The organism is Asticcacaulis aquihabitans, assembly GCF_032490435.1.
GTDB lineage: Bacteria > Pseudomonadota > Alphaproteobacteria > Caulobacterales > Caulobacteraceae > Asticcacaulis.
The window spans coordinates 461,372-692,057 of sequence record NZ_JAVGWM010000003.1 but is presented as its reverse complement, the minus strand read 5'-3'; the positions used below and the strand labels follow the sequence as shown (position 1 = coordinate 692,057).

Genomic DNA, 230,686 nt, shown 5'->3' with positions numbered 1-230,686 from the left:
CGCCCTGGTATTCCTATGTCGAAAAATATGCCGGTATCGCAGGCCAGAAGGAAGGCCTGTGGCAATTGCCAGACGGCGAATTCCAGCCCCCGCACAAGATGAATGTCGCCGAAACCTGGGTCAAGGAACGGCTGGAAAAGGCTATGCCGGGTCGCAAGCTGATCCATACGCGGGCGGCCAACATGACCGAGGACAAGCCCGAACAGGGGCGCTCGCGCTGCCAAAGCCGGTCGCAATGCAATCGCGGCTGTTCGTTCGGCGCTTACTTCTCCAGCCAGGCCGTCACCTTGCCGGCCGCGAATGCGACAGGCAACCTGACCCTATTGTCGGATCAGGTCGTAACCTCGCTGGAATACGACCCCAAGACGAAGAAGGTCACCGGCGTGCGCGCCATCGATGCCAATACACGTGTCGCCCAGACCTACCGGGCGCGCATTGTTTTCGTCTGCGCCTCGGCCATGGCCAGCGTCCAGATTCTGCTAAATTCGCGCGTCGACGGATCACAGCGCAGCTTCGCTGATTCGAGCGGTCTGCTTGGCCGCTACATCATGGACCATCCCATGCTGACCGTGTTTTCAGGCAATCTGCCAGATGGCACGTACTCTGACCTTATTGAATACGGCCGCAAGCCCACCGGCGTCTATATTCCGCGCTTCCGAAATCTGAAGGGCCAGGATCCCGACGCCGATTTCGTGCGCGGCTACGGATGCCAGGGCGGCGGTAGCCGCGGCGTCGCCAATGCCGTCGGATTTGGGGCAGCGATGAAGGAAGGCCTGCGCAAATACGGCCGCTGGTCTATCGGGTTCAACGTATTCGGCGAGTGCCTTCCGTATACGGACAATACTGTGACCCTGCATCCGGATAAGGTGGATCGCTTCGGGGTCCCGCAGGCGCTTTTTAACGTCACCTATCGCGACAATGAACGCAAGATGATGGCAGACGCCGCTGTACAGGGCGAGAAGATGATGCGTGCAGCCGGCCTCGTCGATGTCTCATCGCAGGAACGGCCTCATATTCCCGGAGACTCCATCCATGAAATGGGCGGCGCGTGCATGGGCAAGGACCCGCGTACCTCTGTCACCAATAAATGGAACCAACTGCACGACGCGGACAATGTCTTCGTCACTGACGGTTCGGCCATGTCGTCAACCTCATGCGTCAATCCCTCCCTGACCTTCATGGCTTTCACGGCGCGGGCTGCCGATTATGCGGTCAAACAATTGAAGGCGGGAGCGATCTGAGCCTAAACATGCGAGAGGCATCCACCAGCTCAGCCCTCTGCGCTGGTGGATTGTGAACTCAATGACGGTCGCACCGTAATGGGCGGGCACCTATACAGTGACGTTACGCCATAAGCCCCTGACGGCGCGTGAAATTAACCAGCAGGTCCGGCCATAGATGATATGGCTCATTCGGCGCCGGCTTCATGCCGAAACCATGGCCGCCGGTTGCGAACAGATGGGTTTCAACGACAATGCCCTTGGCCTTCAGCACCTCGCGGAAGGTCGTCGTATTGGCCACGGGCACCGTATTGTCGTCTTCGGCGTGCACCATGAAACACGGCGGCGTGTGGGCATCGACATTATGGTCGGGCGAATAGCGCGCGATCTGTTGCGGGGATATGGCCTTGCCGAACAAGGACGGAATAGTGCCAGAATAGGCGATGGCCGGATCAAGCGATTGCACGGCATAGATCGGCGCTGCAATCAGGGGCCGTGCATCCAATTCATCGACGGCATCGACCGGCGTATAGGTTCTTACCGCATGTCGCGTCGCCAAAGACGCGGTGACGAAGCCGCCGGCGCTGAAACCCGCGACACCCACACGTTTAGGATCGATCTTGAAGCGCGCCGCATTGGCGCGAATAAGGCGCATGGCGCGCTGGGCATCGGCGGTGGCAAGGTCCGGCTTACCGGCCCACCCATCATTGGCCAGACGGTAGAAGAGGACAAAACAGGTCACGCCCTGGCGGTTGAAATGCGCCGCCAACTGATAACCTTCGTGGTCGAAATAGTTCCAGCTGAAGCCGCCGCCAGGGATGATCAGCATCGCCCCGCCATTGGGATTTGCGGCCGGGAAAATAGCGATGCGGGGTTTCGATATACCCTGAACGCGACGCACCTTGATGTTGGGGTCGGTCGATACGTCCTCGACGACCTCCTTCATGTCAGGCCGCAACTGGCCGGTGACCTTGGGCCACAGGTCGATGGTGCCAACAGGTTCCGGCCACGCCAGGCCACGCTTGGTGGCCACATCCGGTGCAGGCGTCTGCGCAACGGCGCTCCCCGCCGCCAGAACAAGGGGGGTCAACAGAAGCGAACGGCGATCCATCTCTTAAAATCCCATCAAATTGCGCAGGCCGTCCTTTGATGCCCCGGAACCGGCAAAGTCGTCAAAGGCTTTTTCAGTAACGTGGATGATGTGATCGCGGATGAAGGCTGCCCCTTCGCGTGCGCCGTCTTCGGGATGTTTCAGGCAGCATTCCCACTCCAGCACCGCCCAACCCTCGTAATCATACTGCGCCAGCTTGGAGAAGATGCCTTTGAAATCCACCTGGCCGTCGCCCAGCGAGCGGAAGCGCCCTGGCCGGTCGATCCAGTTTTGATAGCCGCCATACACGCCCGAACGGCCCGACGGATTGAACTCAGCGTCCTTGACGTGGAACATCTTGATGCGGTCATGGTAGATGTCGATATAGCTGAGATAGTCCAGTTGCTGCAGCACGAAGTGGCTAGGGTCGAAGAGGATATTGGCGCGTTTATGCCCGCCCACCTCATCGAGGAAGCGTTCGAAGGTCGTGCCATCATGCAGGTCTTCGCCCGGATGAATTTCATAGCAACAATCGACCCCGGCGTCTTCGAACGTATTGAGGATCGGTTTCCAGCGCCGCCCCAATTCGGCGAAGGCTTCTTCGACCAAGCCAGCCGGACGTTGCGGCCAGGGATAAAAATAGGGCCAGGCCAGGGCGCCGGAAAAGGTGGCGTGCGCCTTTAGACCCAGCCGTTGCGACGCCTTAGCGCCAAGCTTGACCTGCTCCACCGCCCACGCCTGACGCTCCTTCGGCTTGCCATGCAGGGCCAGAGGCGCGAAGCCGTCGAACAACGTATCATAGGCCGGATGGACGGCGACCAATTGCCCCTGCAAATGGGTCGATAGTTCCGTCACCTGAAGCCCGTGTTGGTCAAGCCTCCCCTTGATCTCGTCGGCATAGGTCTGACTTTGGGCACACTTTTCCAGGTCGAAGATATGCGGCGATGAGGTCGGAATCTGAAGCCCCTTATAGCCCAGACCGGATGCCCACTGCGCCAGGCTATCCAGCGTGTTGAAAGGGGCCGTATCCCCGAGAAACTGGGCCAGGAAGATCGCCGGGCCTTTGAGGGTTTTCATGAAAGCTGCTCCCAGCGCTGGTTCTGACTTGAGGCGACGGCGGTGGCCACAAAGGCCATGCCGCGTACGCCGTCCTCTATGCCCGGCACAAGCGACGGCTCACCCGTCGCCACCTGCTGCGCAAAATCGTTATAAAGGGTGGCGAAGGCTTCGATATAGCCTTCTGGATGTCCCGCTGGCACGCGCGCGCCGTAAGCCAGATAAGGCATACCGGCATGCAAAACCTGCGTCGGCTGGTCGTGCCAGTTGAGGGTCAGGCTATTCGGCTGTTCCTGGGACCAGTCCAGCCCGCCTTTTTCCCCATAGACACGCAGACGCAGGCCATTGCGATCGCCGGCGGCGATTTGAGACGCCACGAGCACGCCGCGCGCTCCGTTGGCATAGCGCATCAGGATATTGCAGTCGTCATCGAGCCGGCGGCCGGGCACGACGATACCCAGGTCGGCGCTTAGGCGCTCGACCCGCACGCCGCTGACAAATTCGCTGAGATGAAAGGCGTGCACGCCGATATCGGCGATGCACCCACCGATGCCCGATTGTGCCGGGTCGGCGCGCCAGTCGGCCTGCTTGCTGTGCACCGGCTGAGACAGCCAGCCCTGGCTATACTCGACCACGATCTTGCGGATCGCCCCCAGCTGCCCTTCGCCGATCAAACGGCGCGCCTCGCGAACCAAGGGATAGCCGCTGTAGGTATAGGTCAGGGCATAGTGACGGCCCGTCGCCCGAACGACGTCACGCAGGCGCAGGGCTTCTTCGAGATTGAGCGTCGCGGGCTTGTCGCACAGAACGTGAAAACCCGCTTCCAGCGCCGCCTTGGCAATCGGGAAGTGGGTATCGTTGGGCGTAACGATCGACAGAATATCGATTCTGTCCGGCCGCTTCGCCTCCGCCGCCAGCATGTCGTGCCAGCTCGCGTAAACACGATCCGGGGCCAGCCCATAGCCCTCACCCGCCTGCTGATTCCGTGCCGCATCGCGGCTGAATGCGCCGGCGGTCAGGGTCAGGCGGTCATCCAGCCGCGCCGCCATCAGATGGACCGGACCGATAAACGCCCCCGGTCCGCCGCCCACCATGCCTAATCTAAGCTTCGTCATATCATCCCGAATGTGTCAGTGGCCGCCGATAACGATGGGCTTATAGCCGCCCTTGCGGCGGAAGTAGAGGATCATGCCAAGGAAGGCGATGAAGGTCAGAACGGGCAGCAGGGCCACCTCCTTTAAGGCATCCTTGCGCGCACCATTGGCCAGGCCATCCAGAACGGCCTTGTCGGCGGCAGGTGCGGCGGCCACCTTGGCTTCGTCCAGCGCCTTGTAGCGCCCAAAGACGCTGACCTTTTCCTGGGTCAGATAGGTACCGACCAATTGAGTTTGGTGCGCGGCATCGTGACGGATCAGGCCTTCGCGCGTCGAATTGTCCTGGGCGGCCCCAAGCAGCACGGAGCCCACGATACCGGCCGCCAGCATACCGCCGCCAGCCAGCATGTTGAGGGTGACCGCGCCGCCTTTGGGGAACTGTTCGGACGCAACCCCAAGCGCCGTGCCCCAGAAGAAGCTCTTGCCGATGCCATAGAAGGTGGCAGCGGCCAGGATAGCCATGCCGGTGGCACCGGACATCATGAACAGACCCGCCGCCGCCAGGGCCGACGCCATGGCCAGAACGCCCAGGGGATTAAGCCATTTGATGAGCGTGCCGGCGAAGATGCGGATAACGAAGACAAGCGCCGAGGTGTAGATGAGCACCCAGCCAGCTTGGAGACCCAGCTTGGCCATTTCCGGCCCCATCAGCGAGGAAATCCAGCTATCGGTCGACAATTCGGTGACCGCCAGCGGCATCATCAGCAGGACGAGCAGGATATAGAGCGGACGTCCCGGGTGGCGCGATAGGACGGCGTATAGGATGGTCAAAGCAACCGCGATGCCCATCGATACAAAGGTGCTGAGGGCAAAGACCCGGCCGACTTCGAGCATGATCAGCGCCGACAGGATAAAGGCGGAGATGAACCCGGCTTCGGCCAGCATGGTACGGTAATCGACGCCGGATGCGACACGTTCCGATACCGGGAACTTACGGCCGATCAGCAGGATCGTGTAGACAAGGACCGGGGCCAGCATCAGGCCGACCTTGACACGCCAATCAAACCCGCCAGCCGTATCGAGCCCCATGGCCAGTAACCCACCGAGAATCATACCGCCCGGCCACGCGGCGTGCAGCCGGTTCAGCCATTTCGATTTGTCGTGCGAGAAAAGCGTGGCGATCAGCGGATTGGCCGCGGCCTCGACCGCGCCATTGCCGAGCGCCATGATGAAGGTGCCGGCGTAAAGCTGCCAGTAGCCGTGGGCCGTGAACAACAGGCCCAGGCCCAGGATATGGCATACGGCGGCAAACCACAGGGTGAGCCGAAAACCGATCCGATCAATGAAAAAGGAAAAGAGGACGATGGTAATGGAAAACGGCCACAGGCCAACACCGAGCAATTCTCCCTTCTGCGTTTCCGACAAGGCGAAATCGACGCCCCAGCTATCGATGACCAGCGCGCGCAGAATGAAACAGAAGGAGGTGGCGGTAATGGCGGCGAACGATGTAGCGAAAAGCCAGCCGTTTCCCTTTCCTGACGTCGTATCCATGAAGAACCCCTGTAATGTCCGGTCAGTCACGGATGAAGCATCCCCGCGCTGCCCTTTGCTATAGGCTCTAGGTGTAATCGATTACAGGAAAATTGCAAATAGTCTTGTCATGTCCATCGCCGTGACGCGGCAAAAACCGCGCCTGGCCGGGCTAATCGGCTTGAAAAACAAAGACGCTCCGGACATCCGCCCGGAGCGTCTTTAAGGAGCATTTGAAGGGACAGTTCACCCTGCCTTGGTGTTTACATCGGACCGCCGGGACCGCCGCCCGGGCCACCCCAACCACCGCCACCGGGGCCACGACGCTGGCCATCCCATGGGTTCTGTTGTTGCGTGCTGGACGAGCCACCGAGCGTGTAGCTCAGGCCGATCATGATAGTCGGTCCCTGGCGGCTGCCATAGCTTTCCGAATAGACGGTCGAGGTATCGGTAATCTGCTTGAATTTGCCGGAATGGAATGGATCCTGGACGTTGACCACCAGAGCGGCCTTCGGCGTATATTGATGGCGATAGGACAGATTACCGGACGAGAACGGCGCGCGATACCCCTGCCCTGTCAATTGCTTGCCGGACGAGAAGTACATCAATTGGATACGATCTTTGAGCGTGGCCGCATAGTCGAGCATGATCCGGCCGGACAGGGTTGAGCCGTCCTGAGTGCCGCCGATATCCGTCGTCAACTTGTTATAGGCCAGATTACCGTTGGCATTGATGTTGAGCTTGGGCGTCAGCTTGCCCTGGAGATTGAATTCCAGGCCGCCAGCTTCGCCATCGCCAAAATTACGCTTGGTGGTCACCAGGATAGGCGAACCGCCCGGCGTCGTCGCCGGTTCGAAATAGCTGTAGCTGGTGATGGTGTCGGTCGTCTTGCGATAATAGCCGCGCAGTTGGTAGTTGAACTTGCCCGTGACTTCGTAACCAGCCTCGAACGAATCCGTTTCCTGGGGTTTCAGCGCGGAATTGCCCTGGCTGACATTGGTCGGATCCTGATAAACGCGGAACGGATTGAGGTCCTGCGGATTGGGTCGTTGTAGACGGTGCGAATAGGAGAAACGCACCTTCTGGGTGTCGCTCAAGGCATAGGTCGCAAAAGCACTGGGGCTTAGCTTGGTATAGGCGATATGGCTTGTCGTATTCGATGAAACGGCGTCGGTGTCGAGGTCCAGCGCTTCGGCGCGCAAGCCGCCTTGTACCGTCCATTTTTCCCCCAGACCTTGCTGCCAGGTGACATAGGCGGCGCTAATGGTCTGTTCGTAGGCAAAGATATTGCTCAGTCCCGCAGAGCCGGCGCCGGTGGCGACGTTATTGAAGCGATTGTCGTCGCGGGTGATCTGCACGCCTGTCGTCAATAGTGCCTGACCGATGGGGCGGTTATAATCGACACTGAGGACAGCGTTGCGGGTGTCGCTGTTATTGGTGCGGACGTCGGTCGAGTTTGTGCCGCCAAGGCTGTAGACATTCTGGCTGTTCGAGGTGCTGCCACCGATCGACCGGCTAAGACGCAGGTCGGTCTTCAGGGTTTCACCGGCCAGATTGCCGGTGTGGTCCCAGCGCAGGCCCAAACCGGTTTCATCCCGCTGGCCTTCACTGACCGAATGGCGGTCGTAACGGCTCAATGCGGCCCCAGCAGGGTCGTAGATGGCATAGGTGGAATCGCTGGTGCTGTCGTTCTCGCGATGCGAGGCGTTGACCTGGACGCCGACGCTGTCCTTATCGCTTATGGTATAATCGTAACCAGCATTGCCCGACACATTGTCGTTCGTGCCGTTGGTCTGGCCGACCTGGTCCGTGCGGCTGACGACATTGCCGTCGCTGTCGAGACGTTGCAGAACCGATCCGCTATTGCCCGGCCGCGTATCATGACGCACGTTCAGGCCGCCGGAAATCGTGTACTTACCGGCATTGCGCGCGCCGGTGATGGCGGCATTGTAGCGATCCTCACCGACATTGGCGTTTATCGCGCCGGTGTTGCCGGGCTTGCGGTTCTTGCGCATCACAAGGTTGATGATACCGCCGGACCCTTCGGACGAGAAGGCGGCGCCAGGATTGGTCATGACCTCGATCGAATCGATATCGCTGGATGCCATGGATTGTAAGGCGCCGGCGCGGTTGTCACCCTGCATCATCGCAGAGGGCTTGCCATCGATATAAACCTGGACATTGGAGTTGCCACGCAGAGTGACATTGCCTTGGGTGTCGACATTGACCGACGGCACCTTGGACAGGGCATCCGCCGCTGTGCCAGACGTCGAATCGATTTGATCCTTATTGTCGTACACCTGACGGTCGATGCGATTCTGCGGCTTCTTGCCGGTCACAGTGACGTTGGTGGTTGACTGATCGGTTTGAGCGGGCGCTGTCTCGCTAGGCGGCGGGGGCGGCGGCGCATCCTGCGCCTGCGCGGTCGCGTGGCCCAGCAGAATCAAGCCCGCCAGGGTCGTTGAAAGACCGGTTCTCATCAAAGTTTTCGAACGCATACGTCATGCCCCATGAATTTTATCCGGCGCATAACGATGGAAAATGACCGTTGCATGGCGGAAGTACGACTCAAACGCAAAGGTCGTACAATTCCGTCGATCCTGACTATTTTACCACAGACGCGCGGCGACGGACGGCAAGTCGCGCTTAGACACAAAAAAACGGCGAGGGTTTCCCCTCGCCGTTCCGTTATCTTGTGTTCTGGTCTTACCAGAACAGCGAATAGAGCGCGATCAGGATAACAACAACGCCGATGGCCAGGACGTTGAAACTCATCGTCGTCTTGAAGTTGACGCCTTCCAAAGTCAAGGTCGAGACCTCGCGCTTGTTCGGCACGACCAGTGACACGAGCACGCACAGCGCCGTCGTGGCAACGAACACCCAGCCGACACGGTTCATGAACGGGTAAGTGGGGTCAATATAGGACCAGATAGCAGAGATCAGCACACCACCCAAAATGGCCGCGAAGGCGCCGGCGGTCGAGCAGCGTTTCCAGAACATGCCCAGCGCGAAGATGACCACGATGCCCGGCGTGAAATAGCCGGTGAAATTCTGGATGAACTGGAAGGCCTGGTCGGTCTTGCCGAGCAGCGGCTGAGCGACGGCGATGGCAATAACGACCGCGATGACCGATGCGATCCGGCCAACCGTCACTAGCGACTTTTCGGTCAGTTCCGGCTTCAGCGGCTGCACGATATCGATGGTGAAGATGGTGGCGATCGAATTGATCTTGGACGCCGTGGACGAAATGACGGCGAAGGTCAAGGCAACGAAGACTAGACCGAGCAGACCGGTCGGCAGCAATTTCATCATTTCGGGATAGGCGTGATCCGCGACGGCCAGATTGGGCGACAGGATCAGGGCGGCCATGCCGGGGACGACGACGATCAGCGGCATAAGCAGCTTGAGGTAGGCCGCGAATGCGATGCCCTTTTGCGCTTCCGGCAACGACTTGGCGGCCAGGGCGCGCTGGATGATGTACTGATTGAAGCCCCAGTAGGAGATGTTCATGATCCACATGCCGCCGACCAGGACAGCGATGCCCGGCAAGTCCTTGTAGAAAGGCGACGTCTTGTCGAGGATCATATGGAAGTGCTCCGGGAAACCGGCGCGCAACTTGTTGAAGCCGGCGACAAAGCCACCGAACGACTGTTCGCCACCAATCTTGGAGAGAGTCAGGCCGGCGATGATAAGACCACCGATGACCAGCAGGGTCACCTGAACGATATCGGTCAGGGCCACGGCCCTGAGGCCGCCTGAAATCTGATACAGCAGAGCGAAAACGCCAAGCGCAATCAGCACGTACACCGGATCCAGGCCCGTCACCGTCGTCACCGCCGTACCGCCCAACCACAGGATAGAGGTCAGGTTGACGAAGACGTAGAGGATCAGCCAGAAAATTGCCATCAGGTATTTCACCGACGGCCCAAAGCGCTGCTGCAGGAAGCCCGGCATCGTCATGACGCCGTTTTTCAGGAAGACCGGCAGGAAGTACTTCCCGACGATGATCAGGGTAATGGCCGCCATCCATTCATAGGAGGCAATGGCCAGACCGATGCGGTAGCCGGAGCCCGACATGCCGATGATCTGTTCGGCGGAGATGTTGGCGGCGATCAGCGACGCGCCGATGGCCCACCACGGCAGGGTGTTTCCGGCCAGGAAGTAGCCTTTGGAGGAGACTTCCTCGCTGGCCTTACGGCGGGATACCACCTGGGCCAGAATGAAGATGGAGACGGCGTAGAAAAGCACGATCCAGATGTCGAGGCTTTTCAGAAAATTGGCCGAAGGCAGGTACTGAGCTAAATCAGGCATGTTTCCCCTCATGGTCCGTTGGAACGGAATGGTTATTTATAGTACAATTGACACAGCCTGCTGGCTGAATCAATGGTGAGCACGCATCCCAACGAAAGTGCAGACACTTTTTCGATAGGAATGCGCCGTGTCCCAACAGGTAGACGCCGGCGATGGATTCGCCGATCTAAGTATTTTACCCCGCCCTTCCGCCAAGGAGGGGCGGGGTCTGTATTATTTGACCGGGCACACGCCGTCGCCCTCATCGGACGCCAGGCGGATGCTCGAATAGCTGATCGACAATGGGGTTTGTGACTTCAAGGCAAACGGCACGCCCACTTTTGACGGATCGAGACCTGCCGCAACGAAGCAGTCGAGCGTCACCTTGACCGTTGCCCAGGTGCCGACCGGCGCCTTCAAGACAGAGGCGATATCGACCGTCTTCTCCGATGCCCGGTCGGCGCCCATGCCCAACAGCACAGGACCGGTGACGGGGGCATCGAGACGGTAGGTGACACCCAGCGTCATCTTGCCGGTTGTCTGGCGGCTCAGATCGACCGGCGCCTCAGTGGTAATCGCAGCCTCGCCCGTGCCCTTGCCGCTGAAGACCAGCGCGCGGCCACCTTCCTGCTTGTTATCGGCATCGACGGCAGATTGCGTCACCACGCCAGAGGCGCTGCCGAAGCTCGACTGGTCGCCCGTATTCGCTCCTTGTGCATCGATCAGGCTGAGTTTCCACGGCGCCTTGATGCGACCGGACGCGAAATAGGTATCGACATTGACGACGGCTTCGTCGCGCAGGCCGGAATCTTCCGACAATTGCGGTAAATCACCGATATCGGCATAGGTCAGACCGTACCCGTACGGGAACAAGGGGTCATAACCGACGGTGCCAACATTGAGGGGGCCTTGATTGGCCGTCTTCGGCCACGAGAAGGTCAGCTTACCCTTGAAGTCGTGGCGCGGTTGACGGTTCAGATCGCCCACGATGACGTCGGCGATACCACCGCCTTCAGTCCCCGGCAACCACGCCGCGACAAAGGCATCGGACGCGTTGATTTCCGGATTGGTCCATAGCGGGCGTCCAGACAGGAAGATGGTAACGACCGGGATACCTTGCTTTTTCAGCTTGTGAATCAGCTCCAGATCGGTGCGGTCGCCCGGTTGATAGTCAAGGTTAGGACGGTCGCCCTGAAATTCCGCATAGGGGTCTTCGCCAATGACCACGACCGCGACGTCCGGCTTTTCCTTGTAAAAACCATTGTCGCTGAGCGTCGCCGTGCCACCCGCCTTTTCGGTCGCCTCGACCAGACCTTCCCAGATCGACTGACCGTGCGGGAAGTCGGCGCGCGAATTCCCCGTCCCTTGCCAAGTAATCGTCCAGCCGCCGGACTGCTTGCCGATATCGTTAGCGCCGGAGCCGGTCACGAGAATGCGTGCACCCGGATCGAGCGGCAGGATGTGATTGGAGTTTTTCAGAAGAACCAGGGACTCTTGCACCGCCTGGCGGGCGATAACCCTGTGCGCAGGCGAGCTGAGCTGATCCCAATGCCCGGACAGCGGCCGATCGAGCGGCGCGCCGAGGGTAAACAGGCCGCCCTTGATCTTGGCGCGCAGGATGCGGCGTACGGCGTCGTCGAGACGCGACATCGGCACCTCACCCGACTTTACGTCGGTGACCAGGTTTTCATATATGGCCTTCCAGGAATCGGGCGCCATGTACATATCGACGCCGGCATTGATCGCCTGTGGGCAGTCGTCGTGTTCGCAGCCCGGAATCTGACGATGGGCGTTCCAGTCGGTGACGGTGAAACCGTCAAAGTGCATGCGTTGCTTCAGGGCGCCGGTAATCAGACGCTTGTTGCTCGCCATCTTCTGTCCGTTCCACGACGAGAAGGAAATCATGACCGACAGGACACCGGCGCGAATGGCGGGCGGATATCCGGCATTATGAATGCGGGCCAGATCGGCTTCGGACAGTTCGGCATTGCCTTGGTCCTTGCCGTCCTTCGTGCCGCCATCCCCCAGGAAATGTTTAGCCGTGGACATGATGTGGCCAGGCTTGATTCCGTCGCGGCCGCCATTCGGGCCTTGCAGCCCTTCGACCATGCGGCCGGAATAGGCGGCAACATCGGCAGGATTTTCGGAATAGGATTCGTAGGCGCGACCCCAGCGCTTGTCACGGGCCACGGCGACCGTTGGCGCAAAGGTCCAATCGACGCCCGCCGCCGCCATTTCCGCGGCAGTGGCTTCACCGATCTTTTCGATCAGGTCCGGATCGTGCGTAGCGCCCAGCCCGACATTGTGCGGGAAGATGGTGGCACCGACCAGGTTCGAATGGCCATGCACGGCATCGATGCCGAACAACAGCGGAATCGGCGCCTGGGTCGGGCGCGATTGCGCCGCACGCCAGTAGTCATCAGCCAGTTTCAGCCATTGATCGGGCGTCGCGCGCTCATTGCCGCCAGGGGACGAATTGCCACCTGCCAGGATAGAGCCCAGCGGATAGGTCTTGAGATCGTCCGGCGTGACGTAGGCGATATCGGCCTGCACCGTCTGGCCGACCTTTTCTTCCAGCGTCATCCGGCTCATGATCTCGGTGATCTTCGCCTCGGTGGCGGCATCGATCAGCCCGGCATCCGCCAGTTTCGGCCACGCCGGATCGACGGCAATAAGCGCCTCTCGGGCGGCGGGCGTCTTTGCCGCCGGCTTGACGACCTTTTTCTTGACGGTCTTGTGCGCGGCGGGTTTGTGCGCAGAGACCTTGGTTTTCGCCTCGGCGACATTAAAGGCGCCCAGCGACAGAGCCGCAATGACGCCAAGCGCCACACCGAACATCAAGGACGGCTTGACGCCGGAATTGCGCGCCAGCCTGTGCGCAGCTTCAGATTTGGGATTCGACATGATGCTCCTTGGTGTTCTTCCACAACGTTTTTTGGACGATCATTAACACGGCGGCGATGCGATAAAAAGGCACCGCACCTGACACGCTAACGATCTGGCCCTCTGTAGTTTTCATGTGACGATGAACGGGACCTGACCTGAATTTAATGACAGCGCTATCAGCCAGCGTCAAGTCATGAAACCCATATAGAGAAGCGATATGGGCTAACGGATTTATGCTGCACCGCGTCAAAAATATCTTTGCTTTTATTATTTATTTGACAGCGTTGTCAGATTTGGTATCACTACGTCACCCTGTTTTCCCGGTGTGTCGGGTCTTTGGATTTTCCATGGATTCGGCAGTCGGGTTTCGTGTTTAAAACCATTGGCGTATCGGCTTCTTTCCCTTTTTCATAGCCGGTTCGCTGTCGTGGTTTTAAAGCGCCTTCTTAAATGTGGCATTATTTGGAAGGCACTGGCCTTATATCCCGACGGCGCTTCGTGCACCGTCGGGTTTTTTTTGCCCGCTTTTAAAAAAATCAGATTGATTTGGCGGAGTCGCGCTGAACCAGTTCGAACGGCAACAGGCGGCTGACACGGGTCAGGACCGGCGCGTCGTCATCACCATTGGCGCGGGACAGAAGAATATCCGCCGCAGCATAGGCCAGGTCAACGACCGGCTGGCGGATCGTGGTCAGGTGCGGCCAGATAACCGTCGAACCGGGCGTATCGTCGAAACCGACAACCGACACCTGATCGGGGATCTTGACCCCGATCTGCTGGGCGTAGGCCATTATGCCAAACGCCATTTCATCGTTTGAAGCGAACAGGGCCGTGGGCAAATCGGTCCGCGTCTCGAACAATGCCTTGGCGGCATCGATACCCGAAGCAAAGCTGTTGAACCCTTGCTTGATCCAGTCTGAGCGCGGCGTAAGGCCCGCTTCATTCATCGCCTGCAGGAAACCCTCATAACGGCGATGCGACGACCCATGCTCCGGGTGACCGCGAACGAACCCAATATCGCGATGCCCCAGACCGAGCAGATGCTGGGTCATCTTGTAGGCGGCGAGGCTGTCGTCCATCTCGACCTGGGCCGAGCGCCCGGGATAGGCATAGGGCGACACGCGGACATATGGCACACCGGCCGCTTCGACAGCCTCCAGAACCATGGCCATATCGCACAGCGGCGGCGTCAGGATGACGCCATCAAGGCGAATGGTCGCCAGAAGCGATGCGATCGCACGGCCCAGATCGGGTGCCAGACTATCCTGAGGTTCGCTGAGCACGTGATACCCGCTTTCGCGGCAACGGGCGATGACGCCGCTTTGCAGATCGATCACATAGCTGGACGACGGGTTGTCGTAGAGCAAACCGATCAGGAAGCTGCGTGCCCCCGCCAGGGAGCGCGCCAGTAGGTTGGGCCGGTAATGCAACAGGTTAGCCGCGTCCTTGACCTTGGTGCGCGTTTCCTCGCGCACGTTCGGTTCATTGTTCATGACGCGTGACACGGTCTTGATCGATACGCCAGCGAGTCGCGCAACATCATTGATGGTGGAGACGGCGTTGCCGCCACCCAGCTCTTTTACGCGGTCGGCCGGAACCTTGATTTGCGTCACCCCGATGACAACCCTTGCATGAAATTGGTCTCATCTAATTGCGTTCGCAATGACAGCTTTGTCAATTGCAAAGAGACAAGTCTTTTCAGCGCGTTACTTTTTGCTGAAGGTCGCGACCGCTTCGGCTGCAAGGCGGGTGATTTCAGCCCAATTTCCATCGTTCATCGCCTTGGCCGGGGCGACCCATGACCCGCCGCAGCACAGGACATTGTCGAGCGCCAGGAAGTCGGCGGCATTTTTTGCGTCGATGCCGCCGGTCGGGCAGAATTGTGCCTGGGGCAAAGGACCGCCGATTCCCTTCAGATAAGGCACGCCGCCCGCCGGCACGGCTGGGAAGAACTTCAGGTGCGTGAAGCCCCACTCCAAAGCCTTCATAACCTCCGAAGACGTCGCCACACCCGGCAGCAGCGGCAAGGCGTCCTGATGCGCGAGCGTTTTGGTCAGGCCTGGGGAAACAAGGAACTTGGCGCCCGCCTTGGCAGCCTTTTCAGCGTCCTTGGGGGTCAGAACAGTGCCGGCGCCCACCACAGCATCGGGACGTTCCTTCGCGATCAGCTTGATGGCATCCAGGGCGCAGTCGGTACGCAGGGTGATTTCCAGCACATTGATGCCGCCCGCAATCAAGGCGTCAGCCAGCGGGAGGGCCTGGTCGAGCGACGGAATGACCATGACCGGCAGCACAGGGCCCATGGTCATGAACTTGGGAATATCGGGATGCGTGGACATGGTCGTTTCCTTGGTCTAATTCGTTATGGTCTTCGGGCGCACTGGCGCTCAGCTCACACCGCAGGCGACGATCCGCCTACGCGGTAATCTGGACGTCGGTCAGCGCATTGGCTGAGCCCAGCAATGCGGCGTAGGGATGAATGATGATGCGCGACGGAATGGACGCCACCAGTCCCGCCAGCGGCGCCTTGGCTTCCATGCGGGCGCGGAAGCGCAATTCGTCGACGTGCTTGATCAGACGCGGCGCAATGCCGCCGGCGATGAACATGCCGGACACGGCGCCATGCGCCAGCGCCAGGTCGCCGCAAACTGAGGCCATGATGTCGAGAAAGGCTTCGACCGTGTAGCGCGAGCCCGTGGCATCGTCGCCGTCGAGGTGCGTAATCTGGGCCGGCGTCAATTCATGCGCCGGTTCGCCGCGAATGGACGAAATCGCCTGATAGAGATTGACCAGACCGGGACCGGACAGCAGCATTTCGACCGTGACCCGGCCATGCTTCTTGCGCAGGAATCGCAGGATTTCCGACTCGTAGTCATTGACCGGCGCAAACGAGATATGGCCGCTTTCGGTCGACAGGCAGTAAGGCCCGAATTCACCACCGACCAGGACCGACGCCCCGAATCCGGTGCCTGCGCCCATGACGGCGTGAACATCGCCAAACCCCTTGGTGACGGTGCCAATGGTCTTGGTATCGGCGTCTTCCAGATGCGGCAGGGCGAACGCCAGGGCGGCATAGTCATTGATCAGGCGTGCTGTCTTGGCGCCAACATGGCGCGCCAGAAGCCCCTCTTCGACTTCCCAGTCGAGATTGGTGAACTTGATGCGGCCGTTTTTGACCGGTCCCGCCACAGCCACCACTGTGTAATCCAACTCCGGCTTACCGCCGATCTGGCGGAAATAATCAGTCAGGGCGTCGTAGACGTCCTTATGGTCCGCCGTTTCCAGCGATTTGAAGCTGGAAAGCGTTGTCTTGCCATTGCTGCGTTCCGCGATGGCGAAACGGGCGTTTGTGCCCCCGATATCGCCAACCAGGCCCCGCAGGGTACGGCCGGAGGTGATCGCTGAGCTGTCGAAATGCGCTGTCATATGTCTACCAAAAAACTGCGCCACCTTGGTCGGCGGGTCCTACCGCCCGACGCATGTGCGCAAAAAGTTCCCGTCCCATGCCGTCGGCTTCTTTTGGCCGATCCGCATCTGTTCTTTGTGAAAACTCGGTGGCATCTCCGAGAAAGTCGATAGTTCCTTTTTGGCAATCCACACGCAGCAGATCGCCGGTCTTGAGTTTCGCGATCGGGCCGCCGTCCACCGCTTCCGGCGTCAGGTGAATGACCGCGGGCACCTTGCCCGACGCGCCCGACATGCGTCCGTCCGATACCAACGCCACCTTGTGCCCGGCATCGAGGATGGACGACAATGACGGCGTCAGTGAATGGAGCTCCGGCATCCCGTTGGCTTTTGGTCCCTGGAAACGGACAACGCAAATGAAATCGCCATCGGGGAGTTGCTTTGCCTTGAAGGCGGCCAGGAAATCATCCTGATCGTCGAATACCACGCACGGGGCTTCGACCACCTGATGCTCCGGCTTGACCGCCGACACCTTGGCGACCGCAACGCCGAGATTGCCCTTGATTTCGCGCAAGCCCCCCTCCGGTGAGAAGGGGTTCGAAACCGGGCGCAGGATGTTTTCGTCGAGGCTGGTATCCGGCGCCTCGCGCCATACCACGGTGTTGCCGTCAAGAACCGGTTCCTTGGCATAGTCAGCCATACCTTGGCCCCAGATGGTCTGGACGTCGGGATGCATGAGGCCGGCGTTGAGCAGTTCCTTGATCACGAAAGCCATGCCACCCGCGGCATGGAAATGGTTCACATCGGCAGACCCATTGGGATAGACACGCGCCAGAAGCGGCACGACGGACGAAATCTTGTCCATGTCTTCCCACGTCAGGATGACGCCGGCAGCGCGCGCCATGGCGGGCAGGTGCAGCGCATGATTGGTCGATCCGCCAGTGGCCATCAGACCGATAACGCCGTTAACGATGGCACGGGCGTCGATAACATCGGCCAGACGGGACGGATTTTTTGAATTTTCAGCCGTCTTGGCGGCGCGCTCAACGGCGGCCTGGGTCAGGGCGTCGCGCAACGGCGTGCCCGGATGAACAAAGGCGGCGCCTGGCACGTGCAACCCCATCATTTCCATCAGCATCTGGTTGGAATTGGCGGTGCCGTAGAAGGTGCAGGTGCCGGCGGAATGGTACGAGGCCATTTCGGCAGCCAGCAGTGCGTCGCGCCCAACCTGCCCCAAGGCATATAGGGTGCGCACCTTGGCTTTTTCCGGATTGGGCAGGCCCGACCCCATCGGGCCCGACGGCACGAAGATGATCGGCAAATGGGCGAACGACAAGGCGCCCATGACCAGACCCGGCACGATCTTGTCGCAGATACCCAGCATCAGACCGGCGTCGAAGGCGTCATGACTGAGCGCGATTGCCGTGCCCATGGCGATGACGTCGCGTGAGAAGAGCGACAGCTCCATGCCCGGACGGCCTTGCGTCACGCCATCGCACATGGCGGGCACCCCGCCGGCGACCTGACTGGTGGCGCCGAACTTGCGGGCCATGGTGCGGATCTTTTCCGGATAGTCATGATAGGGCTGGTGCGCCGACAACATGTCATTATAGGCCGTGACGATGCCTATATTCGGCACGGCATCAAGCGCCGCCTGCAATTTTTCGTCCGGCGTCGAGGCCGCGACGACGTGGGCATAGTTGGCGCAACTCAGCTTTTTGCGGCGCGGCTCATCCGCCTTGAAACGATCGGCGCGCGCCATGAATTCGGCACGTAAATCCTTGGACCGCTCGATGATGCGGTCGGTGACTTCGGCGATTACGGGGTGCAGGGCAACGGGTTTCACGGTGGTCATAACTCAGTCCTCAAGCCGCCCACACAAAATCGATATCGACCGGACATTGCGCGATGAACGCGCCGATCGGCGATGCATACGGGTCGGTATTTTGCGACGCCGTCCGCAACACGTCCAGCTTGGTTTGGCCGGTAATGTAGAAGACGATGCGGCGTGAATTGTTAATGGCCGGGACGCTCAGGGTAATGCGCGGCAGTTGCGGCTCCGAGCCATCGACGTGCGGCGCAACCGGTAGGACCAGCCGCTCGGTGCTATAAACCTCGGCATTGACGGGGTTATTGGGGAAGATCGATGCGTAATGCGAATCCGGCCCCATACCCATCAAGGCAAAATCGAAATGCGGTGCCGCGCCGTCGTTCAGATCGCGCAGGGTCTTTTCCGCTTTTTCAGCGCAGGCCTTCGGGTCGGACATGTCCTGAATCAGGGTCAGGAATTCCATGCCCGTCTGGGTCTTGTCCGCGAGCACCGGCGCCAAAGCCTCACGCATCATGCGCGTATTGGAGGCCGCGTCATCCGTCGGCACAAAGCGCTCATCGACCTGGGCCAGGGTGATACGTGTCCAGTCGAGATCGGCATAGATGAGATGCTGATAGATCGGCCGGGGCGTCGTGCCTCCGCACCCGATCCACACCGCCTGGCCGCGCGTATCGATGGCATGGCTCAGCGCACCAGTGATCAGGCCGGAAATGTGCACGCCAGCCTCGGCGGTCGATACAAAACAATGCACCGTGACCGTCTTACCATGGGCGGACCAGGTCAGGACATCTTCCGTTACATGATTGGCCAGCTTAGTCATTCCAGGTACGGCCTTCGTCGCGCTCGATCAGGCGATAGCCGCTGACCGGTCCGAAGGTTCCGGCCGGGTACATTTGCGGCTTCATGTGCGTATCGGTCCACGCCTTGACGATGCCATCGACCCAGTTCCAGGCGGCCTCGACTTCGTCACGGCGCACGAACTGGGCGTTATTGCCATTAAGAGCGTCGAGGATCAGGCGCTCATAGGCGATGCGGCGACGTGGCGGCTTATCGCCATTACTGTCGAAGGCCTTGACCAGCGACAGCGACAGGTCGAGCGATTGCAGATGCATGCCTTCGGCTGTCAGCCCTGGCGCCTTGTTCATCAAGGTCAGAGAGATATCTTCATCCGGCTGCAGGCGGATCAGAAGACGGTTCGCCACCGCTTCAGGGCCGAAGATCGAGTGCGGCAATGGCTTGAACTGAACGACGATCTCGGTTGACCGCGACGGCAGGCACTTGCCCGTACGCATGTAGATCGGCGTGCCGGCCCAACGCCAGTTGGCGATTTCCGCCTTAATGGCGACGAAGGTTTCGGTATTCGACGGCGATCCCTTTTCCGCTTCGTACCCTGCGACCGGATGACCATCGGCAAAGCCCGGACCATACTGGCCGCGCGCCGTATTTGTTAGGACGTTTTCGGCGGTGATCGGCTTGAGCGATTTCAGCACCTTGACCTTTTCATCGCGCAAGGCGTCGGACGAAAGGGCGGCGGGGGGCTCCATGGCCAGAAGGCACAGTAACTGCAACAGGTGGTTTTGCAGCATGTCGCGGATGGCGCCGTATTCGTCGTAATAGCCTAGGCGTTCGCCAACGCCGACCGTCTCGGCGATAGTGATCTGGATGTGATCTATCGACTGGGCATTCCACAGCGGTTCGAACACGATGTTGCCGAAGCGCAGGGCTATGAGGTTCTGGACCGTTTCCTTGCCGAGATAGTGATCGATACGGAAGGTACGCGCTTCATCGAAGGCATGGGCAACGGAATCGTTGATGATCTTGGACGTCGCCAGGTCGCGACCGATCGGCTTTTCGATAATGACGCGGTTCGGCGCCTTATTGAGACCCGCACGCTCGATGTGTTCGCAGATCGGCTTGAACAGCGACGGCGACACTGACAGGAAATAAACGATGTCGAGGCGATCTATATCGCCCAGTTCAGCTTTCAGCTTGGCGCCCCAGTCGTCGTGGGCGGCATCTAGGGCGACGTGGACAATGCGCTTGCGCAAACGCGCCAATGTCTCCGGCTCCAGCGCATCCCCGATCCGCTTGGTGACGGCGGCGCCGATGCGATCGACGCAGACCTCCGTGCCGCAATCTTCGCGCGCGACCGAAATGATGCGCAGATCGTCGGACAGAAACCCGTCCTGATCGAGCATGGCCAGCGACGGCCACAACATGCGCATGGCGAGATCGCCAGTACCGCCAACCAGAACAAATACCTGTTGGCGCGCGCCATTACCTGCAGAAGATACCGACATGAGACCTTTTCGTTCCGAACCTGCGACCCTGCCCCTTATCAACGGGGCTTAAGTCATGACAGCGTTGTCATAAACCCAGTTTTTCGGGAGGTCAACCATGAAAGTCAACGGGTGGCGCAAATGCCTGACCCACCCGCGTCATATAGGACATGCGGCCCTATGGGCACAAGGTGGAAACGCACGGATCAAACATCCGTCAACGACGCATATAGGTCCTTTTTCGCCCATGCCGGACCAGTTGTCAGCCGGTATTGCGTAGCGCGCTGGCGATACCATTGACCGTCAGTTGCATCGCCAGTTGCACCAGCTTGTGCCGATTGCCATGACGGCGGACGCCCAGAAGATAGACCTGCAGACGGTTCAGGCTGTTCAACAGAGGGTTGGCCCGTTCGATCTGGTTGCGCAGACGCTCATGTGTAGACAGCAAATATTTGGCGTTGCGGATACGCAGGATGAGCGCCACCGTGTCCTCGAATTCCAACTTGATGGTGGCGTATATGCGGTCGCCCTCCTCCGGGTCGCGCGCCAGATCGGCGTAGAGGCGCGCGATCTCCATGTCGGTCTTGGCCAGGGCCATTTCCATATTGGCGATGAAGACATCGAAGAAGTCCCACTGGATCATTTCCAGAAGCGTAGCGTCGTCGATTTCCAGTTCCCGCACGGCTGCCGCGAAACCATACCACCCCGGCAGCATGAAGCGCGATTGCGACCAGGCGAAGACCCAGGGAATGGCGCGAAGGTCTTCGATCTTGCCCGAAGCGGTTCGCGACGCCGGCCGTGAGCCGATCTTGAGGTCCGACACTTCGCCGACCGGTGTGACCGTGCGGAAGAAGTCGAGGAAATGAGGATCGTCATAGACCAGGCCGCGATAGGCGGCGAAGGATTTTTCGTGCAGCCTGTCCATCAACGGGCTGTATTTTTCCTCCAGCCGCGCGTCTTCGGACGCTTTGCGCGTCGTATCCTTGGGGATAGTGGCCAGGAAAGTGGCCGCCGCGAAGGTATCGAGCGTTTTGTGCGCCGTGATGACGTTGCCGAACTTGCGAGCGATCATTTCGCCCTGCTCGGTGACGCGGATCTGTCCGCCGACAGTCCCCTCAGGCTGAGCCAGGATGGCAGCGAAGGACGGACCGCCGCCGCGGCCAACCGAACCGCCGCGGCCATGGAACAGGCGCAGCTTGACGCCCGCCTTGTCGCACACCGCCTTGATGGCTTTCGACGCCTTGTGCAGCGACCAGCGCGACGAGGTATAGCCGCCATCCTTGTTGGAGTCGGAATAACCGAGCATTACTTCCTGGATCGCCGGCCGGCCCATGAGGGAGCGCACAGCGAAGTTGCCCAACCACTTTTTCATGATGTCAGGCGCGGCTTCCAGATCGCCGATGGTTTCGAACAGCGGAGACACCCGGATCATGGTGTGGGGCTGAGGGCCGCCGCGCACCAGGCCGGCCTGCTTCATCAGGACCAGCGGTTCCAGGATATCCGATACCGAGGCGGCCTTGGAGATGACGTAGGCGCCGAAGGCTTCCGGGCCAAAGGATTTGACGATCTGGGCGGCCGCATCGACGATACGCAGTTCCTTGCGCGTCTCGTCGGAATATTTGGCGAAGTCCCAGCGAAGCACACGGTCATTGGCCAGTTCGGCGAACAGCAAGGAACAGCGCTCGCTTTCCGACATGCCGAGATAATCGACCAGTTCCGACGAATGGGTGAACAGTTCGGCAATGACGCGTTCGTGCACGTCCGAATTTTGACGCAGGTCGAGCGCCAGCAGGTGGAAACCGCATGACCGCGCGATACGGATCAGCGTCTTGAGCGTACGCCCGATCAGGCGGCGTCCGCCATGGGCAGCCAGGCTATCGCGGATGACCCGCAGATCGCGCGCAAACGCGTCGCAGCTTTCATAGGGAGGCGCCACTGATGCGCCATTGGTTACGGGTTCGCCCAGGATTTGTGCCCGCGTCCGGGCCAGTCGATGCTTGATGTGGGCGATGGCGCGGCGATAGGGCTCATCGACACGGTGAATGTCCGTATTCAGCGACTTGCGCGCCAGATCGTTCAGGGCGTCAGTGACCGGCGTCACCTCATCGGACATGGTCAGTTCCGAATCCAGCTTGTCCATCTGGCCGATGTAAAAGGCAAAAGCGACGCGCGCCTGTTCCTTGAACGCATAGTTCAAGGTCACCTCATCGACATGCGGGTGACCGTCGCGATCGCCGCCGATCCAGGAACCAAGTTTCAGGACATTGGGCAACTGGCCGTCATGGGGGATATCGCGGCCCCATTCGTTGTACAGGGTAACCATTGCCGGCAGGATGGAGCGCTTGACCGCCCCGATCAGATTGTTGATCTCGTCCTGGACGGTGATACGTTCCGGCCGGTTGAGACGCGTGTTCCACAACAAGGCGACGGCGCGGAACAGGTCATCCTCGATCTGCGTCCTTTCTGGCCGTGTCGTCGCCTTCTCATAGGCCTGGAGCAGGGTGGAAATCTCGTGCTCACGCTCCACGATCGACGCGCGCCGCATTTCGGTCGGGTGCGCGGTGAAGACCGGCGATGCCAGGATTCCCGAGAGCGTCTTGTCGATCTCGTCCGCGCTCACACCTTCCTGGCGCGCCGACTGAACCGCATTGGCCAGGCTGATCGGCTGCATGGAGCCGTCGAAGGTCTGGAAGGTATCGATACGGCCCAACTGGCCGACATCCTCCGAAATGACCGACAGCATGGACAGGCACGTCATGATGCGCGCTGCGTGCGCGGCTTCGGATTCGCTGAGTGTGCTGAAATCAAAGTCTTTGTCTTTCAGCGCCTCGACCTTGGACATGACCTCGGCCTTGCCAAACTCCTGTACGGCGTCGCTGAGGAAGCCATCGAGCATGGCGGTATGTTGCTTGACATGGTCTAGGACGGTATCGGTCATGAATGTTGGTCTCTGTTGGTGCCCGTTATCGGCGCGACCATTCATTTCCGCCACAAAAACAAAGACTTGAAGTCAAGTTTGTTCCGACGACGCGAATGCTGGGTCAAGCCGGTTTATCATTATATTTCGGCTAGCTTAGCGCCATTTTTGTGCGTCGCAAGATAACAATTTTGGCGGCCGCGCAGGCCATATTGCCAGTCACATTGAAGTATGAATGAATCCAGATGTTTGCGCTCAATTGTCTGATTTAATAAAATTTTCTGCCCGCCAAATTTGTCGAATGTTTCATTGGAAACAAGGACTTGCACACTCAAGTAACGTCGTTATTTTCATGGGGAAAATTATTAAAACTTTTCATTTATGCTGGGGTAAACGGATCAAAAGCGCTTAGAAAAGCACGAGGGTGTCATGGCCAAAGCGACCTATCATCGCCATCAGAGAGTCTATGTCGAGCCGGTTGGAACCTGGGCGGTCATCGACAAGGTGAATCCTGTCTGGGTCAAGGGCTTCGATGAACCTGTCCGCGTCACCTATGATTGCGGCCTGGGGCGCGATTTCGCCGCCGAGGAACTGACGCCGGAAAGCGCCGAAAAGACGGACAGCCAGCAATTGGGCCATTGGCGTCTAATGCGCGCTCGTAACAAGTGGCAGTCGCCCGACGAAAGTCGCAACCACCCCTTCCCCGGCACCTATCCCATCGTCGTCACCGATGAAAACGATTGGGGCGGCTGGCGCGTCCCAGGCGCCGAATATGAGCGTGACCCGTCCCTGATCGAAATGCAGGCCCGCCTGATCGTCAACGCCCCGCATCTGCTCACCCTGGCCAAGGCCTTGAAGGACTATGCCCGCCACAATGCTGGCGATCTGGACGACGATCTGATTTCGCTGGCCAAGCGCGCCGAGCAGTTGAGTCAACACATCGAATCGGACGCCGAGGTGCGCAAGGTCCGCGCCGTCGACTGACGCGCGGGATCCGAGGCAACATTCGTATTGCCCACTTTACGTATTGTCAGGCCGCGCGAACGCCCCATATGGTCGGGAGACACCCGATTTTTGTGGACGACCTCATGCGCACCGATACGCCCCAGCCGATCAAGCTTAGCGACTACACGGCCCCCGACTTCCTGATCCCGTCAACGGAACTGGACTTCGATCTGGCGCCCGAAGCCACCCGCGTAAGGGCCCGGCTGACCGTCACGCGCCAGGGACCGGCCAATGCGCCCTTGGTGCTGATGGGTGAACGCCTGCGGCTGATCAACATCCGTATAGATGGCCAACCCGTCGAATCGGTTGTGACCGATGAAACCCTAACCATCGCCTCGGTGCCGGACCAGTTCGTGCTGGAAACCGAAGTCGAGATCGATCCGCTCAACAACAAGACGCTGGAGGGACTGTACATGTCTTCCGGCCGTTATTGCACCCAGTGCGAAGCTGAGGGCTTCCGCAAGATCACCTATTATCTTGACCGCCCGGACAGCCTGTCGAAATATCGCGTGCGCATCACTGCCCCTCGCTCGGGCTTTCCGCATCTTCTGTCCAACGGCAACTTGCTGGAAAAGGGCGATCTGGACGACGGCCGGCATTATGCCCTGTGGGAAGATCCGTTCTTCAAGCCCTGCTACCTGTTCGCCCTCGTCGCGGGCGAACTCGACGTCTACGAAGACACGATCGAAACCGTATCGGGCCGTACGGTCGATCTGAAAATCTATGTCGATACCGGCATGAAGACTCGCGCCGCCTATGCCATGGATGCCTTGAAACGGTCGATGAAATGGGATGAGGAGGTGTACGGCCGCGAGTACGATCTCGACCTGTTCATGATCGTCGCCGTCCGTGACTTCAACTTCGGCGCCATGGAAAACAAGGGCTTGAACATCTTCAATGCGTCCTTGCTGCTGGCCGACCCGACGACGGCGACCGATGCAGATTATGAACGCATCGAAAGCGTCATCGCCCACGAATATTTTCACAACTGGTCGGGTAACCGCGTCACCTGCCGGGACTGGTTCCAACTCTGCCTGAAAGAGGGCCTGACCGTCTTCCGCGACCAAGGCTTCAGCGCCGACCAACGCGGTCATGCCGTGGCGCGCATCAAGGATGTCAAGGCGTTGCGCGCCCGACAGTTTCCGGAAGATTCCGGCCCCCTGGCCCACCCGGTTCGCCCCTCATCCTATGTTAAGATCGACAACTTCTACACGGCGACCATCTATGAAAAAGGTGCCGAAATCGTCGGCATGCTGAAAACCTATGTCGGGCCGCAGGTCTATCGTCAGGCGCTCGATCACTATTTCGCCGCCAATGACGGCACGGCGGCGACGCTCGAAGATTTCCTGGCCGCGTTCGAGGCCGTCACGGGCGAGGATTTCTCGCCGTGGATGGCTTGGTACACCCAGGCCGGCACCCCGCAACTGCGTGCCAGCAGTACCTATGACGCCGCCGCACATACCCTCACCCTGACCTTCGCCCAGGCGACACCCGCCACGCCGGGCCAGGCACAAAAGGCCGTCGTCCCCATCCCTATCCGCTTTGGCCTGCTCAGCCAGGACGGTGACAAACAGATGTTCCGACATGATGGCCACCTGGCTTCGGAGGCCCTGCATATCCTGCGTGGCGCCGACACGACGATTGTGCTTACAGAGGTGAAATCCCCCCCTGTTCTATCCATACTCAGGCATTTTTCGGCGCCGGTTCTTTTACATATTGAAGAATCAGGAAATGATGCATTCGCCCGCTTCCGAGGGGATCCAGATGCGTTCAACCGCTGGGAGTCGGCGCAAGGACTCGCTAAGCGCATTATCCTGGCTGAGCGGCCGGACGCGGACCTGATCGACGCCTTCGCCGAAGGACTAGATGCTTGTATTACTGACGAAAACCTCGACGACGCCTTCAAAGCGCTGATCATGGGCCTGCCGACCGAATCCGACCTGGCGCAGCATATGTCGCCCATAGATCCGGCATTTATTCATAAAAACAGGAACAATCTGAAATCCGCCCTGTCGGCGCGTCTGTTCGACACGTTGCGCGACCTATACCGTTCTATCCCGGCCCCGAATACGTTCAGCCCGGACTCCGTTTCCGCCGGGCGTCGCGCCTTCCGCAACGCCCTGTTGGACCTTATGTTGGCAAGGTACAATAATGCCGAAAACAAAGATGAACTGATCGCCCTGGCCGAAAGTCATTTTGGCCAGGCGACCAATATGACCGACATGGTGGGCGGCCTGTTGGCACTGACATACGTACAGGGCACACCCTACCAAAACGCGCTTGATACCTTCTACGACCGTTTCCGCAACGAACCCTTGGTCATCGACAAGTGGTTTTCACTCCAGGCCGCAGCCGCGCACCCGGACACCTTGGATCGCGTTCGCGCCTTGAGCCAACATCCCGATTTCGATGCCAAGACACCCAATCGCTGGCGCGCCCTGGTTCAGGGCTTTGCCAATAACCAGAGTGTTTTTCACGCGCCAGGCGGCGGCGGATACCAGTTCCTGGTTGAACAGATCCTCGCCGTTGACGCCTTCAACCCCATGACGGCGGCGCGGCTGGTCGAACCACTGAGCCGCTACCGTTTCTATACCTCGCCCTACCGCGAAAACATGCAGACGGCTCTTCAGACGATAGCCGCCGCGCCAAATCTGTCGAAAAATGTCCTGGAACTGGCCGCGAGGGCTCTGACCGAGGAACACAGCTAATAGGCATTAACCTCTCCGAAGCTTTCGGCGGGTAAACTGACGGTTCGGCATCGTCTGTGCCGCAATGTACGGCTTTCCCGGAGACAACGAATTGGCTGGCCTCGAACGCGTCAGGTTCCTGGTTGTGGACGACAACGCCCACATGATCAATATCGTCAAAACCATTCTGCGCGGATTTGGCGCCGTTCACATATTCGAAGCCAAGGATGCCACCGAAGCCTTCCATCGCCTGAAGCACGACTCCATCGACATTTGCATTACCGACTACCAGATGGAAGTTCTGGACGGGGTCGAATTCGTTCAACTGGTCCGCAATTCCTCCGACAGCCCCAACCGTTACGTGCCGATCGTCATGCTTACTGCCCACTCCGAGCGATCGAAGGTTATTGCCGCGCGTGACGCCGGCGCCAATGAATTTTGCTGCAAGCCGATTACGGCCATCGAATTGCGCCGCAAGATCGTCGCCATCGTCGATTTCCCGCGGCCCTTTATCAAGACCAGCAACTATTTCGGCCCCGACCGCCGGCGCAGACAGGACCCGAAATATCAGGGACCAGAACGCCGCGAGGGATGGAGCGAGGATCATCAGCCGCCCGTCAATGGCGTCAAGAAAAAGAGTGGCGCGGGGTCCGGCAGCTTTGAGGCCGAAGACGACTCGCAGGCCAGCTAGGCCGCGTCGGGAGCGGAAAAACCGTCCCCGACTATTTGAATTTATAAAACCTTAAGACTCTCGACAATAGGTTAACGCCACGTTTACGCTTGGGGTACGCGCCGAATCACCTGCGCTGCCCATTCGCCGGCCTCTGTACACGCCGAAAACCGTAGGACTGTCTGTGACGGAGACGCGTCAAAATCTGCGTTCTCAGGCCTTGGGCGCCAAGGGGCGGGCCACTGGCTCGCAGGATCGCGTCCGCGCCTCGGTGGCAACACCCAGTCCAACCGCACAATCATCGTTGATGTCGCGCCTGGTCAGATCGCAGGTCGGCGCCGGCATGCCACTGTGGATTCGTCTGGGCGCGCTCGGTCTGACCCTAGGCCTCGTGACCTTTATGGGCCTGTCTACCCTGCAGCTCGGCAACAATCTGTCCGCCGACAAGGATGCCGAAGGCCAGGTCTTACTGACCGAAACCCGGCTGGGTTCGGCACGTCTGGACGCTCGCCTGACAACGGCGCGCCTGGCTCTGGAAGCCGCCCAGGCACAATGGCTGGAAAAGCGCGACGCTCCCCTGACCGCCGCCGAAACCGGTTTACGCCTCGGCCATGACAGCGTTTTGAGCGTGGCCATGATCGGAAGCGACGGTACCCTACTGGCCCTGGCCGGCAGTGACGACACTGACCTGATGGCACAAGCCGCCAAACAGGCGGAGGCGGCCTTCTCGCTGCGCCCACTGACGTCCCGCCTCAGCCAGACGCGCCGGACCTACGCGATCCTCAAGGGCGGCACCAGCGCGCCTGCCCTTGTGGCGCGGCTCGACCCCAAACTGCTGGACGACACCGCCACCAATGGCGCCGTTGCCGCCCTTGTCGGGACGGACGGCGTCATCGTCGTGGCCTCCGACGACGCCCTGATCGGGCAGAATGTCGAAAAGGCGCTGGCGGTATCTTTCGGTCAGCTCAAAACCCGCGCCGACTCCGGCAACCTCATTCAGGGTGCTCTGACCGAAGGTGGTTTCGTCAAGATCGCGACCGTGCCGCAGGACAAGGCGGGCAATCTCGTCCTGCTCAAAGCCCTCCCGTCCAAACGCTTCTTCTTTGCATCGCACAACCTCATTCGTGGCATCGCCTTCGTCGGCGGCCCTTTGCTGATCGGCGCCCTTTTCGGCCTGCTGCTCATCTTCCAGGCACGCAAAACCAAGGCTGACGCCAAGCAGTTTCAGGCCAGCGAGCAGCGTTACCGGCTGGCTGTGGAATCGGCCCGTTGCGGCATATGGGACTGGGACCTGGATCAGGACCTGATCTACATGTCCGATGTCACCGGCGTCATGCTCGGCTGGGGCGGAGGCGGCGTTGCCTCGACATCCGAAGTGCTGGATCGCATCGCACCCGAACACAGGGGCGACGTCGTCAAGGCACTGGACACGGCGCGCATCAAGGGTGCCTTCGATGTGTCCTTCCGCGTCCCTGGCGTCAACGGCCAGGCTATCTGGGTTGATGCGCGTGGCCAGAGCGTCGGCGAACGCAGTCACGCTGGCTTCAACCGCCTGTCCGGCGTGGCCTTGGATGTCAGTGAGGAGCGCATAGCCCAATTGCGCGCCCAACGCGCCGAGGCCCGTCTGCTCGACGCCATCAGTTCCGTATCCGATGCCTTCGTGTTGTGGGACCGGCGCAACCGGCTACTGATGTGGAATTCGACCTTCGGCGAAACCTTCAATATCGACAGGCGCTTCCTTAAAGCGGGCACTCCGCGCGAGCTGATCGACCAGGTGATGCAAATCGCCATCCGCCGCCAGCAGCCCGCACCTGATGCCCGTGAAGGTGTCATCGAGGCCGAGCTCAACAACGGCAAATGGATTCAAATTTCCGAGAGCCGCACCCTGGAAGGCGGCCGCGTCCTGACCGGCGCCGACATCACCGCCGTGAAGCTTCAGGAAGAAAAGAGCCGCGAAAACGAAGAGCAGTTGCAGGCGCTCGTCGAGAAGCTGGAACAAAGCCGCCAGCAGCAGACCGTCCTGGCGCGCAAGTACGAAATGGCCAAGATTCGCGCTGAAGCCGCCAACCATGCCAAGTCCGAATTCCTGGCCAATATGTCGCATGAACTGCGCACACCGCTCAATGCCATCAACGGGTTCTCCGAAATCATGGCATCTGAGATGTTTGGGCCGTTGGGCCATGCGCGGTATAAGGAATATTCCAACGACATCCTCAATTCCGGCCAGCATCTGCTGTCGCTGATCAACGACATTCTCGATATGTCCAAGATCGAAGCCGGCAAGCTGACCTTACGCTTCGAACCGGTCGTTATCGATGAGGTCGTCGAAGATACCCTTCGGCTTATGCGCCAAAAAGCTGAAAAGGCCGGGTTGAAAATCCGTGTCCATCTGCCGCAACTGCCGGAAATATCTGCTGATTTCCGCGCCCTGAAGCAGGTGCTGCTGAACCTGCTGACCAACGCCATCAAGTTTACCCCCCAAGGCGGCACCATCACCATTTCTGCCACTCATACCGACAGCAATGTGCATATCAGCGTGACGGACACCGGCATCGGCATTGCGCAAAAGGACATGGAGCGCCTGGCCAAGCCATTCGAACAGATTGAGAACCAATTCTCAAAAACCAAGGAAGGCACAGGTCTCGGACTGGCGCTGACCAAATCGCTCATCGAGATGCACAGCGGCCATTTTGAAGTCGATAGCACGGTGGGCCAAGGCACAACTGCCACCGTCATTTTGCCGATTGTGCAGACAGCCGCGGGCGCATCGGAAGACGACGAGGGCCGTCGCATTCACGCCGCCTAAGGGTAGCCCGATAAGCACGCACTCCCTCTTGTTTCCTTATTCTGCAACCTCTTAAATGATCCGATGAGCGTAGCCTTTACCCGGGACGAAGACCACGAAGCGGCCGCCGCCAATTTGCCGGATCGTCCCCTGTCACCCCATCCCAATCTCGTAACGCCGGAAGGCCTGGCGCAATTGGAGGCGGCATTCGCCGATGCCAAGGCTGCCTATACGGCCGCGCAAGCCTCCGGCCTCATCCATGCGGATCGGACGGCCATGGCGCGGGCGACGCGGGATCTGCGCTACTATACGGCGCGCCTGGGTTCAGCCCAGCGCATCGATCCCGTCGCGACCGCGGAGCGCGTCGTCTTCGGCTGCACCGTAACCATCGTCCGTGAAGATGGCCGCGAACAGACCTTCCGGATCGTCGGAGAGGACGAAGCCGATCCCAATGCCGGCAGCGTGTCCTATGTCTCGCCCCTGGCCAGGGCCTTGCTGGGCCGCGAGGTTGGCGATGAGGCGCAGGTCGCCGGCGCTACCGTCGAAATTATGTCTATTGCGTAGTATCGGCGCGTGACTACCGACTGGCGGACGTATCGGCCACGGCCTCGGCAGGCGGCTTGCCGTCCCTCTGGACAAAGCGATTGAACCGGGCACTGGGACGCAGAAGGGTGCGTATGACAAAGCTGCGTTCGCGCACCGGCAGCTCTTTCATGTTCAGGATCAAGGCATTCTCGATCTTGCTACGCGCGTCGTTTTCAGCATTGCGCGCCTGCTCCGACAACATGGCCAGTTGCGCGGCGTCATATGGGTCCTTCGCCGCCAGAGCCGCCGCCTGACTGCGTAACGCGCGCGCCTTAGCCATGTCTGGCTCGCCGCTCAGGGCCGCATCGCGAGTCAGGAGGTATATATGGCGCCGCTGTTCTTCCGTGGTGCCGGTCGTGGCGTCCTTCCAGTCTTTTTGCATCGCTGTCGGCCGCTGGAAATCGCGCATGTGCTTTTTCAGCACGACGCCTGCGCCGATGGCCGCGCCTATCAGGAAGATATTGACGATCACCGAAACCGCCAGAAACCATTTCAGGTGCGTTTGTTTCATCACTCGCCCGTATCGATCATGGCGACCTGCTCAAGCACGGTCTGGGCACGAACATCGCTCAGCCCGGCCAGGCTGAGATTGACGCCCAGCACGGCGCCAGCAAGGCATGCCGCCAAGCCTATACCCGTTCCCCACACCACTGACCACGGCATCCGCCGACGCGGTGCGCGTGACGGCGCAGGGGACGGGAAACGCACGACATTATTGGCCAGCGAGAACTCCGCAGCATAGCGATTGATCGCTGCCTCGAAGGCGGGCTGATCCAGTTCAGCGCGCAAATGGTCGACCGCCGTAACGCAGTCCAGCATATCGTCCAGCGCACGCGCCTGATCCACCCGCGCCTGCGCCGCAGGGTCGCCGGCCAGGAAGTCGAGCGCCGCCCGACGTTCGGCCTCTGGCCAGCGCGCCGGCGAGGCGCCGTAGGCATCGATCAGGGCTTGGAAGCGATCCGCATTCATTGACTTGTTCATGACTTACCTCCCGCTTTAACGGGGTTTACTCTAGGTGTCTCATCACTCATCAGTCCCCGCAGGGTACGACGGGCGCGCGCTAGAAGACTTTCCATCGCCTCGATGCTGACGCCCATGGTCGCGGCGGCCTCGATGTTCGACATCTCCTGAAAATAGTTCAGCGTAATGGCGGTTCTCTGGCGCTCCGGCAATTGCGCCAGCGCCCTTTGCAAGGCCTGGGCGGTCTGGGCCTGCTCGATCTGGACGGCGGCACCGACGGCATCATCGACGATATCGACATCATCGGGCGAAACGGTGTCGCGGCGTCGGCGCAGGCGGTCATAGCACAGGTTAAGCGCCACGCGATGCATCCAGGTGTCGATGCGGGCCTTGCCCGGCACCCACGTCGCCGCCTGTTTCCAGGTTCGCATCAGGGTTTCCTGGGCAACGTCCTCGGCTTCCGTGGCGTCGCCCAGCATCCGACGACCCAGCGACAGCAGACGCGGCAGCTTGCGTGAGACAAGGGCCGACACCGCCGCCATGTCACCACGGCCGATTCGTTCCAGCAGAACCTCGTCAGGGTCCGGTGTCGTCACATGAGTCCCCGAATGGGCAGTCGCACCTCGCGCCCGCCGTTCAACGTCGAAATCCACAACCCTCGCTGCATTTACCTGCCGCATAGGTCTTGTTCCTTTAGCACACCGGATGGATTTAAGGTCGGCTTCATATGAAATTGCAAACACAGATGGGTGACAGGTTCAGATGACCCGCCGCTCATCTATGACAGTTTCACGTAGAACCATCCTTTATCCGTCGCTGGGCCTGACGATTGTCTCGAATGCCGCCCTCGCCCGCTTGCGAATATCGCGCAACTTTTTCTCCAGCGTATCGAGCCTGCGCGTGTGCACGGCGCGCGCCAGCTTGCGTTGGAAAGCTTCGGGCTCGTGGTTCGGGTCATCCTGCGCCGTCAGCGAAACCCGCATGACCTGGGCCAGCGACTGCTGAACCCGCCACGCGACGCTCAGGGCCTCGATCTCCGCCGCCGGGGCCAGACCGGCCCGTGACATGGTTGACAGCGCGGCCAACGTGCCGACACGCAACGGCCCGCCCGCTTCGGCATGGATCAGTTGCAGATATTGCGCGGCGAATTCAGCATCCACCTGACCACCGACCGACAGTTTGAAATCCCAGAAGGATTTGGCCGGCCGTTCCTTTTCCATGAGGGCGCGCATGGCCAGAACGTCGAGCGCGGTTTGTGCCGTCGAGCGCTGGCGGCGCAGAATGGTTTCGACCTTCAGCTTGACCAGGTCGGCAAAATCGCTGGACGACGACCAGACAACACGGCCGCGCGTCAGCGCCTGGAATTCCCAGGTATCGGCATCCTTGGTGTAATAGTTCTCGAAGGCGGCCAGAGACACCGCCACAGGTCCCTTGGCGCCGGTCGGCCGCAACTTCATGTCGATTTCGTAAAGCGTGCCTTCGTGGGTCGGTGCCGACAAGGCCGAAATCAGCCTTTGGGTAAAACGTCCGAACCACGTTTCCGCCGCCCACCCCTTGACCGTCGAGACGCTGGAGGGGTCCTCAGGCAGATAGATGGCCATCAGGTCCAGGTCGGAGGTCGCCGTCATTTCCTGAGACCCGAGCTTGCCCAGGGCCAGGATCGCCACATGGCCGTCGAGACGCCCCGCTTGCCGGACAATATCCTGGTGCGCCAGGGGCGCCAGGTGACGGACACAGGCATCCGCCAGGCGCGCATAGGCTGCCCCGGCGGCTTCGGTCGACAGACGGCCGTTTAGGATCTGCATGCCGATGCGGAACTGCTGCTCGCGGCCGATGCGGCGAAGGGCATTCATCACCGCTTCGAGATCGTCCGGCACGCGTTCGACTTCGCGACGCACCAGTTCATCCAGTTCCTCGCCCAGCGGATCGAAGAAGCCCGCGTCCAGCATGGCATCAAAGGAGGTCGGGTGGCGGGCCAGCATCTGGGCCAACCGAGGGGAAAATCCCATGATCTCGACGATCGAATGGAACAGTTTCGGATTGGCCAGGAACAGGGACTGAATCTGCACCCCAGCATTCAGGGTGGAGAAAAAAGAGGCGAAGCGGTTAAACGCGATGGACGGCGTGCCGGTTTCATTCAGCGCTTCGAGCAGACGCGGCACCAGTCGGGTAAAGAGTTCACGACCGCGTTCCGAGCGCGTCGCCGGGATACGGCCATGGTGCCAGGACCGGATGGTGGCGGCCACCTGCTCCGGGTTTTCAAAGCCCATTCGCTGCAAGGTCTTGATCGTTTCCGGGTCATCCTCCACCCCCGTAAAGACCAGGGAGCCGAATGAGGACGACAAGGGTTCGGATTCCGAAAACAGCTCACCGTAGTGACTGTTGACCAGACGCAGGGTCCGCGACACGGCCAGATCGAAGCGCGACAGGTTGGAAAAGCCGGACAGCACCGCCACGCGCATGCGGTCGTCCTCGTTTTCCGGCAGCTCATGGGTCTGTTCGTCCTGGATCATCTGGACGCGGTGTTCCCAATCGCGCAGACGAATATAGGCCTGTTTCAATTCCTTGGCGACAGCCGGGGCCAGATGGCCGGCGCGGCGCAAGGCATCGAGAGCATCGAGCGTCCGTTTCGACCGCAATGACGGGTCGCGTCCGCCGAGGATAAGCTGCTGGGTCTGGGCAAAAAATTCGATTTCGCGAATGCCGCCCGCGCCGAGCTTGAGATTGGCTCCGGCGGCATCCAGCCGGTCATCGACTTTGTAGACATGAATCTGGCGCTTTATCGAATGGACATCGGCTATGGCCGGATAGTCCAGGCTGCGCCGCCAGATGAAAGGCGACAGGTCCTGCATGAACTGCCGGGCCTCGACCGGATCGCCGGCGACGTGGCGAGCCTTGATAAAGGCGGCGCGTTCCCAGTTCTGGCCGACGCTTTCATAATAGTTGAGCGCGAAAGGGACACTGACCACGGTCGGCGTTGAGGACGGATCGGGCCGCAGACGCAGATCGACCCGAAAGACATAGCCGTCGCCTGTGCGTTCGCTGAGAAGCGTGGAAACGCCGCGCGCCACGCGGTCGGCAAAGGTCTGCGGATCGACGATATCGTTGATCGGCAGGCGCTCCAGATCGCAGAAGAAGGTGATATCGATATCGGAGGAATAGTTCAGTTCGCCGGCGCCGTGCTTACCCATGGCCAGAACGAAAAGCCCAGGCAGAATTCCGCGCTCGTCAGGGGCATTGGCGGTCAGGCGGCCCTTGTCGCGCTCTTCGCGCACCACGAGCGCCAGCGCCGCGGCCGTCACGGCATCAGCGAAGCGCGTCAGAGCGGCCGTGACATGATCAAGCGACCAGACCCCGCCCAGGTCGGCCAGGGCGGTCAGCAGATGTGTATCGGCCTTGAGATGGCGCAGGACCTTCTTCGCTGCCGGAATGTCCAGCACATCGACGGTCGCAGCCTGAACCTCTAGCGCCTCGGTGGCCAGGAGAACGGCCTTCAGGCGTGCCTCGGGTGCGCTAATCAGGGTTTCACGCAGACGCTGGGGATCCCGACGCATGAGGCCCGCCAGATAGGGTGACGCCGCCACGACGGGACGCAGGGCGGCTTCGGCCTGTTGCAGGACGTCGCGCCAGCCCTCGGCATTGGCGACCTCATAAAGGGTCTCGAAGACATAATCCGCCGCGCCGGCGTTCAGAACCGGTCCGCACGGATGCAGCCGATCGACCAGTGAGGAGAATAAAACGTCAGCCATGTGGGTAGAAGTACAGTCCCTGCCTCTTTTGTCCTACATCTTTAACCCTGAATCGCCGACAATACAAAGCCGGTAATGGGTTTATGCAGGCCCGTAGGGGGAATGCGGCTGGGGAAAAGCTGTCTTGAGCCCTATCCGGCTACCGGCGGCAGGACAAGCGCGGTACGCAGTCCCGGTCCCTGACCGTCGAAAACACCCGGACCTTCTGAAATCACCAGCCGTCCCTTGTGCGCCACGGCAACGGCTTCGACCATGGCCAGTCCAAGCCCGACGCCCGGCAGTGTGCGCGAATTTTCCAGACGCACGAAGCGTTCGGAAATACGGGCACGGTCTTTTTCGGGCACGCCAGGCCCGGTGTCGGTGATCGAAAATTCGATTTCACGCTGCGAGGTGTGGCGCATGCGGAAGGTCACACCGCCGGGTACGGGTGTATATTTGATGGCGTTGTCGAGCAGGTTGGACAGGGCCTGGGCCAGGAAATCACGATTGCCCAGGGCACGGATATTCTTGTCGATCTCGAAATCGAACTCCAGACCCTTGTCCGAAGCCACCGCCTCGAACAGCTCAGCCATGTCCTCGGCCAGCTCAGTCGCGGAAAAAACGACCTGATCCGGCGCCTGGCCCTGCGCCTGCAGGCGCGACATGGAAAACACCGTCTGGAAGGTGCGCAGAAGCTGACCCGTTTCTTCGAGCGCCTTGACCAGGGCATCATGCGCCTTGGACGGGTCCTTGTCGACGTCAAGCAAGGACACTTCCAGCTTGGTCCGCAGGCGCGACAGCGGCGAGCGCAGGTCGTGCGCGATGGCGTCACCGGCATATTTCAGATTGCCCATCGTCTTTTCCATGCGGTCGAGCGTCTGGTTGATGCGCATGGACAGGGCATCGAATTCGTCGCCCGAATCGCGCACCACAATGCGGGCGCGCAAGTCGCCTTCCTGTACCCGTTCCAGCACGCTCGTTACCCGCGCCACCGAACGTGTGACCTCCTGGTTTATGAGCGTGCCGGCGAACAGGCCGAGGATAACAACCAGTAGCCCACCGCCCGCCACCGCCTTGATTTCCTGCTGGAAGCCGTGATCGGCCCATGACATGTCCATGGCGACATAGATGAAGAAGTTATCGTCCAGGCGCAGGATTCGCCCCTGGAACCGGCAACAGCCGCTCGGGTCATTCGGAGACGGCGAAAAGAAATTGAGAGAGGTCATCGGATTGCCCGAATTGACCTCCTTCAGGCCCGCCTTGATCACCGTGTCGGGCAGATTACGGCCCTCCATGCGGGCGCGCGTGTTCTGCGCCAGCACCTGACCGGATCCATCAAACACCCCTTTGGCGAAGACCCACTCTACCGCGTCGTCCCCCAGGATCTTGGCGACGACGGCGGCGTGACCTTCGCGTGCGTCGAGATCCTGAAGACTCTTGATACGCGCGTCGATCGAGCTATTGCCCCAGGCCCGCGATTCCGTCGAGGTCGCCAGATAAATGTAGCCGAAGACCAGAGCGGCAACGAACACATAGACGCACAGGAAGACTAAGGTCAGGCGAAACGGCGTCTGGCGGAAGAAGTTGGGACGCAGGATGGCAAGCGCATCGACCCGGCGCCAGATGGCATCGATCATGTCCTTGCGGGGGTCTCGCGCGGGTTCGTCACTCATAAAGTTCACTCATTTCAAAGCGCGACTGCGCGCCCGAGCCGTTGCGAGGAAAGCCTGCGTGGCGATTGAACGCGCATACGGCCTGACCGAAGGTCAGGCCTTCAACTGATAGCCTTCGCCGCGGACCGTATGCAGCATGGGGCGGTCGAAATCCTTGTCCAGCTTGGAGCGCAGGCGCGAAATATGCACGTCGATCACATTGGTCTGAGGGTCGAAATGATAGGCCCAGACCTTTTCCAGCAGCATGGTGCGGGTGACGCTTTGGCCAACGTGGCGCATGAGGAATTCGAGCAGCTGGAACTCACGCGGTTGCAGGTCGATGATCTTGCTTTGGCGCTTCACGACACGCGAGATCAGGTTCATTTCCAGATCGCCAACCCGCAGGATGGTTTCGACCTGATCCTTTTCCTTGCGACGGCTGAGCGCTTCGACGCGCGCCACCAGTTCCGACAGGGCATAGGGCTTGACCAGATAGTCGTCGGCGCCGGCACGCAAACCCGATACGCGGTCTTCCAATTCGCCAAGCGCCGACAGGAAAAGCACCGGGACATCAGCGCCTTCCGAACGCAGTTGCGTCAACATGCTGACCCCATCCATAACGGGCATCATGCGATCCAGGATGATGACGTCTGGCATCTCATCCTTGACCGCCCGAAGACCCTGCTCGCCGTCGCCGGCCAGGCGCGCCTCGATACCGGCGTCCTTCAGGCCGCGCTGCATGTTGAGGGCGGCTTCGGCATCATCTTCAACGATCAGGACGTTCATTCTCGACTCTCGCTTGGTTGCAATGAACAGGTCATATCACGCGCGACTACCCTTTTCCTCTTAAAAATTGTCAATCAATAGAGGCCGCGGCAACCGAACACGGACGATCGTAAAACAAAAAAAGCCCGCCATTGCTGGCGGGCCTTATGTCGTCTGTCTGAAATTTTACTTCTTGGCGCTGGCCGTATCCTTAAGCGATAACGGCAGGGCCACGTTGCGGCCATCGCGGTTGACCATAAGCAGGATGCTCGGCCGCCCGGCCTTCTTGAAACCATCGATGATCGCGGAAAACTCGCCTTGTGTTGCCACCGGCTTGTTGTCGGCGCGCACGATCACATCACCCGGCTTGAGGCCCTTTTGAGCCGCATCCGAATTGCTGTCGAGATCGGTAATCACCACGCCCTTGACATCGGCACCTATACCGAAGTCACGACGAACGTCCGGCGTAATCGCCTTGACCGACAGGCCGATAACAGGCGTACCGCTCGACGCGCTACCGGATGAGCTGTCGTCAGAGCCACCCAAGCCGTTAATGCCCTTGTTGAGCTCTTCCTCAGACGGACGCAATGCCGCCGTCACAGTGACATCGACGATCTTGCCGTTGCGCAGCACGCCCAGCTTGACCTTTTCACCGACCTTAACGTCGGCAATACGGCGGGTAAGCTCAGTCGGGCTCTTGACGGACGCGCCGTTCACCGACTTGACGATATCGCCAATGTCGAGGCCGGCCTTATCGGCGGGTCCACCTTGCGTCGTCTCGGTGACATAGGCACCGGTCAGGTCGGTGATACCGAGGGCCTCGGCATTTTCCTTGGTGACAGGCTGGATCAGGATACCGATATAGCCGCGGGCAATCGTCTGGCCCTTCATGAGTTGGGTGGTAATCTTGTAGGCCACATCGGCCGGGATCGCGAACCCGACCCCCGCATTGGCGCCAGACGGCGTGACGATGGCGGTATTGACACCGATCACCTTGCCGTAGAGGTCGAAGGTCGGACCGCCGGAATTACCTCTGTTGATCGCCGCATCGATCTGCAGGTAGTCGGTGTAATCCGGACCGCCGCTTGAATCGCGCAGGTCACGACCATAGGCCGAAACGATGCCCGCCGTAGCGGTGTTGGAGAAGTTAAACGGATTGCCGACGGCGATGACCCAGTCACCGACGCGCGGCTGCTTTTCAAGCTCCCAGCGCACGAACGGGAAATCGTTGCCTTCGACCTTCAGGACCGCAAGGTCGGTGCCGACGTCGCGGCCGATGACCTTGGCCGGCAATTCCTTGTCATTGGTCAGCTTGACGATGATTTCGTCGGCACCGTCAATGACGTGATTGTTGGTGACGACAAAGCCGTCCGCCGACACGAAGAACCCGGAACCGGCGCCGCGCACTTCCTGCTCGCGCTGCTTGCCGTCTTCCTGACCGGGGAAGCTGAACCCGGGCAGAGATGGAATGCCGGTATCGATCTTCATCTTGCCGCGGGTTTCAATCGAGACCACAGCCGGCGATACGCGCTGGATCAGGTCGGCAAACGACATTGGCGCGCCAACCGGTGGCTTGACCGGGGTCAAGTCGGCAGTCTTGATCAGAGAGGCGCCATCATACCCGTTTCGGTGATCACCGAAACCCGTGATGGCTGCGCCGGCGACACCCGCGCCCAGGACCAGGCCTGCAACTGCGCCACCAATGGCGGAACGGTTCTTAAGCAAGGCCTTGAAATTCCAATTCCCCATAATTTTACCTTTAAATTCAGAAAGCGTGTTTCATCAGATATTTGAGCGTATCATCCGCCGAATACAATAAGAAACGCCAAATATTGTTTTCACCCCCACTGTAACCAAACCGGTGAGGCAAAATCGTGACATCAATCGCGTTTTTTCAGCAACGCCTTGAGTTTCTTCTCTTCTTCGTCAGTTAAGTCATAATCTTTTGATTTCGAACGATTTTTATTCGAAAATACGAGAAAAATGGCACCAATCAGGACAATGAGCGGCGGAATCAGCCATAAGGCCACGTTGCCGAGTGACAATCTCGGCCGAAAAAGAACATAATCGCCATAGTGATCGAACAGTTCTTGGCGAATCTGCCCATCCGTTTTGCCGGCGGCGATGTCAGCCCGGATTTCGCGGCGCATGTCGCCGGCGATGTCGGCGTCGGAATCAGCAATACTTTCGCTCTGGCACTGAACACAGCGGACTTCCGTGAAAAGACGATGGGCCCGGGCCTCACGGGCGGGGTCGGGTTCGGCGACGGGTGCTGCAAGCGCCGTTCCAATCGACAGCCACGCGATCAAAAGACAAATGGCGCCGATGCGCCCGTATCGGTTCGCGTCCCGCATCATCCTTTTACCGCCTTGTCCGCCCTTTGGGCGATCCCCAGGCGCAGGCGACGATCACATAGGCTCAGAAGGCCGCCTAGAGCCATCAACAATGGGCCAAAGAAGATCAGCCGCACCCAAGGGTTATAAAAGAACCGCACCTGCCACGATGCCTTGCCATCCGGTTGAAGCTGTGGCTCAGCCATGACGACATACAGGTCATCCAGGGGCGTGAAGCACAGCGCCACCTTGCTTTGGACTTGGTTAGACGCCGGATAGAACCGGCGCTGCGGGCGCGCTTCGCACACCTTGCGGCCGTTCGACGCGATATCGAAAACACCGCCTTGGGCATCATAGTTGGCGCCCGGCTGCGTATACAGACCCGTAAACGTCATATCGTAACGCCCCAGATGCAAGGTATCGCCTGGCGAAACCGACTGCATGACACTTAGCTTCTGATGCGTCTCCGTGACAGCGCCCAGAACAAAGACCCCCAAACCGATATGCGCCAGGATCATGCCCCAGGTCGCCAGCGGCAAACCGACCAGACGCCGCCAATTTGGCATAGCCTTCCAGTTAAAATCGATCCGTTCGGCAAGCAGCTTAAAGGAGCCGAAAATCAGCCAGAAACCGACCAGCAGACCCACGAAGAACTCCACGCTGCTCAGCACGGTTGGGCCCTTGTGAAACAGCAGACCGATCGCCGCCGCCAGCACGGATACACCGAACGCGACGGCCAGCCGCTGCATTACGCCCTTAAGGTCGCCGCGCTTCCATGACATGAGCCCGGAAATCGGCACGATCAGCAGGGCCGCAATCATGATCGGCCCGAAGACCAGCAGGTAATAGGGCGCACCGACCGACATGGTCTTGTCGAACAGGGCCTGCATCAGGATGGGGTACAGCGTCCCAAGGAACACGGAACACAAAGCAGCCGATATCAGCAGGTTGTTGAGCACCAGGGTGGCTTCACGCGACACCGGAGCGAACAGGCCACCGGGGGCCAGGGTCGGCGCACGCAGGGCAAACAGGGCGAAACCGCTGCCGGCCGTGATCAACAGAATGGCCGCCAGCAATATGCCGCGCTGCGGGTCGACGGCGAAGGCATGAACGGAGGTAAGAAGCCCCGACCGGACCAGAAACGCCCCCATCATCGAGAAGGTGAAGGCAAGCAGACCGAGAAACACCGTCCACGCCTTCAGGCTGTCGCGCTTTTCCATCACTATGGCCGAATGCAGCAAGGCGGTCGCCGCAAGCCACGGCATGAAGGAGGCGTTTTCGACGGGGTCCCAGGCCCACCAGCCGCCCCAGCCCAGCTCATAATAGGCCCAGAAGGCACCGAGCGTAATCCCGACGGTCAGGCAACTCCAGGCCAGTAGCACCCACGGCCTTATCCAGCGCGCCCACGCCCGATCAAGTCGCCCCTCGATAAGGGCCGCGACAGCGAACGAAAAGACGACCGACATGCCGACATAGCCGAGATAGAGCATCGGCGGATGGAAGGCCAGCGCCGGGTCCTGCAAGGCTGGGTTCAGCGACTGCCCTTGCAGCGGCGCGTCCTCCAGCCGTCCAAGGGGGTTGGAACTGAACAGGGTAAAACCGACAAAAGCGGCGCCCAGCAGGCCCTGCACGCCCAAGGCTTTCAGCTTCAGGCTTTCCGGCAGATGCCGCCCCTTCACCGTAATCGCCGCGCCATAGACCAGCAGAATGGTACACCACAAAAGCATCGAGCCTTCGTGCGAGCCCCATGCGCCGGAAATCTTGTACAGCAAAGGCTTGTCCGTATGGGAATGCTCATAGACATTGACCACCGAAAAGTCGGAACGGACAAAGGCAAAAATCAGGATGGCGAAGCTGAGCGCAATGGCCAGGGCCGCGGCCAGAGATGCGCCTTCGGCGTAGCGGGCAATACCGCCGCGTCCGCGGCCAGCCAGCACAAAACCAGCCTGCGCCAACGAAAAGCAGAAGGCGAGACCCAAACAATAATTGCCGATTTCATCGATATGGGTCATGCGAAAGGTTTCTGCACCGGCTTTGGTTTGTCCATGCCCGAATCCGGACGCCATTCGCCCTGCTTTTCCAGCTCTTTCTGGACGTTCTTCGGAATGTATTTCTCGTCGTGCTTGGCCAGAACCTGGGTAGCGCGCAGGGCCGTGACGCCGGTCACCTCGCCCTCGCATACCACGCCTTGCCCTTCACGGAACAGGTCGGGCAGATTGCCGCGATACACCACCGAAACCTCTTTCAGCTTGTCCTGCACAACGAAGGCGGTCGCCCCGTCGGGCGTTTTGACGACGCTACCGGGCTTGACCAGGCCACCCAGCCGCACCGTCTTGCCAACTGGCACCCGCGCCTCGATCCATTGGGCCGGGGTGTAAAAATAGACAACGGTGCCCTTCAGCGCATACAGGCTGAGGGCGACGGCGGCGATAAAGACTGGCGCAGCGATCAGGAAGATGACGAGACGGCGACGGGCCTTGACGGACTTTGGCAACCAACCCACTATTTCGCCTCCCCTTCCGATCCGACCCGCGTCTGCGCCCGGGTCAGAATATCGGCGATCACATCGGGTCTCTTGGCATAATGGCTCTGCATTGCCGCCTGAGCCGCCGCACGTTTTTGCCGATCGCCCAGCACATCGTATGACCGCAGCAGCCGCGCCCAGCCATCGGGATTTTCCGGATTGGCTTGAAGCTGGCCTTCCAGGCCGGCGACCATGCCTGAAATCCGCGCGCTCATGGCCTGGGCCGCCGCCTCGGCCGGGGCGATACTGTCCAATGCGTCCTGAACCTGCCGACGGCTGACATCGTTCGGCGCCATGGCCGACAGAGCGGCCGTCAGGTGACTGCGGGCAGTTTCGTAATCACCGTCGCTTATCGCCTGCTGACCGAGATAATAGTGCGCGCGCGGGTCCTTCGCATTCAGTTTAAGCGCGTTCTGGAACGCGGCCTTGGCATCGGGACCACTGACCCCGCCGCCGACAAAGGTCAGGGCTTCGCCCAGTTCCGACCAGGCGGTAAAGGTTTGCGGCGCCAGTTCCCGCGCCTTTTGATAATCCTGTGCTCCTTGGTAATTATTACCTGCCAGCATGTCGATACGACCGAGGAACAGCCAGTAATCGACCTCCTTTGCGTGGTCATGCTCTCCCTGACGCAGGACGGCTGCCATGGCCTTGGGCGGCAAACTGTCGGGCTGGCTCTGCGCCAGGCGCGTCCAGGTGGCGAGGCGTTGCTTGTAGGGCTGATCTGCCAGCTTAGGATGACCGATAAACAGATAGAGCCAGGCGCTGGCCACGGCCACGAGGCCCAGAGCGATATAACCGTGCAATGGCTTCATATTGCCGGTGGTCTCAGCCCGGTCACTGGCTTTAAGTAGGGCACGACCGGCTTCGGCGCGTTCCTCCCGCGCCTGGTCGGCGTCGATGTCTCCGGCCGCCAGGCGCCTGTCAACATCGGCCATGAAGCCGGCATAAAGTGACGTTTCCTGCGCCAATTGCGGCGGTGAGCTGCGAACGCGCTGCCATATCGCCGCCAGCGCGATCAGCACGGCGCAGATAAACACGCAGGTCAGGGCGAGTACGATCATCGCGTTTCACATAGACCATTTCCGGCCAAAGTGAAGGGGCGTTTTGGCGGCCGCGACGTTATGACTTAGCCCAATACGGCTGCAAAGGCCGTCAGGCAGGGGATTTGGATGGATTGAACAGATTGGACGACGCCATGCGGCGACGCGCCACGGCACCCTTGTCTTCGCCGCACAAGGCCTGCATCAGATCGGAAACCAATTCGAAAAGGCCAAACAGTTGTTCGGTATCGAATGGATCCTCGCCATTGGCCAGGGCCAGCAACTCGGTGAAATAGGCGTCGAGACGTATCTCGATGGCCTGCGCGACCTTGCTATGCAGGGCAGCAAACCCGCCGGCATTGGCTATATTGCGGATTTTGCGCATGAAGACGAGCGTCTGACGCGCCTTCGCCACCGCTTCCGCCGGCAAGGTCTTGGTGAAGTCCGGCACTTCTCTCTTGATGCGGCCATAGATGCGTTCGGAGCGGAATGGCAGCACGTCTTCGACCGAGCGTTCAGCCGTCTTCAACTGGGTTTCGACCAACTCAGAAATGATCTTGTGCGCCTCCGCGACACGTTTGCCCCACGGCCCTTCGCGCGCCAATTCTATATAATGGCCGAAGGACTGAAGCTGGGCCAGGCAAAGCGCCACGCGGTCGCCCGCCTCATCCAGATTACAGGCCGCGTTGCGATTGCCCATGAACGCCTTAAGAGACACCAGGCTGTTTTCGATCTGGTCGAGAATCCGCGTGCCGAAATCCGCCAGCTCCGACTCGGCCAGAAAGCGGTCTTTGGGCCGATCGGATACGGTTGCCACGAATTTAATAATCTGAGCGCCGTCTTCCAGGTTGGCGAAGATGATTTCAAGAAACCTGTAACCGCCTTCTTCGTCAATCGCCGCTGCATCCTTGAACAGGACGCGCAAGGCAGCAGCTTTGTCGGCGTCGATGCGGCCCATGAAATCGTAAAGGCGCGACAGGACCTGACGCGACAGGCGATGCAGGTCGAGATATTTGGCGAATTCAGCCAGCTCTTCACGGTCGTCATCCGTGGCATTTCGTCGAAGCGCCAGTTCCGGTGTTTCGCGGATGATACCGGCAGCGGCGTTTACGAGACGAAAAAAAACGACGGGCGTCGGGTCTTCGGTGCGAAGACCACGCAGGACATAACGGGCCTCAGCATGCAGTTCGGGTTCACGCGACTCCAGCGCCGACCACAGATTGTCCAAGATCCACCGCTCGAACTGCACGCCCTCCAGACCATCCGCCCGATCCTGAAACATCGGCAGATAGGGCGCAAAAACGGCATCCTTGACGTGCCGGCATTCCATCTCGCTGGAGATCAGTTCACGCACCTCAACCATCTTCTGGTCATTGGTCAGCCCAAGCGCGGTTTCCAGCGAGCGCAAAGCCGTCTGCGGCAAGGTCTTTACAAGACCTCTGAGCAGTGCCAGACGGTTATCGGCGATCAGGGGCATGAGTGTCTGGAAGACCTTAAGCTACAACGACTTGAGAGCGTTGATCATAAGGATGGTCTGGTTAATTTTCTCTGACGGGTATGCGAACACCTTTACCCGTCAGGCGGCGGCGCCATCGAGGTTTGCCGGCAGCTTTGCCAATACTTTCAAACCCCCTATTTGCGACTTGCCGAACGTCAGCGTGCCGCCATAGGCGCGGACCAATTCATCGACGATCGACAGCCCTAATCCCGACCCCGGCACACTTTCATCCAGGCGCGCACCACGCTTCAGAACCTCGTCGAAACGCGCCTCGTCCAGGCCAGGTCCGTCATCTTCGATGGCCAGACTCATCGACTGGTCAACGGGGTTGAATTCCGCGGTGATGCGCACTTTTTTACGGCACCAAATCGAAGCATTTTCGAGCAGGTTGCCCGCAATTTCCTGTAGATCCTGCTTTTCCCCCCGGAAAGCCAGATCGTCGGGTGTGCGCCAGTCGATAATGACGCCCTTGTCCTGAAAAACCTGCTCGAGCATGACCGCCAGTTCATCCAGCACAGGTTCCACCGGTGTGCGCTCGCCCAAGGCCTGCGATCGCGCCGCAGCGCGCGCGCGGCGCAGGTGATGATCGACCTGGGCGCGCATGGTTTCGGCCTGCTTGCGCATGATTTCGGGCAACTCCCCGTCCTGGCTGCCAGCTGAAGCCATCAATACGGCCAGGGGCGTTTTCAGGGCATGGGCCAAATTGCCGACATGCATGCGCTGGCGTTCCACCACTTCCTGAGAATAGTCCAGGAAAGCGTTGAGTTGCGTTGCCACGGGCGTTATTTCAGCCGGATAGGACTTGAGCAGCCGCTGCTGGGTGCCGCCCTGGATATGGGCAATTTCGTCGGTCAGATCGAACAGCGGACGCAGGCCCACGCGGACCTGGATGAATATGGCGACCAACGATCCCAGCGCCAGCACGATCAAAGCCGCAGCGGTGATCAGCGCAAACCGCCGGACGTCCTTATCCATCGGGGCGCGATCTTCGGCGGCGAGGAAGACGAAGGCGCGGCCATCGATCTTCGAATAGACTGCCGCAACACGCAACGGTTCGCCTTCCGGCCCGATGCTGTCATAGAAGACCCCTTCCCCGATGCGCGCCTTCGCCTCACCAAGCGTCGTCGCGGGAATGGGAATATGTTCGTTCCACAGGGAACGCGACCGGGCGGCATCGCTGATCGCGCCCTTGGCGTCGATTTCGCTCACCTGCCAGTACAGGCCGGAATAGACGCGGTTGGTGCGCGTATCGAAGAAGGGCGGCGTTACCACCTTGCCACTATGGTCTATATCGGTGTCAGCGTAGAGATTGTCGGCGATCTGCTTCACGTTAAGCTGGAAGCGTTGCAGCGCTGCCTGATGAAAATAGGCGGTCAGGGCGATGCCGGTTATAACCAGCGAAAAGATAAACCAGACGCTGGCCAGCCGAATGAGGCGGCCGACAAGGGAATCCTTACGCGTGAGACGGCGAAACAGGCGCAGCAGAACCGCGCCGCCGGTTTTGCGAGAGACAGCCTTGGGGGAGTCGGTCGCGCCCGTCCCGTCCGTCACAGATCGCTGACCTCGTCATGCAACGGTTTGAGGCGATAGCCCAGGCCGCGTACCGTCTCGATACGTTCATTGCCGATCTTTTTGCGCAGACGCCCCATAAAGACTTCGATGGTGTTGGAATCACGGTCGAAATCCTGATCGTACAGATGTTCGACCAGCTCCGTGCGCGAAATGACCCGATTCTGATGCATCATCAGGTAATGCAGGAGACGGTATTCCAGCGAGGTCAGCCGCAAAGGCTCACCATTGACCGACGCCCGCGCGGCGCGAGGATCGAGACGTACGCCACCGCATACCAGCATCGGCTGGGCATGGCCGGCGGCGCGACGAACCAGGGCGCGCAGACGGGCCAGAAGTTCCTCGGTATGAAACGGTTTGGTGAGGTAGTCGTCAGCCCCGGCGTCGAAGCCCGACACCTTGTCGCTCCAGGCGCCACGCGCGGTCAGGATCAAGACAGGCGTCGTCTTGCCTTCGCGGCGCCAGCGCTCCAGAACCGATACGCCGTCGATCTTGGGCAGGCCGAGATCGAGAATGATGCAGTCGTATGGTTCCGTATCACCGAGAAAATGGGCTTCCTCGCCATCGGGCGCATGATCAACCACGTAACCCGCATCGGAAAGCGAGGCTTTCAATTGACGCGACAGATCGGGATCGTCTTCGGCAAGCAAGATTCGCACGTTATTCTTCCCTTACAATGCAGCGGCAATTGACGTCGACATAGACGTCCTTACGTCCCTGAGGGGTGGATACCCGAACACGGAACACGGATCCACCGGCTGGCCAGGCATTGATATAGTCACCCCGTCGTGAGGCTACGGCAATGGCTTCACTCATGCGATCATCACGGCGGTTTTCACCGCGGTCATCGCCACCGTCACGGCGGTTTTCACCCCGGTCATCGCCACCGTTGCGCCGGCCATCCTGATCCTGGCGATCGCCTTTGCGCGGGACATAGCCCGCCTTTATCACCACTGCAGGCTCGGTCAGAGCCAGATAGGACAGGTGCGACGCGGGTGTTTGGCTGGCCAACAGATCATGGGCCGACGCGCTCACCGGCGCCAAAGGCGCGGCGGCAACAGCCAGACAAAGAAGGGGAACAATCTGTTTCATAACGTCGTTTATAGGCGTGAAGACCTGAACCTTACCTGAACGAACCGGTCATAGACATAAATAATCGCCTCACGCGAATATTTTCTTCGCAAATGCGGTAGATGCCGCCCCGCCTATTTGCGACGCGCCGTCACGGTCGGCGTGTACCCGCCCTTATCGCGCCAACGTTCCATCAATGCGGTGAAATCCGCCTTCAGATCGGCGGGTATCCCCTCGACGCCTTTGTCCGGCATGGCCAGAACGACGTGCGCAAACAGATCGCCGCGCGTCCCGCCCTTGGCTTCATAGGCGCCACGGCCTTTCAACCGAAGAATCGCACCCGAATTGGACCCCTTGGCCAGATTGACGCTGACCGGACCGTCAGGCGTAGACGCCTGAACCTTGCCGCCCAGGATCGCGTCGGGCAGGGAGACAAACAAATCCATATGCAGGTCGTTGCCGTCCAACCGGAAGATAGGATGGGGTTTCAAGTGAAGCTCGACCATAGCATCGCCGTGAGGGCCGCGCCCGGATGGCGACGGTGATCCCTGGCCCTTCAGGCGCAGAGTCTGGCCGTCGCGCGACCCTTTGGGAATATTGACGTCAAGGGTGCGGCCGTCTGACAGCAGGACGCGGCGCGTATTGCCAACAATCGTATCGAGCAGGTCGATATCGAGCTTGATCTTGACATCGCTGCCCTTGGTCGGCGCTTGTTCACGTGCGCCACCGAAGCCGCCGCCGAACGGCGATCCGCCCCGGGCACCGCCCCCGAACATGCCCATGATGTCGTCGATGTCCATGCCTTCGAAATGCGTGCTGCGTCCGCCGCCACCAAAGGGCGAACCGCCAGCGCGTCCGCCACCACCGCCACCACCGAAACCGCGGAAGATTTCGCGGCCGTCTGCATCGATTTCGCCGCGGTCGAACTTCTTGCGCTTGTCGGCATCCTTGAGGAAGTCGTAGGCGGCCGTTACGCGCTTGAAACGCTCTTCGGCGACCTTGTTGTCCTTGTTGGTGTCGGGATGCAGTTCCTTGGCCAGCTTACGGAACGCTTTCTGGATTTCAGCATCACTGGCGTCACGCTTGACGCCCAATTCGGAATACGGATCGCCTGCCACTGTTAATAATACCTCCGCGCAAGAGGTGTGTCCTAGACCCAATTGTTTCAAGAGGCAAGTACGGCTCACCCCCAACGATATCCAAGTCGATATCTAAGTCGGTTTAAGGTTTCCAGACGAAGGTTGCGACGGATGACGCCGGCAGCATATAGCCAAATGTCTTCCGGTCTGCCCGGACCGAAAACGCCTTGGTTTGCATATTGCCGTTCAGCACGATCAGCGCCACCGACCCGTCGGGATTGCGGAAGGCGACGCTCGATAGCCCGTCGGCTTCGGTCGATGCGATGCGTACCGCCCCCGGCCGCACGAACTTCGAGGCGTGGCCGAACGCATAGTATTCGATATTCCGGGTCACCGCGCCGGTCTGGGAATTAATGGTGACAATGCCTCGGCAATCGCTGCACCCGCCCTTGTGCGGGCCGTAATTTTCATCCAGCGCCAGATTCCACATCAGCACGCCCCTGGCCCAGTGCCGCGTCGAACCAATGATCAGGTTCTTGACCGTCCAGGCGAAGTTCGGCGCGAAGTCCGCCGCCCACTGGCCACCCGAACATTCCGTAAAATAGGCATCCTTGTCCGGATAGGCGTCATGAACCGGCCCCTGCGCCGCCACATCACCGGCGTAGCAATGCCAGGCAACGCCGGCGACATAGGGGTTTGCCTTGGCGTCGGCCAGAACGGTCAGGGGTGATGATGGCAGATCCCAATTATGGTCGTAATCGAGAATCTTGGTCCGCCCACCGCCAGCAGCCAGTTTCGGGCCCAGGAAACCGCCAATAAAGGCGGCCCGCGACGCCGGGTCCACACGCATGCCGGGATAGGAATCCGGTTCGAACCCAGGTTCGTTCTGAAGCGTCAGCAGGCTGATATTGATGCCTTCGCCGCGCATGGCGGTCAAATATTTCGACAGATAGTCAGCGAAGTACGGATAGGCTTCCGGTTTCAGCGCGCCCTGGACCAAGCTGTCGGTCGTCTTCATCCACCCAGGCGCGGACCAGGGCGACGCCATAACGGTCATCCGGGGGTTGAGCTTCAGCGCCCGTTTTACACTCGGTATAACATCAGTTTTGGCATAGGCTATCGAGAAGTTTGCCAGCGTCGGATCGGTCTCGCCCTTTGGCATGTCGTCATAGGAATAGTGGTCACGCGAAAAATCCGACGCACCAACGGTCAAGCGCATAAAGCTGAACCCTAGCCCTTTCGGCCCGAAGAGATCAGCCATCAAGGCATTACGGTCGGCGGATTTCATCTTCTGCTGCAGCAGATAGGCGGACGCGTCCGTCATCGATGCGCCGAACCCCACCATGGTCTGGAACGATTGCGATCCGTCGACCACGATAAGCGTATCCGCACCCGTGTGGCGGCCTTTTGGGGCGAATGACACATCCGGCTGCCGCGCCAGCAGCTTGGACTGATCGGCGTCTGTTTCCCACACCTTGACGGGCCCGGCTTTCACCGGCACGGCATATGCCGCCAGCGGCAGGGCTATGATCGCTACTGCCATCATGAGATTAGAATACAGACGCATGGTTTCCTCCGATCAGGCCTTGCAGGTGGCCTCTATGTAGTCGGCGTGAGCCGGCATGACCGCCACGCATTTGGCGATGACTGTCTTTATGTCGTTGAGATATTTGATGACCTCTTCGTCTGGCCTGAGATCGACGAACGGGTCATAGCCATCCGGGATCAAGCCCTGCCCGATGAGCACCTGTATCCAGCTTTCATCGGCGAACAGTTCGTCGGCATCCTTGAAATAGCGTCCCGCCCGGCGCCACAGATCGAGCCGCGCCTTCAACGTGTCCGGCACCTCCATGTCCCGACAAAACCGCCACATGGCGGTGTCTTCCCGCGTCGTGACCTTGTAGTGGGCAATCAAGAAATCGCGGATGCGCGTATATTCGAAATCGGATTGAGCATTATAGGCATCGATTTGTGTCTGGGCGAACGACATGTCCGGAAACAGCGAGACGATGCGCAACAGCGCGCTTTGCACCATCTGGATCGAGGTCGACTCCAGCGGCTCCATAAAGCCCGAAGCCAACCCTACGGCGACAACATTCTTTTGCCAGACCTTGCGGCGCTTGCCGGTCTTGAAGCGAATGACGCGCGGCTCTGCCAGGGCGTCACCATCAAGATTGGCCATCAGGATCGACGTCGCTTCGTCCTCGCTCATGAAACGCGAGGAAAAAACATGGCCGTTGCCGATGCGGTGCTGCAAGGGGATGCGCCACTGCCAGCCCGCCGGACGCGCAATCGACCGTGTGTAGGGGGTTAATCCGGACGCCAATTCAGCATTCGGCAGGCGGGCAGGCGCGTCAGAGCCCGTGCGCGACACGGCCTGCGCGGGCTTGAACCCGCATGGCACAGCGATGGCGCGGTCGCACGGCAGCCAGTGGCTCCAGTCCTCGAACCCCGATCCGAGCGTTTCTTCGATCAGCAGGGCGCGCATGCCCGAGCAATCGATGAAAAGGTCGCCCGGCACCACAGCGCCGCTTTCCAGCCTGACGCTTTCGACAAACCCATCGGTGGGACGCTGATTGACCGTAACGATCCGCCCTTCGGTCCGCTTTACGCCCAGCTTTTCGGCATAGGTGCGCAGGTATCGCGCGTACAGCCCGGCATCGAAATGGTAGGCATAGGCAATGTCGTTGAAAGGCGACGCCTTCATGTCGTCGCGCGCGCGCATGAAGCGGTTTTCATAGGCCGCGGCGGTATTGATCGAATAGTCGGCGAAAACATCGGACACCTGGCCGGTGCCGCGCATCTTCAGCCAGTACTGGTGCATACGCAGCCAGCTCAGATCCTGGCCGATCTTGCCGAATCCGTGGATATAGCTGTTGCCGACATGCCCCCAGTCCGTGAATTCGATCCCCAGCTTGAACGTCGCCTGGGTCGCCCGGATAAAGTCGTTCTCGTCGAGTTCGAGCAGATGGTTGAACCGCTTGATCGCCGGAATAGTGGCCTCGCCGACGCCGATGGTGCCAATGTCCTCGGACTCCACCAGTTCGATCTCGAGCCCCCGTTCATACGGCTGGCCACCTGTCTGGCCATCTTTCTGACCGGCTTTTTGGCGCGTCAGCTTCGACAGCAAGGCGGCGGCCATCCAGCCGGCCGTCCCGCCGCCGACAATTACGACTTTTTTCAAAGGTGTCATTGGCATCCATCGGGATTAGACACGGGCAAGGACCCGACCTCGCCCGATTTAGCATAGCTGAGGCCGTAACCCAATGCGAACAGAGGCCCAGAATTTTGTGTGGGGCAGGCAGCCGATGGCCAGTCGAACGACAAGGTGCCTTTGAAATCTTTCGCGCCGAACAGGACGTCGGTCACGCCCTTGCCTTCCGATCCGGGCAACCAGGCTGCCACAAAGGCATCGGACAGGTTGATCAGGTCATTGGCATAGGCCGTGCGGCCGGACTCAAACACCGTAATGACCGGCTTGCCCTTGCCCGACACGGCCTGGAGCACCTTCACGTCTTCGGGATGGCGAGCGGTGTGCGACAGGTTGGTGATATCGCCGGCAGTTTCGGCATAGGGCGTTTCACCGATTACGGCGATGACTGCATCATATTTGGAGACATCCACCCCCGAGGCGTCGGCACTGTAGGTCACGTTAGCTGCACCGGCTTCGGCCTTGATCCCGGTCAGGATGCTGTCGGCGTTGGGGAAGTCACTGTTGGCATTGTCGGTGCCCTGCCAGGTGATGGTCCAGCCGCCCGTCTGATTGCCGAGATTGTCGGCGCTTTTGCCGACAACCAGTATCTTCGCGCCCTTTTTGAGGGGCAAAGCGCCGTTGTTTTTCAGCAGAACCAGCGATTCCGCCACGGCCCGGCGAGCCAGGTCACGCGCCTGGATGGCCGACGCCTTGCCGGCGTAGGGATTGCTGGAGGGACGCTTGCCGAAGATACCGGCACGCATTTTAACGCGCAGGATGCGCGTCACGGCGTCATCGATACGCGACATCGGGATGGCGCCGCTTTCGACATCGGTCACCGTCGCGTCGATGAACTTATCCCACTCCAACGGCACCATCATCATATCGACACCGGCGTTGATCGCCTGGGGACAATGATAGTTCAGGCAGCCCGGAATCTGGCCGACCGCATTCCAATCCGAAATAACGAAGCCGTCAAAGCCCATCTTGCCTTTCAGCACCTCGGTCAGCAGATATTCGTTACCGTGCATCTTGCCATAGGCCTTGCCGCTTGGGCCGTCGGTCCACGAGCTGTAGGATGCCATCACCGTCTGAACACCGGCGCCGAGCGCGCCGTAATACCCCTGGGCGTGGTAATTCATCAGCTTGGCCTCGGGCGACACGTTCATGCCCTGATCCTTGCCGTTCAGGGTCCCGCCGTCACCAATATAGTGTTTAGCGGTGCCGACGACATTTTCCGCCTTCGAGAAATGGCCCTGCATGCCTTCGACATAGGTGGTGGCATAGGCTCTGACCAACAGGGGGTCGGAGGAAAAGCCTTCATAGGTCCGCCCCCAACGCTGATCTTCGACGACCGCAAGTGTCGGCGCGAAAACCCAGTTGATCCCCGTGGCGCGAACCGCCCGCCCCGTCGCGGCGCCGATTTCGCGGATCAGTTCCGGATCGTGCGCGGCACCCAATCCGATATTGTGCGGGAAAAGCGTGGCGCCAATAACATTACCGTGGCCGTGAACGGCGTCCGTGCCCCATAGAAGCGGTACCTTGACCTTCATGTCGGTCCGCATGGACGCATCGTAAAAACCGTCGGACATGGCAACCCAGTCCTTCAGGGTGGCGTGCTTCATCATGTACGGCCAGGAGCCGCCGCCATTGAGCACCGAGCCGAGATAGTTTTTACGCACGTCGTCAGGAGTCACCGCCTTGATTTCCGCCTGTGTCATCTGTCCGATCTTCTGGCGCAGGGTCATGCCCGCGACCATCGCCCTGATCTTCGCTTCCATGGCAGCGTCTTCAGGGATTGCCGACTGGATATGCGGCCATTGTTTCAGCTCTTCGGCCCGCGCCATCGGCGCCAGGCAAAGACCGAGAATTTGACAAGCGGAGATCGATCCGAGCAACGCCCGGCGGAAGGTAGACTTTGACATTGGTAATCCTAAACGCGGGAGGCAGGCCATTGGCCGTTACCCATAAGGGTAGACAGACTGCCTGCGCTCACGAATGCATATTGAGGCCCATCCGGGAGGTTCAGGGAGGACAAACCTCCCGGATGGCCAGTTGCGGCCCCCGAATAAATACGGGGAACCGCCAGGTTCCGAAGCTCGGGACTTACTGGAACCGGTAGCTGACGCCGAACAGGATAGTCCGGCCGTACTCTTCGTAATTTTCCGGGAAGGACGAGCCATCCGCGGCGCGGTTTTCAGACACTTTCAGTTGGGTCTGATAGTTGGAGTTGGCAAGGTTGTAGCCTTGGAGCAGGAAGGTAACGCCCTTGAGCGGGCCGTCCTGCATCTGATAGCTTATCTGACCATCGACCTGCTTGTCGGCCAGGATGCGCGTAACGGCACGATTGGCATAAAGCGCATAGGTTTCGCCGAGGAATTCCGAACGGTAACGGTAGCTCACGCGTGCCGAGAAGCCGCCTTTTTCGTAATAACCGGTAACGCTGGCCACGTCTCCAGAGAAGCCCGGAAGCTTGCTGGGGTCGATCGGATCGCCCGACTGGACGTTGGTCCAACCACGCGAGAAGCTGCCGATCAGCCCGAAGCCGTTAAGCTTGCTCCACACCAGGCTGCCGTCAAGCGCGCCGCTGAGTTCCAGGCCGCTGACATTGCCGCCATGGCCATTTTGCGGTTGCGTGAACGGGCCGATATTGGCCGAAGCGCCGCCGGGATAGGTAAGGCTGTTGGGCCAGGCCACGGGCGTCGCACCGGTATAGTTGACAAAGCCATTGGCGGCGAAGTCGAAATACGGGTCGGTGACATTACGGATATAGGTGCGCAGAACCTTCTGGAAGACGGCGACGCCGATATAGCTGGTCTTGTTGAAATAGCGCTCGTACGAGAAATCGACGCCATCGGCGATCCAAGGCTTGAGCTTGGGATTGCCGCCGGAACCGCTCCAGTGCGGCTCGTAAGTCGAGGTCCCGCTGCCTGGCAAGGGCACACTGGCATTACGCGTTCCGCGCATGTCGTCCATGCGCGGACGGGCCATGGCGCGGCTCATCGCGAACCGGAAGACCGAGCTGTCATTGATGTCGTAGATCAGGTTCAGGCTGGGCAGGAAATCGCCGTAGTTTGAGCCCGTCTTGACCCAGTTGCCGAGCGAGGGGCTGGTGCCACTGGAATGCTGGTAGATATCGTAACCGCCGGCGGTTTGCTTGGCGCCGACATATTGCAGGCCGAGGTTTCCGCGCAGCCCGTGGCCGCCAATTTCCGTATCAATATTGAACTTGGCGAACAGGGTGGTCAGTTCTTCGTCGACCTGCCAGTACTTGTTCAGATTGTCATCGTTGAGGATGGCGCGACGATCATAGTATTTTCCGACCACGTTGCCGAGATCGTAGGACAGGACACCGCCGAAGCCGGCAAAATCGAGGTTCGTGGCTTGCTGGAGGTCGCCAGCCGCCACCGCGACACGCGTGCCGTGACAGTCGTTTGCGACCTGATCCCAACCTTTCAGGCACAGGTCCCATTCCTGCACGCCCTTGTTCTTGGTGCGGTGCGAGTAATCGACGCCCAGTTCGACACTCTTGAAGCCGAACCAGTCGATGTCGTGCACGCCGCTGAAACGTAGTGTCGCCAACTGGTCGGTAACCTTCGGCGTGCGGATGGCGCCGTCATGGCCCCAGCCACCCCACGGCGCGACGTCGCCGAGATAAACCTTGGAGGCGTCGGCGTAGTTGAGGCCCGGGCTCAGCTGCGGAAAGTCGCCATAGGCGATGTCTTCGTTGATGGTGTCAAACGTCCGGGTGAGCGGAGTCGAACTTGTGCCATAGCCGGCATAGGTTTCAGCAATGCTTTCCTTGCGTACCGAGCGCGAATAGCCGAAATCCACCACCGAACGCCAGGCGCCGATGTTGAACCGGTTGTTCGAACCGAAGCTGAACATTTCATCGCGGCGCAGATTATTGTCATTACGAATGATCGGGGCAATACCGCTGATCGTCGCCTTTTGGACGACCGGCGTGCCGCCGCGGTCGGACTGGACGACGTTGGAGAAGTGAATATCGTCAGTCCATTGGGTCTGATACCACTCCGCCCCATGGGTCACTTCGTTCTGATCGAAGACAGAATAGTAGAAGTCGTTGACGCTACGGAAATTGTCGTTCGGCTTGAAATCGAACACCGCCATGTAGCCGTCGCGCGTCTGCTTGCGAGCCGTTGACCAGATTTCGACACCATGCAGACCCAACGCATCGGCATTGCCGAGGCGCGGTTGGCCGGTAATGGAATCGTTGCCCTGCTTATCCCACCACCAGCTCTTGGAATGTTGCAGTTCCGACGGATCGTCGAGGTGGGCGTAGGAGAAGGCCACGCCCAGCTTGCCGTCGAAGAATTGATCAATATAGGCCAAGCTCAAACGGTTGCCATTGGCGCTATATCCCGGCACGACCTCACCATTGGTATTGACCGAACCGCGCAGGTTGACCGAGATGACGCGCTTTTTATAATCGAGCGGACGAACCGTGTTGAGCACGACCGTGCCCGACAGCCCCTGGCCGGTGATGCCGGCATCCGGTGTTTTATAGACGACGGCCGATGAAACCATTTCCGATGGATACTGGTCGAATTCAGCCGCACGGTTGTCGCCGGAGGACACCTGCATACGGTTGTTCAGCAAGGTGGTCGAGAAATCACCCGACAAGCCCCGAATGGAGATGGTCTGTGAGCGGCCGCCGACGCGTTGCGCCGCCAGGCCCGGCAGACGCGCCAGGGATTCCGCGATGGAGGCGTCCGGCAGCTTGCCGATGTCTTCGGCCGACACGGCTTCGACGATCGAGGTGTTTTTCTTCTTGATAGCCAGCGAGTCCTGGAGACCACGACGGATGCCAGTGACGACAACGGTGGTCGAATCCTCGGCCGGCGCTGCGCTGGCGGCCTCCTGAGCGTGGACCGAAACAGCGAAACCGCCCATCGCGATAGCGCAGGCGGCGGTCGTCATCAATGCGGCTTTGATAGACGCAGCATGGCCGCGCCGTTTGACAGATTTCATCTAAAATCCTCCCAGTCAGATCTATGTGCTTATTGAGTTGCGGTTGATCCGCAATTGGAAGCGCTCTCAATTTCTGCGTCAGAGCGCATGATCCTGTCAAGCAGTCGGCGTCAAAACAGTTACAAATGCCCCTAAAACAGCCCCATTGTCTGGTCGTTGTGATGAATATGACACGGAGTTAATGTTCAAATGCCCCTCCATTCCGCTGACGCAGAAAATGAGAGCGCTCCCAATTTTGTTTCAGGACAACGGACCGTTCAGGGAATTCGGAACAAGTTCAGGTGGGGATAAGAGCCCACAACTATTGCCGGATGCGGGCCAGACCGTTCATCTTGGCGCGGAGGCGGACTCACGCATGACCACCTTGTGCGGCACGACCGTATATTTTGCCGGTGTAGGGCCGGTCGTCTTGTTCGCCTTGATTTTTTCGACAATCATTTCAACCGCGCGATAGCCTATGGTTTTCAAAGGCTGGTGCACGGTGGTCAGGGGCGGCCAGATGATTTCCGACACCGGCGTGTCGTCGAACCCGACAATGGACAAATCCTGTGGGATATTCAGGCCAACCTTGTGCGCTGAAAACAGGGCGCCGACGGCCATGTCGTCATTGGCGCAGATCAAGGCGCTGGGTTGATTCGCGTTGGCCAGAATGGCGGCCGTCATCTCAACGCCCGACCGGAAGGTGAAGTTGCCGCGCATTACCACGATATCACCGTCGTCCAATCCCGCCTCCGCAATGGCGCGGCGAAATCCGGAATAGCGTTCTTCGGCGGATAGATGCCCTTCCAAACCTTTGATAAAACCGAATCTTTTATGGCCTAGCGACAGCATGTAGCGAGTCATCTCGTAGCCCGCAACTTCATCGTCTATGCCGACGCCGGAGGCCAGCTTCTGCGCCTCTAGCCCGGGAGATATGCATACCACCGGGCAGTTGCGGGCATCGAGTTCGCGCAGCAAGCGAGTATCGTCCGAGAAGGGCGGCGTCAGGATCAGGCCATCGCAGCGACGCGACGCGACCAACTGATCGATGATTTTTTCGTTCTTACCCAACGAATGCTGATTGACCGTGTGCATGAGCAATTGAAAGCCAGCCTCGGCGCAAGCGCGAAGCGCTCCCAATTCCAAGCCGGAATGATAAAAGGAGTTCGGCTCCGAATCCAGGTCCGATGCATAGACCAGACCCAGCACTTGGGTCTTGCCGCCCGCCAGGAAGCGCGCCTGCATATTGACCTTGTACTGAAGCTTATCCACGGCCTTCAAGACCCGCTGGCGGACCTCTTCGCGCACATTGGGTCCGCCGTTCAGCACACGCGACACTGTCGCTCGCGCAACCCCAGACAGCGCCGCTACATCATCAATCGTCGGTTTACCTGCACTCAAAAGTCGTCTCGCCAGTCAATATAATACTATTGCCAGCTTTTATGCGGCCAGTCGCGGCGCGACACAAGCCCCTTTGGATACAGCGATGGAAGCGCTTTCAATTAATGATCGCGATAATGGCGATTTTGCCCTCTGTCCTGCCGTCCGTCCGGGCCTCTGTCACGTCGATCATGCATCTTCCACTGGTGATATCCGTTGTAGGCGTCACGACGGAAATGGCGCCCCTCATCGCGACGATAGTCACGCGAGCGCGCGTCGCGATAATAGTACCAGCCATCGTCATTCCAATATCCATCGCGGACATCGCCGTAATAGTTATCGTAATAGACGTCGTAACTGTCTGCATAATAGCCGCGATCGTATCCGCCGTAATAGCCGGCACAACCCGACAGGCCGATGCTTGCCGCTAAGGTCGCCGCAATAATGATGCGTTTCATGGACATGCCCTTTTTCAAGCTCATAACCCACACTGGTGAGCTAAATCCGGTAAGGGCGAAAGCCGGATTTGGCGCGGCTTCATTAATAGTTAATAAGGTAACTCTGCGTTCCAAACCTTAGTCCGGCCGCTTCGTGGTGCGTTCTTCGACATCTATATCTTCGGCCGGCCAATCTGAGCGATCCTCGTTCAGGTCCCAGGCGGCGAAGTCGAGGGCTTCTTCTGGGTCACCCAAGGCGAGTTCCGATACGGTCTGCCCGCGGATTGACACGCCCGCCCGGTGAACGGTTTCGCGGTCGCCGGTGATCAGGTGATGCCAGGCGGGCAAGGTCTTGCCCTCATGCAGCCGGCGATAGGCACAGCTCAGTGGCATCCACAACAAATCCTCGATATTGCCCGGCGTCAGCTTGATGCAGTCGGGCACATATTTCTTGCGCTTGACATAGTTCGAGCAGGAACAGCTGTCTGGATCGAACAGCTTGCAATGGACCCGTGTCGGAATGACTTCCAGGGTCTCCTCGTCCTCGAAACGAACCAGGCAACACAGGCCGCAGCCGTCGCACAGGCTTTCCCATTCCTGCGGGTTCATCTGGTCGAGGGTCTTGGTTTCCCAAAAGGGCTTTTGCGCGGTATTATCGTTCATCGGCGGCTATATAGAGGCAACCGAAACGGTTTGCACGTCCGATTCCTGCTCTTCTAAGGTCATCCTGGCACTTTGCTTCGAAAAACCCTTTGAAAATCCCCGCTGCGCCGACTACACCCCCTGCATGTCCAAAGCGCCTGCCAAAGCCCCGCTCCTCGCCCTGAAAGACGTCCGCCTGATGGACGGTCCCACGCCCCTGTTCGACGGTGTCGACATCGCACTCGAACGCGGTGTGCGTGCCTGCCTGGTCGGGCGCAACGGCGCGGGGAAATCGACCCTGATGCGCATGTTGGCAGGCCTTATCGAACCGGATTCCGGCGAACGCAATGTCCAGCAAGGCGTGCGCTACGCCTTCGTGCTGCAAGAACCGGAACCCGTTGGTGACACCATACTCGACTGGGCGACATCGGGCGGTGCGGAACATTACACCGCCGAAGCCGAGCTTTATGCCTTCAGCATCGATCCGCACAAGTCCACCGTCGGCATGTCCGGCGGGGAAAAACGCCGCGCTGCCCTGGCCAAGGCCTTCGCCGAAGATCCTGACCTGATCTTTCTCGACGAACCAACCAACCACCTCGACATCTTCGCTATCGAAACCCTTGAAGACCGCCTGCGCGGTTTCCGGGGCGCGGCCCTGATCGTCTCCCACGACCGGACCTTCCTGGAACGCGTGACCCAGCGCTGTTACTGGCTGTACGAGCGCCGCATCCTGCGTCGTGACGAAGGCTATGCCGGTTTCGACGAATGGCAGGCCAAGATGGAGGCAGAAACGGCCGAAAGCCTGCGCCGTCTGGAAAAGGCCATCGAGCGCGAAACCTATACCTTCTACAGATCGATCACCGCGCAGCGTACCCGCAACGAAGGCCGCGCCGCCCGTCTGGACGACATGCGTCGCGACCATGCCTTCCGCATGAGCCAGACCACCCGGCCGATGGAAATGAATATCGATTCGGGTTCGACCTCGGGCAAGCTGGTGGCGGAGGTCAAAGGCATTTCCAAGTCGTTCGGGGACAAGGTTCTGCTGAAAGACTTTTCTACGCGTATCATGCGCGGCGACCGGCTGGCCATCGTCGGCCCCAACGGTGCCGGCAAATCGACGCTCGTCAAGCTGCTGCTGGGCGAAATGCCGGCCGACAGCGGTGATATCCGCCTCGGTACTGCCCTGGAAATCGCCTATCTCGACCAGGGCCGCGACGCCCTGAAAGGGGAGGAAACCCTATGGGACGTGTTGGCCAATTCCGGCTCAGACTCCATCATGGTACAGGGCCAGCCACGTCACGTCGCGGCCTACGCCAAGGACTTCCTGTTCCGCGAAAAACAGTTGCGCCAGCCGGTGAAATCCCTGTCGGGCGGGGAACGCAACCGGCTACAACTGGCGCGGGCGCTTGCCCGGGCGACCAACCTGCTTGTCCTCGACGAACCGACCAACGATCTCGACATGGATACACTCGACCTGCTCGAAGACATGCTGGCCGATTACGACGGCACGCTGATTCTGGTATCCCACGACCGTGATTTCATCGACCGGCTCGCGACCTCTACCTTAGCGTTGAACGGCCGGGGCGGCGCTGCGGAAACGCCGGGCGGCTGGCAGGACTTCATTCGCCAGAACCCGGATTTCTTTGCGGAAATTTCGCGCAAGGAAGCCGCCAAGATCGAGGCGAAATCGGCAGCCTCCGCGCCATCACCGGTCAAAACAGCCCCTAAAAAGCTAAGCTACAAGGACCAGAAGCGCCTGGAAGACCTGGACAAGCTGATGCCCCAATGGCAGGCCGAAATCGCTCGACTGGAAAAGGTACTGGAAGACCCGACCCTCTACAGCCGCGACCCAAAAGGCTTCGATGCGACCATGAAAAAGCTCGAAACGCTGCGTACCGATCTCGAAAATGGCGAAATGGAGTGGCTGGAGCTGGAAGAAAAGCGCGAAAGTCTCGCTGGCTAAGCACGTCAAGGGTTGGAAATTTGGCTGGCTAAAGATAACGCATATTTCAAAACAGCCGGACATATTAGGCCTTAATTAAACTCGGTCGATTAGGGTTAAGGCGTTGCAACCCAGTCCTACTGTCCGAGAATCATGACCTCCCCCTCCCGCTTCGTCCGCAGCCTGTCGATCGGCATCGTCGTCCTGACGTCTGCCGCCGTCTGCACGGCTTCGATGGCGGCTTCGGCAGGCGGTTACCTAAACTGGTCGAACAAGCCACAGCAAGACACGTCCGGACAGCGCATTAACGGCCACATGCCCCCCCCGAGCGACGCCATTCATACCTCAAACGGCAGCTATCCGGTGCCTGAGTCACCCTATGGGCAGGTCGGCTATCCCTTTGCCCGCAGCCTGCGCTGGCCCACCAAAGCGGGCCCTAACAAAAACGGCGCTGAACAGGCCACTCAGGTCGCCAGCCAGATGCCAAGACCGCCGCAAACCGGCGATCAGCCGTCTTATCGCCCGTCTTACCAGCCAATGCCTCAGGCGCCGGTTCATGGCGATAGCGTGGCGTCCATATCGACGCCCATTCCCTTGACCACGCCGCGCGCGCCGCAAGTCGTCGCGGCGCCACAACCGGAAGACCCCGGACTGGCCGACGATCCGGGCATGGCCGACGCACCTACCCCGGTTGCCCGTATGGCGCCGCCCACCTCGGCTACTGTGCCGCCATCGACCTCACATACACAACAACTCGCCGTATCGCGCCCCCTCCCCGCGCCACAACCGTCCGTTCCATCTCACGTGCCGCCTAAAGGGCCGCCCGTGCCAAGTCCGGCCACTACCGCCGTTTCCGATGCCACCGCGCTGAAAGGCCAGCCGCGCAAGGTCGAACCGTCAAAGCCAGAGGCCACAACACAAACGGCTCCAGTGCTGGCCGCCTCGCCGACGCCCGTCGCAGCACCAGTCCCTGCCGATCGTAACGGTGCCTATCAGGTACCCGCCACCAGCAAATATGCCGCGCGTATCGACTCTGCCCGCGCGGCCCAGGCCAAAGCGCAGACACAGACCCAGGCCCAAGCTCAGGCACAACAGACCGAGCGCGTCGCCGCGCTCACTAAGCCCGAAGTCAAATCGGAATCGAAGCCCGGGCCATCCAAACCGGCGGCCTCAAAGAGCAAGTCCGCTGACCAGCCGACGCCGCCGGAACCGACGCCCTCATTGGCGTCCCAGGAAACCGATCACGTCTTCATTCCGGGCGAACGCGCCACAGGTGTATCCGACGAACCGCGCTTCTACAGCCTGCACCGTCAATACGGCATAAAACCCGATCCGATTACTGTGGATCATGACGCCACCGGCGCCCTTCTGGGGCTTAGCGGCATCGATGCCGTTGAAGGTGGCGACCCGAACAACGATCATGATTCCACCGATTCCACCCCAAAACAGCCAGACTCAAATCCAAGGTAACTCGCATGTCGCGCGTGCAAACGTCTTCGCTAATTAATTTGATCGAACTGGCCAAGGAGCCGTCGAGCGGCCGCCGACGCGAGCTCTTGCGTCAGGTCACCAACATCTTCATGGCGCATCCGGAAGAGATCAGCGACACCGAAATGACGTTGTACGACACGGTCATGAGCCAATTGTCCGCCGATATGGAAACCGTCGTTCGCGCCGAAATCGCTAATACGATCGCCTCTGCGCGCGCGGCGCCATTGGGTCTGCTTCGCCGCCTGGCGACCGACGACATCGAGGTCGCCGAACAGATTCTGACGCGCTCCAAGGCCTTGTCCGAAAGCGACTTGCTGCACGTCGTCTCGACCAAGGGTCAGGATCACATGCGCGCCGTCTCCAAGCGCGAAGAGGTTCCCGAAAGCGTGTCCGGCGTCATTGTTAACCGCGGCGACGACACCACCTTGCACACCCTGCTCAGCAACGATGGTGCGCGCCTGTCGCGGGCCTCCAACGAACAGGTCGTCCAGCGCGCCCAGGCTAATCCGGCCCTGCACGAGGTCGTCGTCAATCGCCGCGACATGCCGGTCGACCTGATGAACGACATGTATTTCGTCGTTGAAACCCGGCTGCGCGAACGCATTATGCAGGAAAATGACAAGCTGGATCCCGCCGCCCTCGAACTGGCTCTATCGAAAGGCCGCAACAAGGTCGCCGTGGCCTATGGCAGCTTCCCCGAAGACTACGAAAAGATATTCGCCGAGGTCGAGGCCTTGCGCCGGAGTGCGCGCCTGACGCCGCAACTGCTGGCCAAATACATGCGCGACCCCAATCCGACCTACTTCCTGGTCGCTCTGTCGCAAATGGCCGATCTCGATTTTCTGACCGCGCGTCATCTGGTCGACAAGAAAGAGGTCGATGCCCTGGCCATCGCCTGTAAAGCCGCCGGTCTCGACAAAGCCCTGTTCCTGACCTACGCCATGATCATGCTGGCCAACCAGGAAAATGCCATGGGCAAGGCAGCGGAATATGGCAAGCTGTATCAGGACCTCCCCAAGGAAACGGCCGAACGCACCATCCGGTTCTGGCGCATGCGCCGCGCCGAAGGCCATGCCGCTTAATCTCTGTGGGCTTCGATAATGGCGATTAAGCCGTTTTCGCAAGAAATATGCGCGCAAACGTGCACGGCGCGCCGGCGCGCTTACCAAATGTGAGGACACATTTTGGGGCCGTCCCTGCCTCCCGGTTCCAGCTTCCCGCTCCAGGCAAAAAAAAGGCCGGGCTTAGTCAGCGCCGGCCTAAAGTCTACAGGGAGGAAACGCCCAGGAAGGGCAAAGGCTTTGAAAAAAGCCTAGGTGGTTTCAATAGCAAACTGTTAGCGGTACCGCAAGCAAAAAATGACAGCGCTGTCACAATTTTTTTCGCCTACGTAGCTTGGCTCCCCCTAGCATATAGAAGGCCGCGCCCGCACAAAACCCGCACAAAAGCGGTTAAATCCGGCTCCACGTAACCCCTTTGCATATCAACCCGCCCAGTACGCAACCGGACGTCTTCATGGTGTCTGCCGCAACCGTCATCTTGAGGCGGTAGGTCAGTTTGCGTTGCGGATCATAGGCCTTGCCGCTCCATTGGCCACCACCACTGTGCGACACCGTCATGACCAGCTTGTCGCCAACCTTTTCGTCCTTTACGCCGGTCTTGATCCAGGTATTGACCGCGCACAAATCATCGCCGCACGGCGCGATACGGACCTTGGCCTTGCCATCGCCACGTGACCAGTTGCCTTCCGGCGAGGATGCCGCATTGGTTTGCTCTACCCGGTCCGCCTGAGCCAAAGGCGCCGATACCACCCCCACGGCCGCGATGGCCATCACAATTATCGTCTTCATAGGACTCTCCTAGAGCCTCATGCCGAAAGGTGGACCCCACTTTTCGGGAAAACATGAGGCGTTACAAAAAATTAGAGCTATGAGGCGGCTCAACTGAGCCGACGAATGCTCTAATGGCTATGTCTTCGGTGTACGCAGACCACCCATTTTCGGATCAATTGGGCCAACCGGTGAACCAGATTACGGCCGCTGCCGTATCTGAGACATGCAGCTATCGACCAACATCCTCGTTCTGATCAGTCTCGCCATCGGCGTTAGCGTCGTCATGATGTTTGCGACGGCCGTGCAGCTGGTCACCAAGAAAAGCGGTTGGATCGATACCATCTGGACCGCCGCCGTCGGGCTCGGGGGAATCGCCGCCGCGCTGCTACCTGCCGACGGCGCCAATGAGACACGCCGCCTCGTTATGGCCGGTCTCGTCGCTCTGTGGGCCATTCGTCTAGGCGTGCACATCGCCCAACGCACCCACTCGGGCGAAGACGATCCGCGTTACGCCGCCATTAAGCGCGACCACCCGCGCGACTGGCCGTGGTACCTGTTCTGGATGCTCCAGATGCAGGCTCTGTGCGCCTATGTCCTGGTCGTCGCCGTCCGGTTCGCCGTCCTCAACCCGTCGCCTTTTCCGAGCGTGACCGACATAATAGGCGTGGCCGTTGTCTTGATTGCGCTGATCGGCGAAGCCGTTGCCGACGCCCAGTTGAAGACGTTTGGCAAGACGCACAAGGGAGGCGTGGCCGATATCGGCCTGTGGCGCTGGTCGCGCCATCCCAACTATTTTTTCGAGTGGCTGGGCTGGGTTGGCTGGGCGATCGTCGCGTGGCATCTGCCATGGGGTTTGGTCGCCTGCCTGGCGCCGCTTCAGATGTACTGGCTGCTCGTCCACGTCTCAGGCATTCCACCGCTGGAAACGCACATGCTGCAGACCCGCGGCGATGCTTTCCGCGCCTATCAGGCCCGCACCTCCGCCTTCTTTCCGTTACCCCCCAAAAAGGAAAAGTTATGAGCCAGCTCGCCACTGCCCTTGCCGAACGCGCCCCCCTGCCCGATGGCCTGACCCTGGCGGCCATCGATTTCCTGGTGGGCAGATCGAAACGTCACATGCGTGGCAGCGCCATGGAAGAGGCGGCGTTCGCAGACAGCATGAGCCAATACCCTATAGCGGTGCAAACCGATGCGGCAAACGCCCAACATTATGAAATTCCTGACGAATTTTTCGGCTACATCCTGGGGGCGCAACGGAAATACTCCTGCTGTCTGTATACGGATGATTCAACGACCTTGGACGAAGCTGAAACCCTGGCCCTTATCGAAACCTGTCGCCACGCCGATCTGCATGACGGCCAGTCCGTTTTGGAACTGGGGTGCGGATGGGGCTCCTTGTCCCTGCATATGGCGAAGACCTATCCGCGGTCACGCATCACATCGGTGTCGAACTCCCATTCCCAGCGCGAATATATTACGGCTGAAGCCAAACGGCGGGGGCTGAAGAACCTGACCGTCATCACCGCCGACATGAACATCTTTTCGACACCGGAACATTTCGACCGTATTGTTAGTGTCGAAATGTTCGAACACATGTCAAACTGGCGCGAATTGCTCAGCCGGGCACGCAGCTGGCTGGAGGCAGACGGACGACTGTTTTTGCATGTCTTTACCCATAAGAGCCATTCGTATCGCTTCGACCATACGGATAAGAATGACTGGATCGCGCAATATTTCTTTACCGGCGGCATCATGCCGGCGCACGACCTGCCTCATCGCTTCCCGGACTTGTTTACGGTCGAAAACGAATGGCGCTGGTCAGGGGAAAACTATCGTCGCACCGCCATGGACTGGCTTGAAAACTTCGATGATCATCAGGCCCAGATCGAACCCATTCTGAAAAACGTCTACGGCAAAGATGCCGGCCTATGGCGTCGCCGCTGGCGGCTGTTTTTCATGGCCACAGCGGGGCTTTGGGGCCATGACGGCGGGCGCGAATGGGGCGTCGGTCACTACCTCTTGAAACCTCAGACCTGACCGGTGCATTCAGGCTATCTGGGCGCCCTCGTCGGTAAACACCGATTTCGGGATATGGGTAATCCGACACGCCAGGTCTGCTTCACCCGAAGCCACGACATAGTGGTCACCACCGTCGGCTATGCCCGTCGTGAAGACAACGTCGCGGATATACATCTGATGTTCAATCGGGCGCGTTAGTTCAGGATTGGCCTCAAGGAGCGGTATATGCCGTGTACGGATGACATGGCTGGGGTCGTCTTTATCCATGATCGAAAAATAGGTCCGGTAGATACCGACAATCTCTTTCGGTTCAACGCCGTGCCACAGACTGAGCCATCCGTCCTCGGTCAATATCGGAGGCGTACCGCCGCCGATGCGGGCTGTGGCAACCGTGCCTGAATGAGGCCGAATACCGGGTTTGCGATAGGGTTTCCAATATAGACCATCGCGAGACGTGGCGAGATTTATCGACGGACCGGCACGCCATTCACTGCCCGGCGGATAGGCAAAATACAGATCGCCCAAGGGCCGGGTCTGTGCCCAATATTCGCCGCCAACAATCCCTTCAAAGATCAGCATGTCCTTGTTCTGATGATCCAGGACGATGTCCTCGAAAGTCCAGTCCAGCCCGTTGTCCGAACTGTAAAGCGTGGTGGAATGACGCTCCGGAGATACCGAACAGGTGGTCATCAGCCATCGGTCGCCGACCTTCGACACGCGCGGATCCTCCACGCCGTAGCATTGCAGACTGTTCTGCGGCGCGATGACCTTGTCATAATGCATGGCCACGCGATGCAGGCCGTCTGGCGTCAATTCGACCGGCAATATCCACGACAGGGAGGTAAGCGCCATAACCTTCCAGCCGCCACCATTCAAAAGGAATTTACGCGGGTCCGCCGTATTGGCCAGTTCCAGCGGCCAGGCATCCAGCACATAACGCCCGGAATCGTCCCACCGAATCGCATGAACATGTCCGTCGAAGATCGGCGTCTTCAACGCTTCGGCGACACGGACGAATAAAATGAGATTGCCATTGGGCAGTCGCGTCATGCCGGGATTGAAAGCGCCAAGTACGTAAGTTTCCACGCCGAGTTGCCCGGCAAGCGGCGATCTGGACAGATCAATATCGTCGGGGGTCACCACCAGGGTATCGACTGCATACGGCGATCCGGTCGTAGACAGCTGAACGCCCGCTTTTATATTATCGGCCATGAGGTCACTCCAGATGAAGATGCCGCGCACGGTCGCGCAGGATGACATCAAGAGACAATGCGGTTTAAACGTCACCGACCAGATTCACCCCGCACCGATCTTACGGTCGGTGCCTCATGCCTTTTCGCGAACCCGGTCAAGCTGAACCTTGGCCGCCCGCGCCAGGGATTTTACGCCCTGCTCTTCAAAGATTTCCACGGCGGCTTCCAACGCATAGGCCGCTTCGGTCCGTTCCATCATGAAGCCGGAAATATCACCGCGCGCCACATAAAGCCGCGCCAGATTGGTTTGCAGTATGGCCCACCCCACGGGGTCGGCGTCCGGTTTGCAGACACGCAATTCCGCCTTGAAATCGGCCTCAGCCTTGTCAAGCGTGCGCATATCGCCCTTGATCTCAGCATGTTTGGCCAGGCACCCGGCGCGATTATTGATCAGCTGACCACGCAGGGCCAAGCCTTTTTGCAACGGACGTTTCAGCGCCAGATCATAGATCTGCATTGCCTTTTCGTATACCTCTTCACTGAGCGTCAGCTCGCCCAAGGCCTGAAGCCCCATGGCCAGGGCCTGCTTGTGCGCCACCCAATCGAGCGGTGAATGTTCGAAATCGACAGGCTCGTCGTCGCTGGACAAGAGAGCAATGCCTTCGCTGATGACTTCCGGGCGACCTTCGATTTCGCCCTTCCAGACATGGGCCATGGCCAATCGCAACAACACGCGCGAATAGGTAACCGGCTCATACGCCGCATCGAGACGGTCCTTCAACGCCTGAAAGTCCTTGATTACCGCCAGCATCAGAGTGGAGTCGCATCGGTCGAGGCCGACCATCATGAGCAGGTCTCCCCGTTCAAAGCGCGCCTGGGCGGCTTCGATCTTATCGGCATTGGAATGGCTGCGCTGAACGCGTTTATCCGCGCGCTCAACGGCACGATCAATATGGGACATGGCCAGCATGGCCAGTTCAAGGTCTTCGCTAATGCCCTGTTTCACCGCAAGACGGGCCGCCAGTTGTGATTCGACGCGGTTGAAGCGGGCCCGCAAGGCCTCGTCATCCTGGATGGCGGCGCGGCCACCGGCCAAGAGGTCCTCGGCGGACGGCAGCAATTCAGCGGTTTCGAACAAATCATAGCTGAGGATGCAGGTCTGGGCCTGTTCAAGCGCGGCAATGGCGGCATCAACCGTATTGCGTGCTTCCTTGCCAGCGTTTTCAGCCGCCGTGGCGGCGCGGCGCAGGGCAACGGGATCACCGGTGCGCCGAGCATATTCGCGCCACACCTGAGAGGCTTCGAGGTACGGCGAGAAGCGGTTCTTGGTCGACACCCGCCCGCCCTCGATATCGAGTTCACGCCCCTGCGCGATCAGCATTTGCAGGTTCAGCAGTTCATAGAGGCTGGGGTCGGCGTCCATCCGCCCCTGGTTACGGAAGATACGCCTCAGTTCACGGCCGAATTCAAACATAGCGAGTCCATCAGCCCCGACGCCTCAAAACGTATCAGGACGATACGCCCGGTTCGGGGGTGAACGGACATTTGCAAGCCCGGGGCCGCGCTTAAATCCTTCTTCGCCTTATCCACCATTTCCCGGCCGGCGTTACCGGCCGGCGCGGTCCAGCGAGGCAAATTCTTCGTCGGACAATAGAATGTCGCGCGCGGCAACGTTTTCTTCCAGGTGCTTTACCTTACCCGTGCCGGGGATGGGCAGGATGACGGGCGACCGTCGCAAAGTCCACGCCAGAGCAATCTGCGACGGCGTGGCGTTGTGGGCTTTCGCGATGGTGTCCAGCACACCGCCGGGCTTTGCCAGATCGCCCGCCGCCAGCGGATACCAGGGAATGAACCCTATCCCGTTCGCTTCGCAATAGGTCAGCACATCTTCATGCACCCGGTCCGCCAGATTGTAGCGGTTTTGCACGGTTGCCACCGGAAACACCCGCCGCGCCGCCTCGATGTCGGCCACGGACACTTCGCTCAGTCCCGCATGGCGAATAACGCCATCGTCGATCAGCGATTTGACGGCGTCGAACTGTTCACGCGCCGGCACGCGGGGGTCGATGCGATGCAGTTGCCAAAGATCGATGACATCGACTCCCAGCTGCTCGCGGCTTTTGCGCGCCTGAGCCGTCAGGTATTCCGGCCGGCCATTCATCGTCCACCGGTCGGGGCCGGACCGTTGAAAGCCTGCCTTGGTGGCGATGACCAGACCGTCATAGGGATGAAGCACCTCGCGGATCAGGCGCTCCGAGACGTCCGGGCCGTAGGAATCGGCGGTATCGATGAAGTTGATGCCTAACTCCGGCAGTCGCCTCAAGGTACGCACCGCTTCGGCACGGTCTTCGGGCTCGCCCCAAACGCCTTTTCCGACGATGCGCATGGCGCCAAACCCCAGGCGGTTGATCTCTAAATCGCCGCCAATCTTGAAGGTCGCGTTCATTTTAATCCTCGTAGTCGGTGGACAGGGTAATCGGTTCATTGGCTTCGATTTCCGTCAGCAAGCCGTGCAATTTTTCGCGCACCAGCCGCAGCGCATCGCTGCCCAACAGAAGATGCGCCGGCGGATCGGGATTGGCAATAAGATCGACAATCGCTTGGCCAAGCTTGGCCGGATCGCCGACCTGATGACCGTGATAGGCCTGGCGACGTTCGCGGATCGCATCCATTACCCCGTCATAATCGGCAATGGAGCGTGGCGTCCGCGTCATCGACCGGCCGGCCCAGTCGGTGCGGAAGCCGCCCGGCTCGACATTGGTTACCCGGATGCCCAGCGGTGCGACCTCCTTACCGAACGACTCGCCTATACCCTCCAGGGCGAACTTGCTGCCGTGATAGAGACTGATGCCAGGAAAGGTCGTCAAGCCGCCCATGGAGGTAATATTCAGTATCCGGCCGGAGCGGCGCGCACGCATGTAGGGCAGGACAGCCTGGATCATAGCGACGGGCCCGAAGACATTGACGTCGAACTGGCGCCGCACTTCATCAAGCGCGGATTCTTCCAATATGCCCTCACTGCCGTAACCGGCGTTGTTGATCAGCACATCGATGGGACCGACTGAGGCCTCGATATCGGCGACCATGGGCGCAATCGCCGCCGTATCCGTCACATCGAGCTGACGCGCCACCGCCGCCGTATCCAAGGCCTCGAAATCCACCGCGTCCTGCGGCTTGCGCACCGTGCCGACGACCGTATGGCCGGCGGTGATCGCCGCCTGCGCTATCGCGCGGCCAAAACCCGTGGATACGCCTGTGATCAGGATGAGTTTGCGCATGATTACCCTCTTGTCTCTTAAATATCAGTTGGACGCATAGATAGGGCCGGCATATTGATGGAATAAGACGTACTATCGTACACAGTCTGATGCAGGATTTCGCATAATGGCATTTCGCAATTCCGGTCTGTTTGAGCTGCATGCCGTCGTCACCTTGGCGACGCACAACAATTTTCGCCGCGCCGCGGCTGAGTTGAACCTGTCTCCGTCGGCCCTCAGCCATGCCATTTCCGCTCTTGAACAGAGGCTCGGCGTCAGGCTGTTTCATCGCACGACCCGCAGCGTCTCGCTCAGCCAGGCCGGTGAACAATTCCTGGCGCGGATACGGCCGGCCCTGCATGAAATTTCCGGCGCGATGGAAGATGTCAACGCCCTGCGCGACACGCCCTCCGGCCTGTTACGGATAAACGCCTCAGAGCGGGCGGCACGGCGGCTGGCGCCATTGGTCCTGGCCTATCTGGAGCAATATCCCGACATGGCCATCGATCTGGTGGTCGAGGGCCGAACGATCGACATCGTCGCCGAAGGCTTCGACATCGGTGTGCGCCTGGCCGAACTTATCCCTCAGGACATGATTGCCATACCGTTCGGGCCGGAAAACAGTTGGGCGGTCGTGGCGTCGCCGGCCTATTTCGCCGCTCATCAGCCCCCCGCCGCGCCGCATGACCTGACCGCACATGCCTGCATTCGCCGCCGTTTGCCGAGCGGGGTCATGTACCGTTGGGAATTCGAAGTGCGCGGGGAGGAAATCAGCGTCGACGTGCCGGGCCGTCTGACTCTGAACAGCGACCACCTGATGATCGAAGCGGCTCTGGCCGGACACGGCCTGGCCTATGTCATCGACCATTCAGTCGCCAGTCTGGTCCGCGAAGGCCGGCTCGTGCGCGTCTTGAGCGACTATACGCCTGCCTATCCCGGCCTTCGCCTCTATTATCCGCCGCATCGCCAAATGCGCGCGGGCTTGCGGACCTTCATCGATTTTGTTCGCAACAATCGGATTTACGCAGATCGTCCGCTTGCGGACTACCCGCAGATCAATCCGACCGTCTGAGCGACAAACCGGCGGATGAGTGCTGGGTCCTCACCGGCACGCATGCGTACCGCCACCGCGTTATGGGCCGCCGACGCCACCATACCCAAAGCATCTATATCGGCATTGGGCGATAATTCACCCGCCTGCTGCGCCACCTTGAGACGCCAACGGAAGGCCCGATCCATTTCGTGCAGGGCTTCGAGCACCTTGGCCGCAATGTCCCTATCGCGGATGCTGTCAATCAGGGCCGCGCTGATCATGAAACACCCCCGCCCGATGCCATCTTCGCGGTTATAGATACGTATCGCCGTTTCGTAGACACGGGTCAGGCCATCGCGCACAGGCACATCCGGCGCGAAAGCGGCCACATACATCTGGCGTACGTCATCGACATAGTCGTCCAGCACAGCCTTGAAGGCGGACGCCTTGTCGCCGAAGGCGTTATAGAGGCTGGGGCGGTTCATGGCCGTGGCCGCACTCATGTCGTCAAGCGACGTTCCCGCATAGCCCTGCTCCCAGAACAGGTCGCGCATAGACTTCAACGCGGTCGGACGGTCGTAGGCCTTTGGACGGCCCCGAGCCTTCTGACGCGGCCCCGGATCGACCGGACTCGAATTATTTTGTACCATTTTGCATAAAATTCTTGACAGACGCCCCTTGATTTTAATTTATGCAAGTCAGTACAAAATTACAAGAGAGCCGTTCATGAAGCCCATCTTTATCCTGTTAGCTGTTGCGTCTGCTTTTGTAGGCACACATGCAGACGCCCGCGCGCCTCAGGTACAATCCGCAGAACTGACATTGTCCACGCCCGCTCGCCAGGCTGAATTCATTATCGACGGCGCTGTATGGACGTGCCGCGACAGCGCCTGTCACGCGTCCGTGGTGGCCGACATGCCAGCCGCCCGATCCTGCCAGCGTGTCGTGTCCGTGACCGGCGCGGTGACGGCCTTCACCTGGCGCGGCAAAACCCTGTCGGATGCCGAACTCGCCACCTGCAATACGCGCGCCAAATGACGCCGGCAACTGCCCTGCTCTCGTCCATTCTCGCCATGGGTGGCCTGCACTTCGTCATGATGGTCTGGCTCTATGTATCGCGCCTGACCGCCATGAAAAGGGCGGGCATAACCTTTGACAACGCGACCTGGGCGGCGATGCGCAAGCTGCCCAATTGGGCACTTAACCCAGCCGCCAACTACAACAACCTGACCGAAGCGCCACCGCTGTTCTACGCCGTCACCCTGGCCATCGTCCTGCTCGGTCAGGCAGACGGGGTGTTTGTCGGGCTGGCCTGGACCTACGTCCTGCTGCGCATCGCACATTCGCTATGGCAGGCCCTGATCAATATCATTGCGGTGCGCGTGGTCTTGTTCGGCGCCTCATGGCTGGTGCTCGGGGTCATGATCGCCCGCAGCGCCTGGCTGCTGATTTAGGGCGCCGCCAGCCTTTGACTTTAGCGTCCGTTACCCTTAGCGGGCGTCAACTGGCCCGGCAGGTCCGTCCTGCCGGGTCTTTTTATCGCGCGCTTCTTGCTATCAACCGCGTTCCTTGGTGCGCTGGAACGATACGTCCGGGAAGCGTTCCGCCACGTAATTGATTTCCCAGCCCGACTTGCCCAGAAAAACCGGCGCTTCGTCGATATCGCTGCCCATCTGGGACCGGTATTTACCGGCGAAGTCTTCGATCTTGGCTACATCGCCACCTAGCCAGCGCGCTTCGGCGTAGGGTGACGGCTCGAAAACGACATCCAGGCCGTATTCGTTGGCCAGCCGGTCGGCCATGACTTCAAACTGCAACTGCCCAACCGCGCCGACGATAAAATCGGAACCGATCGACGGCCGGAACAACTGGGTCACACCCTCTTCAGCCAGGGATTCCAGCGCCTTCTTGAGGTGCTTGGCCTTGAGGGGGTCCTTGACGCGTACGCGTTGCAGAATTTCCGGCGCGAAGTTGGGCAAGCCGGCAAATCGGATGGCACCGGACTCCGACAGGCTGTCGCCAACACGCAACACGCCATGGTTCGGAATGCCGATGACGTCGCCGCCGAAGGCGTCTTCGGCCAGTTCACGATCAGAGGCGAAGAACATGATCGGCGCATTGACCGACAACTGCTTGCCCGTGTTCTGCACCTTCAGCTTCATACCGCGCTGGAACCGGCCAGACGTCAGCTTCAGCATGGCGATGCGGTCGCGGTGATTGGGGTCCATATTGGCCTGGACCTTGAAGACGAAGCCGGTGACTTCCTTGTCTGTCGGCTCGACCACGGTATCGACACCGGCCTTAGAGGCCTTGACCACCTTGGGCGGAGGCGCAAACCCACCGATGGCCTGGAGCAACTGATTGACACCATAATGGCGCAAGGCGGAACCGAAGATAACCGGCGTCATGTGGCCTTCCAGAAAGGCTGCCTCGTCGAACGGTTTGAAGCCGCCTTCGATCAGTTCGGCGGTGTCTTGCAATTCGGACAGCTCGGTGGCGTCAAGCCACCCCTTGGCCACCGCCGCGTCCAACGGCGCGGCGGCGTCGTGACCTTGGTCGTATTCGGCGCCGGAGTCGCGCCGGGTGAAAGGGTAAAACAGACCCGTCTGCAATTCGACCATACCGCGGAAGCGATTGCCTGACCCGGCCGGCCAATAGAGCGGGCTCGGATCCAGTTGCAGTTTCGCCGCCACTTCGTCGAGCAGCGCCAAGGCGTCTTCTGCCTCACGGTCCATCTTGTTGATGAAGGTTATGATCGGGATGTCGCGCAGGCGGCAGACCTCAAACAGCTTGAGCGTCTGCGGCTCGATCCCCTTGGCGGCATCAAGCACCATGACGGCGGCGTCGGCGGCGGTCAGGGTACGGTAGGTATCTTCCGAAAAGTCTTCGTGGCCCGGCGTATCGAGCAGGTTAAACACCTTGCCGTCGTGTTCGAAGGTCATGACCGAAGACGAGACCGAGATGCCGCGTTCCTTTTCGATCTTCATCCAGTCGGAACGGGTCCGGCGGTTTTCACCCCGGGCGCGCACCTGACCGGCGGCGCGGATCGATCCACCGGCCAGCAGCAGATGTTCGGTCAGAGTCGTCTTACCGGCGTCCGGGTGCGAGATGATGGCGAAGGTGCGCCGGCGCGGCGCTTCGGTTTCGGGGGTGTTTGACATGGCGCAGGCGTTAGCCGTTTGGCCGGGAAAAGTCAAAGACAGATGGAGAGTACGCCATTGGAGGTGACGCTAGCGCTCAGGCGTGTCCGACCAGCACAACACCAACCAGGACGGCGACATAATGCAATACGGCGCCGGTCAGCACGTGACCATGCCAGATGGCGCGACGGAATTTCAGTCTCTTCATGGCGTAAAAAATCGTCCCGACCGAATAGGCGACGCCACCGAGCGCCAGCAGGATCATGGCGGGGGCGGGTACTTCGCGCACCATCGGCTTGATGGCAATGACGACCAGCCAACCCAAGACGAGATAGAGAAACACCCAATATCCCTTGCCCAGGCCAGGCAGGAACAGCTTCGCCAGGATACCCAGGGCCGCAAGCGACCAAACCGAAACGCTCATCCACAACGCCCAGCCCCCCTGAAGGGCCTGGGTAGTGAAGGGTGTGTAGCTGGCGGCGATCATCAGGAAAATGCCCGCATGGTCGAGCCGGCGCAGGAAAGGCTGCCAGTTGGGATGGGCGAAATTATAAGCCAACGAAAAGGCGAGCATGGCGATCATACCCAGCGCGTAGATGGTGATGGCGGCGATACGCCCGACCAAGCCATGGCTGACGGCCAGCCCCAAGGCTACGCCCCCCCCGAACAAGGCAAAGGCGAGCGCCACGATATGGACGATAAGATCGGCGTGGCGTGCCCAGCGGGTCGGGTAGTGGGCCAGTTTTTCTGTCAGTTGTTCGATGGTCATGGGTGCATTTTACGAGTTTGGCGCAAGCCTTCCCAATCACATTTCTGCGTTTGCGAAGCCGGAGTGTGTGACGTTTACGTAAGCGGAAAATATGGCGAAAGTAAAGTCCTCGCTGTCGCCGGCGATCACCAATAACTTGCGCCAATAACGCCAATAGCTTGCGTCTGTAACCATCGCGGTTATATATCGATGGTGGCCTCCCCGCCGTCGGATATATCCATGCCCTCTTCCAAGTCATTGACGCCCGCGCTTGTCGGGCTGTTCGCCTTCGCCTGCGGCGTCATCGTCGCCAATCTCTACTATGGGCAGCCGGTCATCGCGCTTATCGCGCCGGACATCGGTCTAAACGACCACGCCGCCTCACTCATCGTATCCCTGACCCAGATTGGTTACGGGCTGGGGTTGCTCTTCATCGTGCCGCTAGGCGACCGGATAGAAAACCGCCGCCTCATCCTGATACTGCTGGCGGCTGCCTGCCTGAGCCTGGTCCTTGCGGCCACAGCGACAAACGGCGCTGTCTTCCTGATCGTTTCCCTGCTGATCGGCATAGCCACCGTCGCCGTCCAGGTATTGATCCCGCTGGCGGCGCACATGGCGCCCGACGAAACGCGCGGCCTTGTTGTCGGCAACATCATGGCGGGCCTCGTTCTGGGCATACTGCTGTCTCGCCCCCTGTCCAGCCTGATCGCCGACCATTTCGGCTGGCGGGCCGTGTTCTGGACCGGCGCGACATTCATGATCGTCATGGGCGGATTGCTGGCGTGGCTTTTGCCGTCGCGGCAGCCCGATCACAAGACGACCTATCTGGCCCTGATCCAGTCCCTGGCCGTTTTGTGGCGCTCATATCCGACCCTTCGCCTGCGTACCCTGCTGCAAGGCTGCATGTTCTGCGCCTTCTCCCTGTTCTGGACGGTGGCGCCGCTGGAACTGGCGCAACGCTTTCACCTGAGCCAGAGCCAGATTGCCCTGTTCGCCCTGGTGGGTGCGACGGGCGCCCTTGCCGCTCCGCTCAGTGGTCGCCTGGCCGACGCGGGCCACACCACCAAAGCCACCTTCGCGGCCCTGGCCGTGGCAGCCGCCGCCATGCTGATCACGCTATTCCCTGGCCTGCGCGGCATCATCACCCTGGCCATGCTCGGCGTCGTGCTCGATTTCTGCGTCCAGATGAACATGGTGCAGGGGCAACGCGCGATTTACGCCCTCGATCCCCTCAGCCGCGGGCGCATCAACGGCATCTACATGGCCGGTATATTCACCGGCGGTGCGATTGGCTCCAGTGTCGCCAGCCTGCTGTATGAAAATGGCGGATGGGCCTGGATCGCCCTGGCTGGCGGGGGTGCTCCCTTGCTGGCACTCGCGGTGTTCGCGCTCAGCCCCCGGCGCGGATGACGGCCTAGACCATTTCTTCTGATTCAAGGACGCAGGCGTGGGCGCCGGTTTCGATCTGAACCGTGGCGTGGATGATGCCGTGATGGTGAGACAACTCCTCAGCCAGATGCCGCAGGAAATCGTCACCCGGATGTCCCGCCGGCATGATCAGATGAACGGTCAGCGCCACCTCAGTCGTGCTCATGCCCCAGATATGCAGGTCATGGACGCCAGACACGCCCTCCAGTCCCGCCAGGAACGCCTTGACCTTGGCGGCGTCTATATGCGGCGGCACGCCTTGCAGGGACAAGCGGACGCTATCGCGCAGCAAGCCCCAGGTGCCCCAGACGATGACCAGCGACACCACTATGCTGAGCGCCGGATCGAGCCAGGCCCAGCCGGTAAAAATCATGGCCAGACCGGCGACAACCACGGCGGCGGACACGACCGCGTCGGCGGCCAGATGGGCAAAAGCCGCCTTGATGTTGAGGTCGGATTGTCCTTGCGCGAATAGCCAGGCGGTAAAGCCATTGACCAGAATGCCCGCGCCGGCCACCCACATGACAAGGTCGCCCTGCACCGGCTGTACCGAATTGAAGCGCTGAACGGCTTCCCAGACAATGCCGCCGACCGCCACCATCAGCAGGAGCGCATTGAACAAAGCCGCCATAATGGAGGCGCCGCGATAGCCGTAGGTGAAATTACCGCCCGGTTTGCGTTTCGCCAGCCACCACGCGGCCCAGGACAGGACCAGAGAGATGGCGTCGCTGAAATTGTGACCGGCGTCGGCCAGCAGAGCCAGCGAATTGGCCTTAAGCCCGAAAATGACTTCGGCTATGATGAAGGCCGTGTTGAGCGCGGCCGCCCACAGGAAACGCGCCCCAAAATCGGTTGGCGCATGCGAATGGCCATGACCGCCCGCGTGGGCATGATTGTGGCCCTGACCATGACCATGGTCATCACCATGCGAATGTCCGTGACTATGTGAGCCGTGATCGTGTGCCATGGCCGGAACCTAGGCGTTTTTAGAAGATACGGCTAGAGGCTGTTTGAAAAATAAATAACTGAAATATTTAACATTATAACATTTCAGCGATAGATTCGCCGAACAGTGCCGCCCACGTTTGCGCGAAACCTCTGACAGAAAAGAGCTTGATCTCTATTTGCGGACTAAACGGCGATTAAGCCGCCATGCGGTGCCAGACCTCGTAATCAACCTTGGCGGCGTCCAATTGGCCGGCCATCTGTTGCTGGTACATCAGGCCCATGGCCATTTCATTGAGCGACTTAAAAGACGCATCGATGCTTTCGACCGGGCCGTTTGGCATGGTGGCGAAGAACTGGGCGGCATTGACGCGCGGCATCTTCAGATGAATAAGGTAGCACAGACGACGGGCGCGTTCCGGATTACGGCGATGCGCGTGGGAATCTTCGGCGAACATCTCCTTACCCAGTTGCGCGATGTAATCGATGCTGAGCGCCGAAAACCGTTCAGCGTCCAGCGGCTGCATCATGCGCGCGGGTTCGATATCAAGGATGATGTCGTTCAAAAGAAAATACAAAACGCTACCTTTAGTCAGAGTGGTAAGCGATGGAGACTAGTCCAAAGGTTTTGTCTTTCCGTTGAAGAATAAGGTAAATCTCTGATTCACCATATGATTTCGGCGTGGCGGCTTTAACGCTCGACGGGTTCGGTCAGGAAATGCCGCCCCTCCGCGTCCTCGATTTCCACTACCCACAGGTCGGAGTCATACCTGACCTGGCGCGCGATCCAGTCATCGAGATCGGCCTCAGTCACGGTTTCGACGGGACGCATCCATACGGTGGTGTCCCCTTTTTGCGCCTCACGCAGGACATAGACATCTCGGGACCGCAGGTTAAGCACCTTGACCAGCACTGAGCCGTAATTACGGTCACCGCGTCGGGCGATATAGGCGAAACTGCCAGCCTGTTCGACGCGCCGCAACAAGGCGCTGACCCAGATATCCGCCGAAAGTAACATTTGGCTAACCTTGCTTGGCAACGCCGTTTAAAGCGCTTTGGCCTATAACCTTGCCTGAAAGTGCTGTTGTAGACCACCCGTAAAGCAGATTTATGAACGCCAAAATGCGTCCCGCCGCCCCTCTTCTTCGTCGCGCCACCCTGGTTCGTCGCGCCACTCTGGTTCGTCGCGCCACTCTGGTTCGTCGCGCCACTCTGGGCGCGGCCGTATGGCTGACCGCGCTGGCGGGGCCGCTGGTGGCGCAAACGGCCGACGATTACACCTTACCTGTGGTGAAGCGCTATTTCATGGTGCAGGCCGATGCCCGCTGCCATCTTCTCGATGAGGCCACCAGTCGCGCACTCAAGGCCGGCTACCTTCAGGCGCGCAACGACGCCTTACGCGCCGGTTTGAGCATGTCCTATCTGTCGCCCTGGCTAGCGCGAGCGCGCGACGCGGCGGCCCGCACGGCTTGCGATTCTCCGCAACTGACCACCGAAGTCGAAACGGCGAAAAACGGCTTTCGCCGCTACATGGCCGTCCCGCACCTTGACCTGAACAGTGGCCGTGCCGACTGGGCCGCCAACCGGGCCTATGGCGACGATGTCGTTTGGCGGCTCGTCCAGTACCAGAACACCGATAAGGTCGACATGGCTTTGGGCGTATTCGGCAGCCTGCATACCAATAGTTTTAGCCTGATGGCGCATTTCAAGGACGGAACGCACCCCTATGCCGCCCGGCTCATGGTCCGCAACACCGACATGATGCCGACAGGGCTCATCGACCGTACGCCCTACGACCTGACCCGCCAGATGCCGCGCGGCTTTTCCGACGTCGGCAGTCTAAGCTTTATGGCCAGCGGCATGAGCGATCTCCAGGCCGACCTGCATCCGGGTGTGAAAACAAATCTGGCTGGCTTCACCGTCACGGGCCAATATGCCGGCACGCGCCCCGCCGAAGACGCGATCCGATTCGACTTCCCCAGCCGCGCCTGGATCGCCATAGCCAAGTTGGACCCGCGCGAAGACATCGTCGTCGAATTCAGTACAGATGATGGTCCCGTCTATGGCCGTTTCGAGGTCGGCGATTTCGTGACCGGGCTGACCTATGTCGCCCTGCCGTCGGCCTACACCAATAATCACGTCAATACCGCGGGTTAAGCCGTCGCTTTTTTCAGACGCTCGACCATCGACATCAGACCGTTGGTTCTCTGTGACGACAAGGCCTCGTTAAGACCGAGCTTCGCCAAGGTATCGCGAATGGAGAAGGTCTGTATCTCACTGTACGGCAAACCGTCCAAAAGTCGCACCAGCAGGGCGATAAGACCCTTGACGATAAAGGCATCCGAATCGCCGCGGAAACGCAATACGCCTTCCGGCGCCGGATCCATGACCAGCCAGACCTGGGAGGCGCAGCCGAGCACCTTATTGCGGTCGGTCTTTTCCTCCGGTGCAAGCGGCGTAAGGTCTTTGCCCAAATCGATAATGTAGCGATAACGGTCTTCCCAGTCGTCGAACAGCTCGAATTCATCGAGCAGGTCGGTCAGGCGGGACTGGAATTCGGACATGGGCGCGCTTTCGGTTGGATGCGCTCTATATGTCGATTGGGCCCACAGGTTCAAGCCCGCTTCAGAACACGGCTAGGCCCTGGCCAAACGTATGATGGCCTTCAGCGCCTCTCCACGGTGGGAAATGACCCCAAAGGCGCCACCCATGGCTTCCGCGTTCAGCCGGACAATCGCCCAGCCCAGGCCTGCGCCTTCATGGCTGCGATTGACGGAATTATCGCCCTGCTCGAACGGCTTCATCAGCCGTTCCACGTCGCCCTGATCCGGTGCGTTGCCACGATTGAAGACGCTGATATCGACCTTGTCATTGACTGGACGGGCATTGACTTCGATCGTGCCATTATCTGCTGTAAAATCGATGGCGTTTTTCAGCAATTGATCCAGGCAAGAGGCCAGGCCGCGCGGGTCGAACATAGCCTGAAGCTCGTCGTTCAGCAGGCGGATTTCAATCCGGACTCCCCGCGCGGACGCCAGCGGACGTACCTTGGCGACCGCGTCTTCCAAGGCATGCAGCACGGGTTCCGGCGCGGACTTTAAGTCACCGCCGCCCTCCAGCCGTACGATTTCTATGAAATTGTTGAACAGGGCCAGAAGCTTGGAACCACTGTCCTTGATGATATTGGCGTATTCGACATATTGCGGCGACCCCAGCGGGCCATACAATTCCTGACGCAGGATTTCCGAAAAGCCGATAATGGAATTGAGCGGCGTGCGCAGTTCATGGCTGACCATGCGTAAAAAGGCGCGCTTGGCAACGCCCGGGTCCGCCGTCTGTTGCGCGGACTCCAGGTTCCAGGCCGGCGTTTCGCTGACCGCTTTTATTTCCGTTTGAGAGAGCGGCAAAGACATGAACACCTAACCTTCCAACTAACTCTATACAGCCGCCGTTAAGTATCGGTTACAGGTGGCGTGATAGTTAAAAAATGCCGCTTTTGTGACATGATGGATATGATTCTTCGCTCTCAGGGTGAGGACATTCGCTATTTCGCCGTTTATGTCTAAAATCCAAGGGCTTGCTAATCAGGGAAACCGCGTGCCGCTTAAAGCCTACTTCCAGGACGAAGCCCCTTCCGCCCAAGATGGCGTCAGGAGTCTGCGGTTAAGCGTGATGGTCTGGCATCTATGCTGGGCCAGCTTCACATTGGCCGGCCTCCTGGGTCTTATATTTCTGTCCGCCAGCCTGTTCGTGCTGTCCGCCATGGTGGCCATCACCGTGCCGGGCGCGGCGTGCGTCCTTCTCCTGAGCCGCGACAGTGCAGCCACGCGCCAGTTGCTCATGTGGGTCTGGGGCCTATGCGCCCTGATCGCCGTGGGACTGACAGGCGGTATATCCGGACCGTTGGCGGCCTGGTGCGCCCTGCCGCTGCTGGCCGCCGTCGTCCTTAACCAGCGCGTCCTGATTTCCCTTGGCGCGACTCTTTCCTTCGGCGTTGCCCTGTTCGCCATTCTGATCAGCGTCTGGCACGGCATCCGCCTCCCTGACGAACAGGAATCCTTCTGGCTGTCGATTATCGCCAACATTTCCATGGTTGCCGGCTTCGGCCTGGCCGTGCTGCCGGCGCTGCGGGTGCGCGTGGAACGGGTGGATGCGGCCGAAGACGCCCGCGCGCGTTTGTTGCGCATGTTGACGGAACAACCGAGCCTTCTGGTCTGCCTGGAAGAAGACGGGCGCGTCGTTTCCGCCTATGGCGAAGCCCCTCCCGGACTGGATCTGAAAAGCCTGCTGCAACTGGGGCTGTCCGCATCGGCCCACGTGCCTGACCGCCTGAGGGTCAAGGCCGCATTGGAACAGGCCATGATGGACGGCCGCGCTGACTTCGGCTTCACCCCGCATGCTGCCATGGACCATTATGTCCTCCTCAGCCTGCGCAAAGGCGCCGACAATCGTCTTTACGGGGTCATGAGCGACGGCTCCCTCGCCCACGCGCACGAAACGGCCCTGGAGGCTGCCCGCGCCGACGCCGAAAGCGCCAATCAGGGCAAGACCCAGTTCCTGGCCAGCATGAGCCACGAGCTGCGTACGCCCTTGAACGCGGTCATAGGTTTCTCCGACATCATGCGGTTGCAGTTGTTCGGCGAGATGCCGCCGAAATATGCCGAATATGCGCAACTGATCTGGGAGTCGGGCCAGCACGTCCTGGACATGATCAACGACGTGCTCGACATGTCCAAGATCGAGGCCCAACGCTACGAACTGACGCTTGAAGGTTTCGACATGCGCGAACCGGTGTCGGCCGCATTGCGGCTGATCCGGGGCCAGGCGCACGAAAAGGCCATCGACATCGTCAGCCACATGCCCCAGACGGCCATGACGGTGACGGCGGACAAGCGCGCCATCAAGCAGATCTGCCTCAACCTCCTATCCAACGCTGTCAAATTCACGCCACAGGGCGGCACGGTCACGCTAAATCTCAGCCAATCCGAGGAAATGGTCGATATCGTTATTACCGATACAGGCATAGGCATAGCCCCGGACGACCTCAACCGCATCGGCCAGCCCTACGAACAGTCCGGGCCTGCGGAACAACGTGCCATGGGTACGGGCCTTGGCCTGTCGATCGTCAAGGCCATGGCGCATCTGCTGGGCGGCAGTATGACCCTGGCCAGCCAGTTGGGTGAAGGCACGACCGTGACGGTACGCCTGCCGGTGGTGCAATCGGTCGAACAGCCGGAATTGCCCATGCCTGTGCCGGTCCAGACGGAACCCCAAGGCGTGGTGCAGTCGCTGGAAGCCTTTGCGCGCGCCGCGCTCAATCCTCTTCACAATCCGTTGGAAGACATTACGCAGGTGCCCGAGAGTCTGAACCAGTTCAGCGATTTCGTTATTCGCCCGCCGAAGAGCTGAGCCTGGCGGACGCCAGCGCGCAACAGAAGACTTGATATTTGCAGGTGGGTATGGTGACATTTGCCCAAAGCCGCCAAATGCCTTCCCAACCGAAGCCAAGTAGACTGCGGACGCGTTGATCACGGCGCTTTCGATCTTTGGTATAATCCTTTCTGAAAGTCTTCCACTTGCAGCAAGCATGTCAACCTTGGCGTACAGGCTTGGGAGATGCGCTAACGCGTTATGAATTGTTGACCTGGCGCAATATCGCTTTGGCGACACGTAGCGATCTTTGGTTCGGGCTCTCTGTTCTGACTGTAATTTTGGCTGCGGCCGTGAGCATCTATCAGTTGGATGGATGGCTAGTCAGCCGCCCCATTGTGGCAACGATTTGCGCGATAGTCATCGGATTCGGCCTGTATGGCATGTTCTACTACGCACCGAATGGCCATCAACGCGCAAACCTGATTTCGGGACCGCTGTATCCGTGGGCTGGCTTTGGTCCAGACCTTGAAAACTGGTGCCGACTACGCGCACTGACGCTAACCATGGCCAGTCTTGCCCTGATTTCTGTCCCCGTCGGGATGGCGCATATCTGGCATGTCCCAGCGTTACTCGTCATGGCGGGGCTCGGCGCTATAGTCCGTTATATCTGCTTACCTTTTCTAGACGGTGGTACGCGCGGTAGGCTGCCATTCCGTCTTCCGACGGTTCGACTGACCCGCCCAACGATCATACCAGTATCCCTATGGATTGGCGGCACGGTGGCCATGCGCCGCAAAATCGGCCCTATACCCGCTTTATACGCCATCCTACTTTTCTGGTGCCTGTCCGCTCTCGCCTGCGGCCTGTCGGCAAGCAACAATAATGATAATCGTATCAGCATCATCGGAGTCAACATCGCCGGTCTGCTCTGCGGCATAGCCTTGACATGGCCCGATCTGGGCTTGCTACGCTTTCTCGCATTTCAGCCAGCGAAGGCATCACGTATACTTGTTGCTCTGACGGCATTACGCATCTGCTTGGCCGGGGTGATGAGCCTCTTGGCAGGAGTCATCGCCGGCCTATCCGCAGTCCCGGCACTCCTGTCGTTCTGTTTCGTATTCACCACCTTGCTCATATGGCTGGCGCTTTTGCACGCTTACGGCCTGACGAAATCAGAAGGTGGCGCTGTAGGATTCGCGATCCGCGATGTGGTTCTAGGCATATTAGTAAAAACCGCGTTTCTCTCCAGCGGTCTCGCCTTAGCGTGGATAGGCGGAATAATACTATTTAACTACCTTAAGCTCGATCGACGCCGTTGGAGAGAGCCTGGATGACGACGCGACTCGAGGTGTTCGGCCTGAAACTCGATCTAAAAAAGCGGTCGATCCTGAAAGACCTCAGCTTTACCATTGCCCCCGGTTGGTTTGGCATCCTGGGCGTCAATGGCAGCGGAAAGACAACCCTGTTAAAGGCCCTGTGCGCCCGTCTGCCGATCTCTGGCGGCGAAATTAGGTATAAAGGCAAAGATATCACAGACAATGAGGCTAATCGGGCGAAAATTTTCAGCTTTGCGCCGGATATTCACTCCCTGCCGCCGAATCTTACCGCAAAAGAGCTGATTTTATTGTTGGCCGACCTCAAGCAAGTCTCGCCATTTGAACCCAGCGCCCTTTATACCATACTTGGCCTGTCGCACATCGATGACAAACTTATTGGTGCTATGTCTTCAGGGATGCGCCAGCGGGTTAGCCTGTTTTGCGCATTCTTGGGCACGCCAGAAGTCGTTTTGCTTGATGAGCCTTTCAATTGGCTCGATCCTGTCGCGGCCTATGACCTGAAGCGCGAGTTGCGCGCCTATATCGATGGGGCTCGCTGCATCGTAACAACCTTGCATGACGTAGAAACCTTTGTAACGCGCTGTGATCAAGGCATACTGATCCATCAAGGAAAAATTCTGCGCCTTTTCGATCAGCAACAAATGTGCACCGGTCGCACCCGGGTCGGCGAGATGGAGGCCGAGATTTACAACCTTTTTCCCCGTTAAATTTCCCTGAGGGTCAAGCCTTTTCTGGAACAAAGGTTTAGGAAGCCGAGCGGATACCGCTCTGCAACAGATCAACCTTGCCTATCAGGGCATCATGGCCCAGAATCATGTCGACATTCCTGCCATCCGACGCCAAAGGCAGGCGCAGCCAGAACAGGCTGAGCCCCTTGGCACCTCGCCAGGCCATGGAATGCAGTCCGACATTCGGTTTGCCGGTTTCGACGACTAAGGTCAGGTGTTCGGCCCAGTATAGCGCTTCCGGCGGCGTGTAGATATTATCGAGTATCTTGCCGGTAATTTCTTCGCCGTAAGCATTGAACAACTCAGTTCCCGCCAGGCGCTGACGGAAGCAGCCCGGATTGTTGGCCGGATGCCCTTCCAGAACGTCTATAAGGCTGATGGTCGGCAGGCGGAGCTTGAGGGCTGCCGGGTCCAGATCCTGCCGGGATGGCAGGCGGCCACGTTTACGCAAACTTTTCCAGTAACGGAAAATGTCCTCATGCGAGCGCAGGGCCGCCAACATTTCGGAAGCTAAACCAGCCATAAGTAAAAGTTCGTTTGCCCCTTTGCGGCCTCACGATTGTTTTGGAAGTCCAAGGCAACCGCGCCACGCATACACAAATCAAAATGAGAACAAGACGCGAACACTTAAATTAAGTCTGGTATTAAATCTTAGGCGCTCGCGAATCACCTGAATTCACCTTCTCTTAACTGGTGAATCCTTGGCAAGCAAAAAAGGGTTAACGCAGACTTTATCCATAACTGTCTAATCCGTTGATTCATGGGGATGAATAAGGGTTAGCTGGTGCAGCCCAGGCTGAAAAAGTAATCAAATAAGACCAAATTGAGTCAAATTGGCCACAGGAAAATATTGCCGTGCGTCGGTGTAAAAAATCGAGCGGGTTTAATACTATTTTCGATGTTCGCTTCAATTCCGCGAACCAATTCAATTGTGGCAATAAAAAACCCCGGTCAAAAACCGGGGTTTCTTTGAAGAGATTGTATATAGATCAGGCTTCAATATCTAGCCTCAAGATCAGGCCTTAACGCGCGTCTTGCGCGTCACCTGACGACCACCTTGCCCGAGACCCATTTGCTTGGCCAGATCGGAGCGTGCCTTGGCATAGTTCGGCGCGACCATCGGATAATCCTTGGGCAGGTTCCACTTGGCGCGGTAATCTTCCGGGCTCATGCCGTATTTGGTACGCAGGTGGCGCTTGAGCGACTTGAACTTGCGACCATCTTCCAGACAGACAATGTAATCGGAAGAAATAGACTTCTTAACCGAAACAGCCGGTTCCTTAGGCGCTTCAACCTTCGTCTCTTCACCCGAAGAAATCGAGTTCAATGCAGCATAGACATTTTGAATTAGAGCCGGCAGTTCACTGGCAGGTACCGAATTATTGCCGACAAAGGCAGAAACGATATCTGCCGTCATGTCCAGGGTATCCGTCTTGCTTTCCATTACATTGTCCTCTGAAAACTGTGAGCTTTACCTAAGCCAGGACTTTGCAATATTCAAGCCTCATTCACTAAAAAAATGCACTGCGCCCAAATTATGATAGTGCAAATACTTGCCTGTAAGCGAATTTAGAATGTTTTCACCCAAGTTTTCAGTGAGCTTAATCTACTATACGCTGCGTCAGCTCTTCAAATCGGCGGCAAAGGCCAGCATGGCCGCGCGCTGGGGAACGGTTAGCGATTCGAGATCGACGTCTTCGCCGCTCGATATGGCCCGCAGCATGACATGGGTCAGCGCCGAAGACAGAGACCAGTTCCAGTAGCGCAGTACGGTTTGCGCACGATCGACGGCCAGAATGTCATAGGTGACCAGCACGTCCGCCAGATGGGGATGCATCTGCCCCTGTTCATTGCGCAACGGACGGCGCAAGGCCTTCCATAGGGCGCGCAGGGCCTTCTTGGACAGGCCTGTGGCCTTGCATAGCACGGCCAGCCCCTCTCCGCCCTGATCGCGCATCAACTTGGCCCCGGTAGCCGGCTTGATACCGGACATATAAGAGATTTCTTCGGCCATATGGCGGGTCATACCATTACGCGCCGCATCGGCGATGGCTGCTTCCAGAGAGGTGTATTCGCTGCGCTCAAGGGCTTCGCGGTTCCGCTGGCGCCGCTCGATAAACTGCAAGGCCTTGCGGGCCAGCGGATCCTGCCATTTTTCGGCGGCCATCATGGCGAAGACATCGCCTGCCATGTCCTGCATGATTTCGCGGTTAACGCCAAAGCGGGTCAATATCTGGCGCCGCGTTTCAGTATCTGCCCACCAGAAGAGCACGTAGGCCGATGACGGGCGCAATTCGACACGTTTCAGAATGAGCGGAATGAACTGAACATGCGTCTGGCTCATCGCCACGGCGGCTTCAATCGCCGGTTGAGTGATGCGGGCGCGCTGATTTTTCAGCAAAGCTTCGACAACACGAACATCTTCGGTATCGACCAGGAGCTCACATAGGACGCCCGGCAGGTCCTTGCGGCCGGCCAGAAGCATGTGGTGGTGATAAGTACCAAGCCTAGCGCAATAATGCAGATCCGCGTCCGTCAGGCTTTCGCAATCCTCAATCAACGGCCGGGCGACATCTGCATCGTCGGTAATTAGGGCGCGAATGAGCGAATTGGGGATTTCGGCCAGTATGGTGAGACGTTTGGCGACGCGTATGCGATCGGGCAAGCTGGATTCGCGCAACATTTCGACCAGCAGGTCAGCGGTCACGGCACGTTCGAAGGCATTGACCCGCGATTCAGGCAGGCAGACCACGTCGGCCAGACGCTTAAGGAGAATATGCCGCGCCTGATACTTTGGCGCCGGCGGCTGGACAATCATGTCATCGAACACTTCGTCCAGACTGCTTGCGTCGGCCGGCTGCACAGTTTTGCCCTCCGCGCCGTTTTCGGCAATGGCCATGGCGTCGTTGTGCGAGTGGGCGGGCTGGCTGGCGGTCGACATGGGGGCCATAATGGCCCGTATCCGTTAATCTTTTGTATAGGCTGAAAGCAGCAACGCCTGCCGGGACAAAAGTCACGGCAGGCGTCAAAACTCCGCTTGGTTAAGAAGAGGCTTACAGGCCTTCGAACAACGCCGTCGACAGATAGCGTTCCGCGAAGGACGGAATAATCGCTACGATCGTCTTGCCTGCATATTCATCGCGCGCGGCCAGTCGGAAGGCGACTTCCAGCGCTGCGCCCGACGAAATGCCGACAGGTAGGCCTTCCAACTGCGCCGATTTGCGCGCCATGGCGAAGGCGGCATCGTTAGACACCGTTTCGATACCGTCAATGACGCCGCGGTCAAGGATGCCCGGCACAAAACCAGCGCCAATACCTTGAATCTTATGCGGACCGGGCTCGCCACCCGAAAGGATGGGCGAGGCTTCCGGCTCGATGGCGATCATCTTCACCGACGGCTTCTTCTGCTTGAGCGCATGACCAATACCGGTGATCGAACCGCCCGTACCGACGCCGGAGACCACCACATCAACCGCGCCCTCGCTGTCGTTCCAGATTTCTTCGGCGGTCGAAATTTCATGAATATGCGGGTTGGCTTCGTTTTCGAACTGCTGGGGAATGACGGCGCCCGGCGTTTCGGCCTGCAGTTCCTGGGCACGGTTTACCGCCCCACGCATACCCTTTTCCGCTGGCGTCAGTTCCAACTTGGCGCCGAGCAGCAAAAGCATCTTGCGGCGCTCGATCGACATCGATTCCGGCATGACCAGGGTGATCTTGTATCCCTTGGCCGCGGCCACAAAGGCCAGTGCGATGCCGGTATTGCCGGACGTCGGTTCTATGATAGTGCCGCCAGGCTTCAGCTTTCCCGAAATCTCAAGGGCTTCAATCATGGAAATGCCGATGCGATCCTTTACGGACGCCATCGGGTTAAAAAATTCCAGCTTGGCCAACACATTTGCCTTGGCGCCGAATTCAGCCGACAAGCGCGGCAGGCGAACCAGCGGCGTATCGCCCATGGTGTCGAGAATCGAATCAAAAATCTTGCCGCGGCCTTTGCGGGCGTAACGGGAGGCGGAATCGGCCATAGGGTGTCTCCGGGATTTGGTCTGTTGTATCTGTTGTTTTGAAAGGGAGTGAGCGGGTAGCCTTGCGCGCGTGCGGTTATGTAAACCCCTCGTTAAGACTTGTTAAAACATCTTGACGTTACTTTGACGCCGATTTTAGCCGCTCCGGGCTTCCCCGTTAAGGCAAATCGCCTCACACATAAGGTCAGCCCTTCTAAACAGCCCCGGATATCAAGATGAGCATGGACGATCTGTCAACGCCTAACCTTTCCAATGCGGAAACGCATATGGATACCGCGACGGCTGACGCCGCTCCGTCCCCTGCATCTCCGGAGGGTCTGGAACTGCGTGCGCACGACCTGGCCACCCAACTTGTGGGTAAGCTGTGTCACGATTTCATTTCACCTGCTGGCGCCATCATGTCGGGCCTGGATCTGCTGGAAGACCCGTCCGCCCAGGATATGCGCCAGGAGGCGCTTAACCTCATAAAGGCGTCGGCTACCAAGATGGTGACGCTGGTCCACTTCGCCCGCGTCGCCTTCGGCGCCGCGACGACATCCGAAGCCTTCAATGGCGGCCAACTGGAAAAAATCCTGTCGGATATGTACACAACCATGCGCGCCGAACTCGATTTCGCCATTCCGGCCAACATGTTGTTTCAGAAGCCGGCCGCGCGCGCGCTGCTAAATCTGGGACTTCTCGCCGGCAACTCATTGCCGACAGGCGGCAAGGCGACGCTCGAAGCCACAGTCACCGATGACGGACTGGTCCTGACCGCCGAAGCCCGCGGTCCACGCGCCCGACTGAAGCCCGAAGCCATAGAAGGCCTGAAAGGCCTGCCGCTTGGCGATGGCCTGAACGGTCAATGGATACAGCCGCACTGGCTATATAGCGTTGTTCAGGACGCCGGCGGGACACTCGACTTCCATAACGAAACGGACGCCCTGTCGTTTAAGATTACCCTTCCTGCCTGAACCATTTGCATAGACAAAAAAGTTGAAACGGGCGCCGCGTGACGGCGCCCGTTTTAGGTTTGGGGCTCAATCAAATCGCCGTGGACGCGGCAAAGATAAGATTAAATAGTCCACAAAAACAACTTTCTCACGAAAATTCGCGAAAATTCAGACTTTGGTAAGCTTTTGGCAACGGCCCCTTAACCAAAGCTGTTCAGTATCACCTCGATAGGGTCTGCTCGAAATCCGTCAAAACGACGCTGGGCATGGCCGCAAAGTACAACGGGGTAAGCTGTGGACGACTTAATTGCTGAATTCCTGACCGAGACCGCCGAGAGCCTTGAAGTTGTCGATAGCGAACTGGTCAAATTCGAAGCCAATCCGACAGAACGGAAGACGCTCGACAATATTTTCCGCCTCGTCCATACGGTGAAGGGCACCTGTGGCTTCCTGGGCCTGTCGCGCCTCGAAGCTGTGGCGCACGCCGGTGAAACCCTGCTGGGCCGCTTCCGCGACGGCAAACTGGAAGTCACGCCGCTGGCCGTGACCCTCGTCCTGCACTCGATCGATCGTATCAAGGTGATCCTGGCCAGCCTGGAAGCCACCGGCAACGAACCCGATGGTGACGATCACGATCTGATCCTCCAGCTTGAAGCCATGGCCGAGGGCCAGGAAGTTGACCTCAGCGCGGTCCAGACGATGGAAGTCCCCGCGCGTCCGATCGGGTCGGAAATCGACCCCGCCGAAATCAATATCCCCGCACCGTCGGCTGCCGCCATCGACACCTCCATCCCCGCCACTGGCCTTCAAACCGGCGATGTCGATCCGAGCACCGGCCGTGTTCTGCGTCCCGGCGAAGTCTCCGAAGCCGACTTGGAAGCGGCGTTCGCCGCTGCCGAAGCGCCGGACTGGATGAATGACGAGCCCGCCCCGGCAGCTATCGAAGCACCCGCGCCCGTCGCGGCCCCAGTACCGGAAAAGGTGACAGAAAAGGCAGTGGCGGTAAAAGCCCCGGCGGCTGCCCCTGAACCATTGGCTGGACTTGGCGGCGAAGACGGCCAAGGCATCACCACCACCCAGTCCATCCGCGTATCGGTCGATGTGCTCGAAGGCCTTATGACATTGGTCTCCGAGATGGTGCTGACGCGCAACCAGCTCCTTCAGATCAGCCGAAATCGCGAAGATTCCGCCTTTGCAACCCCGCTTCAGCGCCTGTCCACCCTGACCGGGGAATTGCAGGACAGCGTGATGAAGACTCGCATGCAGCCCATCGGCGCGGCCTGGAAGAAGCTGCCTCGTCTGGTGCGCGACCTGTCCTACGAACTGGGCAAGAAGATCGACCTCGTCATGGATGGCGAAGGCACCGAACTCGATCGCCAAGTGCTTGAGCTTATCCGTGACCCGCTCACCCACATGGTGCGCAACTCGGCCGACCATGGCCTGGAATCGACCGAAGAACGCATCCAGCTCGGCAAGCCGGCCAACGGCACGGTCAAGCTGTCGGCCTTCCACGAAGGCGGCTATATTGTTATCCGCATCGCCGACAACGGTCGCGGTCTGAATACCGCCCGCATCCGCGAAAAGATCATTGAAAAAGGTCTTGCGTCGCGAACCGAAGTCGAGAGCCTAAGCGACCAACAGATTCACCGCTATATCTTCGCGCCGGGCTTCTCCACGGCTGCCAAGGTCACCAACCTGTCCGGCCGCGGCGTCGGCATGGACGTTGTGCGCACCAACATCGAACAGATCGGCGGCCAAATCGATCTTAACTCGATACCGGGTCAAGGCACGACCTTCACGATCAAGATTCCGCTCACCCTGGCCATTGTGTCCGCACTGATCGTCGGTGCCGGAGGCCAGAAATTCGCTGTCCCGCAAACGGCGGTGATGGAACTGGTGCGTACAGGCGCCAATGCCGAACATCGCATCGAAAAGATCAATGACGCGCTCGTCCTGCGTCTGCGCAACAAGCTGCTCCCGCTCGTCCAGCTCGGCCCGACGCTCCTGCTCGAAGCCGCCAAGGATGAAGACGCCACCTTCGTCATGGTCATACAGGTCGGCGAACGTCGCTACGGCCTCGTCGTCAATGACGTGCTCGATACCGAGGAAATCGTCGTCAAGCCGCTGGCCTCTATCCTGCGTGATGTCGATGTCTTCTCTGGCGCCACCATTCTGGGTGACGGCTCGGTGGTGCTCATCCTTGACCCGAACGCCATGAGCGAACGCGCCGGCAACATGCTTGAAGAAAAAGAAGCAACCGACGCAGAGGAAATCGTCGATCAGGCCGCTTCCGAAAAGGTCGCCATGCTGCTCTTCAAGGCCGGCAACGGCGCGCCCAAAGCGGTCGAACTGGAACATATCACGCGTCTGGAACATGTCGAATCCTCGCAGATCGAAGTCATGGAAGGACGCGCGGCCCTGCAATACCGCGGCAAACTCATGCCGATCCTGACCGTCAATGGCGACTATTCCGGTCTGCTGCTGTCGAACACGCAAGACGTACATATCCAGCCACTCCTGGTCTTTACCGGCGAAGGCTACGCCATGGGTCTCGCCGTCGACGAAATCGTCGATGTAGTCGAAGACCGCATGACTATAGAATTGTCTCCGGATCGTCCGGGTGTTCGCGGCACCGCGATCATCGCCGGCCGCGCCTGCGAAATCCTCGATGTTGACCATTACCACCTGCGCGGCCTGGCTGAACACCAGCGTCGCCCAGCCACTCAAACTCAAGAGAAGGCCGTCGCATGAGCCTGCGTGATTATGTAACCCTGCGAGTCGGCGGCCAATTGTTCGGCGTCGATGCCGCCCGCGTCCACGATGTCTTCCATCCGCGCGGCCTGACGCCCGTGCCCCTCTCGCGGTCTGAAATCGCTGGCGTCCTCAACCTGCGCGGCCGGATCGTTACCGCCGTTTGCGCCCGCCGCCGCCTTGGCTTGCCGCCGCGCCCGGAAGGCTCGCCCGAACCCCTGGCTATCGGCCTGGAAGTCCATGGCGATAGCTACGGCCTGGTCATCGACTCGGTCGATGAAGTCCTGAAGCTGGACGATGAGAAATTCCATGCTGCGCCGGGCAATTTACCGCCCCGTTGGGCAGAAATAATCGTCGGCGTTTATCAATTGGAAAAGGAACTTCTGATAGTGTTGGATCCACACACACTATTGGATGCGGCGCACCTCAAAGCCGCATAACCTTTTCTCCAATATAGGAATTTCAGTATGAAAACCTGTCTCGTCGTTGATGATAGCCGCGTTATTCGAAAAGTAGCCCGACGCATCCTCGAGAACCTGTCCTTCGAAGTGACCGAGGCCAATGACGGGCTGGAAGCGTTGAAAGCCTGCAAAGACAAAATGCCGTCAGCTGTGCTGCTTGACTGGAACATGCCCGTTATGGACGGCATCTCCTTCCTGCGTCAATTGCGTAAGGAAGAGGGCGGCAAGGCGCCGGTCGTCATTTTCTGCACCACCGAAAACGATCTGGCGCATATCACCGAAGCCCTGACCGAGGGTGCATCGGAATACATCATGAAGCCGTTCGACGGCGAGATCCTTGAAGCCAAGTTCTCGGAAGTCGGCCTGCTGTAAAAACGACCGTGCTTTCCGGGGAGGCTTGTCTCGCACTCTGACTTTCCCGGCCGAGAGGCGCACAACAAAAAGTATCGCGTATTCCCTTTTTCGGCTGTTTTTTTATGTCATTGAACCTCCCCACCGCCGCATCCTTGCGGCCCCTGAAGATCATGATCGTCGACGATTCGGCGGTCGTGCGGGGTTTGATTTCGCGTTGGCTGGAGCCGGAACCGGATATGGTCCTGGCCGGACTGGCGATTGATGGCGCCAAGGGCATCGAAAAAGTCCGTGAAATCCAGCCGGACGTTCTCATCCTCGACATTGAAATGCCCAATATGGGCGGCCTCGAAGCGCTCCCGAAGCTGCTCGCCGCCAAGCCCGGTCTCAAGGTGCTGATGGCGTCAACCCTGACGACCCGGGGCGCCAATGTCACCCTCCGTGCTCTCGAACTGGGCGCGGCGGACTACATCCCGAAACCGGATTCAACACGCATCGGCGGCGCAGACGGTTTCCGCACCGAACTCCTGACCAAGATTCGCGCCCTGTGCGGCCGGACTCGCCAATGGCCCGCTCCGCCCTCGCCGACCAGCACCGCGCCCGCATCAACTTTGGCACGCCCCGCCGCCACGGCGCGCACCCCATCTCCTCCGCCGACAACGTCGACCGGCTTCAGGCCCATGCCCAAGCCGGGCAATGGCCCAACCGCACCGACCCTACGCCCAGGTGGCACAGGACCGAAGCGCATTGACTGTCTTGTCGTCGGCGCCTCCACCGGCGGCCCACCGGCTCTGCGTAATTTCCTCATGGCGCTTGGGCCCGATTGGAAGATCCCCGTGCTGATCGTGCAGCACATGCCCGCCACCTTCACCACCATCCTGGCCGAGCACCTCGACAAGGCGCTGCCGCAAAAGGTGCAGGAAGCCAAGGATGGCATGCTTATCGAAAGCCGCAACATCTACATCGCCCCCGGCGATTGGCACATGACCATCAAGAACGACCCGATCGTCAAGCAGATCAAGCTCGACCAGGGTCCGCAGGTCAATTGGTGCCGTCCGGCGGTCGATCCCCTGTTCAAATCTGCTGCCGATATCTACGGCAACCACGCCCTGGCGGTGGTGCTGACCGGCATGGGCCATGACGGCCGAGACGGCGCGGCTGCGCTCGTGGCCGTCAATGGCTCCGTACTGGTCCAAGACGAAGCCTCCAGCGTGGTATGGGGCATGCCCGGCGCGGTCGCCGAAGCGGGCCTGGCCGAACTCATTAAACCTATTGAAGGGCTGTCCGCGGCCTGTAAAGCTTTTGCGCGCGGGGAGCGTCCAAACTAATGACACCTGAAGACATCGAACATCTTGCCGCCACGCTCAAAACCCGCTCGGGCCTGATCCTGGGCTCCGACAAGACCTATCTCATCGAATCGAGACTGGCACCCGTCGCTCGCCGCGAGGGTTTCGCTAATGTGGCGGCCCTGCTGACCGCCTTGCGCACGAAGCGCGACGAAAAGCTGATGGCATCGGTTACCGACGCCATGACCACCAACGAAACCTTCTTCTTCCGCGATAAGGTGCCGTTCGATCAGTTCAAGAGCGATATCCTGCCCGCACTGGCGAAAACGCGCATTTCAGGTGACATCAAGGTATGGTGCGCCGCCTGCTCGACCGGTCAGGAGCCCTACTCCCTCGTCATGCTGATGGATGAGATGCAGATGTTATTCCCACGCATCAAGCTCGACATCCTGGCCACCGACATTTCCGATCGCTGCCTAGAAAAGGCGCAAGCTGGGCTCTACACCCAGTTTGAAGTGCAACGCGGCCTGCCGATAACCATGATGGTCAAGCACTTCGAAAAGGTCGACGAAATGTGGCGTATTTCGCCAAAAATTCGCTCGTCCGTCCGCTACAAGAAGATGAACCTCCTCGACGACCTGCGCATGGTCGGCAAGCAAGATGTCATCTATTGCCGTAACGTGCTGATCTACTTCGACCTGGAAACCAAGAAGCGCGTTCTGGAGCAGATGGCAAACCTGCTGGCCGACGACGGATGCCTCTTCCTGGGCGCCGCCGAGACCGTGCTTGGTATCACCGACGTCTTCAAGCCCATGCCCGGTATGCGCGGCCTGTACATCAAAAATGCCGCCAGCGCTCAGGCGCCGGTTCGCAAGACCGCCTAAGGCGCTCTTCCCGGTCAAAAATCTTAACCCGCCGGCTATCGCTGGCGGGTTTTGTCATTTTCCCGAGACACTCTGCCAACTTACCGTACCCCCGGACCATATCACCGGGCCATATCACGCGGAATGTGAAAACGTGCCCCTTTTGCGCGCCACGTTCGGGGCATACATAGGGGCGATCCGCGAAAGGCTCCTCCCCAATGAAAAAACGTACACTCGGCCAGTCCGGCCTCGAAGTCTCCGCCCTCGGCCTCGGCTGCATGGGCATGAGCTGGGCTTACGGCCCCTCCGACCGTGATCAATGTCTAAAGTTGCTGCGCGACGCCGTGGATTTGGGCGTCACCTTCTTCGATACAGCCGAAGTCTATGGCCCCTTTACCAATGAAGAACTGGTCGGCGAAGCCCTGAAACCGGTACGCGATCAAGTGGTCATCGCTACCAAATTCGGCTTCAAACTGGGCGAACCCGGCCATCTGACCGGCGTCAATTCCCGTCCAGACCATATCCGCGAAGTCGTCGACGCCTCCTTGAAGCGGTTGAAGATCGATGAGATCGATCTGTTGTATCAGCATCGCGTCGACCCCGACGTCCCTATCGAAGATGTGGCCGGCACAGTAGGTGACCTGATCACGGCGGGTAAGGTGAAGCATTTCGGCCTATCCGAAGCGTCCGCGGCCACCATTCGCAAGGCCCATGCCGTGCAAAAGGTCACGGCCCTGCAAAGCGAATATTCGTTGTGGACACGCGATCCGGAGGCGGACATCCTGCCCACGCTGGAAGACCTGGGCATTGGCTTCGTCCCCTATTCGCCGCTCGGTCGTGGTTTCCTGACCGGCACGCTGGGCGAATTGGCGGGCAACGACTTCCGCGCGCAAAATCCACGCTTTACGGGCGACGCTAAGGCGCAAAATGTCCGCGCCGTCGATGCCCTTAAGGCACTCGCCAAATCCAAGGGCGTTACGCCCGCCCAGTTGGCGCTAGCATGGCTTCTCGCGCAAAAGCCGTGGATCGTTCCCATTCCTGGCACGCGACACCTCGACAGGTTGAAGGAAAATATCGCTTCGGCCGAGGTTGATCTCACACCCGCCGATCTGCGGGACATTGAAGACGTGATTGCGAAGACCGGGTTTGCTGGAGATCGCTATGCACCGGCCAGCCTGGCAATGGTAAACCGGTAAACGCCATAAAAAATCCCCCAGGATCACTCCCGGGGGATTTTTTCACCCGCAGTCAGGTGGAGGGCTAAACCTGACCGGTTGGGGCTAGGGAATTTTATTGACCCCCTTGGGCAACCTGATCCAGCGCGTTGCCGCTGGCATCCAGTGTCGGCAAGGTGTTGGCGGCAAAGGTCTTAACCGACTCATCCGTACCCGAAGCCGCATAGGCCTTGAAAACGGTCTCAGCCTTGTCATTCACTTCGCCTTGGGCAGCGACATATTTGCTGTCGAAATCAGGCCCCTTGGCGGCTTTGAGTTCGCCCAACTTTTGGGTATATTCCGGCGTATAGGCTTGGTCGAAATGCATATCAGAGGTCGAACCCTGGATAGCGGCGATCATGCTTTCACGTGTCTTCATCCCGTTGTCCAAGACTGTCTTGGCAGCCGCCTTGACTTCGGCGCTGCCACCCTGGCTGGCGGCAAGCTGCGATGCAGCGATGGTGAATTCATTGGCCATGAAGGCTTCCTTCATGAAATCCTTCGCGGCATTCCCATCAGCCGCCGTGCTGGCAACGGGCGCTGCTGCAGTCGGCGCGGTTGCCTGGGGTGCTGCATCCGGTGTGGCGGGTGCCGTTTGCGGAGTGGCGGCCGGAGGCGTTGCGTCCTGAGGCATGGTGGCCTGGGTATCCTGGGCGGCGGCACTGAGCGCCGTGGCGGCAGCGATAGCGGCGACAACACCCGTGATCTTATAAGACAATTTCTTCATGATAAGCATCCTTCTTTAGTAAGAGCACAGGGGGAAACTGTGCGATCCGAGAAGGATGACAATAATGACACGCAACGGCCAAAAAGTGTCTATTTAGATAAGAGAGTGGGTGTTGATATTGCTCAAAAAATAAGGATTTAATCTGGATTGAAGAAAATTAATCTAAGTTTGTTTTAAAAACGGCGCGGTCGAGGCGGCTTTATGTCTATCCGTCTTCTTCTAAACTCACAACGCCTATAAGATATCCAGCACCCGCTCTACGGGGCGCGCCAAGACGGCCCCTTTTGAACTTGTCACGATCGGGCGTTCTACCAGAATCGGATTCTCCACCATTGCGGCCAGGATGCGCGCGTCGCTGACGGCGGGATCGGTCAGTCCCAGATCTTGTGCCGGCGTACCCTTGACGCGCAGCATGTCACGCGGCGTGACCTTCATGGCCTCGAACAGGGATGCGAGCTGCGTCTGTGTCCAACCCGTTTTGGCGTACAAAACAATGGTAGGCTCGATGCCGCGACTACAGATCAATTCAAGCGCAGCCCGCGACGTTGAACATTGCGGCCTGTGATATATGGTAACGGCCATTACGCCTTCGCGGCACGCGCCGGCGCCACGCTTGCCGGATGACCCTTGAAATACTCATGAAGCGCCGCCCCTGCCTCGGCGTTATTTTCGGTGCAGTCTTCCAGAAGGAAGCCCATCAGGTCGGCATAGTGCGAGAAGTTTACGCGATAAATGATCGAGCGGCCGTCGCGATAGGCGCTGAGCAAGCCCGCACCCGTCAGGATAGACAGATGGGTGGAGGCCGTATTGGCCGGAATGCCATTGGCCGAAGCAATCTTGCCGGCCGCCATGCCGTCCGGCCCGGCCTTCACAATGGTGCGAAAAACAGCGAGACGACCGGGGTGCGCCAAAGCAAACAGATTAACCACCGCGTCATCACTGATCATATTCGGGCCTTTGTAAGCGACTGATTATCGACGGGGTTCTACTATTACAAAACTATGGAAACATAAAGGCGGCGTTGGTGGATTTTGCAAAAAACCAGTATGGTTTTCATTTGAAACGTAGCGGCGTCGAAACGGCCGCCGAGTGGCGGTAGCGTAGGTTTCAGGCCGCGAAGCGTAGAGACTCGCCGCCCATATGTTCGAGGCGCGCCTGTATGTCACCCCCCTCCAACACGCTTGCGGGCAAGTTGGCAAAGGCATCGAGTCGGGCTGCCAGGTGGTTGAAAAGATCGGAATAGGCGGCAGCAATCGCACCGGAAGATCCCAAGGCGTCTAACGGGTCTGGCAGATGCCAGTCCACGACGATAGGCGTACCGACAAACTGTGGCGCGCGGCCTATGCTGTTGGCGCGGCGATCGGGTGACAGGCGAATAATGAAGTCATAGCCGGGATCATTGGCGCCCATCACGGCCACCATCGATTTGGTGGCCAGGCGGTCGGTCTTGTAATTTATTTTTTCCAGCAGGGCGAGGGCGTAAGGACTGATGGCCGGCGCGGGATCAAAACCTGCGGATCGCGCTTCGAAGCGCCCAGCCCCCAGGCGATTGAGCAGCGCCTCCGCCAGAATGGATCTGGCCGTATTGTGTACGCCAAGAAAAAGAACGTTATAAACCCGAAAAGCCGTCGTCATGTGCATGCCACCCAGTAACTGAAGCGGCCTTACAACCGGCCGTTTACCGACCCTACTACGGATTAATTATTCTAGAATTTATGAATTAGGTGAATGAAAGAACAACGTTCGCCATTTACTGTTACCAGGCAACAAAAAAGCCTGCCGAGAGAGGTCGGCAGGCTTCCTTGATACATTCGGTGTCGCGATTAAGCGGCGACAATCGACCCTTGTTCATGCGGATCGCGCAAAACATAGCCACGGCCCCACACGGTTTCGATGTAGTGATTGCCATCGGCGGCGACAGCCAGCTTCTTGCGCAGCTTGCAGATAAACACGTCGATGATCTTCAGTTCGGGCTCGTCCATACCGCCATACAGGTGGTTGAGGAACATTTCCTTGGTAAGCGTCGTGCCCTTGCGCAGGGACAACAGCTCAAGCATTTCGTATTCCTTGCCGGTCAGGTGAACACGGTTACCGGACACTTCGACCGTCTTGGCATCCAGATTGACGACGATATCGCCGGTGCGGATGACGGATTGGGCGTGGCCCTTGGACCGACGGACGACCGCGTGAATACGGGCAATCAGTTCATCCTTATGGAAAGGCTTGGTCATATAGTCGTCGGCGCCGCCGCCGAGGGTCTTGACCTTGGTGTCGATTTCGGACGTACCCGAAAGGATCATGACCGGAGTATTGACCTTTCCGACGCGCAGTTGGCGCAGAACTTCCAGGCCCGACATGTCAGGCAGGGACAGGTCAAGCAGGATCAGATCGTAATCATAGATCTTGCCCAGGTCGACGCCTTCTTCACCGAGGTCGGTCGTATAGACGTTAAAGCCTTCCGACTTAAGCATCAACTCGATGCTTTGCGCTGTCGCGCTATCGTCTTCAATCAGTAGTACGCGCATAAAAGCCCCTCCCGGCTTGTGGGTAACGAGGATGCGAAGGCCACATGCCTACGCCGTTAACCTTCATGCTAAACAGGAAATCCCTTAAGATTCGTTAAGCTTAACAACTCAGTTTCGAAAACTCAGTGTAAGGGCGTAAGGTGATTTGCGAATCGGGGGCAAGAGTCGAGAGTCAACGATTCTCTTTATACACAGGATTTTTACCGCCATTTTTTGACCGTGAGTCATTTGAATCACACACCCGCGTTATGTCGTTTGCACGCCATCTTGCGAACAAAAAAATGAACGCGAACAATTTTCGGCAGGACGCGTCTAAACCTCTTCCACCATGCGATGCAGAATATCGGTGCAGCGCAGGTCGTTCTTTTCAGACGCCAGTGCGGCCTTGACCAACTGGGTGCGCGCGTCCTTGACATCCAAACTACCGGTATCGACCCGCTCCAGAATGCGCGTCAGATAGGCATTAAGGTCACCGGCGTCATGGCGAATGGCGCCTTCAAAAAAGCGCAGCAGCCCGTCGCGCGCCGCATCACGGCTGAGAACACCTGATCGGAGCATCTCAAGAACGCGACCGATATTGATATCAAGCGCCTGTTGAGCGGCATCTTTCATAAAGAACATGGCAGGACTCCTGTTCAAGGCCCACCCCAGGGCGCCATTCTATCACTGGTGCTTTTACCCCCATAATCAACTATCTGGGATCAAAGGACGAAGCCCGCAGTCCTGAAGGAAGCTATAGGTTTCATCATAAAACCGGCATGGCCGCGTCTCATCGGCGTCGTCGCCATGCGGTACGAACAGGATCATGCCCTGCCGCGCCCGGGTCAGGATGACGCGATAAGCGTTTTTCAGATACAGCCGGCGAAACCGGTCATTGACCGACTGCCATTTCGTCCCTTTGAACGCGTAGGCGTGCCAATTGCCGTCGACATAGCGCAGGTCGGCATCCCAGCACACGCCGGTCCAATCCAGCTCCAACCCCTGAACATCGAATTCGCTGGCGACCTCCTCCAGGTAGAACGAGGCACGCACGTCGGAGCGATCATTGAGAAACCAGTTGGCCGGATCGATGGCCGCCTTAATATGCACCCCTTCTGGCCTTAACCGCAGCGCACCTGATGAGGCGATAAGGCCGTACCGCTCGGACCCGCGCGCCGTACTCCGCAACCAGTGCCGGGCCTGATTGAGATCGCGCGTCAGATATATGGGATACTTGTCGAGCTTGGCATGGGCGGCGCGGGCGGCCACGGCATCGCCATTAAGCAGATGAGAAATGAAATCGGACAAGGTTTCCGCGCGGAACGACCGCATGGAGACACCCAGATGCAGGTCTTCGCTTAGCGTAACCTGGTCTTTGGCTATAAAGGCGCGGGCGTCGTGGTTCAGGTCGTAGTCCGGCTGAACGATCTGGGCCGAGGCGTGAACCTCCCAGTGCGGGAAGCGGCCACGGATCGCCGACATCCATTCCGAAAGCCCAGCTTCACCGGTATTGATTTCCTGGCCACCGCCGATCAGACAAATCACCGTGCACCAATCGGCGTGACGATCCATGACGCTGAGCAGAAATTCCGGCTCGGACATGTTGAAATCGGCGACGCTGCGCTTTTGCTGCATGAATTTCGACGCCTGCGTCTTGGTCCACGCACGCTGAGCTTCGTCGAAGACAACCACATGTTCGACGGGCACATCGAGGGTGCGAACATATTCGTCGCGAAAGACGTGAATATTCTGAATAAAGGTGCGCACCTTGCGCTGGACATGGGCTTTCGGCTGGCCGGTTCGGTCGGCTTGATCACGCGTCAGCGCCTCGCGCAAAACATCGACCAGGGGACCATTACCGGACAGGAAGACCGCATGTTCGTCGGCATGGGCGCTGCTGCGTTGTGTGGCGATGTTAAGACCCGCCAGGGTCTTACCCGCGCCCGGTACACCGGTGATGAAACAGATGGATTTCCTTCCCCTCGCCTTTGATCCGTCTATGACCTGGCCAATAAAATCCTGCGTCCGTCCGAGATTAATGGCGTCCGCATCCGAACGCGCAATATCCTTCACATCATGACGGGCATAGAGGGCGCGGGCCGCCTCGACGATGGTCGGGGTTGGCCGATACCCGCTGGCCGCCCAGAGGCTGGCGTCCAGCACCGTTCGATGACGCGACGCGATCAGGCGAATGACCGCGCCAAGATCGGTTACCGCTACGCACAAAGGTGCGGCAACCTGATCGAGCGCCAACTCAAGCTGAATATCACGCGATGCCGCGGCCTGCGTCGCCACCAAAATTGGCACGATCGGCAAATCATGGCTGCCCTGATGGAAGTTTTTCAGATCAAGCGCATAGTCTTCAACCTGGTCTATGGCACTGCGGTCGAAAACGGCACTCCCCACCTTGAATTCCACCACGAACAGGCAATCGCCGATGAGCAGTACCGCGTCGGCGCGTTTGCCCATGCGTGGAATGGAAAATTCAAAATATAGAGTATAGCTGTCCAGATCCTTCAACGCGCCGCGCAGAATATTGATCTGCTGGCGCCAAGCGTCGCGCTGCGCGAGTTCCAGCGCGAAATTGTGACCGCGCGCCAGTTCACCAAGAATATGGTCATCCGTATCACCGACAAATTTATCGCGATCGGCCGCATAGTAGGCGCGCATTATACCATTCCCCCGTGTCCCTCAGACGATCAAACGCGCCCTCAAGTCTTGTCAACACATAAGCGTCACCTATTTTCAGATAACGGGCATATTTCAAGCGCGCGCGAGGACCATATGACAGAGGCAACGCTGAACGGTTTCATTCGTCGCGATCTGGTGTTTGATGGACGGGTCAAGATTAGGATAAACGGGCCCGCAGACGGCGTAATGCCGTGGGCGGCGGCGGCGCCCATTGCTATCCGTAATGCCCGAACCTTACAGGCCACGCAGTCGCCCAAAACCTGCCTTGACCGACACGGATTCGCCTTGCTTGATCATGACAGCCAGGTCAGGGACTGGGATTCCGGTGCAGCCGACACTCTGGATAAGAACGAGATTGCGCGCATCTATATGCCGGAAATCGATGCCCTGATCCGGCATAGCCTATTACCAGACCTCAAACTGGAAATCGTGCAATCCCCAGGGCTGGTGCGGCGCGGCCCGGGCACCCACAACCCATATGCCCTGGGCGTTCACCAAGACTACGGCCTGACGCCTGATGATTACCAGGAAAGCCTGGAAGCCTTCTCTTCGCCTGAGGTCGGGCAGTCATGGCGCCAGCGGTTCGACCGGCCGGAGGTGGCGGGCTTCGTTGTGGTTAATTTCTGGCGCACCGTTTATATGGACGCCCCCTTGCAACATATGCCGCTCGCGGTCTGCGATCCCGCTTCGGTCGCCGCGGAAGACCTCGTTCCGGCGGCACTGGTCGGTTTCAGCCCGACCGGCAAAGATACCAACCAACTGTCCCTACGCCACAGTGACCAACAGGCCTGGTATTATTATCCAGCCATGACAACAAAGGAGGTTCTGGCTTTCAAGGTCTTTCAGTATTTCAAGGATGGGCGAAGGACCGGCTTGCAAACCTGCTTTCACACTGCCTTTTCCGATCCTCAAACCCCTCAGGATGCGCCCCAACGGCAAAGCTGTGAGCACCGGGTCGGGATATTCATTCTGAATGACTGACCGTGCTGCCGATTCACACGGCGCGTTGGACAATTAAATTCCTAGCTTGGCTTAGACAAGCCACCCCTCTTCTGGCCGGTGGCGTTAACCTTTCTTAAGGCGTCATTCACCATAATCGATCCCATGCAAGATCTGGTCGAACTGGTGAAAAATATCGATCCCATGCGCGTCTATGGACGCGTCGCCGTGGTCAACGGCCTACTGATCGAGGCGCGTGGCGGTTTGAGCTACATGCAGGTCGGTGCCCGTTGCGAGATTATCCGCCGTCACGACACGCCCCTGCCCGTCGAAGTGGTCGGCTTCCGCGAAGACCGCGCCCTGATGATGCCCTTCGGCCCGGTCGAAGGCGTCACGCCCGGCGCGGAAATCCGCATCTCCTCCGAAGGCGCCAAGGTCTATCCGACCGCCGCCTGGCTTGGCCGCATCGTCGACAGCTTCGGCGATCCGATCGACAGCTTGGGGCCCCTGCCACAGGGCAAAGAAGGCTACTTGCTAAAGGCCGCGCCGCCATCCGCCCATAAGCGGGCGCGGGTCGGCGAGCGCCTCAATCTGGGCGTCCGCGCCATGGATGTCTTCACCACCTGTTGCCGCGGCCAGCGCCTCGGCGTCTTCGCAGGCTCAGGCGTCGGCAAGTCCGTCCTGTTGTCCATGCTGGCACGCGAAGCGACCTGCGACGCCGTCGTCGTCGGCCTGATCGGTGAACGGGGCCGTGAAGTGCGCGAATTCATCGAAGAAACCTTAGGCCCCGAAGGGCTGAAACGCGCCATAGTCGTGGTCGCCACCTCCGATGAACCGGCGTTAAAACGGCGCCAGGCCGCCTACATGACCCTTGCCCTGTCGGAATTCCTGCGCGACCAGGGTCTGGAAGTCCTGTGCCTTATGGACTCAGTAACCCGCTTTGCCATGGCCCAGCGCGAAATCGGCCTGGCGACCGGTGAGCCGCCGACAACGAAGGGGTACACCCCAACCTGTTTTGCTGAATTGCCCAAGCTGCTCGAACGCGCCGGCCCCGGCCCGGTCCTCGAGGACGGCACTCAAACCGGCCCCATTACCGGCCTGTTCACCGTTCTGGTGGATGGTGACGACCACAACGAACCCATCGCGGATGCCGTACGCGGTATTCTGGACGGTCACATCGTCATGAGCCGCACCATTGCCGAACGCGGTCGCTTTCCGGCGATCGACGTTCTTAAATCGATCTCCCGGACCATGCCCGACTGCCAATCGATACCGGAGCGGGAGGTTGTGCGTCAGGCGCGCAAGGTCATGTCCAGCTACGCCAATATGGAAGAGTTGATCCGCATCGGGGCCTACCGGTCGGGTGCCGATCCAGACGTCGATCGCGCCATTATTCTCAATCCGGACATCGAACAATTTCTGCGTCAAGGTAAGGAAGAGTACACACCTCTTGACGAGTCCTTTACTCTTTTGGCCGATATTCTTAGCAAGGGTTAATTTCGACCCGCCGGAAGCGCGCTTTCGGCAAGGCCTTACCGGCCTTGAACGCCAGACACATGTAACGGAGTTTACCTATGACCAAGTGGGCCAAGTCTCTTATCCGCCTGTCCACATTTGAGGTCGAAACTCTACAAAAACGTCTGGCCGAAGTTGTTACCCGCCGCACTCATGCGGAAATGAAAATCGCCACGCTCGACGCTGAATATGAGCTGGAATGTGTCCGCGCCTCACAGGACGCCAGCCTCAGCCACGGCCTGACGGCCTATAAGATGGGCTTCAAGCATCGCCGCGATGCCGTCAGCGCCGATCTCGAGCTGATCGTGCGAGAAGAAGAAGGGGTGCGCGATTCACTCGGCATGGCGTTCGAAGATCTCAAGAAATTCGAGCATGTTGCCGAACTCAGCCACCTCAAGCGCATCGCTAACGACAAGCGCATTGAAAACGCCGCGCTCGACGAAGCGGCCCTGCGTATGAAGCGTGCCTGAGTATGCATCGTCGCGGCGTGTTAACCGGCGCGGCCGCGCTCTCTGTTTTGCCTATGACCGCCTGCGCCGATGCGCCCTATGGTCAGGTGCCACCGCTTAGGTCTATCACACCCTATCCGCTCGGCGTCGCCACGACCGCGCGCCGCATGGCCGATCCGGCCTGGGCGGACCTCGCCACAACCCATTTCTCTCGGCTGAGCGCCGAATGGGAAATGAAGATGGAGTATATTCTCCAGCCCGATGGCAGCCTTAAATTCGACCGTGCCGATGCATTGATGGCCTTTGCCGCCAAAAACCGTATGGATGTGCACGGCCACACCCTGATCTGGTACGCTCAGGACGGCGCCCATTTCCAGGCGCTGGCCGGCAATCCCGACGCCTTTCTTAATGCCTATGCGGCCTATATTTCCGACGTCATGGGACGCTACAAAGGGCGGATACGCGGCTGGGACGTTGTCAACGAGCCCATATGGGACGACGGTCGCGGCCTGCGCGACTGCCTGTGGCGCAAGGCGCTGGGCGACGACTATATCGGCCTGGCTTTCGAAGCCGCCCACCGCGCCGATCCAGCGGCCATCCTGTTCCTTAACGACTACAATCTCGAATTCACGCCAAAGAAGCGTACGACCTTCCTTAAGCTATGCGAACGCCTGTTGAAGGACGGCGCGCCCTTGCACGGCATTGGGACACAGACCCACATCGACGCAGATCTTCAGCCAGGTCTGATCACCCAGGCCTTGCGTGATATCGCATCGTTGGGCTTGATCGTACACGTGTCCGAACTGGATATTTCTGTCCGTGGCGATCCGACCGCCAATATTGCCGAACCTCGGTTGAAACAGGCGCGGCTGCTGGAAGAACTCCTGACCGCCTATGGCGACATACCCGCAACCCAGCGCTACGGCGTGACACTATGGGCGCTGCGTGATTCCGATTCCTGGCTGAATACACCGCAACGCGGCAAGCATCTGCTTCCGGATGAGCCGGTGCTGTTCGACCGGCAAGGCCGGCCAAAGCCACTCGCCCAGATATTCGCCAAATCCGTAAGGCATTAAAGCGCCGATCTGACGCCGTCAGATGGGGACTAGAGCATTCGTCGGCTCAGTTGAGCCGCCTCATGGCTCTCATTTTTTGTAACGCCTCATGTTTTTCCGAAAAGTGGGGTCCACTTTTCGGCATGAGGATTTAAAATTCGCGCTTTTCGAAGCGGGGACGGAAGAACGGATCTTCGAGCAGGTTCTTTTCCGGATCGGTCGGCGCCGCGGGCGTCACCGGGGCGGCCTCAGCGACATCCATTGCCGCTGCTGTCGCGTCACGCGCCGGCTCCGGCGTTGGCGTGGGACTGGCACCGGGCTGGGTCAGCTTTTCCTGAAATTGGCGCAGGTAGCGCAAATCTTCAGAAATGTTCATGACGGCCAGGTAAAATTCGCATACGGACCGCCAGGCCAGGACGCCGATCAGAGAGCCGAGAAATCCAACAACGGTCAGGCCAAAGGACAAAAGCCAGCCCATGAGGGAGGCATCCTTTATACCCGTGCCGATCATGATGCCGAGCCAGCCGAGCGCGCAGATAAACAATAGGCCCAGACCACACCAATAGACGATGTGCACAATAGGCTTTGACACAAGCCGATCAAAGGTCAGGAGATCGTTCCAGATGTCCCGGGGGCGCGTGGTGCCGAACACCTGTCTGATGGTACGCTGCATACGACTTCCCCAAAAAAACTCATTCGACAAAACGCCGAAAAGGCGAATTTTGTCGTCCGCGCCCTAGCTAAAAGGCGTTTACCCCTGAGTTGTCAAGTGGTTCTGTCGGTGCGTATGGTTAAAGGACCCGCCCACTCCACCCGCCATCCGACAGATCGGCCTGCGTCTCGCTGTCGTCATAGCCGCCTTCCCAGGGGAAGCGTCCGTCACCGTCCGGAAGCACCATCTGCCAGCAATCGAAGTCGTCACCGGCATAAAACCAGCGCGCCCAGCCAAGCTGGCTTTCGTAATGGCGCCTGGCGACCGGCTGAAAAACAACACGGCAATCGTGCAGGAAATCACCATAGGGCACACCGATCTTATAGCGCTTTCCCGCCCCCATCAGCCGCCAGGCGTCACGCAGTACAACGCGCGCCGTGCCGGCATCAAGTCCGGTAATGGCGATTTCCGGCATGCCCAAGGCCCGTTGAAACCCAATTGAATAGCTACAGTCATGATCATCATGGCCGGTCCAGCCATGGGCGCGGATGGCACCGACAAAGTCACGCGCCGCCGGGGTAAATTCCCGGTCATCGGCATCGAGCGCTGTCCACATCACACGCCTGGAATTGGAAGTCATTGACGGGCTGCCATATCTCTAACTGGTCATTGCCTTCCGATGTAAAGCCGGTGATCGCATCCTTCAAGCGTGAACAGTTAGGCCCCCTATACCTGTCCGACCGTTTTCAACTTCACCTTCGGGTGGATTTCGTTCTGGCTCATCACCACCGTATTGGCCCGGAACCGTTCCACGATTGAGCGCACGAAGGGCCGAATGGCCGGCGACGTCAGGAGCACGGCGACTTCGCCGCTCATCGACACCCGTTCGAACGTGTCACGCACCGCACGGATGAAGTCTTGAAGCGCGGATGGCGCCATAGTCAGCTGGCGATCCTCACCTTGACCGACCAGAGACGACGAAAAGGCATTTTCCCAATCATGCGACAGGGTAACGATCGGCAGGGACCCATCGTCGGAGCGATTGGCCCAGCACAGCTGCCGCGCCAGACGCGAACGGACATGTTCGACCATCTGGGTAATCGACTTGGTATGCGACGCCGCCTCCCCCAAGGCTTCCAGGATAGCCGGCAGATCGCGGATCGATACACGCTCCTTGAGCAGGGCCTGGAGGACCCGTTGCAGGGTCGCCGTCGACACCACGCCGGGGATCAGGTCTTCGACCAGCTTCTTTTCATCCGCCGGCAAGTCGCGCAGCAGCTTCGTCAGCTCCGCATAGGACAACAGGTCAGCCATGTTGTCCTTGAGAATTTCGGTCAGGTGGGTCGTGATCACCGTGGCCGGATCGACAATCGTGTAGCCGAGGAAGGTGGCTTCTTCGCGCAGCGCGCCATCAATCCACGTCGCCGGAAGTCCAAAGGCGGGTTCTTTCATGTGCTCACCCGGCAATTCGACCTGACGCCCGCTTGGGTCCATGGCCATAAGCGATCCGATACGCACTTCGCCGGAGCCCGCTTCCATTTCCTTGATACGTACTGTGTAGCCTTGGTTGGGTAGGCGCATATTGTCGAGAATGCGCACGGACGGCATGACGAAGCCGTATTCCTGCGCCAAAGTACGGCGCAGGGCCTTGATCTGGTCGGTCAGCTTGCGCCCATCGAGATCATTGATGAGACCAAGCAGGCCAAGGCCCAGCTCGATCTTCACGTCGTCTATAGCCAGGGCCGCCGATATCGGCTCTTCTTCCGGCGGTGCGGCGCTCTGAGCCGCAGCGGCGAGCTCGGCCTTGGTCGGCGGTGGCAGCTTGCGGCCGATCCGCCAGGCCAATGCGCCGGTGCCCAATGCGATGGCGCCGAAAAACAGGATCGGCATGCCGGGGATCAGGCCCATGACACCCGATGCCGCCGACACGACGCCCAGGGCCACCGGATTGGTGGCCAATTGCAGGACGATGGCCTTGTCGGCCGACCCGTCAACGCCCGCCTTGGACACAAGGAAACCGGCGGCGATCGAGATGATCAGGGCCGGAATCTGCGTCACCAGACCGTCGCCGATAGTCAGCAGCATGTAGGTCTTGGCAGCTTCGCCGGCATCCATGCCATGCTGCAGGATGCCGATCAGGATACCGCCGACAATGTTCACCAGAGTGATGACGATCCCGGCGATGGCGTCGCCGCGGACGAATTTAGACGCACCGTCCATAGCGCCGAAGAACCCGGATTCCTGTTCGACTTCCTTGCGCCGTAGCTTGGCTTCTTCCTGGTCGATCAGGCCCGACGACAGGTCGGCGTCAATGGCCATCTGCTTACCGGGCATCGAGTCCAAGGTGAACCGCGCCGCCACTTCGGCGATACGGCCCGAGCCCTTGGTGATGACCACGAAATTGACGAGAACCAGGATGGCGAACAGGATCGCCCCGATGATAAAATTGCCCTGGGTCATCAACATGCCGAAGGCATGGATGACCGCGCCCGCCGCCTCGCCGCCATCCTGACCATGGGTCAGGATAATACGCATCGAGGTGATGTTGAGCGCCAGGCGGAACAGGGTCGTTACCAGAAGCACCGTCGGGAAGGACGAAAATTCCAGCGGCTTCTTGATAAAGAGGCCCGTCATCAGGATCAGAATGGCCGAGGTGATCGACAGCGATAGCAGGATGTCAAGGACAAAACTCGGCATCGGCACGATCAGGATCACGATGATCGAGATCACGCCGACCGCCATGATGACTTCGCCGCGCTTCAGCCAGCCACCGATTTCGGAGGCCTTGAAAGGTATCGTCGCAGCGTTAGCCAAAAGCGGTCTCCGGGCACTTGGATTGGGCGCGTAATCTGTCGGACAACGGCTGGCCGCTCCTTCGGATTGCGCTTACGCCCGGTATCCGGACTAGGCAAAAATTACCCGATCCATGGTGAACAAGTCGTTAAGGCGGAGCTAAACCACACCCTCCATACGCAACAAATAGGCCTTTGTTTCCAGCCCGCCCGCAAAGCCGGTCAGGTGCCCCGACGCGCCTATGACACGGTGGCACGGCGCGATAATTGAGATTGGGTTTTTGCCATTGGCCGCGCCGACCGCCCGACTGGCCGACGGCTTGCCCAGTTGCGCTGCCAACTGACCATAGCTGCGTGTCTCACCGAACGGAATGGTAAGCAATGCCCGCCACACCGAGGTCTGAAAGGGGGTGCCGGCGAAATCGAGCGGTACGGAAAAGACGGTTCGGCGTCCGGCGAAATAGTCGGCCAGTTCCTGCTCGGCATGAACGAGGACCGGATGATCCGCCACTTCGGTCATCTCGCCCAAGGGCACACGACGCGGGGAGTCGTCGGGCCACAGGACCGCAGCCAGGCCTTTGGGACTGGCCACCAGTTTAAGGCGCCCGACGGGCGTATCCATACATTTGAAGACGTGCGGCATATCCGGTTTTTAGCGCATCCGCTGGAGAAAGGGACACCCCTTTTTCGTCTGCGTCATAATCAAAGACCGGAATCAAACACTGGCCGCGCTTTTCGCTCACAGGACTGGATTTCGCCACCGGTGCGGGTTAAATCAGGCCATGCTCAGATTTCAGCCGGGATATGCCGGCGCGGCCGTGGCCGTTTTCCTCATCGAGGTATTGATCGCCGTTTTCATGCATGACGCCCTGGTGCGTCCGTATGTCGGCGATAGCCTGGTCGTCGTGCTGATCTACCTGACAATCCGGGCGATCATGCCAATGCCGGTCATCCCTGCCGTAGCCCTGACCTTGATCATCGCCGTGGCGGTGGAAGTCGGCCAGTTTTACAATCTGGTCGGCGTACTTGGTTTGGGTGACAATGCCCTGGCCCGTGTCGTGCTTGGCACAGGCTTCGATCCAAAGGACCTTGTCGCCTATGCCGTAGGCGGGCTCGGCTTAATCATCGCCGAATCCGCCCGCAAACCCCGATTTATGTAACAGGCTTAGTCTTAAGCAGCGCTGGCACCCGATTGCGGTGCCGGTACAGATACGCCGGCGGCCGAATACTCATTCAGCTTGTTACGCAGCGTACGAATCGAGATTCCTAGAATATTGGCAGCATGAGTCCGGTTGCCGAAACAATGGCTCAATGTATCCAGTATCAACTTCTGTTCGACTTCCGCAACCGTAGACCCCACAAAGGATCGCGCTGCCGATTCCGCCGCCAGCGCGACACGGCCGACATAATCTGACCCAATGGGCGCGACTGGATTCAACGGCTGGCCGTCCGGCAAACGGATGGCTTCGGCATCGATTTCCGTACCAACGGACAATAGAACGGCGCGATGCATGGCGTTTTCCAGCTCACGCACATTGCCCGGCCACGGATGGGCCTGCAACCGGCGCTTGGCCTCGAGCGAGATCGGCTTGAGCGGTATGGCGTTGGCTTCCGCATACTTCTTGGAGAAATATTCCGATAGGGCCAGTATATCAGCCGGGCGTTCCCGCAGCGGCGGGAGAGCCAGATTGATAACATTGAGACGATAAAGCAGGTCTTCCCGGAACGTACCTTCCTTGACCGCCTGGGCCAGATTGCGGTTCGACGTCGCCAGCACGCGGATATTGACCGGCACCGGACGTGCCCCGCCGACGCGGTCGATAACCCGTTCCTGAAGCGCGCGCAGGAGCTTCGCCTGTAGACGCGTATCCATTTCAGAGATTTCGTCGAGCAGCAATGTACCGCCGTCGGCCTCTTCAAACTTGCCGATCCGCCGCGCCATGGCGCCGGTGAAGGCGCCCTTTTCGTGCCCGAACAGCTCCGATTCCAGCAGATTATCCGGAATGGCGGCGCAGTTGACAGAAATGAACGGCCGCGACGACCGCTTCGACTTTTCGTGCAGGTAGCGCGCCATGACTTCCTTACCGACGCCGCTTTCGCCGGTAATAAGGATCGACGCATCCGAGGCGGCGACCTGATCGGCCAGCTTTATCACCGCCTGCATCGCCGGATCATTGGTGACGAGCGGGCGGGAATCATCTGAAACGGCGGCCAGCACGGCCGCGATCAGCTCGGCGTCGGGCGGGAGGGGAATAAATTCCTTGGCGCCCTGAGAGATAGCGTAGGCGGCCTTGCGCGGGTCGGGATTGACGCCGCAAGCGACGACCGTGACGAAGATGTGTTCACGTTCGTTCGCCTCGATCAGTGTCTTGATGTCGAGTTCATAATCGACCATCAACAGATCCGCGCCCTGCCCTTTTCGCAAGGCTTCCGTCGCCTGGCTAGGGGTTTCGACGTGCGCGACCTTGGCGCCGGTTTCCATGGCCATCTTGACCGCGGCGGAGAGCTGGCCGCTCAGTTTTCCAACAACGAGAAGTCTCATGGCTTAGTTACCCGCATCTTCCGATTTAATGATTTCCGTCATGGTTACGCCCAGTCGGTCGTCCACCACGACCACTTCACCGCGCGCCACCAGGCGGTTGTTTACGTAAATATCGATCGCCTCACCGACCTTGCGGTCAAGTTCCAGCACACTGCCCTGCCCCAGTTTCAGCAACTGCGACACCGACATGTAGGATTTACCCAGCACAGCCGAGATATTCACCGGCACATCAAAGACGGGCGCCAGATCGGCGGCGGACTTTTCGCCTTCTTCATCGGCGACCGGACCGGTACCGTCGCCAAAATCTTCCAGACCTAAATCGGCCATGGCTGTTATTCCTTACTCATGCGCGGCTTGCGCGCGGGATTGGTGATAGGACTCGGCTTCCAGGGCTTCGGTGAGCGCGCGTTCGAGAACCTCGAACACGGATTGCGGATTGTATTCGGCGCGGCCATCGCTCCACACCACCTCGAAGGCACCCTTGGGCAGGGCGGGGTTGTCGCGGAACTGGACGCCGTTCTGATAGCCCGCCATCATGGCGGCCTCCTCGGCGGCGACCTTCACCTCGTCGGAGGCATTGCTGGTAAATAGCACCAGGCGCGTCGCCGGCTCTATTTCCTGACCCAGGGCGTCGAGCGCCGCCTTGAGGGGCGCGCCGGGAAAACGATCGAGCGCCTCGGCCGCGATTTTCTGCGCGCAGACAAGCGCCAGGCGCACCGCCGCCGCCTTATGTTCGCGGATGGCTTCGGTCAGTCCTCCCAATCCTTGCTGTGCCGCATCGGACAGGGTTTGCAAAGCGGCCGCCTGAGCCATCTGGGCACGCGCTGTCGCCGAGCTTTCACCGGCGGCGTAGGCTGTCCTGCGGATGTCCTCAACCTCTTCAGGCGTGAAGAATTTCTTGGGCGGCGGGGCCGCACGCGCCACAACGTCGCCGCTGTCGCCGAAAACAGTGCCGAACTCGAATTTCTTGTGAACAGGATGGGTCATGCGCGCTTTCCCTTCGCCCACGCCCGCCCGGCAACTGCCGGGACGAAGCGGTTAGGGCGGGGGTGATGTGAACACAAATCAATAAATAAGTTCATCATCGCCTCCCTGACCGGCCAGCATGATTTCACCCTTGGCGGCAAGATCCTTGGCGACCTGAACCATAGCCATCTGCGCCGAGTCGACGTCCTTCAGACGCACAGGCCCCATGCTTTCCATATCGTCGCGCATGATCTTGGCCGCGCGTTCGGACATGTTGGACATGAACATATCGCGCAGACTGTCCGATGCGCCCTTGAGCGCCAGCCCCAGTTGATCCTTTTCAACGGCGCGCAGCAGGGTCTGGACGCCACCGGGATCGAGTTTCGACAGGTCTTCGAAGACGAACATGAGCGCGCGAATCCGTTCGGCGGACTCGCGGTTACGCTCTTCCAGAGCGGCGACAAAGCGGCTTTCGGTCTGGCGGTCGAAATTGTTGAAGATTTCCGCCATCAGTTCGTGACTGTCGCGCTTCGATGTCCGCGCCAGATTCGACATGAATTCGACGCGCAAAGTCTGCTCGATCTTGTCGAGGATTTCGCGCTGCACCGGCTCCATGCGCAACATCCGCTGCACGCATTCGAGCGCGAAGTCTTCAGGCAGGGATGACAGCACGCGGGCGGCGTGATCGGCCTTGATCTTGGACAGCACGACCGCGACGGTTTGCGGATATTCGTTCTTGAGATAGTTGGCGAGCACGGCTTCGTTGACGTTGCCAAGCTTGTCCCACATGGTCCGTCCAGCCGGGCCCCGGATTTCTTCCATCAGGGCTTCGACTTTTTCCGGCGGCAGGAAGTTGCCGAGCAGACGCTGCGTTTGCTCGAACGAGCCCATGATGGTGCCGGAATTGCTCATGCCCGAGACGAATTCGACCAGCAGGTCTTCGACCACGTGCGAGGCCACCGTACCTAGCGACGACATGGCCTGAGAGATTTCCTTGATCTCTTCCTCGTCGAGCGCCTGCCAGAGCTGGAGGTGGTCTTCACCCAGCGCCAGCAGGACGACCGCCGCCTTTTCGACGCCGGAAAGACGCTTAGGATCATCAATGGTGTTTTTACGACTCACGCGACCGGCCCCTAACTATCGTGCAGCCACGACCGCAGGATCGATACCGATTCCTCCGGGTGACGATCGACGAATTCAGAAACCTTCTTGACCGACGACGCCTTCACCTGTCCTTCGATGCGCGCGATGTCGATGCCGCTGGATTCGGCAGCGACGGGCACCACCCCGCCGGGGCCCGGCTTGAAGTCCAGCGCACCGCCCGATTGGCCGGAGATACCCGGCCCATTTTCCGCGCCCGCCATGGCCAGACCACCCGGGCCGGCCAGCGCACCGCCGGAATTGGCGGCGGCCAGGTAGCTGGTCGGAGAGGAGCCGATGTATTTGAGCAAGGGGCGGGCAACCAGGAAGATGGTCAGCAGTGCGACAATGAAGAGCACGGCGACTTCGGCGGCCCGCATGATGTCGTTCTTGTCGAAATCGAACATCGACTTCTTGGCCAATGTGCCGGCACCGCTGTCGATTTCCCCGTGATTGAAACGCAGATTGGTCACCATGATCTGGTCGCCGCGATTGGCGTCGATACCCACGGCATTGCGCACCAACTCTTCGATCTTTTTCATGTCTTCCGCTGACCGTGCGGCGTAGGCCGGCGGCGCCTTGCCGTCCTTGGACGGGGTCAGGGTGCCGTCAACGACAACGGCAACGGCCAGTTTTTTGATGTCTCCCGGCGCTTTGACCGATGTCGTCTTGGTGGTCGAAATTTCATAATTGGTAAGCTCGGACGTCGTGCCGCTTTCGTTCGTCGAATTCGACCCGCCGGGCGTCTGCTGACCACCGGGGATGTTCGCGGAGGCCGTCACGGCGCCATTGGAATTGGGATCTGCCGTCTTGTCCTTCGACTCCTCCGTCCGAGTCGAGCGGACAACCTGTCCATCCGGATTGTATTCGACCTGCTCCTTGGTCGTTGAGGTCTGATCGAGATCCGCCGTCACCGTAACCCGCGCGGCGCCAGGGCCGACAACACCCTCGACAATGTCTGTGATACGTTTGCGGTAGGAATCCTCGATCTGGGTTTTGCGCATCGCCCCCGTGCCGCCAAGGCTGTCCTCGCCTTCGCCGCCCGCCGCCAAAAGATGGTTGCGGTCATCGACCAGGGTGACGTTTTCAGGCTTCAGGTTGGGCACCGCGCCCGCCACCAGATTGCGGATGGCGCGGACCTGATCGGCCCCGAGGTCAGCGCCCGACAGCCCCACAACGACCGAGGCGGTCGGGGACTGTGCCACTTCGCTGAAAAGTTCGCGGTTGGGCATGACCAGATGGACGCGCGTCGAAGAGATGCCTTTCAGCGTCGTGATCGTGCGTGCCAGTTCGCCTTCCAGGGCGCGCTTGTTGTTGAGGTTCTGCACCGCCTCGGTCTGGCCAAGTGCGGGCGCATTGTCGAAGATTTCATATCCGACCGAAGCCGCCGTTGGCAGCCCCTTGCCGGCCAGAAGCATACGCGCGCGCGCCACTTCATCCCGATTGACCATGATGGTCGAACCGTCGCCCTGGGCGGTGTATTTGATACCCGCCTGATCCAGATTGGTGGTGATCTGGGAGGCTTCCTTCAGGTCGAGATTGGAATAGAGCAGCGCCTGGGGTTGCGCGGTCAAATGCAGAAAGATGGCAGCCAGAACAGCCGCAGCTCCACCCGCCGCTCCGAGGATCGCCGTCAGCCGTCCGACACCGAACCTCTGTAAACCTGCGAAAAACGAATCCACGCGTTATACGCCCCATCACCAGTATGGCAGGCGTCACAAACACACGCTGCCTTAGAACTAGGCAGTAATTTCCCAGTGCTGGGTTAATTGCGGGTTAATTGGAGGGGTTAATTTTATGAATTTAATCAGGCGCGTGGACAAAAACGCTTAATTGGCTTGGGTTTGAGGTTACCACAAATCGTTAAGATTTGCAAATACCGCCGCCCCTGTCGCATCCGGATCGATCCAGGAACGACGGCTTCGAGCTTAAGCGGCGGCCTAAAACGATGACAGCCACGCGCGGAATCCACGCGTGGCTGCTAAATCTCTTCACGCTTCCGCTTGATTTAGCGGTAGCTCTGGATTCGGGTGGTACGCAGACCGGCCATGCCATGATTTTCAATGGCCTTTTGCCAACCCAGGAACTCTTCCGAGGTAATATTATAGCGTTCGCACGCCTCGTCGAAGGTCAACAGACCACCACGAACGGCAGCCACGACCTCAGCCTTGCGGCGGATTACCCAACGTTCCGTGCCGGCAGGCGGCAGGTCGGCTAGAGTCAATTTTGCCCCGGTAGGACCAATCACGTATTTTTCGCCTTTATTATCGCGGCGTTGCTCTTGAAGCATGGCGTTTTGCCTTTGTTACCATCACATGAGAGCAATCTACACGACCTCCTTAAACATCCGCTTAATTGCCATAGTAAATATGGCGTAAATTTATCGGAAAGATATCGTTAATACTCTGTTTATTATGCGTTAAGATAACAGCTTCTAGTTCAACACCTGTTAGTATTTGATATTATATGCCAGTAGAGATTGGAACAGGGCAATAAAGACTTGCTTAATCACCCTGGTTGACGTGTTTAGCGCTTGATGCTGAGCAGTTCCTGCAACATTTCATCTGCTGTGGTGACAATCTTCGACGCTGCCGAATAGGCACGCTGAGTGGTGATGAGGCCGGTGAACTCCTGAGCGAGGTCAACAGTCGAGGCTTCAAGCGTGTTGGCCTCGATGGTGCCAGAACCACCGCTGCCCGGCGTCTTCAACGAAAATGCGCCCGAGTCGGTCGACACCTGATAGGCATTGCCCGTGACCGATGTCAGGCCGTTGGCATTGAGGAAGGTTGCGACGGCGACCTGAGCCAGGACACGCGTGTTGCCATTATTGTAAATGGCGGTGACCAGCCCGTTCTTGCCAATTTCAACCTTGGACAGGGTGCCGAATTCGGTGCCATTGGCCTTGATCGACGTCGTGGTGGAATCACCCGTGGTCTGGGTCAGCACGCTGGTCGAACTTGCCGGGGTCGTCTGATTAAAGCCCATGCTGATCGTCTGCGCCCCGGCGCCGACGCTGCTGTTCCACGCCGGCGTACCGACCGCCCCCGTGGCGCCCGACGCGGCGATGGTGTAACCGCTGAACAGTGGACCCGTCGAGTCGGTGAAATTCATGTTGCCATTCGAGTCGAAAAACAGGCTGCCGGTGCCAATTTGGTGCAAGTCGGGCGTACCGCCTGAGGTAACGTCGGGCGACGAAATTTCGTAACTCCATTGCGTCTGACCGGCGACTGTGCTGGTCGGCATCTTGATCAGCGATATGGTAATGGAGTGTTCCTGGCCCAGCGAGTCAGAGATGGAGGCTGAGATGGTCGAATCCGGCTTGGTCGAGGTAAGCGGCGACGTGGCATAGGTCGACATCGGCGATGTAGAGGCATTATAGGTGGCCGCTCCCGTCGAAACCGGTGTCGCAGCGTTCAGATTGGCCTTGAACTGCATCGCCGTCGAGGCTTCGGGCTTGCGGTTGACGTTGGTGACATTGATCGGCGCGAGCAGACTGACGTCCGTGGCCGAGGTCGTTATATTGCCGCTGGTATCGGCGGGCCAGCCTTCCAGATAGAAACCACCGGCATTGACCAAATTGCCTTCGGTATCCGGCGTGAAGGAACCGTCGCGTGAAAACAGAAGGGAACTGCCCGAACTCAGAGTCTGCGTACCGTCTGACACGACGAAAAATCCCTGTCCGTCAATGCCGAGTGAATAGCCTGCGGTATTGCTGTTCAATTCACCTTGATTGGTGACGGCCTGGCGGTTGACGGCGACGACGCCGCCCGAGGAAAAGGCGTTCTTGTTCGAACCGGTGCCCGACACCAGGTCCGTGAAGTTGGTCAGGACGCGCTTGAAACCGGCTGTGTTCGAATTGGCGATGTTGTTGGAAATCGTGGCCAGCGCGGTTGCGTTGGCGGCAAGGGCGGTAACGCCCGACTGCATGGCGGCATTGATACTCATGGATTAAGCTCCGGTAAGCGAGGAAATCAGGAAACGCTGGTGATGCTAGTCAGGGGGACGGATGTGTTGCCAATCTTGAGCAGAATGGTGCCATCAGCATTGGCCGCCGAATTGACGACTCCCTTGATGCCGACGGCCGCATCGACCGTCCCGGCGGTATTCGTGGCCGTGACAGACAAGGTATATACACCGTCCTTTACCGTCTGGCCGGCTGTGTTCTTGCCACTCCAGGTGAAATCATGAACACCGGACGCCAGTTGTGAGCTGTCGGCGTTGCCTTTCCAGACGACATTGCCGTCGGAATCGCTGATCGTCAGAGCCGCCGTGTTAGCACTCGCGCCCAGGGCATATTGCCAGGATGCACTGCCGTCTTTCAGCATGGCCTGATCTTGATCGGCGACAACGGTCTTGCCGATATAACCGACGGCCGCATTCATGTTGCCCTGTGTATTCTGACTGGCGAGCGTAGCCAGATAGCCGTTGGACTTAATCTGCTGCTCGACCGACGAGTACTGGACCAACTGGTTGGTCCACTGTGTGGTGTCCATCGGTGACAGCGGATCCTGGTTTTTGATCTGGGCTGTAAGCAGGTTCAGGAAAGTGCTGTAGTTCCCCGCCAGGGACGCTGTGTCCTTGGACGTCGCTGCATTGGCGGTAGTCGTGGAGGTGGAAACGCCGGTGACCATGGTGAAGTCCTAGACGATAAGGTTGAGCGCGAGGCGCGAGGAGGTGAAACGGGACGGGTTGGCAAGGGCTGCATCAATGGACGCATCGATATCCGCCGCATCAGCAACCTGACGGGCATTGGCCAGGGCGCGCGCGAGATGTTGCGCGTTCGGTTGCTGACGGCCTTGCTGATCATTGAGCATGGCCTGTTGCTGCGCACTGGATCCGTTTTGCTGCGAACCACCCTGAGACAGGCTGTCCTGAGAGCGGTTTTCCGTATTGGTGTGGGTAACAGCGGACATCTCGACTGGCTTTACCCGTGACGAAAAGGTCAGGGCGTCGTCGGCCAGTTGCAGGCCAGTTTGCGCCAGTTGATGACGCAGGTCTGCCTCATGCTGGCTGAAGACTTCGGCGGTAACGGCTGTGTCGAAGCTGAGGTGCGCCGTCATCTGGCCGTCCTTGGCGATGGTCAGGGCAACATCGACACGACCAAGATCGGCGGGATGCAGTTCCATCGCGAACTTGGTGTTGCCTTCGCTCAGACGCTTATTGATCTGCACGCTGAGGGCATTCAGATTGTCGACGGCGTTTTGCGACAGCAGTGATCCGGCCGGATCAGCCTGGGTCGTCGCGTAACCCGCCTGGCTACTCGTCGGCGTAGCGGTGGTGAGGGAAAAACCGGATGCAACGGCTGCCGTGTCTGTCTTGGGCATCGACGCGCTCAAGGCTTCCAGCGTACGGTCGGCCTTATCGGTCTGGCTCTTGTCGGTAACACCACCATCAAGCAGCCCGGCAAATCCGGCATTGTTCTTTTCAGGGTTCTTTTCTGGGGTCTTTTCAGGCGGCATAGCGCTTTGACCCGCATTGGCCAAAGGCAGTTGTGACGCTGCGGATTTCGTGCGATCGGTTGTCGCATCGCCTGTCTTATCGCCGGTCTTGTCGCTTGTGGACGGCTGCACGGCCGTACTCACAACTGAGGTTTGCGGTGGCGTGACCAGAACGATCACGCTGTCCGACACACCAGAAAGCGGTGACTGCGCGGCAGCGGCATCCGCTGCCGCAGCGGTGTTCTTGCCATCCGTGTCTGTCTTGGCCTTACCGTCTCCGCCAACGGGCTTGCCGTCCGTCTGGCTCTCTGTCGGCGGCATTTGGCTGGCCAACAACGCAGCGGTGATGACAGGCGAAACAAGCGGGGCAATCACCTTGCCCGACGTATCCACTGTCGCCGCATTGGGGGCATTGCCATTCGTCGCCATTGCCGGACTGGACTTTCCATCCTTGCCGGTATTCGCGTTGTCTTTTAGATTGACGGTTTTGTTTGGATCGGCGGCGGCGTTCGCTACGTCTGATGCGCCGGATTCGGCAGCCGTCTGCACTGTCACGAGCGTAGATGCCGTACCAGCGCCGGTCTCCGTCCCCGGCACATCCGATGCATTTGGTGACGACGTTGCGCCTGACTGCGTCGCTTCGTCCGTTTCCGCATCGGCCTGATTTGCTGCCACATTATTTGCTGCGGCCATCATGGTTTCGAATGTTGAAGATCTAGCCGTTGTGTAACCAGTGTCAGGCAGTGCGCGCGGCTCCGCCACGGGCGCACTCGGCACGGAGGCAGGTAGGGCTCTGGTGTCAAACGACATGGGCTATCCGCGCAAAGCAGGCTGATCCGCCCGACGCCTATTGCGGCGGGCCATATCCAACACAGTCAACGCATTTTGCGCATTTCGTCGCAGAGCGTCTTGCAAATGGCGGGCCACAAGTTAGAGAATTGATTTTTATATATTTTTCCAAAAAAATTGTTCCGCGTACAGCGACACTCCTGCCCAGTCTTATGGTCAAATTTGCCTATATCCCCGGCATTTTTTGGCCGGGTGCGCATCAAGCGTGCCCTCTGCCGGATCTTTAGCCGCCATATCGACGATAGCGGCGCCTCCCCCGGGGGGGCGCTTCTTGGGGCGCTTTTCTTGGGGCGCTTAATGAACACGCGCCGCGCCTGCACCCGTGCGGCGTAAAGCCTCCGCGCCCGCGCGCGAACCGTTGGTGGCACGCGAATTGAAACTGTAAACGCGAACATCCGCCCACCTGAGTTTGGAAAAAAATTAAGCGTATGAAAAGAATAGCTTTTTTAAAATCCAACTGTGACAATACCCGGTCAAATTTGCCGGGTCATGTGCAGGCTTTGCCTAAGCGCGAGGGTATTTCGGGCCGTATAGAGGTGTCACCATGTCACTGAATTCGATCATGAACATCGGCGTGTCGGGCTTGATGACGGCTCAGGACCAGTTGCGGATCGTTTCCGACAACATGGCCAACGTCAACACGCCGGGCTACATCCGCAAGATATCACAGCAGCAGAGCCTGGTCACTGGCGGCGTCGGCATGGGCGTCACCTCAGGCAAGGTGACGCTGGCCGCAGACCAGTTCCTGCAGGCAGCAGCGTTGAAGGCCACCTCAGCCTCCTCCCAATCGGACGCGAGCTACGAACTGCTCGACCAGATCCAGTCCCAGTTCGGCGACATAACCGATACCAACAACCTGTTCAATCAGGGCAGTTCCACGCTCTCCTCCTTTGCGTCACTGGGGGAAGATCCCACCTCGGCGGCGGGGCGGCAGCAGGCGCTGAGCAATCTGTCTAGCTTCCTGTCGGAAGCCAACCGAATCTCAACCAAGATACAGACCATACGCGGCGACGCGGATACACGTATCGGCACCGATGTCAGTTCGGTGAACGACCTGCTGAAAAACATCAGCCAGTTGAATGCGACCATTTCCTCAACGACCGTCGTCGGTGGCGACGCTACCGGCGCCCAGACGACCCAGGCCGGCTATATTACCCAGTTGTCAAAGCTGATGGACGTCAAGGTGAGCCAGAACGCCAATGGCGGCGTCACCTTGCGCACCCAGACAGGCATGCTCCTGGCAGATGGCGGGTCCTACGCCACCTTGAGCTATACGCCGGCAACCAATGTCGATGCGACCACCAGTTTTGGCCCCATCACAGTCAATGGTATCAACGGCGAGACGCGCGACCTGGCCGATAATCTGACGTCCGGCGAAATCAAAGGCCTGCTGGACGTCCGCGATAATACGGCGCCCGCCGTCAACAGCCAGCTCAACGAGTATGTCAACCAGTTCTCCACCCAGTTGAACGCGGCGCACAATGCCTCATCGTCGGCACCGGCACCCGCCAGCCTGACCGGTAAAAATACCAGCCTGTCGCAACAGGAAGCCATAGCCGGCTTCACCGGCAAGACCACGATCACCACGCTGAGCTCAAGCGGCAATATCACCCACACGCTACAAATCGATTTCAGCACCAATCAGTACACCTATGACGGCGGCGCCCCGGCCGGCTTTGACCCGACCAATTTTGTCAATGACATCAACGGGGCGCTCGGCGGCGCCGCAACCTTGAACTTCAGCAATGGCGTGATGTCGGTCACGGCGGCCGGTTCGGGCGGCAATGACGGCGTCGCCATAGTAGACGACGCCACCACGCCATCGAGCAAGCAGGGTCAAGGCTTTTCACAATTCTTCGGCCTGAACGACCTTGTAAAATCTGACATTCCGACCAGTTACAAAACTGGCCTGGGCGGCAGCGACAACCATGGCTTCACGCCCGGAAGCGTCGTCAATTTCGCCGTGAGGTCTGGCGCGGGCTCCACCCTGGCGACGGTGAATTTCCAGGTGCCCGCCGGCGGCACGATGCAGAATCTGCTCGACGGCCTCAACGACACCACCACCGGTATGGGCAAGTATGGCGTCTTCTCATTGGATTCCAGCGGCACTCTGTCCTTTAAAGGCTACGGCAGTCCCGCCACGACCTTGTCAGTGAGCGGTGACGATACCAAGCGCTATGGAACGGGTGCCTCTCTAAGCCAGTTTTTCGGTCTGAGCGATACTGCCGGCACACTCGCTTCCCACCTCGGGGTCTCGCAGACTGTCCTAAACAATCCGGACACGCTGGCCTTGGCGCATGTCAACCTGTCCGCCGCGGGGGGAACGGGCGCGCTGAACAAAGCCGATGGCGCCGGTGGGCTGTCGATAGCGGCCGTCGCCAGCAAATCAGTAACCTTCAACAAGGCCGGGCTGAATTCCGGCGGCGCGTCGACTCTGCAAAGATACGGTTCGGACCTGGCCGGTCAGGTCGGTAATCTGGCCGCCACCGCGAAATCGTCGAAAGAAAGCAACGCCGCCCTGCTCAGCGAAGCCTCAAACCGACTGGATAGCGCACAAGGCGTCAATCTCGACGAGGAACTCGTCAATCTCACCACCTTTCAACAAGCATACAGCGCCTCCGGTCGTCTTATTCAGGCGGCCAAGGACATGTATGACACCCTTCTCAACATGGTTAAATAATCACCATGCGTATTTCCACCGCCGCAAGCTGGGCCAATGCCCTGAACAATCTGTCCTTAGCGCAGGACCGCCAGGCCAGCGCCAATAGTCAGTTGTCCACTCAGAAAGTCGCCACCGATCTTATGGGATATGGCCGGGGCTCCGAAGTCATCGCCTCCTACCAGTCGTCCCTGTCGCGAACCAACAGCTACCTGGATGTGGCCCAGACGGTGTCTGACCGCCTCAGCAGCCAGGATACCGCGATTACCACGCTTGGCGACTCCGTTACCGCTGCCAAGGACGGCATCATGAGCGCATTGGCCAATGGCAGCGGCTCGACCATAATGGTCGATTTGCAGGGCACATTTTCCTCAGCGCTATCTGGCCTGAACTATCAGCACAACGGCCAGTATCTGTTCGCCGGGGGCAATGATGCGGTGCCCGTAAATGTCTCCACCCTGTCCCAACTTGGCGCGGCGACCTCAGCTGCCAGTGTCTTCACCAATGGTACGATCAAGAAAAGCTCGCAGATCGACGCCAATACGACGCTCCAGACCGGTATGCTGGCTTCCGACCTCGGCACTCAGTTGATGGGCATCTACAAAGAAATTCAAAACTATAACGACGATCCCACCACTGGACCGTTCGGCGCCGCATTGACGGATGCCCAAAAAACGTTCCTGACAACCAAGTCGCAAGAGTTCGCCACGGTCTATAATCAGGTCCTGGAACAGGGCTCGCTGAACGGCACTTTGCAAAAACGGGTGGAGAATACGCAGACCTCGTTGAAGGGACAGGCCTCATCGCTCGAACAACTGGTCAGCAATAAGACCTCGGCCGACCTGGCCAAGGCCTATACGGATCTTCAACAGGCGCAGGTCGCGGTTCAGGCGTCTGCACAGGTTTTGTCCAGCTTGAATAACAATACTCTGCTCAACCTGTTGAAATAAGCTTTTTCAGATCCACTTTTAATGCCGCCGGGCGGGAATTGCCTTGGCGACCGGAGCATGCGTGGCGGTAGGCGCACCTTGCGCTTTGGCTTCCGCCATCACGGCCGCGCAATTGGCATCCTTGGCGTAATCGATATTGATAAAGGGCAGGACAGTGTTGAAGGCGACTGCCAGTCCGCCCTGCGCAAGGGCCGAATTGGGATCGATACCGAATTTTGGCGCTGACATGTGACCACCGATAACGATCGGCGCATTAATGCGCACCAAGCGGAATTTCTTCGGCTTGCCCTTCAAGATCAGTTTCATGCTTTCATCGTTTAAGTTGACGCTGCCGCGTCCGTCAACCCGTACAACATCGGTATCAAAAACGATATTCTGGGCCTGCATCACACCGTTGGCGATCTGAAAATCCGCGAGGGCGCAACGCACATCTGTTTCGTGGCGGTCCTTGGATAGGAGTAGAAACAGTCCCTTCGTCGCGTTGACACCCATCAGTTCAGCCAGACTTTGCCGGATCTTGCCGCCCGGTACCACCAGGGTGAAATCGCCATTCGCCGTCGACGCCGCCATGTGTACGGAATTGCCCGTACCCGTGGCGCGCAACCGCGCATTCAACACACCTTCCAGCGGTTCGGAACCGCCGACTTTCGGAATGAAATCCTGAAGACGCGCGCCTGTCAGCTTCATATCGACGCTGTTTTTCTGAGTCGCCGTACGCGCATCGATGCGTGCAGTGCCTTGCAGGCGCCCTTGCGGGAAGCTGAAATCAATGGGATCAAGCACAAGAAGACCGTGGTCCAGATTGATGCCTAAACTCACCTGACGCAGCGGCATGTTGCGAATGGCCTTCACCGACATGGCGCGATAGTGCACCTTGGCGTCCATCCCGCGCACCCGCTCAATGTCCAATTTAGCATCGGGGAGCAGTCGCCGGCCTTTTGTCGCCTGCGGCGATACCGCCAGTTCCGGCCGTTGCGGCCTATTGGCGGCGGTCGCCCCGAACAGCGAACCCAGGTCCTTGATATCCAGCAGCCGCGACCGTAGGTCACCAGTCAGGTAAGGACGCCCCTCATTGCGGGTATCGACCTTTAGCGCGCCTTCCAGGTCGCTACCGCCGATGCGGCCCTTGATGCGGTCGATCGTATAAACGCGGTCATTACGCGTCACCCGAGCGATCACCCGATACGCCGGGGTATCGGGCAGGGTCAGCCCCGTCAGGTAGTAAAGGTCGGCCAGATTGCCCCCCTTGACGGATACGACCCCATCGACCTGACCCAGATTGAACGGATGGATGACGCGTCCCTTGGCCGTAAGCTCCGTGTCGCCGGCGCGCACATTCATGTCGAATGGGTATGGTACGCTGGTGCGTACATTGAGCAAAGGCCCGCCGGTGGCATCCATCTGGAACACGCGATCGTTTAGACTGCCTCCCCCTGTCAGACCAAAGGCCTGTCGGCCTGAGCCGGCACGTTCATGGGCATAGACGCTGCCCGTGAACGTCAGCCCCCGTTGAAGGCTGGTAATCGTCAGGTTGCCGTCGTTTATGATAAAGTTCTTGATAGGCGGTAGCTTGGTCGGCTTGGCTTTGTCGGCGCCATCGCTGAAATCCCAATTGGCGCGGCCATCCTTGTCCTGGAACATCAGAACGGTGGGTCGATCGATCTGAAGTCGCGGCAGGACAAGTCGTCCGATGAATATCGGCATCAGTTCCGCCGTTACGGCAATTGTGTCGATCTCCGCCAGATTTTTGCCCTGAGTGCTGGCACGCGCCCAGTCCGGTTGTCCGATTTTCAGACCGCTGATCGTAGCGCTGGGCGTAAAGCTGAACACATGGACCCGCAAATGCCCGTCGATACGAACCGGACGATGTAGGCGACCTGAGGCCATCGACGCCACAGTCGGCCGCGCCCAGTCCCAGTTTGGCTGCGCCAGAAAAATCAGGATAGCGCCGACCACCAACACAGCCAAGGCCAGGACGCCTTGCCCCCACGCCGGAAGACGACGCAAACCCATCCACACACTCAGCCAAAAAGCTTTCAGCCAGTCACGGCCTTTACGCAGCCAAAGCAGGATCGCCGCCTTGATAGAGGCGTCGGGCGTCGAGGTCGGCATGGGGGCCGCCTCTTCCGCGCCGCCCTGAGGCGGCTCCGCGACCGGGGCAGACGCTTCGGCGGGATCGACGGCGGTTTTCGCTTTTTGCCGACTGACGCCCCGACGAATGCCTTTGCCAACGCGAGGGGGGCCGGCTGACGGATGGTCATCGATCATCATAGCCTCCTGATTACCCACCATCGCCTCATACATTGAGACCTAAGGCAGGGGGCATCAGGAATCGATTTGAATCTATACGCGGTTTGCTTTGGGCGCCATGGGTACTGCGACTTAGAACTCCTACGGCCCGGCCATCATTACGGCGCGCACGCTTCCTTGTGATGAGGCGTTCGGGCATTGATGAGGTGAAGCACAGCCAGCAGTGACGCCCCCGCAACACTCATAGGCACTTCGTAAACGACAAACACCGGAAAGAACGCCGCCGCGCCAAGCAGCCCCAGGCCGGCGATGGCCAGACCAACCAGACGCCAGTGTTGCCAACCGCCCGACCTTACCAAGGCGAAGACGCAGAGAGGACCAGCTAAGGACACAAGCACCCGATGCACGACCGGGTTTTCGTTAAAGGCGCCCAGAAACGGCAAGATGGCAAAAATCACCGGCAGGGCAAGACAATGCACGACACATACGGCGGACAGGCCAATGGCCATGATGTCGAAGTAACGGGTTTTGATGGCGCGCATGATAACTCCTGGCACATCCACATTTTGTTATATTATAGCATTACAAACCGCAAGTGCTTTTTCGCCCTCATACCCTAGCAATTTAGTTGGTTTTGCCCTATCTAGCGAGCTCACCACCGTGGCCTGGATCGGCCTGTGTGGTGATACTCCATTTCGTACCCTGTCCCATGAACACCTGCGCCATTCCCCTTATCCAGTCGGCAGATTTTGATGCCGCCATTCAGGCCACGCGCGCCAGCGTCGGCTTGCCCGAAGGCGCGCGCGTGGTCGCCGCCATGTCGGGCGGTGTCGATTCAACCGTCGTCGCGGCTCTGCTGCACCAGGCCGGTTACGAGGTCATAGGCGTCACCCTTCAGCTATACGACCATGGCGCGGCGTTGAAAAAGACCGGCGCCTGCTGCGCCGGACAGGATATACATGACGCCCGCATGGCGGCAGAAAAGATAGGCATCGCCCACTATGTCCTCGATTACGAAAGCCGTTTCCGCGACAGCGTGATCGAAGAGTTCGCCGACAGCTACCTGCGCGGCGAAACCCCTGTGCCTTGCATCCGCTGCAATCAAAGCGTCAAGTTTCATGACCTGTTGGATGTGGCGCGCGATCTCGGTGCGGAAGCCATGGCCACCGGCCATTACGTAGAACGATCCGTAGACGGACAATTGCGCCGCGCGGCCGATACGTCGCGCGACCAGAGCTACTTCTTGTTCGCCACAACACGGGATCAACTGGACTTCCTGCGCTTCCCCCTGGCCGGCATTCCCAAGCCGCAGGTGCGTGACATCGCCGTCCAACTCGGCCTGAAAATCGCGCACAAGCCAGACAGCCAGGACATCTGCTTCGTCCCGGAAGGCAAGTACACCACCCTGATCGACAAGTTGCGCCCACAAGGTCGCGAAAAGGGCGATATTCGCCATATCGACGGCCGCGTTCTTGGGCGTCATGACGGCATTACGGGCTATACGATCGGACAACGCCGCGGGCTGAATATCGCGGTGGGCGAGCCGCTGTTCGTCACCCGTATCGACCCGGACGAAAAGGCCATCATCGTCGGGCCGCGCGAAGCCCTTCTGACCCGCGCCTTGACCTTGAAAGAAACCAACTGGCTAGGCGACGAAAGCGACCTTCTGGCAGCGGCGCGGGCGCAAAAGCCGGTTCTGGCGCGCGTACGCTCGACCCGCCCGCCGGTACCCGCACGTCTGCTGGCCGATAGCGATAATCGTATAGAGGTGGAATTCGATGGTGCCGAAGAAGGCGTCGCCCCCGGCCAGGCCTGCGTCCTATACGACCCGACCGACGATGGGCGGGTTCTAGGCGGCGGCTTCATCGCGGCGACACGCGCAGCCTTTTAGCGCACACTTCGGTGTGCCGGCATCGCTTTAAGATCAGACTTCTTCCGCGATAAACCGTTTGCGGCTCAGTTCCGCCAGCGACTTGGCATCGGAATTGGTCTGAATGTCCAGTTCAGTCATCTGAACGCGTTGCTCGCAATGGGCGCAATGGGCCACGGGGCTAAGCGCATGCCCGCACGAACTATGAATCATGTCGCTTATCGACTTTTCAGTGCCGTAAACGTGACGCTGACCCCAGTCCTGCATGAAGACGATCATCGGGCGCAGTTCATGGCCCTTTTCGGTCAGGACATATTCGTAGCGGCGCGGACGTTCGCAATATAGGCGTTGTTCAAAAATACCATGCGCGACGAGATGCTTCAGGCGGGCGGCCAGCACATTGCGCGCCAGGCCGAGCGCTTCCTGCCATTGCTCAAACCGGCACAGGCCGGCAAAGGCATCGCGGATGATCAAAAGGGTCCACGGTTCGCCAATGATGTCGAGGCTCGCCGCGATGGCGCACCTTTGTTTGGAATAATCTGCAGATCGACCCATGTCAGTTTTGAACTCGTACTTTATTGTTTACCGAAATCTATCGGTTAGCCAAACCCAGCCGCAGTCACCCAACCAAAAATCTTTTAACAAGATATGGACGCTGCAAAATATTGCAAAAAACCGCACGCATAGGCAAGCGCCGATTTGCACTCTAGGCCCTTACACCGCAATCGTGATCGAAAGTTACGGATTCAGCGCATAAAGCGCGGACAGGGCATGGGCCATGCGGGCTTCATCGTTGCGCACGAAATCCGTCTCAAAATGATCGGTCTGCCAATGCAGCAGGACACTGGTGTCACTGTCAAGACTGACAATAAAACTATCATGCGTGGTGCGAACGCCGGCGCTGGCGCATTCGGTGGTGTAGGTGCCGCAGTCTGCGGCATAGACGCCGGCGCCTACGACATGGATATTAGGCGCGGCATTGCCGGTATCAAGACTCGTGACCCGGACGTCCTGGGCGCCGTCGAATTTGTTAAGACGGACATGAATTGCCACACGGCCGGTATCGGCTTCGGACACCAGATACAATTCGTCAACCCGGCCGTCACCGTCGAAATCACCGTCGCGCAACGCCGTCGTATCGTGACGAGACAGGGCATTGAAATCAGGTGTCAAGGTAGACGCCTTCGCCAGCGTCGTTATCGCCACGCCGCCGACCACCATCGAGGTCAGAATCACACCTAGAACAATCGTCCGCAAACCCATCATCGCACCTTTATGCCTCCGGGCGATGTGTCTTTTCAGAACAGAGCATCACCCTTCGCGGATATCTTCCGCAAGGCTGGTGCCAGCTTTGGCATAAATACGATTAACGGACAATAATATTTTATTAACTATTTAGCCGTTTGAAAACGTGCGGGAAATGCCGCACGCTCATCATAATAGGTTGGGGGGTCGGGGATCATTTCTGCCCATTGGTCGGTCATCAATGGCACCGGATCGCCTACAATTCCACGCTCTCCACTCCGCAGCAGAGCCACAAGGCCGGTAGTTCCCAAACTCAGCAACAGCATGACAGCGACTCCCAATTATGCAATTGAGAATAATTCGCACACACAAAATGGCAAGCGCCGTCTGGTCACATTTTAGTGTTTTTGCTTACTGTGCGAGATCGATCACGCCGACAACACCCGGTGGCGGCGTAGGCGTCTTCGAATTACCCTGGTTGTCGAGATTGTCCCACTGGCTGCGCGCCACGAAGACAAAGGCATTGTCCGACACCACACCCTGCGAAGGCTGGGACAGCATGTCTTTCGACCTCAAAAGCACATCGACCGATTGGACCGCGGTCCAATCCGGCGTCATATGCACGCGCAACAGGCGATTGGGCTCTACCCCGCTCTGAATGGCAATAAGATCATTCCCGTATCGAGCAATCGAGGTGATACCCAGCAGATTGCCGTCACGCGGCGCCAGCAGGCGGCTCATGCCGCCCGTGGACAGGTCGACGCGATACAGGCCGGATACGAAATCGTTGACGATCAGCACGGATGCGCTCTCGTTTTCAGCCAGACCCGTCGGCGTATCCATGTACCCTTCCGGTACCAGCTCCTCCAGGGTCTTGCCGTAGCCGGTGAGGCGCAGCACGGACCCATGGTTGGAATCGATGACATACAGATCGTCACGCCCCATCAGCAAATGGCCGAGACGACGATCGGCTGTCGTATCGACACTGGCTAACACCGAACCATCGGCGGGGTCGATCGTTACGATCTTGGACGTGGCGGGCTTTTTCGGATCATAGGTTACTGTCTGACGGCTTTGCGCCGTCGTCGCCCACAACTTGCCCTCCCGCATGCCCAGGCCATAGGCGGCCACCCCCGGACGGAAGGTGATGACGCTGCGCACCCCTTCGGGCGACAAGGAAAGGATTTGACCGGAACGCACGGCGCTGACGAATGATTGCTCTCCATCCGGATTGAAGGCCAGGGCCTCGGCGATACTGAAATCGCTGATTTGCGCCGCCACCCGCATCTTACCCACCGGCAGGACATTCAGTTGCAGTTGGTTTTCCAGTTCGCTGTCCCAAACCGCATTGAACTCGGCATTCTTGGCGAGATCGAGCACATTACCGCGGCGAAGATAGTCAGCCAGGGCCGCCTTTGCGTCGGCCTTGCGCTTCTGCTGGAGATACACCTGAGCCTTGAGCAGGGCAATCGACGGCGAATCAGGCATCAGAGCCTGGGCCTGCCCGAATTGATCCAACGCCGTAGCAGTATCGCCGCGTTCCAGGGCCCACATGCCGGCAGCGCGCAAAGCGCGAAAATGGCCGAGATCGGATGCAGGGTCGACTGTCTGCGCGCTCCCTACGGTGGCCATCGCCTCCAGCGCAAAACACAAGGCAGCAATCGACGAAGTCAGACGACGGCGCATACGAGATTCCTTACTTGCCGACGACCTTCGGCAAGGGGGTCGTCGTATGGTTTTCTACCACCAGACTGATCGGTACCGCCGTGGTCTGACGGACGCTGCGCATGATGATGCGGCTTTCTACGCCAGAAACCAGATCAGAGGCCAGCAACTTGTCGCGTAAAAAATCATCATAGGCATGCATGTCACGCGTCATAACCCGCAACATATAGTCCTCATGGCCAGTAACCGTCTGGCAACTGACGACTTCCGGCCAGTGTTCCAGCCGCCCTTCGAAGGCTTCCAGATTGGCACGCGACGGAAGGGATAGTTTCACCGAGACATAAACTTCGAATCCAAGCCCCAATTTTTCGGCATCGAGCACCGTGACGCGCTTGGTGATCACGCCCAGATCTTCGAGTCGTTTGATGCGACGCCAGCATGGCGAAGGAGACAGACCGACGCGTTCAGCCAGATCAGCCACCGACAATGAGGCGTCTGCCTGAATCAGGTCCAGAATACGCGCGTCAAGCTCATCAATCAGATCAGACAAAATTTACCCCCGGGACGCCACAATCAACAGCACTAACATGACTATTGCTGTCCTTTATGAAAATTTCTACCCCGCACCGAAAAATTGTCACAAGTGTTTTAAATTTGCCGAGTTACGCTTAAGGTACCTGGCGGTTGGGCAAGGACGATCATGCGTATCCTGAATATCATGCTGGCGGAAGTGCGCGGCGGCGTAGAAACCATGTCCCTGCGTTACCACCAGGCGATGAAGGCCGCTGGATTCACCGTCCTAAGCCTGGGTCACAAGGATGGCGTTCTGGGACAAAATCTGCCGGCAGCCGAATTCCGCGCGGCGCATGCCCTTGTCAACCACGACCCTTTTGTTGCCCTGGCCCTACGCGGCATTGCAAAAACCTTCAAGCCAGACCTGATCCTGACCCATGGCAACCGCGCGACGGGCATCGCCCTTCTGCCCTTCATAGGTACCGCGAACAAGACGGTCCAGGTCGTGCATAATTTCCGCCATAAGGGCCAGGGCAGCCGTCTGCTGGCCGCCATCTGTGTCTCATCCTCCGTGCACGATAGCCTGAAAGCCGCCCACCCCGAACTTCCGCTCTATGATGTCGCCAACTTCGGCCCTCTGGATGCCCGCGACGTAAAGCCCGCACCATCGCATACGCCCATCCTCGGCACGCTCGGCCGTCTGCACGCGCAAAAGGGCATAGACGTGATGATTCGCGCCCTGGCCCTGCTGCAAAAGGAAAACATCATCCTTCCGCTCCGCATTGCCGGCGACGGCCCGCTCAGCGCGCAGCTTCACGCCCTGGCCCATGAGCAGGGCGTCGAGCGCCAGACGGATTTTCGCGGCTGGGTGTCGCCCGCCGCCGACTATCTGCATGGCCTGGACCTCTTCATCCTGCCGTCGCGTATCGAGCCCTTTGGCCTGGTGGTTGCGGAAAGCATGGCTGCCGGTGTGCCGGTCGTCGCCACGGATATCGACGGCCCCAAGGAGATCCTTAAAGACGGCGCGCTTGGCTATCTATGCCCTCCTGACGATCCCCATGCCTTGGCCGAAGCCATCAAACGGGCGATCGGCGACTGGAAAACCACGCTCGCCAAGGCTCGTGCCGCGCAAGACCACGCCCTATCGCACTACAGCCTGGAGGCCGGCCAGGCCCGTTTGATCGACGCCCTCAAACAAATTGCGCAAAATCGCCCCTGACGGGCTTGAACCCGTCAGGCTTATTGGCTATAGGCCCTCCCTCCGAGAACGTGAACCATCCGTTCTTGTCAGGCACTGGTACGGTTGGGTAGCTCAGATGGTTAGAGCGGTGGATTCATAACCCACAGGTCGGCGGTTCGATCCCGCCTCCAACCACCACCAGGGTCCATGATCCTGTCATAGCAAACTGTCCTGGATCTGCCGCTGAAACATGCCTGCCACTCCCCTTCTTGATATCCGTGACGCATCCGTGGTGCGCGGCAAACGCCATCTGCTTGACGGCCTCAGCCTTACCGTGCGAGCAGGCCAGCACACCGCCATCCTCGGGCCCAATGGGTCGGGAAAGTCCACCCTCGTCAAACTGATCACGCGCCAACTTTACCCTTTGGCCGGCGCACATGTCTCCATCTTCGGTCATGAACGCTGGAACGTCACCGAACTGCGTGGCCTGATGGGCATTGTGTCATCGGCCATGCAACTCGATTTCGACGCCGATCCGCCGTTGGAAGTGTTCGATTGCGTTATCTCCGGCTTTTTCGCCGCACGCGGGCTGTGGAAACACGCCGTGACAGACGACATGAAAACCTGCAGCCACGAGGCCTTGGTGCAGGCGGGCGCAGCCCACCTGATCGGCCGCAACGTGTCTACCCTGTCAACCGGCGAAGCGCGCCGTGTGCTGATCGCGCGGGCCCTGGTACACCGCCCCAAGGCGCTGCTACTCGATGAACCCTGCGCCGGACTGGACCCCGCAGCGCGGCGCCTTTTTCTGGAAGGACTGCGCGACTTGGCGACGGCTACCACCCTGCTCATGGTAACGCACCACATCGAAGAAATCCTGCCGGAAATGGGGCACATCGTCATGCTGCGCGATGGCCGGGTGCTGCGCGAAGGCGACAAGGCGGAGTTGCTGACTGGCGCGCACCTGACCGAACTGTTCGGCATGCCTGTCAATGTTCAGCCCCGTGGCGACTGGTATCACGCCAGCATCGACTGATACCTGCATAGACTGGCGCCTGGGCACGACCATTTGATTTCGCCTGTCGCTCCGCCATCACTATCGCGTATAGTGGGTAGATAACAAACCGACAGTGAGGATGACATATGCGAATACCAGCCCTGATCTGCGCGGCAGCATTTATAACGACACCGGCAATGGCGGCGGATACGGTTCGGGTGATGAGCTACAATGTCCGGGTCGATGTCGCCTCGGATATCCCGCGTTGGGCCGAACGACGCGGCCCCATGGCCGACCAGATAAAGCGCGTGTCTCCCGACATTTTCGGCGTTCAGGAAGCGGCGCAATCCGCGGTCGCCGATTTGGCTGCCGCCCTGCCTGACTACGACCATTACGGCCTCGGGCGGGATGACGGGAAGACGGGCGAAACCACAACCATTTTCTACAAGCGGGCCCGCTTCGAGGCCGTAGACGTGTCGACACAATGGTGTTCGGCGACACCCAATAAGCCTGGCAAGGATGCCGACGCGGCCTACCCGCGCACCATCACCCGCGCCGTCCTCCGCGACCGGAAGACCGGGACGCCGCTAGATGTGCGCAATACCCATTTCGACAATGTCGGCGTCGTGGCGCGCGAAAACTGCGCACGGCAATTGCAAGGTACGGCGCGTGCCGAGGTGGGCCACCGCCCCGCCGTCGTCATCGTGATGGGGGATTTCAACAGCGGTCCCGACAGTGCGCCATACAAGCTACTGAGCGATAATGACGGCCTGAACCTGAAAGACGCCCGGATCGGCGCCGCTGAAGATCACGGGCCCACGGGAACGTTCAACAATTTCGACCTCAACAAGACGGATGGCCCAGCCATTGACCATATTTTTGTCGATCGCGCCCTTAAGGTTAGCCGCTTTACCGTTCTGACCGAAGGATTTAACGGCAAGGTTATTTCGGATCATTTCCCGATTATTGCGGATGTCATACTGCCGTAGGCACTGTTGGCACAAACGTACAAAGCCCTTATCTGTAAGGGACATAGACCAAGGACGAAATAGAACCGCCGAAATAAATTCAATATGTCTGGAATTAAAGAATAAAAAAAAACGCCCCATTGCGCTGGCAACGGGGCGTTTCATTTTAACGCTTGGTGTTAGTCGCGGCCACGGATCAGAAGAGCGCCGAGTACGAAACCCACGCCGAGAGCGATGAGGGTGGCGGGAACCGGGTTTTCCTCGATCTTTTGCTTGGCCTGGCCCGAATAACGCTTCACATCGTCACCGGCATGATCGGCAAAATGGCGAAGACGGGCTTCGGCCTCCTTGGCGCGTTCCGCCAAGACATGCGTGGCATGCTCGACTTCGTGACGAACCATTTCGGAAATCGACTGGACGTCATTTTCGTCGAACGACTTGATCTTTTCGGCGGCGGCCTTGGCTTTGGCGGATAACATGATGAAGCTCCTCAGTTGCTCGGGTGTTATGACATAAGATAGTGTCGCGGAAATGATAATACAGAGCGTTTTGCCGCCCAATTTGTAATTTTCCGATGAGGTTGGTGAAAACAAGGTCTCGGGCAAAAATTGCTCCGCCCGCCCTTGACTCTGAGGTCCCTCGCACCTAAATCCAACGCGCTGTTAGCACTCACTCACCGTGAGTGCTAACACTCCTGTTTTCACATCCCAATTGGAGGAATAACCATGAGCCTTCGCCCATTAGGCGACCGAGTCCTGGTCAAGCGCGTCGAAGAAGAAGCCAAGACCAAGGGCGGCATCATCATTCCGGACACCGCCAAGGAAAAGCCACAAGAAGGCGAAGTCGTCGCCGTTGGACCCGGCACGCGTCATGAAGGCGAATTCGTCGCCCTCGACGTGAAGGCCGGCGACCGCATCCTGTTCGGCAAGTGGGGCGGCACCGAAGTGAAGATCGACGGTGAAGACCTGCTGATCCTCAAGGAATCCGACATCCTGGGCGTTCTCGAGCGCTAATCGCGCCGCATCAAACGCTCACTTTTTAATTCAATAGGAAGTTATATCCATGGCTGCCAAACAAGTTCTCTTCGGTTCCGACGCGCGCGATCGTATGCTGCGCGGCGTGAACATTCTCGCCAACGCCGTGAAGGTGACCCTGGGCCCCAAGGGCCGTAACGTCGTGCTCGACAAGTCCTTCGGCGCCCCGCGCTCGACCAAGGACGGCGTCTCCGTCGCCAAGGAAATCGAACTGGAAGACAAGTTCGAAAACATGGGCGCGCAGATGATCCGCGAAGTCGCCTCCAAGACCAACGACAAGGCCGGTGACGGCACCACCACCGCCACCGTTCTGGCGCAAGCCATCGTCGTCGAAGGTATGAAGTCAGTCGCCGCCGGCATGAACCCGATGGACCTGAAGCGCGGCATCGACAAGGCTGTCGCCATCGTCGTTGAAGAGATCAAGAAGTCGTCGAAGAAGGTCGCCAACAACTCGGAAATCGCTCAGGTCGGCACCATCTCTGCCAACGGCGACACCGAAGTCGGCGAAATGATCGCCAAGGCGATGGAAAAGGTCGGCAACGAAGGCGTCATCACGGTTGAAGAAGCCAAGACCGCCGAAACCGAGTTGGACGTCGTCGAAGGCATGCAGTTCGACCGCGGCTATCTGTCGCCCTACTTCATCACCAACCCGGACAAGATGGAAGTGGTCCTCGAAGACCCGTACATCCTGGTGTTCGACAAGAAGATCTCCAGCCTGCAACCCATGCTGCCGATCCTCGAAGCCGTCGTGCAATCGGGCCGTCCGCTGCTGATCATCGCCGAAGACGTCGAAGGCGAAGCCCTGGCCACCCTCGTTGTCAACCGTCTGCGTGGCGGCCTGCGCGTCGCCGCCGTCAAGGCGCCTGGCTTCGGCGATCGCCGTAAGGCTATGCTGGAAGACATCGCTGTCCTGACCAAGGGTGAAGTGATCTCCGAAGACCTCGGCATCAAGCTCGAAACTGTCACGCTCGACCTGCTGGGCCGCGCCAAGAAGGTCACCATCACCAAGGAAAACACCACCATCGTCGATGGTGTGGGTGAAAAGGCTGACATCGAAGCCCGTATCGGTCAGATCAAGAAGCAGATCGAAGAAACCACTTCGGACTACGACAAGGAAAAGCTGCAAGAACGTCTGGCCAAGCTGGCCGGCGGTGTTGCCGTCATCCGCGTCGGCGGCTCGACCGAAATCGAAGTCAAGGAAAAGAAGGACCGCGTTGACGACGCGCTCAACGCCACCCGCGCTGCCGTCGAAGAAGGCATCGTTCCGGGCGGCGGCACGGCTCTGCTGAAGGCGTCCAAGGCCCTCGCCGGTCTGGAAGGCATCAATGCCGACCAAACCGCCGGTATCGCCATCGTCCGCCGCGCCCTGCAAGCGCCGCTGCGCCAGATCGCCGAAAACGCCGGCGTCGAAGGCTCGGTGGTTGTTAATGCCGTCCTCGGCAATGACAGCACAGGTTATGGCTTCAACGCCCAGACCGAAAAGTATGTCGACCTGGTTGCCGATGGCGTCATCGATCCGGCCAAGGTTGTCCGCACCGCGCTGCAAGACGCTGCATCGGTCGCTGGTATCCTGATCACGACGGAAGCCGCCGTGACGGAAGCCCCTAAGAAAGAAGCCGCTGCTCCCGCCATGCCTGGCGGCGGCATGGGCGGCATGGGTGGTATGGACTTCTAAGTCTTATATCTCACATGATGATACGGAAAGAGCGGGTCGCAAGGCCCGCTCTTTTTGTTTGTGCCGCCTTGCGACTTGCAATTCTCGCGGGCAGTGCCTAGATCAGGTTCGTATTCGCCACAAAAATGCAGGACGGCCGCCACATGTAATTTTCCACCAGAGAAACGCCCCTTTGTTATCTCTCCAAGGAAATTCCATGTCTGCGATCATCCTATCCGACCTGTCATGGTCGGCCCCTGACGGCCGTGCGCTGTTCTCCTCTCTCAACCTCACCTTCGGCCCAGAACGTACGGGCATTGTCGGCCGAAACGGTGTCGGGAAATCCACCCTCTTGCGGCTCATATCCGGCGATCTAACGGCCGCCGCCGGTTACGTTTCATGCTCTGGCACGCTCGGCGTCCTGCGCCAGACGGTCCAGGTTGACCCTAACGAAACCGTGGCCGACCTGTTCGGCGTCGGTGCGGCCCGCGCCATTTTGCGTCGCGCCGAAGCCGGCGAAGCCACGCTCGATGATCTGGCGGACGCTGACTGGACCCTGGAAACACGCATGATCGAAGCCCTAGCCTATCTGGGTCTCGATACCGACGCGGATACGCGCCTGGCCGCACTATCGGGTGGACAAAGAACACGCGCCGGCTTGGCGGCGCTTGTTTTTCAGGCGCCAGATTTTCTTCTGCTCGACGAACCGACCAACACGCTGGACCGTGATGGACGACAGGCAGTCTTCGATCTCCTGACAAGCTGGAAAAAGGGCGCCGTCGTCGTCAGTCACGACCGTGAACTACTTGAAATCATGGACAGTATCGTCGAATTAACGGCATTAGGCGCCACCCGATACGGGGGCAATTGGAGCCAATACCGCGCCCGAAAGGCGCAGGATCTAGCCGCCGCCCAGGCTGATCTGGCCGATGCCGAAAAACGCGCCGCCGATGTGGTGCGTAATGCCCAAACCACCGCCGAACGTAAGGCGCGAAAAGACGGCGCCGGCCAACGCAAGGCCGCGCGCGGCGACGCACCGAAAATCCTATTGGGCGGTTTGAAGAATCGTAGCGAAAATACGGGCGGGGATGCCGCTCGCCTGGCCGAACGCCAGCGCACCGAAGCGCTTGAGGCGGCGGCCGAAGCGCGCCGTCGCATCGAAATTCTCCAGCCCCTATCGGTTACCTTGCCGCCGACGCGACTGCCCCCAGGCCGCTCCGTCGTAAAGCTCGACTCGGTCATCGTCGGCTACGCTCCGAATCGTCCGATTATCCGCGACCTGTCATTTGCCGTCACCGGACCGGAACGCGTCGCGATTACCGGCGCCAACGGTACCGGCAAGACGACCTTGCTCTCTGTTATCAGTGGCCGCCTGATTCCTTGGTCGGGCGCGGTGCGGGTAACGCCAGACCGGGCCCTGCTCGATCAGTCGGTCAGCCTGCTGGATCCGACCGTCTCGATCCGCGAAAACTTCCATCGCCTGCATCCAGACACCGACGAAAACGCCTGTCGCGCGGCGCTTGCCCGCTTCATGTTCCGCGCCGATGCCGCGCTTCAGAACACGGGAACTCTCAGCGGCGGGCAATTGTTGCGCGCCGGGCTTGCCTGCGTGACCGGGGGTACCTCTGCGCCCTCTCTGCTAGTTCTTGACGAACCCACCAACCACCTCGACATCGATTCCATCGCCGCCGTCGAAGCCGGACTGCGCGCCTATGATGGCGCTTTGATCGTCGTCAGCCACGATGAAACCTTTCTGGAGGCGATTGGACTGACACGCCGGTTAATTCTGACCTGATGGCCGATATCAGGCAGAAAGCGAAAACCCAGGCAATCGTCTATTTTCTCAGGTTGATCAGCGCGTCCGTCACTTGCGGCCACCGGCATAAAAATCACCCAGATCGACGATACTCATCCCGGCCGGGTCGATCTGTTCTGGCGCGCCTTCGATTGGAGACCTTGCTCGCGCGGGAACAATTTCTGTATGGGAGTCATCCGACTCCGCCGAAGCTGGCGATCCATTCACCACCGGCGCACCGGAGACCGCGCCCGGCGTGAGGACAAGGATACCACTTTCACTCAAGGCATCTATTTCATCGGCCGAAGCCTTGACCTCCGTCAGTGAAATTTCCGGCGCGAGCGTACGCCGGCTTATCTCGGCGGTGAACACGCCATCAACGATCCCGAAGCGGCGCTTCATCTCCAGCCCCGCCAGAATACGGTCGATTTGCTGCCCCGCCGCCTCGTAGCCCCGCCCTGCGTCAGGTAGGCGGAGCGTGACTGTCGTGCGGTTAAAGACGGGGAAGTCCAAACTGACCGGCGCGTCGGCATGCAGACCTGGCGTGCGTTCAGGCACATCGGAACCATAGGCGACTTCAACGTTCGGCACGGAATAAACGCGGCGATCACTCCCTGCCAACGCGATGCTTTTCAATCGTGTCGTTCCGTCCATGACATAGTGCATTTCCATCGCTGCCGGGTCGAAATATTCAGTATGAGCACCTATCTCCGCCCCGGGGTACATGCCCTTCCAATACTTGCGTATGGCGGCATCCACGTCGTCAGGCCTGACGGTTTGCCAACGCTGATCTTGCGTCACCGCCGCGCTGCCATGCGAAGCGACGTCTATGTGTATGCCGACCGGCCCGTCCAGTCCTTTTGAGGCATCGAGAGCGACATGAAGCTCAACCTGCGGCCGGGTGAGCGGCGGCCCGACCAGAGACTGCAGCTCTTCGCCCTGAGCCGTCATGGGCAAGGCCCATTCCTCATCCGGCGGCGACAGGTCGTCAAGACCGCCGTCGGCGGCAAGCGTACCGTCCAGCCAATAGGGCTTACCGTCAATGACGCTCCGAACGATGACGTGATCGAATAGCACAAGTGCCGGCAGGCGCTCATTCAGACCGTTGCCGTTGACGGTATTTACCAGGGCCGGATCGGCGGAAATGCCTAATTCACGCAGCAAGGCGGTCAATAATGCGCTCTTGGCCTTGCAATCTCCCCAGCGCCGCAACCAGGTCAAGTCCGCGCTCGGCGGCACGAAGCCACCCTCGCCGAGCTCGACATAGGTATAGCGAATTTTCTGTTGCACGAGATGCAACGCTGCGGCCGCCTGAACCTTCGGATCGGAACTCAGGGCACGTATTTTCGCCACCTCGGCCTTCAGAGGCGATGCCTCGGTCAATCGGGCGGCCTGATCATAATAGGGCGCGATCAGGGCAGACACCTGTGACCATGACGCGAACTCGCTGAGTTGAACCTCACCGAACCGGTTGAACCGGTCAGGTGCCATATCTTGGGAATCGGGCCGTTTGTAAGCGTCTAGATTTAGCGACATCTCGACCTCATCACCGGTTCTGATGATGGATGGCACCGGCATGTCGTCGCTCAAGCGCCAGCGCACCGGCTTTTTTGCCTGCCAGGTAAATCGCGTATCGCGCTTCGCAGCCGGTCCGACACCGATATTCGACCACAGACTCTCCGATTTGCCGCCCAGAGCGGCGATACGACGAACGCGGGTATAGGCGAAATCGATGATATCCCCGACCTCCACTCCGTCAGGCTGAAGAACAGCCGTCAGTTCGCCATCCATGATCGCTTTTTCGAGTTGAGTTTCACGACGCATGACCGTGAAAGTCTGACCACGGGCCAGAAGGTCTATAACCTGGCCGTTACGGATCAGATGCGCCTTATTGATGATAATGGTGGCGTTTATGGGATCCCACTGCACTGTTGGCCGGGCAATTCCTAAACCCCGCGGCGTCTGGATCTGAACAAGCGTTTCCCAATAGGTACTGTCCCCGTCGTCACCCAACCGTACCTGCAGGGAGCGGTTTAGCACGGCGTATATGTCGTGCGCCTGATCGCGGTCTGCCGGCGCCGGAGCAAGGATTGGCCGTACCCATGTAGCGGCGGGGGCAAATTCCAGTTTTTCAGAGGCGACAGCCGGAACCGCAACGCCGATAGCGGCGGCAAGCGCCCATCCAATAGCCGTAGCGCCGGCGTAATGTGTCATGACCGTCCCCCAAAACCCCGGTTGCAAATGTAAGGATATAACCGCCGGTCTGGCAAGACCAATAAAGCAGTCAGGAGACCGTTTAAGACGGGCAGCGCCATGACTGACGGCGTGCAACTCAAATCTTCGGATAGATTCCGTGCAAAACGACGTCAAAGTGGTCATCAACCAGTTGATCGCATCCACAGGACTGATGGCGCAGGGCAGCCAGGTCCTTGAGGATGATTTGTCCCCGCCGTGACTCGATCGTGCCTTCCTGACGCATAGCACCAATCACGCGGCTGACGAATGAGCGACCGACCCCGAGCATACTGGCCAATTGCTCCTGCGTCATCGGGTATTCCATATCGCCCGTCCGGGCGAGGCCAGCCAGGATCAGCTTGGCCAGCCGCTGGCGGATTGTATGGGTGGCGTTGCACGCCGCGGTTTGAAACACCTGCGCCAGAAGGCAGTCAGAATAGCGCGCGAACCAATGCCGCAAAGCCAAGGATTCTTGCTTCGCCTGCTCCAGGGCGGATGTTTTTATGCGCAGAAACAGTCCGGGGACGCGCACCACGGCCGTCGAATAGGCGGGCACATGACCATTCGATACAATCCCGCCAATGGCGCCTTCACGACCGACAAAACCGACATCGACCGACACGCCGTCCTGTGTCGTCAGGCAAAAGGCGGCCAAGGCGCCACCGCACGGAAACCACGTGTCGATAACGTCGTCGCCCGCCTCGAGCAGGACGTCGCCTGCGGTCTTGTAAACAGCGACAATATGGGGCTCAAGGTGAAAGCGGTCTTCGTCGTGCAGAATTGACAACAGGGCGTTTTGACGAAGCTGATCTGGCGTGGCGGTCGTCATGGAAATTCTCAAAAAGGGCGAACTATGTGCACTAGTGAACAGACGCCGGAGCGAACAAGTGTTACTCGCACACATAGACGGGCAGGCGCCGGATAAAAGCCGTTTTCTTGAAAAAGCCATAAAGCATCAATGCGGAGCACATCGCGCCAGCATAAGCTTAGGCTTGCATCGCGTATTTTTGGATCGGGTATTTACAGAGTGTCGACGACTGACGGTAACGAAAACAGAGCGGCCCTACGCGTCCTGATCGTGGAAGATAATCTGGCGGCGGCCCAGACGACGGGATGGATGATCGAGGAACTGGGCCACGATTACCATATGGTGCACAGCGCCGAACAAGCCCTTGAAGAGGCTGCCAGCTACGCGCCCGACATTGCCTTATTGGATATCAGCCTACCCGGTCTTAACGGTTTTGACCTGTGCCAGGCGTTACGCGCCCTACCCGGCTTCGAACGGACCGTATTCGTCGCCCAGACAGGTTGGGCAGGGGACACCTTCCGCCATCGCGCCGCGGACGCCGGCTTCCACCACTACATCGCCAAGCCATTTGTTATAGAGACACTTATGGCCATTCTGGACGACAGCCGCGCCCGTTAACGCTCGGACAGGCGTGACCAATGCTGAGAGGAACGGTTTTAGGCGGCGCCTCGGCTACCCCGCTTGATGCGGACCTAGGTCGCGAATGGCCTTGTCAAGAGCATTGGCATATCCTGGACTTGGCGACTGTCAACCATAGCCGCTAAGTCGTAGTCTAAAGCTGCAAGCCCACACCAATTACGGCCGCATAATACCGATTTTGGTCTTCTCAATCGGACAGAGGCATGTCAAAGTCCTGAGGCGGCCGCGTCCTATAGGCGGCGACAATTGAATACGCACAGCATTTCACCGTATTATCTTCTAGAGGACAATCCATATGACTTTTGCCGAAGCGATTAAAAGCGGTTTCAAAAATTACGTGAAATTCACAGGTCGTGCCTCGCGATCCGAATACTGGTGGTTCCAGCTCTTTTACATCCTGTGCCTTATTATTCCGGCTAGCTTGATGATGGGCGAGATAACAAGTGGCTCAGCTGGATTGGGCACAACTCTCTATTACATTTTGGTCCTGGCTTTTCTGTTGCCCGGCCTGGGCCTAGCCTTCCGCCGACTCCACGACACGAACCGCAGCGCCTGGTGGTTGCTCCTGTCCTTTGTTCCCTTTGGCGGGATAGCTATTCTGGTATTTTTGTGCTTGCCAGGAACCTCCGGCCCCAACAAATACGGCGCCGGTCCGTTCATGACCCAAATTGCCAACACCTTCGAATAACCGGACTTCGCTACCGCGATGGAGCATAAAAGGAATATTTGAAAAGCGAGGCTTCGGACTCGCTTTTCACTTTCACTTGACCGTTAACCTTCATCACCAGATTGTTAAGGGTTTGGAAACGCGCTATACGCTAGCCTTTATGACTTTCTTATTTTTAGCGAGACGCGTTTATGTCTATCGTCGAAAAGCTCATAATGCCCAGACGGCTTGAAATCGCTGGTTGGGTCATGATCGCTGCCTTATGGCTTGCCATCGGCCTGCAGTATTTTACAGGTATTGAAACGGTAAAGCTGGTCAAGACTGTCTTTTACTTCGTTGTGCTGGAATATATCTGGGCCTCAGTAAAGCGTGAATTTTTTCCAAACCTGCGCTAACCTCCTGCCCATAATACTTCCAGAAGGAACCCCACACGCCTCTGGCGGTGGGGCTCTCGGTATCAGGCAGCAATCGAAAGCGTCGAGGACGCAGCCGAAGTCGTCGCGCCTTGCGAGGCGTTGTAGGATTGAAGCGCCGACAACAACTCATGCATCAGCGAAGCCAGATCGTTAGAGCTGGTTCCCGTTCCACTGCTGTCTGAGGCCTGGCTCGTCCCGTCAGATGGGGGCTGGCCCTGTCCATCTCCTGGCGGCGGACCATCCGGCCTGTTGGCGGCCATTTGCTGATCGAAGGCCGACTTCTCAGCCGACGACACCGAACCGTCACCGTTAGTGTCCATTTTGGAGAACAAGGCGTCCGCCTTGGAGGTACTGCTGTCACCAGTTGTCGACTGGCTGTAGCTTTCCATCTCGGTCTTGCTCAGACTGCCGTCACCATCGCTGTCCATATCCTCCAATGACGGTGGCTTATGGTGTCCGCCATGCTTACGCGCATGTGATGTCAGCGATGTCTCCGACGTATCTGACGTCAGGAACGACTGAGACGTTTGCGATGCCTGAGACTGTCCGGACAGCAAACTTTCCATAATGCTGGCCGACAATTGACTGAGAAAGAAATCGCTGCTTTCAGCGACGCTGGTGGTCGTGGATGCCGAACTGGTCGCCACCTGGGTTGTTGCCGATGATGTCGTGCTGGAACCGGCGGTGGTACTGGCCTTGAGTTGCGACAATAACTGGCTAAGCGATGTGCCTGCCGTGCTGCCTATGTTCATGAGAAAACTCCCGCAAAAGCTGGCTTTAAGCACCAGCCAATACAAGAAGAATAAAGACTCAAGTTAACAAGATATTATTTTAATGCATATTTCAAATTCGAAACAAAAAAGACAAACTATAGACTAAATTAAATAAACAATAGAAGATAATTATAACGCAGAAAACACAAAAGCAAGCATAATTTACTGTAGGAAAAAACGTCTCGGCAAGTTTTTCCTCCCTATAAAGACCGCTTGCCTATCCCATCGACTGCCTGTTAATCTACCAGCTTACCAGTAACGGCCGAAACCAATCGTATCACCGATAACGCCCCTCCCTGCCGAGTAAACATCATGCGCCACACCTCCCTCATCGCTTTCTGCCTCCTGGGCGCCAGCCTGATATCCGGCGCTGCGTTCGCGCAAGACCCCATAACCAATGGCTTTGGTCAGACCATCTTTTTTTCGCCGTCCGGCGAACCGTTTCGCGCACCGGCTGGCCAGCCCTACCCCTTGGTGAAGTGGTTTAATCAGGCCGACACCAATAAGGATGGCAAGATCAGCCACGACGAATTCGTCGCCGACGCCATGGCCTTTTTCGACAAGCTGGACGTCAACCACGACAACTATATAAGCAGCCCGGAAAACACCCGCTACGAAAACCAGATCGCGCCGGAAATCCAGAGCATAGACCCGCGCATTGCCCAGCCGAAGCAAAGTAGCCGTCAGTTTGATCCCGAAATGAGCACGGGCACTGATCCGAACGCCGGTCGCTATCGCAAAAGCATCGTCGGCGCGTCGCAATACAGCCTGATCGACGAACCACAACCGGTTCGAGCCGCCGATGCCAATTTCGATTTCAAGGTATCGCGCGAAGAGTGGCTCGATACGGCGCAGCAGCGCTTTACTATTCTGGACCGTAATGGCGACGGCTTCATAACCCTTGATGAACTGCCCAAAACGCCGGCCCAACTGTCCGCGGAAGCCCCGCCACCGGGGGAAAAGGGCGGCAAGGGCCCTAAGAAAAAACGTTCCGGTCTTTTCTAAAAACGCAGCATAATCGTTTCAAAATGCGTGCAATGCGCGTAAAAAACGGTCTTGGGACTTCGCTATAACGAAGTTTCATCTCGCCACGTCCAGCCAATTATGTTACTGGCGCTGTTTCATTTCGGGCGCCGTAACGGCGCGGCAATTCAAAGATATCTGCGCGTGGCTAAAAAGGTTTTTAAACTCGGATTGTTTGGGCTGGGCGCGTTTGGGCGCCTGATCGTGAAGCATCTGTCGCCCTATTTCGACATCTATGCCTGCGACCCCTCCCCCGAAGCCCGCGCCTTCGCCAAACGGCATAATGTCACCTTGGCCAGCCTGGAAGAGGTCGCCGCCTGCCGCATTGTCGTGCTGGCCACGCCCGTCCGCGTGCTGAAAACCGTTGCTGAGGCGATTGCGCCCTACGTCCATCCACGCGCCTTGATCATAGACGTTGGCTCGGTAAAGATGAAGCCGGCCAAGTGGCTGCTCGATGCCCTGCCGCCCAGCGTCTACATTGTGTGTACCCACCCGTTGTTCGGGCCTCAATCGGCGCGCAAAGGTATCCACGACCTGGAAATCGTGGTCTGCCCCGTCCGCCTGCGCCGCCTCGCCCCCATCGTACGCTTCTTCGAAAATACGCTCGATCTCAAGGTGTCGCTTGCCACGCCTGAACAGCATGACAAAGCCTTGGCCGCTGTACAGGGCCTGACCCATCTTATCGCCAAGGTGCTGAGTGGCCTGGAGCCGCTACCTACCGTCCACACCACGCGATCCTACGACCTGATGATGCAAGGCGTAGGCCTAGTGTCCGGCGATTCCGACGAACTGTTCCTGTCAATCGAACGCGACAACCCATTTGCGGCTGAGGTTCGCCGCCGCTTCTTCGTCGAAATCGACGCCCTGCGCAATCGGCTGGAAAGCCACGATGCCGGGGCCGGAAAGTAGCCAAGTCAGGTCGCTGCGTCGGCCTTGTTTTCGACCGCCTTCTGCTCTGCTATAGCCAGCGCATCCAGTGATCGATCCTTGCGGACTTCCGAGGTCGGCTTGCGGATACCGAACATTTTGCGGAACACGTCGCGGCGCTCGTGGACACTGGCCAAAACCAATCCCATTGGCACGCCCAGGTCGATCAGGGTATTTTCAGCCAGTTGCAAAGACGCTTCGATCGTTTCCGGAACGGCATCCGTCGCGCCCATCTGATACAGACGCTGGGCATGGGATGCGTCACGCGCCCGGGCGATAATATGAACATCTTCACGCAAGCCCCGCACGGTCTTGACGACCTGATCGGTGAAGGCTGGATTTGAGGCCGTCACCACCACGGCGCGGACGCGTTCAAGGCCGACGCTGAGCAGGAACTCCGGATTGGAGGCGTCGCCGTACCAGGTTTCAATGCCCAGTCCACGGGCGCGCTGCGTCACCTGCGGATTTATGTCGATCACCGTATAATCTATGCCGTGCAGCTTGAGCATATCGGTGACCAGTTCGCCGACGCGGCCAAAACCAACAACCAGCACGCTGGTCTTTTCACTGATTATTTCCGGCGCCACCGGGGTTTTCGTTTCGGGGGTCACCGCCTTGGCGAGCTTGCCGGCGATCGCGGCCAGGAACGGGATGCAGAACAATGAGATGATGGCGGCCAATATGACCGACTGACCGATGTCGGCCGACATGACCTTATGCCCGATAGCTTCATCGATGATCACGAAGGCGAATTCACCCGCTGGCCCCAGCACCGCCGCCGTTTCGATGGCGCTACGGTTGTTCAGGCCGAAATACCGGGCGATCGGATAGATGACGGCCGCCTTTACCAGGATGAGCCCGGCAGCCAACCCGAGCACCAGGACCGGATTTTCCAGCACTGCGCCGATTTCCAGGCGCGCGCCGACGGTTACGAAGAACAGCCCCAGTAAAAGCCCCTTGAACGGATCGACCATCATTTCGATCTCGCGGCGGTACTCAGTTTCCGCCAGCAACACCCCGGCGACAAACGCGCCTAGCCCCATGGACAATCCGGCCATGACCGAAATCTGGCCCGCCACCAGCACGCACAACAAACACGCCGCCATGAATAGCTCGCGCGACCGCGAGAACGCCACCGTATTGAACAAGGGGCGCAACAACCAGCGGCCAAGCACAACCAGCGCACCGATACCGATCAGGGCCGGGATAAGGGTTAAAAGGCCGCTCAGCCCGCCGCCGCCATTGACGGTCGCAGCCCCGCCCGCCAGCATGACGACCGTGATCATAATCGGCGCCACGGCGAGGTCTTGCGCCAGCAGCACAGCAAAGACGCTTCGGCCCGAGGTCGTCTTGAGCGCCTTGCGGTCGGCCAGGACGGGAATGACAACGGCGGTCGAGGACAGGGCGATGGCCATGCCAAGCGCGATAGACGCCACCACCGGCTGCCCCAGCAGCAGGAACATGGCGGTCAGAGCGACAGACGACAGGAGAACCTGGAGTGCACCCAGCCCGAACACCAAACGACGCATGGATTTCAGGCGCTCAAACGTCAGTTCCAGGCCGATGGAAAATAACAGGAAGACGACGCCGAGCTCCGCCAACTGATGAACCGTATGCGAACGGATGACATCAAAGGCGTCCAGCACCGGCCAGACGTCCGCGGCTCGTCCCATGACATCCGGTCCAAACAGGACGCCGATCAACAGAAATCCGAGGACGCTCGACACCTTGTATCGCTGGAAGATAGGCACAACAACAGCTGACGCGAGAAGAAAGACGATGATAAATATATAATAACCTTGGGACTCCACATTTAATACGGGCGCCAAGGTTTCTTTTGCAATCGTCGTCATTTGCGATGCTGGAGATGCATTCATCTTCGGGTACTTATCCTCTTGAGGAGCCAGACTTAACTATAAAGGCATGTCCATCCGAATTGTAACCCTTCATTGCACGTTTTCATGAACATTAATAAAAATTCATGTTCCGTCCTGTAAAAAACCGATAAGGTGAAGATAGTATCATTTTTATCCATCGGACACGCCGCCAAACAATAAGCGCCGGTCCGACCATGAGGTAACCCTCCAATGAAAATTCTGAAGCTTCTGACCGCCACCACCGCATTGGCTGGCCTCGTCCTGACCGGTGCGCCGGCCCATGCAGGCGCCAAAACCGACACATGCCTTGACACCTATTGCCGCATGCAGTCACTGGAAAGTCTCGACGCCATCCTGTCGGCTGATGCTTCGTCCGGTAGCGACGACGCCGCCCCCAATACCGTGGCCAAGAAGTTCGGTACCTGGGGCATAGACACCGCCGGTATGGACACTGCGGTGAAGCCTGGCGACAGCTTCTTCGACTACGTCAACGGCACCGCCGTCAAGAACATGGTCATTCCGGCCGACCGTACCTCCTACGGCTCCTTCCTCGCCCTACGCGAACTGTCGGAAAACCGTATGAAGGTGCTGATCACGGGCCTGGCCACGAAGCAGGGCCTGAGCGGCGACGATGCCAAGATCGCCGATCTCTACAAGTCCATGATGGACGAAGCGACGACCCAGCGCCTTGACATCGCACCGCTGGCCCCCGCACTGGCCTCCATCCGTAACATCAAGACCAAGCCGCAGATGGCCGCCTATATGGGCAAGAGCGCATCCAGCTTCGGCTCGGCCTTTTTCAGCGCCTATGTTGACGGCGACGCCAAGAACCCGCAGATCAACGTCTTGTACATGGGTCAAGCCGGCCTTGGCCTGCCCGACCGTGATTACTATTTGTCGGCGACCTATGCCGACAAAAAGACCAAGTACGAAGCCTATGTTGCTCGCATGCTGACCATGGTCGGCTATCCGAACGCCACCCAGGCCGCCAAGGACATCGTGGCGATGGAAACCCACATTGCCGAAGCCTCCTGGACGCGTATCGAGCGCCGCGATGACACCAAGACCTATAACCCGATGACCCGCGCCGACGTGGTCAAGCTGGCGCCCGGATTCGACTTCAACGCCTATTTCACCGCCGCCGGCTTGAACAAGGCGAAGAAGGTCATTGTCTCGGAAAATACCGCCTTCCCGAAGATCGCCAAGATTTTCGCCGATACACCGCTTGAAACGCTGAAGGCCTGGGAGACCTTCCGCACGGTAGATCAGGCCGCGCCTTACCTCTCCAACCGCTTCGCCACAGCACAGTGGGAATTCCGTTCCCGCGACCTGTCCGGCGCCCAGGCCCAGCGTCCGCGCTGGAAGCGCGCCATTGGCGTCGCCGACGACGCCATGGGCGAAGCCATCGGCCGCACCTATGTCGACCAGTATTTCCCCGCCTCCTCCAAGACGAAGATGGAAGGGCTGGTCGCCGACCTGCGCGCCGCGCTCAAGATCCGCATTGAAAATCTGACCTGGATGTCGCCTGAGACCAAAACCAAGGCCTTGGAAAAGTTGTCGAAATTCGGCGTCAAGATCGGCTATCCGGACAAATGGCGCGACTATTCCAAGCTGGACGTCAAGGCGGACGACCTGTTCGGCAATATCGAGCGGTCATCTGCCTTCGATTGGGCTTGGCAAGTCGCCAAGATCGACAATCCGGTCGATCCGCTGGAATGGGGTATGACGCCGCAGACCGTCAACGCCTACTATTCCCCGACGCGCAACGAAATCGTCTTCCCCGCCGCCATCCTGCAACCGCCCTTCTTCGATCCGGAAGCCGACGCGGCGGTCAATTACGGCGGCATCGGCGGCGTCATCGGTCACGAAATCACCCACGGCTTCGATGACCAGGGCCGCAATTACGACGGCGAAGGCTATCTGCGTAGCTGGTGGACCGATGCCGATTCCGCCAAGTTCAACGCCCAGGCCAAGAAGTATGGCGAGCAATATGACGCCTTCCAACCCCTGCCCGGCGTCCATGTTCAGGGCGGCCTGACCATGGGTGAAAACATCGCTGACCTGGGCGGCAACCTGCTCGGCCTCGATGCCTATCGACTGTCATTGAAGGGGCAGCCCTCGCCCGTCCTGGACGGCTTCACCGGCGACCAGCGCGTCTTCATGGGCTTCGCCCAGGTCTGGCGCTCCAAATATCGCGACGACGCCATCAAGCAGCAGGTCGCCACCGACCCGCATTCGCCGGCCGTCTTCCGTGTCATCGGCCCCGTTCGCAATATCGATGCCTGGTATGAAGCCTTTGGCGTCAAGGAAGGCGACAAGTATTACCTGAAGCCAGAAGACCGCGTCCGCATCTGGTAAGCAGGGTCGCGGATCCTGAACCTGGAGTCGCGATAGAGTACGTTGCCCCGCCGATCATTGATCGGCGGGGTTTTTCTTTGCCTGCCCCTTACCCAGCCATTATTGGCACGCCGCGCGCGTCAGCCAGGCAATTTCGTCGGCCAGCTTTTGCGGCGGTACGGCGATCAGGCGCTCTTCCAGGCCGATACTGATGATGCCGTGTACGGCGGCGAACAAGGTCCGCGCCCGCACCGTGAGCGCAAGCGTATCCAGGTCCGGCATGATGACATGTAACGGCTCGCCAATATGACGGAACAGACGCAACTGGTCCTGCGCCGCCCAGTCGGGCAAGGGGCTGTCCAGTCGCAATTCGAAGATCATCCGCCAGAGCGGCAGGTTCTCGCGCGCAAAGGCAAGATAGGTGTGCGCCACAGCCACGAGACGCTCTATGGCCTCGGCGCGCGTCGTCATAGGCAGGTGACCGGTGGCCGTCTGTGCCGCTTCACCCAACCGCGCCAGGGTGCGTGACGATACGAGCAGAAGCAGGGCGTCCATGTCCTGCACGATATTATATAGCCCCCCCAGGGCCACGCCGATGTCGGCAGCCAGATCGCGCGCCTTAAGGCTCAGGGTTCCCGATTCGCAGATACGCTTTTCTGCGGCCGCGATAAGCGCCTCCAGCTGGGCCTGACGTCGGTCTGCGGTGGTCGCCGATATAGCGGCCTTTGGTGGAGTAAGGGCAGTTTTCGTGGCCATGGCAGTCTCTGAAATGAATTTGAACGATGTTCATTTTCTTATTGAACACGGTTCACATCTGCGCTATACAGAAATTGTGAACGACGTTCATATCATGGTTCGCCCCCATGAGAAAGAGCGGAGTTCACACCCTTTGGGGGGATCTGAGGGGGGATTGCACAGTGAAGCGTACCGGGTGGGGGCAACCTGTCTCCACCCGCCTGCCCGCCGGCGGGTTCCGCCGGTCTCACGTTCGGATTTTAAAGCCATGAAGCGCTTTTTCTACGCCTGCCTTGCCGCCTTTGCCCTGGCTGGCGCCGTCATGTCCTGCCAGGTCGCCGCACACAATTTGCCACAACGCGATTGGAAACGCGAAATGGCGTTGATGGGTAACGACCTGCCGACCTTTTTGAAATACAACCCGACAGACGGCGCCCGATATGAAGGCAAGATCCGCAAATCGATGGATCCGTCGAACATCCAGCCATAAATGCAAAAGCCCGCCTCGACCGAGGCGGGCTTTTGTTTCTGAGACCAGGTCGCGGCCTACCAGATCTTCACACGATCGGCCGGCTTCACATAATAGGCGTCGCCCGGCTTGACGCCGAACGCGGTATACCAGGCATCGACGTTGCGAACACTGCCGATCGCGCGGAATTTGTCCGGCGAATGCGGATCGGACGACACTAGGAACTTGAGGAAGTCAGGCTGGTACTTGGATTGCCAGACCTGGGCAAAGCCCAGGAAGACCCGCTGATCGCCGGTAAAGCCATCGATGACCGGCGCAGGCTTGCCCTTAAGCGACAGATGATAGGCGTCCAGCCCCAGCAGAATGCCACCCATGTCGGCGATGTTTTCGCCCATGGTCAGACCACCCTGAATGTGAACGCCGGGAACGGGTTCATAACCATCGTACTGGGCACCGAGCGCCTTGGTCTGTGCATCGAACTTGGCGGCGTCTTCCGGCGTCCACCATTCGACCAGAGCCCCCGTCGAATCATAATGGCGGCCCTGATCGTCAAAGCCATGGGTGATTTCATGGCCGATAACGCCACCAATGGCGCCGTAGTTGACCGCCGGATCAGCATTCGGATCGAAGAAGGGCGGTTGCAGGATAGCGGCGGGGAAGACGATTTCGTTCTTGGTCGGCGAATAATAGGCATTGACCGTTTGCGGCGTCATTTCCCAGTCTTGCGGATCGATAGGCTTGTCGATATGCGAGACATTGTAAGCCCATTCAAACGCCGACGACCGCTCGACATTGCCGTACAGGTCGTCAGCCTTGATAGCCAGGGCCGAATAGTCGCGCCACTTGTTGGGGTAGCCGATCTTTACGCCGAAGGTGGACAGCTTTTCGAGCGCCTTGGCCTTGGTCGGCGCGCTCATCCAGGTCAGGTTCTCGATGCGGATTTTCATCGCCGCCAAAAGATCGCTGACCAGGGCTTCCATTTTTGCCTTGGATTCCGGCGGGAAGTAATCGCGGACATAGGCGCGACCCAAGGCCTCACCCATCTTGTCGTCGGTCGTGCCGATGGCGCGCTTCCACAGCGGGCGCTGCTCAGCGACGCCATAAAGCGCCTTGGACCGGAAATCGAAACGACGGCTGTAGAAGCGGTCTGACAGATAGGCCGATGCCTGGTCAGTCGCCTGGAAGGCTTCCCACGCCTTGATCGTTTCCAGCGGTGTATCGGCAAAAATCTTGGCGATCTTCGGCATGGCGGTATTTTGCGCCACGATAACCTTCTGGGCCTGGCTCACGCCAGCGGCTGCGAAGAAGCCGTCCCAGTTGAAGCCCGGCGCGAAGGCATTCAGGTCTTTTAGCGCCATCGGGTTATAGGTCTTGGTGTCGTCGCGACTCTCGATCTTGGTCCACGACACCTGAGCAATGTGCGTCTCAAAGGCAACAATATCCTTGGCCGCCTGGTCCGGGTTGGCGTAGCCGACCATGGTCAGCATGTCCTTGATATAGACCTCATAGGCGGCCTTCTTGTCGGCATAGGTCGCCGACAAATAGTAATCGCGGTCAGGGAGGCCGAGACCGGCTTGGCCCATCTGGAGGGCGCGATACCCGGGCTTCTTGGCATCGTCATAAACGAAGATATTGAAAATGGCGCTGCCGAAGGTAGCCGAGGTCGATCCCATGAAGGCCGCCATATCGTCCTTGCTGGAAATCGCCGCGATCTTGGCCAGTTCCGGCTGCAGGGGCTTCACATCAAGCTGGTTCTTCAGGTCGGCGTTCATGGCCGAGCGATACAGGTCGGCAATCTTGAGGTCTTCGCCGGTCAGGTCGGTTCGCGCCGCCAGGCCGGTAACCAGGGCCTTTAGACGCAGTTCCGACAGATCATACAGGGCGTTGAAAGAGCCATAGCCGGGTTGGTCACCGGGAATGACCATGTTTTTCAGTGCGGTCCCGTTGGCATATTGGAAAAAGTCATTGCCCGGCTTGACGGTCTTGTCCATGCCGGTGGTATCGAACCCCCATTTGCCGTACCGCTTGGCGACCGTGCTTTCGCCACCACCACCGGCAGCCGGCGTCTGGGCGAACAAAAAGTCGGCGGACGGTGGCCCCGCCATCTCCGCGGCTGCTGGTAACGCGGTCAAAAACGCCGCGGAAATAAGCGCCGCAGACAAGGCCAGGACTGAGGTGAGTGTCGTATTACGCATGCAGCGCTCCCAGGAACAGACGCCGCCGAAAGATGGCGCCGAAAACAGAGGCGCACATTGGTACAGTTTAACGGTTTCGTCTCATGAACATTTCGTAATGTGGTCACAATCGATACAAACAGATTGGCGATACAAACAGAGCTTGGCGATACAAACAAAACGCCACGCACCACCGCCCGCCTGACCATTTTTGACCACATCGTCAATTTTTATGGATTTAAGACAAAAAAAAGCCCGCACAGGGGGGATAAGACCCGGCGAGCTTTTTTATTTGTAATTAACGAGCGTTTCCTCCCCGAAACGCCGGAACTGACTTCTCTCTACGGGAGAAGTTCCGTTCTCTTGAGGCGGACAAAACCATTTTTTCGCCAAGGCTGTCAACTGCTTTTATAACATTATGTCAAAAATATTTCTTACCCAAGGGAACCCTTATTGATTTTTTATTAATATGCCACAAAAACAACGTTTTTACGACATCGGTGTCAATTGGATTCCACTATGGATTTCAAATGCTTGATCGCTTCGGCGCGGGGCAAGGTCACCTGCCCCGGACGACCTTCGCGCCAGGCCTTGTTGTCACTAATTTGCGTGGCCAAATCCCGGCCCAGGTCGAGATCTTTTATGGTAACGCTACCAGATTTCAACTCATCCTCACCAATCATGACGGCGGCCGGGCTGACTCGCCGATCGGCGTACTTCATTTGCGCCTTCATACCCGAACGACCGAGATAGACTTCGGCCGGCAGGCCTGCGGCCCGGATTTCAGCGGCGAGCTTGAAATACTCCCCCATATCCGCTTCCGAAAAGGCGATGATGACAATCGGGCCACGCGCCGCTGTCTTCGCCATGCCGGTGAGCGCCAAGGCAGCCGCCAGACGTGAAACGCCAAAGGAAAAACCGGTTGCCGGCACGGGCTGTCCGGTGAAGCGCGCCACAAGGTCATCGTAACGCCCACCGCCCCCGACGCTGCCCATTTGGACCAAATTGCCCTTTTCATCCCGGGTTTGCAGCAGCAGTTCCGCTTCAAACACCGGGCCGGTATAGTATTCCAGACCGCGGACAATGCCCGGATCGAAAATAGCGGCGTCTTCGGCCACGCCCATCGCCGTCACAGCGGTATTAATGCGCGCAAGGTCTTCGAGGCCAGCCTGGCCTTCAGCCGAATTGACCAGTACCGCCGCCAGTTTTTCCAGAACCTCAGCGCGTGTCGACGCACCGCCGGCGCTGACAAAATCGAGCACGGGCTGGATGGCCGCAGCGGGCAGTTGCGCCCCCTTGGTAAAGTCACCACTGTCGTCCTTACGCCCGGCGCCAAGCAGTAAGGCGACCCCTTCCAGCCCAAAGCGGTCCAACTTGTCGATAGCCCTCAGAACGCCGAGCTGCTGCACCGAATCGACGACGCCGAGACTGGCCAGAAGACCGTTCAAAAGCTTGCGGTTATTGATGCGCAGGCGCACCGGCACATCAAGCGCCTTATACCCAGCGACCGCCAGGGCGATCATTTCGGCATCCGCTTCGGGACGGTCGGAACCGACAATATCGGCGTCGCATTGCATGAATTCACGCAGACGACCGGGCCCCGGCTTTTCATTGCGCCAAACGGGACCGAAGGCATAGCGCCGGAACGGCTTGGGCAAGGTCTCCCAGTTTTGCGCCGCAAACCGCGCCAATGGCGCTGTCAGATCATAGCGCAGCGCCATCCATTGCTCATCATCGTCCTGCTGGGCGAAGACGCCGACGTTCGGACGGTCAGAATCGGGCAGAAACTTCCCCAGCGCGTCGGCATATTCGAACGCGGGTGTTTGCAACGCTTCAAAGCCGAAGTCTTCATAGACCTTCGACACGGTGGCGATCAGATGGCGCTCAATGGCGATCTGTCCGGCGCGCTTGTCTATAAAGCCGCGCGGGCTGCGCGCGTCAGGGCGGAAGCCCGCGCCTGATGCTTCGATATCGGATTTTTCGGTGTTTGGCTTTTCGGTCATGCGCGCGAATTAAAGCATCGAACGCACAGAGACAACCGAAATGAGGCGAACCCGCCGAATTGCCAATAAAATTGCCGCCCCGCCGCCAGGCTCATTCCCGGCGTCGCGCGGTTGAGAGGCATTGACCATATCGTCTACTTATTTTCTGGCAAAACCCCAACCCGCTCGCCTTAAAGGAGAAATTACGCCGGAAACGGTATTTTGACACTTTTGTCAAAAAAATTGGGTTAAGGTCTTCTAAATATGGCGGAACCGTGTTATAAATATGACTTCCCTAAGGAGGGTATAACAATGGCTAAGTCGCATACCGCTGAGAACTTTTCGCGTTTTGTAATAGCCCTGGTCTTCGTGGCCGTCATGATCACAGGGATTGCTTGGTTCGTTTCCGCCATGGACGCCAATAAGTGCGCCGTAGGCATACCGTGTCACAAGGGTGAACAGCAGCCCACTACAGTCAGTTACTGACGTCGCTCAAGGCTACGGCATTAATAGAAGCGGGCCTAATCAGGCAAGCGCAGTACCAACCGCGCTATAGCTGATGTTTGGCCAGAGCGTGACCCTCACCGTCGGTCCAGTAGGTGCCGGGCCGGCGGTGAGGGGCGCTACTCATCGCATGTTCGTGCCTGATCCGCGCGCATTAACGCTTTCTTGGCCAGGCTTTTGCATAGTCACGCTCCGTATGTATTGGAATGGAGCGCGTCATGCTGCGACCCGTGATCTTCGCCTTGATGGTCGGCCTGATGGTCGGTGTGACCTTGCCCGCAACCGGTCAGGCAGCTGTCCCCGCGACCAGCGCCATTTCGCATGAGCCCTATTTCGCGGATCTGGTCGATCGCGCCGGAAAACTGAAGGCGCAGACCGAAAGGTTCGGCACGAGCCCTGTCTTGTCCCTGCGGGAACAGCCTGTCTTCAAAACCTACACACAGCAAATTCGCGCACTATCCGACGGCGATCTGCAAGGGCATCTGACCCTTAAGAAGCGAGGCACCGACAACGATCTGAAATGCATAATGAAGGGGCTGTCCCTCGACCTGAACATCAAGATGGACGCCATCTTGGCAGCCAAGAGCGATGCCGATTTCGGGCGGGCGCTCGGCAATATGGCGGCCCTGCTCAGCGACAATATCGACGTCATCGTCACACCGGCCACCGCCGATTCAGGCCTCGACTGCGTGATCGAATTCGGCAATACCTAAGGGCCAAAGGAGATCAGTCATGATCCGCCCCGCCCTATATCCCGCCCTTCTGCTTTTGTGCCTGGCCGCCTGCTCACGGGCGCCGACACCGGCCTCCCCAGCCGACGTATCTGCCGGCCTGCCGCCCGATCAGGCGGCATTGATCGCCCTGCCTCACGAGATCAAGGCGAAGGTCAGCGACCCCGGTCAGCAGACCGACCAGTTCTGCGCCCAATTCAAAAAGTACGACACTTTTAGCGGCTGGCGCGGCACCGTAAAGGACTTGCGCATCTCGACGATTGACGGCACGGCCGATCTGGAAATTGATATTGGACGATCCATCCGGCTCGAAGCGATAATCCCGAAAACGGACCCGGTCTATGGCTCGCTTAGCGGCCTGACACTCGGCACACCGATAACCGTTACGGGGCGCTTCACCCACGCCAACAATGACGCCGACTGCCTCTACTATTTCGGCCCCTTCGGTGTCCGGCTGTCGGCGCTGGCCAGCCACTAGACTGACTTCTGCATCACTTTCTTCGGATAAGCTTCACCACGTCAGCGGTGTTCAGGATTTGCGGCAGGACGACGGGTTCGGCATTGTTGGGACCGTAATAAACGTAGAGCGGAACGCCCGACCGGCCGTAAAGTCCCAGATAGTGCGATATTTCCGCATCCTGATTGGTCCAGTCGCCGACCATGTAGACCGTGCCTGTATCCTTCAGCGCCTTTTCGAATTCCGTGCCGGTCAGGACCAAACGCTCATTGACCTTGCAGGTCACGCACCACGCCGCCGTCAGGTCGACAAAGACCGGCGTATGGCTGGCACGCAATGCGGTCAGGGTCTCCACACTGAACTCGCGGTGCGGCAGCAGGTCCGACGGCAGGGATTCCATCTTGGTGGTCCGCGGCAACGTGGCCGACACAGCAGTCAGCACGATACCCCCGATCAGCACGACCGCTTTAATCCCCTTGGGCACCCGGATCTTCATTACAGCCAGCGCGACAAGAACCAGCGCCAGACCGAGCAACAGCACGCCCAGGATTTGCACCTGCTGGGCAAACACCCAAATCAGCCAGGCAGCGGCGGCATACATCAGGAGCGACAAGGCTATCTTTAACCCGTCCATCCATTTTCCGGGCTTGGGCAAGACCTTGGCAATGCCCGGCATCAGGGTAATCAAAAAGGTAAGCAGGACGAACGGCAGGGCGAAGCCAAGACCTAAGGCGACAAATATCGCAAAGGATACCCACCCGCCCTGCGCCAAAGCGACCCCGATCGCTGTGGCCATGAACGGCGCGGTGCAAGGGGCGGCAACGACCACAGCCAAGACGCCGGTCATGAAGGCAGCGAGACGCGGACGGCGCGCGCTGATTTGGAGGTTCCCCGCCGACTGCAGGGACGATCCGACGTCGAATACACCGGACATGTTGAGCGCCACCAGCAACATGACCAGAGCCAAGGAGGCCGTGACGTAGGGACTTTGCAACTGAAAGCCCCAACCGATCGACTGACCCAAGGTGCGTGCCAATAGGAGAATCATCGCCAGTCCGACGAAGGTGACGATCGTACCGCCGCCGTAGAACAGCGATTCGGACTGAGCCAGCTTTTTGTCATGCCCCGACCGCGCCAAGCTGAGCAGCTTCATCGACAGAACGGGGAAGACACAGGGCATCAGGTTCAAAATCAGACCCCCGACAAAAGCGCCGAGCATGGCCAGCATGACGCCGGTCAGGGAGGTATCGGCCTTGGCCTGTGATGCGTCCCCGAGGCCGTGAACGTCCGGCGACAAGGGGGCGCGATTGAGCTTGATGTCGAAAGCCGTGCCATTGGCCAGTTTCAGGACGCCGGACAGATCGCCGTCCGGCAAGGCCGGATTCGCGGCCTTTACACGCAGGGTAAAGCCCTTGGCGCCCATATCGACGGCCTGCGGTGCCGGTGCGCTCAATATGCCCGCCTCGGCCGGAAAGAAGACTGCGCCTTGGGGGCTGATACCGGTGAGTGGAAAGCCGAGCTCTGTCATCCCATTGACGATGTCGACGGTAGCCGCGACGTCGGACGGTTTCGGCAGGCGCTTTTGCGCCCGGGCAATGGTGGCCGCGTCCGGTCCGGTCACGTTTGGGGGGCCGACCTTCAGGTTCAGGCTGACCTCCAGGCTTTCCGGAATACAGACGTCCGAACAGACCAGAAAACTGACCTTGGCCTTTATAGGCAGAATGTCTCCACGCGACAGATGCGAACCATTGTGCATGGGAACAAGCAGCACGGCTTCCTTGTCGTAGCCATAGCTCATGAGGCCAAAGGACGGCAGCAATTCCGGGGTGGGCCAGCGCACTGGACCGGCGGTGAAACCGTCAGGCAGATTCCACTCGAACCGCGTCGGCAATCCCGTATCGCCGGGATTGACCCAATAGGTGTGCCAGCCGGGCGCTGTGGTATAATCCAGCCCCACCATGACGTCGCCATTCCGCGCAACGGTTCCGGACTCGGCGACCAGTCGCGCGGTTATATGGGCCGATTTTCCGTCGGCGGCACGCGCCGGTGCCGCCACGATTGCCAGAATCGTCAGCAGAACGACCATTACGGCCGGGAGACAATACCTTCTGGAAAACGCGAATAATGGGTCCTCAGAACACATGTATGAACGCACATATCACCTATCAGCTTGTTCCATGGCTTATACGACGGACACAGCCGTTTCGTGACACAAATTTATTGGTCGGTCATTTAATTATCGTCCGAAGACGACAGCGTCACATATCGAGATTAAGCTTGCGCGCCAGCGACAGGATTTCGTTGCGCACAGATCCGCCGGAACTGGTCATCAGCTTGCTAATCGCCTTGCTGGCCGCTTCACGGTCGCACGACAGGATCATGCGCTTGACCTGCCCCAAACCGGCCGGCGGCATGGACAGGCGGTTGAAGCCCAGCGCGATCAGCACGAAAGCCTCGAGCGGACGACCGGCGATTTCACCACACACTGATACGGGTGTGCCTGATTCCTCCGCCGCCTTCTGAATCGAGGCCAGGGCGCGCAGAAGCGGCGGCGACAGGGCATCATAGCGATCCGACATCTTCGGGTTGGTGCGATCAGCAGCGAACAGATATTGCTGAAGATCATTTGTCCCGACGCTGGCAAAATCGACCAGCGGCAACAACGCGTCGAGATGGAACAACAGCGACGGACATTCGATCATCGCACCAACGCGCAGCAAGGCCGGCAAGGGGCGGCCCCGCCGCTTGGCCCAGGCACACTCGATGTCGACCATCTCGCGCGCCTGGCGGAATTCATCGATCGAGGCCACCATGGGGAACATGATGCGCAGCTCACGCCCGCGCGCCGCGGTGATCAGGGCCCGCAACTGCATGCGCAGCAGAGCCGGGCGATCCAGCCCCATGCGGATGGCACGCCAGCCCAGCGCCGGGTTTTCTTCGCGCTCCATTTCCATATAGGGCAGGATCTTGTCGCCACCGAGATCGAGTGTGCGGAAGGTGACGGGGCGATCGCCGGCGCCGTCCATGATACGCTCGTACAACTCTGTTTGGCGCTTCAGGCGCGGCAAATCGTCGGACACCATGAACTGAAATTCGGTGCGGAACAGACCGATGCCTTCGGCGCCGGTTTCGTTCATGATGTCGATATCGAATTCCAGACCGGCATTCATCAGGAGCGTGATGCGCTGGCCGTCGCGAGTCACTGCCTCGACGTCCTTGATCTTGCTGAATTCGGCGCGACGTTGGGTGCGCACTTCAATACGCGCCGTCGCGGCCTCAATGATATCCGGTCGTGGACGCAGATAGGCTTCGCCCGTTTCGCCGTCGACAATGACCAGATCCCCCTGTGACACACGGTCACGCAAGGATTGCAGGCGTCCGACGCAAGGAATTTGCAAGGCGCGGGCCACGATGGCCGCGTGGTTGGAGGCCGACCCTTCCTCAAGCAATATGCCCTTGAGCCGGGTCCGGTCGTATTCCAGCAGGTCGGCTGGCCCAAGATCGCGCGCCACCAGGATAGAATCCTCGGGGATTTCGCGCGCCGTGGTGATCTTGCCGGCCAGAACGCGCAAAAGGCGGTTTGCCAAATCTTCCAGATCGTGGAGGCGTTCGCGCATATAGGCATCGCGGGCATTGTTGAGCTTGGCGCGCTGTTCATTTCGCACGCGATCCACAGCCGCTTCCGCCGTCAGACCGTTTCGCACCGCCTCAACCAGGTTGCGCACCCAACTGGTGGAGTGGGCAAACATGCGATAGGTTTCCAGCACGTCGAAGGTCGGCCCGGCCAGGCCGTGCGTACCTTCGAACATCTGGTCGATCTGTTCGCGCAAGGTATCAATGGCGGCCAGCAGGCGCACTTCTTCGGCAACGGAATCGTCGCTCAGCAGATGATCCGAGGTCACCGGAACCTCGTGCAGGATGACGGTACCCAGGCTGATGCCATCGGCGAATATCGAGCCCTTCAGCCGCTCGGGCTTTTGGGGCGCGAGTTCGATATCCTTCAGTTCCTCGATACCGACCAGATCGCCCGCCGTGACGATTTCTGCCAGCACCATGGCAATGATCTGAAGGTCTTCGACCTCCTCTTCCTCGTATTTGCGCGCCGCCATGTTCTGGACAACCAGCACGCCAATGGTGCGACCACCGCGCAGCAGGGGCACGCCGAGAAAGGACTTATACGGATCTTCGCCGGTTTCCGGTCGATAAGAGAAGCTGGGATGCGATGGCGCATCCATCAGGTTGAGGGGCGTCCCCGCACGCGCGACCTCACCGACCAGACCTTCGGACAGACGCATCCGCGTCTTGTGCACAGCGTCAGCGTTCAGGCCTTCTGTGGCGAACAGTTCCAGTTCTTCAGAAGTGCGGCGCAGATAGATCGAGCAGACTTCTGCCACCATGGACGAGGCAATGATGCGCACAACCGTGTCGAGGCGTGACTGGGCGGACTGCCCCTCCTCCATCGTCTCGCGTATCTGACGTAACAGACCGCGTTGACCGCGAATGGCGCCACTCATCACTTTCGGAATCCCCTCGAATGGGCCCAATTTCACCACGTTAGTCCCCTTTGGCGCACGAGTCGGCGCGCCATACGCGACCGTTCAGCATTCTGCGGCCCTTTTGGCGCGCTGTCTAGCGGTTGCGCGCGCACCAAGGCAAGTCACGAACCGGTTACAATCACATTGATTTAACAGTTTGATACAATTGGGGGAAATCCCCTGCGGCACTGCGCCGTACAGAGGAAAGGAGCCGGCCCGTTAAGCCGGCTCCCAACACCCCTTAACCTTGCGGCTCAAGCCGCGCGCAACTGGCTGACAAAGGCTTTAACCTCGCCTTGCAAGGCTGCGGCCTGCTCGCTCAGATTACCTGAGAGAGACATCAGTTGCGTTGAAGCGGCACCCGTCATTTCGGCGGCGCGGCCGACGCCGAAGATATTCTCGGTCACCTGCTGCGTACCGTCGGATGCACGCGCCGTATTGCCGGCGATTTCCTGCGTGGCTGCCCCTTGCTGCTCCACGGAAGCGGCGATATTGGACGAGATGTTACGCATGTCGGTAATGGTCGAAACAATCTTTTCGATGGATCCAACCGTACGTTGGGTCGCCGTCTGAATCTCGGCCACCTTGTCGCCGATGTCCTTGGTAGCCCGCGCGGTCTGGGTCGCCAGCGTCTTGACTTCTGATGCGACGACAGCAAACCCCTTGCCCGCTTCACCGGCGCGGGCGGCTTCGATCGTGGCATTCAGCGCCAGAAGGTTGGTCTGCGAGGCAATCTCGCTAATCAGATTTACAACCGCGCCGATGCTTTGTGCCGCATCTGAAAGGGCACGAATTTCGCCCTCCGTACTGATGGCTTCCTGGGCGGCTTCGCTTGCCACCGTCGCCGCGCGGCTCACCTGGCTGCCGATTTCGAGAACAGATGCCGCCATCTCTTCCGTCGCGGCAGCGGCGGTCTGGACGTTAACCGCCGCTTCTTCGGCGGCACCCGTAACGACCTGAGCCTGACGCGAGGTCTCCTCAGCCGTCGCCGACAAGCTTTGAGCGGCGTTAGAGACCTCACCGGACGAGCGGACAAACGAGTCGGCTAAAGCCCCCATCTTGGACTGAAAATCGTCGGCTATGGCGTGGCGCTCCTCACGCAGACGGCGCGCATTGGCCTCCTCGGTTTGAGCGGCGGCGAGACGCAGGCGCTCGGTCTCCTCCAGTCCCTGACGGAAGATTTCGGTGGTCTTGGCCATGGCTCCCAGTTCGTCGCGACGCTCCTGTCCAGGCACTTCCAGCGTTAGCTTGCCGCCCGCCATGGCCGCCATGACGTCGGTCAAGCGTTTCATCGGCCGCACGATCCCGACACGGGTCAACCAGACGGAGATGCCCGTCACGGCAGCCATGCCGCCCAGGATCGACACCAAGGTGATCAGGACGGTGTCATTTGCCTCCTTGTTCAAGCGGCCGACAAGGGCTTCGTTGGAGACGATCGTACTGTCGACCACCGCCGAAATACTCTTGATGACGTTAAGAAGCTGGGGCCCGCACTGACTATTCATATGCTCTATGGCCGCCTCTCGCGCACCCCCCTTGCCGAGGCTGATCGTCTGGTTACAGGTGCTGGTCAAAATGCCGGTATAGGCTTGGTGCAGCGCGTCGAGTTCCGCGCGCTTTTCCGGCATCAGCGTCTTGGCCAGCTTCATTTCGCTTTCAAAAGACTGAGAGCCTTCGCTGACATCACTTTCCGCCTTGGCGATGGCATCTGGCGTCGCGGCAGTGACCAGCTTGAGAATGGAGCGTGAGGTCCAGACGGCATGGCGGCCAGCGCGCGACAAAGCCACGTTGGCGCGCGCCGGTCCGACCAGGGCGGCGTCGTAATCACGAGAGATCGTGCTAATTTGCCACGAGGCAAAACCCGTGGCCGAAATCGATACCAAAGCTAAAATAGAGAAAAGCGTCAGTATCTTACCTAACATAGGCAGGTTATTGAATGACATAATGGTACTCCGATACTGCCCCGGCCCACCCCGGACAATGCAAGGAGTATTTAAAAGAAATGATTAAAAACTCGTTGAAGTTGTCTTACGCGACTTGCTGCTGAATATTGAAAAAAATATAACCACCTTATTTTTATGAATTTTTTTAAGAACCCTTCGGCTTAGGCGATAAAAATATTGCTCAAATTATCTTTTTTAGGTTGTTTTCATTAACGCCACTCAGGCCGTCAAGCCGCACGCAGTTGCCGCACGAATGCCTGGACTTCCTTTTGCAGGTCACCTGCCTGAGCGGACAGGTTACCGGACAGGGCCATCAACTGCGTCGATGCCGCACCGGTCATTTCCGCCGCCCGGCCCACCCCGAAGATATTTTCGGTCACCTGGCGCGTGCCGTCCGACGCGCGCACCGTATTGCCGGCGATTTCCTGCGTCGCCATCCCCTGCTGTTCGACGGCCGATGCTATGGCCGTCGAAATGGAACGTACATCGCCTATTGTAGCGACGATGCGACCTATAGAGTCGACCGTGCGCCGCGTTGCCGCCTGTATCTGACCGACCTTGGCGCCGATATCGCCCGTGGCCCGGGAGGTCTGTGTCGCCAGTTGCTTGACCTCTGACGCCACCACGGCAAAGCCCTTGCCGGCCTCTCCGGCACGCGCGGCCTCGATGGTGGCGTTGAGCGCCAGGAGGTTGGTTTGCGAGGCAATGTCGCTGATCAGGCTGAGAACCTCGCCAATGCTTTGCGCGGCTTCGGCCAGATCGCGGATTTCACTTTCCGACCGCGTTGCCTCGTCGGCCGCTTCCGCCGTCACGTGGGCCGCAGATGTCACCTGGCCGTTGATGTCGCGGATTGAGGCCGTCATTTCCTCCGTGGCGGCCGCAACGGTCTGAACATTGGTCGAGGCCGCTTCGGCAGCGCCTGAAACGACCTGGGCCTGACGGGATGTTTCCTCGGCCGTAGCCGCCAGGCTTTGCGCCGCTTCTGAGACTTCGTACGACGACCGGACGAAGGCATCCGCAAGGGCGCCCATCTTCGACTGAAAGTCGTCCGCTATGCGTTCACGCTCTTCACGCAGGCGGACGGCGTTGAAGCGTTCGGTATCGACGGCTTGCGCACGCAGGGTTTCGGTTTCCTGAAGGCCCTGGCGAAAGATATCGGCAGCACGCGCCATGGCGCCAACCTCATCCTGACGGTCCTGACCCGGCACATTGACCGCCAAATTGCCCGTAGACATGGCGGTCATGGTCCCGGTCAGGCCCTTAAGCGGACGTACCACGAAGCGGACCACACCCCACAAGGCCAGGATCATAACAATGACAAGAGCCGCGCCAACACCTGTCCACGATGTCGCGATGGTGTGGCGCGTGTCCTCTCCGGCCGCCGCCGATGCAGCGACATTGGACTCTAGCGTCTCATCAACCACCTGCGTCATGGATTTTGTCACAGCGCCGATGGCAGGATCGCAATGATCCTCCAGTTGCGCAAGCGCATCGGCATGATCGTTGCCATCGGTTAGCCTGAGCGTCGGCACGCAGGCCTGATCCATGGCGGACGCGAAACTCGACTGGATGCCTGCGATGCGCTGCGCCTCCTTGGGTAGAGCCTTTATTGCCTCGCCGGTTTGCTGATCGAAGGCACCCCGCGCCGCCTTTAGGTCGGTTTCGGCATCGGCGCGCTGTTGCGGCGTCAGGGCGGACACGGCCTTGTACAGGTCTGTTTCGGAGCGCCTTATCTGCTGACTGGCCCGCTCTATGTCGACGGAGGCCACGCCCGGTCCCGCAATAACACGACCGTAATCCGCGCCAATGGCGGCCATTTTCGTCGTGGTGAACGCAACGGCGGCGATCACGACACCGGTAAGAAGAAGGAGCAGGACGGAAGCCTTGCCCAACATGGGCATATTCTTGAACGACACCGGATACCCCTCATACACAACAAGGACCGCAAGCACACAAGCCGCGAAAAGAGCGCCTGCGTTCGCTCGAATTTCGGTCTCGTCACTGTCGGCCTGATTGAGGGAATCTAGCGCCAATACAATTAACGCGGCCTTAAGTTGAAGGGCGCGTTAATAAAGTTGCATTCGCGTGCTAATAGGTCCGTCGGGGGCTTAGGCCGGCGATTGCGCGCCGATCTTGTCCAAGCCGTACGCCGCATGAAGGGCGCGAACCGCGAGTTCGGTGTAGGCTTCATCAATCAGGACCGAAATCTTGATTTCCGAGGTCGAGATGACCTGAATATTGATGCCCTTTTCCGAGAGAGCACGGAACATGGTTTCGGCCACGCCGGTGTGCGACCGCATGCCGACGCCGACGATGGAGATCTTGGATACGCCCTCATCGACCTTGATGTCGTCGAAGCCGATTTCGCCCTTGGCCTCGTTCATGATCTGGGCAGCCAGTTGCGCGTCACGGCGACCGACGGTGAAGAGCTGGTTGGCGTAATCGCCAGAACGCTTTTCCGACTGAACAATCATGTCGACATTGATGTTGGCGGCGGACAGGCGGCCGAATACGGCAGCGGACACGCCGATCTTATTGGGCAGGCCCAGGAGGGTGATCTTGGCCTCATCACGGCTGTAGGCCACGCCGGAAACGATATGCTTTTCCACGATTTCTTCCTCGTCGCACACTAGGGTGCCTTGGTCAGTATTTTCGCCGGGTTCGACGAAGGATGAGAGCACGCGCACCGGCATGCGGTAGGCCATAGCCAGTTCGACCGAACGGGTCTGGAGCACCTTGGCGCCCAGAGACGCCATTTCGAGCATTTCTTCGAACGAAATCTTGTCGAGGCGCTTGGCCTTGGATTCGATGCGCGGATCGGTGGTGTATACGCCATCGACGTCGGTATAGATATCGCAGCGTATGGCCTGCGCGGCAATGGCCACAGCGACAGCCGAGGTGTCCGAACCGCCGCGCCCCAGCGTGGTCACCCGGCTGTCGTCGGTCACGCCCTGGAAACCAGGGACGACAACGATCTGGCCGCTGTCCATGGCGTTGATCAGGTTGTCGGCGGGTATGTCGGCGATGCGCGCCTTGCCGTGAATATCGGTCGTGCGGATCGGCATCTGCCAGCCCAGCATGGACCGCGCCGGATAGCCCAGATTGCGCAGGGTCATGGCCAACAGGCCAGCAGTCACCTGTTCACCAGACGCGACCACGACATCGTATTCATCGTCACTGTTGTTATGAATTTCGGCAGCGCGCCCGGTCGGCTGACCGGCGCCATCTGTCCAGGCGACCAACTCGTTCGTCTTGCCCGCCATGGCCGACACGACCACCGCCACCTTGTGCCCAGCATCGACTTCCGCCGCCACCAGCCGCGCCGCCCTGCGGATGCGTTCGAGGTCGGCCATCGAGGTGCCGCCGAACTTCATCACTAAACGCGTCATTTCGCCACTTTCTTTCTGTCGGACAGGGTTCTATCCTGTCCCGGAACAATTGCGCGGCCTAATTAGCGGGTAAGCCCCTGTGCCGCAAGGCTGATTCCGGCAACAAAAGGTAAGAAATAGGCGTACAAAATGATTGAAATGCTAAACAATTTGGCGCCTGCCCGGATTGGGAGGCGCTTGACATGACCGGACGTTCGGACGCCGGCGCCGCCACCGGCTTTTCCATAGATGAGGCCGAAGTCTCGCGCTTTTCCGCGCTGGCTGCCAAGTGGTGGGACGTGAAAGGGGAATTTGCCCCTTTGCACAAATTCAATCCGACACGCGTCCGCTTCATTCGCGAAACCTGCCTGCCGCACTTCGGCCTCGATTATCGCCAGCGCGCCCCGTTCGCAGGGCTTCGGCTGCTGGACGTCGGCTGCGGCGGCGGTCTGCTTAGCGAACCGATGTCCCGGATGGGGTTCACCACGACCGGTCTCGATGCGTCTGAAAAGAATATCGGCACGGCCAAGGTCCATGCCGAACAGGGTGGCCTGGACATCCGCTATCTCAACCAGACGGTCGAACAACTCGCCGAGGCCGGAGAGGTGTTGTATGACGTCGTACTGACGATGGAAGTCATCGAACATGTCAGCGATCCGGAAGCTTTCCTGAAAACCTGCGCTTCCCTGGTCAAGCCAGGCGGCCTCCTCTTCATCGCGACGCTAAACCGCACGCTAAAGGCGCGCGCTCTGGCCGTAATCGGCGCGGAATACATACTGCAATGGGTACCCCGCGGGACACACGACTGGAACAAGTTTTTGACGCCAGGTGAGATCGCGGGCTTTCTAGATGGCACGCCGTTGCGGCCCGACGCACCCATCGGGGTCAGTTATAAACCGCTAACCGGACAATGGGTCTTGTCGGACGATGTAGACGTCAACTATATGATCGTCGCGAAATTTCCTGTCGAAAACGCTTTCTAGTCTGGCCAGCCCTGGCTACCGCCGCCAGCCCGAAGGCCACAGCCGAACCCCGAGACCGATATGACCCTGACCCTAGTTAAGGCCTGGACCGGCGCGCAACAGCGCCTCAAGGCTGCCTTTATCGATTCCCCGGCAATCGACGCCCGCCTGCTGCTCGAAGCCGCGACAGGCGCCACGCGCGCCGATATCCTGACCGACCCGTATCGAGAGCTCACTGACAACGAGATCAATACGCTGGAAGAATTCCTGGCCCGCCGCGAAAAGCGTGTGCCGGTGGCGCGTATCCTGGGGCGCAAGGGCTTTTGGAAACTACTGCTTAACCTGTCGGAGCACGTCCTGATCCCGCGCCCGGAAACCGAGGTCATCGTCGATATGATCCTGAAACGGTCGCAACCGGGCGACGCCTTTCAATTGGCCGACCTCGGCACCGGGTCTGGCGCCATTCTGTTGTCCGTTCTGTCGGAACGCCCGGCGGCGCGCGGGATCGGCACCGATATTTCCGAGGACGCCCTGGCCGTGGCGCGCGACAATTCCGCCAATCTCGGCCTCAGCCATCAGACGGCCTTCCTGCGCACGTCGTGGGGCAGCGGTCTCCACGATGGCACCTTCGATATCGTCGCCTCCAACCCCCCCTATATACGCACCGATGTCATTGAAACCCTGGACCCGGAAGTCAAGCATCACGACCCGATTCTGGCGCTCGACGGCGGAAAAAGCGGTCTGGAGGCCTATATCGAGCTGGCACCTGAGATTTTCCGCCTGCTGAAACCCGGTGGAATGGCTTATCTGGAAATCGGCTTTGATCAGTCGCAAGATGTTGAAAAACTTATGAAAGATGCCGGTTTCGATGATGTGACCACCTATCTGGACCTGTCCAACCTCCCGCGGGTTGTAACGGGCCAGAAACCGAATAAGTTGCCGGAAGCATAAATTCCGCTTGGCAGAAAGCAACGGAGAGGTTAGACATAACCGTCTTCCTCACATCGCGAACATGTTGCCCACACAATGGGCGGACTCGTCGCGGCAGAGGACTGTGAGAGCGCGAGGTTTTCTCGGGTCAAAAACGACCCCCGCGCCATCCTCTAAGCAGGACAATAGCAAGGTTGACGGCCGCCCCAACACGAGTAAGCCAAGCGGTCTCCTTGATTTTTTATACACATATTCGCCGCCCGTACCTAACGTATCGGGGCGGAGTGTAAGAGAGACGTAAGTTAAGATGAAAGACTTCAGGGGCATGAAACGGCAACGCAGCCGTAACCGCAAACCCTCGGGCAATCAGAACAATCCCAACCGCGCCTACGAATCGAACGGCCCGGAAGGCACCAAGGTTCGCGGTAACGCCCAGACCATTTACGAAAAGTACCAGCAGCTTGCCCGCGACGCCAACTCCGCGGGCGACCGCGTGCTGGCTGAAAACCATCTGCAGCATGCCGAGCACTATTTCCGCATGATCCGTCAGATGCAGCCGACGCGTCCGGTTTCGGAATTCGTCCAGCGCGATCCATTTTCCAACGGCTTCGACGATTTCGACGACGAAATGGAAGCCGAAGCCGCCGAGGCCGAAGAGGCTGCGTCCGCCAACGAAGACTCGCAATCCGGTTACGACGATCAGCCGCGCTACGACAACCGTGACCGTGACAACGGCAACCGCATGGGCGGCAATCGTGACCGTGACCGTTCGAATGGCAATCGTGACCGTGATCGATCGAATAACGACCGCAATCGCGACGACCGTCAGCCGCGTTTCGAACCCCGTAACGCGAACGGCGAAAATCGCAACAGCGAGGCCCGCCCGGATAATCGTCCAGACAATCGTAACGTTGATAATCGGAATGCCGATCGTGACGCCCAGGCTGATGAAAACGGCAACCGGTTGAACGGTGAACGCCGCGAGACCCGCCGGGAACGCTATGAACGTCGCCGCCAGCAACGCTTCGCCGAACAGGAAGCCAATCTGAACGGCCAGCCTGCACCGGCGACGAGTGACGGCGAAACGCCCTATATCGCGCCGGCCTTCATCGCCTCCACTCAGCCACTTGGTGTACCTCGCCCGGTTCAAGATGCGCCGCCGCAGTCGGAACTCGGCTTCGAAGCTCCGGCCGCCGAAGCCCCGGTTGTAAAGACTCGCGCCCCGCGCAAGGAACGCGTCCGGGACATCCCGGCGGCGGATCAGTCACACCTGCCCGCCTTCCTGTCCCGGCCGACGCCCGTTTCCGTCGAGGCCGACGCTCCGGCGGCTGTGGAAGACGTCAAGCCAAAGCGGACGCGCAAGCGCAAGGAAGATGCCGCCGCCGAAGAGGCGTAAGGCCACTCCCTGAAACACAAAAGCCTCCGATGGATCATCGGAGGCTTTTTCTATATGCGGTATTTTTTGGCTGCCTGTTATGGCTTGGCCGAAAATCAATTCAGTTTCTTGTCGACACTCACCGGCGCTCCCGGCAGCGGAAGCGGCGCCTTGGGTTCCATCTCTGCGGCGGGTTTGAATACCGGCAAGGCCGCTACCGGCACGCCGTCTTCAACCAGCCCCTTTACCTCTTCCGGCGTCGCTTCGCCGTATATAGGGCGGTCTGGCGCCAAGCCTTCATGGATATCGCGGGCTTCATTGGCAAAGGTGTCGCCAACATAGTCATGCGTTTTCTCGACGTGCTGGCGCAGGCGGAACATGGCCTCGGCGACGGCTCGCTGCGCTTCGGCCAACGTTTCCGCGCCCTGGGTCGAGGCGCTTTTGGTGCGAACAGCCGGCGCCATAATCGCCTTGCTGACCGCCGTGGATCCGCACATGGGACACTCCACCAACCCCTTGGCGACCTGTTCATCAAAGCCATCGGATGAAGAAAACCACGCCTCGAACTCATGGGCGACGATGCAACGCAACGCGTACCGGATCATACGGAAAACTCTCTGTCATGCTGAAGCGACGGCAAGGCTTGCCGGGCGCGCGTGACCTCACTGAAATCTATGCTGGCCTCAAGCACGGCCGGACGGTCGTGATCGAGGCGGGCGATCACTTCGCCCCAAGGATTGATGACCATGGAGTGGCCATAGGTAACGCGGCCATCCTCGTGCGAGCCGCCCTGGGCCACGGCCAGGACGAAACAGCCGGTTTCAATGGCACGGGTGCGCAACAAGACTTCCCAATGGGCCTGACCGGTCGGCACAGTAAAGGCAGCCGGCACGGCGATCATGTGCGCGCCGCCCTTGGCCAGGGCGCGGTACAGATAGGCAAAACGCACATCGTAGCAGATGCTGAGGCCCAGCCCGCCCCATGGCGTTTCCGCCACCACCGCCTGCACGCCGGGTTTGACAGACGCGCTTTCCCGGTAGGTTTTGCCATCGGGCGTATCGGCATCGAACAGGTGGATCTTGTCATAGCGGGCGACAATATCGCCATGGGCGTCCACCAGCAGCGACCGGTTGACGGCGCGATCATCTACGCCCGACCCGACGATGGCGGAGCCGATGAGCACCTCGACCTTAAGCTGGCGCGCCAGGTCGCGTACGCCCTGAACGAAGATGTCCTCGCCCTCGGAGGTCACCACCAACGCCTTGTGATCCTTGCGCGCCTCCATGAGGTTGGCGCATTCCGGCAGGAGGATAAGTTGCGCACCGCTGGCCGCCGCCTGCATCAGCAGAGGACGCACCTGTTCGAACGCCGCTGAGGGTGTGCCCGGCGAACGCATCTGGATCAAGGCGATGTTCAGCACGCCCTCGGACATGTCAGGCGGCCAGAAGCGGATCGAGGCCGCCGCGCGAATCGAGCGCCATCAGGTCGTCGCATCCACCGATATGACGATCATCAATAAATATCTGCGGATAGGTATATCGGCCTGATCGCTCGTTCATTTCCGTGCGTAATACCGGATCGTGCGACGCGATGATTTCGTTGTATTCTACCCCCTTGGTTTCCAGCAATGCCTTGGCGCGCTCGCAATAGGGACAATAGGGTTTGGTATAGATATCGATTTTGGCCATGATTTTGCTCAGTACTATGAAACCTTCCTATAGAATATAGGGAAGCACGTAAGAATTTAAAGCGATTTGCCGGCTGCGTCTCCCCGATCCGTCTCAATGACGGACGGCTCTGGCCAGCACGCAGACGTCGACGCGTATCGCGCCGGCCGCCAGGACCGCCTCCGTGCAGGCGCGCAAGGTCGCCCCCGTGGTGAAAACATCGTCGATCAACACGACCGACTTGCCGGCGATATGTTTGTGGCCACGCGCCGATACCCGGAAGGCGCCGCGGACGCTATCCCATCGTGCCTGCGCGCCTTTCCCAACCTGGTTGGTATGGCGCGTGCGTTTCAGAACGTCGCCGAGATAGGTTCGGTTCAGGCGGCGCGCCACCGGACGGGCCAGTTCCGCCGCCTGGTTATAGCGCCGCTGAATGAGGCGGAACGGGTGCAAAGGCACTGGCATGACGATATCGGCCTCGCGGATCAGGTCCGCACCGGCGCGCTCCAGCCAGCGGGTCAGCATGGGCGCCATATCCAGCCGGTCGGCATGTTTGAAACCGAGAATCACCCCTTTCGATGCCTCGTCATAGAGGCAGGCGGCACGGGTCTGGCGAAACGGAAAGGGTTTTTCCGTACACTCGCTGCACAGGGCGCCCGAACCGAGGAACAGCCCGCCTTCGAAGGGACGGGCGCACATGGCGCAGCCATCGCGGTCGAGGAAGCGAATGCCCGACCAGGCGGCGGCGGACAGGCCCGCGCCCATCAGCGCCTCGGGCGACGTCATTTCATCGGGTGCATCCAGCCGGTGCGGCGGGAACACCATGTCCAGCAGGTGCGCTGCCGATGCCCTGACATGCGACAGCGAAATGCGATCGATGATAAAGGCCTTAACCTCCGACCGGATTTGGCCTAAACGGGAGGTCAGTCGCATATCGAGTCCCGCAATGTCCGCTCCCCCCGCCCTGTTTGATCGTCAGCTCCTCGCCCGTCGTCTTGATCGCGCGGCCGATGGTTTCGCGCAAGCCCAATTTTTGCGCGACCGGTCGGTCGAAGACCTGATCGACACCCTTTCCGCCATCAACCGGCAATTCGACCTGGCGCTCGACATGGGGGCGCGCGACGGCAGTTTCGGACGCGCCCTGACGGGCACACCGGTTGAGGGCAAGATCGGCTTGCTGATCGAAGGGGAGTTGTCACCGCGCCTATCTGCCCGGCAAGGCGGTACGGCCCGCCTTGTTATGGATGAAGAGGCCCTGCCTTTCGGCGACGACACCCTCAATCTGGTCGTCAATGCCCTGGGCCTGCATAGCGTCAACGATCTGCCCGGCGTTCTGGTTCAGGTGCGCCGGGCGCTTAAACCCGATGGCCTGTTCATCGGCTCGCTGTTCGGCGGTGAGACCCTGAAGGAACTGCGCGGCTGCCTGATGGATGCCGAGATCGAGGTGCGCGGCGGCTACGGTCCACGCATTGCTCCGTACGCGGAAAGCCCTGATCTCATAGAGTTATTAAAGCGTACGGGATTTAACATGCCCGTTGTCGATTCCGACCGCGTCGTGGTGACCTACGAACATCCTCTGCGTTTGATGGCCGACCTGCGCGCCATGGGCGAAAGCAATATCCTGCATCAACGGCCACGCAAGGGATTGAACCGCGCCATTCTTGAAAAAGCGTCCACCCTCTATTTTGAGCGTTTCGCCGACGCGGAGGGCCGTATTCCGGCAACCTTTGAGCTGATCACTTTATCGGGCTGGAAAGCGCACGACAGCCAGCAAAAGCCGTTGCGTCCTGGCTCTGCCCGGATGCGCCTGGCCGACGCCCTGGGCGTCCAGGAAGGCAAGATCTAGCCGTTGGGTTGTAGGGCAAAACTCATGGTTTGGCCGACGGCGGCGATTGTGCCGTATCAATTAGGGCCAGACCGGTATAGGCGATGACGCCCACCGCCATGACGCTTACCAGCGTCATCACCTGCAACCATGATGTCTTCTGTTTGCGGCTGGTTTTCATACTAATCTCCCGCGTCGCCTGCACCGCAGGCGATCCCATCCTGATTTGTGTCGTGCTGGCGCCAGTACCCCGGCTGGCCACGGTGGGCGCCCGCCAGCCCCACCTGACGCGTAACCTCGCAGCCGGCAAAGCTGGCCAGGTGCCGAACCGTGTCACCGAAACGCCAGGGACCGAAGACGCTGATGGCCAGGTAAATCGCAAGCGCCGTCAGAATGGTCATGGTGATGACTTTCAGGCGATCCGATATCTCGCTGTGCTGGTGAAGGCGCTCCGACGCCAGACCGATCCGATGGCGCAGAAATTCCGCGTCATGATCCGAAGATCTTCGTCCGTATTGCGGCCCATGCGTCATTGCGCGCGCCCTCCCGATAACGAGGTTACGCCAACACCCCTAAGAGTGGGTTTTCAAAAACGCTTAACAGTCAAATAAAGTCACAGAGCCATGCGACCAGGGGATCATCGGCGGGCGGCATGGGATAGGCGCGCATATCGTTAGGGCGTACCCACTTGATCGCCTTGTGCTCCTTCGCCTCCGGCTCACCCTCCCAGCGGCGGATCAGGTAAAGGGGCATAAGGAGGTGGAAATCGTCATAGGTATGCGAGGCGAAGACAAACGGCGCCAGGCAGGCCTTTTTCACGACAATGCCCAGCTCTTCTTCCAATTCGCGGATCAGGGCGTTTTCCGGTGTTTCCCCCGGTTCGACCTTGCCGCCGGGGAATTCCCACAAACCCGCTAGTTGCTTGCCTTCCGGCCGCTGGGCGATCAGCACCCGACCATCGGAATCGACAAGCGCGGCGGCAACGACAAGAACGGTTTTCATAAGGATATCCGCGAAGAAAATGGGCGGCCGCCGATTGGCGGCCGATGAAACACTATTGGTCTCTAGCTCCGATAGTCACCGTTGATGCTGATATAGCCGTGCGTCAGGTCGCAGGTATAGACGTGCGCCAGAGCGCGCCCGACGCCGACATCGACGCTGACTTCAAGCTCGGCATTCTTCATATAGGCGCTCATCGCCGCTTCGTCATAGGTCCGCGACACCGCGCCATTTTCTGCCGCCACCAGGTCACCGAACCGGATGCTGAGCCGGTCCCGGTCCACCGGTTCCTCGGTCTTGCCCACCGCCATGACGATCCGGCCCCAGTTGGCGTCTTCGCCGGCAAAGGCCGTCTTGACTAGGGGGCTTTCCGCAATCGACTTGGCGATCTTGCGCGCCGACGCCGGTGAAGACGCGCCGGTGACATTGACCTTGACGAACTTGGTCGCGCCTTCGCCGTCGCGGATCAGTTGCGTCGCCAGGCTGTGCATGACCTTTTCCAGCTTGGCCTTAAAATCGGCCAGGCGCTTGTCGCCCGCCCGGCTGATCTTGGGCGCACCGGCGGCGCCAGTGGCAAACAGCAGGCAAGTATCGTTGGTCGAGGTGTCGCCATCGACCGTCACCGAGTTGAACGTGGTACGCGTAAAAAGGGCCAGCAGGCTTTGCAGCACGCCCGGCGACAGGGTGGCATCGGTGGCAATAAAGGCCAGCATAGTCGCCATGTCCGGCGCGATCATGCCCGATCCCTTGGCGATGCCGTTGATGCGCACAGTCACGCCGTCAATCACCGCCGTTTCATGAGCCCCCTTGGGGAAGGTATCGGTCGTCATGATGGTGGCGGCCGCGTCGGCCCAGGCATCGGCGCGCAGGTCCTTTTCCAGGTCGAACAGGCGGGCGGCGATCTTGGCATCATCAAGGACCACGCCGATCACGCCGGTCGAGGCCAGCATGATGTCGCGTTGCCGGCAATCGATGCGGCGGCTAAGCGCCGAAGCCGTGCGGCGTGCCGCGTCGGCGCCCAGCTTGCCCGTAAAGGCGTTGGCGCAACCTGCATTGCAGATAAGGGCGCGAACATCCTGGCCCTCATTGGCTTCAAGCTGCTTCTTGCACCAGTCAACCGGGGCCGACCCGATGGTGTGGCGTGTAAACACCCCGGCACAGGTCGTGCCCTCGGCAAACTTCATCAGCAAGGTGTCCTTGCGGTCGTGCTTGTAGAATCCGGACTGAGCGGTCGATAATTGTACACCGCCGACTGGCGGCATGTCTGGCAAGGCGACAGCCAGCGGCGACACGGCTAGACCAGGCTTGCCCGGCGCGGCCACCTTCGCTTTGGTTGACGGTTCGGTTTCCGCTGCCGGCGCCTGGGTCAGGTTGGCAACAGCATCGGCGCCGGTTTGAACGGCACGCTTTACGGCGTTGGTCAGGGGGTCGAGCGCGCGTTCAAGACCACCGGCAAGACCTTCGGCGGCGCGCTTAGTCAGGCGGCTGGCGGACGGGGTCTTCGAGGCGGGCGGCTGGGTCACGGGCGCGGCTCCTTAATACGGGCAGATAGCGGGCAGTACAGATTTTGGCCTTAACAGAGTGTGCCTCAGGATACCATAGCTAAAACAGCGGCCATTTGACGACGACACAAACCGTTACAAACGATAATTTCAATTGTGATCGACCGCCGTCTTTTTCGCAGATGCGAAATGTGTTATGACAGCGCTGTCATTTAGAATTGTATGAGTTTAAGACTATGAACAAATATATCGAGGCCCTGCTGATGGCCCTGGTTTCGTTTGGTTTCGCGCCCGGCGCGGCAAAGAATTAAGTACAGGAGTAGTGTCCATGACAGCCATAAAGACCTTTATCGTTCGCCTGATCGTGGCCTGGGCCAAGGCGCATGCCCTGCCCACCGCCGATTCCTTCACGGTCGAACCGGCGAAGCCGGCCTCCGTCAAACCGCGCGCCGAAGCCCTGATCTGATAACTTAAAGACCGCTCAGGTCTTTTGCCCCTTCTTGGCCGGCGCGGCGCTCGATGCGGACGCCGACGCGCTGGCCGAAGCCGACTGTGATGCTTCCGCCGCAGCGGCCGATGCCGCGTCTTCGGCCGCCGATGCGGTCGCCGGTTCCGGACTGGTCTTGACAGGCTTCGGAATGAGGAGTTCCACCTTGGCCTTTTTGCGCAGCCCATTGAGCATACCGGCAACCTGATTGTAGATCAGGTAACGCATGATGATCGGGCGCTCTTCTTCCAATGTCGGCATCTGTTCCGGACGACGGTCTTCGACCCGCAGAATCGCCCAGCCGCCCTCCACTTGAACCGGACCGACCGTATCGCCGACCTTGGCGGTCGTCAGCACACCCTTATAGGCCTGGGGCATGATGTCGGTGGTGAAATAGCCCATGTCCCCGCCATTGAAACGCGTGCCCTGGTCGATCGATTTTTCCATCGCCATTGCTTCGAACAACGACCCTGCCTGAATCTGCTTCAGCGCCGCTTCGGCTTCCGGGCGGGTGCGCAAAAGGATCATCCGCGTCCGGATTTCCTCGGACTGCTTGGATAGCTTCACCTGCTCGTCATAATGTTCCTTGACCGTTTTTTCGTCGATATCGCGGTCGATGCTGTTTTCCACCAGCATGTCCCCCAGAATCCGGTCATGCGCGGCGCGCAGGCGGCGCTGGGCCGTTGTTGATTTCTCAAGCCCCCGGCTCGTGGCCGCCGCCGCCAGCAGGCGCTGGTCGATCACCTCTTCCAGAGTCCGCGAAAACAGGTCCGACGTGACGTCCAAAGGTTCGCCCGGACCGATCTGCCCCTGAGCGATCGCTTCGGCGCGTACATCGGAGGTCCAAATGGTTTCTCCGTCAATTCGCGCCACGGCGACGTCACCGGGTTCAGGCGGGCTTTCATTGCTCACCGGCCCTTTGTTACAGGCGGCGACCATCACCGTCAGGGCGATCAACAGCGGCAATATCCCCGCCGCCCCTAAACCCGATCGCTTAAAGTGATCCGTTGGCTTAATCATGACATCGTCCCCACACAACCGGTCCCCGACCGGCATACCATCCGCGAACCTTAAGCCACATTGACATACACTATCCAGCCGCTTAAGTCAGTGCCCGTGCTTGAAAAGCGCAAGTCCGCCCTTATTTTCACCTGTAACTCGTTTCCGTCACGTTACGAATACAACAGATAAATAAAACGGATTTCACGCCTTTTTTCGCAACTCTCTACAGCTGACAGGCTAATTTGGCCAGATTGGGCCGGCTGGACTGTTACGACAATCAGTTAAGGTTTCTCATGCTGGCTCTTGCCAAAATGCTGTTCGGGTCGTCCAACGACCGCAAAGTCAAGTCGATGATGACGCGCGCGGCGCGCATTACTACGCTCGAGCCGAAGTACAAGGCGATGAGCGATGAGGAACTGAGACATCAGACCGTTCTGTTCCGCGAACGCCTGGCTAAGGGCGCCACGCTTGATTCGCTGATGGATGAAGCCTTTGGGGTCGTGCGCGAAGCCGCCTGGCGCGCCATCGGCCAGCGGCATTACGACGTTCAGCTGGTCGGCGGCATGATCCTGCACAAGGGCGGCATCGCCGAAATGCGCACCGGCGAAGGCAAGACCCTGGTCGCCACCGCGCCGGTCTACCTCAATGCCCTGACCGGCAACGGCGTGCACCTGATCACGGTCAACGACTACCTGGCCAAGCGCGACGCCGACTGGATGGGCCGCGTCTACCGCTTCCTCGGCCTGACCACGGGCGTCATCGTTCAGGGCCTTAACCAGACCCAACGCAAGCAGGCCTACGCCGCCGACGTCACCTACGGCACCAACAACGAATTCGGTTTCGATTATCTGCGCGACAACCTGACCTATTCGACCAATGAAATGGTTCAGCGCGGCCACAATTTCGCGATCGTCGACGAAGTCGATTCGATCCTGATCGACGAAGCCCGTACGCCTTTGATCATCTCCGGCCCCACCGAAGACCGGTCGGAGCTGTACAAGATTCTCAATGCCACCATCCTGGACCTCATCAAGGACCCGGAGACCTTCGAACTGGACGAAAAGCAGCGTCAGGTGCTGCTGTCGGAACTGGGGTCTGAGCGTCTCGAAGAAATGCTTCAGGCCGGCGGCCATCTGGCGGAGGATTCGGCTGGTCTCTACGACCCGATCAACATCTCGCTGGTCCACCACGCCAACCAGGCCCTGCGCGCCAACACGCTCTATACATTGAACAAAGACTATATCGTCAAGGACGGCGAAGTCATCCTGATCGACGAATTTACCGGCCGTATGATGACCGGGCGCCGCCTGTCGGAAGGCCTGCACCAGGCGATCGAAGCCAAGGAGCACGTCGATATCCAGCCGGAAAACCAGACCCTGGCCTCGGTGACGATCCAGAACTATTTCCGCATGTACGGCAAGCTGTCCGGCATGACCGGAACAGCGGCCACGGAAGCACAGGAATTCGGCGACATCTACAAGATGGATGTGCTTGAAATTCCGACCAATCGCCCGATCCAGCGTATCGACGACGACGACGAAGTCTATCGTACCGAGCAGGAAAAATACGCCGCCATCGCGGCCCAGGTCGCCTACTGCTATGTCAAAGGCCAGCCTATCCTGGTCGGCACCGCGTCGATCGAAAAGTCGGAAGAGATTTCGACCTTCCTCAACAACTACACCTACAAGGTCGAGCAGTCGCGCACGCTGAAGCCCGCCTTCGCCAATGCCGACAAGAAGGAAGTCCTTAAGGCCGGCGAAGACGCCTATGATATCGTCTGGAAGTCCGGCAAGGGCGTGCCGCACAATGTTCTGAACGCGCGCTTCCACGAACAGGAATCCGAAATCGTCGCCGACGCCGGCATTCCCGGCGCCGTCACCATCGCCACCAACATGGCCGGTCGCGGCACCGACATTCAGCTCGGTGGTAATGTCGATATGCGCGTCCAGAGGTGGCTGTCTGAACAGGATGCCGCCGGCAATACAGTTTCGCCTGACCAGATTCTCGCCAAGAAGGCCGAAATCGAAACCCAGGTCGCCGGTCTGAAGCAGAAGGCGCTGGAACTGGGCGGCCTGTTCGTCCTCGGCACCGAACGCCACGAAAGCCGCCGCATCGACAACCAGTTGCGTGGCCGTACCGGCCGTCAGGGCGACCCCGGCCGGTCGAAATTTTTCCTGTCGTGCGAAGACGATCTGATGCGTATCTTCGCGGGCGACCGCCTCAATGCGATGATGAAGTCGCTAGGGGTCGAAGAAGGCGAAGCCATCACGCACAAGCTTTTGAACGGCGCCATCGCCACCGCGCAAAAGCGCGTGGAACAACGCAACTACGAAATGCGCAAAAACCTGCTCAAATACGACGACGTGGTCAATGACCAACGCAAGGCCGTCTTCGAGCAGCGTCAGGATTTCATGGATTCCGACGACCTGTCGGAACTGATCGGCGAGTTCCGCACCGACACCATCCACGATCTGGTCGAACGTCATATGCCGCCCAAGGCCTATGCCGAAAAATGGGACATTGCGGGCCTGAAGGAACAGATCCTCAGCCTGACCGGCCTCGACCTGCCGCTGGAAGAGTGGGCGCAGGAAGAAGGTATCGCCAACGAGGAATTCGAAGAGCGTATCCAGAAGCTGGCCGAAGAAAAGATGGAAGAACGCCTGCGTCTGCTCGGTCCAGAGCAGATGAAGGCGCTCGAAAAGCAATTCCTGCTGCAAATGATCGACATGCACTGGCGTGAACACCTGATGCACCTCGATCACCTGCGCGCCGTCATCGGCCTGCGCGGCTACGGCCAGCGCGACCCGCTGAACGAGTACAAGACCGAAGCCTTTACTCTGTTCGAAACCCTGCTGGTTAATCTGCGCCATTCGGTCACCCGCTGGCTGATGACGATGGAAATCCGCTTCGAACAGCCGGCCGAAGAGTTCGTACCGGAGCCAGTCGCCCCGTCGCTGCCGCAACAACGCCGCCAGTTCCAGGAAGTGCATCTCGATCCGCACACCGGCCTGAACGAACGCGCCCCCCAACTGACCGACGACCTGACCGAAGAACAGCGCGCCAACCTGCCGCCGTCGGCCCTGCCGACCGGCTGGGAACAAACGTCGCGCAACGGTCCGTGCCCGTGCGGCTCCGGCCGCAAGTTCAAGCATTGCCACGGCACCCTGGTCTGATCGGAAAGGGCTAGCCCGCGCAACCCTAAAGCCACACCGGGCCGGCGATTGCCGGCCCGTTCGCCTTTCAGGTATTCCCCCATTGCCACGGTGCGTCTTTTAGCGTTAATCTTGATGCTTAATCTTTGATTAAGCGGAGGGGTGCCGTGTTCAGGCAGGTTTTCAAGGCTTTGGTGCTCGTTGGCGTCACAGGCGCGCTTGCGCTTCCGATGCTTTCCGCATCCGCCAATGCTCAAGACATCGCGCCCGCTGCGCCGTCAAATCAGTATGCAATTGCCGCCGGCGACGTAGCGACCTCTGCCGTCGCGCAACTGAACGACACCGCCGAAGACGCCAAGGTTCAGCACAAGATCGAGCTGTACAAGCAACTGATGGAGTTGAACGGCGTATCGCGCAACGTCCGTCAGGTCATTACCAATACCAAGGTCGCGACGCGGCTGGTCGTCATAGATCGGGCCGGTTTGACCGCCCTGACGCCGGAACAGGACGCGCGTTACAACAAGATTGCTGATGCGATCCTGATTCAGACTCAAAACGACCTGATCGAGCATATTGCCGAAGCTCAGGCGCCCAATTTCAGCGTGGACGAGATTCAGCAATTGATCACCGCCAACTCCTCCATTGCCGCCGCCAAATACAATGCCGGCAAGTTCATGTCGCAAGATGATTCCGCCGCACAGGTGCAAAACTATATGATCGAGGCTGTCATCAGGATCATCAAGACATTCACCGCATCGCAGGCCAGTTAAACGGCAATACACGGAAACAGATGCGCGGATAGACGACTTTTGGGGGATGGGTCTGTGTCGATTTCTTTTCAAACGCTGATTGCGGGCGTCATTGCCGCAGCTATGATCGCGACGGGCATTCCAGTTGCTCAGGCTGCGGGCGTACCTCTGACGCCGGAGCAGTCAAAAAAGGTTGCGGCCTATCTGGCGCAATCACCCGCCATGCCGGCGCGGACACCGACCAATGTACAGACCGCTATAGCCAATGGCGTCATGCTGGCCATGACCCAGGCAGAACCTGCACCGGTCACTGCCAGCGCCGTACCGACCGTCACCCCCGCACCGAGTCTCGCCGTCGCCGGGTCGGAACCCCCGTCTTCGACCGCGTCGCGCAGCCGAGGCATGTTGGCCATTCTTAATGTCGGCGCCCCCGAATCGACCCCTGCCGAAATCACTTACGGCCTTGCCGCCGGCCAGGGTGTGGCACCGTCGGTCCCCGTGACCGACGCCTTCGTGCATGATACCGCCATAGCCGTGGTGGCCGCATTCCAGAAATCCGACCGGAAAACAGCCGATGCCGTTGCCACCTACGCGGCCACGCCAGCGCTTGACCCGGCCGTCGAAGAACGGGTCGCCCTGGCTCAGGCAGTGTACAAGATCGATGGTACAGACGCGCTGATCCGTCATTTTGTCGCCGTAACCCACATGCGCCTGATTATTCAGGAGGTGGCCCGCCATATCGATTTCTCAAAAATGTCGGAAACGGATAAATATCGTCTGGCCGCCATTGCCGCCGTCGCCCAAACCGAACTGGAAGACAAGATCATCCGCATGAATGCGCTTATTCAGGCGCAAAACCTGACCAAGGCGGATTTGTTGCAATTGCTGGCGGCCTACGACACGGACGCTCAGCGCAAGCTGACAAATATGCGCCTCCATGATGACGGCAAGGTCGACAGCGCGGCGGAACTCGATATCCGGCTGGCGCAATACCAGATCATCAAGGCTTACGAATCCACCCGCTAAGCGGGGTGACGCGTTTTACTATCCATTTGAATTTTCAGAGACAAACCATGACCATTCGACTCCTGCTGGCGGCCATTTGGCTTGGTCTAGCGCCGTTGTCCGCTGCCTTGCCAAACCCCGCCGTCGCGGCCCCTACGGCGGAGGCCAGGTCTATCGCGACAATCGAGGAGATCTATTCCAACCTCGGTGTGGTCGATGTGATGAAACTGAGCATGCAACAGGCCTTGATCAACGCACCGTCCATGAGCAATTTTACCTCGGCGCAAAAGGCGAAACTGGTGGAAATTACCGGGACAGTGATAGACGAGCAAAGGCCCGCCCTGCTCCACAAGCTGGCCATCGCGAACAGAGGCGACCTGACACCGCCGCAGCTTCAGGTCATCCTGAAAATTTCGAAAATCAGATATATTCAGGATGCCATCGCTCACGGCGCAGACCCGTCGCGCGTCGCCGATCCCAAAACCATGACCGCCGAAGAGTCAGCTTTCCTCGATAGTGTCGAAAAAGAGCAATATATTCTGGACTTCCTTCAACGTAGCGCTAACTTCGATACGGTCAAGCCAGACATGGAAGCCATATCGACCACTATTATCGAACGCTTCGTCACCTGGCTGTCGACGCAAAAAAGCTGATCCGATACAAAAGACTGGAATTGAACTGCCTATGGCGAGATCGCACTTTTTCACGGGCCTTGCCGGGCTGCTTCTATTTACGTCACTGCCTCTGGTGACCGCCACGCCAACCCTTGCCGCGACCGTCTATACCGGCGACCGGCTCGACGACGCGGCGGTGATCGACAAACTGGATGTGGCGGACCTACCGGCGGGCCAGGTGACGAAGCTGTGGTTCCGCGTGACCGATAACGCCATAGGTCAGGGCTGGTACGTCCCTGTCGTCGTCGTGAAGGGGGCTAAGCCTGGACCGAAAATGCTGATAACCTCCGGGATTCATGGCGATGAACTGAATGGTATCTCGGTCGTACAGCGCCTGGCCCAGACCCTCGACCCCAAGACCCTGTCCGGCACGCTCGTAGCGGTTCCGGGCCTGAATACGCCTGGCCTCATGCATTCGACACGCGGCTTCACCTCTGACGAAATCGGCACCAACGGCGAAAACCTGAACCGGATAATGCCAGGCAATGCCGACAATGGCGGTCCGGCCAGCCGCTTCGCCGGGCGGTTATGGAGCAATATCTTCGTAGGCAATGCCGATTTCGCCATCGACCTGCATACGCAATCACGCGGCGGCGCTTATCCCGGCTATGTCTTTGCTCAAACTGCGGAAGCACGCCAGATCGCCGACTGGCTGCGCCCCGATGTCATCGGCATGGATGCCGGTATCGAAGGGACAGTTGAAAACATGCTCAATCCGGCAGGCATCCCTGCCGTGACCTACGAATTGGGTGCGCCTGAAAAGTTCGACACCCCCATGATCGAACGCGCTCTGCGTGGCATCCGTAATGTTATGATCGGCAAGGGCATGTTGGCCGGTAAGGCCGACCTTAGCGATCCCGCGCCATTTGTTGGCAATGTGGTGACCGATCTCGCCAGCCCGCGCGGCGGTTGGGCCGAAATCAAGGTCAAGCTGGGCGACGATGTAAAACCGGGTCAGGCCGTAGCCATCATCCGCAATCCATTCGGAGAAGCGATCGCAACGGTCACCGCCAAGACGGCAGGCCACGTCTTGTCTGTAAACACCGACCCGCGGACAGAGCCGGGCGACATGGTGGTGCGGCTGATCGCTTGGTCGGACAGCGGTGTTTGCAGCCAGGCCGGCTGTCCGGATACAAGCCACAAATAGGCGCACGCATGACTGGCTTCCTCACCCCTCCGGCCGACGCCGCCGTTCAGGAAGCGGGTCAGGCCATGCAACGCCGCGACCTCCCCGCCGTCATAGCGGCGGCGCGGCGGGCCGTCGAATTGGACCCGGGCAAGCTTCAGGCCTGGTGGCTGTGGGGGCTTGCCGCCCTCGATAGCTATTTCTACGTTGAAGCCGATGAGGTGCTGGCCCAAGCCCTCAGTCTGCTGCCGTCCGATCATGGCGCGCGTCCACGTTTCCTGGCCCAACGCATCCGCGCCCTGTCGCCGCTCGGGCGACATTCAGAGGCCCGAGAGGCGGCTCACCAAGCCTTGGCAATCGGCGTCGACGATCCCGAAACCCTGTATATCCTGGCCACCGCCCTGACCTCAGCCGCATGCGAAACCGAAGCCTTGCCACTTTTGCAGCGGGTTACGGCACTGGAACCGCGCATTGCCGCCTATTGGTTCAGCCGGGGCGAAACCGAACAGTTCCTGGGCCGGATGGCTGAAGCCGAAGCCAGTTTCGAAGCGGCTATCGCCTTGGCGCCCGATACAGGCGCCCATCTGGCCCTGGCTCGGCTCAGGCGCTGGCCCCCACAAACGAACCATGTCGACCGCTTGAAGGCACTACCCGTGACCGCACCCATCGACCGGGCGCGCAAAGGATATGCCCTGTTCAAGGAACTGGACGACCTCGGCGATTATAGCGCTGCCTGGGGTGCCTTGCAGGCTGGCGCTGAAGCCGCTCGCGAAGAGCCCGTTACCCTGCGCAACCCGGCCTGGTCCGCCGATCTGGAGCGCGAAATCCTGACCGCCTGGCGAACGCATCTGCCGGTCGAGCGGTTCCGGCTATCGACGGCGCGGACGCAACCCACGACAGCACCACGGCGCATCTTCATTATCGGTCTGCCGCGGTCCGGCACTACGCTAATGGAGCGCATCCTGGCCGCCCATTCTCAGGTTCAAACGCCGGGGGAACTGCAAACCTTTGCGGCCGCCGTAAAGACGGTGTCGAAAAGCCAGTCCAAGGCACTGCTCGATGGATCCGTCATCACGGCCGCATCGCGCATGGATCCGCACGCTTTCGCGGCATTCTATGACCGAGAAACCGCATATCTCGATAGTGGCCGACCGGTCATGATCGACAAACTGCCGAACAATACGGACTATGCTGGCCTTATCAAACTGGCTTTTCCCGATGCAGTATTTGTCCATATGCGCCGCAATCCGATGGATGCTCTGTTTGGCGCCTACAAGCTGCATTTCGCTGCGGGGTGGTCGTTTGACCAGAACGACCTGGCCGATCATTACGCCTATTATCGCGACCTGATGCAGCATTGGAAAACCTGCCTGGGCGACAGCCTGATCGATGTGTCTCTCGAAGAGCTTATTGCCGCACCCGAGACCGAAATTCGCCGCGTTCTGGCGGCCTGTGGGCTGCCATTCGAACCCGCCTGCCTCAGCCCTCATGAAACGGCAGGGGCGGTCGCCTCAGCCAGTTCCACCCAGGTACGCAAACCCATCAATGCCGAAGGCGTCGGCGTGTGGCGGCGATATGCGACGGGTCTGGCGCCTTTACGCGCCCGGCTGGAGGTCATGGGCGCGATCGATGCCGAGGGCAACGCAGTTTAAAACCGGGGCACACCCATAATAAACCAAGCCTTGCGGATCAGACCGTCTGCGACGTCATAAATTCCGACGACATCGATTTCACCCAATCCGTCCGGAAAATTGCGCGTCACGATTTCGGTATCGACGACCGTTTCGCCGAGGATGAGCCGGCTAACCAGACGGGCATGCAGGTCCGGCTCCTGGAACCGCAGCAGATGGCGGTCGCGGATACCGACATGGCCTTTTGCCAGCAAGGTGTCGGGATGGGCGTATATTTCCGCATCCGGCGCCCAGCACGCCATGAAGGCATCTATGTCCTTGGCGTTATAAGCCTCAAGCTGCGCCTTTACCGGATTGCGGCTCATCTGTTTTCTTCGACCAGGCGCGCCGACGCGGCCTCAAGCTGCGCCTTCATCTGTGTCATCAGTTCGCCACGCTTCAGACCCGCTGGCAAGGGCGGCAGGAATTCGAACACCACCGTGCCGGGTTTGCGATCTATACCGTGTCCCGGCCAGAACTGGCCCGAATTGGTGGCCAGCAGATGGCAGGGCACGTCGAGGTCACGATAGAGCGCGGCCACGCCCGGCTTGTAGGTCGCGTCATCGCCGATATTCGATCGCGTGCCTTCGGGAAAGATAAGGATTTGACGCCCCTCTTTTAGACGGTCCCGGCAGGCGACCACCATGCCCTTGAGCGCCTTGGCGGCATCTTCACGCTTTACCGCCACCATGCGGGTTCGCCACGCGAACCAACCGAGAAACGGCAGATAAATCAGCTCTTTTTTCAACACGTAGCAGGTTTGGCTCAGCACGACGAACGGCGCGATCGTATCCAGCATGGACAAATGCTTGCCCGCAATAAGCGCCGGGCCGTCGGGACGATGTTCCAGTCCGCGGAATTCCACCTTGATGCCTACGATAATACGGGCGCCGAACAGGACGGCGCCTGACCACCAGCGCACCACCTGTAACGCCGCCGGCCGCCACAGAAGAAGCGGAGACATGACAATCGCAAAAAAGGCCATGGAACCATACAGCCACAGCATGAAGAGTAGCGAACGCAAACGCGTTATCAGATTGAATTTCAATTCGTTTTTTCCACTGTGTCCGCAACCGATCCGCCGGAATGGGACTTGCCAGAATTGGACTTGCCAGAATGAGACTGGCCAGAATGGGACTGAGACGCCCCCGATTTCGAAGAGGCACCGGTGTCGGCCGACGAAGATGTGACCAGATGATCTTCCGACCCCGCCTTGGGCACGGGCACGCTACCCTTGTCGCCGAACTTGCGCGACAGGCTGAGTACGGCGTCGCGTCCGAGAATGGCCAGGTATTTGCAATATTCCAGCACAATAATGCGCTGGCCCTTACGGGACTTCCACCAGCCACGCGCATCGACATCGGGCGTGGCGACGGGATATGGAATGAGTGTGGCCCCCGGCATGTCCGCCTTCAGTTCCAGCAATGAACGCGGCATGTGATAGTCGGACGTCACGACGATCAAAGTGTAAAAGTCATGACCGCGCGCCCATTCGGCAATTTCCTTAGCATTGCCGACGGTGTTTTCGGCTTCGTAACCGAGATCGACGCAACATTCGTAAAGACGCTTTGAGCCTTCGGTGACGCTCATCAATTCCGGCCGCTTAACCTCAGGGTTCACGCCGGAAATAAACATACGCTGGCCCTTGCGGCGTTCCAGAAGCTGCATGCCTTCCTTCAGACGCAGATCGGACGCGCCGGTCAGCACGACAATGGCGTCTGCGGCTTCTTCGGGCTCCTGGGCGGGGGTGGAATCGATAACGCGATCAGCGAAGACGAAGAGGCCCGCCGTCCACAACAGCAGCGCCACAAAGAGGGCGATGAGCGTACGCATGTGCTTCATTAACCCGTCCCCTGCCCTTGCCCGCCTCGTCCCTTTTGCCATGCCTGTTTTAGCCATGAATGGCAAGCAGGCGCAAAGTGACCATTCGTGCCGTGACAGCGCCAATCAGCGCCACCAGGAATGGACACGGAATTAATATTAACAGGTCCAGCCACGAAAAGGGAAGAGCTATCGCAAAGCTTTGTGAGGAACCTGTGGCTTTTATGACCGCCATGACGCCCGCCGCTATGGCCGCCCCCAGCAGGCCCGATTCGAAAGCCATGCGCGCAAAGCGCCACTGGAACCGTTCAGCGATAAAGGTATCGCTGGCACCGCACAGGGCGAGGACTTCGACGATATTGGCGCGTGCGGTCAAGCCGGCACGCGTCGCGAAGCCAACGACCGCAGCTGTTGCAGAAAAAATAACAACAAAAATACCCAGCGAAATCAGGCGGATGGTCAAGGCACTTTGCTCGATATCCTTGAGCCAGGTCGAATGATCATCGATCGAAGCATCGATGTCTGCGGCAGCCAGCGCATCCATCAGCGCGCGCGGCGTCGCCGGATTTTTGGGATCGAGGCTGACCTCGACCAGGTTTGGAATGGGAAGATCATCGATGACGGCGTCTCCCAGCCAGGGCTTGATAAGCGCCTTGGCCTTTTCCGGCTCAATAGCGGTCACCTGCCCAACCCCTTTTACCCCAGCCAAGACTTCGGCGGCCTTCGCCGCCGCAATGGAGCCACTTTCCAAACCCGTCGGGCGTACCTGAACCGTCACCTCCGCGCGAATATCGCGCGACCAGCCATGCGCGGCGCGGTCGGACGCCATGACCATAAGAGCGGCCATGCAGGCCAGAAAGCATAAGACACCGATAACGTAATGCAGCGCGATTTCGCGCTGATCCTGTTGCGGCAGCAGACGCCCGGCCCGCAAGGCGCGCAGGTGCGATACCAACGGCCCGATCATCGCCGGTCTCCGACATGCGTTTCTACCGGGGCAGCCTTGCTTAAATCGCGCTTATGAACCTGCCCCCCCCTTAGCTCCAGCACCGGCATACCCGAGGCGCGGACCAGGCTTTCGTCGTGGGTGGCGATGAGCACCGTGGCGCCCAGCCGGTTCAGTTCGATAAACAGGCGCATGATGCGCAGGCCCATGGCGTAGTCGATATTGCCGGTTGGTTCGTCGGCCAGGATCAGGGTCGGCCGCGTCACCACCGCGCGGGCAATGGCCAGACGCTGCTTCTCTCCGCCGGACAAGACGTGAGGCATGGCGTCGAGGCGATTTTTCAGACCGACCCAGTTGAGCAACTCAGTGACGTCATCGCGGTAATCTCTGAAGTGCTCGCCATGTACGAAAAGCGGCAAGGCCGCGTTGTCGAAAACGTTAAGATGATCGAGCAGGCGGAATTCCTGGAAAACGATGCCGAAACGTCGCCGAAGCGCAGCGCTTTGAGCGCGATCGTGATGTCGGACGGTCTGTCCCAACAGTTCAATCGTGCCCGATGTCGGCTTCTGCGCCAGGTAGATCATCTTGAGCAAAGAGGTCTTGCCGGAGCCAGACGGTCCGGTCAAAAAGTGAAAAGATCCCGCAGGCAATTGAAAATTCAGGTGTTTTAGTATCAGGTCATCTTCATTGACGCCCTGCGACAAGGTCTTGGGCATGCCCAGGTCATAGCCCAGCGACACGTCTCGAAACGCCACCACGACATCTGCGTCGGGTGCGGTCACAGGCGGGCGGGAGGTCCGTTCGGGCGGTCGCGTCATGCAAAATGGCTTACAGGATTCGCTTGATCAGTTGTTAAGACTTTTGCGGCTAAAAGGTTAAAAAACCCCAAGATGGTTAATGGGGAAGTTTGATTCGGTGTCCTAGTTCTGGCGATGATTCTTAGCTGTCCCAATTGCGCGACGAAATATACGCTCAACGAGGCCCAATTGGGGCCACGCGGACGCACCGTCCGCTGCGCCGCCTGTAAGACGACCTGGCACGCCGAAATTCCCGAAGTTCCCGAAAAACCAATTGACCTGTCCTTCTCCGACGTCAAGAAACAGAAGGAACCGGCCGAAGATCTGCATGAGGTCAAGGCCAAGAAGTTGCCGCTGAAATACCGCGCCATGCTCAACGACCAGAAACGGGTCAAGGCGCTAACGGCGCAGGGCATGATCTGGGGCGGCCTGGGCGCCGTGCTGGTTCTGCTTCTGGTACTCGGTTATTTCCTGCGCGTGGATATCGTCCGCATGTTCCCCAGCGTCGCCGGCGCCTATGCCATGGTCGGCATGGACGTCAAGGGCACGCCCCTGCGCTTTGGCACCATAGACGGCCAGGCCGGTTTCAAAGGCGGACGTTTCGTGGTGACAGTAAAAGCGCAGGTTAATAACACCAGCGGCAAGGCCGTGCCGGTCCCGCCGGTCCGCGTAAAGCTGCTGGACGCCAAGCTTCAGGAATTTTCGTCGCTGCTCATGCCGGCTGACGGACTGGTGGTCGGTCCCCACGCCACGCGTACCCTGGTTTTCGATGTCGCTGACCCCAGAAATCTGACGTCTTCACTCGACGTCGATTTCGACTTGGTCGCCATGAAGCAGGAAAAGACTCCAAAAAAAGGCGGGCATGCGCCGTCAGATCATGAGGCGGCGGGCCATGAAGCGACACCGGCCGGTCATGAGGAGGCCGCGGCGCAAAACCATGAAGAGGTTGCGCAAGCCGACGGTCCGATGGATCATGATGCCCCTCCGGCAAACAGCCATGGCGCCGTTTCAAACGTGCCGACACCGAGTCTGCGTACTGGGCTGACGCAACAAGACGCCGGCCATGACGCCGCACCGGCACCGGCGGCCCATGCGGCGGGCGGTCATTGATGTCAGATCCTGTCCTGCCGCCTGTCCTGTTAGGGGCCGATGAGGTTCAGGGCCGGGTTCAGGCCCTGGCCGATCTGATGGTCGATTATGTGAAGTCTGATTGCGTCGGCGTCGTGCTGTTGACCGGCGGCATCTGGTTCGCCGCCGACCTGTCGCGCGCGCTGAACCGGGCCGGCCGCGACATCGCCTTCGATGCCCTTTGGCTGTCCTCCTATGCCGACAGCCACGAAAGCGGGACCATGTTGATCCGTGCGCCCTTGCAACGCTCCGTGCAGGGCCGCCAGGTGCTGATTATGGACGATGTGCTGGACACAGGCGCCAGCCTCAAGATTGCGCGTGAAATCGCCCTCGAAGCCGGCGCCTCGGAGGTTCTGACCGCCGTTTTCGCCCGCAAGCCGGACCCATTGAAGGACGGTGCACGCCGTGAGATGGAGGCCGACTTCACCGCCTGGGAAGCCCCGGCGCGGTACTTGGTCGGCTACGGACTGGATGATGGCGGCAAATATCGCGCCCTGCCCTATATTGGTGCGTTGGATTGATCTAACGGCCGTCCTATTTGCCGATTAGCGCCAGATGCATGCTGGCAAACGATTCAGGCATATCGCCGAAGACGCAAAAGCCGCTGGCCACCTGCTGGACCGGCACAGGCCCCAAGATCAGGACACCGAGAATAGCCCCCGCCAGAGCGACATAACGCAAGGCAAACGGATCGGCGGCGGCAATGCCGGCCTTTGCCTTGCCGATACGCAGCTTCGGCTGGCGCCGCTCATGGCGCATGGCCAGCAAGCGTTCAGGCCGCAGACCGTTATCGACCGCGAGGCGCGTATTGATTTCGGTAAAGGTGGGCATCCGAAAGCGCAAAGCGGCACGCACCGATGCAACAACAGTTATAACCAAGCCCGCGGCCAGGACGGCCAGGTGCACAGGCTTGGGCAGGTTACGGAACAATCCCCACTGACCGGCCACCAAAATCAGGATAACCAGCAAGACATAGGGAAACAGGGCCGGCAAGATGCGTTCCCACATCATGGTCATCTGCGTAAAGAAAAGCCCCCGGTTCAAGGGTGCGAACGGCGATTTGTTACTCTGCATAAGTCCCCCAAGACCTTGTCCAAAGTTTTGCCTGCCAGACCTCTGTTACGCGATCCTGGCCTTCGGTTCAGCGGCGAACCAGTCAGGCATGGGCTCACGCGCCATCATCTCATCATAGCTCGGCCTAGGACGTACTATGTACCAATCGCCGTCACGCACCAACACCTCAGGCGCGAGCGGACGTGAATTATATTCGCTTCCCATGACAGCACCATAGGCGCCCGCCGACATGAAGGCGACCAGATCTCCGGTCTGCATCACCGGCATTTCGCGGCCGCGCGTGAAGGTATCGCCGGTTTCGCAGACCGGTCCGACCACGTCATAGCTGGCCGTTTCGTTACCTGGGCGCGCAACCGGACGGATGTCATGGAAGGCATCATACAGGGCCGGGCGGATCAGGTCGTTCATGGCAGCGTCCAGCACCAGGAACTTCTGGCCGGAATCGGCCCGTTCATGAACATGGACGACCTTGGAAATCAGCACGCCGGCATTGGCCGCGATCAGGCGGCCGGGCTCGAATGTATACCGCACCCCGAGATTGCCGACCGAAAGTGCTGCCATTTCGGCGTAGTCGGCGACAGTCGCCGGTTCCTTCTGATTAAAATAGGGCACGCCCAGGCCGCCGCCCAGATCGAGGCGTTCGACGCTCAGACCGCCAGCGCGCAGGTCTTCTACCCAGCCACGCATGCGACCGAAGGCCTCTTGCAACGGCGTCAAATCAAGAATTTGGCTACCGATATGACAGGCAATGCCCATGGGGGCCAGATTCGGGTGGCCGGCGGCATCGGCATAGAGTTTCAGCGCCTCGGCAGCCGAGATGCCGAACTTGTCCTTGGCCCCGCCCGTGGTGATCTTTTCATGACCACCGGCACCGACACCCGGATTAATGCGGATGACGAACGGCGCGACGCGGTTCAATTCCGCGGCGACGCGCGCCAGGCGTTCCAGTTCCGGCCGGCTTTCGACATTGAGTTGGTAGATGCCGGCCTGAAGCGCGAAAGCCATTTCGGCATCGGTCTTGCCGACACCGGAAAAGACGATCTTTTCCGGCGGAATACCGGCCTTCAGCGCCTTGCGGATTTCGCCTTCCGACACCGTATCGGCCCCTGCGCCCTGGGCGGCCAGGGTCGCCAGAACGGACAGGTTGGAGTTCGCCTTGCAGGCAAAGGCCACCAGCGGCGCCTCGCCTTTGGGACTGTGCAATTCCGGCTTGGACGCCAGGGCGTCCGCAAACACGCGGTAGTGCCGCTCCAGGGTCGCCGAAGAATACACGTACAACGGCGTGCCAACCCGCTCGGCCAGCTCCGTCAGCGACACCTGCTCACAATGCAGCGCGCCGTCTTGGTAATCGAAATGGTTCATCTACCCTTGAATCTGTCAGTGCGTCGGTGAATTGACGACTTGCGTATTATTGCCGAAACCTTCGAGCGGTGCATCCGCGATGCGCTTATTCACCGTGTACGGATTTTCCATGCTGTTCGACGAATCGGCGTCCGGCGTGGCGCGTTCAGATGCCCGTGACGACGACGAGTCAGTAGTCAGGGTAACGCCGCCATCGGCGTTCTTCGACGCGGACCAGGACTGCTCCGCCTTCTTGTTCATAATCGGCGGTGCCTGTTCCAAGGTGCCGAGCTTGCCGCAGGCGGAAATGGCTACCGACGCGATGGCGGCAAGCGCCGCCAGCATGACGAAACGGGACTTACGGGGGGGCATCATGCGCGTTGATCCTTCCAGCGCTGGATTTGCAGCCGAACCTGGTCCGGCGCCGTACCGCCATAGGACTGGCGGGAGGCGGCCGAAGCCTCGGGGGTTAATACCTTATACACGTCATCAGTGATCCTGGCTTCCAGATTTTGCAGATCGCTGAGGGGCAGTTGCGCCAAATCCACACCTTTGGATTCAGCAAGCTTTACGGCGGCACCGGTAATATGGTGCGCATCGCGGAAAGGAATATTCAGTGTACGGACCAACCAGTCTGCCAGATCGGTTGCCGTCGAGAAGCCAGCGCCCGCCGCCACCTTCATTCGCTCGGTATTGGCTTCGAGGTCGAGCACCATGCCGGTCATGGCGCGAATGGCCAGATCCAGCGAATCGAAAGCTTCGAACACCGGCGGCTTGTCTTCCTGCATATCCTTGGAATAGGCCAGAGGCAGGCCCTTCATCACCGTGGTCAGTGCGATCAGCGCGCCATTGATGCGGCCCGTCTTGGCGCGGACCAGTTCAGCGGCATCGGGGTTGCGCTTTTGCGGCATGATCGACGATCCCGTCGAGAACGCGTCCGATAGGCGGATGAAACCGAAATAGGGCGTCGTCCAGATAACGATTTCTTCGGCCAGGCGCGACAGGTGGCCGGCGCAAATCGCGGCATGGCTGAGCGACTCCAAGGCGAAATCGCGGGACGATACGCCGTCAAGCGAATTGCCCATAGGCCGGTCGAAGCCCAAGGCCTGCGCCGTCATATGCCGGTCGATCGGAAAGGGCGATCCGGCTAGCGCCGCCGAACCAAGCGGATTTTCGTTCATGCGCACCCGCGCGTCCTGAAAGCGTGAGCGGTCGCGGCCGAACATTTCGACATAGGCCATCAGATGATGACCGAAGGTGACCGGCTGGGCCGGTTGCAGGTGCGTGAAGCCCGGCATGAGGGCATCGGCATATTGTTCGGCCCGCATCAAAAGGGCGTCCTGAAGCGCACCCAGTTGCCGGATGGTGTCATCGACCTGATCGCGGACCCACAGGCGGAAATCCGTCGCCACCTGGTCGTTGCGCGACCGGGCGGTATGCAGGCGACCGGCGACCGGTCCAACCAGTTCGCGCAGGCGCGCTTCGACATTCATGTGGATGTCTTCGAATTCGGCCCGGAACGGGAATGTGCCCGCCTCGATCTCACCGGTTATGGTGTCCAGCCCATTCAGGATGATTTTGGCATCTTCGGAATCTATGATACCTTGGCTGGCAAGCATGGCGGCATGCGCCTTCGAACCGGCAAGGTCTTGTTGCCAAAGGCGTTTATCGACATCGATGGAGACATTGATGGCTTGCATAATCTCATCGGGTCGGGCACTGAAACGTCCACCCCACATTTTTTGCCCCGCGCCTTCTGTCTTCGGGGTTTGAACGGCTGGGCCCTTATCGGCGGAATGATCGGTCATGACGGAACCTGAATTGAATAGGGACGACGCGCAGAAGCCGGCGTCCATGGGGACTGACGTACAGGGGCAAACGGCCGTGACGCCGATTGTGAAGCCTATAGACGACGATACGCGCCAACCCAAGGGGATTCAGGCCGGAATCATACGGAAAAAGCGCGCCGTGCCAGTTGCCGTTGTTGTTGTCGTTACGGTCGTGCTGGCAATTATCATCGCACTGGTCGCCTGGCGCCTCATCGTTCCCATGATTGCCACGCAAACGCCTGAGGCGCCCCTGCCTACGTTGGCAGGCCCCACGGCTGCCATCCCCCAAGCCAAAGGCCCGCTGGCCGTCTACGCCAAGGGACCGCTTGCCAAGATGGCGACCTATGAGACGCCGCAGGTCATTGAGGACATCTCCTTCATCGATCGCGATAAGAAGCCGGTGCACCTGAGTGATTTCAAGGGCCAGGTCGTCGTGCTCAATGTGTGGGCCACCTGGTGCGCCCCGTGCCGCTTTGAAATGCCGACACTGGCACACCTGCAAACCCTGTATACCGGCAAGGGTGTCAAGGTCCTGCCCCTCAGTGTCGATACGGAACAACAATTCGCCGACGTCAAATCCTTCATGGATGTGCAACAACCGCTTGAGGTATATGCCGATCAAAACTTCCAGGCGCCGTCGAAATACAAGATTTCCGGCATGCCCGGCACCCTGATCCTCGACAAGCAGGGCCGCATGGTTGCCCGGCTTGACGGAGAGGCCAAATGGGATACGCCGGAAGTCCAGGCCTTGCTTGACAAGCTTCTTGCCGAATAGGCGTTAGCCCTTTGTCAGGGGCATCGACCGCGCATAGGTCAGGCAGCGCCAGCCCCATTCGAACGGCCCGTAGCGGAACAGCGACATCCAGATCGTGCTGACGACCAGTTGTCCGGCCCAGATCGCCATGACGATCGGCACCAAGGCGGCATGATTCATCGTGCCGAACAGGCCCAGGCCGCGCCCGCCGTAGAACAGCCCGGTCATGATCAGGCTTTGGGTCAGATAGTTGGTAAAGGCCATCCGCCCGGCGCAGGCCAGGGGATACAGGCATATGGCACCGAACCGCGTCCGGCCGGCCAGGATAAGCGCGCTGGCATAACCGAGGGCGACTGGCAGGCACAACAGGGAATTGGCGAGGCCGTAGAGTCCGAACGTCTTAGGGAAGGGAAACCATTCTGCCAGCGTGACCGATGCCTGCCAGCCGATCAGGATCAGGCTTACAAGTCCGGCCACGATCAGGCCGAGATAGGTGCGCCCTTTCGCCTCCCCGGCCAATATGCCGGATTTGAACAGCCCGAGTCCCACCATCATCAGCCCGAGGGTGGTCGGCATAAAGCCGAGAAGCTCCGGCACGATCGTTTTCCCCCACGTCACGGCATTCTGACCCAGCGAGTCCCAGAAACCTCCACGCATATGGACCACAATCGCGGGGACCTCGGCGACGTTTGGCGCACGCACTATGCCTTGGAGATCTTCAGCAATATTGCCACCCAGCAGGGTGAGCGTACCAAGGATAAACAGGCCCTTTCCCCACAGCAGCAGGCGACGAGCACTCGCTGCCTGCCAGCGCCAGAAGACAAAACCTGTAACCGCATAGGACAACAGGATATCGCCGTGCCAAATCAGCACGCCGTGTATCAGTCCGAACAATATGAGCCACGCCAGCCGCCGGAAAAGCGGCGTCCGGTAGATCGGATCGTTAGGATTAGTATCGCGTCCAACCAAGTAGATGCTGACCCCAAACAACAGGGTAAAGCAGGTAATGAACTTTTCCTTGAAAAAGGTCTCGATCACCCACCAGGTGGTCAGATCGTCATGTGTCAGCGCAACCGGCGATGCGGATGGCAGACCGTAGACATCGAATGGCTGCGCGAAGGCAATGGCATTGACCAGCAATATGCCCAATATGCTGAGGCCGCGGATATAGTCGAGCGCCTGGATGCGAGACTGAGCACGGGCCTGCGCGGGGGGCGTCATTGGCTTGGCGGCGGCACGCGCTTGAGCGCCAGGGCCTGCAACAGGATGGCCGACGGCACAGCCAGCGACATCTGCATCAGGATCAGAAGCAGGCTCAGAATGACAAACGGCTTCACCGTTTCATTCAGCGGATAGTGCTGGACGAACACGAGATTGGACAACGCCGCGACCGAGCCCAGCACACACACGAACAGGGCACAGATCAAGACAGTGAAGGTAGCGTGGAGACGCGATGGCGACGGCGCCATCTTCCAGATGACCAAAACCCCGATCATCCAGAACAGGGCCAACGTCATCTGGCGCTGGACCTCGGCCGCGACGTCGTCATGACCGCGCAACATCATCGCGACGAACCAGCACAGACCGTGCAGGCATAGGGCGGCGATGCCGGAAATAAACATCCAGCGCAGTTCGGGCTGACGATAGCTGAGCCCCGTGCCGCCCATTAGCGCGTTGGCACCGGCTTTTCGCCGCGATAATCGTAGAAACCGCGTCCTGTCTTGCGGCCAAGCCAGCCGGCTTCGACATATTTGGTCAGGAGCGGACACGGACGATACTTGCTGTCGGCCAGGCCATCATAGAGCACGTTCATGACGGCCAGAACGGTATCAAGGCCGATGAAGTCCGCCAACTCCAGCGGCCCCATCGGATGATTGGCCCCCAGCTTCAGTGCCGTGTCGATGGCTTCGACCGTCCCGACGCCCTCATACAGGGTGTAGATCGACTCGTTGATCATCGGGATCAGAACACGGTTGACGATAAAGGCCGGAAAATCTTCGGAATTGGCTGTCGTCTTACCGAGCGATTTGGCGAAATCGACCGCGATCTCATAGGTGTCGGCGTCCGTGGCGATGCCGCGGATGATTTCGACCAGTTTCATGACCGGCACCGGATTCATGAAGTGCAGGCCAATGAACTTGCCCGGCCGATCGCTGGCTGCCGCCAACCGGGTGATGGAGATGGACGAGGTGTTCGAGGCCAGCATCGCTTCCGGCTTCAGGTGCTCGCAAACCGAGCGGAAAATGGCGTTCTTCACCTCTTCCTTTTCGGTGGCCGCCTCGATCACCAGATCGCACGGCGCAAGTTCCGATATAGACGCGGCCGGAAGCAGCTTTTTAAGCGCGTCCAATGCAGCAGCAGCCGTGATGGCTTCCTTTTCGACCAGGCGGTTCAGGCCCTTTTCAATGCGCGCCATGCCGGCTTTGACGGCGTCGGCGGAGGCGTCGAACAGGATGACGTCGTAACCCGATTGCGCGCACACCTGCGCGATGCCCGCGCCCATCTGTCCGGCGCCGATAATCCCTACGGTCTTGATATTCATGTAACTGTCCTTGGCACGTTCCGAAGCGGAAGTCCGGAGACGGAACTGCCGGTAACGAAACTGTATGGAGATAGGAGATAAAGCGCACCCGGCGGCAACGCAATACGCAAAAAGAAAGGGAAGGACATTCGCCCTTCCCTTTGCCGTTTTTCGTGGGGAAGCTTAGCCCAGCGCCTTCAGCAACTCGGGCACGGCGGTCTTGTAATCGGCGACCAGGCCGTAGTCGGCAACGCTGAAAATCGGGGCTTCCGGATCCTTGTTGATGGCCACAATGACCTTGGAATCCTTCATACCGGCCAAGTGCTGGATCGCACCGGAAATGCCGATCGCGATATAGACCTGAGGAGCGACCACCTTGCCGGTTTGACCGACCTGGTAATCGTTGGGCGCATAGCCCGCGTCGACGGCGGCGCGCGACGCACCGACGGCAGCGCCGAGCTTATCGGCCAAAGGATCGAGCACGGCCTTGAATTCTTCGGCCGAACCGAGCGCCCGTCCGCCGGAGACGACGATCTTGGCCGCGCCCAGTTCCGGACGGTCGGACACGACCTTTTCTTCCGAAATAAAGCGCGTGCCGGCCTTCGACGCCGGGGCCGCAACGGTTTCGATCGCGGCCGTTCCGCCGTCACCTGCCGCCTTGAAGGCCGTGGTGCGCACCGTCATGACCTTTTTGGCTTCCGACGTCTGTACGGTTTCCAGCGCATTCCCGGCATAGATGGGACGCACGAACGTATTGGCGTCAACCACTTCGATAACATCCGACAGCAGCGAGACATCCAGCAGGGCGGCGACGCGCGGTGCGAAATTCTTGCCCGCGGAAGAGGCCGGAATGGCGATACCGTCGTAATTGGCGGCGAGGCCACTGACCAGGGCTGCAACGTCCTCAGCGATATCCTGCTTCAGATCGGCGGACTGGCTGAGTAGCACCTTGCGCACGCCGGCAATCCCGGCGGCGGCATCAGCAACCGACTGCACACCCTCGCCATAGACGAGAACGTCCACGTCGGACGACAGGGCCAGGGCGGCGGTTACGGTCTTCTGCGTGGTATCGCGCAGGTGGGCGCCATCATGATCAGCAATAACGAGAAATGCCATGTTACAGAACTCCTGCGGACTTGAGGTTGGCAACCAGGTCGGCGGCATCGGCCACCTTCTTGCCGGCGGAGCGCTTGGGCGGCTCGGTGACCTTGACGACCGTGAGGCGCGGCGTCACATCGACGCCGTAATCGGCAACCGTCTTGATTTCCAGCGGCTTCTTCTTGGCCTTCATGATGTTGGGCAGGGAGGCGTAGCGCGGCTCATTAAGGCGAAGATCGGTCGTGATGACGGCCGGCAGCTTGACACCGAGCGTTTGCAGCCCGCCATCGACTTCGCGTGTCACCTGGGCTTCGCCGTTTTCGATGACAACCTTGGACGCGAAAGTCGCCTGCGGCCAATCGAGCAGGGTGGACAGCATCTGGCCGGTGGCGTTGTTGTCGCCGTCGATGGCTTGCTTGCCCATAATGATCAGGTCCGGCTTTTCGGCTTTCGCCACAGCCTTGAGCAGCTTGGCGACCGCCAGCGGCTCGACGTCCTGGTCCGTCTGGATCAGGATACCACGATCGGCGCCGATGGTCAGGGCGGTGATGATGGTATCCTTGGCCTGCGCTGGCCCAATGGAGACCGCGACGATTTCGGTGGCGATGCCTTTTTCCTTCAGGCGGGTCGCTTCTTCGACCGCGATTTCGTCGAACGGGTTCATCGACATCTTGACATTGGCCAGATCGACACCCGACTGATCCGCCTTCACGCGGACCTTGACGTTGTAATCCAGCACCCGCTTGACCGGGACCAAAATCTTCATGGCATTTAACCTCTGTGGCTCGTTTCCTGTCGCCCCTTAAAGGGGCAGATTCGGTTGCGGATCAAATGACGATCCACGCCCGCAAAGTCAATTGTTGTTTGGGCTTCACAGCCGTTTTCGTGGTGCCTTTGACGGCGGGGCCAGTGACCTGACAACGATCGGCCAGTAGCCTGACAGCGACCGCGCAGTGATTTTCAATTGCCCTTATAAGCCGTTTGGCGCATAACAGGATAAGCCACAACTTTACGTGAACGTCAAGTTAGACTTTCGAAAACGTCCTCTGAAAGCGCCCCGCATGCCCAGCCAGATCGGCAAACTCAAATACCTCTTCGTCATCCTTTTGGGCGTGCTGAGCATAAGCGTCATCGGTTACAGCCTGCTGTACGGCATCCCCAGCCGCAAATGCGAAGGCGCCGGCGGCTGGTTTTCCTGGAAAGACCGTCACTGCTACGCGCCGATCGCCATATCCCAGATCACCGGACGCAAGAACGGCGAACCGGCAAAGATTGATTTCCACGACGACGCGCTGAAAGCCAGCAATGCCAGAGCCGTCAACGGCGCCGCCTCCCAGCAGGCAGCCTCTGGCGCAGCAGCGTCATCAAAGTAATCAGTCGGCTTTTTCGAGGTCGCATTTGAGCGTCGGCGCGGTCTTCTGCGCCATGGTCAGGCGATCGCGGTAATAGGCGCATTTGATCTGATCGTCCTTGGCGCCAACTTTTGTGACGCTGTAGCCATTTACCAGAACCATCGCGTCGCCACCGGCGATGTCGGCGATACCCGCGGTGTTCAGGCGCCCCGCGATATGGGCCTTAGGCGCTTCAGTAGCCACACCGACCTTTTCCTGGCCGAGGTCAATCTGGTGGAGTTGGTTGGCCTTGGACTGAGAGGCTGGGGTTGGATAACCGTAATAACTGACATCGATGACTAGGCCGTCGCCAAGCGCTTTCAGCTTCGCCGCCGCCTCGGGTGTAATATCCGCACTCACGTCGAAGGCATGGGCTGGACTGGGGGCAAAGTCCTGGCCACCCTTCCCGCCATCTGCCTTGTACGGGCTACATTGTGTTAGACACAGGAACACGGCGGCGCCGGTGGCGAAAAACAGTTTCGACATCAGAAATCCTTTATTTCGAAGGCACCCACAACACGTCGGCGCGGCCCTGATCGTTGGCATGACGCGCCAGCACGAACAGCAGATCGGAGAGGCGGTTAAGATATTTCAGCACGTCGGGACCGACCGCATCGCTTCGCGCCAGGGTGACGCAATCGCGTTCCGCGCGGCGAACAATGGTGCGCGCCAAATGCAGGTGAACGCTCAGAGGCGAGCCGGCTGGCAGTATGAACGAGGTCAGGGGTGCCATCGGCGCGTTATAGCTGTCTAAAGCGATCTCCAGAGCGGTTACCTGTGCCGCCTGTATGCGGATCGGGGTCCAGGAGATGTCATCCGATGGCGTCGCCAAATCCGCGCCAAGATCGAACAGGTCGTTTTGAACCCGCGCCAGCAAGCCATCCAAGGCCAAGTCCTGTGTGACATACAGCCGCACCAGGCCGATCGCCGCATTGGCCTCATCGACGCTGCCTATGACGCTCAGGCGATCATCATCCTTGGAGCGGCGCGACCCGTCGGCCAATCCCGTCGTACCGTCATCGCCGGTGCGGGTGTAAATCTTGTTGAGCTTGACCATGCGGCCTCGTAATCGAATTGCCCGTCAATGCCCGTTTTTCATGAACCAGGCAAGAAGTACCAGCAACCCGATCGCAATCGCTTGCAACAGCACACGAAGCTGCATCAATTTGTTCGACCAGTTCTCACGAAATTTACCGCCGCGAAGCAAGCTGAAAATGCCGACGCCCAAGACCACCAGAACGGCGAACATGGCGACCAGAGCAAGAATGCGCAGAATATCGATCATGTTGTCATATCGCCTTTTTATAGCCAAAAGTCGAGATTTTTATACCGCCCCGCGACGGAACGTCTCACGCAAACCGTTCAACTAAAAGGATGTGCGTCCCCTATTGCAACGCACAGAAATAACATTGGCCTCCATTGTAATAGGCCTTCGTGCATACTAAGTAGAGGAGGCCTCTGGAAAATCTTCCCCTAAGGTAAACTTCATTTTTTGTGTGTGAGTAATAGCGTAATGTACGATCCCAATGAAACTTCCGCCTCCAAGACGGCCTCAACTGCCGCAGAGACCGTGACCATGGCCACCGGAAATCGCGCGAAATCCAAAGAGCGTAACCGCCTGAAAATTCTGGAATCGGCGGCGACCCTTTTCCGTGAGCGCGGCTTCGAGGCGGCGACATTGCGTGACATCGCTCGCGCCGCCGGACTTTCGACGGGCGCACTGTTCGCCAACTTCGCCGACAAGAACGAAATCTTCATGACCGTGCTTGAGGAAGAAAACGCGAAGGTCATCGGCGCCATGCGTAGCGCGCATGACGAGTCCCTGCCCCTGGTCGTGCGCCTTCATCGGCAATTGATGCGCGCCTATGAAACCTCGCAACACAATGCGCGTATCGTCTTGTCCGCCTTCGTCATGAAATGGAGCCACGATCAGTCGACACCGAATGAAGTGGGCAAGATGAGCGAACAGGTACGCGTGGTCTTGCTGAATACACTGACGCAAGCCCGCGAACGCAAAGAAATACCCGCGGGCGCCGATATCGACTGCGCTTCCGAAGTGCTTGAGGATCTGTGCTTCGCCAATCTGCGTCGCGCCTATCAGGCGAGCGACGATGCTGGCGGCTACGACCTGAACAAAATGGCCGAAAACCTGACCGCCCAGATCCGCATCGTCATTGCCGGCATTTCGGCCTGATACCTATCAGTTTGACGGTTTCAAACGGCGGACATATTCGTGTCCGCCGTTTTTGCTATGCGCCCCTGAACCAGCCAGAACAGCAGGCATACGCTTAGTGCCCCCAGCGGCAGGTGGGCCATCTCGGCCAAGCCGCGCGCCACCGCAGGCAGCAGGAATATCCAAATGCAAAGCATCTTTTCCCAGGGCTTGAACCCTTCTCGCACGCCAGTCAGGATCAGCCAGCCCAAGGGCAGGACGATCATCAACAGGTCGTAATCGAGCAGGAAGGGGCTGACCAGCAAGCTGGCCGAAACCAGCAGGGCGCCAAAGGCATGGGCATCTGGCCTTAGCCGTACGGCTATCCAGCCGGCGCGGGCCAAAACAATCCCGGCCAGCAGGATTTGCGCCGCATAGGCCGCCACATTAGACAGACCCAAGGTTTTCAAAGCACCGAACAGGCTCTGCATCTTGGCGGCATCGACGAACCCTTGATCCAGGGTTGCCCGAGCCAGCGCGCTATTGGCAAAAAACGCCGCATAACTCTCAGTACCGAAAACGAGCCACGCCACCAGGCACAAGGTGAACGCGCTTACGCCCGCAGCGAAAAATGTTTTCCAGCGCCCGGACGCGGCTAGCAGAAACGGCAAGGCAAGCGCCAGTTGCGGCTTTATGACCAGCAGGCCGAACACTAAGCCCGACGCAACGGGCGCCCGTTGCAGAAGCAGGCACCCGCCCGCCATAATGGCCGTCGTCAAGGCGGCGTTCTGGCCGCAGGCGATGTTCATCCATATGCCAGGGAAAGCAATCAGGGGCAGCCATATCGCCCGGGCGTCGCCTGCATTCACCCCCGCCATCATGCGTGCAAGCCAGGTGCGAACCGTCGCCAGCATGAGGCCGGTGGTGGTCCCGAGCGCGATGACCGTCGACCAGCCGTACGAGACCAGCCCCAAAGGCAGGCAGAGCAACAGATAGGGCGGCGGATAGAAGAAGGCCCAGTAGCCGAGGTCGCGGCTGAACACGGCGGTTTCGGCGACGTGGTGCAATTCCGGCCGCCACGCATCGGCGGCATGGCCGGACAAGGCCAGTCTGGACGCAGCAAAGAAGCTGATATAGTCGCCGCCGAACGGCATCCCGTTCCTGTCGATCAGGCCATCTCCGGTCAACAGCCGGAAGACGATAGGAAACAGATCGACCAACAGCAGCATAAGCGCCCAGAAACGGACGCTCTTGGCATCGAGCCAGTCGGCGTCACGCAACTGCGAAAATTTTGAGGCGTCGGCCAAGGCGGTCTCCGGAACGGGACCGCATCAAAGCAGGAAATGGTAAATTTCGGCTCAAGGCCGGTTTACGATGTCCACTTCAGGGTAGTGGCCTTGACCGGATTGACGAAGGGGCGCTGTTCGGCGCGCGATGCCATCCATTCCTTCTTGAGTTGCTGGTACCATTTGGCTTGGGTGTCCGCGTCATCGATCCACAACAGCGACGGGTCGTATTTCAGACCCTCGTTTTGCAGGTTCACCATATCGCCGTCCTGCTTGAGGAAGGCCTTGGCGCCATAGCGGAACAGCGGTGCGATAAAACGGAACAGCCCATGATCGGACCAGAAGATCTGGGTGATGCGCGTCGTCTTATCGTCGAGCGGCGTTAAGCAGGTCAGACCCAGCACCTGCTTTGGCCCCACCTCTATGTGCTCATAGCGGATGCCGGGCAGCCGGAAGGTGATTTCTGTCGCCGGTGCACCGCCCAAAATCTTGTATGCACGGCTGTTAGACGACGGTTTGTGGCGGATCATCGAAAATCCGAACTCCCGTGGTTCGAACGCCTTGATCTTGGACAATTGTTTCTTGGCCGAGCGCCACCACCATTGCTGATGCACATAGGGGCCATGCGCCGGGTCCATAAGACCGACCACAGCGTGATCGATATGGGAATCGAAATCCATGGTCTCGACGATAATCGGCTTGCCGCCGACGACGCCTGGTAATTGCGGCGGCTCATGATCGGCTTCGGTCGGCCGGCGCGCATCGGCGGTCATGTATATCCATACAATGCCCTGCTGTTCGCGAACCGTGTAGTTGCGCACCCGGATCTTCTCCACGTCCATATCCTGGTCCGGCGTGAGGGACGGCACGGATTTGCAAGTCCCCGACGTATCGAAGGTCCAGCCATGATACGGGCATTGCACGACGCAGGCCCCACCTCGCCCATCCCGGACCATTTCCCCCGCCGACAAAGGCGCGGCGCGGTGCGGGCAGATATCGCGTATAGCATAAACCCGACCGTCCAGATCGCGACCCAGCAGGACAGGTTCACCCAGAAAGACATAGCGTTGCAGTTTGCCTGCGATGAGATCGCCAGACAGGGCAGCGAACCACCAGCAATCCTTCAGAAAGCCCTGTCCAAAGGCGACTTTTAACGTAGGGGCTGGGGCGGTTTGATCAGGCATGGCTACTCTTCTGCGACGCGAAAGACCAGTATAGATAGCACAACGCAAAACCGCAAACCCCGCGACATTTGTGCGCACGTGGGTTTGCGGCGGTCGATGTTAGCGCGTGGCTGCGAAACGGCTCAACGCCTCAAGAAAAGCTTCGTTTTCCGCATCCTTCCCAATGGTGATGCGCAGGGCCTGCGGCAGGCCGTAATTGGCGACATGACGCACGATCAGACCTTGCGACATGAGGAATTCGTTGGCACGGGCGGCTTCTTCGGCATCACGGAAGTATATCAGGACGAAATTGCCAATCCCCTTGCGGATATCGAAGCCCATACCGGCGATCGCCTGACGCAAGCGGGGGTGCCAGTTCAGGATTTGCTGGCGAGACGCTTCGATGTGAACAGTGTCCTCAAGCGCCGCCACGGCGGCAAATTGCGCCGGCAGGTTGGCGTTGAACGGCAGGCGGATACGGTCGATGGCGGCGATGACATCGACCGGACAGTATCCAAAGCCGATGCGCAGACCAGCCAGACCGTGAATTTTCGAGAAGGTGCGCGTCACGATCACATTATCGGCGCCGCGCGCCAGCGGGAAAGCGGTGGCCCAGGTCGGTTCATCGACGAATTCGGCATAGGCTTCGTCTATGACCAGCAGGATCGACGGGGCAAGACGTGCACGCAGGTCGGCGAGTTCTTCCGGTGTATTCCACGTGCCCGTCGGATTGGCCGGGTTGGAGATATAGACAATCTTGGTGCGATCATCGACCAGGTCCAGCAGGGCATCTATAGACACGCGCTGGTCCGGTTCTTCAGCCAGTTTCACCTCGGCCTGGCACGCCAGGGCGCTGATGCGGTAGGCCAGGAAACCGTGCTCACCGGTGACGATATTGTCGCCAGCTTCGAGATAGACCTGGTTGAGCAGGGCAAAAACTTCGTCCGATCCGTTGCCGAAGACGAGGCGTTCCGGTTCCAACCCGTGATATTGGGCGACGGCGGCGCGCAGAGGTGCCGCGTGGCCGTCTGGATAGCGGAACAGCTTTTCCTTCGCCTTTTCGTAGGCTTCGATGGCGCGCGCCGAACACCCCAGCGCGTTCTCGTTCGACGACAGCTTGATCGGCTCGGCCACGCCGTCGATCTTCGACTTGCCGCCGACATAGGGGGCGATATCCAATATACCCGCTTTCGGGGCGGGAGCGATTTTGTTGGTCATGTGTTTAAGTCTCTAAATACGAGGCGCCGCGCCGATGATGCCCGACAGACTGCCCAGGCTGTCCGCCGCCAAGCGCTCGTCGTTTTCCTGCACGTAGCCGATAAGGCCAAATAGCTTCAAACCCTGCGCGGTGCAAAGCCATTCGGCCGCGAAACCGCGCAGGCTAAGATGTTCGACGATCTTATTTTCGTGTTCGCGGGAATCGCTGACCCAGAATGTCAGGTCATCGCCTGTGGGTTCCGGCTGAATGGCAGCGAGCGCCACGGCATGTGGCCGGGCGCCCGCGATTTTCAACGTCAATTCCGGTAAGGCGGCGATAATGCGCACCTTCGGTTCGGCCAGCAGGCGCGCCCACCACGCGCCGCCACGGGGATCAAGCGACAGGACGGAAATCTGACGGACATCGCGCGCCGCCTGAATGGCGGCCGTGGCATCGTTGACGTAACCGAAGGACGGCGCAAAACCGAACCGTTCGCGCGCCCACACAAGGACTTCCTTGGAATGTTCGCCCGCGCTCATATTGAGGTGCAGACCGCCGTGCGCCGCGCCCTGAATGCGCAGGTTTTCAGAAATCAGCTCCCGCCAGATACGCACCACCACGGCTTCGGAGGCGGCCTTTCGCGGCATGGCGATCAGCTTGCGGATTAGCAGGGCCTCACGGTCGGGCCGCAGGAGTGAGACTTGCCGGTTCGTCCCTTCCTCCTTCGCCTTGGCTTCGCCTATGGCTTGCCCCAGGGCGGCGCGCGCATCGATGAGGCGCAAAAGCTCAGTATCGAGGGCATCGATCTGGGTGCGAAGGTCGGCTAAACTACTCAAGGCACAGGTTCCGGGTTAGGCGCAGGCGGCCAACCTAAGCGCTTACATCTGGCTTCTCAAGTCTTGTTTAGGCCAAAATACGCATAGTTGCAGTATTACGGCAGTATAGGTGCATCTGAAACTTTCATAGTGCCGACATAGGCGCCACCGTTATGAAACTCAACAGCGAACCTCTGCGTGCCCTGGGTCGCCAGGGTCAGGTTCAATACCGGCCTGGCCTGAGTCATGTTTTCCTGCGATATCAGGCGCAAGGCCCCCAGCACGTCAATGGGGTTGAACGTACCTGACATCTCAACATTCATCTTGCCCTGAAGGTGAGATGTCGCATCAAGCGTCAGAGTATCGGCGGTCGTGAAGACGTTGAGATCGCCGGCCGTCAGCTTGGCCTTATACGCCTTGATGGCACCGCCATTGGTGCTCCAGGTCTTCAGGCTGTCAGCGAAGTTCTCGCCCTGGAACGCCTTCATATGGTTGACCGTCGCTTCGACATGGAGGGACAGCGGCTTTTGCGGCGACAGATCGCCGACGAGGCTATTGGGCTGCCCCCGCGCACCGATGACACGGATGAGCATATCGGCGGCATCGGTATCGGCCGCGTTGGGACGCAGATAGGCTTCGAAGTTTTCCGCCGACGAAAAGGTGAAGGGATGTGCCGGGTCAGACGGCGTCAGTGTCAGGCCCACGCCTTGGAGGGCGACGTTATACATCGGGTGATTGAGCCCGGAAACGCTGGCCTTGAGGCTGCGGCCGGTAATGGCCAGCTTGCCGAGGTCGACACCCGCCGGGCGACCACGAAACAGGGTCAGACCTTCGGGCACCTCCGCGATCCATTTGTCGAGGGCGTAGGCATTGGCCTCGGCCTGAACGACAGGTGCGGAAAAACCGCGCCCGACCGGCGACACCACGGTCACATGGCGGAAGTCGAGATACATCCGATACGGATACCCCCGCACCTGGACGGGATCAAAACTGGCCTGATAACCGGCGTTGATCAGGCTTTTCTGGTGGGACAGCACGCGGGCCTGCACCTGGTTGGCGGTATAGAACCAGTAGGCGGACCAGGCAGCGAAGACGAGGAGCAAGGCCGCAAACGGCCCGAACAGACCTATGCGGCTGGGCTTTTTCTGCGGCTTCGGCGGCAGGGTAATGTCGTTCGTGTCAGACATGGTGGCTCCCCCGGATTGGTACATTAACCAAAAGCCACAGAGCCTGGCAAAGGTCAATTGGGATAGAGGAACATCTCAATGGCGGCAATGGCTTCGGCCAGGGTACACCTCTGGATCAGCACGCCTTCCGGCAGGCCAGAAAACAGGCGTGTCGGCGCGGCGGAATCGAGCATGACGAACACCCCCTTATCGTCGCGACGGCGGATCAGGCGGCCGAAGGCCTGGGCCAGCTTGGCGCGGGTCAGGGCATCATCATAGACCTTCATGCCGAAATGCTGGCGCCGGGCGCGGTGCAAGGTGTCCGGCCGCGGCCAGGGAATGCGATCGAAGGCAATTAGGCGCAGCGCCTGCCCCGGCACATCGACGCCGTCACGCACGGCGTCAGTTCCGAGCAGGCAGGAATGATGTTCAGCGCGGAAGACGCTGATCAGGTCGGAGACATCCAACGGATCGACATGTTGGGCGTAAAGCGACAGCCCCCGTTCGCCCAGCGGCCGGTTGATCTGCTCATAGACGGTGCGCAGGCGCCGGATGGCGGTGAACAGGCCGAGCGCTCCCCCTTTGGCGGCGATAAACAGCGCCTGCATGGCAGCCCCAACAGCGCGCGCGTCGTCGCGCGACACATCGGTAACCACGAACAGGCGCGCCTGGGAGGCATAATCGAACGGCGATGCGACGCGGACCGTCTTCGTGCCCATCACAAGATGATTGGCACCGGTCCGTTGCCGCGCCAAACCGAAGATATCGCCGTCCGCCGCTTCACGCGTGCCGTCGCTCAACGTCGCGGAGGCAATCAGCACGCCGTGCGCCGGTTTCAGCACATATTCGGCCAGAGGCAGAGACGGATCGACATAGTGCCGGTTCAGGCAGACATCAACCACCCGTCCGCGAATGACTTCGGTCGAAAACCAGTCGATCGTCTGCGCCGCTTCCGGGCTACGCCCCGGCAAAGACGGATCCTTTGACGGGTCCTCGTCCATGGTCATTTGCTGCAACAAAGACCGCCACGCCGGCAGCAGCATACGCGCGCGCCGCTCAAGCCCGCGCAGGGCGCCTTCGATCCGAATACGGTCCGCCGGTTCCAACTCCGTCCCGCCGGTCGTTAGCCGGTCTTCCAGGGCACGTACCAGGGCCAATAGCGGCGCTTCGATAGCCGCCAGGGCCCGCGCCGCCGTCTTGGCTGCCAGTGCTACCCCCTCCAGGCAGGGATGGGCCTCGCATTCGCCGCCCTGCTCATTGTCCGGTGAAAACTTGGTGCGCACGCGCACCTCGCCCAGACGTATGTCTATCTGCTTGTAAACTTCGACCAGAAGCGCTTCGACAGGGCCCACGGGGTCGAGCCCGCCGCCATCCTGGGTTCGCACGGTAATGCGTTGGGAAAAGCCTTCCGCAGGCAGTAAGGCGGCCGCGCGCACCAGTTCCTGCATGGCCTGTTTCGACGCATCGTCGCCGGCCAGCAGATCGCCCAGACGCGCCTCCAGCCCGCGTCCCCGACGAGATCGACCTTCATTGCCGCGAATCCAACGCCGCAGTTCGAAGGCCTCCAGACCGGACAATCGCGTGGCGAAAGCCGAATCGGCGGCCTCGAAAACATGGTGACCTTCGTCGAATATAAGGCGTGACAGGGCGGGCACAGCCACCTCGTCCTGAACGTCCTCGCCATTCAATTCCGCCTGCATCTCTGCCCGCGCGATGTCACGCAGGTCATAAGCTGCCTGGGCCATCACCAGGGCATGGTTGGCGATGACCAGTGACGCGGATTTGGCCTTACGCACCGATTTTTCGATGAAGCAAACCCGATAATGCGGACAGGCAGCATAGGTGCATTCGCCGCGCCGATCGACCAGGGCCGAGGGGGTAAGGGTCTGAAAGACATGGGCCGGCGACGTCGGCGGCAAAAGGGACGGCAACCAAGTCGGAAAATCGCCGCTCAATATGTCGCCATCGCGACTATAAAGGACCCAGCGCGCCATTAGCACAGCCATTATCAATTCTGGCTGGCTGTGGGCACTATTCAATCTTTCCTGAAAATTGAGAAGACAGAGGTAATTTTCGCGCCCTTTACGTACCACCACCTGTTCTGCACGTTCCGACGGATGTTCAAACAAGGCATGCGTGTCGTTATATATCTGTTTTTGCAGCGCTTTTGTAAACGTCGAAATCCAAACCTGACCTTGCGCCTTGCGTGCCCAGGCATGGGCGGGCGCCAGGTAACCAAGGGTCTTGCCCACGCCGGTGCCCGCTTCGGCCAGCAACATGTTCGGTTGGTCCTTGACGAACTTCGGCGCAAAGATGTCGCGCGCGCGCATGGCGAACGCACGTTGCTCCGGCCGCCGCTCATCGAGGCCCGCACGCGCCAAATCGGCGTCAAGCGCCGCACCGACCTCTTCTTCGCTTAAGGACACGGTACGCGGTTGGCCTTCGGGCGCCTGATCTTCCCACTCTTCCAGTAATGACCAAACGTCAAGGGCTGGCGGGGCGATATAGTCGGGCGGAATCTCAGTGGCGTCCAGCACAGCCTGAAGCATGGGCGCCCACGCCCAGCCCTGCTTTTCCATGAGCCTCACACCGGATTGCGCCACAAGTCGGACTCCGAGCGGCGACGACTTCAATAGTTCACATAAATGGGTAATGACATCGAACAGAGCGCGCGCCTGCGCCTCCGGCGTCTGCGGCTCGGCATAACCGCAGGCCAAGGCCAGACCGGCGACCGACGGCGCACAAAATTGCGCGGGACGGACGAAGGCGAACAGTTCCAGCACGTCGAAATGACGCGCTTCCCGATGATTGCGGTTACCGAACAAGCGTGTCCGCAAAAGCGCGGCATTGGCGACGATCAGGGATTGCCGTCCCCACAGTTCACGCAGTTCTGTCGGCGAAATATCGCTATTTTCGTCACCCGCAATGCAGGCGCGAACCGGCGAATAGCCCAGCGCCGCCTTCGGGGCGTAATCAGCCCACCAGACGGGCGCTTCGGAAACTGTCAGGGTTACGTCGTCACTCACGCGGGAATCTTAACGCGTGGCCGCTGCGTGGCACAAGTCACATTGGAACAAAATGCGAATTATCTGCCTTCCGACCCCGCCGGAGCGGCCAGCAAGGGAGCTCCATCCGTGATCGGAGTGAAATTGGCAACGGCAATATCCGCACGCGTCCGCTCGCTTTCACTGAGCTTGGCCGCCAGATCGTCGACATATTTCGGCGCATCCTTGTCACCATTATTGGCGGCAATACGCATCCACTTATAGGCCTCGCTGAGGTTCAGCGCGACACCGTCGCCGCTCTGATATAGGCTAGCTAGGTTAAACTGACTGTCCACAACGCCCCGTTTGGCGGCTTCGCGGAACCACATAGCGGCAGTCGGGCGATCCTGAACGCCGCCATCACCTTCAAAATACATGGCGCCGAGCATAAACATGGCATTGGGAACGCCACCTTCGGCCGCACGCTTGAACCAGGCACGCGCCTCGCTCAAGTCTATCGGAACGATCTTTTCGTCACCCTTGTAAATTTGACCCAGACGATATTGCGCCGGGGCGTAGCCCTGATTTGCGACCATCTTCAGGGCGTCGATCGCCTTTGGATCCTTTGCGCGCAACGCCTGATCGGCCAGATCGTAGCGCGTCTTCAGGTTGGCCAGATTGGCCGTATCGCTGGCCGGCGTGCCGACCGTCAACGCCGAGGCGACGATGGGGGGGGGCGCCTTCTTATCGTCCGACAGCTTATTGGCGACGACCAGCCCCGTGGCACCGACCGCGACCAGACCCATGGCAATAGACGACGCCTTCAGCGTATTGCTTAACGTGCTACCTGCCTTGGCGGCGGCCTTGCTCGACGTATCAGGTTTTATGCCGCGGCTACGCGACGGGCCGGATTTCAATGTACCAAGGCTGTCGCCTTCCATGCTGGCGCGCACTGCTGCCCGGGCCGCGGCCAAGGCGTCGCGCGTCGACATGGACACCGCTTCACCAACCGGCAAATCGTCATCATCATCAAAAGGACTCTGGCTGCTGGTCGACGGAGCCGGATGGCTTTCGGCAAAACTCACCGAGCGCGGAGCTGTTTTTCGTGAGACTTCGATGTCAGCAAACGGATCGCTGTCATCCTCATCGATAACCGGCGGAACGGCGTGGACTTGTGACTTTTCGACATGCAGCGGCGCGGGCTCCGGCGACACCAGATCGGCTTCCAAATCGTCTTCTTCGAACGGATCGAAGTCGGGTTTGAAATCGCTGTTTGCGAAGCGCGTGACAGGCCCCAGGACCTCGCCGGTCAGGTCGAAGCGCTCATTCTTGGACGTCTCACCCCTATCCGGTTCAGGCGCATCAAACTGAGCGTTGTAAACGTCCTGAGCCGGCTCTTCAAACCCGTCGATCGCAGCTTCGGGGACCGGTGCGGCCTTGGGCTCCGGCGCAAAGGCCGCCGCCACGTTTTCAAACGGATTTGGCAGAACGCGTGGCTCGGGCTCCGGCGTCACGGTGCGTGCGGTACGCGGCTCGGCTTCCTTCAGAAGGCTTTCAGTCTGTACCTTGGCCAAGCGGGCATCGATCCGCGCGCGCGTGTCTTCCAAAAGCTTGGCCGTGCGGGCTTCGCTCTGGCGGATTCGCTCGGACAGGTCGCTGCGTACATGATCGCGGTTCTGTTCCAGTTGCTCACTGACAGCCCCCAACACCTGCGCCGTGCGGCGCTCCGAGTCGACCAGCTTGGTGTTCAAGCGCTCTGAGATGCGGGCGATTTCGCCGCCAAGGCGCTCAAGCGCTTGAGCGTGCTGATTTTCGCTACGACCGATACGGCCGTCGATGGAATCGCTCAGGCGTTGAACATCGCCGCCCAACCGCGACAAGCCGTCACGGCTCGTCGCTTCGACGGTAGAAACCCGGCGATTGAAGGTGTCAGCGATGCGGACCACGTCCTTGCCGAGGCGCTCAATGGCATCCGCCGACCGCTTTTCCGATTGCTCGATGCGCTCACCAACAACCTTAACCGCCAGCTCGATGGTTTCCTGCTTACCCGTCTGCAAGGCGTTGAGCAGGTCCTGACGTGACTCCTCGACGCGGCGCGACAGATCTGCTGCCAGGCCGGTCAATGAGCGCATGGTCTCCGGGTCGGAGACATCGCCGCCATCTTCAACACGGTTCAGACGGCCGTCCAAAGATTTGAAGGCCTGCTCCAGGGTCTTGATGGCGCCCGTGGTCTGGGCCTCGGCAGCTTCGAGACGGTGCGCCAACTGCGCAACCACCTTATCGATCAGAATTTGCGCTGACCGATCCGGATCGCGCAACTCGACCTGGGCAAGACGGTGCGACAGGCCAACCATATCGCCGCGCACATCCTTCAACGTGTCGCGTGTACGGGCCTCACCTTCATAAAGCTGGTTCGCCAGGCGACCAAGTGCCCCCTCGACGGCACGCAGGGGCTCACTGGCCTCCGGCGATTTCAAACGGTCTTCAAGCCCGGCGACACGATCGCGCTCTTCGCGCAGATGGCCGGACAGCCCTTCCAGACGCTCAGCCTGGGCATCTATCAGACGCTCGGCCTGTTCAAGACGGCGGGCAATGGCGCCCTGATCTTCTTCGGCACGGGCGATACGTTCGAAAGACGACAATACCCCTTGGGTCTGCTCTTCGATGCGATCCTTGGTCTCGGCATGGGCGGCTTCTGAGCGCTCCAGTCGGCTGAGCACAGATTCGACGGCGTGCGACACGCCCCGGACAGCCGTAGCAGACCGCGTTTCGGAATTTTCAATGCGCGAGCCCAGGGTTTCCAGCGCACGAGCCACACGGTTCAGATCGGTTGACGCCGTTTCGTAGTCAGCCTCTTCGGCGCGATGACTGTCGTCAAAGCGCGGACGATCCTCGAAGATTGACTTGCGACGCAGGTCGCGCGACGACAGCGGCTGCGCCGCTGAAGAAAAAGGCGCGGCCGTCCTGCGGCCGTCGTTGCGATCTTCATTGCGGGCCATGCGGCCTCCGGACAGTTCGTTATAGCCGACTTCGCGATAGATCGGTGCACGACGGGCGCGCGGCGCGATTTCGGCTTCGTAGTCTTCTTCGTCGTATTGAATTTGAGGCTCGGGGCCGCGCCGCGCCGCGCGAACAGGCGCTTCAACGCGACTGCGTTCGCGGGAAATCAAGGCCGCGACATCCTCCCCCTGGAGAATCATCTGGTTCAGCCATTCCCCAAGGGTCATGCCTGAGCGACGCGCCAGATCCTTGGCGACTTCGCGCGCCTTGGCATCTATACCCTTCACACTCCAAGGTGCGTTCGCGCTCATGCGATTCCCCTAATTCCAAGTAGCAAACGTAGACAACATTATGTTGAGTGTAAACACTTTGTTAACTACCATATATGGATGACCGCTAATCTTCTGTGGAAACTTCTCCAAGGCAATTGCTCATTGCGAGAAAAGCCACAATCGGTGGTAAATACTGTCCTCGCATACGGCGCGTCTTGCCTGACGCGCGTTTAACATACATATGCGAAGTCATGGAACTCGATTTACCCGTTACGGCGATTTTGGCGACCGTTGCCGCTCTTTTTACAACCTTTTTCGGCTTCATGGGCACCCGCCCTATGAATCCCAAAAAAGGTCCACGGATGGTGCCGTGGACCTTCTTCATGCTACTGACCTTCACGGCCACTATGTTCCTGATCGTGCACGTGCTGAACCTTCTCGGCGTCCAAACCGCCCCGCCGCCGCAGTTCCCAAAGGCGTAGCGGCTCGCCCGGTCCGCAACTGTTTTGACCAGCGGCCTTACGCAGAACAATGGCCCGCAAGCGCAGACCCCGCATCAGCTTGCCAGGGATGACGCGCTAAAACACCAAGCCAGGACGGCTTTTTGCGCATGTATGCGGTTTTCCGCTTCGTCCCATATGACCGATTGCGGACCGTCGATGACATCCTCGGTCACTTCCTCACCCCGATGGGCCGGTAGGCAATGCAGGAACAGGGCGTCCGGCTTGGCCAGCCTCATCAGCTCGGCGTTGACCTGATAGGACTGAAAGGCCTCCAGGCGCTCGTCGTGATCCAGGTCGCCCATCGACACCCAGGTATCGGCCATCACCACGTCGGCGCCGCGCACAGCGTCTTCCGGGCTTTGGGTGACCACCACATTGGCGCGCGATTCCGAGGCAAAGACCATGGCCTCCTGCGATGGCTTGTAACCTGCCGGACAGGCGATGTTCAGCGTAAAGCCGAAACGCGCCGCCGCATGGATGAAGCTATTGCAGACATTGTTGCCGTCACTGACCCAGGCCAAGGTCTTGCCCTCGATGGCGCCGCGATGCTCTTCGATCGTCATGATGTCGGCAAGGATTTGGCACGGATGCGACTGGTTGGTCAGGCCGTTGATTACCGGCACTTCGGAGACCTTGGCCAGGCGCAGCACGTCATCGTGATCGTTGGCGCGGATCATGATGGCATCGACCATACGTGACAGCACCTTGGCAGTGTCCTCAATCGGCTCGCCACGCCCCAATTGCATGTCATTGGCGGTCGAAATGATGGCCTGACCGCCCAGTTGGCGGATAGCGGCATCGAACGAGAAGCGGGTGCGGGTGGAATTTTTCTGGAAAATCATGGCCAGGACGCGTTCGCGCGCCGGTGCGTCGGCGTCGGGCTTGCCCTTGGGCCAGCCCTTGCGCAGGCGCTTGCGGGCGTGCGCATCGTCGACGATGGCGCGCAGCTCTTCAGTGGTCAGATCGCAGATATCGAGAAAATGGCGGGTCATATGTGACTCCCTCGGATTTTGAAAATGCCCCCCGCATCCGCCCTGTGCAGACGGTATGTCTCACGGCAAATGAGGGGGCTTTTTAGTGGGCTTAGGCCGTTTCCCTGGCCTTTGCGCGGGCGGCGGCGAAGGTTTTTTCCAGTCGCGCCAAGGCCTCGCGGGCATCCGCCTCAGTGAGGTTGAGCGGCGGCAACATGCGCACGCAATTGTCGGATCCACCCGCGATCAGCAGGTTATTGTCGCGCGCCAACCCCATGATTTCACGATTGTTCGGCTTGAGTTTGATGCCCACCAGAAGCCCCTTGCCCCGCACGTCCTCGATCATGTCCGGCCAGGCTGCCTTGAGGCCTTCCAGTTGCTGCTTGAGATAGCCCGCCTGCTTGCGAACGTTCTCGAGCAACTCCGGCTTGGCAATTTCATCGAATGCTGCCAGGCCGACAGCCATGGCCAGGGGATTTCCGCCGAAGGTCGAGCCGTGCGAACCGACGACCATACCGGACGCCGCATCGCGCGTGGCCAGGCAGGCGCCGATCGGGAAACCGCCGCCAAGCGCCTTGGCGATCGTCATTACATCCGGTGTAACACCGGAATGCTCATAGGCCCACATCCGTCCGGTCCGGCCCATGCCGCACTGGATTTCATCGAAAATGAGCAGCAGACCGTTGTCGTCGCAAAGCTGGCGCAGGTAGGTCAGTTCAGCGTCGGTCAGCGCACGAGCGCCGCCTTCACCCTGAACGGGCTCGACAATGATGGCGGCAGCGGTCGGCGCCTCGGCGGCAGCCTTGATGGCAGCATGGTCATCCAGCGACAGATGGACGAAGCCCGGCAGGCGCGGACCGAATCCGGCCAGATAGGTTTCATTGCCCGCAGCGGTCACGGCGGCATAGGTGCGGCCGTGGAAGGCGCCTTCGAAACCGATGACGTCAATGCGTTCCGGATGGCCCTTCGAGGTATGATATTTACGCACCAGCTTAAGCGCGCACTCTACCGCTTCCGTGCCGGAATTGGTGAAAAAGACTTGATCGGCGAAAGACGCGTCGCATAGCTTGGCCGCCAGTGTTTCCTGACCCGGAATGGTGAAGATGTTTGAGACGTGCCACAGCTTCTTCGCCTGCTCGGTCATGGCGTCGATCAGGACCTGCGGCGCATGCCCCAGGCCGTTGACGGCAATGCCTTGCACGAAATCGAGATATTCGCGGCCCGATCGGTCATAAAGTCGGGTTCCTTCGCCGCGTTCCACCTCGATAGGCGCCCGCGCGTACACACCGAACAAATGATCTTCAGATTGAGCCATGGTCATAACATCCCAAAAGAGAAAATCCCCGCCGCGGCTACGGAAGGGACAAACAAATCTAAGCTTTTGGGGCTTAGGCGCGCCTTTTGTAGAAAAATCGCCCGGTTGTCAATGATATTCACAGGCTATATTCAAGCGCTGCCCTTTGTGTCATAAAGGTTTCATACGAAAGAAAGTGCCATGACCACACCTTCGATCAGCCTGCTTGCCGGCGGCGGCTTTCGCGTCCGCCAGGACGATCTGGAAGGGGTTGGCGCCACGCTTCCTGATGCGTTGGCGGCGCTATCGGCCGCGATTACCGCCCGCTACGATATGGAAAAGGGTGATGAAACCGCGGCAGCCGAAGACGCTCGCCGCCAGGCCGACATTCTAGCCAATGACCGCTTCATTCGCGGCGGCCAGCTCCAGCACAGCGTGCTGACCGCTATGGCGATTGGCCTGATTTAGCCCCTAAGATTTTGGTCTACTTAGGATTTTGGGGTCGGATCGAGACGCGTCACCTCATAGCCACGCGCCCGCAACTGTGTCACCAGACCATCCGGACCAACCAGATGCGCCACGCCGACCGTGGCAAATACCCGATGCTTGCCCTTTAGTATCGCCTCAATGCGCGGCATCCACAGACTGTTACGTTTGACCAGGAGGGTTTTATAGATCTCCGGGGTTTCCGTGGCCAAGCGATCGACGGACTCGGTCAGGGCCTTTTGATCGCCCGCGCGCCAGTGTCCCGCAAGCACGTGTATGTCATCAGGCACCACACCTGTGCCGAAATGCGCCGCCAGCGCCTGCTTGAGCGCCTGTGTGCCTTCCGCCTGGGTTGGCGCCTCTCGATCGGACAGATAGCTGTAATGAACCGAATTGGATTCAAAGCCGTCAATCTTCATCTTCAGCGACTTCGCCCGGCGGAACAGGTTGTAGTCGACGCCCCGGTCGACACTGAAACCGCCAGCGACCATATCCATTTGCGATATAAATCCCGCCATGGCGGACGGCTTTACCCGCACAAGGTCGTCAAGCGTGTAGTTGTACCGATTGACGATGGTTTCAAGCTGATGTTTTTCAAGATCGCTCAGGCCATCGAGCAAGACCGGCCGGTTGGCATAGGCCGTCGCCTTGAAGCCCTTGAACGTGGGCTTATACTCCAGATCGGGCAATTCGAACCAGGCTTCGTCGGAGGTATCGAACGCCTGAAACAGGCGCGGGTCCATCCAGTTCAAATTCTGTCGTAGCATGTGGATGCTGCCAAACAGATAGAGAGTGGCATCACCATTCTTGACGACCCACAGCAGTGGCGATCCGGTCGGGCCTGCCTGAGCTTCGGCGGCATTGCGTTCAGCCGGTGTCAGAGGACGCGCGATGTGAGTTGCCGATGTCGCCCGATGCCAGTGACTGATGCCGACAACCCCGGCAGCCGCCGCAACCAATGCCACGGCGCCGATAAGGACCGGCCATCGCCACGCTGGCGGTGACGGCTTTGCCGACACGGCCGTTTTCAGCGACTGGCGAAGCGCATTGACCTGCATTGTAGTCCCCCGGGGAGTAATCCGAGCCACGAAAGCCCCAGATTGTATATCCTACCAACCTTACTAACGGGTTACATGGCAGGCCTGACAGTTGCCACCGAATCCAGCCGCGTCAAACGATGGCCCCGTTTACGCAATTGCTTCACCACGCCGTCAGGGCCGATCAAATGTGACGCCCCGACCGTGACAAAGCTGACCCCTCCGGCGGAAATCGCCGCCTCCATACGCGGCACCAACAGCGTATTGCGGTGAACCAAGGCCGCATATCTATCCGGATTGGACTGCGCCCCAAGCATAAGCCGCTCGGTCATGGCCTTCTCGTCACCTGTCCTCCAGGCGGCGGCCGGCAAGGACACGCCACCGACCCCGCTGCCCAGCGCCTCGGTCTTTATCGTCAGGTGACGGGCGCGATGGAAGAGCACGCTTTCCGGGCCAGGCATGGCTTTTTCACCAGGACGGCTTTGGGGATAGTTCGCGGCTTCAAAAAATACCCGATTGGCGCTGTCGAAAGCGGTGAACAGGCGCCGGTCCATCCAGCCGGTCATTCCCGCGCTGCTCACCGCGCCGGTATCGGGCGCACCAAACAGGTACACGGTCGAATCTGCCTCTTTCAAAACCCACAGGAGCGGCGACCCGGTCGGGCCAGCCTGCGATTCCGTCACGTCGGGATCGGTTTCCGCCGTGAACGCCTTGATCGTGACGTCGGGATTTTGCGACCTGTGCAGCCAGATGCCAGCGGGCACGATGACGGCAACTATGGCAACGGCGGCGACAATGGCCAGCCCGCTGTCGAGCATCCAGCTTAGCTGGCCGGTTTTGGGTGACTGAGGTGACTTACTTAAATTGGCACTCTGCATGACTGACTCCCGGTTGAAACATACCGGGATCACTCGCCTGCAAGTGTCGGGCCGATTTTTAACCTTTTATTAAGGATCAAATCGATACAGGTGTCTCAATACCGGACACGCTCCACCTTTATACCGTGGGCCTTGAGCATCTTGATCACGCTGTCCGGTCCGATCAAGTGACCGGCCCCCACGGCGATGAACGTCGTGCCCTTACCCGCCAGGATAGTCTCGATCTGGGGTTCCCAGGCCGCATTGCGCTGAACGATCAGTCGTTGGTAGACATTGGCGTCTTCACTCTTGATCTTGTCCACAAGGAAGGTTTCCAGGTCAGTCTCGTCGCCGCGTGTCCAGGCGTCGAACAGGTTGCGGATGTCGGTATCGACCGTGGCGCTGTCCTTCAACAGGGTGCGCAATCCCTTCAATTCTTCTTCGTCACTGGTCGGCACCAGCAGTTCCATCTGTTGCTGCAAGGTTTCGAAGCCGCGAACGCCCTTGTTCGCCTGGCGCGCCTTGGCCATCAGGGTGACGTCAACGCCTTCCTTAGGCGAATAGCCGAGTTGATTGATCTGCTGGAGGGTAACGACCAAACCGACCGCCCACTTGCGCAGGTTCTTGAATGCGGCGGTGCTGCCGCCCATCGGCTTCAGCAGAGCGTCAAGCTGTGTGATTTCCTGCGGGGTCAGACCGCTGGTCAGGCTGCCGGACGGATCTATCATATATTTCTGGGCGATGGCGGCCGCAGCGGCCTGATCGTCGAGATTGGGCACTTCAAACCAGACATCCTGGGCGCTGTCGAAGGCTGTCTGGACCTGCGGGTTGAACCAGTTAGTGCCGGGCTTCATGACGTGGATGCTGCCGAACAAGTAAATGGTGGAATCGGCATCCTTTATCACCCACAAGGCGGGTTTCGCGTCGGTGGGCGGCGACGCAGCCAAGGTCACGGTCTCTGTCGTTGTGGCGTGAGCCATCGGCGCCAGGAATGCACCGAGCAGAGCGGTCGCTGACAACACACCGGTCTTGAGGATATTGAGCATGAATACTCCTTTGACAGCTATGGCATAAAAATATCTTCGATCCGCAGGCCAAGCCATCCGGCCCTGGACCAGTCGCGTTCAGCACGCGGATTTTTGACGCGATTTATCATGACGGGCTGCGATGCCTCCATCGCCCGATGATCCACGCATACATGCCGCGCCATATAGAAAGGGGGAATCAGTAGGAAGCCCAGACCAGACAAGCTTTCGGTGCCCGTGTCCAGCGAGAACAGTGTTTCGGCGCCGTCGATCAAGGCCGGCACGGCCAGTCCGAACAGAGTCGCCAGGTCGCCTCTGCCTCGCAAACCACCCCTTTTGGCGGACAAATCCCTTCAATCCCTTCCTGGCACAGGGTTTGTGGCGCAAAGCTTGCAGGACGTGGCATGGTGGGGTTGTTTTTGTGTCGAAGGTAACAATGCGTCTGACGTGTGAAGTGGTTAAGGCGAGCGCGCTAAGCGATCTCGATTTAGGCCTGTGGCAGGCCATGTGTCAGGCAACGGACCTTTTCAAGTCTCCGCTTCTGTCGCCGGAATGGACGCAGGCCGTCGCCAGTGTGCGCGACGACGTCTACGTCGCGATTTTTCGTCGTATGGGTAAGGTTATTGGGTTTCTGCCCCATCATCGCCGGCCGCATCGGTTTGCCCGTCCCGCCGGCGCGCCCTTCGCCGATTACAGCGCCCTGATCACCTTTCCCAATCCAGGTATCGACGGCCGTCAGGCACTCAAGCTGGCCCGCATAGACCGCTTTCAGGCCATCGGCCTTGTCGATCCTCACAACGTCTTCGGCGAAACCGGCGGCGAAGCGGACACGGCCTACGGCATCGACCTGAGCTTTGATGAGACCACCAACAATGTCACGCGTAAGCACCGCAAGAACATAAATCGCCATCGCCGCAATATGATCGAAATGCACGGCGACGTAGGCTTCATCCTGACGGACCGCGACCGCGGCCATTATGACCAGATGATGCGCCTGAAACGGGAACAGATCCTGCGGAACGGCCTGCACGATTTCCTCGCCCCACCTTGGGCCACGGCACTGTTCGAACGTTTGTATGACGCCCCCGAAACCGGCCTGCACGGGTCCCTGCTGACCATGACCATCGGCGGCACCCCGGTCATGTTCCACTATGGCCTGCGGCTGCGTGACCGCATGCATCCATGGGTATCCAGCTACGATCCGTCGTTCGGCGTCTTCTCTCCCGGCTCAATCTTCCTGACCGATTGCCAGGCTGTACTCAAGGAAAACGGCGTCAGTTATTACGATCTCTCGACCGGTCAGAGCCACTACAAGGATTCCTTCAGCAATACCGCCTATGATGTTCGCCACACGCGCATCTACGGCGCGTCTTCCTCCGCGCGGTTCGGCGCCGGGTTGGCAAATGTTGCCACCCGCGTCCAGGGCGCCATGGGCGGACGCGTGGCCGATGCCGTAACCCGTCTGAACCGGCGCTTCGACCAGATCGCCTGTCTTGAACTCGATTTTGTCAGCCGCGCCAAGGGTGTGGCCTACGCCTTTGCCGCCGCACCGCGCCGGCTGAGGACGTCGCAAGGAGCCGATTGATGCCGGATACCGGCGCTTTCCCGTTGAAACCGCCAATGGCCGCCGACCGCGCGGCCAGCGTGTGCGTCATCATTCCGACATTCCGCCGGCCGGAGGGTCTGGCCACGGCCATGCGCTCCATCTGTGTTCAAACCGGAGTCAGCCACCTCATCGTGTGCGACAACAGCCCGGAAGCCTCCGCAAGGCCACAGGTCGCCGCCTTCGACGCTCCCTTTCCGGTGACCTTCCTGCATGAGCCGGCGACCGGCGTCGCCAATGCGCGCAACACCGCGGTGGCCGCCTGCGACTGCGCCTTCATCGCCTTTCTCGACGACGACGAGGAAGCGCCCGAAGGCTGGCTAGCGGAAATGGTCGCCACCCAGCGCCGCTTCGACGCCGATGTCGTGTTCGGGCCGGTGACGGCGCGGGTGCCGGATGCCGGTTCGCCGCACGCCGCCTATTTCACCCATTTCTTTTCACGATTTGGCCCGGAACAGTCAGGCCTGCTGCCTTACTACTATGGCTGCGGCAACGCCTTGCTGCGCACCGCTGCCCTGCCCTCAAAAACGCCATTCAGCGTTCTTCAAAACGAAATGGGCGGCGAGGATGACATCCTGTTCACCGCCATGAAGGCGGACGGCAAGGTCATGGCCTGGGCAGCCGAAGCACCGGTTTTCGAAGACGTGCCGCCGCATCGCGCCGGCTTCAGCTACACGCTGAGACGTGGCTTTGCCTACGGTCAGGGGCCAAGCCATTCCACCGGTACCAACGGACGGTTTATCGCCTGCGCGGGCTGGATGGCGCAGGGCGTGATTCAGGCCGCCCTGTTCGGGATGGCCAGCCTGTTTGCCTTCGCCATTCGCCACCCCCGCCGCGCCTTCATCCTCGACAAGGCGGCGCGCGGGCTGGGCAAGACCCTGTGGTTTCCGCCGTTCAAGATGAAATTCTACGGCGCCAGCCTACTAAAAAAACGCCAGATTGCCGCAAAGCCGTCTGAAAACGACAAAGGTTTAGATCATGACCCTCATCAACTGGACGCCTGAGACGCAGCGCGCCTTCACCCGCGAGCCTCTGGTATTCACCCAGACCGTCGCCGACAATGAACTGTTCAGCGAAGAGGCCCTTATCGCCCTGATCGACCGGTATCCGCGCGACAGTGTAGAAGTCTTTACCATGGGCTATGAACCGACCATTTTCGGCGAATGGTATCTGGGTCGCAAGACGGCCAGCGATGGAACCGAGCTGGATGGCCGCGCCCTGATGGACGCCGTGAAGGCCGGGCGCCTGTGGCTCAACCTGCGCCGCGTCAACCACGCCGATCCCGCCGTCGGCGCCCTGTGTGATGCCATTTTCAAGGAAGTGGCGGAAAAAACCGGCACGCATAATCTGAAAACCGACCTCGGCCTTCTGATCTCCTCACCCAATGCCCACGTCGTCTATCACCTCGACATGCCCATGGTCATGTTGTGGCAGATCCGCGGCGTGAAGACCGTCTACCTCTACCCTGCCGACGCCGGATTCTTCACCGATCGCCAGATCGAAGGCATCGCCCTGCGCGAAAGCGACGAAAACCTGCCCTATGAGGCCGCCTTCGACCGCCAGGCGATGATTCACGATCTGAAGCCCGGCGAAATGCTGACCTGGCCTCAAAACGCGCCGCACCGTATCGTCAATGGCAACATGGTCAATGTGTCACTGTCGATCGAGTTCATGACGCCCCGCGCCCTGTGGCGCGCCAACGTCATCTACGCCAACGGGCTGTTGCGCCGCTTGTTTGGCCTCAACCCCAGCCTGGCGTCGTCTCCGAAACTCCTGGAACCGTTCAAGGTCGTATTCGCCCGCCTGTACAAGATGGCAACCGGCGGGTTCAAGGGCCACAAAAGCCCGCTTAAACCCGCCTTCTCGCTCGATCCTGCCCGTCCGGGCACCATCATCTATGATGACGGCGTGAAGCCGTTCACGCGGCAGCCTGCGAAAAAGGCCACAAAAAAGGCGGCTTGATCGGCCAATTGACCCTGGGGCGGCCTGTGCTAGGGTCTGCAGGGTTGGAGGCATGTCTATGGTGAGCGCGGGAGTTTTGCTTACGGTCTGGCTGGCCGGCGCCCCTATGGCGCCGCCCGTCGACGACTGTCGCGCTACCGGTTACGCGCCCAGCGATGCCATAGTCACCAGTGATATCGAAATGCGCAACAAGGTCCGGTTCGGCATGACCCGCGTCGAGGTCGATACCATCCTGCGCGAAGACATCGGGGCCGCCCATGTCGCCTCGAACGATCCCAACGACCTGACGACCGAGCTCTACGTTGTCAACGACCGCACATCACGCGGGCTCTTCATCATGATCTATTCGACCGGCGTGTTCCGTTTCACCTACGGCGCGCACGACCGGCTGGTGGCCATGTGCAGCCAGTTCTTCAATACTGGGCCGTAGCTGCGCGAATTTGTTCTTGATTTGTTCCATTCCGCAACTATAGTGGCGGGATGTCCGTCCTTTATGACACGACCAGTCCGGAAGCCCTGCCTGCCTTGCCGCGCAAGGGACGTGGCTCCGTATCCAACCGGCCATCATCGCGGTTCGATGCGGCTGACCGGTACGATATTGATGACGGTTGGAGCGATCATGATCGCGAAGAGTGGGCGCGAGAGCGCCGGCCGACAATCCTTGGCATCGATACCGCCCGCCACGTCATTACGCGCAACACGTCGCCCGATATCGGCTTCGACCGCTCTATAAACCCGTACAAGGGGTGCGAACACGGCTGCATCTACTGCTTCGCAAGGCCCACCCATGCCTATCTCGACCTGTCGCCGGGCATGGATTTCGAAACGCGGATCTTCCGCAAGCCCGATGCTGCCGCCCGTCTGCGCGAAGAATTGTCCGCGCGCAATTACAAGCCCGCGCCCCTGATGCTTGGCATCAATACCGATGCATATCAGCCGACGGAAAAGTCAGAACGTCTGACGCGTAGCTTGCTCGAGGTCATGTACGAATTCCGCCATCCGGTGAACATCGTCACCAAGTCGGCGCTCATCCTGCGCGATCTCGATATACTGGCGCCTATGGCCAGGGAAAACCTGTTCAAGGCCTGCCTGTCCATCACCACGCTCGATCGCGATCTTGCCCGCGTCATGGAACCCCGCGCGGCCACGCCGTCGAAACGGCTCGACACGATACGAGGCCTGCACGAAGCCGGCATACCGGTCAGTGTGCTGGCGGCACCCGTCATTCCCGGCCTGGCCTGTCATGAATTGGAAGCCATATTGAAAGCGTCCGCCGAAGCCGGCGCCTATCGCGCCGGCTTTACACTTGTCCGCCTCCCGCATGAAGTGAAAGACCTGTTCGAAGAATGGCTGCGCACCCACGTCCCTGACCGCGCCGACAAGGTGCTGAACCTGATCCGTCAAACACGTGGAGGCAAGTTGTACACCGCCGAGTTCGGAAAACGTATGACGGGCACCGGCGTCTATGCCGATATGATCCACAAGCGGTTTAGCCTGGCGGTCAAACGGTACGGTCTGGATAAACCCAGCCGTCCGATGGATTTCTCACGCTTTCGCGGTGGCGATCCTCAAATGACGCTTTTCTGATATTGTTTTGTTATTATCGACATGGACGGTTGCCTATACAGAATTTTGCCTTAAGGCATTGCCTCGAACAACCCAGGAGATTCAGACGTGTCGAGCGCCCTTCCCTCTCCGGCGCCAGATATGGCCCAGCGTCTTTTGCCCTGGCTAGTCGCCGTCGCCTTCTTCATGGAGGCGCTGGACACCACCATTCTTAACACCGGTGTGCCCGTCATAGCCAAGTCGCTGGATGTCACGCCGCTCAGTATGAAGGCCGTGTTATCGAGCTATACGCTCAGCCTCGCCGTCTTCATTCCGATCAGTGGCTGGATGGCGGATCGTTTCGGTACCCGTCGCGTTTTCGCCGCCGCCATCGGCCTGTTTACCCTTGGGTCGCTACTGTGCGGCCTGTCGACCAACATCCATGTCCTGGTGGCCTGCCGTGTGTTGCAGGGCATGGGCGGTGCAATGATGACGCCGGTCGGGCGGCTGGTGATGGTACAAACCTTTTCCCGCGCCGATCTGGTACGCGCCATGAGCTTCGTAGCCGTCCCTGCCTTGATTGCACCAATGCTGGGGCCGCTCATCGGTGGCCTGATCGTCGACTACCTGCACTGGCGCGTCATCTTCTTCGTCAATATACCGGTAGGCATCTTGGGCGCAGCACTCGTGTGGCTGAACATGCCTGACTATCGGGGCACTACGCCCCGCCCCCTGGACGTACTGGGGCTTATTCTGTTCAGTTCCGGTGTCGCTCTGCTCTCCTATGTTCTGGAGGTCTTCGGGGAACACCGTTTGGGCCTGGGCGGCATATTCGGCCTGCTCGCCATTTCGTTCTTACTTTTGTTCGGCTATGGCATGCATGCGACAAAAACGGCCTTTCCGCTGTTAAACATGACCTTATTCCGCATACGGACGTTTGCCACCAGTGTCAGCGGCAGCTTCATTACCCGGCTGGGTATCGGCGGTGCGCCGTTTCTTCTGCCGATGCTGTATCAAGTCGGCCTGGGCCTGACACCGGTACAATCGGGCCTGTTGATCATGCCGCAAGCCATCGCCTCTATGAGCACCAAATTCCTGCTACCGCGCGTGCTGCAACGCTTCGGCTATCGCAATGTTCTGGTTTTTAATACCCTGGCGCTCGGACTTATGCTGATGATGTTCGGAACCATCGGGCGCGGCACACCGATATGGGTAATTGTCGCGCAGGCGATGGTATACGGCGGGCTGACGTCGCTGCAATTTACCAGCATGAACACCCTGGTTTATGCGGACGTCCCGCGCGATCAGTCGAGCGGCGCCAGCACCATTGCCAGCACATTACAGCAATTGTCGGTATCGTTCGGGGTGGCCGCGGCGGGCCTGAC

206 protein-coding genes and 1 tRNA gene (2 of these 207 cut by a window edge) are annotated in these 230,686 nt (G+C 59.4%); 75 read left to right on the top strand and 132 right to left on the bottom strand.

The features are described 5' to 3' along the window. Positions 1-1,241: the 3' portion of a GMC oxidoreductase gene (locus tag RCJ00_RS13855; RefSeq protein WP_316222639.1), read on the top strand. 451 nt of this gene lie to the left of the window's left edge; the window shows 1,241 of its 1,692 coding nt (coding positions 452-1,692); the start codon falls outside the window, past its left edge; it ends in the stop codon at positions 1,239-1,241. Positions 1,242-1,344: 103 nt separating this feature from the next. Here the strand turns inward: RCJ00_RS13855 and RCJ00_RS13850 are convergent, their stop codons facing one another. The 14 genes from RCJ00_RS13850 to ppc all read right to left on the bottom strand — a co-directional run bounded on the left by RCJ00_RS13850 (position 1,345) and on the right by ppc (position 23,619). Then, a complete protein-coding gene (locus tag RCJ00_RS13850; protein WP_316222637.1) occupies positions 1,345-2,331 on the bottom strand; it encodes an alpha/beta hydrolase in 987 nt (328 codons plus the stop codon). A 3-nt stretch (positions 2,332-2,334) separates the two neighbouring features. Further along, a complete protein-coding gene (locus RCJ00_RS13845; protein ID WP_316222635.1) occupies positions 2,335-3,387 on the bottom strand; it encodes a sugar phosphate isomerase/epimerase family protein in 1,053 nt (350 codons plus the stop codon). Then, positions 3,384-4,481: a Gfo/Idh/MocA family protein gene (locus RCJ00_RS13840; RefSeq protein ID WP_316222634.1), complete on the bottom strand. Its 1,098-nt coding sequence runs from the start codon at positions 4,479-4,481 to the stop codon at positions 3,384-3,386. The genes RCJ00_RS13845 and RCJ00_RS13840 overlap by 4 nt, the downstream gene beginning before the upstream one ends. Before the next feature lie 15 nt (positions 4,482-4,496). Beyond that, the gene (locus RCJ00_RS13835) at positions 4,497-6,011 is read right to left on the bottom strand and encodes an MFS transporter (protein ID WP_316222633.1); all 1,515 of its coding nucleotides are present in this window, start codon (positions 6,009-6,011) and stop codon (positions 4,497-4,499) included. Between the two features lie 242 nt (positions 6,012-6,253). Further along, entirely contained in the window at positions 6,254-8,470 is a 2,217-nt protein-coding gene (locus RCJ00_RS13830) for a TonB-dependent receptor domain-containing protein (RefSeq protein ID WP_316222632.1), read from the bottom strand. Positions 8,471-8,696: 226 nt separating this feature from the next. After that, positions 8,697-10,301, bottom strand: coding sequence for a sodium:solute symporter family transporter (locus tag RCJ00_RS13825; protein WP_316222631.1), 1,605 nt, complete (start codon positions 10,299-10,301; stop codon positions 8,697-8,699). A 213-nt stretch (positions 10,302-10,514) separates the two neighbouring features. Beyond that, the gene (locus tag RCJ00_RS13820; protein WP_316222630.1) at positions 10,515-13,184 is read right to left on the bottom strand and encodes a glycoside hydrolase family 3 protein; all 2,670 of its coding nucleotides are present in this window, start codon (positions 13,182-13,184) and stop codon (positions 10,515-10,517) included. Between the two features lie 518 nt (positions 13,185-13,702). Then, complete coding sequence (locus RCJ00_RS13815) at positions 13,703-14,779, bottom strand: LacI family DNA-binding transcriptional regulator (RefSeq protein WP_316222629.1); 1,077 nt, start codon at positions 14,777-14,779, stop codon at positions 13,703-13,705. Positions 14,780-14,872: 93 nt separating this feature from the next. Continuing rightward, on the bottom strand, positions 14,873-15,505 hold the full coding sequence (gene eda, locus RCJ00_RS13810; RefSeq protein ID WP_023456568.1) for a bifunctional 4-hydroxy-2-oxoglutarate aldolase/2-dehydro-3-deoxy-phosphogluconate aldolase: 633 nt from the start codon (positions 15,503-15,505) through the stop codon (positions 14,873-14,875). A gap of 76 nt (positions 15,506-15,581) precedes the next feature. Further along, positions 15,582-16,592 carry a glucokinase gene (locus RCJ00_RS13805; RefSeq protein WP_316222628.1) on the bottom strand — a complete coding sequence of 337 codons (1,011 nt, stop codon included), beginning with the start codon at positions 16,590-16,592 and terminating at the stop codon, positions 15,582-15,584. A gap of 4 nt (positions 16,593-16,596) precedes the next feature. Then, entirely contained in the window at positions 16,597-18,426 is a 1,830-nt protein-coding gene (edd, locus tag RCJ00_RS13800; protein WP_316222627.1) for a phosphogluconate dehydratase, read from the bottom strand. Between the two features lie 10 nt (positions 18,427-18,436). Next, positions 18,437-19,222 carry a 6-phosphogluconolactonase gene (gene pgl, locus RCJ00_RS13795; protein WP_316222626.1) on the bottom strand — a complete coding sequence of 262 codons (786 nt, stop codon included), beginning with the start codon at positions 19,220-19,222 and terminating at the stop codon, positions 18,437-18,439. After that, complete coding sequence (zwf, locus tag RCJ00_RS13790) at positions 19,215-20,702, bottom strand: glucose-6-phosphate dehydrogenase (RefSeq protein ID WP_316222625.1); 1,488 nt, start codon at positions 20,700-20,702, stop codon at positions 19,215-19,217. Before zwf ends, pgl begins: the two co-directional genes overlap by 8 nt. Before the next feature lie 241 nt (positions 20,703-20,943). Further along, a complete protein-coding gene (gene ppc / locus RCJ00_RS13785; RefSeq protein ID WP_316222624.1) occupies positions 20,944-23,619 on the bottom strand; it encodes a phosphoenolpyruvate carboxylase in 2,676 nt (891 codons plus the stop codon). A gap of 408 nt (positions 23,620-24,027) precedes the next feature. Between ppc and RCJ00_RS13780 the strand changes: the two genes are divergently transcribed. The 5 genes from RCJ00_RS13780 (at position 24,028) to greA (ending at position 31,309) form a co-directional block, all read left to right on the top strand. Continuing rightward, positions 24,028-24,582, top strand: a complete 555-nt coding sequence (locus RCJ00_RS13780; RefSeq protein ID WP_316222623.1) for a hypothetical protein — start codon at positions 24,028-24,030, stop codon at positions 24,580-24,582. Between the two features lie 104 nt (positions 24,583-24,686). Beyond that, entirely contained in the window at positions 24,687-27,311 is a 2,625-nt protein-coding gene (pepN, locus tag RCJ00_RS13775) for an aminopeptidase N (protein WP_316222621.1), read from the top strand. A gap of 91 nt (positions 27,312-27,402) precedes the next feature. Next, positions 27,403-27,981: a response regulator gene (locus RCJ00_RS13770; RefSeq protein ID WP_316222620.1), complete on the top strand. Its 579-nt coding sequence runs from the start codon at positions 27,403-27,405 to the stop codon at positions 27,979-27,981. A gap of 163 nt (positions 27,982-28,144) precedes the next feature. Then, positions 28,145-30,766, top strand: coding sequence for a sensor histidine kinase (locus tag RCJ00_RS13765; protein ID WP_316222618.1), 2,622 nt, complete (start codon positions 28,145-28,147; stop codon positions 30,764-30,766). 63 nt (positions 30,767-30,829) lie between these two features. After that, the gene (greA, locus tag RCJ00_RS13760; protein WP_316222617.1) at positions 30,830-31,309 is read left to right on the top strand and encodes a transcription elongation factor GreA; all 480 of its coding nucleotides are present in this window, start codon (positions 30,830-30,832) and stop codon (positions 31,307-31,309) included. Between the two features lie 13 nt (positions 31,310-31,322). Here the strand turns inward: greA and RCJ00_RS13755 are convergent, their stop codons facing one another. From RCJ00_RS13755 to RCJ00_RS13645, 23 genes are all read right to left on the bottom strand, one after another. Then, on the bottom strand, positions 31,323-31,841 hold the full coding sequence (locus RCJ00_RS13755) for a periplasmic heavy metal sensor (protein ID WP_316222616.1): 519 nt from the start codon (positions 31,839-31,841) through the stop codon (positions 31,323-31,325). Further along, on the bottom strand, positions 31,841-32,311 hold the full coding sequence (locus RCJ00_RS13750; protein WP_316222615.1) for a hypothetical protein: 471 nt from the start codon (positions 32,309-32,311) through the stop codon (positions 31,841-31,843). The genes RCJ00_RS13755 and RCJ00_RS13750 overlap by 1 nt, the downstream gene beginning before the upstream one ends. After that, positions 32,308-32,886, bottom strand: a complete 579-nt coding sequence (locus RCJ00_RS13745; RefSeq protein ID WP_411267544.1) for an RNA polymerase sigma factor — start codon at positions 32,884-32,886, stop codon at positions 32,308-32,310. The genes RCJ00_RS13750 and RCJ00_RS13745 overlap by 4 nt, the downstream gene beginning before the upstream one ends. A 210-nt stretch (positions 32,887-33,096) precedes the next feature. Beyond that, positions 33,097-36,039 (bottom strand): bifunctional [glutamine synthetase] adenylyltransferase/[glutamine synthetase]-adenylyl-L-tyrosine phosphorylase, encoded by a 2,943-nt coding sequence (locus RCJ00_RS13740; RefSeq protein WP_316222613.1) that lies wholly within the window; start codon positions 36,037-36,039, stop codon positions 33,097-33,099. A gap of 131 nt (positions 36,040-36,170) precedes the next feature. Continuing rightward, entirely contained in the window at positions 36,171-37,691 is a 1,521-nt protein-coding gene (locus RCJ00_RS13735) for a sensor histidine kinase (RefSeq protein WP_316222612.1), read from the bottom strand. 93 nt (positions 37,692-37,784) lie between these two features. Continuing rightward, entirely contained in the window at positions 37,785-38,456 is a 672-nt protein-coding gene (locus RCJ00_RS13730; protein WP_023456552.1) for a response regulator transcription factor, read from the bottom strand. Positions 38,457-38,621: 165 nt separating this feature from the next. Further along, positions 38,622-40,184: a Do family serine endopeptidase gene (locus RCJ00_RS13725; RefSeq protein WP_316222611.1), complete on the bottom strand. Its 1,563-nt coding sequence runs from the start codon at positions 40,182-40,184 to the stop codon at positions 38,622-38,624. Between the two features lie 131 nt (positions 40,185-40,315). After that, entirely contained in the window at positions 40,316-40,792 is a 477-nt protein-coding gene (locus RCJ00_RS13720; RefSeq protein ID WP_316222610.1) for a cytochrome c-type biogenesis protein, read from the bottom strand. Next, positions 40,789-42,780, bottom strand: coding sequence for a heme lyase CcmF/NrfE family subunit (locus RCJ00_RS13715; protein ID WP_316222609.1), 1,992 nt, complete (start codon positions 42,778-42,780; stop codon positions 40,789-40,791). Before RCJ00_RS13715 ends, RCJ00_RS13720 begins: the two co-directional genes overlap by 4 nt. Further along, positions 42,777-43,271, bottom strand: coding sequence for a cytochrome c maturation protein CcmE (ccmE, locus tag RCJ00_RS13710; protein WP_316222608.1), 495 nt, complete (start codon positions 43,269-43,271; stop codon positions 42,777-42,779). Before ccmE ends, RCJ00_RS13715 begins: the two co-directional genes overlap by 4 nt. Beyond that, positions 43,271-44,353 carry a c-type cytochrome biogenesis protein CcmI gene (gene ccmI, locus RCJ00_RS13705; protein ID WP_316222607.1) on the bottom strand — a complete coding sequence of 361 codons (1,083 nt, stop codon included), beginning with the start codon at positions 44,351-44,353 and terminating at the stop codon, positions 43,271-43,273. The genes ccmE and ccmI overlap by 1 nt, the downstream gene beginning before the upstream one ends. Before the next feature lie 91 nt (positions 44,354-44,444). Continuing rightward, entirely contained in the window at positions 44,445-45,809 is a 1,365-nt protein-coding gene (locus RCJ00_RS13700) for a hypothetical protein (protein ID WP_316222606.1), read from the bottom strand. A 99-nt stretch (positions 45,810-45,908) separates the two neighbouring features. Next, a complete protein-coding gene (locus RCJ00_RS13695; protein ID WP_411267548.1) occupies positions 45,909-47,312 on the bottom strand; it encodes an ATP-binding protein in 1,404 nt (467 codons plus the stop codon). A gap of 65 nt (positions 47,313-47,377) precedes the next feature. After that, the gene (locus RCJ00_RS13690) at positions 47,378-48,058 is read right to left on the bottom strand and encodes a response regulator transcription factor (protein ID WP_023456544.1); all 681 of its coding nucleotides are present in this window, start codon (positions 48,056-48,058) and stop codon (positions 47,378-47,380) included. A 1-nt stretch (position 48,059) separates the two neighbouring features. Next, entirely contained in the window at positions 48,060-48,491 is a 432-nt protein-coding gene (locus RCJ00_RS13685; protein WP_316222605.1) for a hypothetical protein, read from the bottom strand. Positions 48,492-48,604: 113 nt separating this feature from the next. Further along, positions 48,605-49,588, bottom strand: coding sequence for a DnaJ C-terminal domain-containing protein (locus tag RCJ00_RS13680; RefSeq protein WP_316222604.1), 984 nt, complete (start codon positions 49,586-49,588; stop codon positions 48,605-48,607). 103 nt (positions 49,589-49,691) lie between these two features. Continuing rightward, on the bottom strand, positions 49,692-51,116 hold the full coding sequence (locus RCJ00_RS13675; RefSeq protein ID WP_316222603.1) for a glycoside hydrolase family 30 protein: 1,425 nt from the start codon (positions 51,114-51,116) through the stop codon (positions 49,692-49,694). Positions 51,117-51,128: 12 nt separating this feature from the next. Continuing rightward, positions 51,129-52,742 (bottom strand): tryptophan halogenase family protein, encoded by a 1,614-nt coding sequence (locus tag RCJ00_RS13670; protein WP_316222602.1) that lies wholly within the window; start codon positions 52,740-52,742, stop codon positions 51,129-51,131. After that, positions 52,739-54,667 carry a glycoside hydrolase family 3 protein gene (locus tag RCJ00_RS13665; RefSeq protein WP_316222601.1) on the bottom strand — a complete coding sequence of 643 codons (1,929 nt, stop codon included), beginning with the start codon at positions 54,665-54,667 and terminating at the stop codon, positions 52,739-52,741. The genes RCJ00_RS13670 and RCJ00_RS13665 overlap by 4 nt, the downstream gene beginning before the upstream one ends. Positions 54,668-54,848: 181 nt before the next feature. Beyond that, entirely contained in the window at positions 54,849-57,734 is a 2,886-nt protein-coding gene (locus tag RCJ00_RS13660; RefSeq protein ID WP_316222599.1) for a TonB-dependent receptor, read from the bottom strand. 327 nt (positions 57,735-58,061) lie between these two features. Further along, the gene (locus tag RCJ00_RS13655) at positions 58,062-59,114 is read right to left on the bottom strand and encodes a LacI family DNA-binding transcriptional regulator (protein WP_316222598.1); all 1,053 of its coding nucleotides are present in this window, start codon (positions 59,112-59,114) and stop codon (positions 58,062-58,064) included. A 101-nt stretch (positions 59,115-59,215) separates the two neighbouring features. Continuing rightward, positions 59,216-59,551 carry a hypothetical protein gene (locus tag RCJ00_RS13650; RefSeq protein ID WP_316222597.1) on the bottom strand — a complete coding sequence of 112 codons (336 nt, stop codon included), beginning with the start codon at positions 59,549-59,551 and terminating at the stop codon, positions 59,216-59,218. A 117-nt stretch (positions 59,552-59,668) separates the two neighbouring features. Beyond that, the gene (locus RCJ00_RS13645) at positions 59,669-60,193 is read right to left on the bottom strand and encodes a YcgN family cysteine cluster protein (RefSeq protein ID WP_316222596.1); all 525 of its coding nucleotides are present in this window, start codon (positions 60,191-60,193) and stop codon (positions 59,669-59,671) included. 124 nt (positions 60,194-60,317) lie between these two features. Here RCJ00_RS13645 and RCJ00_RS13640 point away from each other — a divergent pair, with 124 nt between their 5' ends. The 3 genes from RCJ00_RS13640 to RCJ00_RS13630 all read left to right on the top strand — a co-directional run bounded on the left by RCJ00_RS13640 (position 60,318) and on the right by RCJ00_RS13630 (position 64,687). Further along, positions 60,318-62,135: an ABC-F family ATP-binding cassette domain-containing protein gene (locus tag RCJ00_RS13640; protein ID WP_316222595.1), complete on the top strand. Its 1,818-nt coding sequence runs from the start codon at positions 60,318-60,320 to the stop codon at positions 62,133-62,135. Positions 62,136-62,267: 132 nt separating this feature from the next. Then, entirely contained in the window at positions 62,268-63,584 is a 1,317-nt protein-coding gene (locus RCJ00_RS13635; protein WP_316222593.1) for a hypothetical protein, read from the top strand. 5 nt (positions 63,585-63,589) lie between these two features. Continuing rightward, complete coding sequence (locus RCJ00_RS13630; RefSeq protein ID WP_316222591.1) at positions 63,590-64,687, top strand: DUF2336 domain-containing protein; 1,098 nt, start codon at positions 63,590-63,592, stop codon at positions 64,685-64,687. A 369-nt stretch (positions 64,688-65,056) separates the two neighbouring features. Here the strand turns inward: RCJ00_RS13630 and RCJ00_RS13625 are convergent, their stop codons facing one another. After that, entirely contained in the window at positions 65,057-65,455 is a 399-nt protein-coding gene (locus RCJ00_RS13625; protein WP_316222590.1) for a DUF2147 domain-containing protein, read from the bottom strand. Between the two features lie 205 nt (positions 65,456-65,660). Between RCJ00_RS13625 and RCJ00_RS13620 the strand changes: the two genes are divergently transcribed. Continuing rightward, a complete protein-coding gene (locus RCJ00_RS13620) occupies positions 65,661-66,458 on the top strand; it encodes a DUF1295 domain-containing protein (RefSeq protein ID WP_316222589.1) in 798 nt (265 codons plus the stop codon). Further along, on the top strand, positions 66,455-67,474 hold the full coding sequence (locus tag RCJ00_RS13615; RefSeq protein WP_316222588.1) for an SAM-dependent methyltransferase: 1,020 nt from the start codon (positions 66,455-66,457) through the stop codon (positions 67,472-67,474). The genes RCJ00_RS13620 and RCJ00_RS13615 overlap by 4 nt, the downstream gene beginning before the upstream one ends. Before the next feature lie 9 nt (positions 67,475-67,483). On the opposite strand, the gene RCJ00_RS13610 is transcribed toward RCJ00_RS13615, so the two are convergent. The 4 genes from RCJ00_RS13610 to RCJ00_RS13595 all read right to left on the bottom strand — a co-directional run bounded on the left by RCJ00_RS13610 (position 67,484) and on the right by RCJ00_RS13595 (position 71,927). Next, positions 67,484-68,668: a glycoside hydrolase family 130 protein gene (locus tag RCJ00_RS13610; RefSeq protein ID WP_316222587.1), complete on the bottom strand. Its 1,185-nt coding sequence runs from the start codon at positions 68,666-68,668 to the stop codon at positions 67,484-67,486. A gap of 114 nt (positions 68,669-68,782) precedes the next feature. Then, positions 68,783-70,123 (bottom strand): hypothetical protein, encoded by a 1,341-nt coding sequence (locus tag RCJ00_RS13605; RefSeq protein WP_316222586.1) that lies wholly within the window; start codon positions 70,121-70,123, stop codon positions 68,783-68,785. Between the two features lie 132 nt (positions 70,124-70,255). Beyond that, the gene (locus RCJ00_RS13600) at positions 70,256-71,095 is read right to left on the bottom strand and encodes an aldo/keto reductase (RefSeq protein ID WP_316222584.1); all 840 of its coding nucleotides are present in this window, start codon (positions 71,093-71,095) and stop codon (positions 70,256-70,258) included. 1 nt (position 71,096) lies between these two features. Then, positions 71,097-71,927, bottom strand: coding sequence for an oxidoreductase (locus tag RCJ00_RS13595; RefSeq protein ID WP_316222582.1), 831 nt, complete (start codon positions 71,925-71,927; stop codon positions 71,097-71,099). 106 nt (positions 71,928-72,033) lie between these two features. Between RCJ00_RS13595 and RCJ00_RS13590 the strand changes: the two genes are divergently transcribed. After that, positions 72,034-72,978 carry a LysR family transcriptional regulator gene (locus RCJ00_RS13590; RefSeq protein WP_316222580.1) on the top strand — a complete coding sequence of 315 codons (945 nt, stop codon included), beginning with the start codon at positions 72,034-72,036 and terminating at the stop codon, positions 72,976-72,978. Here RCJ00_RS13590 and RCJ00_RS13585 read toward each other — a convergent pair. After that, entirely contained in the window at positions 72,951-73,589 is a 639-nt protein-coding gene (locus RCJ00_RS13585; RefSeq protein WP_316222577.1) for a TetR/AcrR family transcriptional regulator, read from the bottom strand. The two genes, RCJ00_RS13590 and RCJ00_RS13585, sit on opposite strands and share 28 nt — an antisense overlap. 76 nt (positions 73,590-73,665) lie before the next feature. Between RCJ00_RS13585 and RCJ00_RS13580 the strand changes: the two genes are divergently transcribed. Together RCJ00_RS13580 and RCJ00_RS13575 are read left to right on the top strand one after the other, a co-directional pair. Then, positions 73,666-73,977, top strand: coding sequence for a DUF8200 family protein (locus RCJ00_RS13580; RefSeq protein ID WP_316222575.1), 312 nt, complete (start codon positions 73,666-73,668; stop codon positions 73,975-73,977). After that, positions 73,974-74,393: an MAPEG family protein gene (locus tag RCJ00_RS13575; RefSeq protein WP_316222573.1), complete on the top strand. Its 420-nt coding sequence runs from the start codon at positions 73,974-73,976 to the stop codon at positions 74,391-74,393. Before RCJ00_RS13580 ends, RCJ00_RS13575 begins: the two co-directional genes overlap by 4 nt. A 102-nt stretch (positions 74,394-74,495) precedes the next feature. On the opposite strand, the gene RCJ00_RS13570 is transcribed toward RCJ00_RS13575, so the two are convergent. Both RCJ00_RS13570 and trhA read right to left on the bottom strand, forming a co-directional pair. Beyond that, positions 74,496-76,100 carry a peptide chain release factor 3 gene (locus RCJ00_RS13570; RefSeq protein WP_316222571.1) on the bottom strand — a complete coding sequence of 535 codons (1,605 nt, stop codon included), beginning with the start codon at positions 76,098-76,100 and terminating at the stop codon, positions 74,496-74,498. Between the two features lie 76 nt (positions 76,101-76,176). Next, a complete protein-coding gene (trhA, locus tag RCJ00_RS13565; RefSeq protein WP_316222570.1) occupies positions 76,177-76,848 on the bottom strand; it encodes a PAQR family membrane homeostasis protein TrhA in 672 nt (223 codons plus the stop codon). Positions 76,849-77,067: 219 nt separating this feature from the next. Here trhA and RCJ00_RS13560 point away from each other — a divergent pair, with 219 nt between their 5' ends. Further along, the gene (locus tag RCJ00_RS13560) at positions 77,068-78,237 is read left to right on the top strand and encodes an MFS transporter (protein ID WP_316222568.1); all 1,170 of its coding nucleotides are present in this window, start codon (positions 77,068-77,070) and stop codon (positions 78,235-78,237) included. Positions 78,238-78,241: 4 nt separating this feature from the next. On the opposite strand, the gene RCJ00_RS13555 is transcribed toward RCJ00_RS13560, so the two are convergent. From RCJ00_RS13555 to RCJ00_RS13545, 3 genes are all read right to left on the bottom strand, one after another. Further along, positions 78,242-79,222, bottom strand: coding sequence for a cation diffusion facilitator family transporter (locus tag RCJ00_RS13555; RefSeq protein WP_316222566.1), 981 nt, complete (start codon positions 79,220-79,222; stop codon positions 78,242-78,244). Between the two features lie 175 nt (positions 79,223-79,397). Continuing rightward, positions 79,398-79,778: a hypothetical protein gene (locus RCJ00_RS13550; protein WP_316222564.1), complete on the bottom strand. Its 381-nt coding sequence runs from the start codon at positions 79,776-79,778 to the stop codon at positions 79,398-79,400. Positions 79,779-79,891: 113 nt separating this feature from the next. Next, a complete protein-coding gene (locus RCJ00_RS13545; protein WP_316222562.1) occupies positions 79,892-80,218 on the bottom strand; it encodes a DUF1491 family protein in 327 nt (108 codons plus the stop codon). A 92-nt stretch (positions 80,219-80,310) separates the two neighbouring features. Here RCJ00_RS13545 and RCJ00_RS13540 point away from each other — a divergent pair, with 92 nt between their 5' ends. Next, positions 80,311-81,357, top strand: coding sequence for a hypothetical protein (locus RCJ00_RS13540; RefSeq protein WP_316222561.1), 1,047 nt, complete (start codon positions 80,311-80,313; stop codon positions 81,355-81,357). Here RCJ00_RS13540 and RCJ00_RS13535 read toward each other — a convergent pair. Together RCJ00_RS13535 and RCJ00_RS13530 are read right to left on the bottom strand one after the other, a co-directional pair. Beyond that, positions 81,354-81,764 (bottom strand): SufE family protein, encoded by a 411-nt coding sequence (locus RCJ00_RS13535; RefSeq protein ID WP_316222559.1) that lies wholly within the window; start codon positions 81,762-81,764, stop codon positions 81,354-81,356. The two genes, RCJ00_RS13540 and RCJ00_RS13535, sit on opposite strands and share 4 nt — an antisense overlap. Before the next feature lie 72 nt (positions 81,765-81,836). Then, on the bottom strand, positions 81,837-82,613 hold the full coding sequence (locus RCJ00_RS13530) for a sensor histidine kinase (RefSeq protein WP_316222557.1): 777 nt from the start codon (positions 82,611-82,613) through the stop codon (positions 81,837-81,839). Positions 82,614-82,797: 184 nt separating this feature from the next. Between RCJ00_RS13530 and RCJ00_RS13525 the strand changes: the two genes are divergently transcribed. The 3 genes from RCJ00_RS13525 (at position 82,798) to RCJ00_RS13515 (ending at position 86,617) form a co-directional block, all read left to right on the top strand. Further along, positions 82,798-84,609: an ATP-binding protein gene (locus RCJ00_RS13525; protein ID WP_316222555.1), complete on the top strand. Its 1,812-nt coding sequence runs from the start codon at positions 82,798-82,800 to the stop codon at positions 84,607-84,609. Between the two features lie 200 nt (positions 84,610-84,809). After that, the gene (locus RCJ00_RS13520) at positions 84,810-85,907 is read left to right on the top strand and encodes a hypothetical protein (protein ID WP_316222553.1); all 1,098 of its coding nucleotides are present in this window, start codon (positions 84,810-84,812) and stop codon (positions 85,905-85,907) included. Beyond that, positions 85,904-86,617 (top strand): ATP-binding cassette domain-containing protein, encoded by a 714-nt coding sequence (locus RCJ00_RS13515; protein ID WP_316222551.1) that lies wholly within the window; start codon positions 85,904-85,906, stop codon positions 86,615-86,617. The genes RCJ00_RS13520 and RCJ00_RS13515 overlap by 4 nt, the downstream gene beginning before the upstream one ends. A 37-nt stretch (positions 86,618-86,654) precedes the next feature. On the opposite strand, the gene mopJ is transcribed toward RCJ00_RS13515, so the two are convergent. The 4 genes from mopJ to cysK form a co-directional block, all read right to left on the bottom strand. Next, on the bottom strand, positions 86,655-87,161 hold the full coding sequence (gene mopJ, locus RCJ00_RS13510) for a motility/cell cycle regulatory protein MopJ (protein ID WP_316222549.1): 507 nt from the start codon (positions 87,159-87,161) through the stop codon (positions 86,655-86,657). Between the two features lie 492 nt (positions 87,162-87,653). Next, positions 87,654-88,082, bottom strand: coding sequence for a Ros/MucR family transcriptional regulator (locus tag RCJ00_RS13505; RefSeq protein ID WP_023456505.1), 429 nt, complete (start codon positions 88,080-88,082; stop codon positions 87,654-87,656). Between the two features lie 177 nt (positions 88,083-88,259). Next, positions 88,260-89,588 carry a DUF2336 domain-containing protein gene (locus RCJ00_RS13500; protein WP_316222547.1) on the bottom strand — a complete coding sequence of 443 codons (1,329 nt, stop codon included), beginning with the start codon at positions 89,586-89,588 and terminating at the stop codon, positions 88,260-88,262. 103 nt (positions 89,589-89,691) lie between these two features. Next, positions 89,692-90,663: a cysteine synthase A gene (gene cysK / locus RCJ00_RS13495; RefSeq protein ID WP_316222545.1), complete on the bottom strand. Its 972-nt coding sequence runs from the start codon at positions 90,661-90,663 to the stop codon at positions 89,692-89,694. A gap of 221 nt (positions 90,664-90,884) precedes the next feature. On the opposite strand from cysK, the gene chpT reads away from it, so the two are divergent. From chpT to RCJ00_RS13460, 7 genes are all read left to right on the top strand, one after another. Beyond that, a complete protein-coding gene (gene chpT, locus RCJ00_RS13490; protein WP_316222543.1) occupies positions 90,885-91,616 on the top strand; it encodes a histidine phosphotransferase ChpT in 732 nt (243 codons plus the stop codon). 273 nt (positions 91,617-91,889) lie between these two features. Then, entirely contained in the window at positions 91,890-94,346 is a 2,457-nt protein-coding gene (locus RCJ00_RS13485; protein WP_316222541.1) for a chemotaxis protein CheA, read from the top strand. Next, the gene (locus tag RCJ00_RS13480) at positions 94,343-94,786 is read left to right on the top strand and encodes a chemotaxis protein CheW (RefSeq protein ID WP_023456500.1); all 444 of its coding nucleotides are present in this window, start codon (positions 94,343-94,345) and stop codon (positions 94,784-94,786) included. Before RCJ00_RS13485 ends, RCJ00_RS13480 begins: the two co-directional genes overlap by 4 nt. A gap of 27 nt (positions 94,787-94,813) precedes the next feature. After that, complete coding sequence (locus tag RCJ00_RS13475; protein ID WP_023456499.1) at positions 94,814-95,179, top strand: response regulator; 366 nt, start codon at positions 94,814-94,816, stop codon at positions 95,177-95,179. 104 nt (positions 95,180-95,283) lie between these two features. Further along, positions 95,284-96,486 (top strand): protein-glutamate methylesterase/protein-glutamine glutaminase, encoded by a 1,203-nt coding sequence (locus RCJ00_RS13470; protein ID WP_316222538.1) that lies wholly within the window; start codon positions 95,284-95,286, stop codon positions 96,484-96,486. After that, entirely contained in the window at positions 96,486-97,328 is an 843-nt protein-coding gene (locus tag RCJ00_RS13465) for a CheR family methyltransferase (RefSeq protein ID WP_316222536.1), read from the top strand. The genes RCJ00_RS13470 and RCJ00_RS13465 overlap by 1 nt, the downstream gene beginning before the upstream one ends. A 197-nt stretch (positions 97,329-97,525) precedes the next feature. Further along, on the top strand, positions 97,526-98,503 hold the full coding sequence (locus tag RCJ00_RS13460) for an aldo/keto reductase (protein WP_316222534.1): 978 nt from the start codon (positions 97,526-97,528) through the stop codon (positions 98,501-98,503). A gap of 94 nt (positions 98,504-98,597) precedes the next feature. Here RCJ00_RS13460 and RCJ00_RS13455 read toward each other — a convergent pair whose 3' ends face one another. The 7 genes from RCJ00_RS13455 to RCJ00_RS13425 all read right to left on the bottom strand — a co-directional run bounded on the left by RCJ00_RS13455 (position 98,598) and on the right by RCJ00_RS13425 (position 104,422). Further along, positions 98,598-99,248 carry a DUF4142 domain-containing protein gene (locus RCJ00_RS13455; RefSeq protein WP_316222532.1) on the bottom strand — a complete coding sequence of 217 codons (651 nt, stop codon included), beginning with the start codon at positions 99,246-99,248 and terminating at the stop codon, positions 98,598-98,600. A 234-nt stretch (positions 99,249-99,482) separates the two neighbouring features. Next, a complete protein-coding gene (arsC, locus tag RCJ00_RS13450; protein WP_316222530.1) occupies positions 99,483-99,830 on the bottom strand; it encodes an arsenate reductase (glutaredoxin) in 348 nt (115 codons plus the stop codon). Further along, the gene (locus tag RCJ00_RS13445) at positions 99,830-100,195 is read right to left on the bottom strand and encodes an ArsR/SmtB family transcription factor (RefSeq protein WP_316222528.1); all 366 of its coding nucleotides are present in this window, start codon (positions 100,193-100,195) and stop codon (positions 99,830-99,832) included. Before RCJ00_RS13445 ends, arsC begins: the two co-directional genes overlap by 1 nt. Before the next feature lie 160 nt (positions 100,196-100,355). Continuing rightward, positions 100,356-100,883 carry an arsenate reductase/protein-tyrosine-phosphatase family protein gene (locus RCJ00_RS13440; protein ID WP_316222526.1) on the bottom strand — a complete coding sequence of 176 codons (528 nt, stop codon included), beginning with the start codon at positions 100,881-100,883 and terminating at the stop codon, positions 100,356-100,358. 188 nt (positions 100,884-101,071) lie between these two features. Next, positions 101,072-101,773, bottom strand: a complete 702-nt coding sequence (ctrA, locus tag RCJ00_RS13435; protein ID WP_023456491.1) for a response regulator transcription factor CtrA — start codon at positions 101,771-101,773, stop codon at positions 101,072-101,074. 312 nt (positions 101,774-102,085) lie between these two features. After that, the gene (locus RCJ00_RS13430; RefSeq protein ID WP_316222524.1) at positions 102,086-102,394 is read right to left on the bottom strand and encodes a hypothetical protein; all 309 of its coding nucleotides are present in this window, start codon (positions 102,392-102,394) and stop codon (positions 102,086-102,088) included. Positions 102,395-102,460: 66 nt separating this feature from the next. Beyond that, positions 102,461-104,422: a DUF2075 domain-containing protein gene (locus RCJ00_RS13425; RefSeq protein ID WP_316222522.1), complete on the bottom strand. Its 1,962-nt coding sequence runs from the start codon at positions 104,420-104,422 to the stop codon at positions 102,461-102,463. A gap of 114 nt (positions 104,423-104,536) precedes the next feature. On the opposite strand from RCJ00_RS13425, the gene RCJ00_RS13420 reads away from it, so the two are divergent. The 4 genes from RCJ00_RS13420 to RCJ00_RS13405 all read left to right on the top strand — a co-directional run bounded on the left by RCJ00_RS13420 (position 104,537) and on the right by RCJ00_RS13405 (position 108,422). After that, positions 104,537-105,424 carry a CmcJ/NvfI family oxidoreductase gene (locus RCJ00_RS13420; RefSeq protein ID WP_316222520.1) on the top strand — a complete coding sequence of 296 codons (888 nt, stop codon included), beginning with the start codon at positions 104,537-104,539 and terminating at the stop codon, positions 105,422-105,424. A 123-nt stretch (positions 105,425-105,547) separates the two neighbouring features. Further along, on the top strand, positions 105,548-106,879 hold the full coding sequence (gene fliI / locus RCJ00_RS13415; RefSeq protein ID WP_316222518.1) for a flagellar protein export ATPase FliI: 1,332 nt from the start codon (positions 105,548-105,550) through the stop codon (positions 106,877-106,879). A gap of 77 nt (positions 106,880-106,956) precedes the next feature. Next, positions 106,957-107,367 carry a flagellar FliJ family protein gene (locus tag RCJ00_RS13410; RefSeq protein WP_316222516.1) on the top strand — a complete coding sequence of 137 codons (411 nt, stop codon included), beginning with the start codon at positions 106,957-106,959 and terminating at the stop codon, positions 107,365-107,367. A 53-nt stretch (positions 107,368-107,420) separates the two neighbouring features. Further along, a complete protein-coding gene (locus tag RCJ00_RS13405; RefSeq protein ID WP_316222515.1) occupies positions 107,421-108,422 on the top strand; it encodes an endo-1,4-beta-xylanase in 1,002 nt (333 codons plus the stop codon). A gap of 130 nt (positions 108,423-108,552) precedes the next feature. Here RCJ00_RS13405 and RCJ00_RS13400 read toward each other — a convergent pair whose 3' ends face one another. The 4 genes from RCJ00_RS13400 to RCJ00_RS13385 form a co-directional block, all read right to left on the bottom strand. Continuing rightward, the gene (locus tag RCJ00_RS13400; RefSeq protein ID WP_316222513.1) at positions 108,553-109,074 is read right to left on the bottom strand and encodes a DUF4282 domain-containing protein; all 522 of its coding nucleotides are present in this window, start codon (positions 109,072-109,074) and stop codon (positions 108,553-108,555) included. Between the two features lie 118 nt (positions 109,075-109,192). Further along, entirely contained in the window at positions 109,193-109,693 is a 501-nt protein-coding gene (locus RCJ00_RS13395) for a DUF4262 domain-containing protein (protein ID WP_316222511.1), read from the bottom strand. Between the two features lie 86 nt (positions 109,694-109,779). Continuing rightward, entirely contained in the window at positions 109,780-111,867 is a 2,088-nt protein-coding gene (flhA, locus tag RCJ00_RS13390) for a flagellar biosynthesis protein FlhA (protein ID WP_316222509.1), read from the bottom strand. A 138-nt stretch (positions 111,868-112,005) separates the two neighbouring features. After that, positions 112,006-112,467 carry a methylated-DNA--[protein]-cysteine S-methyltransferase gene (locus RCJ00_RS13385; RefSeq protein WP_316222507.1) on the bottom strand — a complete coding sequence of 154 codons (462 nt, stop codon included), beginning with the start codon at positions 112,465-112,467 and terminating at the stop codon, positions 112,006-112,008. Positions 112,468-112,627: 160 nt separating this feature from the next. On the opposite strand from RCJ00_RS13385, the gene RCJ00_RS13380 reads away from it, so the two are divergent. Further along, positions 112,628-113,005: a ribosomal maturation YjgA family protein gene (locus RCJ00_RS13380; RefSeq protein WP_316222505.1), complete on the top strand. Its 378-nt coding sequence runs from the start codon at positions 112,628-112,630 to the stop codon at positions 113,003-113,005. Between the two features lie 11 nt (positions 113,006-113,016). Here the strand turns inward: RCJ00_RS13380 and flbD are convergent, their stop codons facing one another. The 9 genes from flbD to RCJ00_RS13335 all read right to left on the bottom strand — a co-directional run bounded on the left by flbD (position 113,017) and on the right by RCJ00_RS13335 (position 122,741). Further along, complete coding sequence (flbD, locus tag RCJ00_RS13375; RefSeq protein WP_316222504.1) at positions 113,017-114,387, bottom strand: sigma-54-dependent transcriptional regulator FlbD; 1,371 nt, start codon at positions 114,385-114,387, stop codon at positions 113,017-113,019. A 3-nt stretch (positions 114,388-114,390) separates the two neighbouring features. Then, on the bottom strand, positions 114,391-114,714 hold the full coding sequence (fliN, locus tag RCJ00_RS13370) for a flagellar motor switch protein FliN (protein WP_316222503.1): 324 nt from the start codon (positions 114,712-114,714) through the stop codon (positions 114,391-114,393). A 12-nt stretch (positions 114,715-114,726) separates the two neighbouring features. After that, positions 114,727-115,374 carry a FliH/SctL family protein gene (locus RCJ00_RS13365; protein ID WP_316222502.1) on the bottom strand — a complete coding sequence of 216 codons (648 nt, stop codon included), beginning with the start codon at positions 115,372-115,374 and terminating at the stop codon, positions 114,727-114,729. 78 nt (positions 115,375-115,452) lie between these two features. Beyond that, a complete protein-coding gene (gene fliG, locus RCJ00_RS13360) occupies positions 115,453-116,475 on the bottom strand; it encodes a flagellar motor switch protein FliG (protein WP_316222500.1) in 1,023 nt (340 codons plus the stop codon). An 11-nt stretch (positions 116,476-116,486) separates the two neighbouring features. After that, positions 116,487-118,175, bottom strand: coding sequence for a flagellar basal-body MS-ring/collar protein FliF (fliF, locus tag RCJ00_RS13355; protein ID WP_316222499.1), 1,689 nt, complete (start codon positions 118,173-118,175; stop codon positions 116,487-116,489). A 326-nt stretch (positions 118,176-118,501) separates the two neighbouring features. Then, positions 118,502-118,783, bottom strand: a complete 282-nt coding sequence (gene sciP / locus RCJ00_RS13350; RefSeq protein WP_023456474.1) for a CtrA inhibitor SciP — start codon at positions 118,781-118,783, stop codon at positions 118,502-118,504. Positions 118,784-119,019: 236 nt separating this feature from the next. Further along, complete coding sequence (locus RCJ00_RS13345) at positions 119,020-120,438, bottom strand: flagellar hook protein FlgE (RefSeq protein WP_316222497.1); 1,419 nt, start codon at positions 120,436-120,438, stop codon at positions 119,020-119,022. A gap of 26 nt (positions 120,439-120,464) precedes the next feature. Then, positions 120,465-121,124 (bottom strand): flagellar hook assembly protein FlgD, encoded by a 660-nt coding sequence (locus RCJ00_RS13340; protein WP_316222496.1) that lies wholly within the window; start codon positions 121,122-121,124, stop codon positions 120,465-120,467. A gap of 9 nt (positions 121,125-121,133) precedes the next feature. Beyond that, positions 121,134-122,741, bottom strand: coding sequence for a flagellar hook-length control protein FliK (locus RCJ00_RS13335; protein WP_316222495.1), 1,608 nt, complete (start codon positions 122,739-122,741; stop codon positions 121,134-121,136). Positions 122,742-123,324: 583 nt separating this feature from the next. On the opposite strand from RCJ00_RS13335, the gene flgK reads away from it, so the two are divergent. Continuing rightward, a complete protein-coding gene (gene flgK / locus RCJ00_RS13330; protein WP_316222494.1) occupies positions 123,325-125,460 on the top strand; it encodes a flagellar hook-associated protein FlgK in 2,136 nt (711 codons plus the stop codon). Positions 125,461-125,465: 5 nt separating this feature from the next. Then, positions 125,466-126,389: a flagellin gene (locus RCJ00_RS13325; protein ID WP_316222493.1), complete on the top strand. Its 924-nt coding sequence runs from the start codon at positions 125,466-125,468 to the stop codon at positions 126,387-126,389. 18 nt (positions 126,390-126,407) lie between these two features. Here RCJ00_RS13325 and RCJ00_RS13320 read toward each other — a convergent pair whose 3' ends face one another. Then, on the bottom strand, positions 126,408-128,660 hold the full coding sequence (locus RCJ00_RS13320) for an AsmA family protein (RefSeq protein ID WP_316222491.1): 2,253 nt from the start codon (positions 128,658-128,660) through the stop codon (positions 126,408-126,410). 137 nt (positions 128,661-128,797) lie between these two features. Beyond that, positions 128,798-129,181 carry a MerC domain-containing protein gene (locus RCJ00_RS13315; protein WP_316222489.1) on the bottom strand — a complete coding sequence of 128 codons (384 nt, stop codon included), beginning with the start codon at positions 129,179-129,181 and terminating at the stop codon, positions 128,798-128,800. Positions 129,182-129,348: 167 nt separating this feature from the next. Here RCJ00_RS13315 and mnmA point away from each other — a divergent pair, with 167 nt between their 5' ends. Continuing rightward, positions 129,349-130,530 (top strand): tRNA 2-thiouridine(34) synthase MnmA, encoded by a 1,182-nt coding sequence (gene mnmA, locus RCJ00_RS13310; RefSeq protein ID WP_316222802.1) that lies wholly within the window; start codon positions 129,349-129,351, stop codon positions 130,528-130,530. A gap of 33 nt (positions 130,531-130,563) precedes the next feature. On the opposite strand, the gene RCJ00_RS13305 is transcribed toward mnmA, so the two are convergent. The 4 genes from RCJ00_RS13305 to RCJ00_RS13290 form a co-directional block, all read right to left on the bottom strand. Beyond that, the gene (locus RCJ00_RS13305) at positions 130,564-131,064 is read right to left on the bottom strand and encodes a winged helix-turn-helix transcriptional regulator (RefSeq protein ID WP_316222487.1); all 501 of its coding nucleotides are present in this window, start codon (positions 131,062-131,064) and stop codon (positions 130,564-130,566) included. A 183-nt stretch (positions 131,065-131,247) separates the two neighbouring features. Next, complete coding sequence (locus tag RCJ00_RS13300) at positions 131,248-131,772, bottom strand: hypothetical protein (RefSeq protein ID WP_316222801.1); 525 nt, start codon at positions 131,770-131,772, stop codon at positions 131,248-131,250. Between the two features lie 393 nt (positions 131,773-132,165). Continuing rightward, positions 132,166-133,440 carry a tetratricopeptide repeat protein gene (locus RCJ00_RS13295; RefSeq protein ID WP_316222485.1) on the bottom strand — a complete coding sequence of 425 codons (1,275 nt, stop codon included), beginning with the start codon at positions 133,438-133,440 and terminating at the stop codon, positions 132,166-132,168. Positions 133,441-133,450: 10 nt separating this feature from the next. Beyond that, positions 133,451-133,969 carry an Lrp/AsnC family transcriptional regulator gene (locus tag RCJ00_RS13290; protein WP_316222484.1) on the bottom strand — a complete coding sequence of 173 codons (519 nt, stop codon included), beginning with the start codon at positions 133,967-133,969 and terminating at the stop codon, positions 133,451-133,453. 150 nt (positions 133,970-134,119) lie between these two features. Between RCJ00_RS13290 and RCJ00_RS13285 the strand changes: the two genes are divergently transcribed. The 4 genes from RCJ00_RS13285 (at position 134,120) to RCJ00_RS13270 (ending at position 137,095) form a co-directional block, all read left to right on the top strand. Then, the gene (locus RCJ00_RS13285) at positions 134,120-135,151 is read left to right on the top strand and encodes a glycosyltransferase (RefSeq protein WP_316222482.1); all 1,032 of its coding nucleotides are present in this window, start codon (positions 134,120-134,122) and stop codon (positions 135,149-135,151) included. An 82-nt stretch (positions 135,152-135,233) separates the two neighbouring features. Next, positions 135,234-135,310, top strand: a tRNA-Met gene (locus RCJ00_RS13280). A 52-nt stretch (positions 135,311-135,362) separates the two neighbouring features. Next, positions 135,363-136,145 (top strand): ABC transporter ATP-binding protein, encoded by a 783-nt coding sequence (locus RCJ00_RS13275; RefSeq protein WP_316222480.1) that lies wholly within the window; start codon positions 135,363-135,365, stop codon positions 136,143-136,145. A gap of 107 nt (positions 136,146-136,252) precedes the next feature. Continuing rightward, a complete protein-coding gene (locus tag RCJ00_RS13270) occupies positions 136,253-137,095 on the top strand; it encodes an endonuclease/exonuclease/phosphatase family protein (protein WP_316222478.1) in 843 nt (280 codons plus the stop codon). A gap of 158 nt (positions 137,096-137,253) precedes the next feature. Here RCJ00_RS13270 and RCJ00_RS13265 read toward each other — a convergent pair whose 3' ends face one another. Beyond that, positions 137,254-137,553 carry an ElaB/YgaM/YqjD family protein gene (locus RCJ00_RS13265; protein ID WP_316222476.1) on the bottom strand — a complete coding sequence of 100 codons (300 nt, stop codon included), beginning with the start codon at positions 137,551-137,553 and terminating at the stop codon, positions 137,254-137,256. Between the two features lie 246 nt (positions 137,554-137,799). Here RCJ00_RS13265 and groES point away from each other — a divergent pair, with 246 nt between their 5' ends. From groES to RCJ00_RS13250, 3 genes are all read left to right on the top strand, one after another. Further along, positions 137,800-138,087 carry a co-chaperone GroES gene (gene groES / locus RCJ00_RS13260; protein WP_316222474.1) on the top strand — a complete coding sequence of 96 codons (288 nt, stop codon included), beginning with the start codon at positions 137,800-137,802 and terminating at the stop codon, positions 138,085-138,087. Positions 138,088-138,136: 49 nt separating this feature from the next. Beyond that, positions 138,137-139,783: a chaperonin GroEL gene (gene groL, locus RCJ00_RS13255; RefSeq protein WP_316222472.1), complete on the top strand. Its 1,647-nt coding sequence runs from the start codon at positions 138,137-138,139 to the stop codon at positions 139,781-139,783. 196 nt (positions 139,784-139,979) lie between these two features. Then, positions 139,980-141,557 (top strand): ABC-F family ATP-binding cassette domain-containing protein, encoded by a 1,578-nt coding sequence (locus RCJ00_RS13250; protein WP_316222470.1) that lies wholly within the window; start codon positions 139,980-139,982, stop codon positions 141,555-141,557. 69 nt (positions 141,558-141,626) lie between these two features. Here the strand turns inward: RCJ00_RS13250 and RCJ00_RS13245 are convergent, their stop codons facing one another. Both RCJ00_RS13245 and RCJ00_RS13240 read right to left on the bottom strand, forming a co-directional pair. Beyond that, positions 141,627-143,771, bottom strand: coding sequence for a DUF3857 domain-containing protein (locus RCJ00_RS13245; protein WP_316222468.1), 2,145 nt, complete (start codon positions 143,769-143,771; stop codon positions 141,627-141,629). Positions 143,772-143,889: 118 nt separating this feature from the next. Beyond that, complete coding sequence (locus tag RCJ00_RS13240; RefSeq protein ID WP_316222467.1) at positions 143,890-144,621, bottom strand: Crp/Fnr family transcriptional regulator; 732 nt, start codon at positions 144,619-144,621, stop codon at positions 143,890-143,892. A gap of 198 nt (positions 144,622-144,819) precedes the next feature. Between RCJ00_RS13240 and RCJ00_RS13235 the strand changes: the two genes are divergently transcribed. The 3 genes from RCJ00_RS13235 (at position 144,820) to RCJ00_RS13225 (ending at position 146,301) form a co-directional block, all read left to right on the top strand. Then, positions 144,820-145,218, top strand: a complete 399-nt coding sequence (locus RCJ00_RS13235) for a response regulator (RefSeq protein WP_316222466.1) — start codon at positions 144,820-144,822, stop codon at positions 145,216-145,218. Positions 145,219-145,534: 316 nt separating this feature from the next. Beyond that, on the top strand, positions 145,535-145,927 hold the full coding sequence (locus RCJ00_RS13230; protein ID WP_316222465.1) for a DUF805 domain-containing protein: 393 nt from the start codon (positions 145,535-145,537) through the stop codon (positions 145,925-145,927). Positions 145,928-146,121: 194 nt separating this feature from the next. Further along, on the top strand, positions 146,122-146,301 hold the full coding sequence (locus RCJ00_RS13225; RefSeq protein ID WP_316222464.1) for a hypothetical protein: 180 nt from the start codon (positions 146,122-146,124) through the stop codon (positions 146,299-146,301). A 62-nt stretch (positions 146,302-146,363) separates the two neighbouring features. Here the strand turns inward: RCJ00_RS13225 and RCJ00_RS13220 are convergent, their stop codons facing one another. Continuing rightward, the gene (locus tag RCJ00_RS13220; RefSeq protein ID WP_316222463.1) at positions 146,364-147,074 is read right to left on the bottom strand and encodes an EF-hand domain-containing protein; all 711 of its coding nucleotides are present in this window, start codon (positions 147,072-147,074) and stop codon (positions 146,364-146,366) included. A 333-nt stretch (positions 147,075-147,407) separates the two neighbouring features. On the opposite strand from RCJ00_RS13220, the gene RCJ00_RS13215 reads away from it, so the two are divergent. Continuing rightward, positions 147,408-148,100 (top strand): EF-hand domain-containing protein, encoded by a 693-nt coding sequence (locus tag RCJ00_RS13215; RefSeq protein ID WP_316222461.1) that lies wholly within the window; start codon positions 147,408-147,410, stop codon positions 148,098-148,100. Positions 148,101-148,262: 162 nt separating this feature from the next. Continuing rightward, the gene (locus tag RCJ00_RS13210; RefSeq protein WP_316222460.1) at positions 148,263-149,027 is read left to right on the top strand and encodes a prephenate dehydrogenase/arogenate dehydrogenase family protein; all 765 of its coding nucleotides are present in this window, start codon (positions 148,263-148,265) and stop codon (positions 149,025-149,027) included. Between the two features lie 5 nt (positions 149,028-149,032). On the opposite strand, the gene RCJ00_RS13205 is transcribed toward RCJ00_RS13210, so the two are convergent. Then, positions 149,033-150,898 carry a cation:proton antiporter domain-containing protein gene (locus RCJ00_RS13205; protein ID WP_316222800.1) on the bottom strand — a complete coding sequence of 622 codons (1,866 nt, stop codon included), beginning with the start codon at positions 150,896-150,898 and terminating at the stop codon, positions 149,033-149,035. 234 nt (positions 150,899-151,132) lie between these two features. Here RCJ00_RS13205 and RCJ00_RS13200 point away from each other — a divergent pair, with 234 nt between their 5' ends. After that, positions 151,133-153,280 (top strand): M13 family metallopeptidase, encoded by a 2,148-nt coding sequence (locus RCJ00_RS13200; protein WP_316222459.1) that lies wholly within the window; start codon positions 151,133-151,135, stop codon positions 153,278-153,280. Between the two features lie 99 nt (positions 153,281-153,379). Here RCJ00_RS13200 and RCJ00_RS13195 read toward each other — a convergent pair whose 3' ends face one another. Further along, positions 153,380-154,015 (bottom strand): TetR/AcrR family transcriptional regulator, encoded by a 636-nt coding sequence (locus RCJ00_RS13195; RefSeq protein ID WP_316222457.1) that lies wholly within the window; start codon positions 154,013-154,015, stop codon positions 153,380-153,382. Between RCJ00_RS13195 and RCJ00_RS13190 the strand changes: the two genes are divergently transcribed. Continuing rightward, complete coding sequence (locus RCJ00_RS13190) at positions 154,008-154,484, top strand: hypothetical protein (RefSeq protein WP_316222455.1); 477 nt, start codon at positions 154,008-154,010, stop codon at positions 154,482-154,484. The genes RCJ00_RS13195 and RCJ00_RS13190 overlap by 8 nt on opposite strands. 56 nt (positions 154,485-154,540) lie before the next feature. Here RCJ00_RS13190 and RCJ00_RS13185 read toward each other — a convergent pair whose 3' ends face one another. Both RCJ00_RS13185 and hisS read right to left on the bottom strand, forming a co-directional pair. Next, positions 154,541-156,658, bottom strand: coding sequence for a M13 family metallopeptidase (locus RCJ00_RS13185; RefSeq protein WP_316222454.1), 2,118 nt, complete (start codon positions 156,656-156,658; stop codon positions 154,541-154,543). A 482-nt stretch (positions 156,659-157,140) separates the two neighbouring features. Continuing rightward, positions 157,141-158,640, bottom strand: a complete 1,500-nt coding sequence (gene hisS / locus RCJ00_RS13180) for a histidine--tRNA ligase (protein WP_316222452.1) — start codon at positions 158,638-158,640, stop codon at positions 157,141-157,143. A 291-nt stretch (positions 158,641-158,931) separates the two neighbouring features. Between hisS and RCJ00_RS13175 the strand changes: the two genes are divergently transcribed. From RCJ00_RS13175 to RCJ00_RS13165, 3 genes are all read left to right on the top strand, one after another. Then, on the top strand, positions 158,932-159,105 hold the full coding sequence (locus tag RCJ00_RS13175) for a hypothetical protein (protein ID WP_316222450.1): 174 nt from the start codon (positions 158,932-158,934) through the stop codon (positions 159,103-159,105). A 236-nt stretch (positions 159,106-159,341) separates the two neighbouring features. Continuing rightward, positions 159,342-159,836, top strand: a complete 495-nt coding sequence (locus RCJ00_RS13170; protein ID WP_316222448.1) for a hypothetical protein — start codon at positions 159,342-159,344, stop codon at positions 159,834-159,836. A gap of 19 nt (positions 159,837-159,855) precedes the next feature. Next, positions 159,856-160,332 (top strand): hypothetical protein, encoded by a 477-nt coding sequence (locus RCJ00_RS13165; RefSeq protein WP_316222446.1) that lies wholly within the window; start codon positions 159,856-159,858, stop codon positions 160,330-160,332. 13 nt (positions 160,333-160,345) lie between these two features. Here RCJ00_RS13165 and RCJ00_RS13160 read toward each other — a convergent pair whose 3' ends face one another. The 5 genes from RCJ00_RS13160 to RCJ00_RS13140 form a co-directional block, all read right to left on the bottom strand. Continuing rightward, entirely contained in the window at positions 160,346-162,397 is a 2,052-nt protein-coding gene (locus RCJ00_RS13160; RefSeq protein ID WP_316222444.1) for a protein-disulfide reductase DsbD family protein, read from the bottom strand. A gap of 172 nt (positions 162,398-162,569) precedes the next feature. Continuing rightward, a complete protein-coding gene (ptsP, locus tag RCJ00_RS13155; RefSeq protein ID WP_316222799.1) occupies positions 162,570-164,825 on the bottom strand; it encodes a phosphoenolpyruvate--protein phosphotransferase in 2,256 nt (751 codons plus the stop codon). Between the two features lie 275 nt (positions 164,826-165,100). Then, positions 165,101-166,789, bottom strand: a complete 1,689-nt coding sequence (locus RCJ00_RS13150) for a methyl-accepting chemotaxis protein (RefSeq protein WP_316222443.1) — start codon at positions 166,787-166,789, stop codon at positions 165,101-165,103. A gap of 227 nt (positions 166,790-167,016) precedes the next feature. Further along, entirely contained in the window at positions 167,017-168,705 is a 1,689-nt protein-coding gene (locus RCJ00_RS13145) for a methyl-accepting chemotaxis protein (RefSeq protein WP_316222441.1), read from the bottom strand. Positions 168,706-168,897: 192 nt separating this feature from the next. Then, positions 168,898-170,178 (bottom strand): aspartate kinase, encoded by a 1,281-nt coding sequence (locus RCJ00_RS13140; protein ID WP_316222439.1) that lies wholly within the window; start codon positions 170,176-170,178, stop codon positions 168,898-168,900. 182 nt (positions 170,179-170,360) lie between these two features. Here RCJ00_RS13140 and ubiG point away from each other — a divergent pair, with 182 nt between their 5' ends. The 3 genes from ubiG to RCJ00_RS13125 all read left to right on the top strand — a co-directional run bounded on the left by ubiG (position 170,361) and on the right by RCJ00_RS13125 (position 173,445). Next, the gene (gene ubiG, locus RCJ00_RS13135; protein WP_316222437.1) at positions 170,361-171,140 is read left to right on the top strand and encodes a bifunctional 2-polyprenyl-6-hydroxyphenol methylase/3-demethylubiquinol 3-O-methyltransferase UbiG; all 780 of its coding nucleotides are present in this window, start codon (positions 170,361-170,363) and stop codon (positions 171,138-171,140) included. A gap of 60 nt (positions 171,141-171,200) precedes the next feature. Then, positions 171,201-172,070, top strand: a complete 870-nt coding sequence (gene prmC, locus RCJ00_RS13130) for a peptide chain release factor N(5)-glutamine methyltransferase (protein ID WP_316222436.1) — start codon at positions 171,201-171,203, stop codon at positions 172,068-172,070. A gap of 286 nt (positions 172,071-172,356) precedes the next feature. After that, positions 172,357-173,445, top strand: a complete 1,089-nt coding sequence (locus RCJ00_RS13125; protein WP_316222435.1) for a DUF4167 domain-containing protein — start codon at positions 172,357-172,359, stop codon at positions 173,443-173,445. 95 nt (positions 173,446-173,540) lie between these two features. On the opposite strand, the gene RCJ00_RS13120 is transcribed toward RCJ00_RS13125, so the two are convergent. From RCJ00_RS13120 to RCJ00_RS13105, 4 genes are all read right to left on the bottom strand, one after another. Then, complete coding sequence (locus RCJ00_RS13120; protein ID WP_316222434.1) at positions 173,541-174,029, bottom strand: DUF1178 family protein; 489 nt, start codon at positions 174,027-174,029, stop codon at positions 173,541-173,543. Then, positions 174,026-174,856 carry a carbon-nitrogen hydrolase family protein gene (locus RCJ00_RS13115; RefSeq protein WP_316222432.1) on the bottom strand — a complete coding sequence of 277 codons (831 nt, stop codon included), beginning with the start codon at positions 174,854-174,856 and terminating at the stop codon, positions 174,026-174,028. Before RCJ00_RS13115 ends, RCJ00_RS13120 begins: the two co-directional genes overlap by 4 nt. Position 174,857: 1 nt before the next feature. Beyond that, positions 174,858-175,112: a glutaredoxin 3 gene (grxC, locus tag RCJ00_RS13110; protein WP_316222431.1), complete on the bottom strand. Its 255-nt coding sequence runs from the start codon at positions 175,110-175,112 to the stop codon at positions 174,858-174,860. A gap of 93 nt (positions 175,113-175,205) precedes the next feature. Then, a complete protein-coding gene (locus tag RCJ00_RS13105; protein ID WP_316222429.1) occupies positions 175,206-176,024 on the bottom strand; it encodes a ComF family protein in 819 nt (272 codons plus the stop codon). 13 nt (positions 176,025-176,037) lie between these two features. Here RCJ00_RS13105 and RCJ00_RS13100 point away from each other — a divergent pair, with 13 nt between their 5' ends. Then, positions 176,038-176,937 (top strand): methyltransferase domain-containing protein, encoded by a 900-nt coding sequence (locus tag RCJ00_RS13100; RefSeq protein ID WP_316222427.1) that lies wholly within the window; start codon positions 176,038-176,040, stop codon positions 176,935-176,937. A 22-nt stretch (positions 176,938-176,959) separates the two neighbouring features. Here the strand turns inward: RCJ00_RS13100 and RCJ00_RS13095 are convergent, their stop codons facing one another. From RCJ00_RS13095 to argJ, 4 genes are all read right to left on the bottom strand, one after another. Then, on the bottom strand, positions 176,960-177,097 hold the full coding sequence (locus RCJ00_RS13095) for a hypothetical protein (RefSeq protein ID WP_316222425.1): 138 nt from the start codon (positions 177,095-177,097) through the stop codon (positions 176,960-176,962). Position 177,098: 1 nt separating this feature from the next. Next, positions 177,099-177,449 (bottom strand): excalibur calcium-binding domain-containing protein, encoded by a 351-nt coding sequence (locus RCJ00_RS13090; protein ID WP_316222423.1) that lies wholly within the window; start codon positions 177,447-177,449, stop codon positions 177,099-177,101. A gap of 70 nt (positions 177,450-177,519) precedes the next feature. After that, a complete protein-coding gene (gene mutT / locus RCJ00_RS13085) occupies positions 177,520-177,918 on the bottom strand; it encodes an 8-oxo-dGTP diphosphatase MutT (protein WP_316222421.1) in 399 nt (132 codons plus the stop codon). 62 nt (positions 177,919-177,980) lie between these two features. After that, on the bottom strand, positions 177,981-179,438 hold the full coding sequence (gene argJ, locus RCJ00_RS13080) for a bifunctional glutamate N-acetyltransferase/amino-acid acetyltransferase ArgJ (RefSeq protein ID WP_411267543.1): 1,458 nt from the start codon (positions 179,436-179,438) through the stop codon (positions 177,981-177,983). 307 nt (positions 179,439-179,745) lie between these two features. On the opposite strand from argJ, the gene RCJ00_RS13075 reads away from it, so the two are divergent. After that, on the top strand, positions 179,746-179,883 hold the full coding sequence (locus RCJ00_RS13075; protein ID WP_316222420.1) for a hypothetical protein: 138 nt from the start codon (positions 179,746-179,748) through the stop codon (positions 179,881-179,883). 15 nt (positions 179,884-179,898) lie between these two features. Here RCJ00_RS13075 and RCJ00_RS13070 read toward each other — a convergent pair whose 3' ends face one another. Continuing rightward, entirely contained in the window at positions 179,899-180,924 is a 1,026-nt protein-coding gene (locus RCJ00_RS13070; protein WP_316222419.1) for a peptidylprolyl isomerase, read from the bottom strand. A gap of 275 nt (positions 180,925-181,199) precedes the next feature. Here RCJ00_RS13070 and secA point away from each other — a divergent pair, with 275 nt between their 5' ends. The 6 genes from secA to RCJ00_RS13040 all read left to right on the top strand — a co-directional run bounded on the left by secA (position 181,200) and on the right by RCJ00_RS13040 (position 189,264). Beyond that, the gene (gene secA, locus RCJ00_RS13065; RefSeq protein ID WP_316222418.1) at positions 181,200-184,079 is read left to right on the top strand and encodes a preprotein translocase subunit SecA; all 2,880 of its coding nucleotides are present in this window, start codon (positions 181,200-181,202) and stop codon (positions 184,077-184,079) included. Between the two features lie 146 nt (positions 184,080-184,225). Continuing rightward, on the top strand, positions 184,226-184,828 hold the full coding sequence (locus RCJ00_RS13060) for a hypothetical protein (RefSeq protein ID WP_316222417.1): 603 nt from the start codon (positions 184,226-184,228) through the stop codon (positions 184,826-184,828). Positions 184,829-184,882: 54 nt separating this feature from the next. Beyond that, positions 184,883-185,833 (top strand): hypothetical protein, encoded by a 951-nt coding sequence (locus RCJ00_RS13055; protein WP_316222416.1) that lies wholly within the window; start codon positions 184,883-184,885, stop codon positions 185,831-185,833. A gap of 47 nt (positions 185,834-185,880) precedes the next feature. Further along, positions 185,881-186,465 (top strand): hypothetical protein, encoded by a 585-nt coding sequence (locus RCJ00_RS13050; protein ID WP_316222415.1) that lies wholly within the window; start codon positions 185,881-185,883, stop codon positions 186,463-186,465. 31 nt (positions 186,466-186,496) lie between these two features. After that, the gene (locus RCJ00_RS13045) at positions 186,497-187,633 is read left to right on the top strand and encodes a succinylglutamate desuccinylase/aspartoacylase family protein (protein WP_316222413.1); all 1,137 of its coding nucleotides are present in this window, start codon (positions 186,497-186,499) and stop codon (positions 187,631-187,633) included. Between the two features lie 8 nt (positions 187,634-187,641). Beyond that, on the top strand, positions 187,642-189,264 hold the full coding sequence (locus tag RCJ00_RS13040) for a tetratricopeptide repeat-containing sulfotransferase family protein (RefSeq protein WP_316222411.1): 1,623 nt from the start codon (positions 187,642-187,644) through the stop codon (positions 189,262-189,264). Here the strand turns inward: RCJ00_RS13040 and RCJ00_RS13035 are convergent. Genes RCJ00_RS13035 through RCJ00_RS13015 form a run of 5 tightly spaced genes read right to left on the bottom strand, consistent with a single transcriptional unit; the run spans position 189,261 to position 192,867 of the window. Further along, complete coding sequence (locus tag RCJ00_RS13035; RefSeq protein WP_316222409.1) at positions 189,261-189,608, bottom strand: nuclear transport factor 2 family protein; 348 nt, start codon at positions 189,606-189,608, stop codon at positions 189,261-189,263. The genes RCJ00_RS13040 and RCJ00_RS13035 overlap by 4 nt on opposite strands. Beyond that, positions 189,605-190,315, bottom strand: coding sequence for a lysophospholipid acyltransferase family protein (locus tag RCJ00_RS13030; RefSeq protein WP_316222797.1), 711 nt, complete (start codon positions 190,313-190,315; stop codon positions 189,605-189,607). Before RCJ00_RS13030 ends, RCJ00_RS13035 begins: the two co-directional genes overlap by 4 nt. Before the next feature lie 11 nt (positions 190,316-190,326). Then, entirely contained in the window at positions 190,327-191,124 is a 798-nt protein-coding gene (locus RCJ00_RS13025) for a YdcF family protein (RefSeq protein ID WP_316222408.1), read from the bottom strand. Positions 191,125-191,173: 49 nt separating this feature from the next. Next, on the bottom strand, positions 191,174-192,070 hold the full coding sequence (locus RCJ00_RS13020) for a cell division protein FtsX (RefSeq protein ID WP_316222406.1): 897 nt from the start codon (positions 192,068-192,070) through the stop codon (positions 191,174-191,176). Continuing rightward, positions 192,067-192,867, bottom strand: a complete 801-nt coding sequence (locus RCJ00_RS13015; RefSeq protein WP_316222405.1) for a cell division ATP-binding protein FtsE — start codon at positions 192,865-192,867, stop codon at positions 192,067-192,069. The genes RCJ00_RS13020 and RCJ00_RS13015 overlap by 4 nt, the downstream gene beginning before the upstream one ends. Before the next feature lie 114 nt (positions 192,868-192,981). Here RCJ00_RS13015 and RCJ00_RS13010 point away from each other — a divergent pair, with 114 nt between their 5' ends. Beyond that, positions 192,982-193,956: an MJ0042-type zinc finger domain-containing protein gene (locus RCJ00_RS13010; protein WP_316222404.1), complete on the top strand. Its 975-nt coding sequence runs from the start codon at positions 192,982-192,984 to the stop codon at positions 193,954-193,956. Next, entirely contained in the window at positions 193,956-194,495 is a 540-nt protein-coding gene (locus tag RCJ00_RS13005; RefSeq protein WP_316222403.1) for a phosphoribosyltransferase, read from the top strand. The genes RCJ00_RS13010 and RCJ00_RS13005 overlap by 1 nt, the downstream gene beginning before the upstream one ends. Positions 194,496-194,508: 13 nt before the next feature. Here the strand turns inward: RCJ00_RS13005 and RCJ00_RS13000 are convergent, their stop codons facing one another. The 4 genes from RCJ00_RS13000 to argH are packed head-to-tail and all read right to left on the bottom strand — an operon-like array spanning position 194,509 to position 198,128. Beyond that, positions 194,509-195,048, bottom strand: coding sequence for a DUF4175 family protein (locus tag RCJ00_RS13000; RefSeq protein ID WP_316222402.1), 540 nt, complete (start codon positions 195,046-195,048; stop codon positions 194,509-194,511). A 45-nt stretch (positions 195,049-195,093) separates the two neighbouring features. Further along, on the bottom strand, positions 195,094-196,410 hold the full coding sequence (gene lysA / locus RCJ00_RS12995; protein ID WP_316222401.1) for a diaminopimelate decarboxylase: 1,317 nt from the start codon (positions 196,408-196,410) through the stop codon (positions 195,094-195,096). 15 nt (positions 196,411-196,425) lie between these two features. Then, complete coding sequence (locus RCJ00_RS12990; RefSeq protein ID WP_316222400.1) at positions 196,426-196,764, bottom strand: hypothetical protein; 339 nt, start codon at positions 196,762-196,764, stop codon at positions 196,426-196,428. Further along, complete coding sequence (gene argH, locus RCJ00_RS12985) at positions 196,761-198,128, bottom strand: argininosuccinate lyase (RefSeq protein ID WP_316222795.1); 1,368 nt, start codon at positions 198,126-198,128, stop codon at positions 196,761-196,763. Before argH ends, RCJ00_RS12990 begins: the two co-directional genes overlap by 4 nt. A 67-nt stretch (positions 198,129-198,195) precedes the next feature. On the opposite strand from argH, the gene RCJ00_RS12980 reads away from it, so the two are divergent. Then, positions 198,196-198,993 (top strand): TlpA family protein disulfide reductase, encoded by a 798-nt coding sequence (locus RCJ00_RS12980; protein ID WP_316222398.1) that lies wholly within the window; start codon positions 198,196-198,198, stop codon positions 198,991-198,993. Positions 198,994-198,996: 3 nt separating this feature from the next. On the opposite strand, the gene RCJ00_RS12975 is transcribed toward RCJ00_RS12980, so the two are convergent. From RCJ00_RS12975 to RCJ00_RS12955, 5 genes are all read right to left on the bottom strand, one after another. After that, positions 198,997-200,193, bottom strand: coding sequence for a DUF418 domain-containing protein (locus RCJ00_RS12975; RefSeq protein ID WP_316222397.1), 1,197 nt, complete (start codon positions 200,191-200,193; stop codon positions 198,997-198,999). Further along, on the bottom strand, positions 200,190-200,639 hold the full coding sequence (locus tag RCJ00_RS12970; RefSeq protein ID WP_316222395.1) for a hypothetical protein: 450 nt from the start codon (positions 200,637-200,639) through the stop codon (positions 200,190-200,192). Before RCJ00_RS12970 ends, RCJ00_RS12975 begins: the two co-directional genes overlap by 4 nt. Then, positions 200,639-201,514, bottom strand: coding sequence for a 3-hydroxybutyryl-CoA dehydrogenase (locus tag RCJ00_RS12965; protein WP_316222393.1), 876 nt, complete (start codon positions 201,512-201,514; stop codon positions 200,639-200,641). Before RCJ00_RS12965 ends, RCJ00_RS12970 begins: the two co-directional genes overlap by 1 nt. A gap of 162 nt (positions 201,515-201,676) precedes the next feature. Beyond that, positions 201,677-202,609 carry an electron transfer flavoprotein subunit alpha/FixB family protein gene (locus tag RCJ00_RS12960; protein WP_316222392.1) on the bottom strand — a complete coding sequence of 311 codons (933 nt, stop codon included), beginning with the start codon at positions 202,607-202,609 and terminating at the stop codon, positions 201,677-201,679. Between the two features lies 1 nt (position 202,610). After that, complete coding sequence (locus RCJ00_RS12955) at positions 202,611-203,357, bottom strand: electron transfer flavoprotein subunit beta/FixA family protein (protein ID WP_316222391.1); 747 nt, start codon at positions 203,355-203,357, stop codon at positions 202,611-202,613. 295 nt (positions 203,358-203,652) lie between these two features. Here RCJ00_RS12955 and RCJ00_RS12950 point away from each other — a divergent pair, with 295 nt between their 5' ends. Next, entirely contained in the window at positions 203,653-203,964 is a 312-nt protein-coding gene (locus RCJ00_RS12950) for a hypothetical protein (protein ID WP_316222390.1), read from the top strand. Here the strand turns inward: RCJ00_RS12950 and RCJ00_RS12945 are convergent, their stop codons facing one another. The 3 genes from RCJ00_RS12945 to RCJ00_RS12935 are packed head-to-tail and all read right to left on the bottom strand — an operon-like array spanning position 203,965 to position 205,267. Beyond that, the gene (locus tag RCJ00_RS12945) at positions 203,965-204,468 is read right to left on the bottom strand and encodes a hypothetical protein (protein ID WP_316222388.1); all 504 of its coding nucleotides are present in this window, start codon (positions 204,466-204,468) and stop codon (positions 203,965-203,967) included. Positions 204,469-204,478: 10 nt separating this feature from the next. After that, positions 204,479-205,039, bottom strand: coding sequence for a cob(I)yrinic acid a,c-diamide adenosyltransferase (locus RCJ00_RS12940; RefSeq protein ID WP_316222387.1), 561 nt, complete (start codon positions 205,037-205,039; stop codon positions 204,479-204,481). A gap of 24 nt (positions 205,040-205,063) precedes the next feature. Then, on the bottom strand, positions 205,064-205,267 hold the full coding sequence (locus tag RCJ00_RS12935) for a twin transmembrane helix small protein (protein ID WP_023456391.1): 204 nt from the start codon (positions 205,265-205,267) through the stop codon (positions 205,064-205,066). Positions 205,268-205,495: 228 nt separating this feature from the next. On the opposite strand from RCJ00_RS12935, the gene RCJ00_RS12930 reads away from it, so the two are divergent. Continuing rightward, positions 205,496-206,176, top strand: a complete 681-nt coding sequence (locus RCJ00_RS12930; RefSeq protein WP_316222384.1) for a TetR/AcrR family transcriptional regulator — start codon at positions 205,496-205,498, stop codon at positions 206,174-206,176. A gap of 20 nt (positions 206,177-206,196) precedes the next feature. Here the strand turns inward: RCJ00_RS12930 and RCJ00_RS12925 are convergent, their stop codons facing one another. From RCJ00_RS12925 to RCJ00_RS12895, 7 genes are all read right to left on the bottom strand, one after another. After that, entirely contained in the window at positions 206,197-207,441 is a 1,245-nt protein-coding gene (locus tag RCJ00_RS12925) for a glycosyltransferase family 87 protein (RefSeq protein ID WP_316222383.1), read from the bottom strand. 62 nt (positions 207,442-207,503) lie between these two features. Beyond that, positions 207,504-208,604, bottom strand: a complete 1,101-nt coding sequence (locus RCJ00_RS12920; RefSeq protein WP_316222382.1) for a Rieske 2Fe-2S domain-containing protein — start codon at positions 208,602-208,604, stop codon at positions 207,504-207,506. Positions 208,605-208,703: 99 nt separating this feature from the next. Beyond that, positions 208,704-209,801, bottom strand: coding sequence for a histidinol-phosphate transaminase (gene hisC, locus RCJ00_RS12915; RefSeq protein ID WP_316222380.1), 1,098 nt, complete (start codon positions 209,799-209,801; stop codon positions 208,704-208,706). A gap of 12 nt (positions 209,802-209,813) precedes the next feature. Continuing rightward, on the bottom strand, positions 209,814-210,617 hold the full coding sequence (locus RCJ00_RS12910) for a chorismate mutase (protein ID WP_316222379.1): 804 nt from the start codon (positions 210,615-210,617) through the stop codon (positions 209,814-209,816). Between the two features lie 95 nt (positions 210,618-210,712). Continuing rightward, complete coding sequence (locus tag RCJ00_RS12905; RefSeq protein ID WP_316222378.1) at positions 210,713-211,783, bottom strand: DUF2125 domain-containing protein; 1,071 nt, start codon at positions 211,781-211,783, stop codon at positions 210,713-210,715. A gap of 53 nt (positions 211,784-211,836) precedes the next feature. Continuing rightward, positions 211,837-214,788, bottom strand: coding sequence for an ATP-dependent DNA helicase (locus tag RCJ00_RS12900; protein WP_316222377.1), 2,952 nt, complete (start codon positions 214,786-214,788; stop codon positions 211,837-211,839). Between the two features lie 59 nt (positions 214,789-214,847). Continuing rightward, positions 214,848-218,057 (bottom strand): hypothetical protein, encoded by a 3,210-nt coding sequence (locus RCJ00_RS12895; RefSeq protein ID WP_316222376.1) that lies wholly within the window; start codon positions 218,055-218,057, stop codon positions 214,848-214,850. A gap of 212 nt (positions 218,058-218,269) precedes the next feature. Here RCJ00_RS12895 and RCJ00_RS12890 point away from each other — a divergent pair, with 212 nt between their 5' ends. Continuing rightward, a complete protein-coding gene (locus RCJ00_RS12890) occupies positions 218,270-218,500 on the top strand; it encodes a hypothetical protein (RefSeq protein ID WP_316222375.1) in 231 nt (76 codons plus the stop codon). Positions 218,501-218,574: 74 nt separating this feature from the next. Here the strand turns inward: RCJ00_RS12890 and argF are convergent, their stop codons facing one another. Both argF and RCJ00_RS12880 read right to left on the bottom strand, forming a co-directional pair. Beyond that, the gene (gene argF / locus RCJ00_RS12885) at positions 218,575-219,513 is read right to left on the bottom strand and encodes an ornithine carbamoyltransferase (RefSeq protein WP_316222374.1); all 939 of its coding nucleotides are present in this window, start codon (positions 219,511-219,513) and stop codon (positions 218,575-218,577) included. 91 nt (positions 219,514-219,604) lie between these two features. Then, entirely contained in the window at positions 219,605-220,807 is a 1,203-nt protein-coding gene (locus RCJ00_RS12880) for an aspartate aminotransferase family protein (protein WP_316222373.1), read from the bottom strand. A 180-nt stretch (positions 220,808-220,987) separates the two neighbouring features. Between RCJ00_RS12880 and RCJ00_RS12875 the strand changes: the two genes are divergently transcribed. Then, a complete protein-coding gene (locus RCJ00_RS12875) occupies positions 220,988-221,254 on the top strand; it encodes a hypothetical protein (protein ID WP_316222372.1) in 267 nt (88 codons plus the stop codon). 20 nt (positions 221,255-221,274) lie between these two features. Here RCJ00_RS12875 and RCJ00_RS12870 read toward each other — a convergent pair whose 3' ends face one another. From RCJ00_RS12870 to RCJ00_RS12855, 4 genes are all read right to left on the bottom strand, one after another. Continuing rightward, on the bottom strand, positions 221,275-222,330 hold the full coding sequence (locus tag RCJ00_RS12870; protein ID WP_316222371.1) for a TraB/GumN family protein: 1,056 nt from the start codon (positions 222,328-222,330) through the stop codon (positions 221,275-221,277). A 71-nt stretch (positions 222,331-222,401) separates the two neighbouring features. Next, entirely contained in the window at positions 222,402-223,187 is a 786-nt protein-coding gene (locus RCJ00_RS12865; protein WP_316222369.1) for a TraB/GumN family protein, read from the bottom strand. A gap of 95 nt (positions 223,188-223,282) precedes the next feature. Continuing rightward, positions 223,283-224,212: a TraB/GumN family protein gene (locus RCJ00_RS12860; protein ID WP_316222367.1), complete on the bottom strand. Its 930-nt coding sequence runs from the start codon at positions 224,210-224,212 to the stop codon at positions 223,283-223,285. A gap of 17 nt (positions 224,213-224,229) precedes the next feature. Beyond that, positions 224,230-224,517 (bottom strand): hypothetical protein, encoded by a 288-nt coding sequence (locus tag RCJ00_RS12855; RefSeq protein ID WP_316222366.1) that lies wholly within the window; start codon positions 224,515-224,517, stop codon positions 224,230-224,232. 110 nt (positions 224,518-224,627) lie between these two features. On the opposite strand from RCJ00_RS12855, the gene RCJ00_RS12850 reads away from it, so the two are divergent. The 6 genes from RCJ00_RS12850 to RCJ00_RS12825 all read left to right on the top strand — a co-directional run. Continuing rightward, entirely contained in the window at positions 224,628-225,776 is a 1,149-nt protein-coding gene (locus RCJ00_RS12850) for a GNAT family N-acetyltransferase (protein ID WP_316222365.1), read from the top strand. Then, a complete protein-coding gene (locus tag RCJ00_RS12845; RefSeq protein WP_316222363.1) occupies positions 225,776-226,798 on the top strand; it encodes a glycosyltransferase in 1,023 nt (340 codons plus the stop codon). The genes RCJ00_RS12850 and RCJ00_RS12845 overlap by 1 nt, the downstream gene beginning before the upstream one ends. After that, on the top strand, positions 226,773-227,756 hold the full coding sequence (locus tag RCJ00_RS12840; RefSeq protein WP_316222362.1) for a hypothetical protein: 984 nt from the start codon (positions 226,773-226,775) through the stop codon (positions 227,754-227,756). The genes RCJ00_RS12845 and RCJ00_RS12840 overlap by 26 nt, the downstream gene beginning before the upstream one ends. 52 nt (positions 227,757-227,808) lie before the next feature. After that, positions 227,809-228,186 carry a hypothetical protein gene (locus tag RCJ00_RS12835; protein ID WP_316222361.1) on the top strand — a complete coding sequence of 126 codons (378 nt, stop codon included), beginning with the start codon at positions 227,809-227,811 and terminating at the stop codon, positions 228,184-228,186. A 50-nt stretch (positions 228,187-228,236) separates the two neighbouring features. Further along, on the top strand, positions 228,237-229,343 hold the full coding sequence (locus RCJ00_RS12830; protein ID WP_316222360.1) for a PA0069 family radical SAM protein: 1,107 nt from the start codon (positions 228,237-228,239) through the stop codon (positions 229,341-229,343). A gap of 87 nt (positions 229,344-229,430) precedes the next feature. Beyond that, positions 229,431-230,686, top strand: the 5' portion of a protein-coding gene (locus tag RCJ00_RS12825) for a DHA2 family efflux MFS transporter permease subunit (protein ID WP_316222359.1). The gene runs 190 nt beyond the window's last position; the window shows 1,256 of its 1,446 coding nt (coding positions 1-1,256); its start codon is at positions 229,431-229,433; its stop codon lies off the right edge, out of view.

Coding starts and splice junctions, on each gene's coding strand:
- RCJ00_RS13850 (WP_316222637.1), bottom strand. CDS start 2,331: ATGGATCGCCGTTCGCTTCTGTTGACCCCCCTTGTTCTGGCGGCGGGG.
- RCJ00_RS13845 (WP_316222635.1), bottom strand. CDS start 3,387: ATGAAAACCCTCAAAGGCCCGGCGATCTTCCTGGCCCAGTTTCTCGGG.
- RCJ00_RS13840 (WP_316222634.1), bottom strand. CDS start 4,481: ATGACGAAGCTTAGATTAGGCATGGTGGGCGGCGGACCGGGGGCGTTT.
- RCJ00_RS13835 (WP_316222633.1), bottom strand. CDS start 6,011: ATGGATACGACGTCAGGAAAGGGAAACGGCTGGCTTTTCGCTACATCG.
- RCJ00_RS13830 (WP_316222632.1), bottom strand. CDS start 8,470: ATGAGAACCGGTCTTTCAACGACCCTGGCGGGCTTGATTCTGCTGGGC.
- RCJ00_RS13825 (WP_316222631.1), bottom strand. CDS start 10,301: ATGCCTGATTTAGCTCAGTACCTGCCTTCGGCCAATTTTCTGAAAAGC.
- RCJ00_RS13820 (WP_316222630.1), bottom strand. CDS start 13,184: ATGTCGAATCCCAAATCTGAAGCTGCGCACAGGCTGGCGCGCAATTCC.
- eda (WP_023456568.1), bottom strand. CDS start 15,505: ATGTCCACGCATCCCGATATTCCCAAGTTCATGACCATGGGCCCTGTG.
- RCJ00_RS13805 (WP_316222628.1), bottom strand. CDS start 16,592: ATGACAGCGCATTTCGACAGCTCAGCGATCACCTCCGGCCGTACCCTG.
- edd (WP_316222627.1), bottom strand. CDS start 18,426: ATGACCACCGTGAAACCCGTTGCCCTGCACCCCGTAATCGCCGAAGTC.
- pgl (WP_316222626.1), bottom strand. CDS start 19,222: ATGACTAAGCTGGCCAATCATGTAACGGAAGATGTCCTGACCTGGTCC.
- zwf (WP_316222625.1), bottom strand. CDS start 20,702: ATGTCGGTATCTTCTGCAGGTAATGGCGCGCGCCAACAGGTATTTGTT.
- ppc (WP_316222624.1), bottom strand. CDS start 23,619: ATGACCGATACCGTCCTAGACCATGTCAAGCAACATACCGCCATGCTC.
- RCJ00_RS13780 (WP_316222623.1), top strand. CDS start 24,028: ATGGCCAAAGCGACCTATCATCGCCATCAGAGAGTCTATGTCGAGCCG.
- pepN (WP_316222621.1), top strand. CDS start 24,687: ATGCGCACCGATACGCCCCAGCCGATCAAGCTTAGCGACTACACGGCC.
- greA (WP_316222617.1), top strand. CDS start 30,830: ATGAGCGTAGCCTTTACCCGGGACGAAGACCACGAAGCGGCCGCCGCC.
- RCJ00_RS13755 (WP_316222616.1), bottom strand. CDS start 31,841: ATGAAACAAACGCACCTGAAATGGTTTCTGGCGGTTTCGGTGATCGTC.
- RCJ00_RS13750 (WP_316222615.1), bottom strand. CDS start 32,311: ATGAACAAGTCAATGAATGCGGATCGCTTCCAAGCCCTGATCGATGCC.
- RCJ00_RS13740 (WP_316222613.1), bottom strand. CDS start 36,039: ATGGCTGACGTTTTATTCTCCTCACTGGTCGATCGGCTGCATCCGTGC.
- RCJ00_RS13735 (WP_316222612.1), bottom strand. CDS start 37,691: ATGAGTGACGAACCCGCGCGAGACCCCCGCAAGGACATGATCGATGCC.
- RCJ00_RS13730 (WP_023456552.1), bottom strand. CDS start 38,456: ATGAACGTCCTGATCGTTGAAGATGATGCCGAAGCCGCCCTCAACATG.
- RCJ00_RS13725 (WP_316222611.1), bottom strand. CDS start 40,184: ATGGGGAATTGGAATTTCAAGGCCTTGCTTAAGAACCGTTCCGCCATT.
- RCJ00_RS13720 (WP_316222610.1), bottom strand. CDS start 40,792: ATGATGCGGGACGCGAACCGATACGGGCGCATCGGCGCCATTTGTCTT.
- RCJ00_RS13715 (WP_316222609.1), bottom strand. CDS start 42,780: ATGACCCATATCGATGAAATCGGCAATTATTGTTTGGGTCTCGCCTTC.
- ccmI (WP_316222607.1), bottom strand. CDS start 44,353: ATGATCGTACTCGCCCTGACCTGCGTGTTTATCTGCGCCGTGCTGATC.
- RCJ00_RS13700 (WP_316222606.1), bottom strand. CDS start 45,809: ATGCCCCTGATCGCCGATAACCGTCTGGCACTGCTCAGAGGTCTTGTA.
- RCJ00_RS13685 (WP_316222605.1), bottom strand. CDS start 48,491: ATGAAACAGATTGTTCCCCTTCTTTGTCTGGCTGTTGCCGCCGCGCCT.
- RCJ00_RS13675 (WP_316222603.1), bottom strand. CDS start 51,116: ATGCGTCTGTATTCTAATCTCATGATGGCAGTAGCGATCATAGCCCTG.
- RCJ00_RS13670 (WP_316222602.1), bottom strand. CDS start 52,742: ATGACACCTTTGAAAAAAGTCGTAATTGTCGGCGGCGGGACGGCCGGC.
- RCJ00_RS13665 (WP_316222601.1), bottom strand. CDS start 54,667: ATGTCAAAGTCTACCTTCCGCCGGGCGTTGCTCGGATCGATCTCCGCT.
- RCJ00_RS13660 (WP_316222599.1), bottom strand. CDS start 57,734: ATGAAATCTGTCAAACGGCGCGGCCATGCTGCGTCTATCAAAGCCGCA.
- RCJ00_RS13650 (WP_316222597.1), bottom strand. CDS start 59,551: ATGAAACGCATCATTATTGCGGCGACCTTAGCGGCAAGCATCGGCCTG.
- RCJ00_RS13645 (WP_316222596.1), bottom strand. CDS start 60,193: ATGAACGATAATACCGCGCAAAAGCCCTTTTGGGAAACCAAGACCCTC.
- RCJ00_RS13640 (WP_316222595.1), top strand. CDS start 60,318: ATGTCCAAAGCGCCTGCCAAAGCCCCGCTCCTCGCCCTGAAAGACGTC.
- RCJ00_RS13635 (WP_316222593.1), top strand. CDS start 62,268: ATGACCTCCCCCTCCCGCTTCGTCCGCAGCCTGTCGATCGGCATCGTC.
- RCJ00_RS13630 (WP_316222591.1), top strand. CDS start 63,590: ATGTCGCGCGTGCAAACGTCTTCGCTAATTAATTTGATCGAACTGGCC.
- RCJ00_RS13625 (WP_316222590.1), bottom strand. CDS start 65,455: ATGAAGACGATAATTGTGATGGCCATCGCGGCCGTGGGGGTGGTATCG.
- RCJ00_RS13620 (WP_316222589.1), top strand. CDS start 65,661: ATGCAGCTATCGACCAACATCCTCGTTCTGATCAGTCTCGCCATCGGC.
- RCJ00_RS13615 (WP_316222588.1), top strand. CDS start 66,455: ATGAGCCAGCTCGCCACTGCCCTTGCCGAACGCGCCCCCCTGCCCGAT.
- RCJ00_RS13610 (WP_316222587.1), bottom strand. CDS start 68,668: ATGGCCGATAATATAAAAGCGGGCGTTCAGCTGTCTACGACCGGATCG.
- RCJ00_RS13605 (WP_316222586.1), bottom strand. CDS start 70,123: ATGTTTGAATTCGGCCGTGAACTGAGGCGTATCTTCCGTAACCAGGGG.
- RCJ00_RS13600 (WP_316222584.1), bottom strand. CDS start 71,095: ATGAACGCGACCTTCAAGATTGGCGGCGATTTAGAGATCAACCGCCTG.
- RCJ00_RS13595 (WP_316222582.1), bottom strand. CDS start 71,927: ATGCGCAAACTCATCCTGATCACAGGCGTATCCACGGGTTTTGGCCGC.
- RCJ00_RS13590 (WP_316222580.1), top strand. CDS start 72,034: ATGGCATTTCGCAATTCCGGTCTGTTTGAGCTGCATGCCGTCGTCACC.
- RCJ00_RS13585 (WP_316222577.1), bottom strand. CDS start 73,589: ATGGTACAAAATAATTCGAGTCCGGTCGATCCGGGGCCGCGTCAGAAG.
- RCJ00_RS13580 (WP_316222575.1), top strand. CDS start 73,666: ATGAAGCCCATCTTTATCCTGTTAGCTGTTGCGTCTGCTTTTGTAGGC.
- RCJ00_RS13575 (WP_316222573.1), top strand. CDS start 73,974: ATGACGCCGGCAACTGCCCTGCTCTCGTCCATTCTCGCCATGGGTGGC.
- RCJ00_RS13570 (WP_316222571.1), bottom strand. CDS start 76,100: ATGTCAAACACCCCCGAAACCGAAGCGCCGCGCCGGCGCACCTTCGCC.
- trhA (WP_316222570.1), bottom strand. CDS start 76,848: ATGACCATCGAACAACTGACAGAAAAACTGGCCCACTACCCGACCCGC.
- RCJ00_RS13560 (WP_316222568.1), top strand. CDS start 77,068: ATGCCCTCTTCCAAGTCATTGACGCCCGCGCTTGTCGGGCTGTTCGCC.
- RCJ00_RS13555 (WP_316222566.1), bottom strand. CDS start 79,222: ATGGCACACGATCACGGCTCACATAGTCACGGACATTCGCATGGTGAT.
- RCJ00_RS13545 (WP_316222562.1), bottom strand. CDS start 80,218: ATGTTACTTTCGGCGGATATCTGGGTCAGCGCCTTGTTGCGGCGCGTC.
- RCJ00_RS13540 (WP_316222561.1), top strand. CDS start 80,311: ATGAACGCCAAAATGCGTCCCGCCGCCCCTCTTCTTCGTCGCGCCACC.
- RCJ00_RS13535 (WP_316222559.1), bottom strand. CDS start 81,764: ATGTCCGAATTCCAGTCCCGCCTGACCGACCTGCTCGATGAATTCGAG.
- RCJ00_RS13530 (WP_316222557.1), bottom strand. CDS start 82,613: ATGTCTTTGCCGCTCTCTCAAACGGAAATAAAAGCGGTCAGCGAAACG.
- RCJ00_RS13515 (WP_316222551.1), top strand. CDS start 85,904: ATGACGACGCGACTCGAGGTGTTCGGCCTGAAACTCGATCTAAAAAAG.
- mopJ (WP_316222549.1), bottom strand. CDS start 87,161: ATGGCTGGTTTAGCTTCCGAAATGTTGGCGGCCCTGCGCTCGCATGAG.
- RCJ00_RS13505 (WP_023456505.1), bottom strand. CDS start 88,082: ATGGAAAGCAAGACGGATACCCTGGACATGACGGCAGATATCGTTTCT.
- RCJ00_RS13500 (WP_316222547.1), bottom strand. CDS start 89,588: ATGGCCCCCATGTCGACCGCCAGCCAGCCCGCCCACTCGCACAACGAC.
- cysK (WP_316222545.1), bottom strand. CDS start 90,663: ATGGCCGATTCCGCCTCCCGTTACGCCCGCAAAGGCCGCGGCAAGATT.
- chpT (WP_316222543.1), top strand. CDS start 90,885: ATGGACGATCTGTCAACGCCTAACCTTTCCAATGCGGAAACGCATATG.
- RCJ00_RS13480 (WP_023456500.1), top strand. CDS start 94,343: ATGAGCCTGCGTGATTATGTAACCCTGCGAGTCGGCGGCCAATTGTTC.
- RCJ00_RS13475 (WP_023456499.1), top strand. CDS start 94,814: ATGAAAACCTGTCTCGTCGTTGATGATAGCCGCGTTATTCGAAAAGTA.
- RCJ00_RS13470 (WP_316222538.1), top strand. CDS start 95,284: ATGTCATTGAACCTCCCCACCGCCGCATCCTTGCGGCCCCTGAAGATC.
- RCJ00_RS13465 (WP_316222536.1), top strand. CDS start 96,486: ATGACACCTGAAGACATCGAACATCTTGCCGCCACGCTCAAAACCCGC.
- RCJ00_RS13460 (WP_316222534.1), top strand. CDS start 97,526: ATGAAAAAACGTACACTCGGCCAGTCCGGCCTCGAAGTCTCCGCCCTC.
- RCJ00_RS13455 (WP_316222532.1), bottom strand. CDS start 99,248: ATGAAGAAATTGTCTTATAAGATCACGGGTGTTGTCGCCGCTATCGCT.
- arsC (WP_316222530.1), bottom strand. CDS start 99,830: ATGGCCGTTACCATATATCACAGGCCGCAATGTTCAACGTCGCGGGCT.
- RCJ00_RS13445 (WP_316222528.1), bottom strand. CDS start 100,195: ATGATCAGTGATGACGCGGTGGTTAATCTGTTTGCTTTGGCGCACCCC.
- RCJ00_RS13440 (WP_316222526.1), bottom strand. CDS start 100,883: ATGACGACGGCTTTTCGGGTTTATAACGTTCTTTTTCTTGGCGTACAC.
- ctrA (WP_023456491.1), bottom strand. CDS start 101,773: ATGCGCGTACTACTGATTGAAGACGATAGCGCGACAGCGCAAAGCATC.
- RCJ00_RS13430 (WP_316222524.1), bottom strand. CDS start 102,394: ATGTTCTTTATGAAAGATGCCGCTCAACAGGCGCTTGATATCAATATC.
- RCJ00_RS13425 (WP_316222522.1), bottom strand. CDS start 104,422: ATGCGCGCCTACTATGCGGCCGATCGCGATAAATTTGTCGGTGATACG.
- RCJ00_RS13420 (WP_316222520.1), top strand. CDS start 104,537: ATGACAGAGGCAACGCTGAACGGTTTCATTCGTCGCGATCTGGTGTTT.
- fliI (WP_316222518.1), top strand. CDS start 105,548: ATGCAAGATCTGGTCGAACTGGTGAAAAATATCGATCCCATGCGCGTC.
- RCJ00_RS13410 (WP_316222516.1), top strand. CDS start 106,957: ATGACCAAGTGGGCCAAGTCTCTTATCCGCCTGTCCACATTTGAGGTC.
- RCJ00_RS13405 (WP_316222515.1), top strand. CDS start 107,421: ATGACCGCCTGCGCCGATGCGCCCTATGGTCAGGTGCCACCGCTTAGG.
- RCJ00_RS13400 (WP_316222513.1), bottom strand. CDS start 109,074: ATGCAGCGTACCATCAGACAGGTGTTCGGCACCACGCGCCCCCGGGAC.
- RCJ00_RS13395 (WP_316222511.1), bottom strand. CDS start 109,693: ATGACTTCCAATTCCAGGCGTGTGATGTGGACAGCGCTCGATGCCGAT.
- RCJ00_RS13385 (WP_316222507.1), bottom strand. CDS start 112,467: ATGGATACGCCCGTCGGGCGCCTTAAACTGGTGGCCAGTCCCAAAGGC.
- RCJ00_RS13380 (WP_316222505.1), top strand. CDS start 112,628: ATGCTCAGATTTCAGCCGGGATATGCCGGCGCGGCCGTGGCCGTTTTC.
- flbD (WP_316222504.1), bottom strand. CDS start 114,387: ATGAGACTTCTCGTTGTTGGAAAACTGAGCGGCCAGCTCTCCGCCGCG.
- fliN (WP_316222503.1), bottom strand. CDS start 114,714: ATGGCCGATTTAGGTCTGGAAGATTTTGGCGACGGTACCGGTCCGGTC.
- RCJ00_RS13365 (WP_316222502.1), bottom strand. CDS start 115,374: ATGACCCATCCTGTTCACAAGAAATTCGAGTTCGGCACTGTTTTCGGC.
- sciP (WP_023456474.1), bottom strand. CDS start 118,783: ATGCTTCAAGAGCAACGCCGCGATAATAAAGGCGAAAAATACGTGATT.
- RCJ00_RS13345 (WP_316222497.1), bottom strand. CDS start 120,438: ATGAGTATCAATGCCGCCATGCAGTCGGGCGTTACCGCCCTTGCCGCC.
- RCJ00_RS13340 (WP_316222496.1), bottom strand. CDS start 121,124: ATGGTCACCGGCGTTTCCACCTCCACGACTACCGCCAATGCAGCGACG.
- RCJ00_RS13335 (WP_316222495.1), bottom strand. CDS start 122,741: ATGTCGTTTGACACCAGAGCCCTACCTGCCTCCGTGCCGAGTGCGCCC.
- flgK (WP_316222494.1), top strand. CDS start 123,325: ATGTCACTGAATTCGATCATGAACATCGGCGTGTCGGGCTTGATGACG.
- RCJ00_RS13325 (WP_316222493.1), top strand. CDS start 125,466: ATGCGTATTTCCACCGCCGCAAGCTGGGCCAATGCCCTGAACAATCTG.
- RCJ00_RS13320 (WP_316222491.1), bottom strand. CDS start 128,660: ATGATGATCGATGACCATCCGTCAGCCGGCCCCCCTCGCGTTGGCAAA.
- RCJ00_RS13315 (WP_316222489.1), bottom strand. CDS start 129,181: ATGCGCGCCATCAAAACCCGTTACTTCGACATCATGGCCATTGGCCTG.
- mnmA (WP_316222802.1), top strand. CDS start 129,349: ATGAACACCTGCGCCATTCCCCTTATCCAGTCGGCAGATTTTGATGCC.
- RCJ00_RS13305 (WP_316222487.1), bottom strand. CDS start 131,064: ATGGGTCGATCTGCAGATTATTCCAAACAAAGGTGCGCCATCGCGGCG.
- RCJ00_RS13300 (WP_316222801.1), bottom strand. CDS start 131,772: ATGGGTTTGCGGACGATTGTTCTAGGTGTGATTCTGACCTCGATGGTG.
- RCJ00_RS13295 (WP_316222485.1), bottom strand. CDS start 133,440: ATGCGCCGTCGTCTGACTTCGTCGATTGCTGCCTTGTGTTTTGCGCTG.
- RCJ00_RS13285 (WP_316222482.1), top strand. CDS start 134,120: ATGCGTATCCTGAATATCATGCTGGCGGAAGTGCGCGGCGGCGTAGAA.
- RCJ00_RS13275 (WP_316222480.1), top strand. CDS start 135,363: ATGCCTGCCACTCCCCTTCTTGATATCCGTGACGCATCCGTGGTGCGC.
- RCJ00_RS13270 (WP_316222478.1), top strand. CDS start 136,253: ATGCGAATACCAGCCCTGATCTGCGCGGCAGCATTTATAACGACACCG.
- RCJ00_RS13265 (WP_316222476.1), bottom strand. CDS start 137,553: ATGTTATCCGCCAAAGCCAAGGCCGCCGCCGAAAAGATCAAGTCGTTC.
- groES (WP_316222474.1), top strand. CDS start 137,800: ATGAGCCTTCGCCCATTAGGCGACCGAGTCCTGGTCAAGCGCGTCGAA.
- groL (WP_316222472.1), top strand. CDS start 138,137: ATGGCTGCCAAACAAGTTCTCTTCGGTTCCGACGCGCGCGATCGTATG.
- RCJ00_RS13250 (WP_316222470.1), top strand. CDS start 139,980: ATGTCTGCGATCATCCTATCCGACCTGTCATGGTCGGCCCCTGACGGC.
- RCJ00_RS13245 (WP_316222468.1), bottom strand. CDS start 143,771: ATGACACATTACGCCGGCGCTACGGCTATTGGATGGGCGCTTGCCGCC.
- RCJ00_RS13240 (WP_316222467.1), bottom strand. CDS start 144,621: ATGACGACCGCCACGCCAGATCAGCTTCGTCAAAACGCCCTGTTGTCA.
- RCJ00_RS13230 (WP_316222465.1), top strand. CDS start 145,535: ATGACTTTTGCCGAAGCGATTAAAAGCGGTTTCAAAAATTACGTGAAA.
- RCJ00_RS13225 (WP_316222464.1), top strand. CDS start 146,122: ATGCCCAGACGGCTTGAAATCGCTGGTTGGGTCATGATCGCTGCCTTA.
- RCJ00_RS13220 (WP_316222463.1), bottom strand. CDS start 147,074: ATGAACATAGGCAGCACGGCAGGCACATCGCTTAGCCAGTTATTGTCG.
- RCJ00_RS13215 (WP_316222461.1), top strand. CDS start 147,408: ATGCGCCACACCTCCCTCATCGCTTTCTGCCTCCTGGGCGCCAGCCTG.
- RCJ00_RS13205 (WP_316222800.1), bottom strand. CDS start 150,898: ATGACGACGATTGCAAAAGAAACCTTGGCGCCCGTATTAAATGTGGAG.
- RCJ00_RS13200 (WP_316222459.1), top strand. CDS start 151,133: ATGAAAATTCTGAAGCTTCTGACCGCCACCACCGCATTGGCTGGCCTC.
- RCJ00_RS13195 (WP_316222457.1), bottom strand. CDS start 154,015: ATGGCCACGAAAACTGCCCTTACTCCACCAAAGGCCGCTATATCGGCG.
- RCJ00_RS13185 (WP_316222454.1), bottom strand. CDS start 156,658: ATGCGTAATACGACACTCACCTCAGTCCTGGCCTTGTCTGCGGCGCTT.
- hisS (WP_316222452.1), bottom strand. CDS start 158,640: ATGACCGAAAAGCCAAACACCGAAAAATCCGATATCGAAGCATCAGGC.
- RCJ00_RS13175 (WP_316222450.1), top strand. CDS start 158,932: ATGGCTAAGTCGCATACCGCTGAGAACTTTTCGCGTTTTGTAATAGCC.
- RCJ00_RS13170 (WP_316222448.1), top strand. CDS start 159,342: ATGCTGCGACCCGTGATCTTCGCCTTGATGGTCGGCCTGATGGTCGGT.
- RCJ00_RS13165 (WP_316222446.1), top strand. CDS start 159,856: ATGATCCGCCCCGCCCTATATCCCGCCCTTCTGCTTTTGTGCCTGGCC.
- RCJ00_RS13160 (WP_316222444.1), bottom strand. CDS start 162,397: ATGGTCGTTCTGCTGACGATTCTGGCAATCGTGGCGGCACCGGCGCGT.
- ptsP (WP_316222799.1), bottom strand. CDS start 164,825: ATGAGTGGCGCCATTCGCGGTCAACGCGGTCTGTTACGTCAGATACGC.
- RCJ00_RS13150 (WP_316222443.1), bottom strand. CDS start 166,789: ATGTCATTCAATAACCTGCCTATGTTAGGTAAGATACTGACGCTTTTC.
- RCJ00_RS13140 (WP_316222439.1), bottom strand. CDS start 170,178: ATGACGCGTTTAGTGATGAAGTTCGGCGGCACCTCGATGGCCGACCTC.
- ubiG (WP_316222437.1), top strand. CDS start 170,361: ATGACCGGACGTTCGGACGCCGGCGCCGCCACCGGCTTTTCCATAGAT.
- prmC (WP_316222436.1), top strand. CDS start 171,201: ATGACCCTGACCCTAGTTAAGGCCTGGACCGGCGCGCAACAGCGCCTC.
- RCJ00_RS13125 (WP_316222435.1), top strand. CDS start 172,357: ATGAAAGACTTCAGGGGCATGAAACGGCAACGCAGCCGTAACCGCAAA.
- RCJ00_RS13120 (WP_316222434.1), bottom strand. CDS start 174,029: ATGATCCGGTACGCGTTGCGTTGCATCGTCGCCCATGAGTTCGAGGCG.
- RCJ00_RS13115 (WP_316222432.1), bottom strand. CDS start 174,856: ATGTCCGAGGGCGTGCTGAACATCGCCTTGATCCAGATGCGTTCGCCG.
- grxC (WP_316222431.1), bottom strand. CDS start 175,112: ATGGCCAAAATCGATATCTATACCAAACCCTATTGTCCCTATTGCGAG.
- RCJ00_RS13105 (WP_316222429.1), bottom strand. CDS start 176,024: ATGCGACTGACCTCCCGTTTAGGCCAAATCCGGTCGGAGGTTAAGGCC.
- RCJ00_RS13100 (WP_316222427.1), top strand. CDS start 176,038: ATGTCCGCTCCCCCCGCCCTGTTTGATCGTCAGCTCCTCGCCCGTCGT.
- RCJ00_RS13095 (WP_316222425.1), bottom strand. CDS start 177,097: ATGAAAACCAGCCGCAAACAGAAGACATCATGGTTGCAGGTGATGACG.
- RCJ00_RS13090 (WP_316222423.1), bottom strand. CDS start 177,449: ATGACGCATGGGCCGCAATACGGACGAAGATCTTCGGATCATGACGCG.
- mutT (WP_316222421.1), bottom strand. CDS start 177,918: ATGAAAACCGTTCTTGTCGTTGCCGCCGCGCTTGTCGATTCCGATGGT.
- RCJ00_RS13075 (WP_316222420.1), top strand. CDS start 179,746: ATGACAGCCATAAAGACCTTTATCGTTCGCCTGATCGTGGCCTGGGCC.
- RCJ00_RS13070 (WP_316222419.1), bottom strand. CDS start 180,924: ATGATTAAGCCAACGGATCACTTTAAGCGATCGGGTTTAGGGGCGGCG.
- secA (WP_316222418.1), top strand. CDS start 181,200: ATGCTGGCTCTTGCCAAAATGCTGTTCGGGTCGTCCAACGACCGCAAA.
- RCJ00_RS13050 (WP_316222415.1), top strand. CDS start 185,881: ATGACCATTCGACTCCTGCTGGCGGCCATTTGGCTTGGTCTAGCGCCG.
- RCJ00_RS13045 (WP_316222413.1), top strand. CDS start 186,497: ATGGCGAGATCGCACTTTTTCACGGGCCTTGCCGGGCTGCTTCTATTT.
- RCJ00_RS13040 (WP_316222411.1), top strand. CDS start 187,642: ATGACTGGCTTCCTCACCCCTCCGGCCGACGCCGCCGTTCAGGAAGCG.
- RCJ00_RS13035 (WP_316222409.1), bottom strand. CDS start 189,608: ATGAGCCGCAATCCGGTAAAGGCGCAGCTTGAGGCTTATAACGCCAAG.
- RCJ00_RS13025 (WP_316222408.1), bottom strand. CDS start 191,124: ATGAAGCACATGCGTACGCTCATCGCCCTCTTTGTGGCGCTGCTGTTG.
- RCJ00_RS13020 (WP_316222406.1), bottom strand. CDS start 192,070: ATGATCGGGCCGTTGGTATCGCACCTGCGCGCCTTGCGGGCCGGGCGT.
- RCJ00_RS13015 (WP_316222405.1), bottom strand. CDS start 192,867: ATGACGCGACCGCCCGAACGGACCTCCCGCCCGCCTGTGACCGCACCC.
- RCJ00_RS13010 (WP_316222404.1), top strand. CDS start 192,982: ATGATTCTTAGCTGTCCCAATTGCGCGACGAAATATACGCTCAACGAG.
- RCJ00_RS13005 (WP_316222403.1), top strand. CDS start 193,956: ATGTCAGATCCTGTCCTGCCGCCTGTCCTGTTAGGGGCCGATGAGGTT.
- RCJ00_RS13000 (WP_316222402.1), bottom strand. CDS start 195,048: ATGCAGAGTAACAAATCGCCGTTCGCACCCTTGAACCGGGGGCTTTTC.
- lysA (WP_316222401.1), bottom strand. CDS start 196,410: ATGAACCATTTCGATTACCAAGACGGCGCGCTGCATTGTGAGCAGGTG.
- RCJ00_RS12990 (WP_316222400.1), bottom strand. CDS start 196,764: ATGATGCCCCCCCGTAAGTCCCGTTTCGTCATGCTGGCGGCGCTTGCC.
- argH (WP_316222795.1), bottom strand. CDS start 198,128: ATGTGGGGTGGACGTTTCAGTGCCCGACCCGATGAGATTATGCAAGCC.
- RCJ00_RS12980 (WP_316222398.1), top strand. CDS start 198,196: ATGACGGAACCTGAATTGAATAGGGACGACGCGCAGAAGCCGGCGTCC.
- RCJ00_RS12975 (WP_316222397.1), bottom strand. CDS start 200,193: ATGACGCCCCCCGCGCAGGCCCGTGCTCAGTCTCGCATCCAGGCGCTC.
- RCJ00_RS12970 (WP_316222395.1), bottom strand. CDS start 200,639: ATGGGCGGCACGGGGCTCAGCTATCGTCAGCCCGAACTGCGCTGGATG.
- RCJ00_RS12965 (WP_316222393.1), bottom strand. CDS start 201,514: ATGAATATCAAGACCGTAGGGATTATCGGCGCCGGACAGATGGGCGCG.
- RCJ00_RS12960 (WP_316222392.1), bottom strand. CDS start 202,609: ATGGCATTTCTCGTTATTGCTGATCATGATGGCGCCCACCTGCGCGAT.
- RCJ00_RS12955 (WP_316222391.1), bottom strand. CDS start 203,357: ATGAAGATTTTGGTCCCGGTCAAGCGGGTGCTGGATTACAACGTCAAG.
- RCJ00_RS12950 (WP_316222390.1), top strand. CDS start 203,653: ATGCCCAGCCAGATCGGCAAACTCAAATACCTCTTCGTCATCCTTTTG.
- RCJ00_RS12945 (WP_316222388.1), bottom strand. CDS start 204,468: ATGTCGAAACTGTTTTTCGCCACCGGCGCCGCCGTGTTCCTGTGTCTA.
- RCJ00_RS12940 (WP_316222387.1), bottom strand. CDS start 205,039: ATGGTCAAGCTCAACAAGATTTACACCCGCACCGGCGATGACGGTACG.
- RCJ00_RS12935 (WP_023456391.1), bottom strand. CDS start 205,267: ATGATCGATATTCTGCGCATTCTTGCTCTGGTCGCCATGTTCGCCGTT.
- RCJ00_RS12930 (WP_316222384.1), top strand. CDS start 205,496: ATGTACGATCCCAATGAAACTTCCGCCTCCAAGACGGCCTCAACTGCC.
- RCJ00_RS12920 (WP_316222382.1), bottom strand. CDS start 208,604: ATGCCTGATCAAACCGCCCCAGCCCCTACGTTAAAAGTCGCCTTTGGA.
- hisC (WP_316222380.1), bottom strand. CDS start 209,801: ATGACCAACAAAATCGCTCCCGCCCCGAAAGCGGGTATATTGGATATC.
- RCJ00_RS12905 (WP_316222378.1), bottom strand. CDS start 211,783: ATGTCTGACACGAACGACATTACCCTGCCGCCGAAGCCGCAGAAAAAG.
- RCJ00_RS12895 (WP_316222376.1), bottom strand. CDS start 218,057: ATGAGCGCGAACGCACCTTGGAGTGTGAAGGGTATAGATGCCAAGGCG.
- RCJ00_RS12890 (WP_316222375.1), top strand. CDS start 218,270: ATGGAACTCGATTTACCCGTTACGGCGATTTTGGCGACCGTTGCCGCT.
- argF (WP_316222374.1), bottom strand. CDS start 219,513: ATGACCCGCCATTTTCTCGATATCTGCGATCTGACCACTGAAGAGCTG.
- RCJ00_RS12880 (WP_316222373.1), bottom strand. CDS start 220,807: ATGGCTCAATCTGAAGATCATTTGTTCGGTGTGTACGCGCGGGCGCCT.
- RCJ00_RS12875 (WP_316222372.1), top strand. CDS start 220,988: ATGACCACACCTTCGATCAGCCTGCTTGCCGGCGGCGGCTTTCGCGTC.
- RCJ00_RS12870 (WP_316222371.1), bottom strand. CDS start 222,330: ATGCAGGTCAATGCGCTTCGCCAGTCGCTGAAAACGGCCGTGTCGGCA.
- RCJ00_RS12865 (WP_316222369.1), bottom strand. CDS start 223,187: ATGCAGAGTGCCAATTTAAGTAAGTCACCTCAGTCACCCAAAACCGGC.
- RCJ00_RS12860 (WP_316222367.1), bottom strand. CDS start 224,212: ATGCTCAATATCCTCAAGACCGGTGTGTTGTCAGCGACCGCTCTGCTC.
- RCJ00_RS12850 (WP_316222365.1), top strand. CDS start 224,628: ATGCGTCTGACGTGTGAAGTGGTTAAGGCGAGCGCGCTAAGCGATCTC.
- RCJ00_RS12845 (WP_316222363.1), top strand. CDS start 225,776: ATGCCGGATACCGGCGCTTTCCCGTTGAAACCGCCAATGGCCGCCGAC.
- RCJ00_RS12840 (WP_316222362.1), top strand. CDS start 226,773: ATGACCCTCATCAACTGGACGCCTGAGACGCAGCGCGCCTTCACCCGC.
- RCJ00_RS12835 (WP_316222361.1), top strand. CDS start 227,809: ATGTCTATGGTGAGCGCGGGAGTTTTGCTTACGGTCTGGCTGGCCGGC.
- RCJ00_RS12830 (WP_316222360.1), top strand. CDS start 228,237: ATGTCCGTCCTTTATGACACGACCAGTCCGGAAGCCCTGCCTGCCTTG.